Below are 230,686 nucleotides of genomic sequence, written 5' to 3'. Positions count from 1 at the left end.
CGGTGACCACGGTGGCCTGTTCGGCGAACGGGTAGACCATGCGGAACTTGCCTTGGGTGGTGCCGAAATAGGCACTGCTGACCGGGTCGGTCGGGGCGCCGAAGGTCATCTTGCCGAAGGCCTTGACCTCGCCTTCGAGGATCTCGGAGCCGAGGTCGGCAACCGTGCCCCAGGGGTCGAGCTCCGATAATTGAATGTCTTTCTTCAGGGGGGTAACGGGCATGGCGGTTCTCCTGTGAATGAAACAGCGGGGGCTCAACGGCGACCGTTGAAGTAGCCCGACAGTTGGTGAAGGCTTTTGCCGGCGGTGAGCAGCAGCGGGCGGATATGGTCTTTGCCGAGGATCTGTGCGTGTTTGACCGAGCTGATCAGGTCATAGCGCGAAGAGCCTTCGCTCATGCCCTCGGCCAATACCTTGCAGATAATGTGGCTGGGCGTGACCCCGAAGCCGGCGTAGCCCTGCACGTAAAACGCGTTGGGGCGACCGCTGAGCGTGCCGATCTGCGGGAACAGGTTGGCCCCGGTCGCCATCGGCCCGCCCCAGGCCAGGTCGATCCTCACGTCCTTGAGGTACGGGAAAATCTTCAACATCAGGTTGCGGTTCCAGGCCTTGAGGTCCAGCGGGATGTGCTCGACAAAAGGCGTGGCGGCGCCGAACAGCAGGCGGTTTTCGCGGGTGACGCGGTAGTAGTCGATCACCGGGCGAATGTCGCTGTAGGCCCCGCGTATAGGGCTGATACGGTTGATCATCTCGTCCGACAGCGGTTCGGTCATCAGTTGGAAGGCGTAGGTGTTGACGGTGGTCTGGTGCAACTCGGGTTCAAGCTTGTTGAGGAAACTGTCGCAGGCCCACAGCAACTTGGCGGCCCTGACCGAACCACGGCCGGTGCGCACGGTGATGCGCTCGCCATAGCTGATTTCCAGGGCCGGGCTGTGCTCGAAGATGCGCACGCCATGCCCGGCCAACGCCTTGGCTTCGCCCAGCAACAGGTTGAGCGAGTGCACATGCCCGCCGCCCATGTGCAGCAACGCGCTGCTGTAGGCGTCGGAACCAATGATCTGCTTGACCTCGGACCCCGCCATGAAGCGGATTTCGTCCTTGGTGTTGATGGATTTGAAGTCCTTCTCCCAGGCGCGCAGGGTTTTTTCCTGGCGGGCATTGAAGCCCATGTAGCCGTAGCCGTGGCAGAAGTCGGCGTCGATGGAATATTTGGCGATGCGGTCCTTGATGATGCCGGCGCCCAGCTCGCTGATTTCAAAGATCTGGCGCAGGCCTTCGTCACCGACTTGCTGCTTGATCTTTTCCAGGTCATGGCCGATCCCCGCCATGATTTGCCCGCCATTGCGGCCCGTGCCACCGAAGCCCAGGTAGCGCGCCTCAAGCACCACGATGTTGGTGATGCCTTTTTCGGCGAGTTCCAGCGCGGTGTTGATGCCGGAGAAACCACCACCAATCACCACCACGTCGGCGTCTACGTCCTGTTCGAGGGTCGGGAAGCTGAGGTTGTATTTTTTGGTGGCCGAATAGTAGGTGGGCGTTTCGATATTAATCATTGCGCAGCCTGGAAAAGTGAAGGGGAACTCACTGCAGAGCCGGGTTTGAGCTCTATGCTTGTTGGCTGCTATTAGGTGCCTTCCGCGCGTTAGGTGTCTTGATTCTGTGTGCCGCCGCGCTTGACCGTGGCTGCCACTGAAGCCTGCGTAAGGGTAAAGCTGCACACGGGGGGCCGGTGCCGATGCTAGAATCTTGTTAATCTGTTAACTAAATACGACGTCGACCTTTATATGCCTCAATTGCGCCAATCCCTGACCCTCAGTTTGCTCCATGCGCGGGAAGCCGCCATGGGGTTTTTTCGTCCTTCATTGAACCAGCACGGGTTGACCGAGCAGCAATGGCGGGTCATCCGGATCTTGAGCCAGCATCCAGAGCTGGAGATCAATCGCCTGGCCGAGTTGGCCTGCATCCTCAAGCCAAGCATGACGGGGGTGCTGGTACGCATGGAGGCGGCGGGCATGGTCGAGCGGCGCAAGGCGCACCAGGATCAACGGCGCGTGCTGGTGCGGCTGGCCGAGAAGGGGCACGCTTGTTTTGCTTCGATGAGCCAGTGCATGGAGGCCAATTATCAGCGCTTGCAAGCGGGGTTTGGCGAGGAGAAGTTGCAGACGCTTCTGGGTTTGCTCAATGAGCTCAAAACCCTGAAGCGCTGAGCCGAGACTGCAACTGTTAGGACAGTCTGATACACCGCTATCGGGAGCAAGCCCCCTCCCACAGGGGATCTCCATTTATCTTGAGATCTTGCCGGGGCTTTAGGCCGAACACCTCAACCCCTCGCTATCGCACGCTCTAGTAAATAGCTCCCGCCGCGTTGGCGGGCGCCGCTGAACCCTTGAACGCTGCCGCCAGGCTTTGCAGCCCACGCATCAGCACCGTGGTGTCCACGCCCACCGCGACGAACGCCGCGCCCAGTTCGATGTAGCGCCTGGCCAATGCCGGGTCGGCACTGAGAATGCCGGCTGCCTTGCCGGCCTGGCGGATGCGGGCGATGGCGTCTTCAATCGCCGCCTGCACCTCGGGGTGCCCGGGGTTGCCGCGATGGCCCATTGAGGCGCTCAGGTCGGCCGGCCCGATGAACACGCCGTCGACGCCTTCCACGGCCGCGATGGCGTCCAGGTTGGCCAGGCCTTCGCGGCTTTCGATCTGCACCAGCAGGCACATTTGCGCATCGGCCTGGTCGAGGTAACCGGCGATGCTGTTCCAGCGCGATGCCCGTGCCAGCGCACTGCCGACGCCGCGCACCCCGTTGGGCGGGTAATGGATGGCGTTCACCAGTGCTTGCGCCTGCGCTGCACTTTCGACCATCGGCACCAGCAAGGTCTGCGCACCGATGTCCAGTACTTGCTTGATCAAGGCGGTATCGCCGATCACCGGCCGGATCACCGGGTGGCTGGGGTAAGGCGCTACGGCCTGGAGCTGGCCGAGCATGCCGCGCAGGTCGTTGGGCGCGTGTTCGCCGTCGATCAGCAGCCAATCGAAGCCGGCGTTGGCGGCCAGTTCCGCGCAGTAGGCATCGGCCAGTCCCAGCCACAGGCCGATCTGCGTTTCGCCGCTGCGCAGGCGTTGTTTGAAGGTGTTCACAGGCATATCCATCGAGCAATCCTCCACTTACACAAAACGGCAGGCAATCGAGCCGAGCATGTCGTAGTCGACATGGAAGGTATCGCCGGGGTTGGCCGCCACCGGGCGGGTGAAGGAGCCGCCCAGGATGATTTGCCCAGGTTGCAGGGTGACGTCGTAGGCGGCCAGTTTGTTGGCGAGCCAGGCTACGCCCTTGGCCGGGTGGTTGAGTACGGCGGCCGATACGCCGGACTCTTCGATCACGCCGTTGCGGTACAACACGGCGGGCACCTTGCGCAGGTCGATCTCGGTGGGGCGCACGGCGCGTCCGCCCATCACCACGCCGGCGTTGGCCGCGTTATCGGAAATGGTGTCGAACACCTTGCGGGTCGCCTGGGTGTGCGGGTCGACCTGCTGGATGCGCGCGTCGATGATCTCCAGCGCCGGGATCACCCATTCGGTGGCGTCCAGCACGTCGAATACGGTCACATTCGGGCCTTTGAGCGGCTTGCCCAGGATGAACGCCAATTCGACCTCGACGCGCGGCACGATAAAGCGCTCGAAGGGAATATCGCTGCCTTCGTCGAAGAACATGTCGTCGAGCAGCGCACCGTAATCCGGCTCGCTGATGTTGGAAGACACCTGCATGGCGCGTGAGGTCAGGCCGATCTTGTGGCCGACCAGTTTGCGCCCGTCGCGGATTTTTTGCGCGACCCACGCACGCTGAATGGCGTAGGCGTCGTCAAGGGTGATTGCCGGGTGCTCCAGGGAAAACTGGCGCACCTGCTCGCGGGAGCGTTCCGCCTGGTCGAGGCGGGCGGCGGCTTGCTGGATAAGCGGTTGATCGAGCATGACAAGGGTCTCTTAGTGAGGGTTGACGATGGCCGCCTGGGTGCGCAGCACCAGCACGCCACCGAGTGCAATCAGCAATGCCAGGACGTACAGGGCCAGGCTGGCGCTGTGGGTGGTGTCGCGCATCCAGCCGATCAGGTAGGGCGCGAAGAACGAAGCGATGCTGCCCAAGGAGCTGATCAAGGCAATGCCGGCGGCCTGGGTGTGGTTGGACAGGAACGCTGGCGGTAGCTGCCAGAACATCGGCAACGCCGCGCTGGCGCCCATGCCGGCGATGATCAGGCCGCCCAGCACCAGGGCCGGGTTGGCCGGGGCGAGCCCGGCGATGGCGATGCCGCCCGCCGCCATCAGCAACGGCACGCACAGGTGCCAGCGGCGTTCACGGTGCCGGTCGGACGAGCGCCCGCAGCCGATCATGAAAAAACAACCGGCCAGGTACGGCACCGCACTGAGCAACCCGACCTTGCCGTCGCTGCCGACCCCGGCGCCGTGAATCAGCGTCGGCATCCAGAACGCCAAGGTGTTGACCGCCAGCATCACCGCGAAATACACCGCCACCAGCAACCACACCTGGCGGTTGTGCAGGATGGCGGAGAACGAGGTGATGGATTTGCGTTGTTCTTCGCCGTGCAGTTGCTCGCGCAGTTGTTGTTTTTGCGCAGGCGTCAGCCAGGTAACGGTCTCGAAACTGTCCGGCAGGCATTTGAGCACCACCAGCCCGAGCAGGATGACCGGCGCGCCCTCGATCACGAACATCCACTGCCAGCCGCGCAGGCCGCCCAGGTCATGAAAATGTTCGAGGATGCCGCCCGAGAGCGGCCCGCCGATCACCCCGGCCATCGGCACCGCAATCGCGAACAAGGCGGTGATTTGCGCACGCCGGCCTGCCGGGTACCAACGGTTCAGGAACACCAGGATGCCCGGAAAGAAACCCGCCTCGGCCACCCCGAGTAAAAAGCGCAGCACATAAAAGCCCATCGCGCTGTCGACCAGGAACATGCAGGTCGACAGCGCGCCCCACACCACCATCAGCGTGGCAATCCAGCGGCGCGGGCCGACACGGTCCAGGGCCATGTTGCTCGGCACGCCGAACAGCGCATAGGCGATGAAGAACAGACCGGCACCGAAGCCATAGACGGTGTCGCTGAAGTTCAGGTCGGTACTCATCTGCATCTTGGCGAAGCCGATGTTGATGCGGTCGAGGTGTGCGAACAGATAACAGATCAACAACAGCGGCATCAGCCGCCAGGTGATGAGGCCGTGTGTGCGGTCGCGGGCGATGGTGGCCGGTGTGTCGGCGGTATTGGCTGTGCTCATGGTTTTATACTTTTTGTCTGAGAGGCCGATGGAACGAACGGGCAGGGCGGGTTAGCCCACCTGTGCCTTGAGGAAAGCGTGCACATTGTTCTGCTTGAAATTGAGCTGTTCGTGCAGTTCGACCATTTCAAACGACAAGGCCAGCAGGCGTTGGGCTTGCAGCGCGGCGAAGTGCGCGGTGATCACCTCGAAGAGTTTTTCGGCGACCTTCTGCCGGGTTGCCAGGTCGCGGCCATGGCCGACTTTCAGGGTCATGTGCACGAAAGCGTAGTCGTGCTTGCCGTCAGCCATGCGCCAGGTGTCCAGGCGCACGCCACGGCTGCGGATGCCGCCCAGCGGGAACACGCCGCTGTCACCCAGGGTGGCGTGGACTTTTTCGAACAGGCCGGGCAGGTCCGCCTGCTGTTCGAGGTTGTCGGTGTACTCAGCGATGAAGTGGGGCATGGTGGCTCCTTCTGGCCGCGCGGGGATGCCGGGCGGCCATGCGGTCAAACAGGGAAAATGGCGTTGATCTGCCCGGTGCCCGAGCTGCCGAAGGGTTCGGTGATGATCTCGGCGGGCTGGGTGTAATCCGGCCCGCCAAGCAACCCCAGAAGCATCGCGGTGTCGTGCATCTTGCCTTCGCCAAAACAGTGCTCGGCGTAGTCGGGGAGCATGGCGCAGAATTCTTTCCAGCGACCCTGGCGCCACAGCTCCACCACATGCAGGTCGACCTGCTTGTCGAACTCGCGCGTCCAGTTGTGGATATTGGCTTCGGCGTTGCGGTCGTCGCTGAAGCGGTGCGACAGCGACCCCGAGGCCAGCACCACGACTTTGCGATCGCTCTTTTCGATGGCCCGGCGTACGGCGGCGCCGAAGGTGAAGCTGTCTTGCAGGCGGTGCCAGGCGCACCAGGCGGCAATCGAGACCACGTTGAGTTTCTGATCGTCCGGCACGCCCATGTGCATGTAGCGCATCGGCACCAGCGTGCCGTATTCCAGCTCCAGGCTCGGAATGTTGTGGGCCAGGGTACGCACGTCGGCGGCGTTGGCCTCCAGCGCGATCAGCTCGCCCAGCTCCGGGCAGCCCGGGTACTCGTACTCCATGTTCTTGATGAAGTGCGGCAGTTCGTTGCTGGTGTAGATACCCTTGAAGTGCTCGCCGCTGTTGACGTGATAGGCGCTGTTGACCAGCCAGTGCACATCGAACACCACGGCGGTATCGGCGCCCAGTTCGCGGGCACGCCGGCCGATTTCCTTGTGGCCGGCAATCGCCGCCTCACGGCAGCCATGGTGTTTGCCGGGCAGCTCCGACAAATACATCGAGGGGACGTGGCAGATTTTCGCGGCCAGGACGACTTCGCCCATGATGATTCTCCTGAAATTGTTGTTGTTGTCTTAGGGGATTTTGGTGTTGCTCAGACGCCCCAGCGTGGAATGTGATGACTGCCCATCGAGATGCACACGTTCTTGATTTCGGCGAACACCTCGAAGCTGTACTGGCCGCCTTCACGGCCGGTGCCGGAACCTTTCACCCCGCCGAACGGCTGGCGCAGGTCGCGCACGTTCTGGCTGTTGATGAATACCATGCCGGCTTCGATGCCATGGGCCAGACGATGCGCCTTGCCGATGTCCTGGGTCCAGATGTAAGACGCCAGGCCGTATTCGGTATCGTTGGCCAGTTGCAGGGCGCTGGCTTCGTCCTTGAACGGAATCAGGCAGACCACCGGGCCGAAGATTTCTTCCTGGGCAATGCGCATGTTGTTGTTCACATCGGCAAACACCGTCGGCTGGATGAACTGGCCTTTGCTCAAGTGCGCCGCCAGGTTGGCCGGGCGCTCCAGGCCGCCGGCGAGCAGGGTGGCGCCTTCTTCGAGGCCGATCTTGATGTAGCCGGTGACCTTGTCGTAGTGGGCCTGGGTGATCATCGAGCCGACCTGGGTCTTCGGGTCTTGCGGGTCGCCGACAATCAGGCGTTTGGCGCGCGCGGCAAACTCGGCGACGAACTGCGGGTAAACGCTTTCCTGGATAAAGATCCGGCTGCCGGCGGTGCAGCGTTCGCCGTTGAGCGAAAAAATCGTAAACAGCGCCGCGTCGAGGGCACGCTCAAGGTCGGCGTCTTCGAAGATCAGCACCGGCGATTTGCCGCCCAGTTCCATGGAGTATTTTTTCAGCCCGGCGGTCTGCATGATCTTCTTGCCGGTGGCGGTGCCGCCGGTGAACGAAATCGCGCGCACGTCCGGGTGGCGCACCAATGCATCGCCGGCGGTGGCGCCGTAACCCTGGATCACGTTCAGCACGCCATTGGGGATGCCGGCTTCGACGGCCAGGCGCCCCAGTTCGTTGGCGGTCAGCGGTGACAGCTCGGACATCTTCAGCACGGCGGTATTGCCCAGCGCCAGGCATGGCGCGGTCTTCCAGGTGGCGGTCATGAACGGCACGTTCCATGGCGAGACCAATGCGCAAACCCCTACCGGTTGGTACAGGGTGTAGTTGAGCATTTGGTCATCGACCGGGTAGCTGTGACCGTCCATGCGCGTGCAGACTTCGGCGAAGAAATCGAAGTTGTGTGATGCACGTGGAATCAACACGTTTTTGGTCTGGTGAATCGGCAGGCCCGTGTCCAGGGTTTCGAGTTCAGCCAGGCGCGGTACGTTCTGTTCGATCAGCTCGCCGAGCCTGCGCATCAGGCGCGCGCGTTCTTTGGCGGGGGTGCCGGCCCATTTCGGAAAGGCTTCCTTGGCCGCCGCCACCGCCTGCGCCACTTCCTCGGCGCCGCCGCTGGCGACTTCACCGATGGCGTCACCGGTGGCCGGGTTGTAGTTGACGAACACGTCTTTGCTTTCGACCTCACGGCCGTTGATCCAATGGTTGATCATGCTGTTCAAGCCTCTTTACGGGCGTTGAAGAACGCCGCTTCGCTGACAATTCGATTGACCAGGCGGCCTACGCCTTCGACTTCCACCACCACTTCATCGCCGGGCACGACGTCGGCCAGGCCTTCTGGCGTACCCGTGGCGATCATGTCGCCGGGCTGCAAGGTCATGAAGCTGGACAGGTATTCGATCAGGTAGGGGATGTCGAAAATCATGTCCTTTGTGCTGCCTTCCTGGCGCAGCTCACCGTTGATCCAGGTGCGCAGCCTCAGGTTGCTCGGGTCGGGCACATCGGCCACGTCGATGAGCCACGGGCCGACAGGCGTGGTGGCGTCGCGGTTTTTCACGCGCAGGTTGGGGCGGTAGTAGTTTTCCAGGTAGTCACGAATGGCGTAGTCGTTGCACACCGTGTAGCCGGCCACGTAGTCCAGGGCGTGTTCGCGCTTGACGTTGCGCGCAGGTTTACCGATGACGGCCACCAGTTCGCACTCGTAGTGCATGTAGGCGACGTTATCCGGGCGCCAGGTCACCTGGTTGTGGCCGGTGTAGGTGCCGGGGGACTTGATGAAGGCCAGCGGCTCGGTGGGCGGCTTGAACGCCAGTTCGGCGGCGTGGTCGGCGTAGTTCAGGCCCAGGGCGAACATGCTGCCGGTGGCCGGTGGCAGCCACTGGACCTGGTCCTCGGCCAGCAGCCGACCATCGGCCAGGCGCACGGCGTTGTTGTCTTCGACATGGGCGAGGTGGACTTCGCCTTCAAATTGGATACGGGCGTGTTTCATGCAAGCTCCTGTTACTCGGCCACGACGTGGTTGGCGAGGCGGCCCAAACCGCTGATTTCAACTTCGATGGTGTCGCCCGGCTGCACATCGACACGACCTTGCGGGGTGCCGGTGATCAACACGTCGCCGGCGTGCAGGGTCATGAACTCGCTGATTTCGGCGATCAGCAAAGGAATGTTGCGCACGAAGTTGGCGGTGGTGTCTTGCTGGCGAACCTCACCGTTGACGTACAGCGTGATCGCCAGGCTATGGGGGTCGGTGACTTGCGCGGTGGGGATCAACTCGGGCCCCACGGCACAAAAACCATCACGGCATTTGGCTTTGACGGCAGGGCGGTAGTAGCTGTCTTCGGGCAAGCTGAACTCATTGACGATGGTGTAGCCGGCGACGTAGTCGAGGGCTTCGGCGGCGCTTACACGGCTGGCGCTTTTGCCCATCACCACGCCCAGCGCCGGGCCAGGTTGCAAGCGTTGGCCCTGGCCTGGATGTACCACCGCGGCGCCGTGCCGATTGCGCGTGTTGGGCGTCTTGATAAACAGCACCGGTTTGATCGGCGGCGTTTGATACGGCGGCTGTTCGAATTCGCCAAAGCGCTGTTTGAGCAGCCCCTGGTAGTTCAGCGCGACACCGAACAGGGTGCCGGTCGCGACGTCATGCAAGGCACGGCTCATGCTTTCTCCTGGCAGAGCCATGGGTGGCTCCGTTTGTTAATGTGTTAACAGTTATAATTAAGATGTTAACTATCGTCAAGCGTGGCAAACGTTCTTCACGGTGGTTGCGCTGCGCGATTCGGTGCAGGATGGGCGCCACGGCAATCACAATAAAAACGAGTAGCGTGCGATGACTGACCGCCAACCCATCCCCAACATCAACATTGGCCAGGTGTACGACCAGCGCTACCGCGACGCGCAGGTGCATTACGACCGGCTGGCCAACCTGGCGGGTTTCTTCGGACGCAACATGCCGGTGCACCGGCATGACCGGTTCTTCCAGGTGCACTACGTCAAGAGCGGCACCGTGCGCGTGTACCTGGACGACCAGCAGTACGTCGAGTCCGGGCCGATGTTTTTCCTCACGCCGCCTACCGTGCCGCACTCCTTCGTCACCGAGGCCGACAGCGATGGGCACGTGCTGACGGTGCGCCAGCAGTTGGTCTGGCAACTGATCGAGACCGACCCCAGCCTGGCGCCGGCCGGTGCGCAATTGCCGGCGGCGTGCGTCGCGCTGGCACACCTGGGCCCGCACTACGCGAGTGAAATACGCCGGCTGGATTTTTTGTTCGATGAGTTGAGCGAAGAGGTGGACGCCCGTCGCCCAGGGCATGGCGCGGCCCTGGACAGCTTGACGCGCTTGATCATGGTCAGCCTGTTGCGGCTGTGCTCCCATTCGTTGAAAGCCACGCCCGCGCGGCACGAAGACTTGAAGATCTTCCACCGTTTCAACGAACTGATCGAAGCGCACTACCTGCAACACTGGCCGTTGTCGCGGTATGCGCAAGGCATCGGCGTGACAGAGGCGCGCCTCAACGATGTGTGCCGACGCATCGCCGACCTGCCGTCCAAGCGCCTGATCCTGGAGCGCCTGATGCAGGAGGCCAAGCGCCTGCTGTTGTTCACCGGCAGCTCCGCCAACGAAATCTGCTACCAGCTCGGGTTCAAGGACCCGGCCTATTTCAGTCGTTTTTTCCAGCGCTACGCACAGCTCACGCCGGGGGAGTATCGCCAGCGGCAATTGGGTTTGCGTTGAGCCAGGCATGGGCCGTTGCGCCTTGGTCTTGTTGATTTCGTCGGGTCAGCATGACCAGCGCGGCGCTCGCACAGAATGGCTTTTACACGGAACCGATTGCACTTTTCACAGGCTTGCGTGCGCCGGGCGGCGACACTAAGCTGCCGACTCGATCATCCACGTGGTGCCGATATGGCCAACCCCAGACCTTCGCTGACCCTGACCCTGCTGCAAGCCCGTGAAGCCGCCATGGCGTTTTTCCGGCCGGCGCTGAACAAGCATGAACTGACCGAACAGCAGTGGCGGGTGATTCGCATCCTGCGCCAGCAGGGCGAATTGGAAAGCCATCAACTTGCCCAGCAGGCCTGTATCCTGAAACCCAGCATGACCGGCGTATTGACCCGCCTGGAGCGCGATGGCCTGGTGCGTCGGCAAAAGTCCAGCCAGGACCAGCGGCGCGTATTCGTCGGCCTCACCGAACGCGGCCAGCAGTGTTTTGTGTCGATGAGCGAAGGCATGGAAAGCAACTACCGCAAGATCGAAGAACAGTTTGGCGCGGAAAAAATGGAGCAGTTGCTGGGCCTGCTCAACGAGCTGAAAAATATAAAGCCGTGATGCGCAAAAAATCGTTAACAGATGAACGTATTGGCCCGCGGGCGACCTGTGTTGGTCCCGCGCACTATCCCTTTTCGGCACAAATGCGCGACCTGTCCTGAGTTCGGAATGGAACTTGCCTTGTAGGTGACCCGTAAGCCTTGCAACTGAAAAAGGTCGGGTCCATGAACAACAATAATGAGCGGATGCCCGCGGTTTCGAAGACGGTGCGGTCTATGCCGCCCCTCCAGCGCTTCCTGACGAGTGACATCGATGAGCACGCCCGCAATATGCAGGGCTGGCAAGTTCGCTACGATCAGTTATCGCCGGGTGCCTTTGAAGGCGAGCTGATTGAGTTCCGCTCGGGCTGGATGCAACTGGCCCGCGACCGCTCTAATCAAGCCATGATCAAGAGCGGAGAAGCCTGGGACGGTGCGATCACCTTCAGCTTGCCGCTGAGTGCGCATGGGCCGGTGTACTGTGCCGGGCACCCGATTCACGACCCCAGCCTGCTGGTTGCCCACGGGCGCAACCTGCCCGAGCTGCATACGCCCCAGCACCTTGACCTGCTCAGCGTGGCGATTGACGAGCACGTGCTGCAACACATTCTGGAACGACAGGGCAGCCCCTTTCGAATTACCGATCTTCCCAAGTGTTACCGTTTGGGCGACTCACCGGTGCAACAGGCACTCTCGTCCTTGTTCGACGCACTGGCAGGGTGCGAGCAAAAGCGTGACGCGCTGTTCGGGCATGACGCGATCCGTCGCGGCATCCGCGATACGGTGATGCTGCACGTACTGGAGCTGATTGCGCCGGACCAGGCGCCACCCCTGAACCCCACGGCGCGTAAACGAATGGTCGACCGCGCCCGCGAGTACGCGCTCAGTCATCTCGATGAGCCGCTGTCGATCCTCGACCTGTGCAACCACATCGGCGCCAGCCGGCGCAAACTCCAGTACTGCTTCCAGGAAACCCTGGGGATCAACCCGGTGGCCTATTTGCGTGCATTGCGCCTCAACGCGGTGCGTCGCGAACTGCGTATGAGCATGCCGCCGCAAGGGGTCCAGGCCGTGGCGGCGCGCTGGGGTTTCTGGCACCTGAGCCGGTTCTCGGGCGATTACCGCACCATGTTTGGCGAAAGCCCTTCGCAGACCCTGCGACGCGCTCAACTCTGCTGAAAACGGATAACCCGCCCCCAGCGCTGCTCAATACGATGGCCCACACCACTTGATGGGAGGGCATTCGATGAGCAACAACAATAACGCAAGCGCCGCACGCATGACGCTGTTCACCCTGGGGTTGCTCGGCTGCTGCGCCGCGGCCCAGGCTACCGAGAACGGTGCGCCGACCACGGCGGTCGGGGTGTATGACTTCGGCGCGGGGATGATGCCGCCGGCCACGCCGTTCGGCACGCTGGGGCTGCGAACGGCGTTCTATTCGGCCAACGTGCAGAAGGATCGCCACGGGCGCTCCGTCGACAACCACTTCTCACTGGATGTGTTGTCCATCGGCGTCGCCTACATGCGCATGACGGATCACACCGTGCTGGGCGCCAACTACGGCTACGGGGTGGTGGTGCCGTTCTTCAAGATGGACGCTTCCGTCAAGGTGCCGACGCCGGTCGGGCCCTTGCATCTGGAAGCCGATCCGTTCCGAATGGCCGACATGCAATTTCTGCCGCTGATCCTGCAGTGGAACCTGTCGCCGAACCTGTTCATCAACACCCAGTTGCAGATCCAGGCACCCACCGGCGACTACGACAAGAATCGCTTGATTTCCCCGGGGCTCAACCACTGGACGTTCTCGCCGATCGTCAACGCCACCTACATCACCGACAGTGGCTTTGAGGTGTCTTCAAGCTTTGAAGTCGACGTCAACACGCGCAACCCCGCGACCGACTACAAAAACGGTGTCGAGTACCGCCACGAATTTGCCGTGGGCCAGCATGTGGGTCCCTGGACCCTGGGCCTGGGCGGTTACTACTACCGCCAGTTCAGCGATGACGACGCGCCGGGGCTGCAATCGGGCAATCGCGCACGAGTGTTGGCGGTGGGGCCGGCGGTGAGCTACTTCAAGCCCGGCCTGCCACCCATCTGGCTGCATGCCTACAAGGAAACCGACGCCCGCAACCGGGCCGAAGGCTACACCGTGGCGCTGCGTATTTCTCAAAGCTTTTAAGGGGCTGGCCATGAACCCATTACGTTCTGATAGCGCATCACCCCGTCAAGCCACCGGGCGCCGCGAAGGGCTGGTGCTGATGCTGGGCAGTAGCCTGACCATCATGGGCGCGGTCATGGTGGCGCCGGTGCTGCCCAAGCTCGGCGCCGAGTTCGGCCCGCTGCAATCGCATGCCGACATGCTGGTGCCGCTGGTGGTTACCGGGCCGGCATTGGCGATTGCAGTGTGCGCGCCCCTGGCCGGCTGGTTGGCCGACCGGGTCGGGCGCAAAAACTTGCTGATCCTCGCTACCTTGCTCTACGCCGTGCTCGGCGCGTTGCCGGCGGTACTGGACAATTTGCCGACCATTGTGGGGATACGCCTGTTGTTCGGTGCCGCCGAAGCGGCGGTCATGACCTGTTGCGCCACGCTGATCGCCGACTATTGGCACGGCGAGGAACGCATGCGCTACATCAACCGGCAAGTGGTGACCATCGGCCTGGTGGGCGCGCTGTTCTTCGTAGTGGGCGGGGCGATGGGCGAGCATTCCTGGCGCCAACCGTTCCTGCTGTACCTGCTGCCATTGTTGCTGGTGCCGGTGATGATGAAAGTGCTGTGGGAGCCCGCGGCCAGCCGACAGCCCGTCGATAGGCCTGAAGAGGGGCGGGTGGCGATCCTGCCCGTGGTGATCGGTTACCTGCTGATTCTGTGCGGCATGATCCTGAGTTTTGTGGTGCCGATCCAGGCGCCGATTCTGCTGGTCGGCCTGGGCGTAACGTCGAGCACGATGATCGGGCTGTCAGCGGGGTTGAGCCTGCTGGCGACCCTCGGCGGTTCGCTGGCCTGGCCGTTGCTGCGCCGCCGCATCGGTATCGCCGGCTGCAACGCGTTGCTGCTGACGTTGCTGGGGTTGGGGCTGTGGCTGCTGATGCGCGGGCAAAGCTACAACGCAGTACTGCTGGCGGTGCTGATTCACGGCCTGGGCGCCGGGCTGCTGGTGCCCAACGCGATGGCGCCGGTGATGAATGCCCTCAGCGCCAGAACCCGTGGGCGCGGCCTGGGCGGGTTCACCTCTTGCCTGTATTTCGGCCAGTTCGTCAGCCCGTTGGTGGTGGCACTGCTCAGTGCCCGCTCTGGCGACCTGCGCCTTTCCATTCAGTGGCTGGCGTTCGCCAGTGTGGTCTCCGCCCTGGTCTGGGCGCTGGCCGGCCTGCAAGCGCGACGCAAGGCGGCGACCCGAACGTTCGGCTCAAGTCATTCGTAATCAAGAGGACATGCACATGGACATCCACAACCTGCTGGACACCGAAGACGCCACCGGCTTGGCCGAGTGGCTGCGGCGCGGCGAGCTGCAACCCGGCGAGCTGCTGGAGGCGGTCATCGACCGCATCGAGCTGGTCGAGCCGCAGCTCAATGCCGTGGCCGAGCGCCTGTACGATTCGGCCCGTGAAGCCGCTCGCACCCTGCAGCCCGGTGCCGGGGTGTTTGCCGGCGTGCCGACGTTGATCAAGGACCTGTTCTCGCCGGTCAACGGCGCGGCCATGACCAATGGTTCCCAGGCGCTGGGAGGGTTTCGCGCCGACTTCGACGCTGAGCTCGTGACCCGTCTGCGCCGAGCCGGTTGCGTGATTGCCGGTACCAGCACCTCGCCCGAATTCGGCACCTCGTACTCCACCGAGTCCAACCGCTTTGGTGCCACGCGCAACCCTTGGAACATCAGCCACAGCGCGGGCGGTTCCAGCGGCGGCGCGGCGGCCCTGGTGGCGGCGCGCGTGGTGCCGTTTGCCCATGGCAACGATGGCGGTGGTTCGCTGCGCGTGCCGGCCTCCTGCTGCGGGGTGTTTGGCCTCAAGCCGAGTCGCGGGTTGTTACCTTCGGGGCCGATGATTGGCGAAGGGTGGGCGGGGATGGGCACGCCCCACGCCATCACCTTGTCGGTACGCGACAGTGCCGCGTTGCTGGATGCGACGGCGGGTATCGACCTTGGGGCGCCATACGCCGCGCCCTTGCAGGCGCAGCCCTATGTCTCGGCGCTGCAACGTGATCCACGGCCGCTGCGGATTGCACTGGTGGAGCAACTCGGGCCGTGGGCGACATCCAGCGAAGCGGTCGAATCCGTGCGCGCGGCGGCCAGGCTGTGCGAATCCCTGGGCCACCGTGTCGAGTCGGTGAGTCTGCCGGTGGCGCTGCCGGAGTTTCTCGATCAGGTGTTTACCATCATTGGCGCCAGCACCCGTCATTACCTCGACGTATTGGGCCAGATGCGCGGCTTTGCGGTGCAGCCCGAGGAGCTGGAGGCGCGTACGCGGATCATCTTGCGCAGCAAGGGCGAGGTCAGTGGTGCGCAGTACGCCGGCGCGGTGGAGTGGATCCATGCGTTGGGCCGGCAACTGGCGGTGTTCATGCAGAACTACGACTTGATCCTCACGCCGACCCTGGCCCGTGCGCCGGTACCGATCGGTGAGCTGGACCTGCAGGACGACCGCTTGAGCCTGGAAGAGTTGATCGAACGCTTCCACAGCTACTCGCCGTTCACCGCGCTGTTCAACGCCACCGGGCAGCCGGCGATGTCGGTACCGTTGCACTGGAGCGCGGCCGGCCTGCCGATGGGGGCGCATTTTGCTGCGCGTTTTGGCGAAGAAAGTACCTTGTTCGCGCTTGCTGCACAGTTGGAGCGGGCGCAGCCGTGGCGGGGGCGGGTACCGCCGATCAATGCCTGTGCCGCGCGCTAACCGGCCGGTTGGGTTGGCAGCCCTTGCCCGGCTGACGCCAGGTGGCATCTGACTTGCTCAGTGCCACTGGAGCGGCTGGCCGGCAGTAACGCTTGAGGTCGTTCACAGCCAACCGTCGCCTGCGGGCAGCGATCACGGAAAAAGCAGCCTTTGGGCAAGTTGCGATTGCCGGGCAACTCGGTCGGTGCCGAGACATGCGCATCGTCCACGCGGGCCCCCAGGCGGGGAACGGCTTCGAGCAACAAGCGCGTATAGGGATGGCGCGGATGCTCCAGCACCTGCGCCGCAGAACCCAGCTCCACCACCTGTCCCAGGTACATGACGGCCACCCGGTCCGCCATATGGCGCACCACCGATACGTTGTGGGAAATGAGGATATAGGTCAGTTGCCGAGCGCGCTGCAGCTCACTCAACAGATTGAGGATTTGCGCCTGTACCGAAATGTCCAGCGCGGAGGTGGGCTCGTCCAGGACGATAATGTCCGGGTCCGACGACAGCGCCCGCGCGATCGCGATGCGTTGGCGCTGCCCGCCGGAAAACTGGTGAGGGTAGCGGTCGAGATACTCAGCCCGGATGCCGACCTGCGCGGCGACTTTGGCGGCAATGTCGCGCATATTCTGGCGGGGAGCGCTACGTTGTACGTAGAGCGGTTCAGTGATGATTTTCCAGATCGGCAGGCGTGGGTCCAGCGAGGACTGCGGGTCCTGGAAGACGATCTGCACATGGCTGCTGCGCTCGCTGTCGGTGTTGTACACCCAATCGAGCCGGCCTGACGTGGGTTTGATCAAGCCCATCAACAGTTGCGCCAGGGTGCTCTTGCCGCAGCCTGATTCGCCGACGATGCCCAGGGTTTCACCGGCCTGCACCTGCAGGTCAATGCCATTGAGCGCGTGTGCCACGGCTTTGGGTCTTCCCAACCAGTCAGTGCCCATCGGGTAGTGCACCCTGACGTCCTGCAAGCCCAGGATGGGCGGGCGGGTGGCGAGCGTGGCGATGTCATTCATGAGTGCAACTCCAGGGATGAGGGGGAGGGCGCCTCGACCAACCAACACGCGCTTTGGTGGCCGGTTGCGGCATCGACGGTCTGCATCGGCGGGCGCTCGGCACAGCGCGCCATGGCATGGGGGCAGCGGTCGCGAAACGTGCAGCCTTCGGGCAAGGCGGCCAGGTTGGGCACCTGGCCTGGGATGGTCATCAGGTCCTGACCTGGCTCGACCTGTTCCGGCAAGCCACAGAGCAAACCCTTGGTGTAAGGATGACGCGGCTCAGCCATTACCTGGGCGGTCATGCCTTGTTCGACCACCGCGCCGGTGTACATCACGTACACCCGGTCGCAAAACTGCGAAACCAGGGCCATGTCGTGGGTAATCAGCAGGATCGCAGTGCCCCGTTGGCGAGCCTTTTCGCGCAGCAGCAACAAGACCTGGCGCTGCACGGTGACGTCGAGCGCGGTGGTCGGCTCGTCGGCGATCAACAATTGCGGATCGCAGGAGAACGCCAAGGCGATCATGACCCGCTGGCGCATGCCGCCGGACAGTTCGAACGGGTAACTGTGCATGACCTGCTCGGGGTCGGCGATGTGCATGTCGCGCAGCAAGGCGATGGCTTTGGCGCGGGCTGCGCACGTGCTCAGCTTTTGGTGATGAATGATCACATCGAGCATCTGCCGGCCGATACGCCGGGTCGGGTTGAGTGCGGTCATCGGCTCTTGGAAAATCATCGCGACGTCTTTGCCACGCACCTTGAGCAACTCTTTTTCCGCCGCGCCCAGCATGTCTCGTCCCAGAATGCGCAGCGCCCCGCTTTTGACCGCGTAGGCGCGTTCCGGCAGCAAGCGCATGCTCAGCATGGCGGTCACCGATTTTCCCGAGCCCGACTCACCGATCACGCCGACAATTTCGCCGGCCTTGACCTCCAGGGAGACACCGTTGAGCGCTTTTACGGTGCTGCGGTATGCCGGGAATTCAATCCGCAGGTTGTCGATGGACAGCACGGGTTCGCGTGAATGGGCAGTGACCTGTGGCTGGATAGGCATGCTCATTTCCCCTGCTGGCGTGGGTCGAGCAGGTCGCGTACGCCGTCGCCCAATAAGTTGAACCCGGTCGCGGTGATCAAGATTGCGACCCCTGGAAAGGTGGAGTACCACCACTGGTCAAGAATATAGTTGCGTCCGGTGGCGACCATGGCGCCCCATTCGGCGGTCGGTTGCTGCGCACCCAGGCCGATGAAGCCCAAGGCGGAGGCCATCAGGATCGCGCTGCCGATATCCAGGCTCAGTTGCACCAGCAGGGGCGGCATGGCGTTGCGGGCGACATGCCAGCTCACCATGTGCCAGCGCCCCGCGCCGAAGGTTTCGGCGGCTTTCACGTAGCCCATCTGCCGAATGCTCAGGGCCTGGCCGCGCGCCAGGCGCACATAGAACGGCACTCGTACCAGGGTAATCGCCAGCATCGCATTGAACAGGCTGGGGCCCAACGCGGCGGCCAGCGCCATGATCAGCACCAGCGACGGCACCGACAGCATGATGTCCATCACACGCATCACCAGGCGGTCGAAGCGCCCGCCAATGATCCCGGACATGCAACCGAGCAAGCCACCGGCCAGGCACGACGTGAAGGCCACGAACAGGCCGACGCCCACCGATTGCCGGCTGCCGTACAGCACCCGGCTGAACAGGTCACGCCCGACTTCATCGGTGCCGAACCAATGCTGCGCCGAAGGCGCCGCCAGCCGCTGCGCCAGGTTCAATGCGTTGGGGTCATGGGGCGCGAGCCACGGTGCGAACAGCATCACCAGCAGCACCGCGAGGGTGATCAGCAGCCCGGCCATGGTCAGCGGGCTGCGCCTTAGCTGGTGGGCCAAGTACGCGAGCTTGTCCTGCCAGCGGTTCATTTTCGGCAGCGGTTTGACGGCAGGTGCAACCAGGGAATCAGACATTGTCAGTTAACCTCGCCAATGCGCGGGTCGATCACGCGATACAACAGATCGATGGTCATGTTGAGCAGTACGTAGATGAACGACACCAGGATGGCGAAGCCCATGACGGCCGGGAAATCCAGCGATTGGATTGACTTGACGACGTAGGCGCCCATGCCCGGCCAGGCGAACACCGTTTCGGTCAGCACCGCGCCATACAGCAGGTCGCCGAGGGTCAAGCCCAGCACCGTGATGGAAGGAATCAGTGCATTGGGCAGCGCATGGCGAAGGATCACGGTCCACTTCGACAACCCGTAGGCGCGTGCCGTGCGTATGTAGTCTTCGCCGAGCTGATCCAGCATCGCCGAGCGGATCTGCCGCGCGATAACCCCCAGGTTGACGAACCCCAGGGTGACGGCGGGCAGGATCAGGTGTTTGAGTGCGTTGCAAAACAGCGCCATGTCGCCGGCAATCAGTGAATCGATCAGGTAGAAGCCGGTAAACGTCGGCGGTGGGGTCAAGCCTTCATCGAGTCGCCCGCTGCCGGGCAGCCAGTTCAGATGACCGTAGAAGACGACGATCAGCCCCAGGCCCAGCCAGAAGGCGGGGGTGGAGATGCCGGTTACCGCCAGCGTCCTGGCGATCTGGTCGATAAGGCGATTGTGGTAGACCGCCGACAACACACCGAGCGGCACGCCCACCAGGATCGACAATGTCAGCGCGGCGAAGGCCAGCTCCAGGGTGGCCGGGAAAAACGCCTGCAAGTCTTCAAGCACCGGGCGGCTGGTTCGGATCGAGGTGCCCAGGTCGCCATGAAACAGGTCAAGCATGTAACGCCCGTATTGCTGGTACAGCGGCAGGTCCAGGCCCAATTGATGCCGAATATTCTCGACAATCGCATCCGTGGCGCGGTCGCCCGCGATCAGGCGCGCCGGATCGCCGGGGATAAGATGGGAAATCGAAAAGGTGATCAGCGAAACCCCGAACACCACCAGAAGGAGGCCGCCGAGACGTTTTCGCACTGTATTCAGGAAGGCCATAGGGCACCTCGGTCACTCTATAAAGGGGGGCAGGGCCAGGCTGCTCGCGGGCATGGCGTGGCAGCGGGCTCGCGTGAGCCGCGAGGCCGCTGCCGCCCGCCGTGGCTTACTTGGTGATCGTGCCGATGTTGAAGACTTGCTCAAGCATCGGGTTGAACACATACCCCTTGACCTTGTCGCTCATCGGCAAGGTGTAGGCCTTTTGGTAGAGATAGGCGTAGACGCTGTCATTGAGCACGATCTTCTGCGCCTGCTGATACAGCTCGACACGCTTGGCCATGTCGTTGGTGGTGGCCGATTCACGAATCAGTTTGTCGACCGCCGGGTTGTCGTACAGGGAACGGTTGCCCGCCAGCCCCTTGAGCTTGGAGTCGAAAAAGAAATTCATGAACATGTAGGGGTCGGCAAAATCCGGGCTCCATGAGCCGATGGCGACGTCGAAATCCCCCGTGCCCAAGCGTTCACGCATGCTGGCGTTGGCCAGTTTTTCCATCTTCAGGTTGACGCCGATCGATTGCAGGCCGGCTTGCAAGGTCAAGCCGATGGGTTCCCAGTTCGGGTCTTTGTCGGAATACATGAAGGTCAGGTTACTGACTTTTGGCGAGACCCTGGCCAGGTCCGCCTTGGCTTTGCTCAGGTCCTGCTTGAGCGCCGGCAGCTGTTCGTCATACGCCCACATGCCCTGTGGAATCGGGCCGTTCAATGGTTTTGCCTTGCCGCCCAGGATGCCTTGGATAATCCCGTTGTAGTCGACCGACTCAATGATTGCGCGGCGGGCATCCGGGTTGTTCAGCGGCGCTTTCTGCGTGTTCAGGTAGAGCATTGTCACCCGCAGCGAGGGGTAATCACCGATCACAATCCCGGGTTTTTTCGCCAGGGCCTGGAGCTGGTCCTCCGGCATGTCTTCGATGATGTCCAGGTCGCCATGTTCCAGTTGCAGGCGGCGTACCGAGGCCTCGCCGATGATCTTGACGACGACCTTGTTCAGGGTCGGCTTGGGGCCGGCGTAGTAGCTGTTCTGTTCCATGGTCAGGGCCTGGCCTTTCTGCCAGTTGATCAGTTTGAACGCCCCGGAGCCGGCGGTATGCGTCGACAGATAGGTCTCGGCACCTTCAGGCTTCTTGGCCACGGCGGGGTTCACGATAGCGGCGCCGTTGTGCGCCAGCGTCGACAGAAACGGTGCATAGGGCGCTTTGAGGGTAAAGCGCACCGTCATTGGGTCGACCGTGCTGACGTCCATATCTTCAGGGAACGCTCCCGAAGGCCCTTGTTTGAGTTTCATCACGCGATCAAAGGAAAACTTGACCGCCTCGGCATTCACCTCGGAGCCGTCATCGAACTTGTTGCCGGGCTTGAGCTTGAATTCCCAGGTGAGGTTGTCCGGTGAGGTCGACCAACTGGCGGCAAGTTCGCCTTGCACTTCGGTGCTGCCTTTGCCGTTTTCGACCTTGTACGTCACCAGGCGCTGATAAGCCGGGTAGGTAATGGCCCAGTCGTTGTTATCGATGGTCACCGCCGGGTCGAGCGTTTGAGGATCGGACGGTTTACCGATCATCAAGGTGTCCTGGGGTACGGCCGCACTGGCCGCCTGAAATGAGCCGAGGCCCATTGCGCTGAAGAAAACAGCCATCGCCAGATGACGAGGTTCAACGATTGATTTCATGCCGGTTCCTTTATCGTTCGATGTATGGAATTTTTCAGGTTTTTTATTGGTGCTTTACCGGGCAGTAAACGGGCTGCGTCAGGGCAACCCAGTGTTGCTGTTGTTCTACGCCGGGATTTATAGAGGCCCCGGTCGGGTGTCACGGTCATTGGATCAAGGGGCGGGCGCGACTGACGGGTCGTCAATCAGTGGGTACTGCTGTGCATCAGGTAATTCGTAATGCCACCACTCGCTGTCTATGTAGGTGAATCCGGACGCGAGCATGATCCCTAGCAGGATCAAGCGGTTCTGTTGCACCTGGGGAGGAAGATCAACATAGAACTGGTGCGACTTTTCGCGCATGTCGTCAAACCCGGTGCCCATATCCAATGCCTTGCCATTGGCATCGATCAGCGTGAGATCGACGGCCACGCCGCGACTGTGATGCGAGCCCAGGGCGGGGTCGCGAACGTATTCGGCATTGGGCAGCGCGGCCCACAACAGGTATTGAGCGTACGGCGGCCGGTAGGCGTCGAGAATGCGCAGGCTCAAACCCGCCTGGTGGGCCAGTTGGCAGGCCTTGCGCAGGCAGGCGTGAGCGTCGGGGTGTAACAGGCAGCGCGGGTCCTGATAGATCTGTTTGCCGGCCAGGTTATCGGCCCTGGCGTACACCAGGTCGACCTCGATTTTCAACGCCTGGGCATCCACTTCGATGAGGGGGTTGTTATTCACTTCAAGGCTCCAGCACAGACGTTGAATGGGGCATCGCCACGTGATCAATCAAATTGACCGAACAGTTGTTGCAACTCGCGGTTCCTTGCCAGGCGTTCATCCAGGCTGTCGCCCAGTTGCTCGGCCACTGCGGAAACGATCAGGTTGAGCAGGCAGGAAAGCGGCGCCAGCGAGTCCCAGAATTGCCCCACGTCCGAATCCAGTTGAAGCAGGTCATGCGGATAATCCCGTGCCCAGGGGCACTGAAAATCGGTAATGAAGGCCAGCGGCAGGTGCTGTTGGTGGGCGACATCGCAGAAGGTCCGCGCCACGGCTGAATACATACGAAAATCCGCAATCACTGCGTAGGGGTTTTCGAATTGAGAATTCAACGACTCCGCATAGGTGCCCGACAGGCCATCCACGTAATAGACCTTGGGCCTGATGTACTCCAGGTGGCTGAAGAAGGCATTCAGAATGCCACGCGTCGACTGGATGCCGACGATAAACACCGCATCGGCGGTGCACAGCCGGTCGACGATCCGCGCGAACGTGGGCCCACGCGCCAGCGCATACACGCGCTGGATGGCTTCGACTTCACGCTTCATTGACCGCTCAAGCGTATCGCCATGGACCTTTTCCTCACGAAACGCCCCCAGCCTGTCAGTGATGACCCAGGCGCTGTCGTCATCGTCACGCAGGCTTTTTTTCACATCGTCAATGTTGCGATAACCCAGCGAGCGCAAGAATCGGCCGACCGATATGCCGGTGGTATCCGTCTGCTGCGCAATGCTGTCCGCGGTCTCGAACGGCAGTTTCTGCGGGTTGGCCAGCAGGTAGCCGGCAATCCGTTTACCGGTCGGCGTGAGGTCGGCGAACCGGCTGTCCAGCATGTCCAGGAAACCTGTTTTGTCCATGAGAAGCCCGCAGCGGTATCAAAAAGTCTGGCCAAAATGTTATCGAAGGATCATTTGTGGCGTTTGTGTTATCAACATAACACGGCGAAATTTCGCTGTCCCCAGGTTTTTTCAACGATTTTATCGGGCGGTTTCAACGTGCCTCATGGCAGTGCGTGGGCATGGCGGATGGGCCTGCGAGGTGCAAAAGAAACTGGATATCGAACGAAGCACGGGGGCGCGATGGCGTTTCGTTGTCGTGAGGTTGCTCACGTGACGGCCGGACAGCGGGTAGACATCTACTTGATGCGCCGCGACCTAAATGTGGGGTGTCAGTTAGGTCGTCGTTTGTCCCCGAGCCGTCACGGGGGGAGCAAGCTCCCTCATTCCAGGTTCAGGCCCACCCCAACGTCGTGTAGACACCCAGGCCCGAATGGACCCGCTTGCCGGCGTGGCGTTGCGCGCAATACCCGGCTCAAGGCAGCGACTTGATGGCCTGCACGAGCGCGTTGACGAGGGTCCTGGTAATGACGCGGCGCTGAGTGCGCTCCATCAACGGGTTCAACCAGGCGGGCAGGCTGTTGAGCATGGGCAGGATGACCGTGAGCGCACCCTCGCGCAAAGGGCCGCCAGGTCCTTGGCCGAGCTGTTCGACCAAACTCAGTATTTCTGCCTCATAGGCCTCTCTCGCTCGCCGGACACTGTCTTGCATCGACGCGCTCAGGCAGCCGGCGTCCATGACGGCCAGCTTGAAGTGCGCGTGCATGTGTTCGTGCAATTGAAGATGGCACTCGATCAGTTTTGTCAGGCGTTGCGCGGGCGTCAGTCGGCGTTTCCTGATCTGCTCAACGTGCGACAGCAACGCCTGGTACAGCTCCATCAACCACTGGAACAGCAGCGCTTCCTTGCTCTCGACATGGTGATAAATCGCGCCCGGGCTGATGCCCACGTGAGCCGCCAGTTCGCGCATGCTGACCTGGCTGAAGCTGCGGGCCTGGAACAACTCCAGCGCTCGGTGCTGGAATTCCTCCTGTGTCATGCGTCGAGCGCCTGTTGTTTGGCGATTTCCTGGTTGCGCAGAATGAACCGCTGCAGCTTGCCACTAGGCGTCTTGGGCAACTGTTCGACGAACTCGATTTCCCGTGGGTAAGCATGGGCGGCCAGGCGCTCCCGCACGTGCAGGCGCAGGGTTTCCGCCAACTCGGCGCCTGGCGGGTACTGGGTATTGAGTACGACAAACGCTTTGATCAGCTCGGTGCGTTGCGGGTCGGGCTTGCCGATCACGGCGGCTTCGACCACCGCCGGGTGTTCGATCAGCGCGCTTTCGACATCGAAAGGCCCGACGCGGTAGCCGGACGTGGTGATCACGTCGTCGTTACGGCCGACGAAGCTGATACTGCCGTCGTCATTGAACTCCACGATGTCGCCACTCAAGTAATAACGGTCGACGAAGGCCTTGGTGGGCATCTCGAAGTAGCCGTTGAACCAGCACAATGGCGAGTGCTCGCGATCCACCGCCAGCACGCCTGGCCGGCCCTTCGGCAATTCACGGGCGGCCTCGTCCAGCACGACAATCCGGTACCCGGGTACCACATAACCGGCCGAGCCCTCACGTATCGGGTGGCGCAGGCCGTGATGATTGCACAGCACCATGCCGATTTCAGTCTGGCCATAATGGTCGTGGATAACCACGCCGAGCTGTTCGGCGAACCAACGGATGACTTGCGGGTTGAGCGGCTCGCCGGCGCTGCTGACCGCGCGCAAGTGGCCACGCACGGCGCTGGCGAACTCGGCCCCTGCCGCGATCAACAAGCGGTAGGCGGTGGGCGAACCCGCCAGGTTGCTGATCGCGTACTTGGCGATGATCTGGCAGGTGCTGTCCACCGTGAACGGGCCGTCATAGAACAGCGTGGCATGGCCGCACGCCAAAGGGCCGGTCACCGCGTAATACAGGCCATAGGCCCAACCGGGGTCGGCCAGGTTCCAGAAGCGATCGTCCTCACGCAGGTCAATCGCATCACGCATATAACCCTTGAAGGCCAGAATGGCCCTCAGCGGTACTTCCAGCGGCTTGGCCGGCCCCGTGGTGCCCGACGTGCACATCAGCAAAAAGGGCGCGTCGGCGTCCAGCATCTCGGGTGCGCACTCAGCCGGCTGGCGCTCCAGCATGCTCCAGAAATCGTAATCGCTTGAGAGCCTTGCATGGCCGCCGGTGACGAGGATGCGGGGGCAGTCGGGAATGTCGTCCAGCTTGGGACGGTTGTGCGCATCGGTCACGATCCAGCGTGCCCCGGAGCAGCCCAGGCGCTGCTCGATCGCCTTGGGCCCGAAGGCGGTAAACAGGGGCTGGTACACCGCGCCGATGCGCCAGGTGCCCAAAATGGCGATCAACAGTTCAACCGTGCGGGGCATCAGGCCCGCCACACGGTCGCCCGGCTTGACCCCTTGCTCGCGCAAGAAATTGCCGAAGCGCGCCGCGTGCGCCTGCAACTCGCTGAAGGTGTAGCGCGTGGCGCGGCCATCGCGCGTTTCGCAGTACAACGCCACGGCATTGCCGTGGGCGTGCCGGTCGCAGCATTCGATGCAGGCGTTCAAGGCATTCAGTTTGCCGTGCAAGTCCTGGGCAGCCAGTTGCAGATAGTCGAAGGAGGTCACTGCTGAGTCGTAATCGCGCATAACGTACCTGATTGTTATTGTTGGAATGTGTTGTGTGCCCGCGTCGAGCGAAGGCGTGTCGATCCGGCTAGTTGTCCATCATCTCGGCCGCTTGCCGGGTCGCCTGGCTGGTTCGGGTGGCAAGCTTGCGAACCTCATCGGCGACCACCGCAAACCCGCGCCCGGCGTCGCCTGCCCGCGCCGCCTCGATGGCGGCGTTCAACGCCAACAGGTTGGTCTGGCTGGCAATGCCCTGGATGGTGGCGACGATTTGCGTCAACTTGCTGAGGGTTTCCTGCATCACCCGATGTTGCTGTGCCTGCGCCTCGCGCATCGCGCTTTCTTCATGGTGGGCATGGATATCGGTAATGGCGCCTACCACCCTCTGCGGCGAACCGTCCGCGGCGCGGCGCGTTTGCCCACGGCCGCGGAACCAGCGGTAACTGCCATTTTTGTGTTTAAGGCGATAGTCCACGTCGAACGGCGTCTTGCCGCTGCGGTCGTCGACGTGCGCGACAAACGCTGCAATCGCCCGTGCGCTATCGTCGGGATGCAGGCGCGAGGTCCAGCTTTCCAGGGTGTTGGGGAACTCCTCGACCGTGTTGCAGCCCAGCAGCCGGCGCATTTGCGAAGACCACCAAATCGTATTTTTCGGGTTCGCCGGGTCGCCGGCCACGACTTCAATGTCCCAGAGCCCGTCGTGGAGCATTTCCCGGGCGATGTCGAAACGAGTGGCCGCCAGTTCGAGCGTCTCGTTGTGCAGGTGTTGCTCGTGGACATCACGCAGGGTCCCACCGATGGCCACAGGCAAGCCTTGCGCATCGCGCCGCGAAACACCGCTGATGCTGCACCAGCGATAGTCACCGCCGCTTGCGGACCTCATCCGCGCCCTCAACGCAAAGGGCGTGCGCCCACTGCGGTCGGCCAGGTGCCGGCCGAGCGTCTCCAGGTGCGCTTGCCGGTCAGCCGGGTGCAGCTGTTCGCTCCAGCACGCCAACTGATCGATACCCTGGGTCTGGATCGACGTAGACCCTGTCCACTCCAGCGCACACTCCGGCGCAGGTGCAGCGCTGTCATCCAGGTCCAGCTCCCAGAACAGTTCATCCGCCCCGCGGGTGATCAATGCCCAGCGCGCTTGCAACTGCCGCAACTGGCTGTCGCTGCGGGTCAGGCGTTCGTCCAGTTGCGTCACCTCCAGCGTCAACGCGCGGGTCTGCTCGTTGAGGCTGCGCCGCTCTTGCAGCAACCGCTCGACGCCGGCCAGGATGCGGCGCAACAGCGGGTGGTTCGACGACAGCGGCGTGTTCGCCTGATCAGGCTGGTCCAGCCTGTCGGCGAGCGGTGCCAGTACCCAGCGGGTGGTTCGGCTGAAAAAAAGCATGGAGCACCTCTACCTCGGTCAAGTGGGATCTGCCGGCAAGGACGGCGTCGGCGCCGACAAGGCCCGGCTGTCAAAGGCCGCCGCCCCCGGCAGGGCTTGCCAGGCCGACGGGCCGGCGGCGATTTCCTCGGCGCTCAGCAGGCAGGCGTCGAGTTCGCGTTGCAATGCGTGGGTATCCAGGTCCTGGCCGATGAAGACCAACTCTTGCCGACAGTCGCCGACAACGCTGTCCCATTTGTCCATCAGACTCTGCAACCGATACGCATCACGCGGCCATTGCGACGGCTCGATGAAATTCCACCAGCGCCCGACATAGTCCCATTGGAACTGCCTGCCGCTTTGCGCCAGCAGGCCGGTTTCCAGGTGCCGGCTGGCGAGCCAGAAATAACCTTTGCTGCGCAACAGCCGTCCGTTGTTCCAGGGGCGATTGAGAAAGTCGAGCAAGCGCTGAGGGTGAAAAGGCGCGCGTTCGCGGTAGACCCAGGAGGTCACGCCATAGGTGTGCGTCTCGGAGGCTGCTGCGTCGCTCGCTTCCATCTGCCTCATCCAGCCCGGTGCCGCCGCAAGGCTGGGTAAATCAAACAGGTGGGTACCGAGGATGCCGGATAACTCGGTATTGCCGTGCGCCATGGGCACGATCCGCGCGCTGGGGTTAAGGCCGGCGAGGATCGCATGCACGGCCTGGTAACCTGCTTCGTCGAGCAGGTCGAGCTTGTTGACCAGAATGACGTTGGCGTATTCCACCTGTTCGATCAGCAGATCCGCCAGAGGGCGCATCGGCGTATGCGCCTGTGCGTCGTCGCGGGCAACCGTGTGTGGTGATTCGAGCAACGCCTGAAAGCGGCTGCCATCGACCACCGTCACCAAGGTATCGAGCCGCGCCAGTTCGCTGAGGCTGAAGCCTTCTGCGTCGAGGAAGGCGAACGTTTCCGCGACCGGCATCGGTTCAGAGATACCGGTGGACTCAATGAGCAGGTAATCGAAACGCTGCTGGCGTGCCAGGGCACTGATCTGCTCCAGCAGATCGGCGCGCAGTGTGCAGCAGATACAACCGTTGCTCATCTCGATCAACTCATCGCGACCACGGTGCAGCGACACGTCGCGCTGCACCTCGGCGGCGTCGATGTTGACGTCGCTCATGTCATTGACGATGACCGCCACGCGCAGGCCTTCACGGTTGCGCAGGATATGGTTGAGCAGGGTGGTCTTGCCGGCGCCGAGGAAGCCGGAAAGCACCGTCACCGGCAGTCGGCCTGTCACGGCGCCGTCCATCATGCGCTCACCGGGCGGTCGGCGTGGTCCAGATAGCTTTCGAACAGGTCGACCACCACGAACCCCTCATCGGCCGCATCGCCCCACAGGTCTTTCACGCGAAACTCGACATGGTAGGTCGGCTGATGCGCCGCGCTCGTATCGCCATGGCCAATCGCGTCCGGGAACGGCCACGTCTGTGAGGTGCGGTGCAGCACCACACCGTGCTTGCCGCGCACGTAGGCCGGCATGCGCACATGCCCGGCCACGTACTCGTCTCGCACCACCACCCGGTCGCCCACCTCGAAGGGCGCGCGGCCGGTGATCGCCGGGCGCCCGTTGGCGTGTGCGGGGTTTGCCAGCTTGAAGTGCGAGCCCAAGGCCTGATCAAGCTCGGCCTGGGTGATCACGCCGGTTTCAACCAGCAAGGTGGCGGTGGCGATGACATAGCGTTCGTAGTACTGGGTGCCGACATGCTGGCGAACGTCCAGGCGTTCGACGGCATGACGCACTTCGTCCACGCTGAACTTCTTCAAGTGATCGGCACCGATGAACATCAAGCTGTAGGCCAGGTGTTCCCAGTCCTGCTTGAATACCGGTTGGTAGCTCAGGCTGTTGATGGTGTGGGGGACTTTGCCAAAGCCTTGGAAACCGCCGAGATCGTGAAAGCCATCCATAATGAAAACTCCGGGAATTGAACGGTGATGCGTGGTTTGTTCAGCCAACGCGGGGCAGGGCGACACCAATCAGCACGTCTTTGGTCACCAGGTTCTGCAGCTGCTCTTGCGTCATGTGCTCGGAGCCTTCAGGCCTGACCGGCAGCACCAGGTAACGGGTTTCGGCGCTGGTGTCCCAGACCTTGACCACCACGTCACCCGGCAGCTGCGTCCCCAGTTCGCGCAGCACGGTGCGGCCTTCCCGGACCAGGCGCGCACGGAACTCAAAGCCCTTGTACCACTCAGGCGGCAGGCCCAGGACAGGCCAGTTGGTGCACGAGCACAGGCTGCAGACAATCACGTTCTTGACCCCGGGCGTGTCCTCCAGCGCGACGATGTACTCGCCCTGCGGGCCGGTGTAGCCGAACTGGGCGCACGCGGCGGTGCCGTCCTTGAGCAACAGTGCACGAAACTGCGGGTCGACCCAGGCCTTGGCGACCACGCGGGCGCCATTTTGCGGGCTCCATTCGTGCGCCATCAGTTGCGTCATGTGTTCGATGTAGCCCTCGGGGATCAGGTCCTTTTGCTTGAGTACCTGCAATAGCGCCTGTGCGCGTTCGCCGGGCGTAGAGGGGGTGTGTTGGCTGGTCATCAGTGGATTCCTCATCGTTGAACTTCGAAGCAGCGCCTGGCGGCTTTATTTTTTTTGCGCTGCATGGGACGAACCGGTCAGGCGTTTTTCCAGTCGACAGCCGCTTCGAACGCGGCGGCAGCCTGGTAAATCGTGCCTTCGGCATAGTGCTTGCCCACAAGCATGAGCCCGACCGGTAACCCCTCCACCAGGCCACAGGGAATCGACATGGCCGGATGGCCGGTGATGTCCTGGGCAGAGGCGTTGCCGATCATTTCCAGAGCGCGCGCCACGTAATCGGTGATCGAGCAACCCGGCTCCGGGTGGGGCTGGGCAATGATCGGCACGGTCGGCATCACCAGCAGGTCATAGCGTGCCAAGGCCGCGTCATAACCGGCCCGTGCCAGCCGCCTGAGGTTTTGCGCCTTGGCGTAGTAACGCCCGTTGTAGCGCTCGACCCCGTATTGGCCGACGAACATGCACAGCTTCAGGGACGCGGACAGGTCATCCGCCTGTTCGCGCCATCCGGCTTGTTTGTCCAGTAACGCAAGGTCGTACAGCCCTTTCCAGTTAAAACCGGCGCCATTGCCGTGCATCATCTGCATGGTCAGACCTTCACAGCCGATCGGGTGCCACAGGGCGCCGGCAATCGCATGTTCGGCAACCGACACGTCCTCCACCTGCGCGCCCAACCGCTCAAACTGGGCAATGGCATTGCGCACCGAGGCGGCGACGCGCGGGTCCTGGTTGGCCAGTTCAAAGCCTTCGCGCAAAACGCCGATCCTGAGCCCTTTCACACCACGGTCCAGGTAAGCGCTGTACGTGTCGACCTGCGGCGCGGCCTGGCGCGGGTCGAGGCCGTCGGCGCCGGCCATGACCTCCAGCATCAACGCGTTGTCGCGCACGGTGGCAGTGATGGGGCCGGCATGGTCGATGGTTGCTTCAATGGCCATGATGCCGGTGTAAGGCACCAGGCCGTGGGTCGGTTTCATCCCGTAGGTGCCGCAGAATGCGGAAGGAATCCGGATAGAGCCGCCTTGATCTCCGCCCACCGCCAGGTCGACCTCGCCCGCGGCAACCAGCGCCGCGCTGCCGGAGGACGAGCCACCCGAGGCAAAACCGTGACGGTAGGGGTTATGCACCGGCGCCGGGTCGGAGGTGTGACTGCCGCCGGACAGGCAGTAATGCTCGCAGGTGGCTTTGCCGAGGATGGTTGCGCCCGCATCCAGCAGGCGGGTGACAACGGTGGCATCGAACGCGGGCACAAAGCCCTCCAGCGGCTTGGCGCCGTTCATCATCGGAACGCCGGCCAGCGAGATATTGTCCTTGAGCGCAACCGTCTTGCCCGCCAGCTTGCCTTCGCGGGCACCGTTGACTTCGGTGCGGTAATACCAGGCGTTGAGCGGGTTGTGCGCCGCCGAGGGGCGATAGCCCGCAGTGCGTTCATACCGCGTCGGCGGGACGAAGTCGGGCAGTGCGTCAATCAGGTCATAGGCGTCGAAACTCGCCTGCATAAGGGTCAGGTATTCACTGGCTTGCTCGGGGCTGAGCCGCATATGCAGGCGGCTCGTCATGTCCAGTAGCTGCTCAAGGGTGGGGCGAACGATTGCCATGGAGGGCAGTCCTTATCGTAAGTGGCCTGGCGCTCAAGATAATCCGCGCCTGCGGGCAGAGGCTTGGTTGAAACGGACAGCGACTTGGCTGGGCCGGACACCCCCCGGCGCTGAGCGCGAGGGGCGGTCGGCCGCTGTCTTCGGGAGCGCCTTAAAACACGCGCGCGTAGCGCAGGTTCATCCGGAAGTCCTCCCTGGCCCCGTTGTCCACCGACAGGTCCTTGCCCAATTGCAGCTGGATCTGGTCCTGGGGCGTGACGAACTTGGTGGCCGTCAGGCGCACGTTGGTGGTTCCCAGTTCGTTATCTTGGTTGACGTGCTCGATGTTGGTCTCACCGCCCCAGGTCCGTCCGAAGCCGATCCCGAACGCGGTGGTGGCATCGGGCATATAGCGCCCCATCACCTGTGCTGCGTAGGACACGTCCTGCTTTAGCCGGTCGGCATTGGCGCCGTAGTCGGTGTTATCGCCATACCAGGTCGCGCCGCCCACCATGTCCATCGCCCAGTGTTCCGTGAAGTGCTTGACGTAGGCGCTCTGCAGTTCGAATTTCCAGCGGTTCTCACCGATGTTGAGCGCGTCATCTTTGTCGTAGGTGCCCGTGGGCACATATACATAGGGGGCGATACTGAGGGTGTCGCGAGCAGCGTTGAACCGCCACTTCAGCGGCGCCGTCAGGATCAAGTCGCCAATCCCGCGCGTACTGCCCAGGGCCGAGGCGTCACCGTCGCTGGAGACGTGCCCAAAGGGCAGCAGGAACTGTGGGTCGATAGTGACGGTGTCGCTCAACGCATACACATGCAGCAGACGCAGGATGCCGACGTCAGAATTCAGCCTGAAATCCGAGCTTGCCTTATGGCCGTTGGCGTAGGCCGAGTCGGTGGTGGCGTGCTGGTAATAGATCGCACCGATGGTCGCGCCCACGGGGTATTGCTCATAGTCGCCAGGGGCGACCTCAACGGCCTGAGCCTGGAGCATCGGCAATACCGTGGTAAGTGTCAGCAAGCGGATCTTGTTCATGGTGTGTTCCTCGCAAAGGGATGCCGTGCCACCCGGTAAGGTGGCAAGCCAGCGAAAATGGGCGTTCAGCGTGCGAATGCTCAGGCGGTTGCCGCTTGTGCGTCCCGCAGCATCCCGGTGTGCGGATGGCAGTTGATGTATTCGAAAAGCTGACTCTTGGCGTCCGACACCGACACTTCGTGGTACAGCCGTAGCTTTTTCAAACCGGCGGCCACACGGAAGAACGTCACGAAAATGCGCAAGTGGGTAGGGTGCGACTCGGCCCAGCGTTCGAGTTTCTCCACCGAACGCCAGTGGCCGATGTTGTAGCTGACATCGAGAAAGTTGCCGTCCAGGTCGATATTGCGCACGAACCGGTTGCTGTAGCAGCCCAGGGGTTGGCCGTTGTCACGCAGGAAGTCCATGCCGTCCTGCAGGGTCGGCAGGATTTCGTCGAGGTACAGCGAGCGTTCGTCCGCCTCGGCATCCGCCCAGTCCTGGCCTGAACGAATCAGCGTTAGGTTGTCATGCCCCATGACCACGACACGCCCACCCTTGGCCGGGTCACCCGCGATCACTTGCAGTTCGGTCGTAGGCTTCATCCAGTCTGTCTGGGAGATGGGGAAGCGGTCGCGCATCGAGCCCCAGTAACCGTGTTCCTCGATTTCGCCACTGGTCGTGTCCATGACCGCGCCGACACCGGGCAGGTTGTCCTGGAAGGCGTACAGCGTCTCGAATTGCTCGGCACGCGGCGCGCTGATTTCACGGAAATAACCCAGGCCGTCGCTGAGGCGGTCCTGCGAAGCCCACCAGTCGTTCACCGGCGCCGAGCGCAGCCAGCGACAGTGGGCGCCGGGGTCTTTCCAGTAGCCCACGACAATCAGATTGTCGAAGCCGCTGCTGTCGGTGTGGTGGGTCAGATCATGGGTCTGCGGGCCATCGGCCAGGCTGAAACTGCCGACGATGTGACGCATGGCTTGCAGTGCGGCCTCGCGCTGGGCCTCGCCGCGATATTGCACGCCGAGGTAAGCCATCACCACCTGTTCCAGCTGTTCGTCAGCGCGGGCGACCCACATCGGGAAGGGCGGTTGATACTCGTCGGGCACCCGGCGGGACAGGGTGCGCGGGCATTTGAGATGGGTGTCGATTGCAGATTCCATGGTGAGCTCCTCGTTATTTTCGTTCAGGCCTACGGGTGGGCGTCAGCGCTGCGGCGGTAGCCGCTCGATGCAGCAACTTCATGGCCCCCCATTCGATCAACCAACAAGCCGACTCTTCAGGTACCAGGTCGCGCACCTGTAGAAGCCAGGAGGCATCAGACAGGCGTTGTGCGTAGGGTCGATGCATGGCGTGCCTCATCAGCGGGGGTATGAGCTGCTGTGAGGAGGAAATTAGGCGGGACGGCGAGGGGCCGCTTGGTTCGTCAAGACAACCGTTTGGTTGGAAAAGACACGCTGGAACTGCCGGCCCGCCGATGATCGGCGTTGGTGCACGGCGACCTTTAAGTGAGCAGGGCGAAGGCAACCTTTGCCGCCCCGGCGCGCGGATAACCAGGTTGGGCGCCTGGGGCCGATGAAAATGTGCTTGGCCTATTAATTGCTAACAGTGACAGGTCAGTTACACCTTCTCGCGCTGTTACGACATCGCTGTACCGAGGTCCGTGCCATGAACCCAAGCACCCAGTATTCGACCCTTGCCGTTCCTGCACCACGTCGCTTTGATTACTGGAAAGAAGTGGTCTGTCGCCATTGCCTGGCGGCCGATAGCAAACCCTTGTCCCAGAGCAGTTTCGATGGCGCGCTGGCGGTCAATACCGTCGGCGATCTGGACCTGTGTTCACTGTCCTCGCCACTGCATTATTGGGAGCGCTCCGAGCGGCACCTGCGCAGCTGTCCGGCGGAGGATCTGTGGTTGGGTTTCGCTCGAAATGGCCATGGTCAAATTGAACAAGGCTCAAGAAAAGCCAACCTGGCCGCGGGCAATTTGTTTCTTTATGACGCAACCCAGGCGTTTCGATTCAGCTTCGGTGGTACTGAAAACCACTTGGTGCGGATTCCGCGAGCCTTGCTCACCGAGCGTCTGCCGCGCATTGCGGAGTACACCGCAATGGTCCTCGATGACCGCCGCCCTGGCGTCATTCCCTTGCGTGAAATGCTGCGTCAGGCTGCGAATACGCCGGCGTCGCTGCAGGATGAGCACATCGCCAAGCGTTATTCGACGGCCTTGCTTGACCTGCTGGTGCTCAGCCTGGAACTCCAGGACCTGAACACCACCCACCAGGAACTGGACCTGTATGGGCGCATCATGAAGTACATCCAACGGCATCTGACCGAGCCGGACCTGTCGATCGAAATCATCGCCCAGGCGCACAATGTGTCCACCCGTACCGTCACGCGCGCCTTTGCCCGGTACCAGAAAACCCCTGTGGCGGAAATCTGGAAAGAGCGCCTGAACGCCAGCCGCGAAGCGATTGAACGCGGTCAGGTGCGCAGTGTGTCCCAGGCGGCGCTGGACTTCGGGTTTTCTGACTTCTCTCATTTCAGCCATGCGTTTCGCAAAGCCTTTGGGGTGGCGCCGAATACGCTTTTGCGCCGCGATTGAGGTGCTGATCGGCTTTCGCCTTTGACTGCGCAAGCGGCTTGATCAGCGGAAAAACGCATTGGGCGGTTGGCTGGACCGGCCCAATGCACAACTACCTGATTTGCATCGCTCAACCCAGCGTGTTCAAACACACCACCTTGGGTTGCGTCATTTCCTCATAGGCGAAGCGCACCCCCTCACGGCCCAGGCTGCCGTATTTGGAACCGCCAAACGGCATCGCATCGAAGCGATAGTCGGAGGAATCATTGATCATCACGCCGCCGGCTTCGATCCGGCGCGCAGCGGTCATCGCCGTGGCCAGATCGCGGGTGAAGATCCCGGCGTGCAGGCTGTAGTCGGGTTCGTTGGCCAGTGCGATGGCTTCCTCGAACGATTCAAACGGCTGCAACACCACCACCGGCGCGAAGACCTCGTTGCGCCAGAGGCGGCTGGCGTGATCGACGTTTTCCAGCACCGTGGCGGCGTAGCAGGCGCCCTGGCGCCGATGCCCGCAAAGCAACGTGGCGCCCTGGGCCAGTGCGTCGGCCACCACGCGCTCGGCATTCTGTGCCGCTTGTTGGGTGATCATCGGGCCGATATCGGTGGTGGCAAGCAGGGGGTTCCCGACCGTCAATGCCTCGGTCTGGCTGACGAATCGTGCCCGGAACGCCGCATAGATCGACGCATGCACCAATAGCCGCTGGGTGCCGATGCAGTTTTGCCCCGCCGCCCAGAACGCGCCCGATACGCAACTCGCCACGGTGGCCTCAAGGTCGCAGTCCGCCATGACGATCACCGGGGCGTTGCCGCCCAGGTCCATCGCCAGTTTCTTCAAGCCCGCGGTGCGGGAAATCTGCTCGCCGGTGGCAAAGCCGCCGGTAAACGAAATCATGCGAACTTCCCGCGCCGCCACCAGGGCCTTGCCCAGCTCGGCACCGCCGGTGGCAACCGTGACCACCGATTCGGGCAGCCCGGCCTCGACCAGGTACGCCACCAGTTTTATCGCCGACAACGGCGCCAGTTCGGACGGTTTGAGAATCACCGCGTTGCCACCAGCGATGGCCGGCCCGAGTTTATGGGCCACCAGGTTTAATGGGTCGTTGTAGGGCGTGATCGCGACAATCAACCCCAGGGGTTCACGGGTGAACCAGCCCTGACGCGACTCCGAGCCTTCGTACGCATCGAATGGAATCACTTCTCCGGCATTGCGCTTGGCTTCTTCGGCAGACAACTTGAGGGTGTTGATACACCGCTTGACCTCCTTTTCGGCCTGCTTGAGGGTCTTGCCGGCTTCGTCGACGATCAGCCGGGCGAACGCCCGGGCGTCGCGTTCAACGTGCAAGGCGGTCTGTTCGAGGATCTGCGCCCTGCGGTAACGCGGCAACGCAGCGCAAGCGCGAACGCCGTGGCGAGCCTGTTCCAACAGGTGCGCAACCTGCGACGCACACACGTCCGCGACGGCACCGACCGGCGTACCGTCAAAAGGGTTGAAGACCTGGATCTGCGGTGCCACGACAGTGCGGGCCAGATTCGAGACGTTCATGGGCATGTTTTCCGGTGCTGTGTGGCGCATTGATGGAGGCTGATGATGTCCGACAGCAGTGCGAACGCGGTTTCCGTGCGCCCGGCGCCAGGCCCCGAAACCGTCACCGTGCCGATCAGGTCGGTGGTGAACGACACCGCATTGGTGGCGCCGCCGATGCTGGCCAACGGATGATCGTTGCTCAACAGGCGCGGCTCGACGCTGGCGCTGACCGAGCCGTCGGCATTGCGTGTGGCGGCGCCGATCAGTTTCCAGCGGGCATTGTTCTGGCGAGCCTGCTCGATGTCGCCGAGGGTGAGGGCGCTGATACCGTTGCAGCGCACATCGTTGACATTGATTTTTGCATCGAGCAGTTCGTTGGCCAGGATCACCACCTTGAGGCGTACGTCATGGCCTTCGACATCCGCCGTCGGGTCGGCTTCGGCATACCCCAACGTCTGCGCCTGTTTGACCGCCTCGCTGAAACCCAGGCCGCTCTCCATGCGGGTGAGCACGAAGTTGGAGGTGCCGTTGAGAATGCCCTCGAAACCGCTGATGGTGCTGCCGGCCAGCAACTGCCTGGCCAGGCGGATGACCGGCGTGCCACTCATCACCGACCCTTCGTATTCAAAGCCCACCTGGTTGCGCTGGGCCAGAGCCTTCAACGCGGCACCGTGCAGGGCAATCGGCCCTTTGTTGGTGGTGACCACATGTTTGCCGTTTTCCAGCGCCCAACGACAGAACGAAGTTGCCGGCTCACCATCCACCGGGTTGGTGAACGTGGCTTCGGCAATCATGTCGGCGCCGCAGTCTTTGATCACGGCTTCATTGCTTGCCGTCGCGTCGCCGCCCGGCAATTGCGCCAACGCGCCTTCGACCACGGGCAGCGCGGCCAATGCGGCGGCATCCAGCCCTTGTCGGTTGATCACCGAGCCTTGGAACAAGTCGGTAACGCCGACGATTGTCAGGCTGAAACCCAACTCGGTTTTCCAGCGCTCATTACGCTCGGCAATCAGTTGCGCCAAGGCCCGGTTGACACCGCCGAAGCCGACCAGCGCCAGTTTGTATTCAGTCATTTTTTTATTGCCCCTGATCTGGGTGAGGAGTGGTTGTGCTCTAGGTTAAGGGCGCTACCAGGGCAGTGAAATATGCCGATTTGCTCTATTTTATGGGCGTTTTGACCAAGGAGCGGCGCATACGCCGGGCATAAAAAAAGCCAACGCAGGTTGGCTTTTTTATCGCAGCGACGGCTCAGACCACAGACGATAAGACGAAGGACGTCACGGTGTTTTCCACGCCCGCCAGCGCCGAGATCTGGGTCCACACCTGGTGCACCCGCTGCGGGCTCGTTGCGCCGACGCGCAGCATCAGGTCGAACTCACCGCTCATCACGTCGCACTGGATGACTTCGGGTATTGCGCGCAGTGCCTGCAATACATCCTCGCCGCGCATACGGTCATAGCGATAGACGAAGATCACCGCATTGATCTGCGCGGCGGCTTGTCGCCCGTCGCCGGTGAGCACCGTATAGCCCAGGATGGCGCCGTCACGTTCCAAACGTTCGATACGCTGGCGCACAGCGTTGCGCGACAGGTTGACCTTGGCCGCCAGCTCCGCGTGGGCGGCCCGGGCGTTGAGCCTAAGCTCGGCGATGATGCGTTCATCGAGAGGGTCCAGAATGCGCTTCATTGAGCCTCCAGTGACAGCGCCCTCACAGCGCGTCGAGCTGTTGAAGGAGCAGGGCGATATTGTCGGGCCTGATCCGCTGATGCGCCGGGCCGTTGTGCTGCGCGCTGCGGCACGCCGGGCGCGGCACACTGATCCCCAGTTCGTCGAGCAGCGCCGCCGATTTGACCGGCGAGATTTCCCCCAGCGTGACCATGGGCGCCACCAGGCTGCGCCGGTACAGGCGGGCGGCAATCACGCCGGTGGCGGTGTGGGGGTCGACAATGTAGCCGGTGTCACGGTGCAGCGCGATTATTTCGTTCAGGGTTTCCTCATCGCTGACCGCATAGGAGTCAATGATCACTCGCGCCCGCAGCCAGCAGTCATTGGCGATGGTCATTTCGCCGCTGGACTCCAGCCCGTCCATCAACGCGCGCACCGCGTCGGCGTCGTGTTCGTATACCTCCCAGAGAAAACGCTCCAGGTTGGAGAAGGTCGAGAGGTCCATGGCCGGTGACAAGGTCTTGTTGGCGCGCAGCCTGGAATAATGGTTCTTCAAAAACAACTGATGCAGGGCGTCGTTGGTATTGGTGGCGACGATCAGTTGGGTGATGGGCAAGCCCATCTTCTGGGCGATATAGCCGGCATAGACTTCAGCGAAACTCGCCGCCGGCACGCTGAAGCCGATCGGCCGCTGGCCGCCGCCCAGTTGCAGGACCGCGTGGAAATACACCACCAGTTGTGCCAGCACGTTGACCCAGTTGCTGGAGTTGAAGCTGATCGCCGCGTACGGCGCGCACGGCCACTGTTTGAACAACCCGCTCACAATGCCCTGGCACTCATCGAAGCTACCGTCGACAGCGAACAGATGCACATTGGGCTGCGCCACCGCCAACAGCGCCTGCAACTGATGCGGGGGCACGCCGCGCTCGGGATAGAGCGCCACCACGTGGGCCTCGGCACTGTGTTTGAACGCTTCGATGGCGGCCAGGCCGGTGTCGCCATTGGTGGCGCCGAGCAGCACTGCGCGTCGACCCCGCTGCTGCAGAAAATGCTGCACCAACTGCGCCTGCAGTTGCGCGGCAAAATCCTTCGAGGAACAGGTAGGGCCGTGGAACAGCTCCAGCACCCATTCATTGCGGTCGACCTGATGCAACGGCGCTACGGCACGGTGCTGGAACCGACTGCTGGCTGCGTTGAGCAGGCGCTTGAGGTCTGTTTCAGCAATCGCCGCCCCCACAAACGGTCGGATGATCCGATACGCCAGTTCGGCGTAGGGCAGGGTTGACCAGTTAGCGATGTCCTGGGGCGCGAACAACGGCAGCGCCAAAGGGACGAATAACCCGCCGTCATCGGCGATGCCGGATAATACAACCTGTTCGAAGTCGGCCTGCACGGCCGTGTTTCGGGTACTCACGTAGCGCATGGTTTGGCTCCGGCCACTTATTTATAACGGTGTGCCTGCTCGACCAGCCAGGTGGAAAACATCACGGCGTCGGGATGCTCGTCGGCGCCGGAACCGCGTACCAGGTAAAACGATTCGCTGGCTTCGATGCGCTGGTCGAAGGGTTCAACCAGGCGCCCGTCGTGGAGCATTTCGTCGACCATTGAAGAGCGGGCCAATGCAATGCCTTGCCCTAATTCCGCCATACGCAATGTCGAGATCAGCGTATCGAACTGCAGGCCGCGCGATGAGTCGACCGCGTCGGCGCCGACCATCTTCAGCCAGTAGCCCCAACCCTCTTCGTACCCCAGCACATGCAATAGCGTGTGCTGGGCCACGTCGCTTGCCGCCTTGAGGGGCGAGCGCGTCATCAGGGCCGGCGAGCAGACCGGAAACAGGGTATCCCAGGTCAGGCGCTGGGACACCAGGCCGGGCCATTGGCCATGGCCCCAGCGAATCTCCATATCGTCTTCGCCATCGAGTTCCTTGACCCAGATATTACTGATGTAGCGGATATCGACGTGCGGGTGCAACTGACGGAAGTCCACCAGCTTGGGCGCCAACCAGTGCACGAAAAACGCCAGGCTGCCGCGCACCTTGATGGGGCGGCGTTTGTGCTGGCCAAAAATCTCGCTGGTACCCACCGCCAATCGCGTGATCGCATCCTGCACCACCGGCAGATAAGCCTGGCCTTCTTCGGTCAGGCCCAGCCCGCGAGGCAGGCGTTTGAACAGCGCCACCCCCAGATGGCTTTCCAGTTGGCGGATCTGTTGGCTGACCGCGCCCTGGGTCAAGCACAGTTCGTCGGCGGCGTGGGTGAAGTTCAAGCAGCGGGCGGACACCTCGAAGGCCCGCAGCCAGTTCAAGGGGGGGAGCGGCTTTTGCTTCATGGTCTGGACCTCATTGACGCTGCACTGAGCACGCTGACCCACGGCGTCGAACGAGCCTAGAACGCATCGGACGGTTGCACTGTGGAGGCGAGCGACAAGCGTCGCTCGCGGCTGTTGCGGGTAATGTAATACACGAAGTAGCACCAGGCGATGAAGGGCACGCCAAAGTACAGCGCGACCCGCTGTTCCGGGTCAAAAGCGATCCCCACACAGGCCAGGCTGCAGCAGGCCAGCGCGCCCAGCGGCACCCACGGGTAACCCCGGACGCGGAACTTCAGCGCGCGCACATCGCCGCCGTTGGCCACATAGTGCCGGCGAAAGGCAATTTGGCTGGCGGCGATGCTCATCCACACCACCACCACCGCCAGCCCGGAAATCGATACCAGTGCCAGGTAAACGGTGTCGGCGGCGAACACACTGCTGAGCAGGGACGCGCCGCCGCCGATCATGCTCAGGATAATGGCATTCAACGGCGTACCCATGCGGGTCAGCTGCGAGAACTGCTTGGGCAGGTGACCCTGGTCGCTCAAGGTCCAGAGCATCCGTGAGGCGGCGTAAAGCCCGGAGTTGGCCGCCGACAACAGCGCGGTAATGATCACAAAGTTCATGATGTCGGCCGAGTAGGGGATACCGATGTAGGTGAACACCGTTACGAAGGGGCTTTCCACCAAACCGGCCTGTTCGCGTGGCAGCAGGGTGGCCAGCACAAAGATGGTGCCGACAAAAAAGACCGCCAGGCGCAGCACGGTGGTGCGAATGGCTCGCGGCACATTGCGTTGAGGGTCTTTGGTTTCGCCGGCGGCGATGCCGATCAACTCGGTGCCCGAGAAGGCGAACGAGACCGCCAGCAAGGTCATCGCGATCGACATGAAACCGGTGGGGAACAAGCCTTCGCGAGTAAAGTTAGCCAAGCCGATGCTGTGCGCCTGGTCGATATTCAGCAGCCCGAGAATGGCCCCGCCGCCGATGGCCAGGAACACCACCACCGTCACCACTTTGATGAGCGACAACCAGAATTCGGTCTCGGCAAACAGACGGACCGAGACCACGTTGGTAAGGAACACCGTGCCGGCGAACAGCGCACTCCAGATCCATACGGGCGTGTCCGGAAACCAGCGTGTCATCAAGATACCGGCAGCGGTGAACTCCGAACCAATGGCCACGGTCCATGTCAGCCAGTACAGCCAGGCCACGGTGTAGCCGGTGCCGGGGCCGAGAAAGCGCGTGGCGTAAGTGCTGAACGAGCCGGTTTCAGGCATCTGCACCGCCAGCTCACCCAGGCACATCATGACCATGTAGACCATCAGTGCGCCGATGATGTAGGCGATGACCGCCCCTAAGGGGCCGGCCTGGTTGACGGTATAGCCGGACGTCAGGAACAGCCCGGTGCCGATCACGCCGCCCAGGGCCAGCATGACAATGTGGCGGGTCTGCATTTCCTGTTTGAAACCGGCGCGCGCGTTGAGTTTTTGTTCTTTTATGGACATGGTTGTTCTCATGAAAGTTGTTAGGGCAGGTCGGAACCTCGCCACTTGGTTTTATTATTATTCCTCTTCATGAAACGCCCCACAGACGGCCCTGTCGTGGGGTTTGAGACTTGCGTTCAGGCAGGCTGGTGGCTTGTTTCCTCGCGCAGGCAGCGCACAAACGCGAACGCCTGTTTCAGGTCGTCGAGCAAGTCGTCGGTGTCCTCGATCCCCACCGAAACACGCACCAGCCCTTCGGAAATACCCAGCGCCAGGCGTTCTTCAAGCGTGTTTTCCACGTGGCTGGTGGTGCGGGCCGGGCCGTAGATGGTTTCGACCGCACCGAGGTTGCCGGCGCAGTGAGCAAATCGCAGGCGCGGCAGCAGCACCTTGACCGTGTCCATGCCGCCAATCAGCACAAAACTGACGATGGCGCCAAAACCGCCCATTTGCGCGCAGGCCACTGCGTGGTTCGGGTGGCTGGGCAAGCCGGGGTAATTGACGGACGCGACCAAGGGTTCAGTGCACAGAAACTCCGCCAGGGCATGGGCGCTGCGTTGTTGTTGGCGCATGCGCAGCACCAGGGTTTTCATGCCGCGGATGATCATGTAGGCCGAGAACGGGTCGAGCGTCGCGCCATTGATTTCGCGGTAATGCCGAACCTTGCTCATCAGCGCTTGAGCGCCGCAGACCAGGCCGCCCAATACGTCGCCGTGGCCACTGAGGAATTTGGTCGCGCTGTGGATGACCACATCCACCCCCAGCGCCAGCGGGTTCTGATTCAGCGGTGTGGCGAACGTGTTGTCGGCCACCACCAGGGCGCCGACGCGCTTGGCCGCTGCCACCAGGCGCTGGATATCGAGGATTTTGAGGGTCGGGTTGGTCGGCGTTTCCAGGTACAGCACCTGACAGCCTCGGGCGATTTCGCGTTCGATGGCCTCGTGGTCGAACGTTTCGCACAAGGTGACCTCCACGCCCATGCGCGGCAGGAATTCTTCGAAAATCTTGTTGGTGCCGCCATAACTGTCCTTGGTGGACACCACGCGATCGCCGTGGGCCAGGAAGGTGTAAAGCACGCTGCTGATGGCCGCCATGCCGCTGCTGAACGCGACGGCGGACTCGGCCATTTCCAGCTCGCTGATTTTGGCTTCGAGGGTTTCGACCGTCGGGTTGCTCATTCGGCTATAGATGAAGCCTGGAGCCTTGCCCAGCGCCACGTCATACCAGACGTCGATATCGTCGTAACCGTAAGCCGCGCTGACTACGATGGGGGTTTGGGTGGCGTTGTAGGGGTGCCTGACTTGCTCTCCACCCCAGACCGCTCGGGTCCCGGCGCCCGCATTATCAAGCCCTGCGCTGTCAGGTTTTTTGTTCATTGAGACTACTCGCACTGAAGAGGCGTGAACGTTGGTTCGTTCACTGGATAGTGCGGCTCAATATAGGGACTGGCTGTGCGCCCGAGAAACGATGTTATCGGTGCCAAAGGGCAGCTTTTTTTAATGGGTAATACGGCTTGCCACCGGTTTTGCGTTGCCCGCCGCAACCACTTGTCAGGCCCTGAGCGGTTTTGTTGAACGTATGGGTCGGTCGGGCGGCCTGATAAATCAAGGGGCTGAGCCACTGCTTGGCTCGTTCATAAAACCCGTCAGCAGGTGACCCGTCATGAACAGATTCTGCCTGGTAATGTGCAGCATGTTGATGCTTCAGGGCTGTTTCGACAGCGCCGATAACACCACCAAGAACAACACCGATGGCAGCAAATCGTCGGTGCAAATGCAGGAGGGCAAGGCTCAAGAGAGCAAGTAACCGGGGTGTCCATCACGCGCGTCTACGTTGTCGTACAACCAATGCGCTATGATGCGCCTTCCTTCGTAAACCGAGACTTGTGTTCTTGATGGACAACCCGAACGTCCAGCCCACGGTTCGCCGCCGACACCGAAGCCTGGCCGAAGAGCTGGTCACCGAACTTTCCCGACGCATCTGCGCCGGTGAGCTGGCGCGTGGCACAAAGCTGCCGACCGAATCGCAAGTGATGGCCGAGCACGGCGTGAGCCGCACCGTGGTGCGTGAGGCCATCTCGCGTCTTCAAGCTGCGGGCCTGGTCGAAACCCGGCATGGCGTCGGCACGTTTGTGAAGGATGTGCCCAGCCCCAGTGGGTTCCGGATCGACCCAGAGACCATCGTGACCTTGCAGGATGTGCTGGCGGTGCTCGAGTTGCGCATCAGTCTGGAAGTGGAGGCGGCGGGGCTGGCCTGTGTGGGGCGTACCGATGAGCAGTTGCGGGTGATGCGCGACTCGTTGGATGCGCTTAACTCGCGAGCGGTGAGTGCCGATTATGCGGTATCGGCGGACTTCCAGTTTCACCAGCAGATCGCGCTGGCCACCGGCAATCGCTACTTCACCGATATCATGCTGCACCTGGGGGTCAACATCCTGCCGCGTACGCGCCTGCACTCCAAACGCTTGGCCAACGACAACAAGGAGCCCTACCTGGAGCGCTTGAGTCGTGAGCATGAGGATATCTACAAAGCCATCCTGCGGCGCGATGCCGACGCCGCTCGTGCCGCGATGCGCCTGCACCTGTCCAACAGCCGCGAGCGTATGCGCCGTGCCTACGAAGCGGCTGCCGCGCAGTTGTCGCACGGCCCGGCCGTAGTAACCGCGCGGCCCTGAGCCGGCAGCCCGGCCCAACGGAGGCAGGCTGCTCGTGGCGCTTTACTGCTGGTTGACTGCGTGCCACTTGCCTGGCGAGCGATGCGCACAAGCAAGGCAAGTGGCGCGGGGCATTACATGAAGTTGTACTGCACACCCAGGCGCCAGCGTGCCTGGCGGTCTTCAGAGGTGGCGTTGACCTTCACGTCGCCGATCTCCATGAACGGTGCCCATTCCTTGGTCAGTTTGTATTTGACGATCAGGTTCTGTTCGTAGTCGTTCTTCTTGTTGTCGTAGCGAATGTAGTCCGTCTTGAAATAGATGAACTGGTATTCGTACGCCCATTTGCTCGCCGGCGTATAGCCGAGCCAGCCCTCAAAGCGGTGGGTGGTCTGGTCATCCTTGATGTGGTCGGGCAGGTCTTCGTCGACCTGGTCGCGATCGAGTTTTTTGGTATCCAGCCGGTAGCGCGTCGCCGCGTAGAAAGCATCGTTGATCTTGTAGTTGTACTTGAGGCCGAGCTTGTAGGTGGTCGAGTCCTTCGAGCTGTCCATCTGGAATGCCGGGGTCAACGTCGACTGCGGGCTGAGCTTGTAGTTGTAGCTGACGGTGAACTCGTGACCGTTGTTGACCAGGTTGTCATAGGCGACGTCTTCGCGGTCCCCGGCGGTGCGGTATTTCATTTCCGCTTCAAAACCCAGGCCACTGTCCAGGCGGTAATTGAGCTTGATTCGATCAGCGTGGGCGCTGTCTTCCTCGGTGAACTGGTGGCGGTAGTTGATGCTGGCAGAGTCAGCGCTGACATAGAGCGGCAGGCTGAGGGCCAGGGCAGTGACGAGCGTGCGTAGGGTGGTGTTCATACGGTCTTCTTTTTTGTTTTTGTTAGGGTCGTTTGAGGATGCTGCGGCAGTACGTTGTTGCGTATGGATATCATCTATGCTGCCGATATACGTTATCGTACGACAAGACGACTCGTCTACGGGTTATCGGTGGTTTTGAAACATCTTGAAATATATGTGCCCAGTGAATAGGGCTTTACAGCCAATCCTGTTATTCCTTGGTTGTCTTTAAAAATCGGGCTTATGTGGGGTTTTGCCGAGAAAACCGCAGAAATGGAGGCGGATTATTGGGTCTTTTCAAGTGTTGTACGATGACCTATGATCGGTCGCAACAGACGACATTCCTGTCTCAAATCCAATAAGAAGGCTTAAGACGTCCATGAGAATCACAGCAGTCAACGTCCAGGTGTTTTCCTACCCGACCCGCCGCGCAGTGGACAGCGCCGGCCATGCTCACCCCGGTGATGTCTCCCAGGCGCAGATGGCGCTGCTGCGTATCCAGACCGAAGATGGCCAGGAGGGTTATGCCTTTGGCGCCCCCGAGTTGATCCGCCCCTATGTGCTGGACGGCTTTGTGCGCAAAGTGCTGGTGGGCCAAAACGCGTTTGACCGCGAGAAGATCTGGCACGACCTGGCGCATTGGCAGCGCGGCAGCGCCAGCCAGTTGACTGACCGCGCGCTGGCCCTGGTTGAGCAGGCGCTGTGGGATTGGGCGGGGCGCACACTGGGCGTGCCGGTGCACAAGTTGATCGGCGGGTTCCGCGATAAGGTGCCGGCTTATGGCTCGACCATGTGCGGCGATGAGTTGCCCGGCGGCCTGGCGACCCCCGACGACTACGGCCGGTTCGCCGAAACCCTGGTGCAGCGCGGTTACAAGGCCATCAAATTGCACACGTGGATGCCGCCGGTGTCTTTTGCGCCAAGCCCGCGCATCGATGTCGCAGCCTGTGCGGCCGTGCGCGAAGCTGTCGGGCCGGACATTGCATTGATGCTCGATGGTTACCACTGGTACAGCCGCACCGAGGCGCTGTACATCGGGCGCGAGTTGGAGAAGCTCGACTTTGCCTGGTTCGAAGAGCCGATGATGGAAGAGTCCGCCGAGTCCTATGCCTGGCTCGCGGGGCAGTTGGATATACCAGTGCTGGGCCCGGAAACCCTGTCCGGCAAGCACCTGAGCCGCGCCAGCTGGGTCAAGCACGATGTCTGCGATATCTTGCGTGCCGGCGTGGCGGGCGTCGGCGGTATTGCACCGTGCCTGAAGGTGGCGCATTTGGCTGAGTCGTTTGGCATGGACTGCGAGATCCATGGCAACGGCGCCGCCAACCTGGCGGTGGTCGGCGCCATCAAGAACTGCACCTGGTACGAACGCGGCCTGCTGCACCCGTACCTGGACTACGACGACGTTCCGGCCTACCTCAAGCGCCTGGTGGACCCGATGGACAATGACGGTTTTGTGCACCTGTCCGACTTGCCGGGCCTGGGTGAAGACATCGACTTCAACTACATCGAGACCAACACGCTTAAGAGCTTCTGACGTATACACGGCCCGTTCGGCATAAGCCGGGCTGGCCGAGAGCCCTATAAATATAAAAAAGGCACTCTTGTTATGACTATTTTCCCTTCGCTGTGGGCGCGGGTATTCGTCGCCGCCCTGGCCGTGACCGCGGTACCCCAGAGCTTTGCCAAAACCCCGGCTGATCAACTGATTGTCGGCATGAGCATGATCAACCTGTTGTCCCTGGACCCGGCGGCCGCCACCGGCCTGGACGTGTCGGAGATCAACGCCAACCTCTATGACATGCTGCTGGTGCAGGACGTCGCCCAGCCTGACCGCCTGGTGCCGGCGCTGGCCGAACGCTGGCAGGTCAGTGATGACCGCAAGACCCTGACCTTCAATTTACGCGACGGGGTGAGGTTCCAGTCCGGCAACACCCTGAGCGCCGAAGACGTGGCCTGGTCGCTGCACCGCGTGCTCAAACTCAACCTGGCCCTGGCGTCGACCTGGAAGGCCTACGGCTTCACCGCCGAAAACGTCGAACGCTATATGCGCGCCACCGATGCCGCGACCTTCGTGATAGAGCTGCCACGGCCGACCGATCCGCTGCTGGTGCTCAACACCCTGGCGACCTCGCCCAGTGCGTTTATCCTCGACCGCAAAAAAGTCCTCGAACACCAGAAAAACAACGACATGGGCGCCGCCTGGCTGGTGACGCATGCGGCCGGCAGTGGCGCGTTCGTGCTCAATGACTGGCGCGCCAACGATGTCATCCTGATGAGCCGTTTCGACGGTTACTGGGGTGGCCCGGCCAAGCTCAAGCGCATCGTCATGCGCAACATGACCGAGTCGCAGTCGTTGCGCCTGATGATCGAGCGCGGCGACCTGGACATCGCCAAAGGCATGTCCGCGCCGGACATCGAAGCCCTGCAAAAAAGCGACAAGGTGCGCACCCAGACCCTGCAACGCGGCACGCTGTATTACGTGGCGCTGAGCGTAAAGCAGCCGATGTTCGCCGATGCGCGCGTGCGCAAGGCCGTGCGTTCGCTGATCGATTACCAGGGCATCAACCAGACGGTCATGCCGCATTACGGCGTGATCAACCAACGGCCGATGCCGCTCGGGTTGGCCGCGCGCCTGCCCGACCCCGGCTATACGCTCAATGTCGAGCAGGCCAAGGCCTGGCTGGCCGAAGCCGGCTACCCGAACGGCTTCAAGACCACCATCCGCGTGCTGGCCGAGCCGCCATTCATCAACATTGCCTCCAACCTGCAGTCGACCCTGGCCCAGGCCGGTATCCAGGCCAGCATCATTACCGGCACCGGCAACCAGATCTATGGCGCGATGCGTGAGCGCAGCTTCGACATCATTGTCGGACGCGGCGGTGGCGGCGCAGAGCGGCATCCGCATTCCAGCCTGCGCACCCTGGTGTACAACCCGGATAACCGCGATGAAGCCAAGCTCACCAACTTTCAGGGCTGGCGTACTTCTTTTTACAGCGCTGAACTCAATCAACTGATCGAGCGCGCGGAAGTCGAGCCCGACGCCGGCAAGCAACTGGCCCAGTACCGGGATATCCAGGCGCAAGTCGATCAGCAGGTGGGGGCTATTTTGCCCGTCTCGCAAATGACCGACACCGTGGTGGTATACACCGACGTAGCCGACTTCCAGGGCCACACCGCTGCGACCACGCGCTACAAAGACGTCTACAAAAAGCGCTGATCGATTAATCAGGAGCTCACTATGTTTGTTATGACTGCCTCTGTCATGGGCGCTCGCGCTTCCAACACCCTGCGGCGCGCCAGCACCGTGCTGGTGACCTTGCTCGGCCTGCTGGCGCTGACTTTCATCATCGGCCGCGTCATGCCGCTGGACCCGGTGCTGGCCGTGGTCGGGCCCGACGCGGACGCGTCCACCTACGACCAGGTGTACCGCTCAATGGGCCTGGACAAACCGATCTGGACCCAGTTCGGGCTTTACCTCAACGACCTGCTCCACGGTGACTTCGGCAATGCGCTGTTGACCGGCCACCCGGTGCTTGACGACATCCTGCGCGTGTTCCCGGCGACCATCGAGTTGGCCACCCTGGCGATCCTGTTCGGCGTACTTATCGGCTTGCCACTGGGCGTGTGCGCGGCCAGTAACCAAGGCCGCCTCGGCGATCACGTCGCACGGGTGATCACGTTGTTCGGCTACTCCACACCGATTTTCTGGCTGGGCATGATGGGCCTGCTGGTGTTCTACGCCTGGCTGGGGTGGGCCGGTGGAGCGGGGCGCATCGACCTGGCCTACGACGGCATGGTGCCCGAGGTCACCGGCCTGCTGCTGATCGACACCAGCCTGGCGCGCGACTGGGACGCCTTCGCGAGCGCCTTGCGTCATATCGTGTTGCCGGCGCTGATCCTGGGCTTGAACTCGGTGGCGTACATCAGCCGCATGACCCGCAGCTTCATGCTGGAGCAACTGTCCCAGGAGTACATCATCACCGCGCGGGTCAAGGGTTTGTCCCGTCGCCAAGTGGTGTGGGGGCATGCGTTTCGCAACATCCTCGTGCAGTTGCTGACGGTGGTGGCGCTGGCCTACGGCTCGTTGCTGGAGGGCGCGGTGTTGATCGAAACGGTGTTTGCCTGGCCGGGGTTCGGCCAGTACCTGACCAGCAGCCTGATGCTGGGTGACATGAATGCGGTGATGGGCTGCGTGCTGGTGATCGGCCTGATTTTCGTCGCACTCAACCTGATCAGCGATGCCTTGTACAAGGTATTCGACCCGCGCACCCGTTAACCCAAAACGCGGCACGGATAAAACCAATAAAAACAAGGAATTTTCCATGACATTTTCGACACTGCACCTTGGCCTGTTCGCGGCCGTTCTCGCCCTCGGGCCGATGACAATGGCCCACGCCAAAACCCCGGCCGATCAACTGATCGTCGGCATGAGCATGGTCAACCTGTTTTCCATCGACCCCGCCAACGCGCCTGGCCTGGATGCGTCCGGCGTCAACGCCAACCTCTACGACACGCTGATCAAGCGTGACCAGGGCAACCCGGAAAAACACCTGCCACAACTGGCCGAGCGCTGGGACATCAGCGAGGACGGCAAGCAGGTGACCTTCCACCTGCGCCAGGACGTTAAGTTCCATTCGGGCAACCCGCTGACCGCCGAGGACGTGGCGTGGTCGCTGTACCGCGTGATGAAACTCAACTTCGGCCTGGCCACCACCTGGAAGGCCTATGGCTACAACCTCGACAACATTCAATCGCTGATTCGCGCCACCGATGCCCATACCCTGGTGGTCGACCTGCCGCAGACCATGGACCCGCTGCTGCTGGTGGATTCCCTGGCGATCTCGCCCAGCGCCGTGGTGGTGGACCGCAAGACCGCCCTGGCCCATGAAAAGAACGGCGATCTGGGCGCCGGTTGGCTGGTGACCAACGAAGCGGGCAGCGGCCCGTTCGTGCTCAGCAAATGGAGCGCCAACGACTCGCTGTTGCTGACCCGTTTCGACGGTTACTGGGGCGGCGCGGCCAAGCTCAAGCGCGTGGTGGTGCGGCACATGACCGAATCGCAGTCGCTGCGCCTGATGCTTGAACGTGGCGATCTCGACCTGGCCTATGGCATGGCCGCGCCGGACATTCGCGCCATCGACGGCTCGGACAAGATCCAGGTGCAGTCATTGCCACGGGGCACCATGTATTACGTGGCGATGAGCATGAAGCAAGCCGAGTTTGCCAAGCCCCAGGTGCGTGAAGCGGTGCGCAACCTGATCGACTACAAGGGCCTGGATGAACAGGTGATGCCGTACTACGGCAAGCTCAATCAGCAACCGATGCAGTTGGGGCTGGAGGCGCGCTTGCCGGACCCGGGTTATCACATGGACGTGACCAAGGCGAAAAAGCTGCTTGCCGAGGCGGGCTATCCCAACGGTTTCACCACCACCATTCGCACCTTGTCGGAGCCGCCGTTCATTGATATCGCGGCGCGCCTGCAAGCGACCCTGGCTGAAGGCGGGATCAAGGCCAGCATCGTCACCGGCACCGGCAACCAGGTGTACGGCGCGATGCGTGCGCGCAATTTCGAAATCATCGTGGCGCGGGGCGCCGAGCGTTATCCGCACCCGTATTTCAGCCTGCGCACCTTCGCCTACAACCCCAACAACAGCGACGATGCCGGCTTGCCGAACTTCCAGGGCTGGCGCGCCTCGTTCTTCAACCCGCAGCTCAACAGCCTGATCGACCAGGCCGGGGTCACCCGCGACTCGGCGCAGCGCATCAGCCTGTACCACCAGGCGCAGCACCTCTACGACCAGCAGGTGGGGCCGATCCTGATGATCTCGCAGATGACCGACACCGTGGTCAGCGCGGCCGACGTCAAGGGTTTCAGCGGTGACGATGCCGAGGCCACCCGTTACCTGGGTGTCTACAAGCAGCGTTGAGTGCTTCCAGAATTCACACAGAGAAGATGCTTATGAATGCCAATCTGTCTTCCATGGAAACGGCGGCGAAGCGCCCGGTGGATCGCTCCCCGGGCTCGAGCTTCGACGCCTTGTGCAAAAGCGGCGTGCGGGTGTTGCGACACCTGTTGCGTAACCCCATGACCCTGGCGGGCCTGCTGGTGGCGCTGCTGTTGGTGGTGGTGGCGGCTTTCGCACCGTGGATCGCGACCCACGATCCGGTGGCGCAGAACCTCGCCAATGCCTTGCAGGCGCCAGGCTCGGCGCATTGGTTCGGCACCGATGAATATGGCCGGGACATCTTCAGCCGCCTGGTCTACGGCTCGCGCATTACCCTGTACATCATTGGCCTGGTCACGGTGATCGTGGGGCCGATCGGCCTGTTTATCGGCACGGTGTCGGGCTATTTCGGCGGGGCGGTCGACACCGTGTTCATGCGCTTGACCGATATCTTTATTTCCTTTCCCAGCCTGGTCCTGGCGCTGGCGTTTATCGCAGCCCTCGGCCCTGGCCTGGAGCATGCGGTGGTGGCGATTGCCTTGACGTCCTGGCCGCCGATTGCGCGGCTGGCGCGGGCCGAGACCCTGTCGCTGCGCAATGCCGATTTTGTGGTCGCGGTGGAGCTGCAAGGGGCGTCGCCGGCGCGGATCATCCTGCGCCATATCGTGCCGATGTGCCTGTCGTCGGTGATCATCCGCCTGACCATGAATATGGCCGGGATCATCCTCACGGCCGCCGCCCTGGGCTTTCTCGGCCTGGGTGCCCAGGCGCCGTTGCCCGAATGGGGCGCAATGATCTCCACCGGCCGGCGCTACATGCTCGAATGCTGGTGGCTGGTGGCGGTTCCCGGCGCGGCAATCATGCTGGTCAGCCTGGCCTTCAACCTGTTGGGCGATGGCCTGCGGGACATCCTTGATCCGCGTAGCGAATAACCGGAGGACCACCTGATGTCCGCGATTAAATTGAATGTCCAAGGGCTTGACGTGCGCTTTGTCAGTGGCCAGAAAGAAACCCACGCCGTGCGCGATGTGTCCTTCACCTTGGGGCGCGAGAAACTGGCGATTGTCGGTGAGTCCGGCTCGGGCAAATCCACCGTCGGGCGCAGCCTGCTCAAGCTGCATCCGCCCAGTGCGAAGATCACCGCCAAGGCCATGACGTTTGGCGAAGTGGACTTGCTGTCGGCCAGTGAAAAGGCCATGCAGAAGATCCGGGGCCAGCGCATCTCGATGATCATGCAAGACCCCAAGTACTCGCTGAACCCGGTGGTCAAGGTGGGCGAGCAGATCGCCGAAGCCTACCTGGCCCACCACAAGGCTAGCCGCAGCGATGCCCGCGAGCGTGTGCTGCGGATGCTCGAACAGGTGCACATTCGCGACCCCCAGCGCGTGTACAACCTGTACCCGCACGAGGTGTCCGGCGGCATGGGGCAGCGCATCATGATCGCGATGATGGTGATTACCCGCCCCGAAGTGATCATCGCCGACGAGCCCACCTCGGCGCTGGATGTCTCGGTGCGCCAGCAAGTGCTCAACGTGCTGGAAGAGTTGGTGGACCAACAGCAGATGGGGCTGATCTTTGTCAGCCACGACCTCAACCTGGTACGTAACTACTGCGACCGCGTGCTGGTGATGTACGCCGGGCGCGTCGTCGAGTCCCTCGCGGCCTGCGACCTGCACTACGCCGAACACCCCTACACCCGGGGCCTGCTGGCCGCGCTGCCAAGCATGGACAACCGCCGCGCGCACCTGCCGGTGCTCAAGCGCGACCCCCTCTGGCTGACCCAATAAGGACCCTGAGCATGCCCATGATCCAAGCACACGCCTTGAACCTTAGCTTCGGCACCGGTGCCGCCATCAACCAGGTGCTGCACGACGTGAACCTGAGTGTGGCCGACGGCGAATCGTTCGGCCTGGTGGGGGAGTCCGGCTCGGGCAAGACCACCGTGCTGCGCTGCCTGGCCGGGCAGTACCGGCACTGGAGCGGCGCGCTGAGCATTGCCGGCGCACCGTTGCAGCACAAAATCCCCAAGGAACATTTTCGCAAGGTGCAGATGGTCTTCCAGGACCCCTACGGCTCCCTGCACCCCCGGCACACCATCGACACCGCCCTGCGTGAGCCGCTGATTATCCATGGGGTAGGGGACAAGGATGACCGCATCAACGAGATCCTGCTCAAGGTCGGCCTGAACGACAGTTTTCGCTTTCGCTACCCGCACCAATTGTCCGGTGGGCAGCGCCAGCGCGTGGCCATTGCCCGCGCGCTGATCCTGGAACCGCGCGTGCTGTTGCTGGATGAGCCGACCTCGGCCCTGGACGTGTCGGTGCAGGCCGAAATCCTCAACCTGCTGGCAGACCTGCGCCAGCGCGAGAAACTCACTTACCTGCTGGTCACCCATGACCTGGGCGTCGTCACGCACCTGTGCGACCGGGTGGCGGTGATGCAACACGGCAAGCTCGTTGAACTGCTCGACTGCCAGGCGCTCAGCCAGGACCAGGCGGTGCACGATTACACGCGCATGCTGGTGCAGGCCAGTCGTGACTTCAGCCAGGCGTCGGAACGCCGCCAGGTCGGCTGAAGCACGCCAGCCACACAACACGGATAACCGGCAACAACAAGGAGAACAACATGCCGTACCAACCCCCTCGAGACACCTTCGCACGCGCTGCCCTGGCCCTCGTCGCCCTCGGTTGCAGCCCGCTGTCCTGGGCGCTGCAGGCGCCGTCCGGGCTGCAAGTGCCGACGCTGGCTTACGATGACCGGCAGATTATTCTGGTGTGGGAAAAACCCACCGATCATGCCGATATCCAGGACTACCGGGTCTACGCCAACGGCACGCTGTTGGGCAGCGCCCATGCCAATAATGATCAGGTGTCGCCGGCCAAGCCCTATATCGACCAGTTCTACCGCCAAGACACCGCGCACTTTCACCACCGCATCGGCATCCACAGCTACACCGCACAGGGCCTCAAGCCCGATACCGCGTACCGCTTCACCGTACGTTCGGTGGATGGCAACGGCGCGGAGTCTGCCGACAGCCCCGCCGTCGTGCAGCGCACCACCCCTGTGGCGGCGCTGTTCGACGTGAAAAAATACGGCGCCAAGGGCGATGGCAGCCACCTCGACACGCTGGCGATCCAGCGCGCGATCGATGCGTGCACGCCGGGCTGCAAGGTCTTGCTACCCAAAGGTATCTACAAAAGTGGCGCGCTCTACCTCAAGAGCCACATGACCCTGGAGATCGCCGAAGGCGCAACCTTGCTCGGCTCTGAGCGCGCCGAGGATTACCCGTTGGCGGGCTACATCCAATATCCCTATTCCACCACCGTGCGCCCGGCGTCGTTGATCAATGCCCTGCCGCGCGATCCGCGCGCGCATCAGGCGTTCGAAAATATCCGCATCGTCGGCAAAGGCACCCTCGACGGCAATGGCTGGAAACGTAACCCGGATGTGATCGATGAGCGAGGCCGGGCCTTGCCGTTTTACCTGCCCAGCGACAACACCCGATATGCCCAGGACGGCATCCTCGCCAAAGCCCAGGTGGAGCAAGCCGTGGCGCGGGGCATGAATGTCAAGGATGCCTACGGGCAAATGCGCTCGTCGCTGATCACCCTGCGCAACGTCAAGAACGTGTTCTACGGCGGTTTCACCGTGGTGAACCCGGCGTTCCACGGCATCATGAACCTGGAGAGCGAAAACGTGGTGCTGGCCAATACCACCCATACGACCTACGACGCCAACAACGGCGATGGCATCGAGTTCGCCAACAGCAAAGGCGCAATGGTGTTTAACAACGTCTTCGATACCGGCGACGACTGCGTCAATTTCGCCGCCGGCACCGGTGCGAATGCGGTGCATCAACCGCCCCAGCAGGACGCCTGGATTTTCAATAACTACTTCCGCAAAGGTCACGGCATGGTGGTGGCCGGCAGTCATACCGGTGCGTGGATCCAGGACATCCTGGCCGAAGACAACGTCTCCGACGGCACCGACGCCGGGCTGCGCATGAAGAGCACCAACTTCATGGGCGGCGGGGCGCGCAATGTCATCTTCCGTGATTCGGCGCTGCGCAATACGGTCAAGCAGGCGTTCATCTTTACCCTGGATTACAACGACCCCAACGCCAAACTCGATTACCAGCGCTCCACAGTGGCCGGGCAGTTCAAGGACATCCACGTGAGCGATGTGAGCGTCGAGGACGCCCAGGGCCGGGCCATCGAGGTCAAGGGCGACAGCCAGCACAATGCCTACCACGAGGGGTTGGTGTTCCAGCGCGTGCGTTTTCGTGGCGCCGCCGGGGCACGGATCGACGGGTTGAAAAATTCGCGCTTCGAAAACGTGGTGTTCAGCCACTACGGCGCCGCCAACCCCTGGCAGGTGACGGGCAGTTCAGGATTGAGTTTCGAAGCAGTGCAGCCGGCACCCCAGTAGGGCACTGCGGTGTGAGGGGGCGGTCATTTCAGGCTGATGACCACCTTGCCTTTTGACCGCCCCTGTTCCACATAGCCCAGGGCATCGGCGGTCGCGTCGAACGGGAACACGCGGTCAACCACCGGTTTGATCGCGCCGGCCTCCACCAGCTGTTTGATCTGCTTCAGTTGGGCGCCGCTCTGGCGCATAAAAACGAAGTCATAGTTGAGGGTTTTCCTGCGTGCTTTGCGGCGGATACCGCTGCTCAACACACGCATGGCCAACCCCAGCACCCAGGGCAGCGTGTGCGCCTGGGCGAACTGCGGTGTCGGCGGCCCGGAGATGGAAATGAGGCGGCCACCCGGCTTGAGAATGCCGAGGGATTTCTCCAGTTCGTCCGCGCCCAGGCTATGCAACACCACGTCGTAATCGTGCAGGGCGCTGTAGACGTCCTGCTGTTTGTAGTCGATGACAACATCCGCGCCCAACGCCTTGACCCATTGCACATTGGCGCTGCTGGTAGTCGTCGCGACGAAGGCACCCAGATGCTTGGCGAGTTGGATAGCGATGCTGCCGACGCCACCGGAACCGGCCTGGATAAACACCTTTTGGCCTTTTTTCAACTGGGCGGTTTCCACCAGTACCTGCCATGCCGTCAGCGCCACCAGGGGCAGGGCGGCGGCATGTTCCATGTCGATGTTGTCGGGTTTCAACGCCAGCGCGTCTTCATGCACCGCGATCAACTCGGCGAAGCTGCCGATGCGCGCGTCGGGCGCACGTGCATAAACCTCATCGCCGGGTTTGAAACCGCTCACGGCGGCACCCACCTGGATCACCACGCCGGCCAGGTCATTGCCCAATATCAGCGGGAATGCATACGGCAGGATCAGCTTGAACTCGCCCGTTCTGATCTTCGAATCCAGCACGTTGACGCTGGCGGCGCGCACTTGGACCAATACGTCATGGTCGCCCACCTCAGGCGTGGGAACCTCGCCGATGCGTCCGTTGTGTTTGCCGTAACGGTCGATCAAAAATGCCTTCATGGTGATTCAACTCTCAGTGCGCCGAAGTGAGTGTAGTGCGGTTTATGCCTTGGCCGTGTAGCGCTCGGCCACCTGGGATTGCTTGATCTGCGCGAGCAAGCCCTGGCGGGCGCCCTGCAAGTCATCCCAACGCGCAGCGTCCTGCAAGGGCGGAATGGTCACTGGCTCGCGACGGTCGAAACCGACCAGCGCGGCATCGACCAGGTCGCCCACTTCCATGATCTCGCTGAGGGTGTTGATGTCGATGCCGGCACGATCCCAGATTTCGGTGCGCGTGGCGGCCGGCAGTACGGCTTGTACGTAGACGCCTTTGGGCGTCAGTTCCAGGCTCATGCCCTGGGACAGGAACAACACGAAGGCTTTAGTCGCGCCGTATACCGTCATGCCGAATTCCGGCGCCAGGCCCACCACCGAGCCGATGTTGATAATCGCGCCGTCGCCGGCCTGGGCCAGGCGTGGGGCGATGGCGCTGGCCAGCCGCACCAAGGCGGTGGTGTTGAGCGTGACCAACTGCGCCACGCTGTCGGTGGACTGTTCGATAAAGCTACCGGACTGCGCGGCGCCGGCGTTATTGACCAGGATGCCGATCGCCGCGTCATCGCGCAGACGGGTTTCTACGCGGTTCAGGTCGCTGGTTTGGGTCAGGTCGGCCTGGATCACGTCAACATTAACGTTGTGCGCCTCGCGCAACTTGGCTGCCAAGGCGTCCAGTCGCCCCTTGTCGCGAGCGACCAATACCAGGTCGTGCCCACGTTGGGCAAAGCGCGCGGCGTAGGTGGCGCCGATGCCGGTGGAAGCGCCAGTGATAAGAACGGTCTTGGAGCTGCTCATGAATGGATCCTCGAATACAGGGGAGGGCGACGTGCGCCATGCCGGCAACAATTTGCGTTGGCGGTTTTATGATGTCGACCATAATCAAAGCTGTCAACAGTTTTGATTATGGTCGTAATCATAGTATGCTCAGGCCATTGTTTTAGGCCGTAGAGGGACAGGTCCATGAAAATCACCAAGACGCAATCGGCTGCCAACCGCGCGCATATCGTGCAGACGGCTTCAGAGCTGTTTCGCGAGCGTGGCTACGATGGGGTGGGGGTGGCAGAGCTGATGGCCACCGCCGGTTTCACCCAGGGCGGCTTCTATAAGCACTTCGGTTCCAAGGCGGACCTGATGGCCGAGGCGGCGCAAAACAGTCTTGCGCAATCGCTGGCCAGCACCGAAGGCCTCGATGTAGAGCAATTTATCCAGTTGTACGTGTCGCGCGAGCACCGCGACGGACGGGGCGACGGTTGCACCTTGGCTGCGTTGTGTGCGGACGCCGCGCGTCAATCCGGTGCGCTGAAGACGACCTTTGCCGACGGCGTTGAAAACACAGTGCGGGCGCTGCAGCAAAGCGTCTCGGCGGATACCCAGGCAACGGGGCAGGACAGCCGTGCAAAAATGCTCGACACGTTGGCCCATGCAGTCGGTGCCGTCATCCTCTCGCGCGCCTGCCCGGATGATTCGCCCCTCGCCGACGAAATTCTCCAGGTGTGCCGCGCAGAGATTCTCGCTTCCCTGCGCGGCTAGGCATCAGCGCATATGCAAAATGATCGGGCTGCTGCTGGCCGGGTCGGTGTGCCCGCGCAGCGTGCCCACTGCCTCGGGGGCCACCGCACCCGCCTGATTACCCCAGGTGCCGCGCACAAAGGTCAGCACCTCGGCGATTTGCTGGTCGGACAACTGCTCACGGAACGCCGGCATGCGATACGCGTCCGGCACCCCGGCAGCCACGACGCGTTGCGAGCCGTTGAGGGTGATATTGATCGCCGACGCGGTTTCCTTGGCCAATGCCGAAGTGGCACCGGCCAGCGGTGGCATCCAGTCGGGCTGGCCCTTGCCGTCGGCACCATGGCAAGAAGCGCAGCGGGTGGCGTAGGTGTGGGCGCCGGGGGTATCCGGGCGCACCTCGGTGGCCACGTACTGCCAGGGCGTGCCGTCACGCTGCGGGTCGCCGGGCAGTGACTTGAGGTAGCGGGCAATGGCGGCCAGGTCATCGTCGGCCATGAACTGCGTGGAGTTGTTGAACGCCTCGGTCATCGACCCGTAGACCACGGCGTGGCGGTTACGCCCGGTCTTGAGGAACTGCACGATCTGCGGCTCGCCCCAACGGCCCAGCCCGGTGTTGGGGTCCTGGCGCAGGCTCGGTGCATACCAGCCATCAAGCAAGGCACCGGCGAGGAACGGCTTGCCGGATTCATCCAGCGCTTTCTCGTTAAAGGCCAGCCCACGCGGCGTGTGGCAACTGCCGCAGTGGCCGGGGCCCTGGACGACATAGGCGCCGCGATTCCACAACGCGTCCTGATCAGCCTTGGCGGCATAGGGGGCGGTTGGCGCGAACAGGCCGTTCCACAGCGCGATGGGCCAACGCAGGTTCAGCGGCCAGGGGATATCGCTGGGGATGTTCGCTTGGCTGGCCGGTTGCACACCTTTCATGAAAAACGCATACATCGCCCGAATGTCGTCGTCGCTGAGCTTGGCGTAAGACGGGTACGGCATGGCCGGGTAGAGCCGGCGGCCGCCCGGCGCGACGCCGTGGCGCACCGCCCGGTCGAAGTCGGCGAGGCTGTAGGTGCCGATGCCGTTATCGCGGTCCGGCGTGATATTGGTGGCATGAATCGCCCCCAGCGGCGTGGCCATTTCCAGGCCCCCGGCAAACGGCGCCTTGCCCGGCAGGCTGTGGCAGGCCACGCAGTCACTGAGGCGCGCGACGTACTCGCCACGGCTGACCTGGGCCGGGTCGAAACTGACGGCTTGTTGCTGTTCAAACGGTGTCGCGGGTTGACGGGTGACGTACCAGGCCAGCAGGCCGGCGGCGACCACGCAGGGCAGCGCGAGCCAGCCTGCGGTTCTTGCGAATCGACGGGTGTTCATGGGCGGTCTCGCTCGGTTAGCTGAAGGTGTATCGGCTCAGGGGCAGGCTGCGAATACGCTTGCCGGTCAACTGCGCCACGGCATTGGCCACGGCCGGTGCCACGGCGGGCAGCGGTGGTTCGCCGATGCCACCCATCTTTTCGCCACTCTCCACGATCTTCACGTGTACCTGCGCCATGCGTGAGGGCGGCAGGATCGGGTAAAGGTCGTAGTTGCGCGCCCGTGGCTTGCCGTTCACATACACCGCTTCTTCCAGCAAGGTTTGCGATAACCCCAGCGCGACCGCGCCGTTGACCTGCGCCTCGACAATCGCCGGATTGACGATGCTGCCTGGGTCGATGGCTTCCCAGATGTGGTGGACCTTGACCTGGCCGCTTTCAATCGACACCTCGGCGATCACCGCCGCGTGTGAACCGAACGGTGAGGCCATGGCCACGCCACGGGCACGGCGTGTGCCGTCTTCGGCGGTGTAGGGGCCGCGCTTCCAGCCGCCGGACAACTCGGCCACCGCCTTGAGCAGGGTGGTCAGCCGCGGATTGTCGCGCAGCAAATGCAGGCGTAGCTCGTACGGGTCGCGTTTGCCGGTGTCGGCCAGTTCGTCAAGGAAGGCTTCGTAGAAAAAGTCGTTGAGCGAGTTGCCCACCGAGCGCCAGTAGCCGAGCATCGCCGGGCCTTTGACGTAGATCTGCGCGATGCGTTTGTTGGGGATGGCGTAGCTCTTGCCCGACAACCCCTCAAGGGCCGTGGGGTCGATTTTATCGCCCTGTTTGCCGGCAATGGCTTCGGTGGGGCCTTCGGTGGCGCTGACCGCTTCGATGGCTACCGGCAAGCCGTCGGCATCCAGCGCGGCGCGGAACTTGACCACCGCGACCGGGCGCAGTACATCGCGCAGGAACTCTTCTTCCCGGCTCCAGATCAGCTTGACCGGGCGGCCCACGGCCTTGGCCAACGCGATGGCCTGTGGGTAAGGGCTGGCCGAGTCATACAGAAAGTGGCGGCCGAAAAAGCCGCCGAGCAGCGGCGAATGCAGGTTGATCTGCTCAAGGGCCAGGCCGGTGCGCTTGGCGATGTCGGCGCGGAACATGTCCGGTGCCTGGTTGGGCAACCAGATGTCCAACGAGCCGTCGGGGTTGAAACGCGCCAGGGCGGAAGGCGGCTCCAACTGGGCGTGGTTGACGTATTGGTTGTGGTAAGTGGCTTCGACCTGGGTCTTGGCGTTTTTCAGCGCGGCGGCCACGTCGCCTTCGTTTTCATCGTCGCGGGCCGGGCCTTGCTGGGTCGCAAGGAAGTCGCGGTAGCCATCGCTGGAAAACTCAGCGGGCATGGTGCGCACTGTGGAGTCGGCAGTCGGTTCTTGCCAGTCAACCTGGATTGCCTCCACCGCGCGCTTGGCATGCCACCAGCGTTCGGCCACCACGGCCACCGCGCCAGGCAACGTGTGCACGGAATGCACGCCCTTCATACCTTCGACCTGTGCCTGGTTACGCAGGCCGCCCACGGTCATGCCCAGGCGCGGCGCGTGCTGCACGGCGGCGTGGAGCATGCCGTCGACCTTCAAATCGATGCTGTACAGCGCCTTGCCGGTGGATTTGTCGTAGGCGTCCACGCGTTTGACCGGTTTGCCGATCCAGCGGAACTGGCTCGGATCGCGCAAGGTAATAGTGGCCGGGTCAGGCACCGGCATATCCAGCGCGCGTGCGGCCAACTCGCCGTAGCCCACGGAGCGGCCGGACGCGGCGTGTACCACGCGGCCGGGTTGGGTGCTCAGTTCGCTCAGCGGCACGCGCAGTTGCTCGGCGCCGGCCTGCAGCAGCATGGCGCGGGCGAGGGCGCCGAGGCGGCGCATGGTCGGGTAGCTCATGCGCACCGACATGCTGCCGCCGGTGATGCGCATGCCGTTGTCCATCACCACGTAGGCATCGCCGGGCGGCGCGGCTTCGACGATGAACGTGGCCGGGTCGGCATCCAGTTCTTCACCGACGATTTGCGCCATGGCGGTGTGGGTGCCTTGGCCGCCTTCCATGAACGGGCTGAGCAGGCGCACCGTACCGTCCGGGCGAATCTCCAGAAATGCCGGCACTTGGGTGCCGCGCTCCACGCCGGTGGCGGCCTGCACCCGGCCAGACCCGAGTGGCAGGCCAAAGCCGATGACCAGCGCACCCACGGCGGTACTGGCCAGGAAGCGTCGACGCGACAGGTTGATCGGCTCGCCCAGGGGCACACCGGGAATCAGTTCAGGCGTGTTCATCAGGCGGTCTCCTTCCCGGCGGCCAGGTCATCCATGGCGGCATGGATGGCATTGTAGGTGCCGCAGCGGCACAGGTTGACCATCGCCGCGTCGATCTGGCCCTTGGTGGGGGCAGGGGTGTGCTTGAGCAGGGCTGTGGCCGCCATTACCTGGCCGGACTGGCAATAACCGCATTGCGCGACCTGATGCTCGACCCAGGCACTGACCACGCGTTTGCCCACCTCATCGGCTTCGATGGCTTCGATGGTGGTGATCTCGCGACCGACCACCCCGGCCACTGGCGTCACGCACGAGCGCACCACATTGCCGTCCACCAGCACCGAGCAGGCGCCGCACTGGGCCAGGCCGCAGCCGTATTTGGTACCGGTCAGGCCCAGATCGTCGCGGATCACCCACAGCAGTGGCGTGTCGGCGTCGGCATCGACCTGATAGGCCTTTTGGTTGATACGTAATTCCATGGCGGGCTCACCTGCTGATCATCGGTTGGTGGTGCGGGTTTCTTATAGGAGGGTGCGACCGCAGGTCGCCCATCGTCGAACTCTAGACTACGGCGCAAGGGCTATCTATCTGATGGGGCTCAAGTTCAGAGGATCAGGCAAGTATTCAACAGGATTGGGTGACTGCGTCGGGCTTTGGTGGTTGGCTGCCTGTGTGGGAGGGGGCTTGCCCCAATGCCAGTCAGTCAAGCGCAGATCCCCTGTGGGAGGGGGCTTGCTCCCGATAGCGACCTGACAGCCGGCCAGGATGTTGGATCAGATCGAGTACATATCCGTTGCTGCGGTAACGGCCACTTAGGGTTACGCCCTTACGGCGTGTCACTTTTGTAAAGGCACAAAAGTAACCAAAAAGCCTTCGCCCCAACACTCGGCACCTCGCTCAGGCTCGGTGTGCCCGTAATCCGACATTGATTTGGGGGCCGCCGCCACGCGCCATCCATGGCGCGGGGCGGCTAAACCGGCATCCCTGCCGGTTTGCCCCCCCAATCAATATCGAATTTCGGCCAGCGTGTTTGACGGGGCGATCCAAGATCAAGATCAAAAGCGCGGCGGCCTTAGAGCCGACCGGTATGCAACGCCGAACGTGCTGCAAATGTGGGTGGGGCGGTGCGATGATTCGACTTGCTCCCGATAGCGGTGAATCAGTCACGTGACTTTCTTCTGACCCACCGCTATCGGGAGCAAGCCCCCTCCCACAATGGCCTGTCGGTCATCGACACTCACGCCCAGCCCTCGCGCACCGCGCTGCGAATCCCTTCCAGCAACATGGCAAACGCCGGGTTGTCATTGTCTTCGCGCCAGATCAGGTGCAGTTCGCTCTGTGCGCCTTCGCCCAGGTCGATGTCGCGGAACATGACGTTCTTGAACACCACGCTGCTGGCGCAACGCGGCACCAGGGCCAGGCCCATGCCGGCGTTGACCAGCGCGAGGATGGTCAGTGACGAGCCCAGCCACTGTACGTATTGCGGCGCGACGCGGGCCGAGCGCAGCAGGCCGGTGAGCAGTTCGTTGAACGGCGGGTAGGCGGCGTGGGCGTACATCAAAAAGGGCTGCGCATCCAGGTCCTGCACGCTCACCGTATCGGCGTGTGCCAGCCGATGGCTGCTCGGCACCGCCAGTACAAACGGTTCGCGCACCAGGCATTCGGTGGCGTAGCCCGGTTCCAGCAGCGGTGCGCGGACGATGCCGAGGTCGATACGCCGGGCGCGCAGGGCTTCGTATTGCTGGTAGGTGTTCATCTCGGACAGGTCGATCTTTACCTGCGGCTGCTTGAGCCGCGCTTCGGCGATCACCTTGGGCAGGAACTCATACACCGCGCTGCCGACGAAGCTGATATTGACCGTGCCGATATCGCCTTCGGCAAAGCGCCGCGCGGTGATGGCCGCTTGCTGGGCGCGTTCGAGCAGGTTCTGCGCCTCGATGAAAAAGGCCCGGCCGGCGGCGGTGAGCGCGACGCTGCGGGTGGTGCGGGTAAACAGTTCCACCCCCAGGTGATGCTCCAGCAACTGGATCTGCCGGCTCAGTGGCGGCTGGGTCATGTTCAGCCGTTCGGCGGCGCGGCGAAAATTCAGCTCGGTGGCCACGGTGGTGAAGCAGCGCAATTGCGTCAGCTCAAACATTGATCTAATTCCGGTATCAATCGCATGTCAGGTTAGATTAGACGGGAACAATCCTCGGCGTCCATCATCGACTCGTCCCTTAAAAAAACAATCAATGGGAGTTGCCCGTGGATATCCTCCAGAGTCCGCCAGACCCGACCGTGCTTGCCCGCGCGGCGGCCAAGGTCAAGCGCCATGTGCTGCCGCTGTTCGTGGTGATGTTCATCGTCAATTACATCGATCGGGTCAATATCGGTTTCGTACGCAGCCATATGGAAACCGACCTGGGCATCGGCGCGGCGGCCTACGGCTTGGGGGCCGGGTTGTTTTTTATCGGCTACGCGATCTTCGAAGTGCCCTCCAACCTGCTGCTGCAGCGCTACGGCGCGCGGGCTTGGCTGACGCGCATCATGTTCACCTGGGGCGCGGCGGCGATGGCGATGGCGTTTGTGCGCGGGGAAACCAGCTTCTATATCTTGCGGTTCATCCTGGGCGCCGCCGAGGCCGGTTTCTTCCCCGGCATCATCTATTACTTCACACAATGGTTGCCGGCCAGCGAGCGCGGCAAGGCCATGGCGATTTTTCTCAGTGGTTCGGCCATCGCCTCGGTGATCTCCGGGCCGGTGTCGGGGGCGTTGCTTAATGTCAGCGGTCTTAACCTGCACGGCTGGCAGTGGATGTTCCTGATCGAAGGTTTTGCTTCCATCGCGCTCTGTGGGTGTGTGTGGTTCTGGTTGCAGTCCCACCCGCAGCAGGCCAAGTGGCTCAGCGACGACGAAAAACACGCGCTGGTCAGCGCCATTGCGCTTGAGCAGCAGGCACGCGAGGCGAGCCAGAGCGTGCGGCCATCGATGTTCAAGCTGCTGGCCGACAAACAGATCGCGCTGTTCTGCTTTATTTACTTTTCCATCGCCCTGACCATCTACGGCGCCACGTTCTGGTTGCCGAGCATGATCAAGAAAATGGGCAATCTGGGCGACTTCCAGGTGGGCTTGTTCAACTCGATTCCGTGGTTGATTTCGATCGTCGCCATGTACGGGTTCGCATCCCTGGCCAGCAAGTGGAAACACCAGCAGGCGTGGGTGTCGCTGATGCTGGTGATCGCCGCGTTCGGCATGTTCATGTCCACCACCGGCGGGCCGGTGTTTGCCTTCGTCGCCATCTGTTTTGCCGCGATCGGCTTCAAGGCGGCTTCGGCGCTGTTCTGGCCGATCCCTCAGGGCTACCTGGATGCGCGCATTGCGGCGGCGGTAATTGCCTTGATCAATTCGGTGGGCAACCTGGGCGGTTTCGTGGCGCCCACCACTTTCGGGTTGCTGGAGCAGACCACCGGGTCCATCGAGGGTGGTTTGTATGGCCTCGCCGCGACCTCGCTGGTGGCTGCGGTGATGGTGTTCTTTGCCCGCGCCACGCCTCGAGGGCCAACTCCTTCTTCTCATCATCACGCCATGCGTCCAGGTCCACAGGGAGCCGCCTCTTGAAAATTGTCCGCGTTACCGTCACCCCGATTGCTTTCCGTGACCCGCCATTGCTCAACGCCAGCGGTATTCACGAACCCTTCGCGCTGCGTTCGATCATCGAGATCGAGAGCGACACCGGCTACATCGGCCTCGGCGAGAGCTATGGCGATGCCCCGGCGCTGGCGATCCAGCAACAGGTGCAGTCGCAGCTGATCGGGCTCGATCCGTTCAACCTCAACCAACTGCGCGCCATTGTGCAAGCCACGGTGGCGGCGCATAAACCGGCAAGCCTGGCCGGTGCCGAGCTGGCGCCGGGCTCCCACGCGAGCAAGGCGGTGAGCAATGCCTATTCGGCGTTCGAGGTGGCGTTTCTCGACTTGCAGGCGCATTCGCTGAATGTACCGCTGGTGGACCTGCTCGGTGGCGCGGTTCGCGATCGGATCCCGTTCAGTGCCTACCTGTTCTTTAAATACGCCCAGCACATCGACTCGCCCTACAAGCCCGACAGTTGGGGCGAAGCGCTCAACGAAGAACAGATCGTCGCCCAGGCCCGGCGCATGCTCGAAACCTACGGCTTCAAAAGCATCAAGCTCAAGGCCGGGGCCCTGGAGCCCGAACATGAAGTGGCGTGCATCAAGGCCTTGAAGAAAGCTTTCCCCGGCGTGCCATTGCGCATCGACCCGAACGCCAACTGGTCGCTGGAAACCTCGATTCGCATGGCTGAACTTCTTGGTGACGACCTGCAATATTACGAAGACCCGACCCCCGGCCTGGACGGCATGGCCGAGCTGCACAAACGCACCGGCTTGCCCCTGGCGACCAATATGGTCGTGACCGACTTTGACGAATTTCGGCGCAGCGTGGCCTTGGACAGCGTGCAGATCGTACTCGCCGACCACCACTATTGGGGCGGCCTGCGTGACACACAGGTGCTGGCGAAGATGTGCCAGACCTTTGGCCTGGGCGTGTCGATGCATTCCAATTCACACCTGGGCATTAGCCTGATGGCCATGGCCCACGTAGCCGCGTCGGTGCCCAACCTCGACTACGCCTGCGACACCCATTACCCGTGGCAGGAACCGGACGAGGAAGTGATCAAGGGCGGCAAATTGCCGATCATCGATGGCTGCGTGCAGGTCACCCGCGCACCGGGGCTGGGCCTGGAACTGGACCATGACCAGTTGGGCATGCTGCACGATCAATACCTGAGCTGCGGCATTCGCCAGCGCGACGATGTGAAACAGATGCGGCGTTATCAACCGGACTGGAAAACCGTCAAACCACGTTTTTGAAGCAGGTCGCTTGGTGTTGCCCGTGAGTGCATGTGGGTGCGCTTGCGGGCTTTTTTTGTGTGGCCTTGACTGTCGGTCTCGATCAGAAATCAACCGTAGCCGACAACGACAACGTGCGTGGCGAGCCTTGGGAAAACGCGCCGTATGAGGCAACGCCTGACCAATACTGGCGATCGAACAGGTTCTGTACCGTGGCGCGAAATGTGGTTGGCTGTTCGGCGATGCGGGTGCTGAAGCGCGCGCCGATATCGAAGCGTGTCCAGGCATCGAGCTGTTGCGTGTTGGCCTGGTTGGCGTACTGGCGGGCGGTATAGAGCGCGCCGCTGGTGAGCGTCAGGCCCTCGACCCATGGCGTGTCCCATTCGGCCCACAGGTTGGCTTGCACCTTGGGCACACCCACCGGTGCGTTGCCTTGGTTGGCGGCATTCGCGGTCTTGGTCAGTCGCGCGTCCAGCAGGGTCACGCCGCCGAGCAGGCGCGTGCCTTGGGTGACTTCGCCAGACACGCTCAGTTCGAGGCCGCGGTTGCGCTGTTGGCCCTGTACCGAAAAGCGCCCGGCGGCCAATTCGCCGCTGGGCTTGTGGATCTGGAACAGTGCGAGGGTCGACATGAACGTGCCGTAGTCGATCTTGACCCCGACTTCGTGTTGTTTGGACACGTAAGGCGCAAAGACCTCCCCGCGTTCGCGGCATTGGAGGGCGCCACGTCACCTTTGCTCAGGCCTTCGAGAGCGTTGTAGTAGAACGCCACATGCTCCCAGGGCTTGAGCACCACGCCAAACAGCGGTGTGATCTGGCTGTCGTCATAGGCGCTGGTGACGGCGCCTGCGTTGTTGTAGTTGCTCGATTGGATACGCTGCTGGCGCAGGCCGAGGGTGATCTGCGCCCGCTGGTCGAGTATCGACAAGGTGTCGGCGATGGCGACGCCGGAGAGTTCGGAGGCCGAGACTTTGGGCATATCCGGCTTGGCAATCGACGGTTCTGGCCGGTTCACCGGGTGATAGATATTCGACAGTACCGGCGCACCAGAAATGATCCCCCGCGACAGTTCATCGCGATAACGGCTGGCCTGTAGCGTGCTGCGGTGGCTGATCGGCCCCGTGTCAAAGCGCAGCCATGCTCCGACGTCGACCGTGTAGCGCTGCACGTTGAAGCGGTAGTAGCCGGGGATCGACGAGGTGTCGCCGGCGGCGTTGACGATGCTCGGGGTCTGGTCGGACAGGCGCGCCACGGCCGATTTGCCGCCGCCGGCGTGGGCGAACACGGTGAGGGCCTCGGTGAGGTCGTATTCGCCGCTGAGCAAAGCCGATTTGTCCCGGGTGCGCGACCAGCCCCAGTCCTGACTGACGTTGGTGCGGCCGTTGGCGGCGGTTGGGATGGCCACGCCGCTATCGATCAGGAACGGGCGGGAGGCCGCATCGAAGGTCTCTTGCTGGGAGATCAGGTCGAGGCTGGTACGCAGGCGTTCACCCTGGTAGTCCAGAGACAGGGCGCCGATGTCGATATTGCGCGACTGTTGGTCGATCACCGTGTCGCCATTCTGCACGCTGGCATTGATGCGTACGCCCAAGCGCCGCGCCTCGCCAAGCCGTCGGCTGATATCGAGGTGGTTGCCCCAGTGCGCATCCTGGGCGTAGCTGGCGGTATAACGGGTCAGGTCTTCATCGAGAGAGCGCTTGGGCACGATGTTGATCACCCCGCCTACCGCGCTGTTGGGCGCCATACCGTACAGCAGCGCGCCGGGGCCCTTGACCACTTCGATGCGCTCGGCGTAATCGGTAAACACGCGGTAATTGGATGCCACGCCGTACACACCGTCGAATGCCAACTCGCCGAGGTTGCCTTCACCTACCGGAAAACCACGGATGAAAAACGAGTCGACAATGCCGCCCGTCTGCCCGGTGGAGCGTACCGAGGAATCGCGTTCCAGCACATCGCCCACGGTGGTCGCCTGCTGGTCCTTGATCAGCGCCGCGCTGTAGGTGCTGACGCTGAAAGGCGCGTCCATGATGTCGGTATTGCCGAGCATGCCCAGGCGTCCACCGGTGGCCACTTGGTTGCCGGAGTACAGCGGTGGCAGGCTGTTGGTGCGTGGCTCGACGCCGCTGACCGTGGTGTCCGACAGCGTGACTTGGCGCAATACGAGGGTGTAGCTGCCGTCGTTGCGCAGTACCGCCTCCAGGCCGCTGCCGGCCAGCAACCGGCTCATGGCTTGCCGGGGCGAGTAGTTACCGGACAAACCCGGGCTGGTCAGGCCTTCGGTGAGGGCAGGGAGGAACGACAGGGCAATCCCGGCCTCCATGGCAAAACTCGACAGCGTGGCTCCGAGCGGGCCGGGGGCAATCTGATAAGCACGCACCCGCGCCGTCTCCAATGGCGCCGGCACGTCCGCCAGGGCGGTACCGGCCAGGGCCAGGCTGAGCAGCGCGCTGCGAATGACAAGCATGGAAGGCAGCCCTATGGATAAGAGGGAAGGGGGCTTGTGTTTGCCAGTCGAGATCAAAAAAAGTATCACCCGGCGCGGATTTATTGTTGCGGCTGTCAGGCCGGGGACAGGGTGACCCAATAGCCGTTCAGATGGCCGCTGGCGAGAACCGGGTAGGTTTGCACCAGCATGTTCAAGGTGCGCTGGGTGTCGGCGATGGGGAACGCGCCGGAAATGCGCAGGTCGGCAATCGCCGGGTCATAGCGCACGAAGCCACGGCGATAGCGCGTCAGTTCGGCGACAAAGTCGGCCAGGCGCATGTTGTCCGCCATCAGCATGCCTTGGGTCCAGGCACCGACATTGCGATCAGTGGGGCTGAGCGCGCCCCAATGTTGAGTGGAAAAGTCTATGCGTTGCCCGGCGTTGACGATCAACGGCGGCCGCTGGTCGTTTTCGGCCAGCACTACTTTAACGGCACCTTCGAGCACAGCCAGGTGGGTACGTTCGTTCAGTTCGCGCACGGTAAAACGCGTGCCCAGGGCCTGCAGGCGGCCCTCGCGCGTGCTGACCAGAAACGGGCGTGCGGTGTCTGCGGCAGTCTGCACCAGGATTTCGCCTTCGCGCAGGTGCAGCAGGCGTTGCTGGCTGTCGAACAGCACGTCGATGGCGGTGTCGGTGTTGAGGGTCACGCGCGAGCCGTCCGCCAGGGTCAGTTCGCGGCGTTCGCCGACGCGGGTGCGGTGGTCGGCTGTCCATTGCTGGGACTGTGTCAGCTTCCAACTGCCCCAGCCTACCGGCATCACCGCCAACAGCAGCGCCAGTTTGCCCAGGGCGGCGCGGCGTTGCGGGTTGCTTGGGCGGTCCAGGGTCGACATCGCCAGGGACGGCGGCAGGCCACCGAGCGTGCTTTGCAGCAATTGGGCCCGAGTCCAGGCGCGAGCGCGTTCGGGGCTGCTGACCTTCCAGCGTTCCCATTCGGCGCGCTCGCTGGCGCTCAGGTCGGTTTCGCTCAGGCGCATCAGCCACTCGGCGGCTTCTTCCAGAACATCGGCGGGCAGCGGCGGTTCCTTGCCCAGGCTGAGCACTTATTCGACCCGCATCAGGCATTGCATGAACGCCTGTTTCATGTAGCGCTTGATGGTGATCAGCGACACGCCCAGTTGCTCGGCGATGGCCTGGTATTTGAGACCGTGGAGCTGCGACAGCAGGAACGCACGCTTGACCAGCGGCGGCAGCGCGTCGAGCATCGCGTCGATTTCGTGCAGGGTCTCCAGCACGATGAAGTGCGCTTGCGGTGACGGCACCTCGTGGGCCGGGACACTGGCGAGCGCTTCCAGGTACGCACGCTCCAACGCCTTGCGCTGGTACCAGTTGACCAGGATGCCCTTGGCCACGCAGGTCAGATAAGCGCGGGGCTGGTCGATCACCGTGACCTGGGAGGCGAGGATGCGGGTGAAGGTGTCCTGGGCCAGGTCCGCCGCATCCATGGCGTTGCCGAGTTTGCGTTTGAGCGTGGCGTACAGCCAGCCGTGATGGCCGCTGTACAGCGCCTCGATTGCACGCAGGTGAGAGGTGTTGGGGGCGGGGAGGCTGTCGCTCATGGTGCGGATTCGTGCAACTGAGAAGTATTCCCAATACTAAATGACAACCGCCGCGCATTGCAATCGCGCACGCGGCGACCGCCTGGTTCGAAAGAAAACGCAGGGCAGGTGATACTTTTTCGCGCGTCGGCTGGCATCAGCAGTAATTCCCCTCTGCTCTCGATGAAAGGACCCTGACGCCATGCCTGTTGCCAGCCGGTTAACACTCGCCATTCGTACCGCCCTGTTGCTGGCGGCTGCCAGCAGCAACGCCTGGGCCGCTATCGCCGAGCCGACCGACGACAGCCCGCCGCCCCTGACCCTTGACGCGACGAACGTCAACGCTCGCTACACCGGCCCCACCGACCTGCCCGATGTGCTCGCCGGTGGCCAGGTGGCCCGTGGCGCGCGCCTGGGCATGCTGGGCAACAAGGATGTGATGGACACGCCGTTCAGCGTTACCAGCTACACCGCCAAGACCCTCGCCGACCTGCAAACCGTGACCGTGGCCGATGCCCTGGAGCGCGACCCCTCGGTGCGTTCCACCGGGCAGACCGGGGGTATCGTCGACTCGTTTTTCGTGCGTGGCTTTGCGATCGGCGAGGGCAACCTGGGCGAGTTGGCGTATGACGGCGTGTACGGCGTGGCGCCCAACTACCGTGCATTTACCGAGTACGCCGAACGCGTCGAAGTACTCAAGGGGCCGGGAGCGTTGATGTACGGCATTTCACCCAACAGCGGCGTCGGCGGGGTGATCAATATCGTGCCCAAGCGCCCGCTGGATCAGGACTTGACCCGCTTCACCGGCAGTTACGCCTCCGATACCCAAGTGGGTGGCCACCTGGACATCAGCCGGCGCTTTGGCGACGAAAACCAGTTTGGCGTGCGCTTCAACGGTAGCCTCCAGGGCGGCGACACTGCCGTGGACAGCCAGAACCGCGATGTCGGTATCGGCGCCATCGCCCTGGATTATCGCGGCGAGCGGCTGCGCCTGAACCTCGATTACCTCAGTCAGAAAGAGAGCTTTGAAGGCGCTTCGCGGCCTTTCACCATTGCGCCGGGCGCGGACGTGCCGTCTGCCGCGAACGGCCGCACCAGCCTGCCGCAGAAGTGGGGCTGGTCGGACACCAAGGAGCAGTCGGCGTTGCTCGGCGGCGAATATGACCTGAGCGACTCGCTCACCGTGTTCGCCCACGCCGGTGGCGGCAGGTCGGATGTGAAGCGCATGTCCGACCAGGTGCCACAAATTCTCAACGCCGCCGGTGATACCAGCAACACGCCCGGTTACTACAAGTTCAACGTTGACCGCTCCACCGCCGATGTGGGCCTGCGCGGGTTGTTCGCGACGGGCCCGGTGACCCATACCGCTACGCTGATGGCAACCCGTTACCAGGACGAACTGTCCCGTGGCATCAACAGTGGCACGCTGGTTCGCTCCAATCTGTATCACCCGGTGGACGCGCCCAAGCAATCAATCAACGCGCCCCGGGTGTTGCGCGTTTCCGAATCGGATTTGTCCGGCGTGGCGCTGACGGACACCCTGGGCTTTCTGGATGAGCGCATCCAACTGACCCTGGGCGTGCGTCGCCAGGCGATTGAGTCACGTAACTACAACGCCGCGGGCGCGGTCAGCTCACGCTACAAAGACAACGCGACCACGCCGCTGGTGGGCGTGGTGGTCAAGCCGTGGGATGACGTGTCGCTCTACTACAACTATGTCGAGGGCCTGAGCAAAGGCGACACCGCCCCAGGCACGGCGAGCAACGCCGGCGACACCTTTGCGCCGTACAAGTCCAAGCAGCATGAGCTGGGCGTGAAGTATGAGCACGGTACTTTCATGACCAGCGTGGCGTTGTTCCAGATCGAAAAGCCCAGCGGCGAACTGGGCGCCAATGGTGTGTATTCGGTACAGGCCGAGCAGCGCAACCGTGGCGTCGAACTGAGCGCGTACGGCGAAGTGGCACCCCGCACGCGGTTGATGGGCGGCGTGACCTTTCTTGAGGGTGAGCTGACAAAGTCCGCCACCGCAGCCAACCGTGGCAACAAACCCGTGGGCGTGCCGGACATCCAGGCCAACCTGTGGGCCGAGTACGACACCCTGTGGCTGGAAGGCTTTACCCTCACCGGCGGCGCGATCTACACCGATAGCCAATACGTCAATCAGGCCAATACCCAGGCGCTGGATTCCTGGACGCGCATCGACGCGGGCGCGCGGTATGTGACGAAGATAGAAGGGCGGCCCACCACTTTGCGCGCGACCGTACAGAACGTGTTTGATCGCGAGTATTGGTCGGGTGTGGCGTCGTATGGGGCGTTTTCGCCGGGTTATCCACGTACGTTGCAGCTGTCGGCCACGGTCGATTTCTGACTGCGTTGCGGCCGGATCACGCTGACGCAGGGCCGATGTAATCAATCGGATACACGAATGCGCATTCATGACGAATGATATTGTTTATCAATTACATTCACTTCCTGTTGGGTATCCCTTAAACTCCGCCCTGCTGGCGTTTGGCTGCTTTTTGGCACGCCGCAAAAACAATAATGATCGGTCACAGGGGCGCGGGCGTGAATTTCAAAAAGAATACAATTGCACTGGCGGTAGGGTCGGTGGTGTGCGTGACAGGTGGCGCCTGGGCGGCTGAAACGGCCCCCCTGGAAATTGCCCCGATCACGGTGAGCGGGGAAAAAATCAACCGCAGCCTTGAGCAAACCCAATCCAGCGTAGTGGTGGTGACTGAACAGCAACTGCGCGACAAGGCCGACCACAGCCTGGTCGATGTCTTCGCTCGTACGCCGGGCGTGTACAGCCAGGCCGGTAACGAAAACTGGGGTATTCGCGGTGTGCCGGTGTCCGGTTTCGACGACCAGGGCCCGGCCACCCTCAACGGCGCTGTGTCGGTGTATGTGGACGGCGCCGTGCAACCCAACCGTACCCTGACCCTGAGCCCCACGACATTGTGGGATGTCGAGCAAGTCGAGGTCTTCCTCGGCCCGCAATCCACCACCCAGGGGCGCAACTCCCTGGCCGGTGCGGTGGTGGTGCAGACCCGCAACCCGACGTTCCAACCCAGCTTTTCGGCGCAAACCAATGTGGGCAACTACGGTGAAAAAGGCGCGGCGGTTGCCGGCGGCGGGAGCATTGTCGATGACAAGATCGCCGGGCGCATCGCCCTGGATTACCAGGATGGCGATGGCTATATCGATAACATCGCGCTCGGCAAGGACGCCAACCCCCATCGCACCAGCAATGCACGCGGCAAGCTGCTGATCACGCCCAGCGACGACCTCGACGTCTTGCTCACCTATGCCCACAACGAACACCGCCAGGGTGACAACTCGGTCATCCGCAACCCGGACAAGGTGCGTTACTACAAGGTGTCTTCCAACACCCAGGCGTTCGACAACCTTCTCCAGGACACCGTCAGCGCCAAGCTCGACTACCGCCTCGACGACCAGTGGTCGCTGACCAGCCTCACCACCAACACGAATTCGGACTACAGCAACCGCCTGGATTTCGACCAGAACGCCGTGGACAACGACGTCATTCTGCGCAAGCAGGATGGCAAACTGTTCGGCCAGGAACTGCGCCTCAACTACAGCTCGGACACGGTGAAGAGTTTCATCGGGGCCTACTACGGCCACAACACCAACAATTTCCACGACCGGTTGTTGTCTGCTGGTGAGTTGGCAGCGACGGTCAAAGGCGACACGACTATCGAAAACAAAGCGCTGTTCGGTGAAGTCAACTGGACCTTTGCCCCGCGCTGGACGCTGGTCACCGGCCTGCGCTACGACCACGAGACCAACGACACTGACATCAAGCAGGACGATCTGTCCGACGCCGCCAAGGTCAACAAGTCGTTCGCCGCCGTGCTGCCCAAACTCGGTATCAACTACGAACTCGCCGCCGGCCAGTACCTGGGCTTTATGGTGCAAAAGGGCTATCGCGGCGGCGGCGTGAATGTGCGCTCCGGCAGCGGCCACCAGTCGTACGACCCTGAGTACACCACCAACTACGAGTTGTCATACCGCGGTTCATTCTTCGAAGACACCCTGCGCGCCCGCGCCAACCTGTATTACACCGACTGGAAAGACCAACAGGTCAGCGTGCGCCAGGCCAACACCAATATCATTGACGTCTACAACGCCGGTCGCAGTGATATCAAGGGCCTGGAAGTGTTCGTCGAAAAAGACCTCAGCGAGCAGTTGACCTTGACCGTCGGGGGGGCGATCACCGACGGCAAATACAAGGACTTCATCGCGGGCAATGGCCAGGACCGCAGTGGCCAGGCGTTCCTGTACGCGCCCAAGTACAAGATGTCGGTGGGCGGCATCTATCGCATCAACGACCGCCTGACCTTCAACACCGACGTTACGTATCAGAGCACGACCCCGTCCGCGTACGAGTTCGATGCGGCGGGCAAGGTCAATGGCGAGCGCAGGAGTGACAACTACGTGCTGGCCAATTTCAGCAGCGAATTCAAAGTCACCCAGCACGTGGCGGTGTCGGGCTTCGTGAAAAACGCCTTCGACAAGCGCTACGTCACCAACAACCGCGATGACGAAATCATCGATGCGGGAGCGCCACGCACCTTTGGCATGGCGTTGCGTTACGACCTGTAAGCGGCACCCCTTCACCACTCGCGCGGGGCCGGTTTCGCACGGTCACACCGCAGCTTGGCGGCACTGCCCTGAATGGGGGCAGTTGTCCGTCGAGGTTCAAGTGCGGCTTTTGCGTAGGCGCTTTTTCCCTGAAATGTAGGCAACTTCCCAAATGTAATTCAGACCCCCTGGGCTTGTGTCCGGGGTCTATTCCCTTGCTTATATTCCGACGCCATCTTCATTGCCTCCTGGGATGTAGGACATGGCGCAGGGCTATATCAACGACCGCACGGCGGACTACCAGAGCTTGAAATCCCGCTTGATGGCCAGCGGTTTGAGTCGGGAACGCTCGGACCATTTCGATGTGTTGAACCATCATCTGCGCCGTGGGCTGGTGATGCCCGGGCAGTTGGTCATTATTCCCGATGCCTACAGCGCCAGCTGTTCCATGGAGGAGGCCTGGCTGGTGCGTCAGGCGCAGGCGATTCGCCGGGAGCTGGACAATGCGGGCGGAACCCAGGTGGTCAATGACTATGACTTGTTGCAAAGCCTGTTGGGGTACAGCTCGTTGGGCATCGGCAGCGCAACATCGGCATGGTCACGGCATCTGGATGAGGTGGCGCATACGCTGGAGGAGATCGAGCGATTGCATCAGCGCCTGAGGGAGGGCGGTTTGGATCGAGAAGCGTTTTTTCACCAGCGCAAGGTCCTGTTCGGGCTGCTGGAAACCCAGCTGCAAGGCGCGGCGCGATTTGGCACGGGGTTGCGGGGCAATCAGGCGTTGAAGAAGGTGCTGGGGATTTCCACCAAAAGCTATCTGCACAAGGGCGAGATTGCCGGGTATGCGCAGCGGATGCGGGCGATTGCGCAGACGTCGAAATGGTTGGGGAAGGGGACGTACGTGGGATTGGCGATGGATGTGGGAGTGGCAGGGTTGGAGATCAAGCAAGCGTGTGTCGAAGGGCGAGAGGCGCAGTGTCGGCGGGCCAAGTATGTGGAGACTGGGAGGTTGGTGGCTGGCGTGGCGGGAGCTTATGGAGGAGGGAAGTTCGGTGCAAAATTCGCCTCTCAAGTCTGTACGATTCTTTTGGGCGTTGCGGCTAAAGGAAACGGTGCGTTGGCCTGTGCAGTTATTGGCGGCGCTGCGGGAGGGTATGCGGGAGGCAATATATTTGGCGACGGGGGCGCATTTCTGGGCGGCAACATCCTGGAGATCGATGGTGACTTTATCTATCAACCAGAAGGCGCCTAACCATGGATTTTTTTCTCATCTTTACAGTTCTTGTATTTGCAGCGTGCCTGGTTTTCTCGGGGCTCACTTTCTACGCCGAATACACAAAGCTCGAAGAGTTGGAAAGCTACTTCAGCGAGAACAAGGTGGTCTGCGATAACAAACGTTTTTGGGGCAGAAATACCCATATCGACAGGTTTCACCGCATGTGCCTGATCAATCAGTTGTTGGCGATGCCCAAAACGCATATCAAGCGAGGGGATGTGACCGAAGCCGAGCTGGCCGCCATCCCCCTATCCCTTAAGCGTTGGGCGTTGTGGCCCTATAATTTTGGAGCTATATGGTTCGGTGCCTCAATTATCTGGAGCATCTGGTACCACTGGTAGCCTGCCGCAACACCAGGTTTTGCCCTCAAGAAAAATCCTCCTCGAAATGCTCGTGCTCGCCCCGCGTCTGCCCCTGGCGCCGCACCACCTCCATCTGCCGCAGTTCCACCCGGCGGATCTTCCCGGAAATGGTCTTGGGCAGTTCACTCACAAACTCGATACGGCGCACCCGCTTATAGGGCGCCAGATGCTCGCGGGCAAACGCGAGGATGTGCGCGGCCAGCTCCGCACTGCCCGGCGCATCGTGGGCCAGGATCAGGAACGCTTTGGGCACCGCCAGGCGCAGCGGGTCGGGGCTGGGCACCACGGCCACTTCCATGACCGCCGGGTGTTCGATCAGCGCGCTTTCCAGTTCGAACGGGCTGATGCGGTAGTCGGAGGCCTTGAACACGTCATCGGCGCGGCCCACAAAGGTGATGTAGCCGTCGCTGTCGATCTGCGCGGTATCGCCGGTGCGGTAGTAACCGTCGCGCATCACTTCGGCGGTTTTTTCCGGGCTGTCCTCGTAGCACAGCATTAAGCCGAGCGGGCGCACATCCAGGGGCAGCGCCACTTCGCCTTCGCCGGCGGGCACGCCATCGGGGTCGAGCAGCGCCACGCGGTAGCCCGGTAATGAGCGGCCCATGGAGCCCGGCTTGAGCACTTGGCCGGGGGTGTTGCCGACCAGGGCGGTGGTTTCCGATTGGCCGAAACCGTCGCGCAGCGGCAAGCCCCAGGCGTGCTGGATCTGCTCAATGATTTCCGGGTTCAGCGGCTCACCGGCACCCACCAGTTCACGCAGGCTCAGGCGCGGCTTGTAACTGGCCAGGTCTTCCTGGATCAACATGCGCCACACCGTGGGCGGGGCGCACAGGCTGGTCACGCCATAGTGTTGCAGCGCGCCGAGCAAAGCCTGTGCGCTGAACCGCGCCACGTTATGGATAAAGATGCACGCACCGGCATTCCAGGGGGCGAACAGGCAACTCCAGGCGTGCTTGGCCCAGCCCGGAGACGAAATGTTCAGGTGCAGGTCGCCCGGTTGCAGGCCGATCCAGTACATCGTCGACAGATGCCCCACCGGGTAGCTCTGGTGGCTGTGCAGCACCATCTTCGGTTTGGACGTGGTGCCGGAGGTGAAATACAGCAGCATCGGGTCGGTGGCCAGGGTGCGGCCCTCGGCCTGGAACTGCTCGGGGTAATTGAAGGCGGCGCTGTGCGCGACCCAACCCGCGGGCGCCGCGCCCACGCAAACGCGGCTGCAGCCGTCGCCCAGGCCGACGAACTTATCGACATGCGCCGCACCCACCACCAGGTGGCGCACCTGGCCGCGCTCGATACGGTCACGCAAATCATCCGGGTTGAGCAGGGCGGTGGCGGGGATCACCACGGCACCGAGCTTGAAGGCGGCGAGCATGGTTTCCCACAGCGCCACGTCGTTGCCGAGCATCAACAACACCCGTTCACCACGACGCACCCCGAGGGCACGCAGATGGTTGGCCACCTGGTTCGAGCGCGCAGCCAATTGCGCGAAGCTGTAGCGCTGCTCGCTGCCGTCCTCTTCGACGATCCACAGTGCGTTGGCCGAATTGCCCTCGGCCATCACATCGAAGTAGTCCAGGGCCCAGTTGAACGCATCCAACTGCGGCCAGCGGAAGTCACGGACGGCAGTGGCATAGTCGGTGCGGTGCGCGAGCAGGAAATCCCGGGCGGCCAGGAAGGGATGCGTCATGGTCGGTGTCCTTGATTATTGTTGTAGGGACCTTTTTATTGTGCGGCTGCCTGCGGCTCAACAGCAGGCCGGACCGAGTATAGGCATGCATAAATCTGAAGATGAACGCCTAAAAATACCGATGCGTTGTGCAAAAACGTCATGGCTGGTCACGTCTTCAAACGGTGCACGGTCAGCTTTACCCACCGTAGCGAAAACCAAGCGACAACTTTTCCTTCAAATAACCCACCAGTGCGCTCACCGACTTCGGTACGTGGGGCGAGTACGGCCGGATCAAGTAGATCTCATCGGCAAAGGCGCCCTTGAGCGTCCAGTCTTTGAGCACTTGTACCAGCGTGCCGTTGGCCAGCGCGGCGTGGGCGCTGAAGTCCGGGAGCAGGGCGATGCCCAGGTGGTTGAGGGCCGAATCGCGCAGGGCTTCACTGTTGTTGGTGGCGAAACTGCCGGCGATGGGCACGGTGAGACGCTCGACGTTCTGGCTGCCGCGCTCGAAAGTCCACGCCGGTTGGTCGGTGCCCCGAGGGTAAAACAGGCAGTTGTGGGCGGATAAGTCCCCGGGGGCGCGCGGTTCGCCGTGACGCTGCAGGTAATCACGGCTGGCGACCAGCACCGAGCCGGTGTCGCAGAGCTTCCACGCCACGTGGGTTTCCGGCACCTGGAAGCCGTGGCGCACGGCCAGGTCGTAACCTTCGGCGGCCAGCGAACTCAAGGCATCGGACACATCCAGTTGGATACGCACCTGCGGGTACTGCTGTAAAAATTCCGACAGATGCGGCACCAATTGCTGCCTGGCGAACGCCACCGGCGCGGTCAGCCGCACCAGCCCGCGAATCTCCCCGACCGAGTCGCGCACGGACGAAAAACCGCGGGCGATTTGCGCGTAGGCGCTGCGCACTTCACGGGTCAACGACAGCCCCGCATCGGTCAAGCGCACACTGCGCGTGGTGCGCGTGACCAGCCGTGTGCCGGTGGCTTTTTCCAGATCGGAAATGCGCTGGCTCACCGCCGATTTACTCACCCCCAGGCGCGCGGCGGCGGCGGTATAGGTGCCTTGCTCTTCCAGCACCGACAGCCAGTGGATATGGGTCCAAAGCCCCTCGATCTCAGTTTTTTCCATGGGTGTATTGTTCGCGTTTATGGACAATAAGTTCAGGATTCTGCTCTGGTTTGGAACAAAGCGAAAGCCTAAGGTGTGTTCCACCGCTACCCACCTGGATCGACTGCCATGACCACCACCATCGAGCACTACATCAACGACCAGCGCGTGAGCCGCGATGATCGCTATCAGGACGTCTTCAACCCGGCCACCGGCGAAAAAACCGCACGCGTCGCGCTGGCCAGCCGCCAGACCGTGGCCGAAGCCGTCGCCGCCGCCCAGGCCGCCTTCGACGGCTGGGCCGACACCCCGCCGATCCGCCGCGCCCGTGTGCTGTTCCAATACCTGCACCTGCTGCGTGAGCGCAAGGACGACCTGGCGCGCATCATCGTCGCCGAGCACGGCAAGGTCTTCACCGACGCCCAGGGTGAAGTCGACCGTGGCATCGACATCCTCGAATTCGCCTGCGGCATTCCCAACCTGCTCAAGGGTGAATATTCCGACCAGGTGTCCCGTGGCATGGACAACTGGACGATGCGCCAACCCCTGGGTGTGGTGGCGGGTGTCACCCCGTTCAATTTCCCGGTGATGGTGCCGATGTGGATGTACCCGATCGCCATCGCGGCGGGCAACACCTTCATCCTCAAGCCAAGCCCTACCGATCCGAGTGCATCGCTGTTCATGGCCGAACTGCTGCGCGAAGCCGGCCTGCCCAAAGGCGTGTTCAACGTGGTGCAAGGCGACAAGGAATCGGTGGACGCGCTGATCGAACACCCGGACGTCAAGGCCGTGAGCTTTGTCGGCTCCACGCCGATTGCCCAATACATCTACGAGACCGGTGCGCGTCACGGCAAGCGTGTGCAAGGCCTGGGCGGTGCGAAAAACCACATGGTGGTGATGCCTGACGCCGATATCGAAAAAACCGTCGACGCACTGATGGGCGCCGCCTACGGCAGTGCCGGCGAACGCTGCATGGCCATCTCCGTGGCCGTGCTGGTCGGCGATGTGGGCGACAAGGTCATCGCCGCCCTGAGCGAGCGTGCCAAGCAACTGCGCATCACCGACGGCCGCGACCTGAAAGCCGAAATGGGCCCGATCGTGTCTCGCGCTGCCCTGGAACGCATCAGCGGCTACATCGAACAAGGCGTGCAGGCCGGCGCGCAATTGCTGCTCGATGGGCGTGACTATGTGCCCACCGAAGCCGGCCTGGAAAACGGCTTCTGGCTCGGCGCGACGCTGTTCGACCACGTCACCCAAGAGATGAGCATCTACCGCGAAGAAATCTTCGGCCCAGTGCTGGCCTGCGTGCGCGTGAACGACTTCGCCGAAGCCGTGCAACTGGTCAACGACCACGAATTCGGCAACGGCGTCAGTTGCTTCACCCGCGACGGCAACATCGCCCGCGAATTCGCCCGGCGCATTCAGGTGGGCATGGTCGGCATCAACGTGCCGATCCCGGTGCCGATGGCGTGGCACGGGTTTGGCGGCTGGAAGAAGAGCCTGTTTGGCGACATGCATGCCTATGGCACTGAAGGCGTGCGCTTCTATACCAAGCAGAAGTCGATCATGCAGCGCTGGTCGGAGAGCATCGAACAGGGCGCGGAGTTTGCGATGCCGGTTTCCAAATAGGATTCAACAGGCACTCCAGCACCCCTGTGGGAGGGGGCTTGCTCCGATAGCGGTGGTTCAGTCGACCTCTCCATGACTGACGGACCGCAATCGGGAGCAAGCCCCCTTCCACATTTTTTTTGCGTAAGGGTTGACGGCGTGGCGAACGCTGAATACTGTATATAAACACAGTGTTTAAGTGCTGATCACCCAGGAAGGGTCATGTCAGCCACCCAAGGCACTGTGTGCAGTCATGGACTAACTCACCGGTATTAAAAGGACTTAATGATGAAACACACAACGATCATCCCCACTCGCTGGACGCGCGCCGATGCGCTCAAAGTCAACGAAAACGACCCGACCACTACCCAGCCGTTGGTGCCTGGCGACTTTCCAGTGATGAGCGACAAAGTCTTTATCTGGGACACCATGCCATTGCGCACGCTGGATGGCACGGTGGTGTCGGTCGACGGCTGGTCCGTTATTTTCACCCTGACGGCCGACCGTCGTCCCCACGATCCACAGTTCATCAATGCCGACGGCCGCTACGACATCAAACGCGATTGGGAAGATCGCCATGGCCATGCGCGCATCTGCTACTGGTACTCGCGCACCGGCAAGGACTGGATCTTCGGCGGCCGGGTCATGGCCGAAGGGGTATCGCCGACCACGCGTGAATGGGCCGGCACGCCGATCCTGCTCAACAACGGCGGCGACATCGACCTGTATTACACCTGTGTGACTCCAGGTGCGACCATCGCCAAGGTCAGGGGCCAAGTCGTCACGTCCGATAACGGTGTGGAGCTACGCGGTTTCACCCAGGTCAAGGCGCTATTCGAAGCGGACGGCACCTATTACCAGACCGAAGCGCAGAACTCGACCTGGAACTTTCGCGACCCCAGCCCGTTTATCGACCCGGTGGATGGCAAGTTGTACATGGTGTTTGAAGGCAACGTCGCCGGCGAACGCGGCACCCACGACGTGGGCCCGGATGAGCTGGGCCTGGTGCCGCCCGGGCATGAGGGCGTGGGTGGCGCGCGCTATCAGGTCGGCTGCATCGGCCTCGCGGTCGCCAAGGACCTTGCCGGTGACGAATGGGAAATCCTGCCGCCGCTGGTCACTGCCGTGGGGGTGAACGATCAAACCGAGCGGCCGCATTATGTGTTCCAGGACGGCAAATACTACCTGTTCACCATCAGCCATAAATTCACCTACGCGGATGGGGTGACCGGCCCTGATGGCGTCTACGGCTTTGTTGGCGATCATCTGTTTGGTCCTTACACGCCGATGAACGCGTCCGGGCTGGTACTCGGCAACCCACCTTCGCAGCCGTTCCAGACCTATTCTCATTGCGTGATGCCCAACGGCCTGGTGACGTCCTTTATCGACAGCGTGCCCACCACCGGTGACGACTTCCGCATCGGCGGCACCGAAGCGCCCACGGTGAGGATTGTCTTGAAGGGCGATCGCTCGTTTGTGCAGGAGGCTTACGACTACGGTTACATCCCGGCGATGCGCGATGTGGTGTTGAGCCAGTAACCGCGGTGTAAAAATCAGCCTGACCCATCAGGTGTAAACCGATCCAAATGTGGGAGGGGGCAAGCCCCTCTCACTTTTTTTTGACCGCGTTTCAACCTGCCTTCAGCACTCAAGTCCCCGCCCGCCAGGCCGATATAGCCACTAGGTGCATACCTGGTCGTCGTTCAGGTCAACCAATAAAAATCAAAAAGGGGTAGCCATGACCATATTGCAGCGCGTGATCGGCGGATTTGCGGTGTTGGTGCTGTTGCTGCTGATCATGGCCGGGATCAGCTATCAGAACACGCAGTCCATCGGCAGCCGCTTGACCATTATCACCGGCCAGTCGGCGCCTTTGAGCCGGGCCGCGAGTGAGTTGTACGTGCATATCCTGCGCGCCAACCAGGCGTTGCTGGCCATTCAGATCAGTGCCGACCCCAAGCAGATCGAGGACGGCAAGCGCCCGTTTACCGAGAGCGTCGCCCAGTTCAACCAGTTGCTCGACAGCACCCTTGCCTATACCGGCGAGCATGAGGCTCTGCGGGCGAACCTGGCGCAGCAGCGTCAACAGGTCGCGGCCTACGCCGAGCAGGCGCAAGCGTTGATGACCTCCCACTTGCAGCATGTGCAGCAGCTGGTACTGACGCGCAAACTGCAAGGCTACAGCAGTGCGCAGGCGATACAGTTGACCAGTTACTTGCGCGACTACATCGCGCAGGCACGCAGTGCCGGCGAGCCGCAACAGGTGGCCGCCGCGGAAAAACTGCTGTTGGAAGTCAACAAATCCTACGATGGCTTCGCCGCTCATACCGTCACGCCCGCCATTGATAAATTACAGCGCGTGCTCAATCTGCAGGACGAAGTGATCAGTTCTCGCGCCCAGGCCCTCACCTCGATTGACCCGCGAGCCGGGCGTATCGCCGGCGTGATGGTCAATCGCCTGCTGACGGACCTGACCGCCCCTGACGGGCTGTTCCAGGCCTATCAAGTGGAGGCGAAACTCGCCACGCAGGTGCAGCAACAACGCGATGCGGTGGATGCGGCGCTCAAAGCCACCCTGGAGCGGATTGGCGAGTTCGGCAGCCAGTCCCTGGAGGTCGCCAACCAGGCCAGTCACTCGGCCAATGCCACCATCGGCACCAGCCGCAGCTTGCTGTTGATTGCGTGTGTGCTGGCGGTGCTGGCGGCGGTGGCGATTGGTACGTGGGTCGCCTTCAGCTTGCGGCGGCCGTTGGCGGCGTTCCGTGAAGTGCTCAAGAAACTCACCGCCGGCGACATGCGAGTCAGTTTCGATGTCAGCCGCAAAGATGAGTTCGGTGAGTTGGGCGGCTACCTGAACGAACTGACCAAGGCCCTGCAGAAAACCTTCCGTGAATTGATCAGCTCTGCCGATGCACTGGCCGTGACCGCTGGAAGCAACGCCTTGAACAGCGAGCAGACCACCCGCGTGGTGGATGAACAGAAAGACCGTTTGCAGTCGGCGGCCTCGGCCATGACGCAGATGGAAAGCACGGTCGAAGAAGTGGCGCGGCGCGCCCAGGACACCCGCCAGGCGGTGGACGATACCAGTGACCTCACGCACAAAGTGCAGGAGCGCGTGGCCGAGACCATCGTCAATATCCGCCAGCAGGCCGACCAGGTGAACAAAGCCACGCAGGTGACCGATGAGCTGCAGAAGTATGGGCAGAACATCGAGGGCATTGTGGTGGCCATTCGCACCATTGCCGAACAGACCAACCTGCTGGCCCTGAACGCGGCGATCGAAGCGGCCCGGGCCGGCGAGCAGGGACGCGGCTTTGCGGTGGTGGCCGATGAAGTGCGCTCCCTGGCCAGCCGTACGCAGGCCTCGACCAGCGAAATCCAGGACATGATCGGGCTCATGCAGGAAAAAATTCACTCGGTGGTGCACGTGATGAACGAAAGCCAGGCGCAGTCCAGCCAATGCGTGTCCCTGGCCTCGGGCGCCGGTGATTTGTTGCTGTCCATGAGCGGCGCGGTCGACAGTATCCGCGACATGAATATTCAGATCGCCGCCGCCACCGAGCAGCAAAGCGCCACGGTGCAGGAAACCAGTCGGATGGTCATCCAGATCAACGATTCGGCCCAACTGACCGCAAACGGCGCCGAACAGTCCGCCGTCAGCAGCCAGGAACTGTCGGACATGGCCAAAGTGCAGCGCGAGCTGCTCCATCATTTCAGCGTTTGAGCCGCAGGAGTCAGAACATGAAAGCATGGTTAATGCTCGCGCTGGGGGCGACGCTGTTCGTTCCGGGCCCCACCCAGGCCGCCACGCCCTTGCTGGGTGTGGGGATGGCAAAATACGACGATAACTTCCAGACCCTGCTGCGCAATGGGGTGCAGCAGCAGGCCGGCGTCATGAACGCCGACATCTTTATGGAAAACGGCAAGGACAGCGTCGATTTGCAGATGCGCCAATTCCGCAATCTGGTCAATTCCAAGGTGGATGCGATCATCATCGCGATGGTGGACGGCAAGAGCGCGGCGCAAATGATGCAATTGGCCTCGCAGGCCAAGATCCCGCTGGTGTTCGTCAACCGTAACCCGAACCCGGAAAAGTGGCCGGCGCAGACCGCGTTTGTCGGCTCCAACGAGTTGGAGTCGGGCACTTTGCAGATGGAAGAACTGGCGCGCCGTGCCGGTTACAAAGGCAACGTGGTGATTCTGGTGGGCGACCCGGCCAACGCATCTTCGTTGATGCGCACGGAGGATGTGGAAAAAGTCGTCGCCAAATACCCGGACATGAAAGTGATACAGAAAAAAGTCGGCAACTGGGAGCGCAGTCAGGCCGCCACGATTGTCATTGACTGGGTCAAGCAGGGCGTCGATTTTTCGATCGTCGCCGCCAATAACGATGAAATGGCAATCGGCGCGATCATGGGTCTGGAAAAGGCTGGCAAGCAGGCCAAGGACTATTGGGTCGGCGGTATCGACGGCACACCGGACGGCTTGAAACTGATGGCCGAGGGCAAGATGGCGGTCAGCGTGTTCCAGGACGCCGCCGGCCAGGCCAGCGGTGCCGTGGACACCGCGCTCCGCCTGGTCCGCGGCGAAGTGTTGGAGTCGACGGTGGTATGGGTGCCGTTCAAGTTGATCACGCCGGAGAATCGCCAGGCGTTTGAATAAGACTGGCCACCTCGATCCAACCTTGAAATGCAGTCAACTGTGGGAGGGGGCTTGCTGCCGATGGCAGTGGGTCAGCTACCGATAAGCTGGCTGATGCACCGCCATCGGTAGCAAGCCCCCTCCCACAAGGGTTATGTGGTGTCGGTGAGAATGGGTTCAGCGCCGGCCCGCGCGCGTGCTCACGTCCACCCATACCGCCAGCACCAGAATGCTGCCCTTCACGATCATCTGCCAGTAGCTGTCCACGTCCAGCATCGACATGCCGTTGTCCAGGCTGGTGATGACCAATGCCCCCAGCAGCGCGCCGTACACCGTGCCCGAGCCGCCGCGCATTGAGGTGCCGCCGATAAAGCACGCGGCGATGGCGTCCAGTTCGCCCATGTTGCCCGCCGACGGTGAGCCGGCCGCGAGGCGGGCGGTGTTGACCAGGCCGGCGAGGGCGCACATCACGCCCATGATGCCGAAGATCCACAGTTTTACCGCCTGTACGTTGATGCCCGACAGGCGCGTGGCCTCCATGTTGCTGCCCACCGCATACACGCGGCGGCCGAACACGGTCTGGCTGGTGACGTAGCTGAACACGCCGAGCAGCACCAGCAGCAACAGCACCGGCACCGGGATGCCGTCGTAGCTGTTGAGCGTAGTGACGAACCCGGCCAGCACCGCGCCGATCACCCCTACGCGCACTACGTCACGCACCCGTGAATGCGCCGCCAAACCATGCAAGGCGCGGTTGCGCCGTTGTTTCCAGGTAAGGAACAAGGTCAGCGCAAACAGCAGCACGCCCAGGCCCACACCCACGGTATGCGGCAAATAGCCCTGGCCCACATACACCAGCGATGGCGACACCGGCGCGATGGTGGTGCCGCCGGTGATCCCCAGCAAAATCCCGCGAAACGCCAGCATCCCACCCAAGCCGACGATGAACGACGGGATGCGCAGATACGCGGTCATGTAGCCGTTGGCCAGGCCGATCATCAGTCCGCACAGCGCCACCAGGCTCAGGTTGGCCAGCAGCGGGATGTGATAGACCACGTCCAGGATGGCCGCCAACCCACCCAGCAGCCCCAGCAACGAGCCCACCGACAAATCGATCTCGCCACTGATAATCACCAGCACCATGCCGCACGCCAGAATCCCGGTGATCGACATCTGCCGCAGCAGGTTCGACAGGTTACGCGGCGTCAGGAAGCCACCCTCGGTCTGCCAACTGAAAAACAGCCAGATCACGGCCACCGCGATCACCAGGGCGAGCATTTTGTAGCGGGTAAACAGCTGTTTGAGCTGATTCATCTACGCGGTCTTCCGATTGTTATTGTGTTGGCTGAGCGCGGCGGCGAGCACCTGTTCCTGGGTGAGCCCCTCGTTGATGAAATCGCCGCGCAGTTGGCCGTCACCGATCACCAGCACACGGTTGGACACGCCGAGCACTTCGGCCAGTTCCGAGGAGACCATGATGATCGCCACCCCTTCGGCCGCCAGCGCGCCCATCAGTTTGTAGATCTCATATTTGGCGCCCACATCCACCCCGCGCGTGGGCTCGTCAAGGATCAGCACCTTGGGCTTGGCCATCAGCATTTTCGCCAGCACGGCTTTCTGCTGGTTGCCGCCGGACAGGCTGGTGATCGGCAAAAACGGGCTGGAGGTCTTGAGATGCATGCGCGCGATCTGCTGGTCGATGCTGCCCAGTTCCGCTTCGGCGTCGATGCGGGTCAGGTGCGCGTAGGTGTCGAGCACCGCCAGGGTGATGTTCTGGCCCACGCCCAGGTCGGGAATGATGCCCTGGCGCTTGCGGTCCTCGGGCACCATGCACAGCCCGGCCTGGATTGATTTGAGCGGCGTGCGCGTGTCGATCACCGCGCCGTCCAGCCACACCTCGGCGCTGTAGCGGCCAGGGTAGGCGCCGAACAGCGCCGACACCAGCTCGGTACGCCCGGCGCCCACAAGACCTGCGATGCCGAGGATTTCACCGCGCTTGAGCACGAACGAAATATCATCGACACGCTTGCGCTTGGGGTTGTCCACGTCGTAGCAGGTGACATGGCGCGCCTCGAAAATCACCTCGCCCACCGCATGGGGCTCGGTGGGGTAGAGGTTGCTCATCTCGCGGCCGACCATCTGCGTAATGATGCGCGGGATGTCCATGTCGGCCATGGCCGTGGTCGCAATGTGCTTGCCATCGCGGATCACCGCGATGGTGTCGCACACGGCGGCCACTTCATCGAGTTTGTGGGAGATGTATACGCAGGCCACGCCCTTGGCCTTGAGGTCACGGATGATGTCCAGCAGCACTTCGATTTCCGAGCGGGTCAGCGCCGAGGAGGGTTCGTCGAGGATCAACAGGCGCGCCTGTTTGTTGAGGGCCTTGGCGATTTCCACCAACTGCTGGTAACCGCCGCCGTACTGCGACACTGGCAGCGCCACATTCATGTCCGGCACCTTGAGTTCACGCATCAACGCTTCGGCGCGGTGGAACATCGCCGGGTAGTTCATGCGCCCGCCGGGCAGGGTCAGCTCGTGGCCCATGAAGATGTTCTCGGCCACCGACAGGTCGGGCACCAGGGTCAGTTCCTGGTGGATGATGACGATGCCGGCCGCCTCGGTTTCGCTGATGGACTGCGCCCTGAGCGGCTGCCCGTCCCAGAGGATTTCGCCGTCCCAGCTGCCGTACGGATACACCGCCGACAGCACCTTCATCAGGGTGGATTTACCGGCACCGTTCTCGCCGCACAGGCCCACGCATTCCCCCGGCCGCACCTTGATATCGATGCCGTTCAGCGCGTTGACACCGCCAAAGCTTTTGACGATGCCGTTCATTTGCAACAGGTAGTCGGCGGCCATGGCGTTCACTGCCCGCCGATCTGCTCTTTGGTGTAGAACCCGTCCTTCTCCAACAGATCGATATTGGCCTTGGTCAGCGGGGTCGGAGTGAGCAGGATGGTGTCGACTTTTTTGCTGCCGTTGTCGTATTGCGAGCTGTAGGTGGGCTTCTCGTTACGCGCCAACTGCACCGACAGCTTGGCGGCTTCGGTCGCGATCAGTTTGAGCGGCTTGTACACGGTCATGGTCTGGGTGCCGTCGATCACGCGCTTGACGGCGGCGAGGTCGGCATCCTGGCCGGAGATCGGCACCTTGCCCGCCAGTTTCTGCGCGGCCAGGGCCTGGATCGCACCGCCGGCGGTGGCGTCATTGGAGGCGACGATGGCGTCGATCTTGTTGTCGTTTCGAGTCAGGGCGTTTTCGACGATGCTCAGCGCTTCGGTGGGGTTCCATTCCTTGACCCATTGCTGGCCGACAATCTTGATATCGCCCTTGTCGATGGCCGGCTGCAGCACTTTCATCTGGCCTTCGCGCAGCACCTTGGCGTTGTTGTCGGTGGGCGCGCCGCCGAGCAGGAAGTAATTGCCCTTGGGCGCCGCTTGCAGCACGCCGCCGGCCTGCATTTCGCCGACTTTTTCGTTATCGAAGGAGATGTAGGCATCGATGTCTGCGTTGAGGATCAGGCGGTCATAGGACACCACTTTGATCCCGGCCTTCTTGGCTTCGGCCACCGCGTTGGTCAACACCGTGGCGTTGAACGGCACGATCACGATCACATCGACGCCACGGGAAATCAGGTTTTCGATCTGGGAGATCTGCTTTTGTTCGTTGGCATCGGCGGACTGCACGAAGACCTTGGCATCGAGTTTCTCCGCGGCCGCCACGAAGTAATCGCGGTCACGGGACCAGCGCTCCAGGCGCAGGTCATCGATAGAGAAGCCGATTTTCGGATGGGCCGGGTCGGCCATGACCGGCAGGGTCAGCAGGGCCAGGGTGGTGGCGAGCAGGGTACGTTTGAATGACTTCATGGTGGTGCGTCCTTTTATTGTTGTTGGAAAGACACTGGGTGAAGACTTTAGGCGAACACTGTGGGTGTGGCTAGCGGGCCGCCCCTGTGGCAAGCCCGCTCACGACAACCCCTTAACTGTAGATAAAACGGTTGACCATTCCTTCAAGCATTTCCTGGCGCCCACTCACGGCCTGCGGGTTGAGCTCATGGGCAAACGCATGCTCGGCCAGCGACTCCAGGCTGAACTCGCCCGCCAGCACGGCCTTGCCCAGCGGCTGCTGCCAGCCGGCATAACGCTGGTCCTTGAATTGCTGCAACTGGTCGTTTTGCACCATGGCCGCCGCGCGTTCCAGGGCCAGGGCCAGGGTGTCCATGGCGGCGACGTGGCCGTAAAACAGGTCGACCTCGTCCAGGCTCTGGCGGCGCACCTTGGAGTCAAAGTTGTAGCCGCCGTTCTTGAAGCCGCCGGCCTTGAGGATTTCATAGGTGGCCAGGGTCATTTCTTCGACGCTGTTGGGGAACTGGTCGGTGTCCCAGCCGTTTTGCGGGTCGCCGCGGTTGGCGTCGATGCTGCCGAAGATCCCCAGGGACACGGCGGTGGCGATCTCATGATGAAAACTGTGCCCGGCCAGGGTGGCGTGGTTGGCTTCGATATTCACCTTGATCTCGTGTTCCAGGCCGTACTCATGCAAGAAGCCGAACACCGTCGCGCTGTCGTAATCGTATTGGTGTTTGGTCGGCTCCTGGGGCTTGGGTTCGATCAGCAGGTCGCCCTTAAAGCCGATCTTGTGCTTGTGCTCCACGACCATGCGCATAAAACGTCCGAGCTGTTCGCGCTCGCGCTTGAGGTCGGTATTGAGCAGGGTTTCATAGCCTTCGCGGCCGCCCCACAACACGTAGTTGGAGCCCTTGAGCCGCAAGGTGGCGTTCATGGCGCTGAATACCTGGGCGGCGGCATAGGCGAATACCTGCGGGTCCGGGTTGCTCGCGGCGCCGGCGGCAAAGCGTGGGTTGCTGAAGCAATTGGCGGTGCCCCACAACAGTTTGATGCCGGTTTGTTCCTGATGGCGCTCCAGGTGGTCGACCATCTGCGCAAAGTGGTTGCGGTATTCCTTGAGCGAGCTGCCTTCGGGGGCCACATCGGTGTCGTGAAAGCTGTAGTAGTCGATGCCCAGCTTGGAGAAAAACTCAAAGGCCGCGTCTGCCTTGCCGATGGCCAGTTCCATGGGGTCGCCGCTGCGCTGCCACGGCCGCTTGAACGTCCCCACGCCAAACATATCCGCACCCGGCCACACGAACGTGTGCCAATAACAGGCCGCCATGCGCAGGTGCTCACGCATGGGTTTGCCGAGGATCAGCTTGTTGGCATCGTAATGGCGAAAGGCGAGGGGGGCGTCGCTGGTGGGGCCTTCGAAGCGAACCTTCTCGACACCTGGGAAGTACGGCATGGCGTTTTCCTTATTGTTCTTGGCGGTGTCTGGATACTAGCAATGGCCTGGGGGCTGCTGATTATGAAAATCACCAAAGGGGCGTGCGATTTTGAGTGGCGGGGGCTAGTCTCTGGCGACCGGCCACAGGACAACAACAATGAAAACCCTACCGCCCGTTCACCGCATCGCCTTGCTGTTCAACGGCAGCAAAATCTATGACCGTGGCATCATCGCCGGCATCGGCAATTACCTGAGCAGCACCCGTGCGTCGTGGGACCTGTTTCTGGAAGAGGACTTTCTATGCCGCCTCAAAGGCATAGAGCGTTGGCAGGGCGACGGCATCATTGCCGACTTCGACGACCCGTTGATCGGCGAAGCATTGGCGGGGATCAAGTTGCCGGTGGTGGCGGTGGGCGGTTCTTATGAGGATGCGCGTGCCTACCCCAAGGGCATTCCCTACGTGGCGACCGATAATGACGCGTTGATGAAGCTGGCCTATGAGCATCTGATCGAGGCCGGGCTGACGCGGTTTGCCTGTTTCAGCTTGCCCGAAGCCCAGGCCAACCGTTGGGCCCAGGAGCGCGAAAAAGCCTTCCGCCGGCTGATGCAGCGCGACGGTTTGCACGTGGAGATCTATCGCGGCCTGGGCACCAGCGCGCCACTCTGGGACAGCGCCGTGGAACTGCAGATCGCCTGGCTGCATAGCCTGCCCAAACCCATCGGCATCATCGCCGTCACCGACGCCCGCGCTCGGCAATTGCTGCAGGCCTGCCTTACCGCCGGTATCGCGGTACCGGAGCAGGTGGCGCTGATCGGCATCGACAACGACCCGCTGACCCGCACCCTTACGCGCGTGCCCTTGAGCTCGGTGATCCAGGGCACTGAAACCATGGGCCGCACCGCCGCCGCGCTATTGCATCAGATGCTGCACGGCAAGCCTTGCGCCGGTACGCAAATCCTGGTGCCGCCGGAGGCCATCAATGTGCAGGCCTCCAGCTTGCATCAACCCTTGGGCAACCCTTACGTGATGCAGGCGCTGCTGTTTATCCGGCAATACGCCTGCCAGGGCATCAAGACCGCCCAGGTCGCGGCCTATGTCGGCGTGTCGCGCTCATCCCTGGAGTCGCACTTTCGCAAGGTGCGCGGTTGCAGCGTGCATGACGAGATTCTGCGTTTCAAACTGGCGGCGGCGGCCAAGGGGCTGGAACACGGCGATTTGGCGATTACCGACATTGCCCAACAGTGCGGCTTCAAGTCGGCGCAGTACCTGCACACCGTGTTCCGGCGTGAGTACGGGTGTACGCCACGGGAGTATCAGCACGGCGTGGCGTGTGATTGAGGGCTGTATTGCCACTCGTGCAGAAGAAACATTTTTTAATACTTATCCAACCCCTATGGTTGTACGACGTCATATCAACTGTGTTCGACTAGCCGCGCTCTCACAAAAAAAACAAAGGAGACTCTCCGATGACCGGTTTCCCTTCCATCGAAGGCAAGGCTGCGGCACCTGCGTCCGGCCGTGTTGTACGACTTCTAAAGCTGCTTGGCCCTGGCGTGATTGCCGTGCTGTCCTGGTTGGGAGCCGGTGATCTGATCACCTCCTCGGTGGCGGGCGCCAACTATGGCTACGCCATGATGTGGGTGCTGGCGGTGTCTCTGCTGCTCAGGTACCTGATCGTCAACATCATTGCGCGCTTCCAGTTATGCAATAACCAAGGCATGACGATCCTGCAGGGCTACGCCCAGTTGAACCCGTTTTTTGCCTGGTTCCTGCTGGTGTACGCATTGCTCATGGGGCACCTGATGAATGCCTACATGATCAAGGGTGCGGGTGAGGCCCTGGCCATGCTCTTCAAGACCGACTACGCACTGCTGTGTTCGGTGGCGGTGGTGCTGGCGGTGTGGATGCTGGTCGGGCGCAACATCTACTCGATGATCGAAGGCGTAATGAAAGGCCTGTTGGCAATCATGACCCTGGCATTCATTGCCTTGGCGGTCATGTCCGGGCCGGACATGGCAGGGATCGTCAAAGGCACGATCGGTTTCAGCATCCCGCCGGACGAGGGCGTGCATGGCGCGCTGCTGGTCGCGGTATCGGTGATCGGCGCGGTGGCGGGTTCGATCGCCAACTTCGTGCACCCGTATGTCATGCGCCAGAAGGGGTGGACGGGCCCGCAACACAAGCGCATCCAGCGTAACGACCTGCTGTTTGCGGTGTTCGTCGGCATTGTGATCAACCTGGCGATCTGGATCGTGGGTGCCGAAATCCTTCGGCCCAACGGTATCGAAGTGAAGACACTGGGCGATCTGGGCAAGGCGCTGGAAATCTTCTTTGGCCCGATTGGCTGGTACATCTTCTTCATCGGCGTGTTCGCCACGCTGTTTGCCAGCATCTCCGGCAAGACCACTGCGTTTCCGATGCTGATCACCGACGCGTTCCAGCACGTACGGCCAGGGCGGCGCGAGCGTTACGGCAAGCAATTCCACCATGACCCGATGCATAAGTGGTTCATGCTGTTCATCCTGGTGACCCCGTTGGTCTGGTCGCTGCCTGGCATGCCGGACTTCGTCACGCTGACCATCGGCGTCAGCGCGTTGAACATCATCGGGTTGCCGGTGATTTCCCTGGGCCTGCTGATCATGTCCAACCAGAAGTCGCTGCTCGGCAAGGAATACCGCAATAACCTGTTCGAGAACATCGCGCTGCTCTTCGCCACGGGGCTGGCACTGTGGGTAGCGTTCCAGCTCGGGGTAGACCTGTTCAGCTGATCTGCGTGGCTGTACGCGTCGCGCCTGTGCCGCGCGACGCGTACGGTACGTTCAACGAAACGCCGTCACTACCTCCTCGATACACCACGCCTGCGCCTTCCTTGTCCTGTGCATCATCGGCCCGCCTACACGCGGGCGTTGCTGCTTGTGTTCCATCACGTCCTTTCACACAAAGCCTGGCCGCCGGACGACGCGGGCATGCCGCCGGCCCTGCGCGAGGCGACAACGGCCAGGGCTACCGATGTTAAAAAATGTTAGATTGAAAAAATACTTCACATAATCCGTTCATTGGTGGATGATCGATCGCCATTCCAACGCGGCTCGCCGGTGTGGTGTCAGCCGCCGTTTTCCCCTGGAGTACCCCATGAATAATAAGAATGTCGGTGTGATCGGTTTGGGCGCGATGGGGCTGGGCATTGCCCGCTCGCTGTTGCGCGCAGGTTTCAATGTGCATGCGTGTGACGTACGTGAAACGGTCACCCAGCAGTTCGCCGTCGAAGGCGGGGTGGCGTGTGCGTCGCCCGCGCAGATGGCGCAGGCCTGCGATGTGATCATCACGGTGGTGGTCAACGCCGAACAGACCGAGACCGTGCTGTTCGGTGAGGGCGGGGCGGTGGCGTCGCTACGTGCGGCCAGCCTGGTGATCGGCTGCGCCACCGTGGCGCCGACGTACGCCGTGGAGTTGGGGCAGCGCCTGGGCGAACACGGCCTGCTGTATCTGGATGCGCCGATTTCCGGTGGCGCGGCCAAGGCCGCCGCCGGTGAAATGACCATGATGACATCCGGCCCGCAGGCCGCCTACGCCAAGGCCGAAGCGGTGCTGGCGGGCATGGCGGGCAAGGTTTATCGCCTGGGCGACGTGCATGGCCTGGGCTCGAAGGTCAAGATCATCAATCAATTGCTGGCCGGGGTGCACATTGCCGCATCCGCCGAGGCCATGGCCCTGGGCCTGCGCGAAGGGGTCGATGCCGACGCCTTGTACGAAGTCATCACCCACAGTGCCGGTAACTCCTGGATGTTCGAGAACCGCGTGCCGCACATTCTCAAGGCCGACTACACGCCGCTGTCGGCGGTGGATATTTTCGTCAAGGACCTGGGCCTGGTGCTCGATACCGCCCGCGCCAGCAAGTTTCCGCTGCCGCTGTCGGCCACGGCGCACCAAATGTTCATGCAGGCGTCCAGCGCCGGTTTCGGCCGCGAGGACGACTCGGCGGTGATCAAGATTTTCCCGGGTATCGACCTGCCCACCGCCAAGCCCGAGCCTGTTTGAGGAACGCCGCATGACTGACTCCAACGCACGTCCCTTGCTGGGCTGCATCGCCGACGATTTCACCGGCGCCACCGACCTTGCCAACATGCTGGTGCGCGGCGGTATGCGCACGGTGCAGAGTATTGGTATCCCCAGCCGCGAAGTCGCCCAGGGGCTGGAGGCCGACGCCATCGTCATCGCGCTCAAGTCGCGCACCACGCCCGCAGCCGAGGCGGTCGAGCAATCGCTGGCCGCGCTGGACTGGCTGCGCGGGCAGGGCTGCGAGCAGATCTTCTTCAAGTACTGCTCAACCTTTGACTCCACCGCCGCCGGTAATATCGGCCAGGTCAGCGAGGCGTTGCTCAAGGCGCTGGGCAGCGATTTCACGCTGGCGTGCCCGGCGTTTCCAGAAAACGGCCGCACGATTTTCCGCGGTCACTTGTTTGTGCAAGACCAGTTGCTCAGCGAGTCCGGCATGCAGCACCACCCGCTGACGCCCATGGGCGATGCGAACCTGGTGCGCGTGCTGCAACAGCAGACGCAATTGCCGGTCGGTTTGTTGCGCTACGACACGCTCGCTGCGGGGGTTGATGCCGCCCGCGCCAAGATCGTCGAACTGCGCGGGCAAGGCGTGGGCATCGCCATCGCCGACGCGCTGTCGGACCAGGACCTTTACACCCTGGGCAGTGCGTGCGCCGACTTGCCGTTGCTCACCGGCGGCTCGGGCCTGGCTTTGGGCCTGCCGGGCAATTTCCGCCGCGCCGGTAAACTGGGCGACTTCGATGTCACGGCATGCCCCACGGTCAGCGGTGGCGAGGTGGTGCTCGCCGGCAGCGCCTCGGTGGCGACCCTCGGCCAGGTGGCGGCCTGGTGCGAAGCGGGGCGCCCGGCGTTGCGTCTTGACCCCATCGCCCTGGCTAACGGCGAACCGGTGGTGGCGCAAGCGCTGGCCTTTGCCCGCGACAGTGCCGACACCGTATTGATCTATGCCACCAGCACCCCGGACGAGGTCAAGGCGGTGCAGCAACAACTGGGTGTCGAACGCGCCGGAGCCCTGGTGGAAGATGCACTGGGCGAGATCGCTGCCGGTTTGCGTCAAGAGGGCGTTCGACGCTTTGTGGTGGCGGGCGGCGAAACGTCCGGCGCGGTGGTCAAGGCGCTTGGCGTCACCCTGTTGCAGATCGGCGCGCAGATTGATCCCGGCGTGCCGGCCACGGTGAGCAGTTGCGCCGAACCGCTGGCGCTGGCGCTGAAATCGGGCAACTTCGGGGGGCGCGACTTCTTTGCCAAAGCCCTGGCGCAACTGGCGGGAGGCGCCCAATGAGCGCCATCAACGAGCAGGCCCTGCGCGAAGAAATCTGCGACGTGGGCCGCAGCCTTTACCAACGCGGTTACACCGTCGGCAGCGCCGGCAATATCAGTGCGCGCCTGGACGATGGTTGGCTGATCACCCCCACCGATGTCTGCCTGGGTCGCCTGGTGCCCGGGTGCATTGCCAAGGTCAATCTTGACGGCGAATGGGTGTCGGGTGACAAGCCGTCAAAAACCCTGGCCCTGCACCGCCAGGTGTATGACCGCAACCCGGCGGTGGGCGGCGTGGTGCATACCCATTCGACGCATCTGGTGGCGCTGACCCTGGCCGGAGTGTGGCGGGCGGACGATATCCTGCCGCCGCTCACGCCTTATCAGGTGATGAAAGTCGGGCACATTCCGCTGATTGCGTACCAGCGCCCCGGCTCGCCCAACGTCGCCGAGCAAGTGGCGCAACTGGCCAACAGCGTGCGTGGCGTGATGCTCGAACGCCTCGGGCCGGTGGTGTGGGAAAGCTCGGTGGCCAAGGCCAGCTATGCCCTGGAAGAGTTGGAAGAAACCGCACGCCTGTGGTTGATGAGCAACCCCCGGCCCGAGCCGCTTGGCCAGGCCGCATTGGATGAACTGCGCGAGACGTTCGGCGCGCACTGGTAACCCGTAGACCGACATTGCAAGCACCACTCGAGAACCGCCCGCGGCGCTCGATGGGGCCCGCTTGCGCCCAAAAACAATAACAACAGGACATTTACCAATGAGCCCATTGATTTTGATGTTGACCGCCGGCGCGGGCATCGCGCTGCTACTGTTTCTGGTCCTCAAGTACAAATTCCAGCCGTTTGTCGCGCTGATGCTGGTGAGTATCGTGGTAGCGCTGGTCGCCGGGGTGAAACCGGCTGATCTGGTGGCGACCATCGAAGGCGGCATGGGCAAGACCCTCGGCCATATCGCGATCATCATCGCCCTGGGCGCCATGATCGGACGCATCATTGAGCTGTCCGGCGGGGCCGAGGCCTTGGCCAAGTCGTTGATCGAGCGGTTTGGCAACAGCCGTACGCCGCTGGCGCTGACCATTGCCGGGTTCATCATCGGCGTGCCGGTGTTCTTTGAAGTGGGGGTAATTATCCTGATGCCGCTGGCCTATGGTGTCGCACGCCGGGCACGCAAGCCGTTGCTGGTGTTTGCGTTGCCGATGTGCGCGGCGCTGCTGACGGTGCATGCGTTTTTGCCGCCCCATCCGGGCGCGGTGGCGGCGGCCAGCCAATTGGGTGCGGACCTGGGCCGGGTGTTGATGTTCGGTCTGCCGATCACCGCCTTGCTGTGCTACGTCGGTTACCGCGTGGCGGGGCGCATGACGCGGCGCTTCTACCCGATGACCGACGACATCCGCGCCGAAGTCTACGGCCCTCATGTCACCAATGAAGACCTGCGCGCCTGGACCCACGGTAACGACAACGCGGTGCAACAGGCCGGCGTTGCCGAAGCCCCGATGGGCCTGGAAGAATCCACCAGCGCCATCGTCGCCAAGCTGCCGCCGGCCCCGGCGCCGGGCTTTGGCCTGATCGTCAACCTGATTCTGCTGCCTATCGTATTGATCCTGTTGGGCACCCTGGCCACCTCGTTGCTGCCGGTTGAATCGGCACTGCGCGGGGTGATGACGGTGCTCGGTGCGCCCCTGGTGGCGCTGTTGATCGACACCTTGTTGTGCGCCTGGCTGCTGGGCTCGCGCCGGGGCTGGAGCCGCAGCCAGGTGTCGGACGTGATCGGCTCGGCTTTGCCGGGCGTGGCCATGGTGATCCTCATCGCCGGCGCCGGTGGGGTGTTCGGTAAAGTGCTGGTGGACACCGGGATCGGCGCGGTGGTCTCCGACCTGTTGCGTACTACCGGGCTGCCGGTGCTGGCCCTGGGTTTCCTGCTGACCATGCTGTTGCGCGCGGTACAGGGCTCCACCACCGTCGCCCTGGTGACCACGGCCGGTATCATCAGCCCGCTGATCGCCACCCTCAACCTGACGCCCAATCACCTGGCGCTGCTGTGCCTGGCCATGGGCGGTGGCGGGCTGGCCATGTCGCACATCAACGACGCCGGCTACTGGATCTTCACCAAACTCGCCGGACTCAATGTGGCCGATGGGCTGCGAACGTGGACCGTCATCACCACCTTGCTGGGTACCCTGGGTTTCGTGATTACACTGCTGATCTGGCCTTTTGTCTGATTTTCGGGAGTTTCTATGCCTCGTTTCGCTGCCAACCTGAGCATGCTGTACCCGCAACATGAGTTTCTCGACCGCTTCGATGCCGCCAGGGCCGATGGTTTTGACGCGGTGGAGTACCTGTTTCCCTATGACTACCCCGCCGAGGTGCTTGGCCAGCGCCTGAGGGACAACGGCCTGGTGCAGGCCCTGTTCAACGCGCCGCCCGGTGACTGGGCGGCGGGGGAGCGGGGTATCGCGACCCTGCCGGGGCGCGAGGCCGAGTTCCGCCGTGGCTTTGATCGCGCCCTGGAATACGCCGCCGTGCTGGGCAACAACCGCGTGCATGTCATGGCCGGCTTGCTGCCCTCGGAAGACCTGCGCCAGCGCCATCACGCGGTGTACCTGCAAAACCTGGCCTACGCCAGCGCGGCGGCGGCCAAGGTCGGCGTCACGGTATTGCTGGAGCCGATCAATACGCGCGACATGCCGGGGTTTTTCCTCAATCGCCAGGACCAGGCCCAGGCCATCTGCAGGGAAGTCGGCGCAAGCAACCTCAAGGTTCAGTTCGACTGCTACCACTGTCAGATCGTCGAAGGCGACGTAGCCACCAAACTGCGCCGCGATTTCGACGGTATTGGCCATATCCAGATTGCCGGCGTACCGGACCGCCACGAGCCCGACCAGGGCGAGTTGAACTACCCGTTCCTGTTCGAACTGCTCGACCGGTTGGGCTACGACGGCTGGGTGGGCTGCGAGTACCGGCCAAAGGGCGATACCTCGGCGGGCCTGACATGGTTGCGGGACTGGAAAGCCGCCCACTAGTCGCGTGGGAGGGGGCAGTGTGCCAACCACCCCATCAGCCAGCCCTGCCACCGCCATCCAAGCCTCGCCATTGCACGGGGCTCATGCCGGCGACGGATCGCCCGGCAGCATCAATTCAATGCCACGCTTGCGGATGCCATCGGCCGCTGCGGGGGCGAGGGCGTCGTCGCTGATGATTACGTCGAACGGCTCCAGCCCGGCGATGCGGTACATGCTGAAGGTGCCGTACTTGGAGCTGCTGGCCACCAGCACCACTTGAGCCGCCGATTGCATGGCCACTTGCTTGACCTCGACTTTCAGCGCCGAAGGGGTGGTGATGCCCCGGTGCAGATCCCAGGAACTGGTCGATACAAACGCAATGTCCGTGACCACCTGGCGCAGCGTCGCCACGGCCAGCCCGCCGACCGAGGAGTGATTGTCGTGGTCCAGCTGGCCGCCGGTGTGGATCACCATGACCTGCGGCGCATCCATCAAGGCCTGTACGATCCCGAAGTCATTGGTCACCACCGTCATGCCGGACAGCGCCTTGATATACGGGACGATCTCCAATGTGCTGGTGCCGGCGTCCAAGTATACCGTCATGTCCGCGTGCAATAGCCGCGCGGCCAGCCGTGCCATGGCCTGCTTTTGCGGCAGTTCCACGACGGCTTTGGATTGATGGCTGGGTTCGCTGTGTAACTGGCTGGCGATACGCACTCCGCCGGTGACGGAGTACGCGCGGCCTTCCTGCTCCAGCAAGGCGATGTCGCGGCGCACGGTCATGTGCGAGCAATCGAACATCTCCATCAACTGGTGCACGCTCATCACCTGATGCTTGCGCAACTGCCGCAGGATTTGCTCACGGCGCTGCTCGGGAATCATCGGGGTGCTGCTGTCGGCGGCCGTGTCCTTGGGGTTGGGCATTAAGGCTCCGGGGTGGTTGGGCAAAGGGCGGGAAACGCGTGGCTATAGTAGCCAATACACGCCCCCGCAGGCGACCCCGGTGTGACAGCGGCTAGAACTTGAAGCGACCCACCAGGCCCTTGAGCTGACCGGAAATATCGGTCAAGCGGCCTGAGCCGGTTTGCGCCGAATGCGCAAAGCCTTCCACCAACTGCGCATCGGCATGGATCTGTGCGATGTGGCGGTTGATCTCTTCGGCAACCTGGTGCTGTTCCTCGGCCGCGGTGGCGATCTGGGTGTTCTGGTCGCGGATCGAGTCCACCGAGCCGCGGATCTTGTCGAAGCTGTCGCGGGCCTGCTGGATGCGCTCCACGCTGGTGTGAGACACCAGCAGGCTGCCTTGCATCTGCTGCGTGACTTCCTGGGTGCGGCGAGCGAGGTTGCCCAGCAGGCTGTCGATTTCGCCGGTGGAATCGGCGGTGCGGCGTGCCAGCGCGCGGACTTCATCGGCGACCACGGCAAAACCCCGGCCCTGGTCACCGGCGCGCGCGGCTTCGATGGCGGCGTTGAGCGCCAGCAGGTTGGTCTGCTCGGCAATCGAACGGATGGTGTCGAGGATGGTGTTGATGTTCTGGCTGTCCTGCTCCAGCAACTGCATGGTCTGGGTCGATTTCTGCAGGTCTTCGCTGAGCTTGAGCACGCTGCCGGTGGCTTCGCCGATGTGCTGTTGGCCGTCGTGCACGTCGCGGTAGCCTTCATCGGCGCTGGTTGCCGCGGCGCTGCACGAACGCGCCACTTCATTGGCGGTAGCGACCATTTCGTTGAACGCGGTGCTCACCAGTTCCACCGCTTCGCGCTGGCGGCCGGCAGCCTGGTTCATGTTGTTGGCCACTTCGCTGGTGTCGGCGGCGGCACTTTGCAGGTCCGACGATGCGTTGCCGATGCGCTGCACCAGTTGCGCGATCATGCTCAGGAACTGGTTGAACCAGCCCGCCAGGCTGGCGGTCTCGTCCTTGCCCTGCACCTTGAGCTGGCGCGTGAGGTCGCCTTCGCCTTCGGCGATCTCTTGCAGGCCGTCGGCCACGCCGCGAATCGGCCGCACGATCACTCGGGCGAAGCTGGCGCCGACAATGGCGAAGACCACGGCGAGTACCGCCGCGATGGCACCGATCAGCCAGGTCAGGCGGGTCGCTTCGGCCATCACTTCATCGCGCTTGATCAGGCCGATAAAGCGCCAGCCCAGGTCTTTGGAGCTGACCACGTTGGCCATGTAGGCCACGCCGTCGATGTCGATCTGGGTCACGCCGTCGCTGCGCTTGGCCAGTTCGGCGTAGTTGGGGCCAAGCTCGGCCAGGGGTTTGAAGTTGTGCTTGGCATCGCTGGGGTCCACCAGCACGTTGCCGTTGCCTTCCACCAGCATGAGGTAGCCGCTGTCGCCCAGCTTGATGTTGCGCACCAGTTCGGTGAGCTGCTTGAGCGACACATCCAGGCCGACCACACCGAGGATGTTGCCGCTGGCATCGGCGACGGTGTGTACGGTGCCAATCAACACCACGTCGTCCGGCGCCCAGTAATAGGCGCCGGTACGCACGGTGGCGCCGGGGGCGGCGATGGCCGCTTTGTACCAGGGGCGCACACGTGGGTCGTAGTTGTTCAGTTTGGTGTCGTCCGGCCAACTGGCGTAGCCGCCGTCGCTCAGGCCCAGGGACAGGTAGGCGGTGGTGGGATGGCTTTTGGCGAACTGGTCGAAAATCGCCAGCAGCTCTTTGTTGGTCTGGGTCAGCGGGATTTGCGCCGCCTCGGCGCCGGCGTAGCTCTTGAGGTCCTTGGCCGCGACAACGCGCGGGTCCTTGGCCACGAAATCGACGTTCTGGCTGATGCCGTCGAAGAACTGCTTCATGCCGTTGTCGATCTGGCGTATTTCGCGACCGCTGCTGTCGAGGAAATTGGCCAGGGCCCCCTCGCGCAGATTCAGCACTACCAACACGGCCACGAGTATGACCGGAAGGCACGCGATTGCCGCGAACGCCCAGGTCAACTTCTGCTTGATATTCATGACTTCACCTGCGGGTATTTGTAGTTTTGGCAAGGAGAAACGCTAGTGCTGAACGCCGCATGTGTTGTTATGAGGGGATATGGCCATGCGTACCCTTGGTTTATCGACCGGTAGGGCACGCACTTTAGGGCGCGAGGTGTGATCAGCCGATTTGGTCGTCGGCCAGGGCGTCGCGGCGCATCGATTGCAGGTTCTTTTCGATGGTTTCGCAGATGGCTTCCATCTGGATCTGGTGTTCGCTGGAGCGAAACGGGCTTTGCAGATCGGTGCCGATGCGTTCGATGGCCAACAGCATGAAGCCCACCACCGTCGACGCCAACGGCGTGAACCAGCCCAGGGACTCCACCAGGCCCACCGGTACGATCAGGCAGAACAACGAAATAAACAGCCGTGGAAAATACACGTAAGGGTAGGGCAGGGGCGTGTTGGCGATACGCTCCATGCCGCCTTGGGCGTTGGACAGGTCCACCAGCGTCGACTCCAACCGCGCCAGGCGAATGCTGTCCAGGTGCCCGGCCTTGTATTCGCGAGCCAACAACGCCGCCGAACCGGTGAGGATATCGTTGGCAAAATTATTGGTAGCGCCGTTGCGCGCGAATTCGTCGGTGGGGATGAACGCGCGTACTTCATCCGGGCACGGCTCGCCCTTGAGGTGTGCGGCCAGGCAGTTCACATAGGCCACATGGCGGCGCAGCAGGGTGGATTTGGTCGGGTTCACGTCGCTGCCGGGGTCGTCCAGCAGGGTCAGTACCTGGCGCGCAAAGCTACGTGAGTTGTTGACCATCGCGCCCCACAAGGTCCGCGCCTCCCACCAGCGGTTGTAGGCACTGCTGTTGCGAAAACTGATCAACACAATGAGCGCCGAACCCAGCAAGGTGAGCGGCATCAGCGGCAAGTTGACCTTGGCGTTGAGAAACAGCATGAAATCCACCGTGACGGCGATATCCCACAGCAGCAGCCAGAACAGCGACCAGCCTACGTAACCCATGGTCTTGATGATCAAACGGTATTTTTTGATGATGGCGGCTTTCAAACGACAACCTCGCGGTGAACGGTAAGCAAACAGTGCCTTAGCTCGGACGCCGGGCTGGGGGGAAGGTTCGAAGGCTCACTGAAACGGTTAAGCCACTCGGGCATTTTCGGAACAATTTTGGTAGCGACGCTGTCCGTTGGCGTAATTACGATAGATTGCGCTCAAGGCAAAAAGCCATTACCGGTACTGCAATTGAGATCAGTGAATCCAAGTTGTTTGATCAGGGCTCTTTCTCATGTGTGGCAGTTCGTTGAAGTTGGCAATGGAGCATTCGGCGCAAGCGTTTGAGCGTCATGAAAAGTTTGAAGCGTGCGTGCGCAATCATTACATAATGTTGCTGGAACCCTATTCAAAGAGACCGTTTTTTTACAAGACCGCGTTAAAGTTCAGCCGTTTGATGGTGTCCTTTACGCTGTTGAGCACTTATTTCTCCAAGCCCGTGCCGTTACTCTCCGAGGTCAAAGAGTTTTGCATGACGCGCGGGTTCTGTTCGGGAAACAGTTTGGAGTCGATCTTCCTGTTGTTCCGGGCGCTGGGGTTCATGAAGGTCACGGGCCATTCCGATGACAGCCGCTTGCGGGTATTCAGGCCTTCGTCCCAGGCCTGCCGGGAGATCAGGCTGATGCTCGCGTCCGTGGTGGAGCCACTGGGCGTGATGTGCCCCGAAAAGTCCGTTGTCGCGCAAATGGCGGGGTTGGATGACCGCACTTACCTGGCACGTTATTTCAAAGGTTTTTCGGTTCTGCTGACGCACAACGCGACCATCGATCTGTTACTGCCTGACTGTTATTGGCTGGTAAAGCGCGATGCCGGGCACATGTTGATGTTGGCGATTTATAACGATGCCTGTGCGCCGGATAACCAGGGTGCAAGTTTCAGGTCGTCTTCCTATCTTGCAATCGCAGAGCAGTTATCGGTGTCCAAAACCCATGTTATTCGTTTGGTACAAGAGGGCGCGGACCGGGGATATTTCAAGATTCATTCAAAGACCCAACTTGAAGTGCTGCCGCCGTTTATTTATTTGGTCAGACGCTTTATGGCGTATTCGTTTGCGACGTGCTTACACAGCCTTCAGTTGAGCCAGGCCGATAGTACATAGGCAACTAATACAGGGAAGGAAATCATGCCGGCTATTTTGAAGCTCAGGCCGCGAATGCAGCGCTTGTTATCGCCTGCAGTCACCCAGGCCGAATTGCTCGGAATCATCGCTTGGTTGGGGGTGTTGCTGGCGAGCCCGGTGATATGGGGGCTGGACCTGATGGCGATCACGCTGGGCTTGCTGATCGTGTTTGGCTGCCATCGCGTGGCGGTCAATTATCGGGTGTGGCGCCTATTGGGCGTGGTCTACGCGGTGCTGCTCTGCGCCGGCTTCGCCTACGTGATCAGCGCCAACGTTGAACTGCAGGTGTTTGCCTTACCGCTCGCGGTGACAGTGGTCATCAGCAGCGCCATCCTCTTTATCGCCGTCGCGGATTTTCTGCTTTGCGCGGCATTGGTGTGGGCCGTGCTGTGGCCCACCATCACGGCGGGTTTTTATCCGGGTGCGCAGACCTATCTGTTCATTTTCTGCTTATCGTCGGTGTCGATTGGTTTCATCCTGAGCTTCTCCTACTTGAAAAACCTGCGCTCAGTGTTGTTGGTGGAAAGTGAGTTTCGTGAATTGGCCCAGACTGATTACTTGACCTCCATCCTCAACCGGCGCGCTTTCATGGAGAGCTTCGCCAAGTTGATCGCCGCCAATGAAGGCGGCTGGTTCATGATGTTGGATATCGACAGTTTCAAATTGAAAAACGATCAGTTCGGCCACGATGTTGGCGACAGGATTCTCTGCGCCATGGCCGCCAGCCTCAAAAACACCCCAGGCAGCCACAGTTTCGGCAGGATCGGCGGCGAAGAGTTCGGTGTGTTGGTGCTGGGGGATGACCCTTGGGCTGCCGGCGATTTCGCACTGCGCCTGTTGCAGGCGATTCGCAGCAGCGTCGCGCCGCCCCATCATTACACTTGCAGTGCAGGCATGACGCGTTTCTCGGCGGGTGCCGACATGTCGGCGGTCCTCAAGTGTGCCGACCGCAACCTGTACACCGCCAAGGGTAATGGCAAGGATTGTGTGTACCTGGATGGCGCGCGGGTGCGGGAGAACGTCACAAAGCGGATACCCAAAAAATAACGAATGAGAATAGATATCAAACAAGAATGCGTTGATATACCATGCGCCGCGAATTCTTGGCAGGTTTGCCGCCCCATCTGGCTCATTCACTAGGTGCAACATCCATGCGTCGTACCCTGATTTCCATCTGCGTGCTTCAGGCGTTTTCGCCTTTTACCTGGGCAGAGGTTTCGCCCACCGAAAAAGCCAGCCTCGAACTGCAAGCGACCAACGTGACCGGCGCCGCGGACTACGAGACGGCGCAGGGGCCGGTCAAGGGCTACCACGCCACGCGTTCAGCGAGTGCGACGCGCACCGATACCTCGATTCATGAAACCCCGCAGTCGATCAGCGTGGTGTCCAAGGACGTGGTCGAGGACATCGGTGCGACCCGTCTGCAAGACGCCCTGGATTACGCTGGCGGTGTGGGCCGGGCCAACAACTTTGGCGGGCAGGGGCTTACCAGTTTCACCGTGCGTGGCTTTACCACAGCCGAGTTTTATCGCAATGGGTTCCCCGTAAACCGCGGCTATCCGGCCACGCCCGACGCCAATACCATCGAACGCCTTGAAGTGCTGCGCGGCCCGGCGACCATGCTGTACGGCCGTGGCGATCCCGGCGGCACCTTCAATGTGGTGTCCAAGCAGCCGCTGGCCGAACGCACTGTGACCCTTGGCAGCCAATTGAATGACCAGGGCATGAAGCGCGGCACCCTGGATGCCTCCGGCCCGCTGGACGAAGAAGGCCGCCTGGCCTATCGCCTCAACGTGGTGGGCGAGGGCGGCGACACCTTCCGTGATCACGTCGAGACCGAACGCTACGGCGTAGCCCCGGTGATCACTTGGCAGGCCACCGATGCGACCAAGGTGATCTTCGAGGGTGATTTCATACGCAACAATCACCCGCTGGACCGTGGTTTGACGCGTTTCCCCAACCAGCGTGGTACGCCGTCGCGCGACACGTTCTGGGGCGACAAGGACGCAGGCAAGTTGCACAACGACAACAACATGGCGCAGTTGCGCTTCGAGCATATGCTCAATGACAACTGGACCTTGGGTGGTGGTTTTCAGTGGTTGGATGGGACATTACAGGGCAATGCTATCGAAGCTAACACCTTAGCCGCCGACGGTCGGACCCTCCGCCGTAACTTCAACTACCGCAAGCTAGAGTGGACGGACAAGGATTATCAGCTCAATTTGACCGGTCATTTCTCCACCGGCAGTTTTGATCACACGTTACTGACGGGTATCGAGTATGAAGATTACGATTACAAGTCGATCATTCAGCGCTCCAACCCGGCGCTTAACCCTTACACAACCGATATTTTCAATCCTGTCTACGGCAAGCCTCGTCCGGCATTGACGCTTACCCCTACCCACGATAAAGAAAACCTCAAGACTTACTCAGCGTTCATTCAGGATCAGGTGGCGCTGACCGAGCGTTTGAAAGTATTGGCGGGCGCTCGTTTTGAGCGTTTTGAACACGAATATGAAACCTATGTGGCGGATGCTAAAAGTTGGGAGGCTAGTGACAACGCAGTCACCCCACGCGTGGGTGTGATCTACGACCTTACCGATACGCTTGCGGTCTATGCTGATGCAGCGCGCTCCTTCAAGCCTAATACCGGCGCCAGCCGTGAGGGCAGTGGGTTCGAACCGGAGAAAGGCAAGTCCTATGAGATGGGTATCAAATGGGAAGGGCTGGACCGTCAGTTGAGTGTCGACGCAGCGATCTACCAGATCGATAAGAAAAATGTACTCACCACGGACCCTCTGGATCAAAACTCCAAGGTCGCAGCAGGTCAGGTCCGCAGCCGTGGCTTTGACCTTAACGTCGCCGGCAACATCACGCCTGAATGGCGTGTAATAGGCGGTTACGCTTATGTAGATGCTGAGGTCACCAAGGACAACTCAATCCGTGTTGGCTCTCGTCTCGCAAACATTCCGCGCAACAGCTTCAGCTTGCTCAACGTTTACGAGTTCCAGGATGGCGCTCTTAAAGGTCTTGGCCTGGGCGCCGGCGGCAAGTATGTCGCTGAACGAGTCGGGCAAACTTCCAATACTCCGTTTTCCATGGACGCCTACACCGTCGTCGACCTCCTCAGCTACTACAAAGTCAACGAGCAAGTACGCCTGAACCTGGACGTGAAGAACCTGTTCAATCGTGAATACGAAGAAGGCGCCTTCGGCAATATCTACGCCTATCCCGGCGCGCCGCGCACGGTGCAGGTGGGTATCTCCTACTCCCTGTAATTCTGCCTGGTGGCGTGCATCATCCGCGGGTGTTTGCACGCCACCTCACAGTCTCGGCAGAAAACCCCGCGTTCCCTCAAATAAGCGTTTACCGCTTGCCCGATAGATGAGAAAACCGTGCCCATTTTCCCGGAGATGGACATCCCATGCCTCGTTCAATCCTTATCCCCCGCCTGGTCGTCGCGCTGCTGGTCGGCGCTGCGCTGTGGTACATGTGGATTATCACCGGCCCCAAGCTGGAAATCGGCGGCGCCAGCCCGGATCAGCAGGCGGTGGGGGGCTTGCAGGGCCTGACGCCACGTGATTTTGGCGAGTCGGGAACCGGCGTGGTGGTGACGGCTCAAGGCACATGGTTGGTGGGGCTGGTAGACGACGAATATCACACCTTCGAACCGTCCGCCGGGCCGGTAAACCTGACCGAGCAGCTCTACGGCAAGGCGCCGAAGGCGCCGCAAGAGCAAAACACCTATTTCGGCTATTTCTCGCGCAGCAAGCCCCAGACCACCATCGTGTCGCGGCTGGAGGCTGACGGCCAGTTCAAGCAAGTGGCCCAGCTCAGCGGCGCCGCATCCCTGGTGGCCAGTGCCGATGGCGCGCGCGTGTTGCTGCTCACCGACCTCAAGCGGCCCAACGGGGCCGATGGCCAGGTGGTGTTCACCAGTGATGACCAAGGCAAGACCTGGACCTTGTTGGCCGGCGAACTATTCCCCGCGATAGGGGGCGCGCTGATGCTGCTCGATCCGTACTTTTACAGCAAGGACGAGGTCTGGGCCTGGAGCTTCCCCGATGAGATGGAGGATGAATCCAACCGTGTATCGACCGGGGTGTATTACTCCGCCGATGGCGGCCTGCACAGTACGTTGATCGCGACGCCACATCCGCTGGTGGTAGGGCGTGAATACGTGAGCCGCAAACGCCCGGATATCAAGCAGTGGCACGACTCGAACGATCAGGTGACCCACGTGCTGCAACTGGATGCCCGACGCGCCTACATCTGGGTGTCCCAGCGCTTCTGGGGCGTCGCCCCCGATGACAAGGGTGGCAATGTGAGCGTCAGCGTCACCACGCGCGTGGAACTGACGCGCGTGGACGGGCAATGGCAGACGGGCACTGCCCAGCGTGAAGACGACCTGTACATCACCGACCTTGCCAACAATGGCGCGGGGCGTGTGCTTGGCCTGATCGACCATGGCCCGGATGGGCAGGCCGTGGTCGCTGAAATGAACACCACCACCCTGGCCTGGCAACCTTTGGGCGAGGTGCCCAACGTGTTCTCGCCATTGGCCGCCAGCACCGTGGCCCAAAAACTGTGGGTGGGGCGCAACAGCCTGATGATCAGCACCTACAGCCAACATCAACCCCCGCGCTGGCTGTACTGGTGGGGCAAGGCGAGCATCTCGTCGGGGGCGGTGTTCTATTCCACGAACTGGGGCCAGTCGTGGAGACGTCTGGCGCTGGACGGTGCTGAACACGGCATCCGCGGCTTCGACGGCGCCAGCGACCGCGTGTTCTGGGCCAGGCAAAGTCACCTTTACGACGTCGGCATTCACGCCTACGGCTTGCGTTAAAGCGCTTGCGGGACGTGTGGGCAGGCCCACGCTCTCAAGATAGGTGAAACTCCAAATGTGGGAGGGAGCAAGCCTCCTCCCACATTTGGCTCTCCAGTGGCTTTAAAGCGGCGTCAACACATTCATCACCGTATCCAGCGCCACTCGCGTGTCATCCAACTGCACCAGCGAGGCATGCCGCGCGCCCAGTGCGTCGCGGTTTTGGATCGCGGTGAGGATCGCCTTGTGCCGGGGCAGGCTCAAGCCCTGAATGTCCGGGCGCCGGTTGGTGATGTTGATCGATTCGCGCAGCGGCAACGACAGCATGTTGCACATGTACGCGAGCAGATCGTTGCGCGTGGCGTCGGCGATAGCGCGGTGGAAGTCCAGGTCGGCCTGTAGCAGGTCTTCGTGGGTCTTCGCGGTTTCCATGCCGCAGTAGGCCTTCTCGATAATGGCGATGTCTTCATCGGTGGCCGTGGTCGCGGCCATGGCGGCGATCTCCGGTTCGAGGATGCGCCGCACACCCGCCAGGGTATTGAAGAACTCGCTATGGGGCGTGGACTGCATCAGCCAGGACAGCACGTCCGGGTCGAGCAGGTGCCACTTCAAGCGCGGCCGCACCACCGCGCCCACCCTGGGCTTGGAATACACCAGGCCCTTGGCGCTGAGCACTCGCGTGGCCTCGCGCAGCACCGAGCGGCTGACCTTGTACTCCTCGCAGAGCGTGGCCTCCATGGGCAGCCTTTCTTCGGGCTTGAAGCGACCGGAAACGATGTGCATGCCCAAGTCCTGAACGATCTGGGCATGCATGCTCTTGCGCGGCTTGGGCGGCTGGTGATCCATAACGTGCGGGATGCTCTGGCTTAAATTCGCGGCATCATAGCATCCCAATTAGTGGGAATGACGGGGGACTTCCGCCCCACGGCACCCTACCAGGAAGTCAAAGTCGCAACCCTGGTCAGCCTGCAACACATGGTCGATGTACAGCTGGCGGTAGCCGCCGACGATCAGGTTCTGCGGTGGCGACAGGTCAGCCATGCGCGCCGCCAGTTCTGCGTCGGGGATGTCCAGGTGCAAACGGCCATTGGCGCAGTCCAGCTCGATCCAGTCACCTTCCTTCACCGTGGCCAACGGCCCGCCCGCGGCGGCTTCCGGTGCCACGTGCAGCACCACCGTGCCGTATGCCGTGCCGCTCATGCGCGCATCGGAAATCCGCACCATATCAGTCACGCCCTGGGCCAGCAGCTTGGCCGGCAGGCCCATGTTGCCGACTTCAGCCATGCCCGGGTAACCCTTGGGCCCGCAGTTTTTCATGACCAGGATCGAGTTGGCGTCCACGTCCAGCTCCGGGTCGTTGATGCGTGCCTTGTACATGTCGAAGTTCTCGAACACCACCGCGCGGCCACGATGCTGCATCAGCTCAGGGCTGGCCGCCGACGGCTTGAGCACTGCACCCAGTGGGGCCAGGTTGCCGCGCAGCACACAAATGCCGCCGTCGGCGCGAATCGGGTTGTCGAGGGTGCGGATCACTTCGTCCTGGCCGTAGATCGGCGAGTCCTTGGTGTTCTCGCCCAGGGTCTTGCCGTTGACGGTCAAGGCGTTCGGGTGCGGGATCAGGTTGGCTTCGCCGAGGCGGCGCAGCACGGCGGGCAGGCCGCCGGCGTAGTAGAACTCTTCCATCAGGAAACGCCCCGACGGCTGCAGGTCGACGATGGTGGGCATGCCGCGGCCGATGCGGGTCCAATCGTCCAGGTCCAATTCCACGCCGATGCGCCCGGCGATGGCTTTCAAATGGATCACCGCGTTGGTCGAACCGCCGATGGCGGCGTTCACGCGAATCGCGTTTTCAAACGCTTCTTTAGTCAGGATCTTCGACAGCTTCAAGTCTTCGCGCACCATCTCCACCGCGCGCATGCCGGACATGTGCGCCAACACATAACGCCGCGCATCCACCGCCGGGATCGCCGCGTTGTGCGGCAACGAGGTGCCGAGCGCCTCGGCCATGCAGGCCATGGTCGACGCGGTGCCCATGGTGTTGCAGGTGCCCGCCGAGCGCGACATGCCGCCCTCTGCCGCAAGGAAATCATCCAGGGTAATGGTGCCGGCCTTCACTTGTTCGCTGAGCTGCCACACCACGGTGCCCGAGCCGATGTCCTGGCCCTTGTGCTTGCCATTGAGCATCGGCCCGCCGGTGACCACAATCGCCGGCACGTCGCAACTGGCGGCGCCCATCAGCAGGGCCGGGGTGGTTTTGTCGCAGCCGGTCAGCAGTACCACGCCATCGATCGGGTTGCCGCGAATGGCCTCTTCCACATCCATGCTCGCCAGGTTACGCGTCAGCATGGCGGTGGGGCGCAGGTTGGATTCGCCGTTGGAGAACACCGGGAATTCCACCGGAAAACCGCCGGCCTCGATCACGCCGCGTTTGACGTGCTCGGCAATCTGGCGGAAATGCGCGTTGCACGGGGTCAGCTCCGACCACGTGTTGCAGATGCCGATGATCGGCTTGCCATGGAACTGGTGATCGGCAATGCCCTGGTTCTTCATCCAGCTGCGGTACATGAAGCCGTTCTTGTCGGCGGTACCAAACCACTGGGCGGAGCGGAGGCCGGGCTTTTTATCAGACATGATCGATTCTCTTATTGTATGACTATATGTTCTCTCTGCGGCTAAACATAAGCGCAAATTCTTCCATTTGGAAGAGTTGTTTCGCAAATAGTACTACTATATAGTCGATCTCAACTGAGGCACGACCCTGGCGGATTTCCGCGAGAGGCGTTCCCGATTCCTATAAGAACAACAATCGGAGATCGACCCCCATGAGCGAGGAATTGCGGCTTATCCGGCGCATCACGCTGAAACTGATTCCCTTCCTGATCCTGCTGTACTTGATTGCCTACGTGGACCGTTCCGCCGTGGGCTTCGCCAAGTTGCACATGGGTGCCGACGTCGGCATCGGGGACGCGGCCTACGGCCTGGGCGCGGGGTTGTTCTTCATTGGTTATTTCCTGTTCGAGATCCCCAGCAACCTGATGCTCGACCGCTTCGGCGCGCGGCGCTGGTTCGCGCGCATCATGATCACCTGGGGCGCCATTACCATCGGCATGGCCTTTGTGCAGGGGCCGCACAGCTTCTATGTGATGCGCTTTTTGCTCGGCGCGGCTGAAGCCGGGTTCTTTCCGGGCGTGCTGTACTACATCACCCAATGGTTCCCGGTGCGCCATCGCGGCAAAATCCTGGGGCTGTTTATTCTCTCCCAGCCAATCGCGATGATGATCACCGGCCCCGTCTCGGGCGGCCTGCTGGGCATGGACGGCATCTTCGGCCTGCACGGCTGGCAGTGGCTGTTCATCGTGATCGGTACGCCGGCGATCCTGCTGACCTGGCCGGTGCTGCGTTACCTGCCGGACGGCCCGAAACAAGTCAAGTGGATGAACGACGCCGAAAAGGCCTGGTTGACTGGTGAGCTGAACAAAGACCTGCAAGCCTACGGCCAGACCCGCCACGGCAACCCGTTGCATGCGCTCAAAGACAAGCGCGTGCTGTTGCTGGCGCTGTTTTACCTGCCGGTGACCCTGAGCATCTACGGCCTGGGCCTGTGGTTGCCGACCCTGATCAAGCAGTTCGGCGGCAGCGACCTCACCACCGGTTTCATCTCCGCCGTGCCGTACATCTTCGGCATCATTGGCCTGCTGATCATCCCGCGCAGTTCCGACCGTTTGAACGACCGCTACGGCCACCTCGCCGTGCTCTATGTGCTGGGCGCCATCGGGCTGTTCTGCAGCGCCTGGCTGAGCGCGCCGGTGCTGCAAATGGCGGCGCTGTGCCTGGCGGCGTTCGCGCTGTTTTCCTGCACGGCGGTGTTCTGGACCTTGCCGGGGCGTTTCTTCGCCGGCGCCAGTGCGGCGGCGGGCATTGCGTTGATCAACTCGGTGGGCAACCTCGGCGGTTATATCGGTCCGTTCGTGATCGGCGCGCTCAAGGAATACACCGGCAATCTGGCCTCGGGCCTGTACTTTCTGTCGACGGTGATGGTGTTCGGGCTGGTGCTGACCGGCGTGGTCTATCGCGTGCTTGAGCGCAAGCATGTACTGCCGGCCGACCAATTCGCCGCCAGCGCCCGTGGCGTCACACGTACTTAATTTTTGGAGAACCTTCATGCGTTTAGTGCAGTTCGAACTCAATAATGGCCAGCGTCGTGTCGGCGTCGTAGACGGCAGCCAATTGCGCGAAGTGCTGGGTGCGCAAAGCGTGCGTGAACTGGCGCTGGCCGCCATCGAAGCGGGCATCAAGCTGCAACAGCAGGTCGAAAGCCTCGGGTTGGGCGCCAGCCATGACTACGCAGCCTTGCTGGCCGAGCAGAAAATTCTGCCGCCGCTGGACCATCCGGACCCCGCTCATATGCTGATCAGCGGCACCGGCCTCACCCATCTGGGCAGTGCCTCGGCGCGGGACAAGATGCACCAGCAGGCCGGCGACGACAGCGCCATGACCGACACCATGCGCATCTTCAAATGGGGCGTGGAGGGCGGCAAACCCGCCGCCGGCCAGGCCGGTGTGCAACCGGAGTGGTTCTACAAGGGCGACGGCAGCATCGTCGTGCGTCCCGGCCAGGCGTTCCCGGTGCCGCCATTTGCCGAAGACGCCGGTGAAGAGCCGGAGATCGGCGGCCTCTATGTGATCGGTCACGACGCCAAGCCCTATCGCCTGGGCTTTGCGGTGGGCAACGAGTTTTCCGACCACGTGATGGAGCGCAAGAACTACTTGTACCTGGCTCATTCCAAACTGCGCAGTTGCAGCTATGGTCCGGAACTGCGCGTGGGCGAACTGCCGTCGCACCTGGCCGGCACCAGCCGTATCCTGCGCAACGGCGAGGAAATCTGGCGGAACGAATTCCTCAGCGGCGAGGCCAATATGTGCCACAGCCTGGAAAATCTCGAATACCACCACTTCAAATACAGCCAGTTCCTCAAGCCGGGCGATGTGCACATCCACTTTTTCGGCACCGCCACGCTGTCATTTGCCGACGGTATACGTACCCAGCCGGGCGACGTGTTCGAGATCAGCCAGGCCGAGTTCGGCGCGCCGCTGGTCAACAGTGTCGGCAGCGTTGATGCGGCATTCGAACCCGGCAACGTCATCACCCTTTAAAGGAGACCACCATGACCCAGTTCCTCGGCCACAATTTCATCGGCGGCCAGCGCAGCGCCAACGGTAGCGTCAAGCTGCAAAGCGTCGATGCCACCACGGGCCAAGCCTTGCCCCAGGATTTCTACCAGGCCACCGCGCAGGAAGTCGACGCCGCCGCCCAGGCCGCCGCGCAGGCTTACCCGGCCTATCGCGCCCTGAGTGCCGCGCGCCGCGCGCAGTTCCTGGACGCCATCGCCGATGAGCTGGATGCGCTGAGCGACAATTTTGTCGAGCTGGTGTGCCGCGAGACCGCACTGCCGGCTGCGCGTATCAAAGGCGAGCGCGGGCGCACCAGCGGCCAGATGCGTTTGTTTGCCACGGTGCTGCGTCGCGGTGATTTCTACGGTGCGCGTATCGACAGGGCGCTGCCGGATCGTCAGCCACTGCCACGCCCGGACCTGCGCCAATACCGCATCGGCCTCGGCCCGGTCGCCGTGTTCGGGGCCAGCAACTTTCCTCTGGCGTTTTCCACCGCCGGTGGCGACACCGCCGCTGCGCTGGCGGCCGGTTGCCCGGTGGTCTTCAAGGCCCACAGCGGTCACATGGCCACGGCTGAGCAGGTCGCCAACGCGATCATTCGCGCAGCAGAAGCCACTGAGATGCCGGCCGGTGTGTTCAATATGATCTTCGGCGGCGGCGTCGGTGAGGCGCTGGTCAAACACCCAGCCATCCAGGCGGTGGGCTTTACCGGCTCGCTCAAAGGCGGTCGTGCCCTGTGCGATATGGCGGCGGCGCGCCCGCAGCCGATCCCGGTGTTTGCCGAGATGTCGAGCATCAACCCGGTAATCGTATTGCCCCAGGCCCTGCAAGCCCGTGCCGAAACCGTTGCGCGCGACCTGACCGCTTCGGTGGTGCAAGGCTGCGGCCAATTCTGCACCAACCCAGGCCTGGTGATCGGCATCGCCTCACCGGCATTCACCGCGTTCACCCAGCAGGTGGCACAGCTGATTGGCGCGCAACCGGCGCAGACCATGCTCAACGCCGGCACCTTGAGCAGCTACGGCAAGGGCCTGGCAAAACTGCTGGCGCACCCTGGCATCCAGCACCTGGCGGGCAATGCCCAGTCCGGCAACCAGGCGCAGCCACAACTGTTCAAAGCCGATGCCAGTTTGCTGATCAACGGCGATGAGGCGCTGCAGGAAGAAGTGTTCGGCCCCACCACGGTGTTTGTCGAAGTGGCCGACCAGGCTCAACTGAGCGCCGCCTTGCACGGCCTGCACGGTCAGCTCACCGCGACGGTCATCGGCGAGCCGGCGGATTTTCAGCAGTTCGCCGAACTCACGCCGCTGCTGGAGCAGAAAGTCGGGCGCATCCTGCTCAACGGCTACCCGACCGGCGTCGAAGTGTGCGATTCGATGGTGCATGGCGGCCCGTACCCGGCGACGTCCGATGCCCGTGGCACCTCGGTCGGCACCTTGGCCATCGACCGGTTCCTGCGTCCGGTGTGCTTCCAGAATTACCCTGATAGCCTGCTGCCCGACGCGTTGAAAAACGCCAATCCGCTGCGTATCCAGCGCCTGGTGGACGGCACGCCATCGCGCGAGTCGCTGTAAGGAACCCGGAGGTTTCATGTTGTGGAATGCGGTCACTGCACACCGTGCACAGTTGGGCGAAGGGCCGTTCTGGGACGTGCCGACCCAGGCGCTGTATTGGGTCAATATCGCCGGTAAACAAGCGCTGCGCCTGATGGGCGGGCAATTGCGCATCTGGCAGTTGCCCGAGCATGTCTCGGCGTTTATCCCGTGTGAAAGCGGCGATGCACTGGTGACCCTGAGCAGCGGCGTCTATCGGCTGGACCTGGCGACCGAAGCCTTGACCCTGCTCTGCGTGGCCGACCCGCAACCGGGCAACCGTGGCAATGAAGCACGCTGCGATGCTCAGGGGCGCCTGTGGCTGGGCACCATGCAGAACAACATTGGCGAGGAGGGTGAAGACCTGCCGATTACCCGGCGCTCCGGCGGCCTGTTCCGTATCGATGCCGATGCGCGGGTCACGCCGTTGCTGCAAGGCCTGGGCATTCCCAACACCTTGCTGTGGAACGAGGAGGGCAGCCAGGTGCACTTTGGTGACAGCCTGGACGGCACGCTCTATCAGTATTCGATCCACGCCGATGGCCAGCTCGCACCGCCACGGGTGTGGTTTGGGCCGCACGCGCGCGGCGGCCCGGATGGCTCGGCCATGGACGCCGAGGGCTTTATCTGGAACGCGCGCTGGGACGGCAGTTGCCTGCTGCGCCTGACGCCTGCGGGCGAGGTGGATCGCATCATCGAACTGCCGGTCAGCCGCCCCACCAGTTGCGTGTTCGGTGGGCCCGACCTCACCACCCTGTTTATCACCAGCGCGGCCAGTCCTTTGAATCACCCTTTGGACGGTGCCGTGCTGGCTATCGAAGTCGATGTACCTGGCAAGCCTTGCCATCGTTTTGCCGGTTAACCCCAACATTCAAAAAACAACAACAAGAGGTGTCGTTCATGAAAAAGGCTCTACGCGTCCTTGCTGCCGCCGTTGCTTTAAGCAGCCTCAGCAGCCTCGCATCCGCTGAAGAAGTGAAGATCGGTTTTCTGGTCAAGCAGGCCGAGGAGCCGTGGTTCCAGACCGAATGGGCCTTTGCCGAAAAAGCCGCCCAGGACAAGGGTTTCAAACTCATCAAGATCGCCGTGCCCGATGGCGAAAAAACCCTTTCGGCCATCGACAGCCTGGCGGCCAACGGCGCCAAGGGCTTTGTGATCTGCCCGCCGGACGTGTCCCTGGGCCCGGCCATCGTGGCCAAGGCCAAGCTCAACGACATGAAAGTGATCGCCGTGGATGACCGCTTCGTCGATGCCAAGGGCAATTTCATGGAAGACGTGCCGTACCTGGGCATGGCCGCTTTCGAAGTGGGCCAGAAACAGGGCGCCGCCATGGCCGCCGAAGCGAAAAAACGCGGTTGGGACTGGAAGGAGACCTATGCCGTGGTCAACACCTTCAATGAACTCGACACTGGCAAGAAGCGCACCGACGGTTCGATCAAATCCCTGGAAGAGGCCGGCATTCCCAAGGACCACATCCTCACCGCCCCGCTGAAAACCCTCGACGTTCCCGGCAGCATGGACGCCACCAACTCGGCCCTGGTCAAACTGCCCCGTGGCGCGAAAAACCTGATCATCGGCGGCATGAACGACAACACCGTGCTCGGTGGCGTGCGCGCCACTGAAAGCGCCGGTTTTGCCGCCGCCAACGTGATCGGCATCGGTATCAACGGCACCGACGCCATCGGCGAACTGAAGAAAGCCAACAGCGGCTTCTTCGGCTCGATGCTGCCAAGCCCGCACATCGAAGGCTATAAAACGGCCGAGATGATGTACGACTGGGTGACCAAAGGCACCGAACCGCCGAAGTACACCGCCATGGACGAAGTGACGTTGATCACCCGTGAGAACTTCAAGCAGGAACTGGAAAAGATCGGCCTGTGGAAGTAACGCAGTTCGCTTTCCTCGGCGGTGCCGGTAACGGCGCCGCCTGATCGGTGTGATGAGGTGGTTATGCACGGGCAACTCAACGAACAACAACACAGGGTCGGCGCCAGTCTGCGGTTTGATGGCATCGGCAAAACCTTTCCCGGCGTCAAGGCGCTGGACGGCATCTGTTTCACCGCCCACCCAGGGCAGGTGCACGCCTTGATGGGCGAGAACGGCGCCGGCAAATCGACGCTGCTGAAGATACTCGGCGGTGCCTACATTCCCAGCAGCGGCACGGTGCAGATCGGCGATCAGACCATGGCCTTCAAGTGCGCCGCCGACAGCATCGCCAGCGGCGTGGCGGTGATCCACCAGGAGTTGCACCTGGTGCCGGAAATGAGCGTGGCCGAGAACCTGTTCCTGGGGCATTTGCCGACGCGTTTGGGCGTGGTCAACCGCGGCCAGCTGCGCAAGCAGGCGCTGGCCTGCCTCAAGGGCCTGGCCGATGAAATCGACCCGGACGAGAAGCTCGGGCGTTTGTCCCTCGGCCAGCGCCAGTTGGTGGAAATCGCCAAGGCGCTGTCCCGTGGCGCCCATGTGATTGCCTTCGATGAACCCACCAGCAGCCTCTCGGCGCGCGAGATCGACCGTTTGATGGCGATCATCACGCGCCTGCGCGACGAGGGCAAAGTGGTGCTGTATGTGTCGCACCGCATGGAAGAAGTCTTCCGCATCTGCAACGCGGTGACGGTGTTCAAGGACGGCCGTTACGTGCGCACCTTCGATGACATGAGCACGCTGACCCACGACCAGTTGGTGACCTGCATGGTCGGTCGCGACATTCAGGACATCTACGATTACCGCCCGCGCGAGCATGGCGAGGTAGCGCTCAAGGTCGACGGCTTGCTCGGTCCTGGCCTGCGTGAGCCGGTGAGTTTCGCGGTGCGCAAAGGCGAGATCCTTGGCCTGTTCGGGCTGGTGGGGGCAGGGCGCACCGAGCTGTTCCGCCTGCTCAGCGGCCTGGAACGCGCGAGTGCCGGCAGCCTGCAACTCTGTGGCGAGCCGTTGCAGTTGCGCTCGCCCCGCGACGCCATTGCCGCCGGTGTCTTGCTGTGCCCGGAAGACCGTAAAAAGGAAGGCATCATTCCGCTGTCGAGCGTGGCCGAGAACATCAACATCAGCGCGCGGGGCGCCCATTCCACCTTCGGCTGGCTGCTGCGCGACGGTTGGGAGAAGGGCAACGCCGAGCATCAAATCAAGGCCATGAAGGTCAAGACCCCGAACGCCGCGCAGAAAATCATGTACCTCTCCGGCGGCAACCAGCAGAAGGCCATTCTCGGCCGCTGGCTGTCGATGCCGATGAAAGTGCTGCTGCTCGACGAACCGACGCGGGGCATCGATATCGGCGCTAAGGCCGAGATCTACCAGATCATTCACAACCTCGCAGCCCAAGGCATCGCGGTGATCGTGGTGTCCAGCGACCTGATGGAAGTCATGGGCATTTCCGACCGCATCCTGGTGCTGTGCGAAGGCGCCATGCGCGGCGAACAACTGCGCGCGCACGCCACTGAATCCAACCTGCTGCAGCTGGCCTTGCCGCGCCGCGTGACGAACTGAGAGAAGACCATGACCACTCAAAACAACGCGTTGCCAACCGCACGCAAACCCCTGGATATGCGCGCGCTGCTCGACAACTGGGCGATGCTGCTGGCGGCGGTGGGCATTTTTGTGCTGTGCGCCTTGCTGATCGATAACTTCCTTTCGCCGCTGAACATGCGCGGGCTGGGCCTGGCGGTGTCCACCGTGGGCATCGCGGCGTGCACCATGCTGTTTTGCCTGGCATCGGGGCATTTCGACTTGTCGGTGGGCTCGGTGATCGCCTGCGCCGGCGTGGTCGCGGCCATTGTCATGCGCGATACCGACAGCGTCATGCTCGGCATCGGCGCGGCGCTGGGGATGGGCCTGATCGTCGGGTTGATCAACGGCATCGTCATTGCCAAGCTGCGGGTCAATGCGCTGATCACCACCCTGGCGACCATGCAGATCGTGCGCGGCCTGGCTTACATTTTTGCCGACGGCAAGGCAGTGGGCGTGTCCCAGGACCAGTTCTTCATCTTCGGCAACGGCCAGTTGTTCGGCGTGCCGGTGCCGATCCTGATCACCATCCTGTGCTTCCTGTTCTTCGGTTGGCTGCTCAACTACACGACCTACGGGCGCAACACCATGGCCATCGGCGGCAACCCGGAAGCAGCATTGCTGGCGGGGGTCAACGTTGATCGCACCAAGATCCTGATCTTTGCTGTGCACGGTCTGATCGGCGCGCTGGCCGGGGTGATCCTCGCGTCGCGCATGACCTCGGGCCAGCCGATGATCGGCCAGGGCTTCGAGCTGACGGTGATCTCGGCGTGCGTGCTGGGCGGTGTGTCGTTGAGCGGCGGGGTCGGCATGATCCGCCATGTGATTGCCGGGGTACTGATCCTGGCGATCATCGAGAACGCGATGAACCTGAAGAACATCGACACGTTCTATCAGTACGTGATCCGTGGTTCGATCCTGTTGCTGGCGGTGGTCATCGACCGTATGAAACAACGCTGATCAAAAGCCCTGTGAGGGGCAAAGGTGGGAGGGAGCAAGCCCCCTCCCACAGTTTTACTCGGCGCTGAACTTGAAGACGGTGTTCTGGGTGTAGGTCTGCCCTGGGTTCAAGCGAGTTGATGCAAAGCTGGGCTGGTTAGGCGCATCCGGATAGTGCTGGGTCTCCAGCGTAAACCCACTCCAGTGCAGGTAAGTCTTGCCTGCTTTGCCCTTCACCGAACCATCGAGGAAGTTGCTGGTATAAAACTGCACCCCCGGTTCGCTGGTGTAGAGCTGCAAGCGCCGGCCGGACTCCGGGTCATGCACTTCGGCGGCCAGCTTTTTCACGTCGCCCTTGGTGTCCAGCGCCCAGTTGAAGTCAAACCCGCCTTGCTTCGGTTCGGCGAATTTGAGCTGCGGATGATCGTCCTTGATGTGCTGGCCGATCGGCGTGGGCTTGAGGAAATCCATCGGCGTGCCCTTGACGGGGGCGAGTTCGCCGGTAGGAATCAGCGTCGCATTGACCGGCGTGTAGTGGCTGGCATGCAAGGTGGCAACCTGTTTGAGGATGTCGCCATTGCCCGCGCCGGCCAGGTTGAAGTAGCTGTGGTTGGTCAGGTTGAGCACCGTGGGTTTGTCGGTGGTGGCCTTGTAGTCGATGTGCAGTTCGTTCTTGTCGTTGAGGCTGTAGGTGACCTCGGTTTTCAGGTTGCCGGGGAAGCCCATCTCACCGTCCTTGGACAAGTAGGTGAGGGTGACCCCAACCGAGTCCTTGCCCTTGATCGGCTCGGCTTTCCATACATGCTTGTCGAAGCCCTGCGCGCCGCCATGCAATGCGTTGGGGCCGTCGTTGAGCGGCACCTGGAAGCGTTTGCCGTCGAGCTCAAAGGCGCCGCCAGCCAGGCGATTGCCGAAGCGCCCGATGGTCGCGCCGAAAAACGCCGTACCGGCCTGGTAGCCCTGTACGTCGTCGAAGCCGAGTACCACATCGTCGACCTTGCCGTGTTTGTCCGGCACCTTCAGCGACTGCAGTACGCCGCCGTAGGTGATGACGGTGGCTTGCATGCCATGGCTGTTGCGCAAGATGTACTGTTCGACGGGCGTGCCGTCGTTGGTTTTACCGAAAGGCTTGTGCTCGCTGCTGAGCCCTGCCGCCTGGGCGCCGCCGCTGGCGATCAGCATGGACATGGCAAGGCCCGAGAGCAGGTATCGAGGGTGCTTCATGGTCGAACTTCCTTTTGTTGTTTTGAGTGGAATAGTTCTACTAATAGCGATATTTTGTCGGTGTGACAGCGAATTTATAGCCTTAAACGCCGATTTCGTAAAATAAAATAAGACTAATTGATCGAGGCACCGTTATATGAGTACTGCACAGGCTGTTTATCCCGACCTTGAAGGCAAGACCGTACTGATCTCCGGGGGCGCCTCGGGTATCGGTGAATTCATGGTGCGCGCCTTTGCCGCGCAAGGCGCCAAGGTGGCCTTTGTGGACCGCGCACAAAGCCAGGGCGAACGCCTGGCGGCGCTGTTGAGTTCACAGGGGCGTACGGTGGAATTCGTATGCTGCGACATCACCGACGAAATTGGCTTTCGGGCGGCAATCACGCGGTTTGAGCAGTCGCTGGGGCCGATCACGGTGTTGGTCAACAACGCGGCGAACGACGTGCGCCATACCTTGGAAGACGTTGACTCGCAGATGTTCGACCAGCTGATTGCGGTCAACCTCAAGCACGCATTTTTTGCCGCCAAGGCGGTGGTGCCCATGATGAAAGGCGCCGGCGGCGGCTCGATCATCAACCTGGGTTCGGTCGGCTGGATGATGGCCTCCGCCGGTTACCCGGTGTACGCCGCCAGCAAGGCCGCCGCGCACGGTATGACCCGCGGCCTGGCACGGGAGCTGGGGCCTCACCATATCCGCGTCAATACGCTGGTGCCCGGCTGGGTGATGACCGAAAAACAACTGGCCATGTGGGTAGATGATGCGGCCAAGGAGCTGATCGCCCGCAGCCAGTGCATGCCCGGCAGTGTCATGCCGGAACATATCGCCAATATGGCGTTGTTTCTGGCCTCGGATGCCTCGGCGATGTGTTCGGCGCAGAATTTTATCGTCGACGGCGGCTGGGTGTAGCGCGCGACTTTCCAGACCCTGCAAGCGAGTGTGGGAGCGGTGCTGATTCAGCGGGCTCCCGCACAGCGAGTCTTTGGTTTAGTCTGGAGCGCTTCGTTGATCGCCTCAGGAGCAGTGAGCATGACCGAGTACGTACCTCCCGCCGTCTGGACGTGGGACACCGAAAGCGGCGGCACCTTCGCCAGCATCAACCGGCCCATCGCCGGCGCCACCCACGACAAGGCGCTGCCGGTGGGCAAGCACCCGTTGCAACTTTATTCCCTGGCCACGCCCAATGGGCAGAAGGTCACCATCCTCCTCGAAGAACTGCTCGCCCTGGGCCACGCGGGCGCTGAATACGACGCCTGGCTGATCAAGATCGGCGACGGCGACCAGTTCGGCAGTGGCTTCGTGGCGGTCAACCCCAACTCGAAGATCCCCGCCTTGATGGATCACAGCGGCGCCACGCCGATTCGCGTGTTTGAGTCCGGCGCGATCCTGCAATACCTGGCCGAGAAATTCGGCGCGTTCTTTCCCAAGGAACCGGCCGCACGTGCGGAGTGTTTGTCGTGGCTGTTCTGGCAGATGGGTAGCGCGCCGTACCTGGGCGGTGGTTTCGGGCATTTCTACGCCTATGCGCCGAGCAAGATGGAGTACCCGATCAACCGTTTTGCCATGGAGACCAAGCGCCAGTTGGATGTGCTGGACAAGCGTCTGGCAGTCAGCGAATACATCGCCGGTGACGAATACACCATCGCCGACATCGCCATCTGGCCTTGGTACGGTGGCTTGGTCAAAGGCCGCTTGTATGGCGCGGCGGAATTTTTATCGGTGCATGAGTACACACATGTGCAGCGCTGGGCGGATGCGATTGACGCGCGACCGGCGGTGCAGCGGGGGCGCCGGGTTAACCGGGTGTCGGGCGAGCTTTCAGAGCAGTTGGCCGAGCGGCATGACGCGAGTGATCTGGACTGACTGAGATTCAAGTGTGGGAGGGGGCTTGCCCCCCTCCCACATTTGGAGCGGTGTATACCCGTTTATTTGTAGCGTTGCTCGAACACCGCCACCTGTTCGGGCTTGATCAGCTCGAACGGTACCCAAACTTCGGCTTCGATCGGTTCACCCTTGATCATCCTAATCGCCGACGCCACCGCTTGGGTGGCCTGGGCCTTGGGATCCTGGAATACCGACGCCGCCAGCATCCCGCGTTTGACCGCCGCCAGACCATCGGGCAGGCCATCGATACCGACAATCGCCACTTCGCCCTTGGCCCTGCCGGATTGCTGCAAGGCCATGGCCGCGCCAATGGCCATTTCGTCGTTGTTGGCAATGATTGCATCGAACTGCGCCCCCGCCAGCAGCCAGTTGCTGGTCAGGTCCATGCCTTTGCTGCGTTGCCATTCGGCGCTTTGCTGCTCCACTACTTTGATCCCCGGAAAGTCCTTGAGCACCTGTTTGGCGCCTTCGGTGCGGTCGTGGGTGGCGTTCTGCGCAAGGTCGCCCATGATGATCGCCACATTGCCCTTGCCGCCAAGCTTTTCGGCGAGGTAGCGCATCTGCAACTGCCCGGCCTCGATGTCATTGGAGGCCACGGTGACCACGCCCTTGGGCAGCGTGCGTTCATCCGGATGGCGGTTGACGTACACCAGCGGCGTCTTGGCGGCGACTGCGGCGCGAGTCATGTTGGCGGTGGCGGAGGTGTCCACCGGCAGCACGATCACCGCGTCGACCTTCTGGTTGAGAAAACCCTCGACCTGGTTGAGTTGGCGCACCACGTCGCCCTGGGCATCTTCGAACTGGATCTGTACATCCTGCTGCTTGGCGGCGGCTTCCAGGCCGGTGCGCACGTAAGTCATGAAGTTATCGTCGACCTTGGCGATGCTGACGCCGATGTGATAACCGGCGAAGGTCCATTGGCTGAACAGCAGTAACAGAGTGGCAACGAGCAATGAATAGCGAGGCATGGGGGTGTTCCTTTTGTTGTTATAGGGTGAACGCTTGGCGGAAACGCGCCAGGGCCAGTTCGCTGTCGCCACTGGCCCAGCCTTCCAGGCCGACCACGCCGTTGTAGCCGATGCGATGCAAGGCCCTGGCAATGGTCGGGTAATGGATTTCGCCGGTACCGGGTTCTTTGCGCCCCGGTACATCGGCCACCTGGATTTCACCAATGGCAGGGCCCGCGCGCTGGATCAGTTCGATGAGGTTTCCCTCGCCGATCTGCGCGTGGTACAGGTCCAGGTTCATTTTCAGGTGCGGGCTGCCCACGGCTTCGATCAACGCCAGGGTGTCGTCGGCGCGGGCGAACGGGGTGCCGGGGTGGTCGACCGCGGTGTTGAGGTTTTCCAGCAGGAATACGCGGCCGGCGTCTTCCCCCAGTCGCGCGATTTTCTCCAGGGTCTTGCAGGCGCTCAACCACATGCGTCCGGTGGTCTGGCTGACGGGCTGCACCGGCAGGCCGTCGTCACCCAGGCCGGTGCCGTGCAGGTTGAGGCTGGGGCAGTTGAGCCGCTCGGCAACGCTTAAGGATTCGCGGGCGCTGTCGAGCAAGCGGCGGATGCCGTCGGGGTCGGTGAGGGTGCCGCTGATATAGCCGGTCATCGAGGTGAAATCGGCGCCAGTGGCGGCGAGGGCGTTGATGTCCTTGTCGGTCCAGCTCCAGATTTCGGCGCAAAAACCCAGTGCATGAATGCGTTTGACGCGTTCGACGAAGGGCAGGTCGAGAAATACCATCTCGGCACTGATCGCCAGCTTGAACGGGATCACAGGGTCACCGCCTGACCTTGCTCATAGGACTCGATGCAGGCGCGCGCAATCGCCAGCGCCGCTCGCGCATCTTCGCCGCTGGCCAAGGGCTTGGCGCCGCTGCGCAGGCAATCGACAAAGTGGTTGAGCTCGGCGACGTAGGCGTCGCGCAGCAGGTCGGTGTCCAGGCGCTGAGTGTCGGCCTGGATGCCCGGTGCCAGGTAGCGCACCAGGTCGGACTCCTGCACGCCGCCCATGGTGAGCATGCCGGCGCTGCCGAACACTTCACCACGCACATCGTAGCCATACACGGCCTGGAAATTCGCCTCGGCGGTGGCAATCGCACCGTTGTCGAAGCGGATCGTGACCACGGCGGTGTCGAGCAAGCCTTTGCTTTTGTAGTCCGGGGCGATCAGCGCGTCGGCCATCACGTGGACCTGCACCGCCTCGGCGCCGGGGTTGAGGTAGCGCAGGGTGTCAAAGTCGTGGATCAGGGTTTCCAGGAAGATCACCCATTGTGGCGACGCGGCCGGGTTGTTCAGCGCCGGGTCGCGGGTGAGCGAACGCAGCAATTGCGGTGTACCGATACGCCCGGCCAGCACATCTTGGTGGGCCGTGCGGAAGCTCTTGGCGAAGCGCCGGTTGAAGCCGACCTGCAACGGAACGCGGGCATCGGCGGCGGCGGCGATGGCGCGGTCGGCTTCATCGAGGGTGATGGCCATGGGTTTTTCGCAGAAGATCCCCTTGCCGGCGCGGGCGGCGCTGATCACCAGCTCGGCATGGCTGCGGGCAGGGGCGGCGATGATGACGCCGTCGATGTCCGGGTCGTCGATCAACTGTTGTGGGTCGGTGTAGACCTTGTCCACGCCCAGCTCAGCGGCCAAGCGCGCGGCCTGACCGGGGGTGGGGTCGGCGATCGCTGTCAGGCGGGCACCGACAATATGCCGCGCCGCAGTCAGGCCGTGGAAGCTGCCCATGCGACCGGCACCGATCAGGCCCAGGCGGATGTTCTGTGTACTCATGTGGTAACCCCTTCTTATTGTTGACCTCAGGACGATCCTGATGGGCAAAGAGGAGGGAGCAAAGGCTGTGCCAATTGATAACGCATTGATTTTATTGTGTTTTTAAAATCGATTAAACAAAATATGTTCATTTTGATGACATGCCTATACTGACATGTCAAAAACATGAACATGGACGCATCGGATGAGCCTGGCCTTCAGCGTACAAGACCTCGATTACCTCACGACCCTGGGGCCGGCCGCGTTGAACGACGGCCCGGTTGCCGCGCTGGAGCAGGCGTGGCGTGATTGCCAGCAGGGCCGCAGCGAACGCCCGGCCGACGTGCGCCAAGTGATCTGGGAATCCTGGCGACGCAGTGTCGAGGCCGCTATCGACCCCGCCGACAGCCAGTACCGCTTTGTTGCGCCGCAAACCTTGGCTGCCACCCTGGCCCGCCACCGCGTACTGATCGCCGCCGCCGCACAGGTCATGCATGGCTTGCTGGCCTACAACCCGCGCGGGCACATCAACCTCACCGATGCAGACGGCACCACCTTGTATTTCTGTGGGCTGGATATCACGCCGGTGGGCAGCCGCTTGCTGGAGTCGGTACAAGGCACCAACTGCACCGGGCTGGCCCTGGCCGAAGACCGTCTGGTGTATGTGCTGGCCGAAGAAAACTTCGCCGTCGGCCTGCGCCAGCGCCGCATGCACTGCGCCGCCGCGCCGATCAAAAATGCCCAGGGCCAGACCCTGGCCATGCTTACCCTCACCGCCGAACCCGGCTGGTTCCACTTCCACACCCTGGGCACCGTGCAGGCGGCGGCCGATGCTGTCTCTCGGCAGATGGCCCTGCAAGCCTTGCTCGAAGAACAGCAAGCCATGCTCGAAGTGCTCAATGAAGGCCTCGTGGTGCTGGATGAGCGCGGCTGCATCAAGGCGCTCAACCGCTATGCCCGTCAGTTGTTCGGGGTGGGGCTGGAGCTGATTGGCAGTCCCTTCCAGCGACTGGGGCGCAGTGAGTTGAGCGATCCGCTGAGTGAGCCCGTGCGCGACCTGGATTGCACCTTCCAACTGCATGACCGCAGCCAACTCGCGTGCCTGGTCTCGGTGTGCCCGCTGGAGCAGGGCGGGGTGATTGTGTCGCTGCGCGAAAACCGGCGCATCCGTGAAATCACCCGGCGTATCGTCGGCACCCAGGCGCGCTATACGTTCGACACCATCCAGGGCACCTCGCGAGCGATCCAGGATGCGTTGCACCTGGCGCGCATCGCCAGCCGCAGTGATTCCACTACGCTGATCCTGGGAGAAAGCGGCACCGGCAAGGAACTCTTCGCCCAGGCCATTCATAACGCCAGCGAGCGTTGCAACGGCCCGTTCGTGGCGGTCAACTGCGGCGCGATTCCACGAGACCTGGTGCAGAGTGAATTGTTCGGCCACGTCGAGGGCGCCTTCACCGGCTCGGCCCGTGGCGGCTCAGCGGGCAAATTCGAGCTGGCCGATGGCGGTACGATTTTTCTCGATGAAATTGGCGACATGTCCTTCGACGCCCAAGTGAGCCTGCTGCGCGTATTGCAAGAGGGCGAGATTGCGCGGGTCGGGGCCAAAAGCGCACGCCCAGTGGATGTGCGCATCATCGCTGCCACCCACCGCAACCTCAGCCAAGCAGTGGCGCAGGGCGCATTCCGCGAAGACCTCTATTACCGTCTCAACGTACTGAACCTGACCGTGCCACCCCTGCGCATGCGCCGCGATGACATCCCACTGCTGGCGCGGCACTTTCTCACGCGCTGTGCACGCTCGCTGCGTAAATCGGTGCAGGGTTTTTCGCCGCAGGCATTGGCCTTGCTCTCGGCGCATGCCTGGCCGGGCAACGTGCGCGAGCTGGAAAACGCCATCGAACGGGCAACCAACCTGGCCATGAGCGAGTTGATCCAGCCCGGCGATCTGCCGTTGGACATCAAGCCTCGCCCACTGGTCCGTGCCTATGAGTCGCAACCCACGCAGGACCTGAGCAGCCACGAAATGCACGCCATCGTCGCCGCGCTGAAAAACACCGGCGGCAATATCCGCCTGGCCGCTCAACAGCTGAACGTGTCGCGGGGTGGGCTGTATAACAAGATGAGTCGGTTTGGGTTGAGTGCCGGGGATTTTCGGGGCGGATGAGAGGGTATGGCGCAACTCTGCGCTGGCGGGTGCCGGTCGGCGCACTATAGGATGGGATGGTTGGTTGATCTGGTTCGATGTCGGCAAGCGCCGTGCGACGTTGCGCCCGGTTCTGCCGGCTGGGTAGCAAGAAACCTATTGAGTAGTCAGATCTAAGGAGAGATCCCGATGCCCCGCGAAGTTGAACCCATTATGTGCGTACCCGTCCCCTCGAGGTCCGGCATTACCCACCTTTACACGTCAACGAACCTGACAGACGCTTTTGCGATCCGGCTCCCGGTGGGCACATCGAGCAACCCGGATTTGCTGGCTCGATTCATCCTTTTCCACCAGCCGTCCTGGATCGGATGGCTCCTGAAAGTGCGAGACACTCTCGTTGTGTGTCTGGGGCTCAAGACAGCCAGGCATCTGGCATCACTGGCTGATCGGGTTGGCCCCTTCAAGGTCTACAGCACGAACCAGACTGAAATCGTGTTGGGAGAGGACGACATGCACCTCGACTTCCGGATATCGATCCTGTGTTCTGAAGAGGCAGAGGCGGAAGGCAGTCGCCAACTGGTTTTTTCAACCGTGGTCCAGTGCCACAACCGTCTGGGCCGGGCCTACCTCTTCGTGATCGCCCCCTTTCACCGCTTGGTCGTCAAGGCCAGCCTGCGCCGTGCCGCGCGCATCGGTTGGCCTCTGGCGACCTGAGTCGGTGTGGCTTGGCTGCCGCGGACAATGTGGGAGGGGGCTTGCTCCCGATAGCGGTGGGTCAGTTGAAATTTACTGAGCTGACACACCGCAATCGGGAGCAAGTCGAATCGTCGCACCGCCCCTCCCACATTTGAACTGAGTTTAGGCCGAGGGCTTCATGCACTCGATAGAGCGATCCACTGTGGTCCTGGCAATCTCCAGCAAATGCCACACCGCCAGAATCTTCGCGCGCTGAGGATTGTCGAGTGCCTCGCCGCAATCCAGCGCAGTTGCCGAAGCACTGTCGAGCAAACTGGCGGTGTAGAGCAGAGCATCTTCGAAGCTCAGGTCTTCGTTGATGGCGTGAAAGCCTTGGGTGGGCAAATAGTGGTCGATGGCGCGGTTAAAGGCGGCACGGTCTTTGGCGGGGTCGCGGGGTGGGTCGGGTAGGACTTTATTCATTGTGTAACTCCTATTGAGCAAGGGAGCTACCGCCAACGCTGCTAAACGAGGGTGGCAGCTGTACGCGGGTTAGCAGACCGGTCAATAGGAAAACCAGCGCACCCGAGGGTGCCCCGCGCACAGCCACCATAAAACGCAGAGGTGAACCGTGTGCCTATTGACGTCAGGCTGCTAAACCCGATCACTGAAATCCAGCGACGCAGCGAAGACTAGCCACCGATTGCAACAGGCACAAGGCGGCGGAGATTGTCTAGGAAACGTCCTGCAATTAAAAGGGAGGCGCCTTGCTGGCCCTTTACAAGCCATGACCAAATGCAATTAGCCCCACATGGAAAATACGGTGCGTGAGCGAGCGCCTGCGCCGCGATTACCACCTGCGCTACGGCTTCAACTGCTTCCAATCAATCGAAAACCGCGCGAGGTATTTGCGCAGCCGGTCCGCATCGTTCGGTTGCGCCTTGGCCTGGCGTGAGACGCCAAACAAGCGTCGGCCTGCATCGGACAGGCTGTCGGCTTGCAGGCATACGTCGATGACGGCTTTGAGTTGTAGCTGGTCAAACAGATCCAGGTCGGCCGGCAGGCACGCGTGGGGTGCGCTGATGCCCCAGGCATAACGCAGGCGCTGTATTTCTTCCTCGACCTGGGCTTGATCGATACGCCCGCTGTCGGCCAGGGTCGCCATGCGTGTGATGGAGGCGGACAGTTCGCGAAAATTGCCCAGCCACGCCGCTTCGCTGGAGCAGGCAAACGCCAGGTAGCGGCGCCGCGCTTCCAGATTGAAACGCACGCGACGGCCTTGTTCGCGGGCGTGGCGCTCCAGCTCGAAGTCGAGGTTCGGCTCGATGTCTTCGCGGCGGCCCGCCAGGCCGGGCAGGTCGAAGGTCCACAGGTTGATGCGCGCGTAGAGGTCTTCGCGAAACAACCCTTCGACGACGCGCCCGCGCAGGTCGCGGTGGGTGCCGGCGATGATCAGGAAGTCGCTGGCCACTTCGGTGTCGGCGCCCATCGGGTAGAAGCGTTTTTCTTCAATGGCCTTGAGCAGCATGGCCTGTTCGTCGAGGCCCAGTTCGCCGATTTCATCGAGGAACAGCATGCCGCCATGGGCGGCGCGCAGCAGGCCATCGCGGGCGTTTTGCGCGCCGGTGAAGGCGCCCTTGATATGCCCGAACAGCGCGGACATGGCGCCATCGCCGCGCAGGGTGGCGCAGTTCACTTCAACGAAGCGGCCCTGCAGTTGATGGCGGCTGCGCTTGAGTTCGTAGATGCGCCGGGCGAGGAAGGATTTACCGGCCCCGGTTGGGCCGATCAACAGCATCGGCGCGGTGGAGCGCACGGCCACGCGTTCGATCTGTTCGATGGAAGCGTTGAACGCAGGGTTGCGTGTGGCGATCCCGGATTTGAGAAACGCCAGGCCTTCCAGGCGCTGGTGGGCGAAACGCGAAGCGATGCGGTCGTAGCGCGACAGGTCGAGGTCGATCAGGGTGTGGGTGCCGGTGGCGGGTGCGTCGGCATCCAGGCGTCGGCTGGGGGAGGTTTGTATCAGGCGGGCCGGCAAGGTGCGCGCTTCGGTGAGCAGGAACCAGCAAATCTGCGCCACGTGGGTGCCGGTGGTGATATGCACCAGGTAATCCTCGCGCTCGGTGTCGAAGCGGTAGGCACTGGTGAAGTCGTGCAACGCGCCGTACACCTCTTCGAAATCCCAGGGATTGGCCAGCGGCATCGGGTGCAGGCGCACCTCGGTGTGGAGCGAGATCTGCTGGATGTCGGCGCGCACTCGCTCGGCAAGGCTGACATCGCGGGCGTCGACGTCGTGGATCAGTTCCAGGCGGTCGATCTGCAGATCATCCTGCTGGCACAGCCCGACGCTGGGGCGCCAGTGGTTCCAGCGATTGGCGCCCTTGCCGACGCGATCCAGCTTGGAACCGATAAATCCGATGGCGACCGTGCGCTTGTGTTTCATGACTGGACCAAAATATAAGTAACGATATGTAAGGATAGAAATAGGGGGATGGGTTTGTCATCGTTTTTCAGCGATAAAAAGATTGCGGATAAAAATAGTTATATAAAACAATATATTACGTGTTTTTTAACACCGAGCGTAAAACCTGGCACGTCTGCTGCTATCACCAGCACGACGCCGTAACGACGGCTTTTCAGAAAAGAACCGAGATCATGCAAAACAACACCTACCAACTGCTGGAAGTCGCCAACGGCAAACCGATCAAGCTCTGGACCGAAGGCGTTCCGGTGGAGCCCGAAGCTCGTCAGCAACTGATGAACACGGCCAGGATGCCGTTTATTTTCAAGCACCTCGCGGTGATGCCGGATGTGCACCTGGGCAAGGGCTCGACCATCGGCAGCGTGATTCCCACCGTGGGCGCGATCATCCCGGCGGCGGTCGGGGTGGATATCGGCTGCGGCATGATCGCCGCGCGCACCACGCTGATGGCCGGCGACCTGCCGGATAACCTGTATGGCCTGCGTTGTGCCATCGAGGCCGCCGTGCCCCATGGCCGTACCCGCAGCCGTAAAGGCCGTGACAAAGGCGCGTGGGAAGACGTGCCGGCCCAGGCCGATCAGGTATGGGCCACGTTGCATCCGCGCTTCAAGGCGATCACCGACAAGTACCCGCAACTGGAGCGCAGCAACCACCGCCAACACCTGGGGACGTTGGGCACCGGCAACCACTTTGTCGAGGTGTGCCTGGATGAGGCCAACCGTGTCTGGTTCATGTTGCACAGCGGCTCGCGGGGCGTGGGCAATGCCATCGGCAACCTGTTTATCCAGTTGGCCCAGGCAGACATGCGTCAGCACCTGGCCAACCTGCCGGACCGCGACCTGGCGTATTTCGATGAGGGCAGCCAGCACTTCGATGACTACGTGCAAGCCGTGGGATGGGCTCAGGATTTTGCCCGGCAGAACCGCGAGTTAATGATGCGCGCGGTGGTCCAGGCCACGCGGCAAGTGATCAGCAAACCGTTTGAAGTGGCGCTGGAAGCGGTGAACTGCCATCACAACTATGTGCAAAAAGAGCGGCATTTTGGCGAAGACATCCTGGTGACCCGCAAGGGCGCGGTCTCCGCGAAAAAAGGCGAGTTGGGGATTATTCCGGGCTCCATGGGCGCAAAAAGCTTCATCGTGCGCGGGCTGGGCAACGAACAATCGTTCTGCTCGTGCAGCCATGGTGCGGGCCGCACCATGAGCCGCACCAAGGCGAAGAACACCTTTACCGTCGCCGACCAGATCCGCGCGACCGCCCATGTGGAGTGCCGCAAGGACGCCGATGTGATCGACGAAATACCGATGGCCTACAAGGACATCGACCGCGTCATGCACGCCCAGCGCGAGTTGGTGCAGGTGCTGCACACCTTGCATCAGGTGGTGTGCGTCAAGGGATAAACGGAGGAATCGAAATGCAAAGGGAAGAACGGCACCCGTTGAGCGACGCCATGCGCGCCCGGGTTGCGCAGGAACTGGACCGAATAGAGCGCGAGCGCAATGTGAAAGTGCTGTATGCCTGCGAATCCGGCAGTCGCGCCTGGGGTTTTGCTTCTACCGACAGCGACTACGATGTGCGCTTTGTCTATGTGGAAAAACCTGATTGGTTCATGCAGGTGGATGCGCCGCGCGACGTGATCGAACGTCCGCTGGATGACGAGTTGGACGTGAGTGGCTGGGAACTGCGCAAGACTTTGGGTCTGCTGCGCAAATCCAATCCCACGTTACTGGAGTGGCTGGATTCGCCGTTGGTGTATCGCCAGCAAACCGAGGCCACCGCGCAGTTGCGGGCGTTGGCCGAAGCCTTCTACAGCCCGCCGGCTGCGCGTAATCACTACCTGTCGATGGCCAGGAAGAACTTTCGCGGTTACCTGCAAGGCGAAACGGTACGCTTCAAGAAGTACTTCTACGTGCTGCGGCCGTTGCTGGCGGTGCGCTGGATCGATCTGGGCCTGGGGCGCCCGCCGATGACCTTCGCCGACTTGCTGAGCACGGTGAGCGACGCGCCTCTGTTGGACGAAGTGGCGACATTGCTGGCGCTCAAACGCAATGCCGGTGAGGCGGCTTATGGTCCGCGGCGGCCGGCGTTGCATGCCTTCATCGTGGCTGAGCTGGAACGCGAGGTACCGGTATTGCCACGCACTCGGGAAGACTCGCAACGACTGGACCGCTACCTGCGGGACACGGTCAAACGGTTTGCATAAGGACGACTATGAAACAGGACGTGATTGAACTGGATGGTGCCATCGGCGGTGGCCAGGTATTGCGCAGTGGCGTGAGCCTGTCGATGGTAACCGGGCGGACGTTGCTCATCAGGAACATCCGCGCCAGGCGCAGCCGCCCGGGGTTGATGCGCCAACACTTGACGGCCGTGCTGGCCGCAGCCCAGGTGTGTGGCGCGCGGGTGGAAGGCGCTGAGCTGGGATCGCAAACCCTGCGCTTTGCGCCGGGGCCGATTCAGGGCGGCGACTACCGCTTTGCGATTGGCACGGCGGGCAGTTGCACCCTGGTGTTGCAAACGCTGTTGCCGGCGTTGTTGCGGGCACCGGGCGCCAGCCGCGTGACCCTGTGCGGCGGCACTCATAACCCGCTGGCGCCGCCAGTGGACTTTTTGCAACGTGCCTGGTTGCCGTTGTTGCGGCGCATGGGCGCGCGTGTCGAGTTGACGCTGCTCCGGCATGGTTTCGTCCCGGCCGGTGGCGGCGAGTTGCAGGCGTTTATCCAGCCCGGCGAACTGGCGCCGTTGCACCTGATGCAGCGTGGCACATTGCTGCAAGCGCGGGCGACCACGCTGAGCGCCGGCCTGCCCCCCCAGGTGAGCGAGCGTGAGTTCAAGCGCGTACGCCAGCGACTGGACTTCAGCCTGGAGCAGTTGTCTGCGGTCGAGATAGACCCCGATCAAGGCCCGGGCAATGTGCTGATGCTGGAGTACACACACGAGCACGTCACCGAAGTGTTCAGCGCCTTTGGCATGGCCAGGGTTCGCGCCGAAACCGTGGCCGATGAGGCGATCAACCAGGCCCTGCAATGGCTGGCCAGCGACACGGCGGTCGGCGAACACCTGGCCGATCAACTGCTGTTACCGATGGCATTGGCGGGCGGTGGCAGTTTTACCACGCCGCAGATGAGCGACCATCTGCACAGCAATATGGCGGTGATCTGCCGCTTCCTGCCGGTAGTGATTGAAACCCACGAGCAGGAGGAGGGCGGGTTGAAGGTCGAGTGCCGGGCGCGCTAAAGATTCTCGGAGGTAACAATCTGCGGCGCTATATGCACCCGATGCCGCAGCGCATCGAACCCCTCGGCACTCTGCAACTCCACCAGCAACTGCACCAGTACCAGCGCCGTCTGGCGCGGTTGCGAGTCCATCACCACATCGATCAGGCCCTGGCTCAACGCCTGGCGTGACAATTCGGTGGACTCCTGCAAAATGCAGCACAGCGCGGGCCGCTTGGGCAGTTGCGCCAGGGCGCTGATAATGCCGTCGCCACCGCCGCCCACCACGCACAGGCCGCGCAGGTCGGTGTGGCGGCTGATCAGGTCGAGGGTGGCTTCTTCGGTAATGTCGCAGTTGTCCAGGTTGATCAGCGGTTCCAGCGGCTTGAGCCCCGGCGCGTGTTCGGCCAGGTAGCTGTGCAGGCCTTCGACCCGTGCCTGGTGGCCGAGGAAGCGATGGCCGCCGAGCAGGATCCCCACGCTGCCTTTGCGCGCGCCGCACGTGCGTGCGAGCAACCAGCCCATGGTGCGCCCGACCACGTGGTTGTCCTGGCCCACGTAGGGTTCCAGGGCCTGCTCATGAATATCCGAAAGCAGCGCCACCACCGGCACGCCGGCCGCGCGGATCTGGGCCAGGCACGCATTGATCAGCGGGTGGGCAAAGCTGACCACCGCGAGGGCGTCGCACTGCACGGCCAATTGTTCGATCTGCGCGACGATGGCGCTTGGGGTGCGGTCGTTGATGTATTCGAATTGGCAACTGAGGTTGGCCGTGGCGTGATGCTCTGCGGCGTCGCTGATCGACTGCGCCAGGTTCGCATAGAACGCCTGCGCCGTGCCCAGCAGCAGGATGCCGAAGCGGTAGGTGGGGCGGCGTTCGCGAATGCGTTGGCCGATCAGCCGCGCGGCAAAGTAGCCCACGGCTTCGGCGGCCTGGAACACCTGTTCGGCGGTGTCCGGGTTCACCGGCGCTCGCGCGTTCAATACGCGGTCGACGGTGGCCACACTGAGGCCCGCCTGGGCGGCCACGGTGGCGATGGTTGGGCGTTTGGTGGTGTGCATAGCTGGCCCCTTGTGCGTCTTGATAGAAAACTATCAAGCCCCGCTGGGCCTGGATGATAGCTTGATAGGGAATGGATTCAAGGCCTTGAGGGGGATTTGGCCGCACTCTATGGTGGGTCTCGCAACGCATCTGAAACTTTTCGCTTGCGGAGAACAATAACAATGCCTGAACACACCGCCCAAACCGCCCGGCGCGACTACAGCCTGACCGGCCCCGAAGCTGCCCGCGCGGCCGAAAAAGGCCTGGTCTCGGCCAGTTGGTACCAGTCGCCGATTTCCCGTAAACGCATGAAAGAACTCATGCAACGCCGAGACGGCCCGGCGCTGCTCGACACCGCCATCTGGGTGATCGCGCTGTTTGCCACCGGCTTTGGCGGCTATTGGTTCTGGGGCTCGTGGGCCTGCGTGCCGTTCTTCCTCGCCTATGGCGTGTTATACGGCACCGCCTCCAACCCGCGCTGGCACGAGACCGGCCACGGCACCGCGTTCAAGACCCGCTGGATGAATGACGTGCTGTACCAGGTCGCCTGCTTCATGTGCATTTTCGAACCGCATGTATGGCGCTGGAGCCATGCCCGTCACCACACCGACACCATCGTGGTCGGCCGCGACCCGGAGATCGTCGAGCCGCGCCCGCCGAGTCTGTGGATGATGTTTCTCAGCCTGTTCAATCTGCCCCTCGCCTGGAAAACCTTCAGCGGTGTGGCGCGCCATGCCGTCGGCCAAATGAGCGCCCAGGAGCAGGACTTTATCCCTGAATCGGAGTGGCCCAAGGTGTACCGCGCCGCGCGGATCTGGGTGGGTATATATGCGCTGCTCATCGGCACGGCGTTGTACCTGCACAGCTGGCTGCCGCTGATGCTGGTGGGCCTGCCGAGTATTTATGGCGCCTGGCTCGGCTACGTGTTCGGCCTGACCCAGCACGTGGGCCTGGCCGAAGACGTGCTCGACCACCGCAGCAACTGCCGCACCATCTACATGAACCGCGTGCTGCGTTTTATCTACATGAACATGAATTACCACCTTGAGCACCACATGTACCCAATGGTGCCGTACCACGCCCTGGCGCAGTTGCACGAAGAGATCCGCAACGACTGCCCGCCGCCCTACGCCAATCTGTTCGAGGCTTACAAAGAGATCATCCCGACGATCCTGAAGCAGCGCCGCGACCCGACGTATTTCGTGCAGCGGCCGATTCGCCCCCAGGCAGAACCGGCTGCCAGTGCCCCGACACATGCAGAAGCTGCTGTTAGCTAATCCTCCTTAAAACAAGAGATAACGCCATGAACGATCAATGGATCGACGTCTGCGCCGTGGGCGAAATAGACGAAGAAGACGTGCTGCGCTTCGATCACGGTGCCCACACCTACGCGGTGTTCCGCTCCGCCGACAATGAATTTTTTGCCACAGCCGGCCTGTGCACCCACGAGAAAATCCACCTCGCCGATGGCCTGGTGATGGACCATGTGGTCGAGTGCCCCAAGCACAACGGGCGCTTCGACTACCGCTCGGGCAAGGCCCTCGGCGCGCCGGTGTGCGTCAACCTCAAGACCTACCTGGTGCGCGTTGAAGCGGGGCGGGTATTGCTCGCGGTCACGGCGTGATGATCAGCGCACCCATGATCATCGTCGGCGCCGGCCATGCCGGCGGCCGTGCGGCGCTGACCCTGCGCGAAGAAGGGTATACCGGGCGCCTGATCCTGATCGGCGACGAACCGCACTTGCCCTATGAACGACCGCCGCTGTCCAAGGGGTTGCTGCAGGGCACCGCGGACCTGGCCGGTTGCAGCCTGTGCGACAGCGCACGGATGGCTGAGTTGAATATCGAACATATCGCCGGGAACCCGGTGACCCAGTTGCAGCCACGGCAACAGCGGCTGCAACTCGCCGACGGCCAATGGCTGGCCTATGCCGGGTTGCTGCTGGCCACCGGCGGCAGGGCGCGGCGTTTGCCTCAAGCGCAGGCCAACGTGCTTTACCTGCGCACCCATGATGAAGCCCTGACCCTGCGCAGTGCCTTGCGTCCGGGCACGCGGCTGGTGATTGTCGGCGGCGGGTTTATCGGCCTAGAGGTCGCCGCGAGCGCTAGAAGCCTGGGCTGTGAGGTCAGCGTGCTCGAAGCCGGGCCGCGCCTGGCGGGCCGGGTGTTGCCGCCGGTGATCAGCCAGGCATTGTTGGACCTGCATCGCGGCCAAGGGGTCGATGTTCGTTTGAATGTGGCACTGGAAACCATCCATGACGATGCCGTGCAATTGGTCGACGGGCAGATGTTGCCCTGTGACCTGGTGGTGGTGGGCATCGGTATGCAACCCAATCTCGAACTGGCTGCCAACGCAGGGTTGGAGGTCGGGCAGGGCATTCGCGTGGATGCCTACCTGCGGACCAGCGCGCCGAACATCTATGCGGCCGGCGATGTCTGTGAGTTTCGCCAGGGGGGCGAGTATCAACGCCAGGAAACCTGGCGTAACGCCGAGGCGCAGGGGCGGCATGCGGCGCTGAATCTGTTGGGCCGTGAAGTGGCTTTTGACGCGATCCCCGGTTTCTGGTCCGACCAATACGACTGGGGCCTGCAGACGGTGGGCGTGATGACCGCGACGACGGCCGGTCGCGTACTGCCGGCCGGCGGTCTGCTGCTGTTTTACCTCGATACCGAGGGCCATTTGCAAGGTGCCTGCGGCTGGGGCATCGGCAACAGCGTGGCCAAGGACATCAAGCTGTGCGAACGCCTGATCAGTGCTCGGATCCCGCTCACCGCGGCCCATCTGGCTGACCCTGAGTGGCCCCTTAAACAGTTACTGCGAGGCTGACGATGCGCCAATTGCTGGTATTTCAATCGCTGTGGGCCATGCAAACCGAACCCGGTCCGCTCGAAGCGCAGCTGGACCGAATCGCCGCCGCCGGCTTCGACGGCATCACCGATCACTATTGGCGGCCCGCCGAGGTGGCGCGCTTGCACGCCGCCGCCACATCGCGGGGCTTACAGGTCGAAGGCCAGTTGTTCCCGCAAACGGTGGACGACCTGGCCGCCGCGCTGGATGTGATCAGCGGTTATGGCTGCCACCACCTCACGCTGCAAGCCGACGTGCGCCCGCGCACCCAGGCCGAAGCCGCCCGGCTGGTCGAAGGCTGGCAACGCCTGGCCGAGCAGGTGGACTTTCCGGTGCTGCTGGAAACTCACCGCTATCGGCTGACCAACGACCTGCTGTTCACCCTCGACCTGCTGGCGCAAATGCCCGACCTGAAGCTGCTCGCCGACCTGTCGCACTATGTTGTCGGGCGTGAGTTGCCGGAGCCGGGCACCGTTGAGGACGATGAACAGATCCGCACCATCCTGCGTCACAGCTGGGGCTTCCATGGGCGCGTGGCCAGCAGCGAGCAGGTGCAGGTATCGCTTGAGTTTCCCCAGCACCACGCCTGGGTCGAGCGCTTTACCGGTTGGTGGCGCTACGGCATCGACGACTGGCTGGCCCGGGCTGATACCCCGCGGAGTTTGTCGTTCACCTGCGAACTGGGCCCGCCGCCTTATGCGATTACCGGCGCGGATGGGCGTGAGATCAGCGATCGCTGGGCCGAGGCGTTGAGGCTCAAAGCACTGATACGTCAGGTGTGGAGCGAGTGCCAAACGAGGGACTGAAGAGCACATGACTCAAAAGAGCCACTACCCTGGCAGCAGTCCGGTGCTGACCGCGACAATCAGGAACACCCCCAGCAGCGCGCGGTAGATCACGAACGGCCAGGTCGAGAAGCGCTCCAGAAATTTCATCAGCCCCCAGATCGCAAAGAACGCCGAGACGCTCGCCACCACCAGCCCGAACAGCAGGTGCGGCCAGGCGTGGGCCGGCAGGTCGGCGTGCAACAACACCCAGAGTTCTTTCAAACCGGCGAGGGCGATGGCCGGCAGGCCCAGCAGGAACGAAAAGCGCGCGGCTTCTTCACGCTTGAAGTTCAGGAACAGCGCGGCGGTCAGTGTGGAGCCGGAACGCGACACCCCGGGAATCAACGCACCAATCTGCGCGATACCCACGATCAATGCATCCCGCAGGCGCATCTGGCCCACCTCGCGGGTGTGCCGTGCCCGCAGCTCGGCCGCTGCCAGCAACACCGCCATCACCAGGCAGGAAATGCCGATCACCATCAACCCGCGCAAGGGCGAGTTGCAGGCATTCAAGGTCGAAGACAGTGCCAGCCCGGCGATGCAGATGGGGATAGTCGCCAAAACGATCGCCACCGCCAGCTTGAACCAGCGGTCGTTATAGTCACCTCGGCGCACCGCGCCGATGCTGCCGGTGGTCACCTGGCGTACGTCGCGCCAGAAGTAACTCACCACCGCCGCCAGCGCCGCCAACTGCATGGCCGCCGAAAACGCCGAGCCGGGGTCTTGCCAGCCAAGCAGGGCGGGCACCACGCGCATATGGGCGGTAGAGGACACCGGCAACAATTCGGTGATGCCCTGGATCACCCCCAGGATAAAGATCTGCAAATAATCCAGGGACGCAAAGCCCACATCCAGGCCGGCGGAACAGACGTTCGTCAAAATACATGTCCTTGAGAAAGGGGGATTTCGGCGAAGTCTATTCGAAATGTTTCAGCGCTTCGGCAGCAGGGCACGGCTATTTGCAATCGGTTCAGCAAGTAGAAAGGTTCGCCGCTGTATTGGACTGTTCCGCCGATTTGTGAACAATGTCGCCGTGCATTTTTCACCGAGAGCCCCATGCCTGAAACCACTGTCGAACTGATCCAGACCGGCCCTGAAGAGGCCCAACTGATCCGCAATCTTTACCAGTACTACGCTTATGAATCCTCGGACTGGGAGCAGGAGGATGTCGAGGCCGACGGCCGTTTCTACATCCACGACGAACACCTGGCCCGCTACTGGCAGGACCCGCGTTGGAGCGCCAACCTGCTGCTGGTCGATGGTTTCATCGCCGGTTTCCTGTTGATCGAAGACAGTGAAGTCCCTGGCGTCGACGCCCTGGAGCTGGCCGACCTGTTCATCCTCAAGCGCTACCGCCGCAAAGGCATCGGCCGCGCCATCGCCAGCCAGGTGCTGTGCAGCGGCGAGGCCGATTGGCTGGTGCGTTTTTATGACCAGGACGAAGTGTCCCAAGCGTTCTGGCGCACGGTGCTGGATAACCTGCCGCGCCCGGTGCACGCCATCGAGCTTGAGGATGAGCCGCAGTTGGTGAGTTACCTGATCACCCGTGCGGCGTTGCATTAAACGCCTGCTGCATCGCCTGCGGCGGTTGGCCGAACGCGCGTAGAAACGCCTGGCGCATGCGTTCGCGGTCGCCAAAGCCGGTTTCACGCGCCACCACTTCAACCGGATGACGGCTGGTTTCCATCATCGCCCGCGCGGCCTCCACGCGCAGGGCTTCGATGGCCTTGGCCGGGGTTTGCCCGGTTTCTTCGCGAAACACCCGGCTGAACTGGCGCGGGCTCAGTCGCGCGACATCGGCCAGGGCTTCCACCGACAGGTCATGCGTGAGGTTTTCGCGGGCATAGGCCAGGGCCAGTTGGACGCGGTCGGACTTGGGGTCCAGTTCCAGCAGCGCCGACAATTGCGACTGCTCGCTGCCGCGGCGCTGGGCGATCACCAGTTTGCGCGCAATGCGCCGGGCCAAATCACTGCCCAGGTCGTTCTCCACCATGGCCAGCGCCAGGTCCACACCGGCGCTCATGCCGGCGCCGGTCCACACCTGGCCATCCACGACGAACAGTTTGTCTTCTTCCAGGCGAATGGCCGGGTAGCGCTTGCGAAATGCCGGCGCGTGAATCCAATGGGTGGTGGTGCGCTTGCCTTCCAGCAAGCCGGCGTCGGCCAGGACAAAGATGCCCATGCACAGTGAGGCGACCCGGCGCGACTGGGCCGAAGCGGCCTTGACCAGCTCCAGCAGGTTGGCCTCTGGCAGGCGAAATTCCAGGTAGCCGCTGACGATCAGCGTGTCATAGCCCTCGGGCCGAACCGCTGAGGTATTCACCGAAAACCCCAGGGACGACATCACCGCGCCGCCGCATTCCGACACCAGGTGGAACTCATAAGCCGGCTCGCCACGCAGCAGGTTGGCGCACTCGAACACCGAGCCCAGGCTGAGGCTCAGCGACTGGAAGTTCGGGTAAACCATCAGCGCAACGCTGTGCATCATCATTCTCCAAGCGGTCGGGAGAGGCGATTGTCGGCGCGTGCCTGGCAAACGGCAACCGACTTCGCGGCATGTCCGTAATCCTTGCGCATCTGACATTGTGAGCGTCCGGCGCGGCTTCTAACATGGCCCCAACGAACTAGACGACTGGTCTAATCGGACGGGATCAAGCATGAACAGCGAAACCAAAAGTGCACGGCAGACCATTCTCGACACGGCGCAAGTGCTTGTCGGCCGCAAAGGGTTTACTGCGGTGGGCCTGAACGAAATCCTCCAGGCCGCCGCAGTGCCCAAAGGCTCGTTTTATCACTACTTCAGCTCCAAGGATGCGTTCGGCGTGGTGTTGCTCGATAGCTACTTCGACAACTACGTGCGCGGCATGCGGCAACTGTTCGATCAGCCCGGTTTGACCCACTGCGCCAAGTTGATGCGCTACTGGCAAGCCTGGACCGACAACCAGACCGGCTGCACCGACGCGGGTAAATGCCTTGCCGTCAAACTGGGTGCCGAGGTGTCCGATCTTTCAGAGCCGATGCGTTTGGCGTTGCAGCGCGGTACGTCACGCACCATCGAACTGCTGGCGATAGCCCTGCAACGTGGCGTCGACGAAGGCTCGCTGAACCTTGGGCACAGCGCACAACAACTGGCCCCTCAGCTTTACGCGTTATGGCTGGGCGCCAGCGTGATGAGCAAGATCACCCGTACACCCGCGCCTTTCGACGAGGCGCTGCTGCTGACCCGACAGCTCTTGGGTCACCCTGAACACACTGACATTCACTGATCGAGGCACTGGAACATGAAAGTATTAATGGTACTGACCTCTCACGACCAGCTTGGCGATACCGGGCGCAAGACCGGTTTCTGGCTCGAAGAGTTTGCCGCTCCCTATTACGTGTTCAAGGGCGCCGGTGCCGAGGTGGTGCTGGCATCCCCTGCCGGTGGCCAGCCTCCGTTGGACCCTAAGAGCGATGAGCCGGATGCGCAAACCGAGCAGACTGAGCGCTTTGGCAAGGACCCGGCCGCGCAGCAGGCCCTGGCCACCACGGTGAAGCTGGACACAGTCAACGCCGACGACTTCGACACCGTGTTCTACCCAGGCGGCCACGGCCCGCTGTGGGACCTGGCGGAGTCGCCGGTGTCCATCGCGCTGATCGAAGCGTTTGAGCGTGCCGGCAAGCCGGTTGGTTTTGTCTGCCACGCGCCGGGCGCCTTGCGTCACGTCAAGGCGGTCAACGGCGAGCCGTTGATCAAGGGCCGTCGCGTTACCGGCTTCTCCAACTCGGAAGAGGAAGCGGTCGGCCTGACTAAGGTGGTGCCGTTCCTGATTGAAGATGAATTCAAGCAGTTGGGCGGCCAATACGAGAAGGGTGCCGATTGGCAGTCCTTCGTGATCGTCGATGGCCTGCTGGTCACCGGGCAGAACCCCGGCAGTTCCAGCGAGGTGGCCAAGGCCCTGCTGAAACTCACCGCTTGACCTGACTGACCGCTCCATTCATTGGCGACCCAAACGGGCCGCCAATGCGTTTACTCGTCCTGAATTTGGTAGATCCGCTATGAATGACCGTATTTTGAACACCCCGGTAAAGCTGGGGCACCGCACCTTGAACAACCGCGTGGTGCTGCCACCGTTGACCCGTCAGCGCAGCGCGCAACCCGGTGATATCGCCACCGACCTGATGGCCGAGTATTACCGCCAGCGCGCCGGCGCCGGTTTCATGATCAGCGAGGGCACGCAGATCGAACCGCGTGGCCAGGGTTATGCGTGGACACCGGGCATCTACACCCCGGCGCAGATCAATGGCTGGCGCAAGGTCACCGACGCGGTGCATGCCGAAGGCGGGGTGATCTTCGCTCAGTTGTGGCATGTGGGGCGGGTGTCCCATAACGCCTTGCAGCCGGGCGGCGCCGCACCGGTGGCGCCTTCCGCGCTGCCGGCGTTGCAGGCCAAGGCCTTTATTGAAACCGGTGCTGGGGTTGGAGAATTGATGTCGCCACCCGTGCCGCGTGCCTTGGCCGTGCTGGAGATCGAGGAACTGGTCGGGTACTACGCACAAGCGGCACGCAATGCGCTGGACGCAGGGTTCGACGGGGTGGAAATCCACGCGGCCAATGGTTACCTGGTCAACCAGTTCATCTCGGCCCATTCCAACACCCGTGATGATGAATACGGCGGCTCCCTGGAAAACCGCCTGCGCTTTCTGCGCGAGATCGTCGAAGCCGTGTGCAAGGTGGTCGGGCCGGAACGCCTGGGCGTGCGTTTTTCACCGTTGTTCAGCGGCACCGACGAGGACCGCGTCTACATCGGCCTGGTGGAAGAAGACCCGCACCACACCTATATCGAAGCGATCAAGGTGCTGCAAGCTTCGGGCATTGCCTATGTCTCCATCGCCGAGGCCGATTGGGACAACGCGCCCGTGCTGCCCGACAGCTTCCGTGAAGCCGTACGCAGCACCTTCAGCGGGCGCATTATCTACGCCGGGCGCTACACCGCTGAACGCGCTGCCAAACTGGTGGACGCGGGGCTGGCGGATTTGATCGCGTTCGGGCGACCGTTCATTGCCAACCCAGACCTGCCGCAACGCTTGTTCAACGGCTGGCCGCTGAACCCACTGCGGGAAGAGGGCATGTATGGCGGCGGGGCAGTGGGCTATACCGACTACCCCACGTACCCCGGATAAACACGCGGCCCCCACAGGGAAACTCCATTTGGTTTGAGATTTTCACAAGGCCGGGCTTGAGGCCAAGCACCTCAACCCCTTGAGCCGTCGGGGGCTGTCAGGTCAGCTGACTTGCAACACAATCTTGCCAATATGATCCCCACCCTCCATCCGCGCATGGGCCTGGGCCGCGTCGGTGTAGGCATAGACCTTGTCGATGATCGGCAGGCAGCGCCCGGCCTCCAGTACCGGCCAGATGTACTCGCGCAGTTGTTCGGCGATCGCGGCTTTTTCTTCACGGGTGCGCGCGCGCAGCAGCGAGCCGGTGATCACCGCGCGCTTGCCGAGGATGGTCAGCAGGTCAACGTCATTGGCCCTGGCGCCGCCGAGGAAACCCAGCATCACCAGATGCCCGTCCATGGCCAGGGCCTTGAGGTTGTTGTTGAGGTACGAGCCGCCCATGATGTCGAGGATCACGTCCACGCCCTTGCCGTCGGTCTGTTGGCTGATGACCTCGGCGAAGTCCTGCTCGCGGTAATTGATCGGCTCCCCACCCAACTTGGCAATGGCCGCGCATTTGTCGGCGCTGCCGGCGGTGGCGAAGGCCTGTATACCGAACTCGCGGCACAGCATCAGCGCGGTGGTGCCGATGCCACTGGTGCCGCCATGGATCAGCACGCGCTGGCCGGTGTGCGCATCACCGAGGCCGAACAGGTTGGCCCACACGGTGAAGAAAGTTTCCGGCACCGCAGCGGCCTGAATCCAGTCCATGCCCTTGGGGACCGGCAGCGCCTGGCCGGCAGGCACCGCGCAATACTGCGCGTAGCCGCCGCCGTTGGTCAGCGCGCACACCTTGTCACCCAGTTTGAACGCCGACACACCGTCGCCCAATGCCGCCACTTCACCGGCCACTTCCAGGCCGGGGTACGGGCTCATGCCGGGTTTCATCGGGTACTTGCCGGCACGTTGTAGGGCGTCGGGGCGGTTGACCCCGGCGGCGTGCACGCGAATCAGGATCTCGCCGGGGCCGGCCACCGGCACGTCGACCTGGCGCGGTTGCAGCACATCCGGGTCGCCAGGGGTGGTGATTTCAATCAGGGTCATGTCGTTGGGAAGCGTCATTTGAGAGTACCTGCAGCGATGAGCGTATGGGTTGGGACCGTATCGAGCGGTCGGCGGTTCAGCAGGATCATGCCCAGTTCCAGCGCCAGCGCAACCACGATTGCCACGGCGGCGATTACGAACAACAGAGCATGCTGGCCGCCGCTGAGATTGAACAGCGCCGAATAGGCAAAGCCTGCAATCGCCTGGAACGTGGCAAAGGAGACGGTCGCGCGGCTCCAGGCCACTTGTTGCTGGTGATGGTTGGGGATCAGCTCGTGCACCCGCGCCAGCGCCAGCGGCACGATGCCTGGCGGGAACGAACCGAGGATCACCGCCAGGGTGGCGAGGGCCATGAAGTCACTCGCCATTGCCAATGCACCCACCGCGATGGCCTGCACCACCAGCACCAGGCGGATACTCAAGCGCGCGCCCAGCGTATCCGCCAGAAAACCGTAGGTCACCGGCCCCGCAATCGAACCCAGGCCGTACATCACCCAGATCATCGCCCCCACATGCGCCCCGGCACCCAAGCCCCGGGCCACGTAGTCGACCAGGAACACCATCGCCGGCACCAGGCCCGCAGCCATAAAGGCGTATTGCGCAAACAGCAGATAGACGCCCGGCGGTGTGGGTGCAGAGACGCCCGATGGCGTCGGCGCTTGCTGCGGCGTGCCACTGGGCCAGGCACACCAGCTGGCGGCCGTCAGCGCCACGGCCAGCAGGCCGAGGCCGAACCAGGTTTGCGCAAGGCCAAGGCTCAACAGCGGCGGCACCAGCGTGCCGGAACCGGCAATGCCCAGGCCGATCCCGAGAAAAATCGCACCACTGGCCAGGCCCCGGCGCGCGACGGGAACATGCGGCAGCACGGTCGCGGCCACCAGTACCATGATCGCGCCGCCGGCGATGCCCGACAGCAGGCGCCAGCCGAAGAACCAGGTCAGCGACAGCGGAAAACCACAGGCAAAAAACGCCAGGGTCACCGCCACCATCATCAGGCGCAGGGCGGTTTTGTTGGAGGTGCGCTGAGCGATGGGCCGACCGATCAACGCGCCGATCAAGTAGCCGACCAGGTTGGCGGCGCCGAGGTACACCACATCGCTGGCGCTGAACCAATGGGCCTGGATCAACGAAGGAATCAACGGGGTGTAGGCAAAGCGCGCCAGGCCGATGCTGACCAGGCTGGCGCACAAACCGGCGAAGATCGGCAGCCAGACAGCGCTGCGGGGTGGGGTGTCGTGCATGATGGCGATCCTGAGGATTTTTTTCCGGTGCCCAGCATATCCAGGATTGAAGGTGCAATAATGCAGCGATTACACGGCACGATGATGCATATATGCAGCGGGAGCGGAGATGAATTGGGATGATGCGAGGGTTTTCCTGGCGGTATGCCGCGAGTCCACATTGCGCGGTGCCGCACGGGTGTTGGGGGTGGATCAGGCCACGGTCGGGCGGCGGATCAATGCCCTGGAAAAATCCTTGAGCGCGACCTTGTTCCTGCGCACCTCCGAAGGCTATGCGCTGACCGCCGTGGGCGAGGCCGCGCTGCACTCGGTGGAAAAAATGGAGCGCTCGGCCCTGGACCTGGAGCGCCAGATCCAAGGCCTGGACGACCGCCTGACCGGTATCGTGCGGGTCAGCACCACTGACTCCCTGGCCATCGATTTCCTGATCCCGGCCATCGCCAGCCTGCACGGCAAGCACCCGGATGTGCGCGTGCAATTGGACGCCTCCACCCAGATCCTCAGCCTGGCCAAGCGCGAAGCCGATATCGCCGTGCGCAATACCCGTCCCGACAATCCCGATCTGATCGCCCGGCGCATCGCCCGTTGGCCGGTGGGGCTGTTTGCGTCGCAGGCCTATATCGAGCGCCACGGCAGCCCTGAGCCGGGCGGCCTGTTCGACGGCCACGACCTGGTGGTCTACCAACCCTACCTGCAAACCCACAAGGACCTGACGCTGGTCAGCGAACCTTTGGGCCGGGGGCGCATCGTCGCGGCGTTGAGTTCCAGCCTGTTGGTGCGCCGCGCCATCGCGGCCGGGCTGGGCATCGGTGAGATCCCGGTGTGCACCGGCGAACGCGACGGCCTGGTGCGCCTGTGGCCGCAGCGTGTACGGCCGTTGCCGTATGACGTGTGGCTGGTGACCCACGCCGACCTGCGTCACACCGCACGGGTGCGCGCGGTGATCGAGGAAATCGTCACGGCGTTCGCCGGCACGGGGGAGTAAAGGTCAGCACAGGCTTGCAAGCGTGCATGCGCCTCGGTGGACACAATCGACGTCGATAACCACCTACAGGGAGCGCATATGAACGAATCAAAACACCAGGATCTGGGGCTGTTGTTTCTGCGGGCGAGCGGGGCGCTGTTCCTGCTGTGGGTGCATGGCTTGCCCAAGGTGCTCGACTACAGCGAACAGTTGAAGCAGATCGAAGACCCGTTTCATTTGGGCGCGCACATGACCTTGCTACTGGCGATTTTTGCCGAGGTGCTGTGCCCCGTGTTGATCGTCGCCGGGGTGCTGGTGCGCCTGGCCTGCTTGCCGATCCTGGCGGTGCTGTTGATCGCCATGCTGGTGGTGCATCCGCAGTGGACGTTGTTGGAAGGGCAGTTCGGCTGGTTGCTGCTGATCATCTTTACCAGCGTACTGCTCGCCGGGCCGGGTCGCTTCACATTGGGCGGGCGGTTTGCCTGAATAAAAAGGGCCGGGCAAGCCCGGCCAAATAAGGAGAGCGGTGTTTCAGCTGTTTCAGCGGTTCAGGAACGCCAGCAAGTCTTCGTTCAACGCCTGGGCGTGGGTCACGGCGAACCCGTGGGGCGCGTCCTTGTAGACCTTCAACTCGGCGCCCTTGATCATCTCGGCCGCCACCTTGCCAGTGGTTTCGAACGGTACGATCTGGTCGCCGTCGCCGTGGATCACCAGGGTCGGCACGTCGATTTTGGCCATGTCCGGGCGGAAGTCGGTTTCGGAGAACGCGGTGACGCAGTCCACGGTCGACTTGAGCGAGGCCAGCATGGCGATCTGCAGGGTCTGGCTCAGGGTGCCTTCAGACACCACCTGGCCTTTGTTGAGGCCAAAGAACGGGGTGTTGAAGTCTGAGATGAACTGCGCACGGTCCTTGAGCAAACCGTCCTTGATACCCGCGAACACTTCCAGCGGCACGCCTTGGGCGTAATCCGGTTGCTGCCCGAAGATCGGCGTCACCGCGCCCAACAGCACCAGGCCGGCAACACGGGCGCTGCCGTGGCGGGCGATGTAGCGCGCGACGTCGCCACCGCCCATGGAGAAGCCCACCAGGGTCACGTCCTTGAGGTCCAGGTGTTCGATCAACTGCGCGATATCGTCGGCGAAGGTGTTGTAGTCGTTGCCGGTCCACGGCTGGTCCGAACGGCCAAAACCACGGCGGTCGAACGCGATGGTGCGGTAGCCGCGGCTGCTCAGGTATTCCATCTGGTATTCCCACATGTCGGCATCCAGCGGCCAGCCGTGGCTGAACAGCACGGGCTTGCCGCTGCCCCAGTCCTTGAAGTAGATCTGGGTACCGTCTTTGGCAACGAATGTGCTCATGCAAAACTCCTTGATAGGGGTGGGTAAAACGCGGGATTACTATGGCCGTTAAACCGGCTTCACGGCTTGTACCGGTGTGCTTGTTTGGGGCTACCAACTGAACTTGAGTTCGACCCCCAGGTAATTACTGTCCGCGCCGCCGGCATCGCGCAGGGTCTGGCCCACCGCGTAGTGCACCGCTTCGACCGCGCCGGTGAGGTTGGGGGTGAAGCCATAGTCGGTACGCAGTTGCGCGTAGGCCCCGGTCCAGCGATCACCCTGGCCGGCGGTTCCCGCCACCGGCAGGTTGGGCTGGGTGTACACCGCATCATCGGTGGTTTGCCGCCACAACAGGCCGACGGCGGTTTGCACGCTGAGCTTGTCGAGGGGCTTGACGGTGATCGATGGCTTGACGTGGATCAGGTTGCTGTAGCCGGTGTAGCCCGCCAGGGAAAAGTAATAGCCGTTGGGAAACAGCGGGTTGAAGGTGCCGAGGGTGCCGTCACCCGCCTTGCGATCGCCCGAGGCGATGTCCAGTTGCAGGCCGATGCGCGGTTTCCAGGCCAGGCTGTCAAAGGTGTAGCCGGTGCGGCTGCCGCCGGCCCAGGCATGAATGTCCTTGCTGCCCACCGAGCCACTTTGCAGCATCGCTTCGATGTCCCAGTCGAACCCCATGGCCGCGCCGCCCAGGCGCGCATCGAACAGGTGGCGGGTCTCGTCACCGTCGGCATCCAGGTAATGCGCGGCGCTGCGTTCATACACGCCGTAGTAGGCCGACAGCTCGTTCTTGCCACCCACCAGCCGCTCGACGCGCACCATGTGAAAGCGCGCGTCGCTGTTGGACTTGTCGTCGAAATGTCGACCGTCCTGGTACTGCACCGGCTGGCTGGCGATGCCGATAAAGCGCCAGTGGGTGGTCTCCCAGTCTGCCCACAGCGCATCGAACGACTGTCGCACATTCGGGCCGTCCCGCGAGGAGATAAAGCGCTGCAAGTCGAAGGCAAAGTCCTGGCGCCCGGCTCGCGCCTTGAACGTGCCGCTGTCGAAGGTGTTGACGTACTCGGCAAAGGCCAGGCGCAAATCGACGCGGTTCTGGTCGGCGCCACCGACGGTGGTCTTGTCGTACGCCCGCACATCTTCCAGCTGGGTAAATACCCGCCAGTGTTCGTTCAGATGCAGGTCGGCGTGTACCTGCAAGCGCTGGATCAGGTAGCGATCACGCTGCACATTCTTCACGCCGAAGCCACTGGCGTCGTTCATCTCGAAGCGCTCGCGCAAGGTCGCCCCCAGCGACAGGTAGCTGTACGGGTTGGCGCCTGACAACGGGATGTACTTGAGGTTGTCCAGCGCTTGCGTGCGCAGCGCCGGGTTCTGCAGTACGGACCAGTCTTCCTGCCAGCGATTGGCCTTGATGGCCGGCCGCGTCGGTTGCTCGTCGGCGTGGACGCTGCCGGCGAGCAGCGGCCACAGCACGGCCAGGCTCCAGCCTGTACGGCGCATCATTTTGCGGCGTTGAGTTGGTGAATTTCCGCGACGTAGCCGCCGGGGAATTCGACCAGCGCGCTGCGACGACCTTTGCTGTCGAACGCCGGCACCACCACTTTGGCACCGGAGCCGGTGGCTTTGCCCAGCGTGGCGCTCAGGTCGGCCACCTGGTAGCCGGTGGTTTCGTGGCCGAAGGGGTAGGGCAGTTGGCCGTTGGTTACCAGCACCGCCATGCGCCCGAACGGCGACTCGATATCGACACGCCGGTAGGTGCCGCTGGCTTGGCCTACATCGATGCCCGGCGCGTGCTGGTCATCGGCCAGTATTTTGCCGTGGGAGAAGCCCACGAACCCTTTGATAAAGGCGTCGGCCCGCTCGGCGCTGAGGTACACGCGGTTTTCCGGTACGGTCTGGAAGGCGGCATAGTCCGGGGTCTTGGTGTGCCAGTAGAGCTGCATGTTGACGCCGCCCGGCCATTGCACCACCGCGTCGCGCCCGATGGGGTCCGGGAAATCGCTGACGATCACCGCCGCGCCGTTGTCGCGGGCGGCCTTGAGCGCGACGTCCATGTCCTTGACCAGATAGCCGTTGCGCTCCTGGCCAAACGGGTGCGGGATCGGTGTGGTAAAGCCGAACAGCGATACCGTGCCCGCCGGCGTCTGCAGCAGTTGCGAGGTGGTGCTGCTCGGCACCGGCAGCACATTCACCACCACCTGGGCGGTGCTCTTGCCGCCGAAGGTGGCCAGGAAGCTTTGGGCGAAACGGTCCACATCCGCCGGGGCGACATACACATGGCTGGTGTCATATTGCGGCGCCACGGCCACGCTCGGGGTTGCCGCGAAGGCATTGCCCATCATTGCGCTCGCCAGCAGCGTCAATGCCACGGTTACTTTGATTGCTTTGTTACGCATGCCCATTCTCCAGCGCTTCTACGGGATAGAAAGCCGTGAGGTTAGGGGCAGGGGCGCGGGGGGAATTGTATGGACGTGCTTGGTTGAACGTTTCAGCGTCTACGTGCGTCGATTGGCCTTACGGCCGTTGTGGTTTGACGGATGTTCCAAACGTATTACCCATGCGCACTCCCGTCGCCGCCGGGGTCGACAAGCCCAGCGCATTCGGCGTTCGTTTCTGGACCGAAAGCTGCTGCGCCTCGCGGTTCTTTTGCGCGGCCTTGGCCGCGTTCGTGTCATTGCCCATCTGCTGGCCCAGGCAGCCATAGTCGGGCGCCTTGTACCCATCCACCGTGACCTCGGTGCAACCGCCCGCAGCGTTGTCGGCCTGGGCAAGCACGGGCACGGCGGTATACAGCAACACACTGGCAAGCAACGGGAGCAGCTTCATCATGGCCTCCTGGCGGGCCGCGGGAGTGGGCCGGTAAGGCTGCAAAGTGTAGTGCAGCGGGCTGCTCGTCACCGTGATGTTTTTTTTGCTATCACCGTAACATCAGGTTCATAAACGGGCCTCAGGATGACGGTTTTCTAGGGTGCGTCGGCCGTGCAGCGATGCGGAGCAGGGGGTGAACAGGGAGCCTGTCGGCGCGCCGTATGCGCCCTGGGCTTGCTGTTGCTGCTGATCGGCGGTCGCCTGGCGCAGGCAGAAGCACCGCTGTTGCTGCTGAACCTGCCGGCGCAAGACCTGGAGCCTGCACTGCAAGCGTATAGCCGCGCCACCGGCATGGCCGTGCTGGTAGACCGCGAGCTGACGCGGGGCCGGCGCGCCATCGGGGTGCGCGGGCGCTTTACGGCGCAGGAGGCTCTGGCGATGTTGCTGACAGGAAGCGGCCTGATGGCACGTTATGCACGCGGCGATGCGTTTACCTTGCAGTTGCCCGAGGTCAGCCAGCCGCCGCCGGCCCATGGCGTGGCGGCGCGCAATGCCGCGCGGATCAATAACAGCTATGCCACGGCCTTGCAGCAGGCCATCGAAACCAGCCTGTGCCGGTCGCCCCTCACGCGCCCCGGCAGTTTTCGCGCGCTGGTGCAGGTGTGGGTCAACCGTGAGGGGCTGATCGAACACAGCCGGCTGGTCAGCTCCACCGGCGACGAACAACGCGATGAAGCACTGGTACGCAGCCTGGGCACTGCACGGGTGGAGCGCCCGGCGCCCAGTTCATTGCGCCAACCGGTGACTTTACTTTTGATGCCCGACACAACAGGAACGCGCATGGAATGCACAGCAGCAAAAGGAGCCTGGGGCGGATGAAAAATACCGGGCACAGTACGATGGTCAGCTTGTTCCTGGCCTCCTACGAAGACTTCAAGGTCCGTTTGCGCAAGCGCCTGGGCTCGGAGGACCTGGCCAACGACGTGCTGCACGAAACGTACCTGCGCGTCGACCGCATGGACATGCCGCCGAACCTCGCGCAACCCAACGCTTACCTGTACCGCATGGCCCTGAACATCGCCGCCGACCGCCGCCAGGCCGACGCGCGTTTGCTTACCGGCAGCGAGGTGGAAGAGCTGCTGCAAAGTGCCGATGAAGCCCAGGACCCGTCGCGGGTGGTGGGCGGCCAGAAAGAAATCCAGTCCCTGGTCAAGGCCCTTTACGAACTGCCGGCGCGCCGACGCAAGATCCTCATCGCCGCGCGCCTGGAGGAGGCGCCGCACCTGGAAATCTCCCAGCGTTTCGGCATTTCCACGCGCATGGTCGAAAAGGAAATCAAGGCCGCCCTGGGCCACTGCGCCAAGCGCCTGGAAAGAAAAGTCATCCAGCGGTTCGGTCCCGGGGCCGGAAAACCGTCTTAGTGTTGAGTCCCTGATAAAACCGTGAGTACGTGCGCGCTTGAACATTTTTAGCTTCTCCATCGCCCGGCAAAACGCCGCCAGCCCCTTGCACGACGAAGCCCGCGACTGGCTGGTTCTGCTGACCTCGGGCCGCGCCACCGTGGCCGATGCCAAGGCGCTCAAAGCCTGGTGCGCCCAGAGCCCGGAGCATGCCCAGGCGTTCGAGCGCGCCAAAATGTTGTGGCGGCACGTGGGCGCGGCGGCCGAAACGGCGCAGCGCCCGCGTCAGTTTGGCCGGCGCGCGTTCCTGGGCGGCGCCATTGCGGCGTCGGCGGCGGTAGTGATGGTGCGGGTCGGCGTGCCGGGTGGTTTTGCCGGGCTCACGGCGGACTATCGCACCGAGGTCGGTGAGCAGCGGCATGTGCTGTTGAGCGAGGGTGTGAGCCTGGAGCTCAATACGCAGACGCGCATCAGCCGGGTGGGCCAGGGTATCGAATTGCTTGAGGGTGAAGTCGAAGTGCTCGCCCAGGCTGTACAGCCGCTCAAGGTCCAGGCCGCCGAAGGCTGGGTGAGCGCGGCGCAGGCGCGGTTCAACGTGCGGCACACCGATCGCACGGTCTGCGTCACCTGTATCGACGGGGCGCTGTCGGTGGACATTGGCGGCCATCGTGTGAACCTGGGCAGTGGCCGGCAATTGAGCTACGGCGCGGCCGGCATCAGCGAAGTGACGAGCGTGGACACCCAGGCGGTGGTGGCCTGGCGTGAGCAGGTGCTGGTATTCAACAACGCCACGCTGGCGACGGTGGTGGATGAAATCAACCGCTACCGGCCGGGAATGCTGGTGCTGCTCAACCAGGAACTGGGCCGGCGCCGGGTGCAGGCGCGGTTCAGTTTGCAGCAATTGGCGGGGGTGGCGCTGTTGATTCGGGATGCGTATGGGGCCAAATGTACCGAGTTGCCCGGTGGCGTCGTGCTGTTGAGCTAGCTCGGCGGCAGCTCAGGCATCAGGCCTTATCGCAACGGCCCGATTACCTGCCGATACCGCTCCACCCCTTGCGGCGTCTGGCGCACCAGGTTGATCTCCAGTCCCAGCGGGTCTTCGCGCCGGTTGCCGCTCAACTGCCGCCACCCCTTGTCCGTTTCCCATACCCGTACCTGCACGTCACTGACCCCGCTCAACACCACCACGCCGTCTTTGGCCGGCGGCAGCGGGAAGCGATCCCGTGCAGGCGCCGCCGCGCGGTACAGGCTGTCGCCCTTGAGCCACCAGCGCACGCGTTGCAGGCCATCGCCGGCCACCGGGGCGCTGCGAATCACGTCCAGGCGAAAGCCTTGGCTGTCGGAACTGCGCACCGTTATGGCCGCGAGCCCGGCGGCCTCGTCCTTGGGCCCGGTCAGCTCCACGCCGGCGCGCAGGCTGATGTCCCGTTGCATCTGGTTCAACACCCGCAGCAGCGCTTCGGTCTGCTCGGTGCTTGCCTGCACGTGATGGTCGGCACGGGTCACGCTGTCGAGACCGCGCCAGGCGATCAGGCTGACCACGGCCATCAGCATGATCGCCACCATCACTTCGATCAGGGTGAAGCCTTGCTGGGGTTTGTTCATGGCTGGCTGACCACGCGCATCAAGCCTGCCGCGTCCCGTTGCAGGCTGAGGCTGTGTTGGCCGTCGGACAGCACTAGGCGCAGCGGCGGGTTGATCCATTCTGCGTCGAGCACCAGGGTTTGCCGGGGTTCGAGGTTGATTTGCATCGGCGTGCTCTCCCATGCGCGCGGGCGCAGTTGAGCGTCGCCCTGGAACCCTTCCATCGCTGTCCCGTCATCGCTGCGGCGGTTGAAGCGAAAGCCCTTGGCGTCGGCGCGCCAGGTGATCGGGCGGCCGTCGGCGCGGGCTTCGGCCTGGGCCACTTGCAGCAGTTGGCTGAGGCGCTCGGCGTCCTTGCGCAGCAGGTGCAGTGGGTCGGGCTTGATGCTCAGGCTGATGGCGGCACTGGCGATGCCGATGATCACCAGCACTACCATCAGCTCGATCAAGGTAAAGCCAGTTTGTTTCATCGCGGGGCACCTGCTGAACTGGTGAGGTTGTGAAATAAAAACGTGCGAATTGAGCTGTAGGCTGATGCCACGGACAAACAGGAGGTCCTGCTCATGGCGTTTTCCCTGCGATTTTCAGCGGCACAGGGCGTGCAGGTCGGCGCGCTCCTCGCGGCCTTGGCCGGCGTGGCGGTATGGGCGCCGCTGCTACTCACCAATGCCCAATCCCATACGCCCCAGGCCACCCCGCAGGCATTGGCGGCACGCAGCGATAACCCGGCGCTGCAATGGTTTGCCAATGCGCCGACGGCGTTGCAGGTCAAGGTCACCGGCGTGCTGGCCGGGGCGCGCGGCGCGGTGGCGATCCTCAGCCTCAACGACGGCCCGCCGCGCAGTTTTCTGTTGGGTGAGCGCCTCAGCCCCGGCGTGCGCTTGACCGCCATCGAAGGTGACGCGGTCGAGATTGAGCGTGGCGGCGAGAAGCTGCGCGTCAACCTCGATAAGCTGCCGGACGCGCCCGCCTTGCCACGGCTCACTCGGCCATGACCTGAGTGGCCAGGCGCGCCAGGGGCGGTGCTTCGCGGCTGGCATCCAGCACCAGCACCGAAACCTGAAACAGCGGGCCATCGGCGCTGACAGTTTGCTCGCACCGCAGTTTCAAGCGCCCTTGGTCGCATTCGAAGGTGTGCTTGCCGCTGCGTAGATGGCCCTCCAGACGCACCTGCGCCAGGCGACTCTGCGCCGCCAGCAACGCTATCGATTTGTCGCGCAACACGCCGTTGCTCTGGGTCATCAACCCGGCCACGCGCACGGCGGCGGCCATGGCCACGGCGATGATCGCCAGCGCCACCAGCACCTCGATCAGGGTAAATCCTCGCTCGTTGCGGTGGCCGTGCATGGCGCTCTCAAAGCCTGGAAACAGGCCCGCAGACTAGCGCCCTGAGTTGACCGATTGGCGACCGAAACTCCCGAGGATTTTCAATACGACTGACATGTGTTCTTGCAACACTGCGCCACGAAATGCACTCAACCCAAGGAATGTCGAGATGGATATCGCGCGCCTAACCCGCCCATTGCCAGGCCCTCGCGGCCAGCGTGGCTTCACCCTGATCGAGATCATGGTGGTGGTGGTCATCCTTGGGATCCTGGCGGCGATGGTGGTGCCCAAGGTACTCGACCGCCCGGACCAGGCGCGGGCTACGGCGGCCAGGCAGGATATCGGCGGCTTGATGCAGGCGCTGAAACTCTACCGCCTCGACCACGGCACTTACCCGAGCATGAACCAAGGCCTGAAAGTGCTGGTGGAACGCCCGGCGGATGCCAAGAACAACACCTGGCGGGCCTACCTCGACCGCTTGCCCAACGACCCCTGGGGCCACCCGTATCATTACCTCAACCCGGGCGCCAACGGTGAAGTCGATGTGTTCTCTTTGGGCGCCGACGGCCAGCCGGACGGCGATGGCGTGAATGCCGATATCGGCTCCTGGCAGCTATAAGGCGCGCCATGAAACGGTATTCGCCCGCAGCGGCGAAGCAGCGCGGCATGGCGATTATCAGCGCGTTGCTGATCGCGGCGGTGGTGGCGGTGCTTGCCGGCGCCATGTTGACGCGCCAGAGCGTGTTCACCCGCAGCCTGGAAGCCGAGCAATCGCGCATCCAGGGTCAATGGTTGTTGCAAGGCAGCCTCGAGCGCACTCGACACATGCTGTGGGAAGCACGCCAGAAGGACGTGCTGACCCGTCTCGACCAGCCCTGGGCCCGCGCCCAGGGCGGTGCGTTCACCGGCCGGGTGGAAGACGAACAGGGCAAGTTCAACCTGCGTAACCTGGTCAACCGGCGACAGGTGGATGCCGAGCAGTTGCAAAGCTTCGAGCGCCTGTGTCGGCTGATCGGGGTCGACCCGGCGGTAAGCCGGCGCGTCAGCCAGCGGGTGATCGCATCGTATGACCAGCTCGATCAGCCCGCCGGCTACCCGATGCTGCGCAGCCTGCATGACCTGAGCGGTATCGACGGCCTCGACCCGGCGCTGTTGCAGCGCATGCAGGCGTATATCAGCGTGCTGCCCGATATCACCTGGGTCAACGGCAACACCGCCCGCGCCGAAGTGCTCAGCGCCGTGGTGCCGTCGTTGAATCTGTCCCAGGCCCAGGCGTTGGTGGCCGAGCGGGATGCCGGGCATTGGTTTATCAACCGGGGGGACTTCGTCAACCGCCTGCACTTGCCCCAAGTGGCGGTGGATGCGGTACAGGTGGGCATCACCAGCGAGTGGTTTCGCCTGCAAGGCCAGGCGCGCCAGGACCAACGCCGGGTGACCCTCGACGCGTTGCTGCATCGCCCGGAAAACCAGCGGCCCCAGGTGATCTGGGCGCGGGTGGGCGTATGAAACGCTTGCGCATTGGCTTGCCGCCGTTGGCTGATTTGACCGTGGACAGCCGCGTGACATTTGCCTGGCTGGAGCGCGACAGGGTGGTGTGCGAAGGTCATGAAAGCCTGGCGCGGCTGGGCAAAAACCACCCGGCAGTGGACTGCTTTCTGCATCCCCGCGACAGCCTGCTGACAAGCCTGGAGCTGCCACCATTGGCCGCCGCCAAAACCGCCGCCGCCGTGGCCTGCGCGGCGCAGGCGTTGATCCTGGGGCCGCTTGAGGCGATGCACGTGGCCCATGGCCCGCGCGAAAGCGATGGGCGCGTGCAGGTGGGTTGGGTGCCCAAGGCCGGGCTGGCGCAACTGAGCCAGGTATTGGCGCAGGCGCAGCTCAGGTTGCGTGGCCTGTACCCGGCGCCCTATGCCTTGCCGGCAGGAGCTGCGACGCTGGACGAAGGGTATTTGTTGACGCGCGACAGCCTGCAACAAGCGGCGGTGCATCCATTGGGTGTGCAGGTGCTGGATGTGCCGCTGGTGGACGCGTCGCAGCGTTGGGCCGGTGCCGTTCCCGCGTGGGGCTTGCACGCTCGTCTTCGCCAACCGTCCAGCGGCGGCTGGGGCAGGGCGCTGGGGTGCGTCGCGCTGGCCACGGCCATCTGGAGCCTGGGCCTCAACCTCTATGCGGCCCGCCAAGTCGAAGAGGGCCAGCGGCTCAAGGCCTTGATGAGCCGCCAAGTGCGCCAGGCGTTTCCCGAATTGCCGGTGGTGCTCAACCCGTTGCAACAGGCGCGTCAACAATTGGCCGCCCGCCAGGCCGGCGCCGCCGCCGACCCCGGCCAGCGCTTTCCCGGCCTGCTGCAACTGGCGGGCAGCCACCTGCCGTTTATGGTGGGCAGCGTCGATACGTTGACCTTTGAACAGGGGCGCCTGCACCTGCAAATGCTCGCCGACAGCCGCAGCCCCGCCGCCGAGGGCGAGTGGCAAGCCGCGTTGGGCCAGGCAGGGTTTGCCGCCACGCGCGATGACCACGGCTGGAGCATCGCGCCGACGCCCGCCGCTGAACAAGCGGAGGTTGGCGATGAATAAATGGCAGCGCATGCGCGGCCAGGCCAACGTGTTCTGGAACGGCCTGGCCGTGCGTGAAAAACGCATGCTGGCCGGTGCCGGCCTGGTGCTGGCGAGCCTGTTGAGCTGGTTAGTACTGGTGCAGCCCGCGCTGAAAAAAATCGACTACTGGCAAGCCGAAACGCCCAAGTTACGCGCCCAGGCCGCCGCCTTGCAGGTGCTGTTGCAGGACGTCGCCGCGCCTCGGCTCGCCGATGAAACCGCGCTGCGCCAGACCCTGGACAGTGCCGGCCTGCAAGGCCATTACCAGGTGCAGGCGCTGGGCTCCGGTTGGCGGCTGACCTTCGATAACGCCCCGGCAGACGCCGTGGTGGGCTGGTTGCTGGGCAATCCCCGTTCGTTTTCTCTGGAGGTGTCCGAGGCGCGCTTGCAACGTGCCGTGGATGCCGTCGACACCTCGGCCGGCACTGTGTCCGGGACCGTTCGCATGGATCAGGCGCTTGGCGCTAAGGAAGCTTCATGAAGTGGTCAGTCCCGCCGTTTCGCACCGTTGCGCCATTGCTATTGCTGGCCCTCAGTGCGTGCAGTACCCAGGAGGCCGCCAAGCCATTGCTGGTGGACAGCGAACTCGGTCAGCCGCTGGCCGACACCCGTCGCCATGGCGATACCGTGCTCGATCGCCAGCGCGACGCCGTGCCCAAAGCCGCCGCACCCCACCGGCTGACCAACAGCGCCCGAGGCCAGGCGCCGACGACCGTCAAGGCGCGCAACCCGCTGGGCGACCAGCCGGTGCAGCTCAACTTTGTCGAGGCCGATATCCAGGCGGTGGTGCGCGCACTGTCCCGCGCCACCGGCCAGCAGTTCCTGGTGGACCCGCGCGTAAAAGGCAACCTCACCCTGGTCAGCGAAGGCCAGGTTCCCGCACACCAGGCTTACGACATGCTGCTGGCCGCGCTGCGCATGCAGGGCTTCAGCGTGGTGGACGTGGGCGGCGTGGCCCAAGTGGTGCCAGAGGCCGATGCCAAGCTGCTTGGCGGGCCGATGTACAGTGCCGGCAGCAGCGGCATGCAGACCCGCACCTTTCGCCTGCAATACGAAAACGCGGTGAACCTGATCCCGGTGCTGCGCCCCATCGTGTCGCCCAACAACCCGATCAATGCCTACCCCGGCAACAACAGCATCGTCATCACGGACTACGCGGAGAACCTCGCGCGGGTCGCGCAGATCATCAGTGGCATCGACACCCCGAGCGCCATCGATACCGATGTGGTGCAGATCCAGAACGGCATCGCCGTGGACATCGCCGCCATGGTTGCCGAGCTTCTGGAAACCCAGGGCGCCGACCAGACCCAGAAAATCAACGTGATCGGCGACCCGCGTTCCAACTCGATCATCATCCGCTCTGGCAGCCCCGAGCGTACCGAGCTGGCGCGCAACCTGATCTACAAACTCGACAACGCCCAAAGCAACCCGAGCAATATGCACGTGGTGTACCTGCGCAATGCTCAGGCGGGCAAGTTGGCGCAGTCGCTGCGCGGGTTGCTCACCGGGGAAAGCGAGTCCGGCGTCAGCGACGACGCCCGCGGCAAGCTCAGCAGCATGGGCGGCAGCGGCCAGAACAGCGCGCAAGGCGGCGCGGCCCAGAACAGCAGTGGCACGCCCACCGGCAGCGGTGTGTCGCCGGGGTATGGGCAAACCAACTCGACCACCGGCAGCAACAGCACCTCCAAGGATCAGGACACCGCCTTCAGCGCCGGCGGCGTGACCATCCAGGCGGACGCCACCACCAACACCTTGCTGATTTCCGCGCCGGACCCGCTGTACCGCAACCTGCGCGAAGTGATCGACATGCTCGACCAACGCCGCGCCCAAGTGGTGATCGAGAGCCTGATCGTCGAAGTGGGCGAGGACGACGCCACCGAGTTCGGTGTGCAATGGCAGGCCGGCAACCTGGCGGGCAAGGGCGGCTTTGGTGGCGTCAACCTCGGCGGCAGCGGCCTTGCGACCACCGCCAAGACCAGCCTCGACGTGCTGCCCAAGGGCCTGAACGTCGGCGTGGTCAACGGCACCGTGGATATTCCGGGGATCGGCAAGGTGCTCGACCTCAAAGTGCTGGCCCGTGCGTTGAAGAGCAAAGGCGGCACCAACGTGCTGTCCACACCCAACCTGCTGACCCTGGACAATGAAGCGGCGAGTATTTTCGTGGGGCAGACCATCCCGTTCGTCACCGGCAGTTACGTCACCGGTGGCGGCGGCACCAGCAACAACCCGTTCCAGACCGTGCAGCGTGAAGAGGTGGGGCTCAAGTTGAACGTGCGCCCGCAGATTTCCGAGGGCGGCACGGTCAAGCTGGATATCTACCAAGAGGTCAGCAGCGTGGACACGCGCACCTCGGTGGACGCGGGCACGGTGACCAACAAACGCGCGATCGACACCAGCATTTTGCTGGATGACGGGCAGATCATGGTGCTTGGCGGGTTGCTGCAGGACGGTTACAGCCAGAGCAACGACGCGGTGCCGTGGCTCGCTGATATTCCGGGGTTGGGCGCGTTGTTTCGCAGTGAAAAGCGCAGTGTCAGCAAGACCAACCTGATGGTGTTCCTGCGGCCCTACATCATTCGCGACAGTGGGGCGGGGCGCAGTATCACGTTGAACCGCTACGAGTTCATGCGCCGGGCCCAGGGTGGGTTGCAGCCTGAGCACAGCTGGGCGATGCCGGACGTGCAGGCGCCGCAGCTGCCGTCGGTGGAGAAGGCGATTCCCGGCCAGCAGGGGCCCAGGGCGGTAATCCGGGCGGTGCCGGTAGGTACGCAACCATGAGCCTGCTCCCCTACGCCTGGGCCAAGTCCCAACGCATCCTCCTGCGCCCAGGCGAAGAGGGCATGCTGCTGACCGTCTGCCCTTCAACCCCTGGCTGGTCGATCAGCGAAGTTCAGCGCCAATTCGGCCAGGCGCGCGTCGAGCAGGTGCGCGACGACGAACTCGACGGCCTGCTCACCGGTGCTTATGCCGACACCGGCAGCGCCGCGGCTGTCGTGGGCGCCGCGGAAAACGAGGTGGACCTGGACCGTCTGATGCAAGACATGCCCGAGATCACCGACCTGCTCGACACCCAGGACGGCGCGCCGGTGATCCGCATGATCAACGCCTTGCTCACCCAGGCGGCACGGGATGAAGCCAGTGACATCCACATCGAACCCTATGAAACCCATTCCGTGGTGCGCTACCGCGTCGACGGCACGCTGCGCGATGTGGTGTCGCCGCGCAAGGCGCTGCACGGCGCGTTGGTGTCGCGGATCAAGATCATGGCCCAGCTCGATATTGCCGAAAAACGCCTGCCCCAGGACGGGCGCATCGCGCTGCGCGTGGCCGGGCGGCCGATTGATATTCGCGTGTCGACGGTGCCCACCGGGCATGGCGAGCGCGTGGTCATGCGTTTGCTGGACAAGCAGGCCGGGCGTTTGCAACTGGAAACCCTGGGCATGGCCCCGGCATTGCTGGCGCGTCTGGACACGTTGATTCGCCAGCCCCACGGCATCGTGCTGGTCACCGGCCCTACCGGCAGCGGCAAAACCACCAGCCTGTACGCCGCCCTGGCGCGGCTGGATGCGAGCACCAGCAATATCCTGACCGTGGAAGACCCGGTGGAATACGACCTGCCCGGCATCAGCCAGATCCAGGTCAACGCCAAGATCGACATGACCTTCGGCCTGGCGCTGCGAGCGATTCTGCGCCAGGACCCGGACATCATCATGATCGGCGAAATACGCGACCTGGAGACCGCGCAGATCGCCGTGCAAGCCTCGCTCACCGGCCACTTGGTGCTCGCCACCCTGCACACCAACGACGCCGTGTCGGCGGTCAATCGCTTGGTCGACATGGGCGTCGAACCGTTCCTGCTGGCCTCGTCGTTGTTGGGCGTATTGGCGCAACGGCTGGTACGGCGGCTGTGCCCGCACTGCAAGCAGCAAGACCCGGCCGCGCCCGGCATGTGGCGCCCGGTGGGGTGTGCCCATTGCAATCAGATCGGCTACAGCGGGCGTACCGGTATCCATGAATTGTTTTGCGTCGACGATGACGTGCGCAGCCTGATCCACCAGGGCGCCAATGAGCAGGACCTGCGCCTGGCCGCGCGCCGCGCCGGAATGTTGAGCCTGCGTGAAGACGGCGAGCGCTGGGTGCGCAGCGGCGCCACCGCGCCCGAAGAAATCCTGCGCGTGACACGGGACGCCTGATGAATCGCTATCGCTATGAAGCCGCCGATGCCAACGGCAAGGTCGAGGCCGGGCATCTGGAAGCCGACAGCCAGAGCGGGGCGTTTGCGCTGCTGCGCAGCCGTGGCCTGACGGCGTTGCGGGTGCAGGTCGAAGGTACTCGGCAAGCGGCTGCCGGCGGCGGTCTGTTTACGGCGAAACTGTCGGACAACGACCTGGCCTGGGCCACGCGGCAACTGGCGAGCCTGCTCGGCGCCAGTTTGCCGTTGGAAGCGGCGCTGAGTGCCACGGTGGAGCAGGCAGAGAAAAAGCACATTGCCCAGACCCTGGCCGCCGTGCGCGCCGATGTGCGCGGCGGCATGCGCCTGGCCGATGCGTTGGCGGCGCGGCCACGGGATTTCCCGTCGATTTACCGCGCCTTGATCGCGGCGGGGGAGGAGTCCGGCGACCTGGCCCAGGTCATGGAGCGCCTGGCGGACTACATCGAGGAGCGCAACAACCTGCGCGGCAAGATTCTCACCGCGTTCATCTACCCCGGCGTGGTGGGGTTGGTGTCCATCGGTATCGTGATTTTTTTGCTCAGCTACGTGGTGCCCCAGGTCGTCAGCGCGTTTTCCCAGGCGCGCCAGGATCTGCCGGGGCTGACCCTGGCGATGCTCAACGCCAGTGACTTTATTCGCGCCTGGGGCTGGCTGTGTTTTGCCGGCATTGTCGGCGGTTTTTGGGGCTGGCGCCTGTACCTGCGCAACCCGGTGGCGCGGCTGAACTGGCATAGCCGCGTGCTGCGCCTGCCCCTGATCGGGCGCTTTGTGCTGGGCCTTAACACCGCCAGGTTTGCCTCGACCCTGGCGATCCTCGGCGGTGCCGGGGTGCCGCTGCTGCGCGCCCTGGAAGCGGCGCGGCAAACCTTGTCCAACGAGCGCTTGAGCCAGTGCGTCAACGACGCCACCGCCAAGGTGCGCGAAGGGGTCAACCTGGCCCCGGCGCTGGCGGTGGAAAAGGTCTTCCCGCCGGTGCTGATCCACCTGATCGCCAGCGGCGAAAAGACCGGCTCGCTGCCACCGATGCTTGAGCGCGCGGCGCAAACCCTGTCGCGGGATATCGAACGCCGGGCCATGGGCATGACCGCGTTGCTGGAGCCGCTGATGATCGTGGTGATGGGCGCGGTGGTGCTGGTGATCGTGATGGCGGTGCTGTTGCCGATCATCGAGATCAATCAGTTGGTCACCTAGGTCAGCGGAGCGAACTCGGGTTCCTCATCCTGTCATGTTTCAACCGCTCGACACGCTCCGTGCGGTCTCCAGCCCAGGGTTGCGAAGCCGTACTGAAACGCCGCTGTCACGTGGGCCAAAACCGCTCGAAAGCATGACCAAAACACCCGAGAATCTTTTTAAAATCAAGCGCTTCCTCCCGAGGTTTTTTCCTATATCTGTCATCGGAAACTGCGAGTTTCGTTCCCATGGTTTTCACCCAGGCCACCCCCCGCGTACCGGCCTGGGACCGAAGCCATGGCGTCATGCAAGAGCCATCTACCCCAAACGTACAAACACGACGAAAGGAGATTCTTCATGTTTAAGCGCAACGTTCTCGCGGTATCCATGACCCTCGCCGCACTGTGCTCGGCCCAGGCTGCACTGGCTGACATCAACGGCGGCGGTGCTACCTTGCCACAGGCGCTGTACCAGACTTCCGGCGTGCTGACCGCCGGTTTCGCCCCCTACATCGGCGTGGGCAGCGGCAACGGCAAATCCGCCTTCCTGAACAACGACTACACCAAGTTCGTGGCTGGCGTGACGAACAAGAACGTGCACTGGGCCGGCAGCGACTCCAAGCTGAGCGCCACCGAACTGTCGACCTATGCGTCCGCCAAGCAACCGGCCTGGGGTAAGTTGATCCAGGTGCCGTCGGTGGGTACTGCGGTCGCTATCCCCTTCAACAAAAGCGGTACCGCAGCGGTTGACCTGAGTGTCAGCGAGCTGTGCGGTGTGTTCTCGGGCCGTATTGCTGACTGGAGCGGTATCTCCGGTTCCGGTCGTACCGGTGCGATCAAAATTGTATATCGCAGCGAAAGCAGCGGTACCACCGAGCTGTTCACCCGTTTCCTCAACGCCAAGTGCACGACAGAAGCGGGCACTTTTGCCGTTACGCCTATCTTCGCCAACAGCTACAGCCTCGGCCTGACCCCGCTGGTCGGTGCTGTTGCAGCCACCGGTAGCCAAGGGGTGATGACTTCCCTGGGCGCAACCGACGGCGGCATTACCTACATGAGCCCGGACTTCGCCGCCCCTACATTGGCCGGCCTGGACGACGCCACCAAAGTGGCTCGCGTGGGCAAAAACGTCGCCACCAACACCCTGGGCGTTTCGCCGGCTGCCGCCAACGTATCTGCCGCCATCGGCGCAGTACCGGTACCGGCTGCCGCTGTTCGTTCCAACCCGGACGCCTGGGTTCCGGTCTTCGGTCCGGACAACACCGCCGGTGTACAGCCTTACCCAACCACCGGCTACCCGATCCTGGGCTTCACCAACCTGATCTTCAGCCAGTGCTACGCCGATGCCACCCAGACCACCCAAGTGCGTGATTTCTTCACCAAGCACTACGGCGCCTCCAGCAACAACGATGCAGCCATCACCGCCAACGCTTTCGTTCCGCTGCCAACCGCTTGGAAAGCCACCGTTCGCGCCAGCTTCCTGACCGCGAGCAGTGCCCTGAGCATCGGCAACACCAACGTTTGCAACGGTATCGGTCGTCCGCTGTAACCCCCGCTTCCAACGACCTGCAACACCTGATCAGCAACGGCCTGCGCCGTTGCTGATTTTTGCGTTTCGCCGCGCCGTTACCAGCCCCATATGAACTTTGCATGACAGAAGTTCGGTCCCGCCCTTCGCCAACCGCCTAACCCTCATACGTGAGCCTGTCGTGCTCCCTGCGTGATAACAAAGAAGGAAGATCCCCGATGGTCCGCTGCCAATCACCGGTTAACCTGAAAGCCCCAGAACCCGTGCTGCGCCTCAAGCCCCTGGCCCAGGCGATTGCCTTGTTGATGGTGGCCGGCAATGCCCACGCGGCCACGGCGTTCAGTTCCAGTTGGTTTGCCGAGAAAGGCGCGACTCAGGCGGCGACGGCGGCGCGGATCAGTGCCGGGCAGGTGCCGGGGGTTCCTTCGCTGAACCAGCAGGCACGGGCCAACCAGCAGTTGGCGCGTTCCATCAGCACCTTGAACACCAGCGTCGCGGCGATTGCCGCGCAGCAGGCGGCGCAAGCGGCGGGGCGTCAGGCGGCGTTCGGCCAGGTCTCGACGATTCCCGATGGCCTCGGCAAAGGTGGCCTGCAGGTGGATAACAGCCTCACGCAGGGCTGGACCAACGCCAAGGGCCCGACCCAAAGCCAGGCCGGCGGCAAGACCACGGTGACCATCGAGCAGACCGCCGACAAGGCGATCCTCAACTGGGAAACCTTTAACGTCGGGCGCAACACCACGGTGGATTTCCAGCAGCAGGCCAGTTGGGCCGTGCTCAACCGCGTCAACGACCCCGATGCTCGGCCGAGCGAGATCCAGGGCCAGATCAACGGCGCCGGCACGGTGATGATCATGAACCGTAACGGCGTGGTGTTCGGCGGCACCAGCCAGGTCAACGTGCGCAACCTCGTTGCCGCCGCTGCGAATATCACCGATGAGCAATTCACCCAACGCGGTGTTTACGTGGATGCGACCGGCACGCAGCCGACCTTCACCGATGCGGCGGGCAAGGTCCAGGTGCAGCGCGGTGCGCTGATCCAGACCCACAGCCCGGCCACTTCGACGGATGCGGGCGGTTATGCCTTGCTGCTGGGGTCGGAAGTGGACAACGCCGGTACCATCATCACCGCCAAGGGCCAGACCACCCTGGCCGCCGGTGACAGTTTTTACATCCGCAAGGGCGTCGGCACCACCGGCAACGACCGCTCCACCACGCGCGGCAATGAAGTGGCGACCAGCCTCAAGGCCGGCAGCAGTGCCGGCCAGGTCAGCAACAACGGGCTGATCATGGCCTCCACCGGTGACATCACCCTGACCGGGCACCAGGTGCAGCAAAACGGCGTGGCCCTGGCCAGCACCTCGGTGGACACTCGCGGCACAATCCACTTGCTCAATTCCTCCACCGACACCACGGGCAGTGTGACCCTGGGCGAGGGCAGCACCACCGCGATCCTGCTGGACAGCAGCGCCAGCACCGCGCTGAACAGCCAGAAGAGCAACGGCCTGGTCAACTTCGACGGCATGCCCGCCAACCTGGCCACCGGGCGGTTCAACAACCTCAGCGCCGTGGCCGACCGCACCGATCAGTCGCGCATCGAGATCGTCAGCGGCGGCACCGTGGATTTTCACAAAGGCTCGATCACCCTGGCCACCGGCGGGCAGGTCGCCGTCAGTGCCGCAGGGCGCAGCCTCGTGCGCGATGGGGCGCTGATCGACGTGTCCGGCGCGGTGGGCGTCAAGGTGTCGATGGAAGCCAACAACATCAAGATCAACGTGCAGGGCAACGAGCAGCGCGATGCGCCGGTCAACCGCGACGACGGCAAACTGATCAACAACGACGTGTGGGTCGACCTGCGCGACCTGGTATTTGTACCGGCCGGGACCAACGGCTACGCCACGGACCGTTGGTACACCGCCGGCGGCTTGCTGGAAGTCGGCGGCTACCTCGGCACCCAAGGCCACTCGGTGGGCGAATGGATGGCCCAGGGCGGTACCCTGACCTTCACCGGCAAGGAAGTGGTGACGCAAAAGGGCGCGCAGCTCAACCTGTCGGGCGGCACCGTAGACGTGCAGGCCGGTTACATCCAACAGACCTGGCTCAAGGGCCCGGACGGGCGCCTGTATGAGCTGTCCAACGCGCCGGGCGACCTTCTGTATTCCGGGCTTTACAAGGGCTATGAAGACACCAGTACCCGCTGGGGCCAGACCGATTACTACTACAACCCATTGATCGCCAAGCAACGCCGTTACGAGAGCGGCTACACGGTGGGCCGCGATGCCGGCAAGCTGGTAGTCGGCACGACGGGCGCGGTGCTCGAAGGCCAGGTGGTCAGCGATGTGTTCCAGGGCGATCGCCAGACCCAGGCACCGAACATCAACCTCGACGGTTACCAACAGTCGCAAAAGGCTATGGCCCAGCGCGCGCAGTTGATCATTGGCGGGTACACGCCGGTCTACAACAAGGCCACCGGCACCCTGCGTTATGCGCTGACCGGCACTGCCGACGAGGTGCTGATCGCCGACAACACGCAGAAAATCGCCGACGGCCTGGACCTCACCACCGTGCTGCCAGCGGATCGCCAGGGCAAGATGGTGCTCGACAGTGACCAACTCAACGGCTACCGGTTGGGCGCGATCAAGGTGGGGGCCAAACAGCAGATCAGTGTCAACGGCGCGCTCAACGTGGCGGACGGCGGCGATATCACGCTGTTCGGGCCCCAGGTCAACCTCAACGCCAACCTCACGGCCCATGGCGGCAGCATCAATGCGGGCAATATTCTCAACCAGGTCAACCTCAATTCGGGCAATACCGTCGGCGATGTGATCCTGGCGGGCGGCGGGCATGTCGATGTGGCCGCAGGTGTGAAGCTGGACGCGACCGGGCGTTGGAATAATGTGCTGCTGGAGCCCAACCGCCGCGACGGCGTGGCGTATGTGAACGGTGGCAAGGTCTCGCTGCGCAGCACCGGCAACGTGGACCTGGCGGCGGGCAGTGCGGTGGATGTGTCTTCCGGGGCCACCCTGGGCGTGGACGGCCAGCTCAGCGGCGGCAAAGGCGGCGATGTGACCCTGGGGGCGTGGGGCGCGTTGGCCGTGGACGGCGAGATTCGCGGTTATGGCGTCAACGGTGGCGGTACCCTGGCGTTGCAGGCGCGCAAGGTGCAGATCGGCAACAGCGCCGATGCACCCGCTACCGACACGCTGCAATTGACCGGCGACTTCTTCAACAAGGGCTTCTCGGCCTACGACATCACCGGCAACGAGGGGTTGCTCGTCACCGACGGCACCCAGGTGGACGTGAATGCGCCGGTCTACCGTCTGGGCCGGCAGACAGCGCTGACGCCAAGTGGCAGCGAGCCTGCCACGGCACTGGAGCGCTGGACACCGACGCTCTACCAGGAAAACCCGACCCAAGGCGTGCTGACCCAGCGTCGCGGTGCCAGCCTGACGCTGACGGCCGGCTCCAGGGATTCCACCGCCGCACAACTGGCGAGCACCGCCCTGGCCGTGGGCCGGGGCGCGGTGATCAATGTCGACCCCGGCCAGGGCATCAACCTGCGCAGCGTCGGCCAGTTGACCGTCAACGGCAGCCTGAATGCCTGGGGCGGCAGCGTCAGCCTGGGCGGCCTGAATGTGACGCCGCCGGCCTGGGAACAGCCGATTGCCGCCGGCCATGAACGCTCGATCTGGGTGGGTGAACAGGCGCTGATCGACGTCGCCGCGCGAGCGGTCACGGCGGTGAGTCATCGGGGCAACGTGTACGGCCAGGTCCTCAATGGCGGCAAGATCAGCATCGGCGGCGATATCAACCTCGCCACCGGCATTGCCAGTGCCGGCGATGTGTTTGTGGTGGTCCGCGAGGGCGCGCGCCTGGACGCGTCCGGGGCCCAGGCGATGCTGGATGTTCCCGGCCAGGGCCGTGTGCCGGTGGCCAGCAATGGCGGCAGCATCAGCTTTGCGTCCAACAATGGCCTGTACCTGGACGGCAGTTTTGTGGCCCGCGCCGGTGGCGCCGGTGCGGCGGGCGGCAGCTTGTCGCTGGCGCTGGAAAGCCCCTACTACGCGAAAAACGGCGCGAACGACCGGGTGCTCAAGGTGCGCGAGCTGGTGCTCAGCCAGACCCATCAGACCAGCGCCTTACCGACCGCCGCCAGCCTGGAATACGGCCATGGCCGTCTCGGTGTCGACCAGATTACCGCCGGCGGTTTCGACAACCTGGCGCTGCTCAGCAACGGCTTGCTGAGTTTCGACGGCGACGTGTCGTTGAACATGGGCCAGAGCCTGCGGTTGTACAGCGCCAGCTACAACCTCAGTGAAGGGGCTGCGGCCAACTCGCGGGTCACGCTGTCGGCACCGTACCTGCAACTGGCCGGCATCCTCGCGCCTGCGCAAAGTGGTAAAGAGGCCTACGTGCGTGCGGTGCCGCTGCTGCCCAACCCGTCGCCGCTGGCAACGACGGCACAGTTCAGCGCCAGCGCCAACGTGATTGATGTGCGCGGCAATGTGGTGTTCGGCAACAAGAGCAACGTGCCGCAGACGAATGACGCGCTGGTCGCGGTCGAGCGTCGCGGGTTCGACGACGTACGACTGACCAGCCAAGGCGACCTGCGCTTTCTGGCCGGTGCCGATGCGAACGTGATCTCTCAGGGCATCAGCACGCAACTGGCGACCAGCAGCGACATGACCCTGCGCGCCGCGCAGCTGTACCCTGCGACCGAGGTCGGGGCGCGGGTCCTGGCGGGGTATTTGAACGGCAACTCGGGCTTTGACCCGACGCGCACCTTGAGCATCGAACGCATCGGTGACGCCACAGCGGCTGTGCCGTACTCGGCCTTCGGCCGCCTGCAACTGGGCAGCGCGAATATTCGCCAAGGCGGCGTGGTGCGTGCGCCGCTGGGGCTGATCGAAATCGGCGTGTTGAATTCGGGCAAGGTTGAACTGTTGCCGGGCAGCCTGACCTCCGTGAGCGGCAAGGGCCTGGTGTTGCCTTACGGCGGCACGGTAGATGGCCAGGTCTATCTGTATAACGGCAAGAAAGTCACATTCGTTGGCCAGGGCGCAACGGATAACGGCGGTGGCTTGTATATAGGGATGGTATTGGGTGGGCAATCGGTGGCGGTCCAGCCGGGCGCTACGGTGGATTTATCCGGCGGTGGTGAATTGCTCGGGGCCGGGTTCATTTCCGGGCGTGGCGGTTCCACCGATGCGCGCCTGACCCCCTTGGTGCAGTTCGGCGCAACCGGCGGTTTTGTGCTGCCGGGCCTTGGCACCAACCCGATCTACGCGATTGTGCCGGGTGTGCAACCGGGCTATGCACCGGTGGCGCCGGAAGGCGGCGCGGTCGACCCGCTGATGGGCCAGCAAATCACCATCGGTGCCGGCGTGCCCGGGCTGGCGGCGGGCACCTATACGCTGATGCCGTCCACCTACGCCTTGATGCCGGGCGCGTTTCGGGTAGAAATCAATGGCCTGGCCGGGCCTGGTGGCGAAGGTGCAACCCAACAGATGCGCAATGGCTCATGGGCCACCGCCGGGCGCCTGTCCATCGCCAATACGGGCATCGTCAACAGCCTGGCGAGCCAGGTGATCCTGACCTCCGCCGATACCTTGCGCCGTTACTCCCAGTACAACGAAACCGGTTACGCCCAGTTCGCCGTGGCCGATGCGGCCAGGCTTGGCGTGCCCCGTGCCTTGCTGCCGGTGGATGCCAAGACGTTGAAACTGACGTTGCGTGCGGGAGCCGGTGCGCAGGCGTTTTCGTTCCAGGGCACCGGTCGCTTCGAGGCCGCTGACGGCGGTTACGGCGGCACCGTGGCGCTGACCAACGCAAGCGCAGGGGTGGGCCGGGACATCGAAATCGTGGCGGCGGGCCAAGACGCCAGCAGTGGTTTTGACGGGATCAGCGTGCAGGCCCAAAGTTTGAATGCCTTGGGCGCTTCACGCCTGGTGATCGGTGGGATGACGTTGGTCAATTACGGCCAGGCCGGCAACTACATCAACATCGCCAACGGCAGTAACAGCTCCATTGTGCTGCGCGATGGGGCCAACCTGGCTGCGCCGGAAGTGCTGTTGCTGAGCGGCACCGGGCGCATCGTCGTTGAGCAGGGTGCCTCGATCAACACCATTGGTCGCGGCAAGGCCAGTTATGACGCGCGTGACGGTTTTGTCTACAACGTGGCGAACATGCTGGCGGTGTCCAACGGTTTGCTCAACGTCGTCGCCGCGCGGTCACCCGGCGGAGTCATCAGTGGGGGCATTCAGTTAGGCGTGTGCAACCGCGCGCCCTGCAGCGGCCAGACGGCCCTGTATTCCGAAGGCAGCATCGTTACCTTGACCGACAGCACCCTGCAGATGGGGGATGAGGTGCGCTATGGCACCCGCCACCTGAACCTGGGGGTGTCCAGCATCAACGTCGGCAGCCCCGAAGCCCTGGCCGCCGCGGCCGCCGGTAACCGGCTGCCGGTGGGCATGACCCTCAACCAGCAGGTGTTGGAACGCTTGCTGCGCGGCGACACCCAATTCGGCGCCCCGGCCCTGGAAACCCTGCAACTGTCGGCGCGCGACAGTTTCAACTTCTACGGCACCACCACCCTGGACACCTACGACGCGGTGACCGGCAAGTCGCTGCTGAGCAACCTGATGCTCTCCACGCCGGCGATCTACGGTTCTGGCGGTGCCAACGACGTGGCCGCCATCCACACCGCCAACCTGATCTGGCAGGGTGCCGAGGCACCGCCTGCGGCGGCGGTGACCGGTGGTGCCGGCAGCGGCAGCGGGCGCCTGGACATCAATGCCGAACGCATCGAGTTCGGCTATGGGGGATTTGCCCAGGCGAGCACCACTAAAACCTTCGATCGCCTCGCCCTGGGTTTTGCCAACGTCAACCTCAATGCCGGCGAGCGCATCACCGCCAACCACAAAGGCAGCCTCTCGGTGTACCAGAGCCAGGGCGCGTTTGACCCGATCAAGGGCTTTGCCTACAGCGGCGGCAATCTGAATATCCTCACGCCGCTGATGACCGGGGAGGCCGGTTCGGTCAACCGTATTACCGCCGGTGGCGCAATAAATGTCAGCGCCTCGGCCGGCGCGGTGGGCAAGGTAAACGGTATCGGCGGTGAGTTGGCGTTGCAGGGTGACAGCCTGCGCCTGGCCAGTGCCGTGGTGATGCCCAGCGGCAAAGTGACCCTGGGTGCCCGTGGCGATGTGGTGCTCACCGATACCGCCTCGATTGATGTGGCCGGTCGGGCCATTCCCTTCAACGACCTGACCAAATACAGCGCAGGCGGCGAGGTGTTGCTGGAAAGCCGCACAGGCAATGTAAGCCAGGCCGCGGGCTCGACCATCGACCTGTCGGCGCAGCACAACCAGGCGGGCAGGTTGCGCGCGGTGGCGGTGGACGGCGCAGCGGGGATCGTCGACCTGGCGGGCAAGATCATCGCCGGCAGCAGCGGTGGCTACGATGCCGGTGGCACCCTGGTGCCGTACCTCGCCGGCGCGGTGGAAATCCAGGCCCAGCGCCTGGGCGGCAATGGCATCCTCAGCGACCAGTTCGCCGCGCTCAACCAGCGCCTCAACCAGGGCCAGGTCTATGGTGCGCGCAGCTTCCAGCTCAAGCAGGGCGACCTGACCATCGGCAGTGACGTCAAGGCCAACAGCGTCAACGTCTCGATCGACAACGGCAGCCTGCGCGTGACCGGCCTGGTGGATGCCAGTGGCGAGCGCGTCGGCAGCATCAACCTGGCCGCGAAAAATGGCCTGAGCCTCGACGGCGGCGCCGTGCTGGACGCCCATGGCACACAACTGCGCGTGGACAGCTACGGCAAGATCATCGATTCGCCCAACCGCGCCATCGTGGTCCTCAGCTCTGGCCAGGGCCAACTGACCCTGGCCAATGGCGCGCGCATCGACCTGCGCCATGGCACCGCTGCCACGACCGGCAACGACGGGCGCAGCCGTGGCACGCTGGAACTCAACGCGCCGCGCGTGGGCAACAATGACGTCGCCATCGACGCCGGTGGGGTGTTGACTATCCAAGGGGCGCGTTCGATTGCGCTCAACGGCATGAGAACCTACGACGATGCCCCGACCAGAACCGATGAAACGCCAGAGGGGCGCCCGTACCAGGTGATCGACCAGGACTACCTCAGGGACGTCGTCGATCCATCGAATACGCAATTTATCGACGCCGCGCGCGTTAACGGTAACTTGCTGCGCAAGCTCGCCGGCTTGAACAACGCGACCTACGGCGACGTGTTCCACCTGCGCCCCGGCGTCGAGATCGTCAGCAAAACCGCGGACGGCGACCTGGTGGTGCAGGGCGATCTGGACCTCTCCAGCTATCGCTACGCCAGCCTCAAATCAACGGCCAAGACCGAGTCCGGCAGCCTGACCCTGCGCGCCGGCGGTGACCTGAATATCTACGGCAGCATCAACGATGGCTTTGCCGCGCCACCGGCCACCGACGATGACAATGGCTGGGTGCTGCGCGCCGGTATCGACCACACCGGTGGCACCGTGGTGGTGCCGGGCAGCGGCGTGACCCTGGAGGTGGGCACCGTGTTCCCCGCGGGCGCTGCGCTTAATTTCGATGTACTGACCAACCCGCTGTTTCTGCCGGCGGGTACCCGTTTGCCCGTGGCGGCCACGCTCAACCAATCGTTGGTACTCCCGGCGGGCACGGTGTTGGCGGCGGCTGTTCGGGATGCCTCGGGCACTGTGCTGTTCGCGGCGGGCACCTTGCTGGCTCAGGACCAGACCCTCGCCAGTGGCAGTGTCCTGGAGGCTGGCAGCCTGTTGAGCACTTCAGCCAGTGTTGACAGCCTGATCTGGCCCAAGGGCGTGCCCTTGGTCACCAGCATGACCCTGGCCGCCAGCAAAGTGTTGCCCCGTGGCGCGCTGTTGCCGTCGGGCACTGACGTGAAATTACCCGGTGGCGTGGAGTCGGTGCAGTTGCGTGTGGCCGACGCCGGTCGCCAGGGCAAGAACTGGGCGATTGCACCGATGTTGGAGGAAGGCTCGCAGTCATGGTCGATACGCCTGGTCGCGGGGGCCGATACCGAGGCGGCGGACAGTCGCCTGCTGCAGCCGCATCCGGTAAGCGGCAATCTGCGATTGGCGGACAGTCACTACGGGGCGTTCGGCAAGGGAGCCCAGGTCTGGACCGAGGAGGGCTCCTTGGGGTGGTTCGGCGATGACAGCATGGTAGGCCAACCCATTGATTTCGACGCAATACAATACCCAGGGCTATGTGACGACCTCCCGGAATACTGCGTTATCAGTGGTGATGCCTACACGCTGCTGGTGGGCGGCAGCACTCGCTTCAGCGTAGTCCGCACCGGCGCGGCAGACCTTGACCTGCTGGCCGCCGGCAACCTGAGCATGGAGTCGCTGTTTGGCGTATACACGGCGGGCAGCTCGTCCACCGGCACCTCGGCCAACGATCCGTATAACCTCAAGCGAGCCCTGGGCAGCAATGGCAAGGTATTGGCTAACGCCGGGGGCAACGAAAAGCTGGTCAACGCAGACACCGCCAGCCTGTACCGTGCCTGGTACCCGGATACGGGCGGCAACTTGCTGCTTAAAGTGGGCGGCAACCTGACCGGCAATATCACCAGCCCGGCGCTGAACGGCGTCGGTCGTCCGGTACCCAGCGACCTGGGCCAGGATTCAGCCAACGTCGGCAACTGGCTGTGGCGTCAGGGCAACGGCCTCAGTGGCAACCAGGCGCAGGCCACCGCGTGGTGGGTCAACTTTGGTACCTACGTGCCCGGCATGGCCTACCCGAGCGCGGACCAGATGGTTGGGTTCACGGGCTTCGGCACCCTGGGAGGAGGCAACCTTAACGTTGATGTGGGCGGCGATGCGGGGATTCTCAACGCGTCGTCGCAGCCGCAGAACGTCAGCCCCCGCAGCCAAGGCCTGGTCCTGGCCGTCGGCGGCACCGGCCGCGTTGCCACCGATGGCAGCGTCCAACTGACCGGCGGCGGCGATCTGAACCTGCGGGTCGGCGGGGCGCTCAACCCGGTCAGCCAGATCAACCGAGACCACCTCAATGGCGCCCTGGTGAACACGCGAGGGCATGTACAACTCACTGGCGGCGCCCTCGGTAGTCTGACGCTGCTGTATGGTGACCAGCCCGGCTACCAGAGCCCGAGCGAGGTGCGCGCCTACGACCCGCTGCGCTCCACGTCCGCCAGGGCAGCGGGTGGTTTGAGCCTGTTGCCGGGTGACGCTACCTTCAGCCTGGCCACCCGCGGTGACCTGGTGCTGCAGGATGTCGCCGACCCGGGCCGCGCGCCGCAAGTCAACGCGTTGGCCTACGCGAACGCTGGCGTCAACGGGATTGGACACAGCTGGTTCAGCCTGTGGACCGACCGTACGGCGGTGGACCTGTTTTCCGCCGGGGGCAACCTCACGCCCCTGACCCAGACGCTGGACACCGACATGGCAGCCGTCTATCCCGCCACGTTGCGCGCCGTCGCCGCCAGCGGCAGCCTGTACTACGGTCGCGCATCGTACGGTGACCCAAGCACCGTGCCGCCGCTCGGGGCCATGGTGCTGGCGCCGTCGGCCAACGGGCAACTGGAACTGCTCGCCGGCGACTCGATCTACGGCGGCGACCTGCCCATCAGCCGCTCCAGCGCAGCCGCGCAAAGCCTGGCGACGATTTTGCGCCCGGCGTTTCTAGGCTTCCTCACCAATCAGATCGCGGTAAACGGCAGCGGTAATCTGGCAAGCGACGCCAGCATTGCCACCTTCAGGGTGTCGCCGCTGTTTGCCTTTGGCCCCAACACCGCCAGCATGGCCTGGGGCGACACCCTGGAGCCTGCACGTTTCTATGCGCTGAGCGGGGACCTGCTGGGTGTCAATAGCGGGCGTGTAATCACCCTGACTAGACCCGCCTTCCAGGACCCGCGTTTTGGGCAGACTTACTACGAGGGTGCCGGTCCGGTCTGGATGCTGGCCGGTCGCGACATCGTCAGCAGCGGTACGCCACTCAGCGGTGCCAATGGCGGTAATAACACCACGGGTGAATACACCTACGCCGGCAACCTCTTCGTGCACAACAGCCCCACCGATATCTCCATCGCCAGCGCTGGCCGCGACATCCTCTACAGCAGTTTCAACGTTGCCGGCCCCGGTACCCTGGAACTGACGGCGGGGCGCAACATCCAGATGGAAGACAAAGTTGCGGTGAACAGCCTGGGGGCTGTGGCGGCCGGCGACAGCCGCCCTGGCGCAAGCATCGTCATGCAAGCCGGCATGGGCCCCAACGGCCCGGATTACCGCCGCTTCGTCGAGGCCTACCTGAACCCCGCCAACCTGGCGCAACCGGGTGAGTCGTTGCAGGGCGGCAAAGTCGCCAAGACCTATGAGAGTGAGCTGGTGGCCTGGCTCACCGAACGCTTCGGCTTCGGCGGCGACAGCGAACAGGCCCGTGCCTACTACGCCGCACTGCCTGGCGAGCAACAACGGATCTTCGCCCGCGACGTGTACTTCGCCGAACTCAAGGCCGCCGGCCGTGAGTACAACCAGGACGGCAGTGTGCGCCAGGGCAGCTACGTGCGCGGCCGTACCGCGATTGCCAGGTTGTTCCCCGAGACGGATGTGGCCGGCAACCCGATCACCTACAAGGGCGATATCACGATGTTCGGCGGCGCAGGCGTGCACACCAACTTCGGTGGTTCGATCCAGATGCTCACCCCCGGCGGCCGCCAGACCTTCGGCATCGAAGGCGCGGCACCACCGTCGACGGCGGGTGTGATCACGCAGGGCGCGGGGGATATCCAGCTGTACTCCCTGGGCAGCATCCTGCTTGGCCAAAGCCGCATCATGACCACCTTCGGCGGCTCGATCATGGGCTGGACCAGCGCCGGCGATATCAACGCCGGGCGCGGCTCCAAGACCACCGTGGTGTACACACCGCCCAAGCGCGTCTATGACAACTGGGGCAACGTGAGCCTATCGCCGTCGGTGCCGAGCACCGGTGCCGGGATCGCCACGCTCAACCCGATCCCGGAAGTACCGGCGGGGGATATCGACCTGATCGCGCCATTGGGCACGATCGATGCGGGCGAGGCGGGGATTCGAGTGAGCGGGAACGTCAACATCGCGGCCTTGCGCGTGGTGAACGCGGCGAATATCCAGACCCAGGGCAAGTCGTCGGGCGTGCCGGCGACAGCGACGGTGAACGCCGGCGCCATGAGTTCGGCCAGCGCGGCGGGGGCGGCGGCGTCCCAGGCGGCCGAAGACGCGGCGCGCAGCCAGCAGGCGGCGGCCAAGCAGGGCCGGGCTTCGATCGTGACCGTGGAGGTGCTGGGGTTTGGCACCGAACCGGTGCCCCGTGAGCCGCAGGAACAGCAGAAAACCTCGGCGTACAACCCCAACAGCCCGGTGCAGGTGCTGGGCGCGGGGCCATTGAGCGAACAGGCGCGGGCGCGTTTGACGGATGAGGAGCGCAAGCAGATTACCTTGTAGGGCGGTGCCCAGACCTCTCGTTGTACCTTGGGGGCGATCACTGATCGCCCCGTTTTTTTGCACGGCGTTGTACCCAATCCAGCCCAAAAAATGCCCCCCTCCCAATTCCGAATGAACCTTTCATGACAAAAGTTCGGTAGCCCATGGCCACTCCCGTCTCTCCTGTGTAACGCGCTCAAGAACACCAGCACGGTGTTGTTCAAGGCGCCGGCTGTACGCCAGGAGTGGGGCAATGGGAACTATGGAACGTTATTCGAAAGTGGGCATGCAGGAGCTCGACCAGCGCCTGTCGAAGATCGTCGAAGCGGCGCGCAAGAAGCCGGTGTCGGTCTATCGCTATGGCGCGCCCTGGGTGTGGATCGTGTCCCAGGACGATTGGCAAGGTGCCTTGAAGGAAGTCTCCAGCTACATCCCCGCCGGCCATTCCCTGGTGTTGCTGCGCCCGCGGATCGACGAGGTGCTCGAACAGCACCGTGAGTGGCTGGTGGCCGAGCCCTCGATGTTGATCGCGCCGCAGACCGTGTTGCAGATATTGCTGCTGCAACTGCTGTACTCGGTGCCCAGCGAGCAGCAACTGCATGAGCAGCTCAATTACAACCTGTTGTTCCGCTGGTTCGTCGGCCTGGACCTGAACCACAAGGTCTGGAGCATTCACGTGCTGACCCGCGACATCGCCACGCTGCTGAGCAACCCGCGTGCGGTGCAACTCATCCAGAAAATCATCGGTGACGTGTTCTGTGGCGCCTTGCTGCACATGCCGGAGTTCTCGTTGAACTTCGCCTTGCTGCACACCTGGCTGGCACGTCACGGCAACACCTCGATCGCCAGCAATTGAGCCGGCCGAACGCCGTAGCAATGACGGCGCAAAAAATCAGCAAGTCAGGGGGCGGTGTGGAGCATCTGTTCAAATCAGCGCTGGCGCTGTGCTGCTTGACGCTTGGGGCCATGGCCCTGCCGGCGCAGGCGCAGGAGCCGGCACGCAGGGTCGACGTCAACGAGTACTTCGTGCGCGGCAATACCGTGCTCGATGCGGCAACCATCGAAGAGGCGGTGTACCCGTTCCTGGGGCCGCAAAAGACCCTCGACGATATCGAAGGCGCCCGCGATGCGCTGCAGAAGATCTACCAGGCGCGCGGCTACCAGTCGGTGTTTGTCGAGCTGCCGGAGCAGAAGGTCGATGACGGAATCGTCTACCTGCAGGTCAGTGAAACCAAGGTCGGCCGGGTGCGCGTGGTGGGCGCCAAACATTACTCGCCGGTGGAGATCCGCGAGCAAGTGCCGGGCCTGGAGGAGGGCGCCGTGCCGGACTTCGCCAGCGTGCAAACCCAGTTGGCCGGGCTCAACCGCAGTGCCGGGCGCCAGGTCACGCCGCTGGTGCGCGAAGGCCAGCGCCCCGGCACCATGGACGTGGATTTGCAGGTCGAAGACCAGAACCCCTGGCACGCCAGCCTTGGCCTGAACAACGACTACAGCGCCGACACCAAGGAACTGCGCTCGGTCGCAACCCTGGGCTACGACAACCTGTGGCAACTGGGCCACAGCATTTCCCTGACCTATTTCACCGCGCCCGAGGACACCTCGAACGCCAAGGTCTGGTCCGGCTCCTACAGCGCGCCGCTGGACGAGCGCTGGACCTTGCAGTTCTCCGGTTACCAGTCCGACAGCAACATCGCCACCATCGGCGGCAGCAACGTGTTGGGCAAGGGCCATTCCTATGGGGTGTCGGCGATCTACAGCCTGCCGGCCGCCGGTAACTGGGCCAATTCCTTCTCGTTCGGTATCGACTTCAAAGACTTCGACGAGCAGATGAAATTCGGGTCCAGCAGCGATCAGGTGCCGCTCAAATACGCGCCGTTCACCCTGGGCTACAACGGCTATCGCTACACCGAACAATCCCAATTGGGCCTGGGCCTGAACCTGATCGTCGGCACCCGCGCCTTCTTTGGCTATGGCAGCGACGCCGAAGAGTTCGACTACAAGCGCTACAAGGCCAGCGCCAGTTTCGCCGTGCTCAAGGGCGACCTCACCTACAGCTACACCTTCGCCAACGATTGGCAGTCGGCGTCCAAGGCCGGCTTCCAACTGGCCTCGGGGCCGCTGGTATCCAACGAACAGTACTCGGCCGGTGGCGCCACCTCGGTGCGCGGCTACCTGGCGGCGGAACGCACCGGCGATGAGGGCGTGCTGCTGTCCCAGGAGCTGCGCACGCCGTCCCTGGCCAAGCTTCTCGGCAGCTATGTGCAGGAGTGGCGTTTCTATGCGTTCGCCGAAGGCGCGCGCCTGCGCCTGCACGACCCGCTGCCCGAGCAAGAAGATGAATACAGCCTGGCCAGTGTCGGCCTGGGCACCCGCGCCAGTTTGAGCAAATGGTTATCCGGCAGCCTGGATTGGGGCTACCCGCTGCTCGATGGACCGAACACCCAGAAACAGGACTCGCGGCTGCACTTCAGTGTGCAGGCGACTTTCTGACTTTTTCTTCCGGAGACTTCACCCATGCAACGCCTATTTCTGAGCCTGTTGATCTGCCTGGGCTTCGCGCTCCCGGCCACCGCCCATGCCTGGTGGCAGGATGACTGGCACTACCGCAAGCAGATTTCGGTAGACACCACCGCCCAAGGCGCCGCGATCAGCCAGGCCCTGGGCCGCACTGCGCTGCTGGTGCGCCTGCACACCGGCAATTTCAGCTTTGACGGGGTCAAGGACGACGGCGCCGACCTGCGTTTTGTCAGCGCCGATGACAAGACCGTGTTCAATCACCAGATCGAGAGCTTCGACCCGCTGATGGGCATGGCGCTGATCTGGGTGGATGTGCCCAAGGTCGAAGGCGGACAGCGCCAGGACCTGTGGATGTATTACGGCAACCAGAAGGCACCGGCCACCGCCAACGGCCAGCTGACCTTCGACCCCAATTACACCGCGCTGTACCACTTTGACGGTGCCAATGCGACGCCGCCACGCGATACCACGGCTTACGCCAACACCGCGCTGAACGCCACCGGCACAAGCATCGACGGCGTAATCGGCCGCGCCTTGCAGTTCGCCGGTGAGCCGCTGCTGTTGCCGGCCAGCCCGTCGCTGCAACACGCCGCCGGCGGCGCGTTCACCTTCAGTGCCTGGCTGCGCCTGGACCAGGCCAGTGGCGAGCAGATCGTTCTGGCGCGTCGCGATGGCGCCCATAGCCTGTTGCTGGGGCTGAACCAGGGCATGCCGTTTATCGAGATCGACGGCCAGCGCGCCGTATCGACCCAACCGCTGAACCCCGGCCAATGGCAGCACCTGGCGTTTACCGCTGAAGGTGAAAAAGTCGCGTTGTATGTCAACGGCCGCGAAACCGCCAACCTTGGCGTGGCAATGCCGGCGTTCACTTCGCAACTGGCCGTGGGCGCCGACCTGCCCCAAGCGAGCAGCACACACCAGCCATTCGCCGGGGCCATGGATGAGTTGCGCTTGTCCAAAGTGGCCCGCCCGGCCGCGTTGTTGCTGGCCGACGCAAATGCTCAGGGCGCCGAGTCGAAACTGGTGGCTTATGGGGTGGATGAGGAACAGTCGGGCATGGGCTTCGGCAGCCTGGGCTTTCTGCTCAACGCCGTGCCGGTGGATGCTTGGGTGATCATCCTGGTGCTGGTGGCAATGATGGTGCAGTCGTGGTTCATCATGCTGCGCAAGAACCGCCAGGTCAGCCGCGTGAGCGCTGCCAACGAGGTGTTCCGCGAGCATTTCGCCCAGATCGGCACGCGCCTGGAGATGTACGCCGATGACGCCCAGTTGGGTGAGCGCCTGACGCATTCCTCGCTGTGGCGCCTGTACCTGGTGGCCGTCAAGGAGATTCGCACCCGCCGCGCCCAGGGCGCCGATACCTCGTCGGTGTCGGCGGCCACCATCGAAGCCATCCGTTGCTCCATGGACGGCGTGCGCACCCGCGAAAACCAGGCGCTCAGCGCCAAACTCTCGACCCTGTCCAACGCCATCGCCGGTGGCCCGTACATCGGCCTGCTCGGCACTGTGCTGGGGATCATGGTGGTGTTCCTCGGCACGGCCATGGCCGGTGACGTGAACATCAACGCCATCGCCCCCGGTATGGCCGCCGCGTTGCTGGCCACGGCCATGGGCCTGTTCGTCGCGATCCCCGCGCTGTTTGGCTACAACCGCCTGATTACGCGCAACAAGGAAGTGAGCGCCGACATGCGCGTGTTTGTCGATGAGTTCATCACTCGCCTGGCGGAGATGCACGGCGAGAGCCAGCACAGTGAAGCGGCGCACCGCCGCGAGCATCACGCGTCGGTTCCGGCCTGAGGAGAATTGCCATGGCTAGCGTAAATGCCTCCCACGACGATGACGATGATGCCGCCGTCGACAGCATCAACATCACGCCCCTGGTGGACGTGCTGATGGTGGTGCTGGTGATGTTTATCCTCACCGCCACCGCCCAGGTCTCGGGTATCCAGATCCACTTGCCCAAGGCCAGCGCCTCGGTGTCGTTGTCAGAGGCCAAGACCAAGGCCATCTCCGTCAATGACGGCGGCCAGGTGTTCCTCGACGCTTACCCGGTGACCCTCGGCGAGCTGGAAGAGCGCCTGCGTATCGAGAAAGCGCTGAACCCGGACTTCCCGGTGATCGTGCGCGGCGATGCCATGGTGCAGTACCAGAAGGTCATTGAAGTGCTCGACTTGTTGCGCCGGCTGGAGCTGTCCCAGGTCGGGCTGGTTACCGGCAAACCGAGCCAGGGCTGAGTCATGACCGCACAGATCCCGATCAGGCCGTTACCGGTCAAGAACACGCCGCCGTTGCGCCCGCTGAAGTGGGGCGCCGGCCTGTTGCTGGGGGCCGTGGCGGCCTGGCTGTTGTGGCAGTGGGCCAATGACATGAGTGGCGTACGCCGCGAAGCGCCGAAGGTGCCGACGATTATCCCGTTGCCGCCACCGCCACCGCCGCCGCCGGAAAAACCCAAGGAGCCCGAGCCCCAGGTGGAAGAAAAAATCCCGGAGCCGGTGCCTACCCCAGCGCCGGAAGAGGTCAAGCCGGCCGAGGAAGCGCCGCCGTCACCGGCCGATGACCTGGCCAACCCGATGCAGATCGATGGCGATGCGCAGTCGGGCAACGATGGTTTCAACATTGGCGCGGGCAAGGGCGGCGGCATGGCCGGTTCCGGCGGCGGTGGCCTTGGCGCCGGCACGTACAAGCAATACCTGGCCGGGGTGTTTCAACGCCTGCTGCGTGAAGACCCGGAATTGCGCAAGAAGGCTTACACGGTGCAGGCGGACTTGTGGCTCAACGCTGAAGGCCAGGTGATCCGCGCCGAGTTGGCCAAGTCCAGCGGCGATGCCCAAACCGATGCCCAGGTGTTGGCGGCCTTGCGCGCGCCCCATGCCACGCAACGGGTGCCGGCTTCGGTAACGCTGCCGGTACGCCTGTCCCTCAAGGGCCGGCGCCCGGATTGATCGAGCACTCTTCAACTGCATTTCTCAACGGTTTTTTACAGGAGTTGCGTACACATGATTTCCCCCGTGAATCGACTGACCCTGGCGGTTGGCATGGTCATCGCGACCCTGGTCGGACAGGCGGCGGCAGCCCCGGTCGCCCCCTCGGAAAACGTCACCATCAACCTGATCCGCCTGCTGGTGCAGCAGGGTGTATTGACCCAGGACACCGCCAACGGGCTGATCGCCCAGGCCGAAAATGAGGCCCGGCAGGCACGCCAGGCCAATGCGGCGCCGACGGTTGCCAGCGGCCCCGCCGCAGCCCCTGGCGACGTGCGCGTGCAGTACGTGCCGCAAGCGGTACGCGATCAGATCCGTGACCAGGTGAAGGCTGAAGTCATGGCGACCGCCAAGCAGGAAAACTGGGCCCAGCCCAATACGTTTCCGGACTGGATCTCGCGCATCAGTTTTGATGGCGATATCCGTTTGCGCGACGAGTCGCGCTATTTCTCGGGCCGCAACGACAACACCATCACCGACTACGCCAAGCTCAACGACACCGGCCCGTACGACGTCAACAAAAACTCCAACACCCGGTTCCCGCCCTTGCTCAACACCCGCGAGGACCGCGAAAACCTGTTCCGCCTGCGCGCACGCCTGGGCATGAAAGCGGTGATTTCGCCGGAATGGACCGCCGGCATCCGCATCGCCACCGGCTCGGACAATAACCCGGTGTCCACCACCCAGACCCTGGGCGGCGGCTTCGGCAAAAAAGACATCTGGCTCGACCAGGGTTACTTGAGCTGGAAAACCACCGATGCCATGACCCTGACCGCCGGGCGCATCGGCAACCCGTTTTATTCCACCGACATGATGTATTCCAATGACCTCAACTTCGATGGCGTGGCGGCGATCTTCAACCACAGCCTCAACAGCGAATGGGGCCTGTTCGGGACCCTGGGCGCGTTCCCGGTCGAATACACCTCCGACACCGCCAGCAGCAATGGGATCGACAAGGAAGACAGCCAGACCAAATGGCTGTTTGGCGGGCAGATCGGCGCAGACTGGAAGATCAACCGCAGCAACCGCCTCAAGCTCGCCGCCGCTTATTACCAGTTCCAGGACATCGAAGGCGAGCGCTCCAGCCCGTGCTCCACATGGAAGGGGGCGGCGGGCTGCGACACCGACGGCACGCGTGTGGCTTTTATGCAAAAAGGCAACACGGTATTCAACCTGCGCAACAACACCACCAACCCGACGGACCCGGCCAAAACGCCGGACCCGCAGTTCGTCGGCCTGGCGTCGAAGTTCGATGTGCTGGACCTCAACCTGGTCTGGGACAGCGAACTGCCGAGCGACTTCAAGCTGCGCACCCAGGGCAACTTCATCCACAACCTGGCCTACGACAAGGGCGAAATGCTCAAGCGCAGCGAAGGCGAGATCGTCAACAACATCAACGGCAACGGCCAGTTTGAAAGTGGCGGCAATGCCTTGATGGTCTCGTTCACCCTTGGCAGTGCGTTGGAAATGCGCAAGCGCGGCGACTGGAACGTGCTGGCCGGCTACAAGTACATCCAGCCCGACGCCTTGCCCGATGGCTTCAACGATTCCTCGTTTCACTTGGGCGGCACCAACGCCAAGGGTTACTTCATCGGCGCCAACTACGGCATCGACAAGAACATCTACGCCAGCGCGCGTTGGTTGAGCGCGTCCGAAGTGTATGGCCAGCCGTTCGAAGTCGATGTGATGCAACTGGAACTCAACACGCGCTTCTGACGCGCAGGGAGATGCCACATGAACATTCGAATAGGCGGGCTGTTGTTGCTGCTGGTCGCCACTGGCGCCTCGGCCGAAGGCATGGAAGAGCGCCTGCGCACCCAACTGCGCAGCACCACCCAGCAGTTGCAGGCGCTGCAAAGTGAACAGGCCCAGGCCAGTGCCGCGCGCCTGGCCGCCGAAACCCAGGCCAGGCAGGCCCAGGCGCAGATCAAGCAATTGACGGCCGAGCTGGAAAAGACCCGTGGCGTGGCCGAGCAACTGGCCGGCCAGCAGCAGAGCCTGCACAGTCAGGCGCAAGCGCAGGTGAATGCGAGCAACGAGCAGATCGGCAAGTTCAAGAAGGCCTACGACGAATTGCTGGTGCTGGCCAAGGGCAAGGAGGCTGAGCGTGCCAGCCTCCAGGCCAGGCTGGCTGAACGTGACACACAAGTGCAGCAATGTTCAGTCAAGAATCAACAGATGTACGGCGTGGCCCAGCAGTTGCTCGCGGCCTACGAAAAAATCGATGTGGCGCAGGTGATGAGTATCCGCCAGCCCTTCGCCAGCAGCACGCGGGTCAAGTTCGAAGAACTGGCCCAGGGCTTTGGCGACGATCTGTACAAGAGCCGTTTTGATGCGCCCCAGGCGGGCGTTACCCATTGATCGACAAGGAAGCACAGAGCATGAGCGAATTGATCACCAGCGTCAGCGTCCAGAGCCTTACCGAGCTGTTGCAGGAAGCCGGTTATCGGGTCAACCAGAGCGAACAGAACGGCATCGTGCAGTTGCTCAGCGCCAGCCAGGGCATCGGTTTTGCGGTGCGCTTCGGTAACCCGGCGACGGAGCAGGGCGCGTACGTAGACTTCACCTACAGCTGCGCGCTGCGGGTACAGGGCGAGTTGCCCGAGGGCCTGGCCCCGGTGTGGAATGCCTCGCGCCGCTTTGCACGGTTGTCGGTGCAGGGCGAATTCTTGCTGATGGAAATGGACGTGGTGGTGGCCGGTGTCGGCGCCACGCACTTGCGCAGCCAACTGGAACTGTGGGATCGCCTGCTGCAGGAATTTATCGTTTACCTGCGTGAGTACAGCCAGCACGCGGCGCAGTTGCAGGCCCAGCCTGCGGCGGTCGCTGAAGAGGCCTCGGCACTGTGAAGAAGCCAACCCTGATGGTCGGCGCGGGTGCGCTGGCCCTGTTGGTGGTGGCGGTGGGCTTGAGCCTGCGCCCGGGCAGCGACCCGGTGGCGGCGCAACAACCGGCGCCCTCGACCAGCCCCGTACCTGGCGTGCCGGCGGTGGCACGCCTGGGCAACCAGCAGATCGACCTGCCGGAACTCAACAGCGTACTGGCCAGCCTGCCGGCCGAAACCCGCGAGCAACTGCGCGGCAACCGTGGCGCCCTGGAAACCTGGATTCGCTCGCGGCTCGCGCAAAAAGCCGTACTCGAACAGGCCGATGCCCAGGGCTGGCGCCAGCGCCCGGAGGTGGAGCAACAGACCCGCGCGGCGACTGAGCAGATCGTGTTTCGCGATTACATGCTGTCGGTCAGCCAGGTCCCGGCCGATTACCCCAGCGCCGCCGAGTTGCAACAGGCGTATGACAGCGGCAAAGCCCAGTGGGTGACGCCGCCGTTGTACCGGGTGAGCCAGATTTTCCTCGCGGTGAGTGACCCGCAAGCCCTCGACGCGGTACGCCGTCAGGCCCAGGAACTGAGCCGCAAGGCCCAGGCCGCACCGGGGGATTTTGCCGCGCTGGCCACGCAATTCTCCCAGGACCCGGACAGCGCCGCGCGCGGTGGCGATTCCGGTTTGCAGCCGTTGCAGCAACTGGTGCCGCCAGTGCGCGAGGCGGTGGCGCGACTCAAGGTCGGCGCAGTCTCGGAGGCGGTGCAGAGCCCGGCCGGGTTTCACGTGCTCAAGTTGATCGCCCAGCAACCGGCACGCACCGCGACCCTCGACGAACTGCGCGAGCGCCTCACCGAGGCGCTGCGTGCCCAGCGCCAGGAACAGATCGCCAAGGCTTACCTCGAAGGCATGCTCAACACCGCGACCTTGAGTATCGACGGCGCCCAATTGAGTAAGGTGCTGGAGTAGACGCCGCACCCCGCATTGGATGCACACGCCCATCAGACAAGGAGTCTCCCATGGCATTACTGGAACCGTCCGGCCCTCAGGGGCCCGCAGCCTATCGCGCAGCGGTCGAGCCACGCGGCCATTGGCTGGCGCTGGCGCATCAGATCGACCCGGAGGTGGCGCGCTACTTTCTGGTGAGCGCGCGTTGCGGCTGCTTTATGCAGGCGGCGCGCAGCCTGAACATCAAGGCGACCTTGCTGCGCAAACGCCTGGCGCAACTGGAGGAACACCTGCGCCACTCGCTGTTCACCTACCAGGGTAACGGCTTGGTGCTCAGTCGCGACGGCTTGCAATTGCAGGCGCAACTGGTCGCCCTGGCCCATCAACGACGCCTGCCGGTGGTAGAGCAACCGTTGATTCGCCTGGCGGTGGCCGAACCGATCCTGCACGACATCCTCGGTCGCGACCTGATCGCCTTGCTGCGCCGCAATGCCAGCGTGCGCCTGGAGATCATCGCCATCGACAGCCAACAGTCCCTGCAAGCGGTGGAGGTGGACGTGGTGCTGTGGTTGTCGGACACCGACGGCCCGATGCCTGGCCCAAGCTTCGCCATCGAACCGCCGCGATCGCTTGCGCGGTTGCAGTATTTGCCGCACATCGCCAAGCGCTATTCGCGCCTGACCACGCGGCCGGACAGCGTCGAGGACCTTGATGACTACATGCTGGTGCAATGGCAGCCCGACGCACAGGTCGACGCCTTGCAGCCGTGGAACCAAGTGGTGCAACGGCGCCTGGCCGCGGTGGTGCAGGTGCATGCCTATTCGCTGATGTTGGAGATGATCCGCTGCGGCGCCTGCATCGGTTTGCTGCCGCACTATATGAGCAGCTTCGACCGGGGGCTGGTGGCGTTGCCGGGGTTGTTGGCCGATAGCATGCAGCGCCAGGTGTGGCTGGCGGTGAACGTGCAGGTGCGCGATGCCGAGGCGGTGCGGGTGATTGTGGAACTGATCGTCGGCACATTCGAGGGGCGGCGGGAGTGGTTTGATTAGCGTTGCGCAACAGCGTTATCTGCGCCAGTCTTGGTGGTCTCGTCCGTTGTGTTGGAGCGAACTGCGATGCAGGGCACCCGTTTGACCCTTATCTGCCATGCCGTCACCCCTTTTCAAAAACAGGGGCGTTTTGCCGCTGACGAGTCGGTGGTGATGGATTGGCGCAATGCGAGCTTATCCCTGGCGGGTCGTTATAAGAAAAACCCGCGCTTGCTGTGTGGGCCGGAAGAGCGCACCCGGCAGACCGCAGGTCTGTTCGGTCGCGACCCGAAGGTCGAAAAAGCCCTGCGTGATGGCGACTGGGGGCGTTGGGCGGGGCAGGACGTCAACGCAGTAGATCGCCACGAATTGATGGAGTGGCTGACCGACAACGCCAGCGCGCCCCACGGCGGCGAGTCGGTCGACAAGGTCTGCGCGCGGGTAGGGCGATGGATGAAGTCGCTCGAACACCACCCCGGCCATGTGGTGGCCGTGACCCATCCCTTGGTGATCCGTGCCGCAATGCTGTACGTCATGCAGTTTCCGATCTCGATGTTCTACCTGATCGACGTCGAACCGCTGTCCGCCACCGAGCTGCGCTTCAACGACGTGTGGCGCCTGCGCCTGGAAGCTCACGCCTGAGTGGGCAAACATGGCAACATTCACGTCCCGCAATGAGAGCAACCCATGAAACGCATCCTGATCATCGGCATTGGCGCCGGCAACCCTGACTACATCACGATGCAGGCCGTGAAGGCGCTGAACCGCACCGACGTGTTTTTCCTGATGGACAAGGGCCAGAGCAAAGACAAGTTGCTCGACCTGCGCCGCGAGATCTGCGACACCTATATCACCGAGCCCGGCTACCGTTTTGTCGAGGCCGATTGCCCCGAGCGCGTGCGCGGCGAGATCGACTACACCACCGCCGTGCAGGACCTCAACCGCGATAAGCAAGCCACCTTCGAGCGCATGATCAACGAGCACATGGCGGACGGTGAGGTGGGCGCCTTCCTGGCCTGGGGCGACCCGGCGCTGTACGACAGCACGATCCGCATCCTGCAGGCGATCCTGGCCAGTGGTCGTTGTGCCTTTGAATTCGAGGTGATCCCCGGCATCACCAGCGTGCAGGCCCTGGCCGCCCGGCATAAGGTGGCCTTGAACCGCATCGGCAAGTCCGTCGAGATCACCACCGGTCGACGCCTGGCGGCGGGGCAGGCCAGTGATGCCGATACCTTGGTGGTGATGCTCGACGCCGAAGACTCCTACCGCACCGTGGCCGACCAGGACATGGATATTTACTGGGGCGCCTACCTGGGCACGCCGGATGAAATCCTGGTCAGCGGCAAGGTCGGCGAGGTAGCTGACGAAATTCATCGGGTGCGCAAGGCGGCGCGCCTGGCCAATGGCTGGATCATGGACACTTATTTATTGCGCAAACCCTGAGGTAGCGTCCCATGTTCAAACCCATTGCCCTCGCCCTGGCCCTGATGGCCGGCGTTGCCCACGCTGATGCCAGGTTGCACACCGATTTGCCGCTCGCGTACCTGGAACAGACCCAAAGCGACGCGCGCAACGAGCCGCTGGTGATTTTTTTGCACGGGTTCGGCAGCGATGAGCAAGACCTGTTCGGCATCAAGGACGCATTGCCTTCCACCTGGACTTACTTGTCGGTGCGTGCGCCGACGCCGGTGCAACCGAACGGCTTTCGCTGGTTCACCAAGACGCCGGGCGACGGCGAATACGATGGGGTAACGGCTGATCTGCAGAGCAGCGCCAAGCTGATCAAGGATTTTGTCGGCAAGGCCACCGCCAAGTACCACACCCAGCCCGACCGGGTGTTCCTGGTGGGGTTCAGCCAGGGCGCGATCATGTCTTACGAGGTGGCCTTGCGTGACCCACCGTTGGTGCGCGGTATTGCGGCGCTCAGCGGCAGCGTGCTGCCGGTGCTCAGGGCCGAGCTCAAGCCGGACGAGCGCTTGGGCAAACTGGCGATCTTTATTGGCCACGGCACCCTGGACCAGGCGCTGCCGTATGACTCGGCGACGCGGGCGAATGAGGTGTTGGTGGGGTTGGGGCTCAACCCCGAGTTTCATGGCTACCCGGGGATGAACCACACCATCAGTGAGGCGGAAGTGCAGGACCTGAAGGCCTGGCTGGAAAAAAGCCTGAAATAAAGGGGGGCAAACCTGTGGCCCCCACATTGGCTATTCACTGTTGGGGCGATCGGGTTACTTATTGCCGGTGATTTGTTTCACCAGCGCCGCATGCCCCTTGGCATCATCGGCCCGCGAGATTGCCTGGATCACCACCAGTTGGTTGCCCGAACCACCGAGAAACGTGGAGTTCAGGGTTTTGCCGCCACCCTGGGTGGCGGTGCTGTCCACCTGGCGCAGGCCGAGGCCCTTGACGGTGAGTTTTTTCTCGGCCTGTTTTTTGAAGTCGGGCAGGGCGGCGCTCTGGTCCTTGACGAAACCGGCCACCGCGCCATCGAGGAACTGCGGGTCGTTGTCGCCGATCTTGACCCCGTCTTTACGCACGGTTTCGGCGACGATCACTACACTTTTTGTGGTCTGGCTGGCGTACATCGTGCCCTGGGTGTCGGCGGTGCCATCCTCGGCCTTGCCGGCCGGCAGGGTGTCGGCGGTGTAGGCCTTGGGCAGAGTGAACGTGAACTTGCCGCCCAGGGTGGAGACGGTCTGGGTGGTCGGTTTGGCGGCGGCGAACACGCTGCCGGCGGTTAGCGCAAGGGCCAGCAGGGCAGCGGTCTTGGTGAAGGTGGCCATGAAGCGCTCCAAGGGATGAACGAGATTGCGGAGCATTCTGTCAGAAAATTCGCAATATCGTTCATCCGCAGCGTCACACCTTGTCGGACTCTTCCTCAAGTCTGTCCATTTCAAATAGCCGCGCCAGTTCCGCACGGGCTTCCTGGGCGGTTTGCATGACTTTGGCCGCGTCGTCGTACACCGCGTGCTGGGCGGCGAGTACTTGCAGGTCGTGGTTCTTGAAGCGGTTGATGCGTGCATCGGCCTGGGCCTGGCTCAACCCCAGGCCCACCAGGGTGCGGCGGCTCATTTCCAGGCTGGAGTAGAAGGTTTCGCGAACCGGCGAGGCGTCCAGGTCCACCAGGCGGTGTACGTGCTGGCGGTTACGGGCGCGGGCGATGATCTTCATGTGCGGGTAGAGGTTGCGCACCAGTTCCGCGGTCTTGATGTTGATCTCCGGGTCGTCCATGGCGATCACAAAGAACTCGGCCTGGTCGACCTTGGCCGCGTGCAGGATCTCGGGGCGTTGCGGGTCACCGTAAAACACCGGCATGCCGCCGAAGCTGCGGGTCAACTCGATGGTTTCCACCGAGGTATCGAGGGCGATGAACGAGATGTTCTGGGCGCGCAGGATCCGCGCGACGATCTGGCCCATGCGGCCCATGCCGGCGATCACCACGCGCGGCGCGTCGCTTTCGATGGCGCGATATTCCTCGGGCACTTCCACTGCTTTGACCTTGGGCTTGAACAACTTCGGGCACACCAGCAACAGCAGCGGCGTGACCGCCATGGACAGGGTAATGGTCAGCACGAGGATGTCGTAGAGGTGGGGTTCGAACAGGCCCTGGTCACGGCCGATCTTGAACACGACAAAGGCGAACTCACCGCCGGCGGCCAGCACTACGCCAAGGCGCAGGGCGCTTTCGCGGTTGAGGTCGCCCACCAGCCGGCCCACGGCATAGAGCAGCGGCAGCTTGAGGCCGATCAGCAGCAGGGTCAGGCCGATCACCACCAGCGGTGAACTGATCAGCAGGCTGAGGTTGGCGCCCATGCCCACACTGATAAAGAACAGCCCCAACAGCAGGCCCTTGAACGGTTCGATCTGGGATTCCAGTTCATGGCGGTACTCCGAATCCGCCAGCAGCAGGCCGGCAAGGAAGGCGCCGAGGGCCATGGACACTCCCACCAGCTCCATCAGCCAGGCCGTCCCGATCACCACCAGCAAGGCGGTGGCCGTGGACACTTCCCGCAGCCCGGTCTTGGCGACGATGCGAAACACCGGGCGCAGCAGGTAACGCCCGCCGATGATCACCACGGCGATGCTGCCGAGGATCTGTAGCACGTGCTGCACGCCTTCGGCTTCGGTGGTGGGGTGATCACTGCCGGCCAGCAGCGGCACCATGGCGATCAGCGGGATCGCGGCGATGTCCTGAAACAGCAGAATCGCAAAGGCCAGCCGGCCGTGGGGCTGGTTCAGCTCCTTGCGCTCGGCCAGGCTTTGCAGGCCAAACGCCGTGGACGACAGCGCCAGGCCCAGGCCCAGCACGATGGCGCTGTTCCAGGCCTGGCCAAATACCCAAAGCGCCACCGCACCCATCACCACCCCGGTCAACAGCACCTGGGCCAGGCCGACACCGAACACCGCCTTGCGCATCACCCATAAACGCTTGGGCGACAGCTCCAGGCCGATGATGAACAGCAGCAACACCACCCCCAGCTCAGAGAACTGCGCGACACTTTGCGGGTTGCCGATCAGGCCCAGTACCGAGGGGCCGATGATCACACCGGCGAACAGATAACCGAGCACCGCGCCCAGTTGCAGGCGCTTGGCCAGCGGCACGGTGAGCACAGCGGCGAGCAGGAACACCACCGCTGCTTGTAACAGGTTGCCTTCATGGGGCATTGCGAACTCCAGGATCTTTAAAGCCAATCAACAGGTGCGTATTAGAGCGCTTTTTACATTTCGAAAATTGTGTTTTTGCGGCATGTCGGGGGATGCCTCGCCATTTCTATGGGCTGATGGCGCTTATTGAGCCTCTTCAGGCGCCAGGACCCGCGCCGGTCAGGATTCACCGTCCTGTCGCTCACCCTTTGTTACTATCGCTGCCCCCGTCACCAGGAGTCACCGCCCCATGCAACGCCAGTGGGATGAAATGCACCGCACCCGCAAACCCACGTTCGTACTGTGTGGCGAGCCCCGGGGCGATGTGCTCAATCTCTATGTCCATGGTTATTCGGCGTTCTTCAATCGCCAGCAACTGGGCAATTTCAAGGCGCAACTGGCGAGTATCGAAGGCTCCACCAACCTGATGCTGTTCTGGCCGGCGGGGCACTTTCTGGAAAACCTGTTTGCGCCCTTCAAGGAGGTGATCGCCGCGATGCTCGGCGGCGGCGTGGGGGCAGCCACCGTGGGGGTGGGCAAGGCGATCGCGTATTTTCTTGATCACTACAAAAGTGTCGAGGCTCGGGTGGACGAGGTGGCCGGCAGCTTACTGCCGGAACTGGCCGCCTACCTGCACGGTGAGTCGCTGCAGGTGCGGCGCATCAACCTGATCGGCCATTCCCTGGGCGCGCGGATTCTGGTCAAGAGCCTGCTGGCCAGCCCCGAAACCGCACGGGAGCTGCCGTTGGATAACCTGCTGCTGATGGGCGGGGCGATTTGTACGTCGAGCCCTTGGGATGAAGTGGCGGCACCGCTCAAGGGGCGGGTGATCAACTGCCATTCCAGCAAGGATTGGGCCCTGGCCCTGAAACCCGATACCGAGCGCTGTATAGGCCGTTATGCCATCCCGCTGACGCCGGCGCTGAAGACCAAGGTCAGCAATGTGCATTTGGCCAGCTTCGACCACGCCGCCTACTGGCCGCAGTTGCAAACGGTGGTGCAGTACACCGACCTGTTGCAGGAGCGGCGCGGCCTGATCCGCTCCGACCAGCGCAGCGCCGAGGTGCGTTTTGCCGAGGAGGACGCAGACTTGTTCCCGGCCCTGGTGCGGGCGCGGCCGGAGGAACTGAAGTTCCTGGCCGAGTTGATGGCGCAAAAACGCAGCGCGTCGATTGATGCCGGCGTGCGCGAGCCGCTCAAGTTGGCCATCGAGTTACAGCGCATGGGCGGTGACAGCTTTATGAACCTGGCCCGTGGCCATGGCGTGGGTTATCGCCAGATCGCCGAAGCCGTGGCGCGACGCCTGGGCATCAGGTTTGAGCAGCCGCTTGACAGTGTGGTGCTGGCAGACATTGAAGCTCAGGTGGCCGAAACACTCATCGAGCAGTACAAGGACAAGCTCAGCAACGCCGATCGGCAGGTATTCGACGCCGAGCTCCGGGCCGCCGCGCAAAAAGAGCAGGGCGTGTTCCATCGCATCGACGTGAGCCGTACGGCCACTACCGCGTTGAGCGGTACGGCATTGGCCGGGTTGACCGGGTTTATCCTGCGCCGGGGCGCGGCCACGGCTATTCCAGTGGTGGGCCAGGCGTTGGCGGCGGCCATGCTGTTGGTGAGCGGTGTACGGGCGTTTTCCGGCCCGGCCTATTCGATCACTACCCTGGCGGTGCTGGTGATCGGGGTGATTCGCCAGCGCATGGAGCGTGAAGCGCTGAACCAGGAGATGGACTTGGTGGTGCAGGTGGTGGAGGCGTTTGACTTGCCCCGTGACACGGTGATGCGCACGGTTGCATCCGACTGATAAGCTGCGCGCCTGTTTAGTGTGTTTGCCTGGGATACCGCGTGAAATTCAGCCTGCCGAAAATCGCTACCGCCCCGTTCTGCCCGCCGGAAGTGGCCGGTTCTGTCGCCGTCGACCCCAAGGCTTCGTTCTTCAAGCGCATCCTCATGTTTGCGGGCCCCGGCCTGCTGGTGTCCATCGGCTATATGGACCCCGGCAACTGGGCCACCGCTATCGAAGCCGGCTCGCGCTACGGCTACAGCCTGTTGTTTGTGGTACTGCTCGCCAGCTTGGCGGGGATGGCGGTGCAGTGCCTGTGCTCGCGGCTGGGCATCGCCACCGGCAAGGACTTGGCGCAACTGTGCCGCGAGCGCTACAGCAAGCGCTCGGCCCGCACCCAATGGGCGCTGGCGGAGATCTCCATCATTGCCACCGACCTGGCCGAAGTGCTCGGTTGCGCCCTGGCGTTTCACCTGCTGCTGGGGGTTTCGCTGACCACCGGCATTGTGATCACGGCGTTCGATACGTTGTTGGTGCTGGCCCTGCAAAACCGCGGTTTTCGTCGCCTGGAAGCGATCATGCTGGCGTTGGTGGCAACCATCGGCGTGTGTTTTTTTATTGAACTGGCGTTGATCAAGCCTTACTGGCCCGACGTGTTCAGCGGCTTCGCGCCGTCGCTGTCAGCCATCAGCGATGCCGCACCGCTGTACCTGGCCATCGGTATCCTGGGTGCCACGGTGATGCCCCATAACCTCTATTTGCACAGCTCGGTGGTGCAGACCCGCCTGATCGGCAAAGACCTGGCCAGCAAACAGGACGCGGTCAAACTGGCGCGTATCGACACCATCGGCTCCCTGGCCTTGGCCTTGTTGGTCAACGCCGCGATCCTGGTACTGGCCGCCGCTGCTTTCCACAAGACCGGGCATACCGACGTGGTGGAAATCCAGGACGCCTACCACCTGCTCGACCCCTTGGTAGGAGGGGCATTTGCCAGCATCCTGTTCGGTATCGCCTTGCTGGCGTCCGGGCAAAGCTCGACGTTTACCGGCACCATCGCCGGGCAAGTGATCATGGAAGGCTACCTGAACCTGCGCATTCCCTGCTGGCAACGCCGCCTGATCACCCGTGGGCTGGCGCTGATCCCGGCATTTCTGGGCGTGTGGCTGATGGGCGATGACGCGATCGGCAAGTTGCTGATCCTGAGCCAGGTGGTGCTCAGCCTGCAGTTGCCGTTTGCCCTGTACCCGCTGATCCGCATGACCGGCGACAAACAGCTGATGGGCGCGTTCGTCAATCGGCTTCCTACCAAGGCGTTGGTGTGGTTGCTGTTTGCGGTGATCAGTGGGGCGAATGGGTGGTTGATAGGGCAGTGGCTGTTCTGATCGAACAGTGGGGCCTCACGGATTTGGTAGTTTGACCGAGTGTTTTTGCTTCACCCCAGGGCACGGTCATCAGGTGGCTTGCGCCCTGTTTTGGCCAGGCGACGATGAGATTCGCTTACCGATCCCAATACGGGACCGTCCCAAAACACGCCACAAAGTAGTCAATCACGGTCCTGACCTTCAGCGACAAGCGCCGGCTCCCCGGCCACAACGCCGCGATCTGCTGCGGCTCCAGCGTGGTTGCCACCTGATAGTCGGTCAGTACCGCTTGCAAGGTGCCGGCACGCAGGCTGTCACCGATCAGCCAGGATGGAAACACCACCAGGCCCAGACCCTGTTCGGCGGCGTGGGTGAGGGTGTCGGCATGGTTACCGGTGATCGGGCCTGTGACGCTGTAAGGCGTCCAGTTGCCCTGGTCGCGGCGCAAGAACCAGCGCTCCTGGCCGTTGACGCCTTTGTAGGCCAGGCATTGATGGTTGGCCAGTTCGTCTGGGTGCGTGGGCGTGCCATGTTTTGCCAGGTAGGCGGGGCTGGCGGCGATGCGGAAACGCTGGGGCGCAAAAATACGCGCCTGCATGCTGGAATCATTGAGCACGCCGATGCGAAATAGCAGGTCGGTGCCGTCTTGCAACGGGTCGACGAAGGTGTCGGTTTGCTGGATATCCAGTTGCAGCTTCGGGTAGCGCCGACACAACTCGCCCAGCCAGGGCGAAAGATGGCGCTGGCCGAACACCATCGGCGCGTTGATGCGCACCAGCCCACTGGGTTCGCTGTCCTGTTCCTGCAACGCCTGGCTGGCGGCTTCCAGCTGTTCGAGCATCAAGCGTGCATGCCGCCCCAGTAAGCGCCCGGCTTCGGTGGGGCTGACGGCGCGGGTATGGCGATAGAGCAATTGCTGGCCGACGGCGTGTTCCATGAGTTGGATTTGCCGCGAAATCGAGGAGGGCGCCAGGCCCTCGCGGCGCGCCACTTCGGAAAAACTGCCGTGGTCCAACACCGCGACGAATAGGCGCAGCGCCTTGAAACTCAATTCATTCAAACCCTGCATCGTGGCTCCAGGCTGTGCGTTTTACGCAAAGGTGTTGTCGGCATGCTCCCATTTATCGCACAGGACCACCACCGGATAATGCGCGCCATCCAATTCTTTGTTGAAGCGCAGGTGATGTATGCGAGCCAGTTCTGTCGAGGGTGTGGCGCAAGCCGCGCCAAAAAATAACCTTCTGCGGTTGTTGTTACTGCCGCTGGTGATCCTGGCGGGCATGGGCTTGTCGGTCGAGGCCGGTTTGCTCGGGCCGCTGGGTGAGCAAGTGGGGCATTTGTGGGCAACCTTGAGCATCTTTGGCGTGGGCTCGGCGATTCTGGTCTTGCTGCTGCTGTTCAGCGGCCCGCAAAAAGGCCCGGCGCTCACTGAGCTGCCACGCTGGCAACTGATCGGCGGCTTGCTGGGGCCGATTTACGTGGTGGTGCTGACCCTGGCTACGCCGCACATCGGTATCGCCATGACCATGATCGCGATTCTGTCGGGGCAGGTGGGCAAGAGTGTGTTGATCGACCACTTCGGCTGGTTCGGCGCGGCGCGCAAGCGCGTCAACGGCGAGCGGTGGATTGCGCTGGCGTTGATTGTGGCGGCACTGGTTTTGATTGCACGAGGGTAAGCGGATGAATCTGATGATGTTATTGGTCGTGGTGGTGGCCGCCGGCGCGGTATTGAGCGTGCAAGCGGCCATCAACGGTCGCTTGGGCCAGACGGTCGGCGTGCTGCGCAGCAGCCTGGTGACCTTTGCGGTCGGCGCGCTGGTCACGGCGCTGTTGATTTTCTTCTTTGAACCGGCACAGGCAGTGAGTTTGCTCGACGTACCGAAATGGCAGCTGACGGGCGCGCTGTTTGGCGTGGTGTACATGATGGTGATGGTCGGTGCGGTGCCGGTGGTCGGTGCGGCGGTGGCGACCGTGGCAGTGATCACGGGGCAGTTGGCCATGGGCATGTTGATCGATAACTTCGGCTGGCTGGGCAATCCTGCCATCGAACTGTCCGGCAGCCGGTTGTTGGCGATGGCGTGCCTGGCGCTGGCGCTGGTGTTCATGTACCGCAGCAACACGCGCACCGACTGATGGTTTGAACGATCGGCATGAGCCCGCAGTCATTGCTTAAGGTGCCGGCGCTCGCCGCACCGGGACGACCATGAAAGAGGAGTCTGAACATGCCAGATCAAACCTGTGCCTGCCCACACTGCAAATGCGTGCTGGGCGCCGACGCGGTCATGAAAGACGGTAAGGGTTATTGCTGCCAGGGCTGTGCGCAACACCATGCCCATGGCGAGCCTTGTGCTTCGGCCACGGGCTGCGAGTGCGCCAAGTCGGCTCATGGCTGAAAGCCAAAACCGTGTGGGGGCGTATGTGCTCCCACACGTTAGTGTGCCGCGGCTATTGGGTTTCCAGCTCAAGCCTCAGGCTGTGGTCCGACAGGCGTTGACGATCCTTGACGACCCCGCTGGTGCGACGGCCTTCGAGCGCAAACACCACGGTCTGCGCATCGTGCAAGTCTTCCGGCAACGGCTGGAACACCTTGACCACCAGCCAGCCGGGTCGTCGTTGCACGCTCACCTGGCATTCGACGTGCTTGGCCAATGGCCCAAACAGCGTGTCCTGGGTGTAGTCAATGCGCGCCTTGCCATTGAACAGTGCGGGTAAATTCATGCTGTTTTCTCCTTGATCACGCCTGGGCGCGCGCGTCCGAGCGGCGCCATTGCACGTTGGTGATGCCGAACTTTTCGGCCTGCTCCCGGCTGGTCTTCTTGACCTGCTCGCGAGCGAAGCGGCCGATACGCCCCACGCCGGCGTCGCAGCTCGCCCAATGCCAGGCTTCCAAGGCATCGAGCTTTTCCAGCCGGATAATGAATGACTTGGCTTCGCCATGAAGGGTGTAGTCGATTACAAACAGTTTTGCGTTATTCATTGGTCCATCAATCCTGTGGTGTAAACAAGTGATCCCCGGGGCCTGTAAAAATTCACTCGGATTGTCGAGCGGTCATCATTACCATGGTGGCCTGTCCCTCCAATGATGTGCGCCCTATGGCCCTGGCTGCGCCCCCCGATTTGAGTGATCACGCCGTCCCCGTGCAACCTTTGGCGCGAACCTATCCGCGTGGTTTGTATGTGGAGCGCCACAGCCACGACTGGGGCCAATTGCTGTATGCCATGAGCGGGGTGATGTGGGTCGAGACACCTCGCGAAGCCCTGGTGGTGCCACCCCAGCGCGCGGTATGGCTGCCGCCGGGGGTGGAGCATGGGATTCGCGTGGTCTCGGACCTGCAGATGCGCAATATCTACCTGCGCCCGGCCCTGGCGACGACGCTGGACAGCCAGGTGCAAGTGATCGAGGTGGGTGGGTTGCTGCGCGAGCTGATCGTCACGCTGGTGGAGGAGGGGGACGGCGACGATGCGACGTACTACGACGCGGTGGTCGGCCTGGCCCTGTTGGCGTTGCAACGGGCGCGGCGTTCGCAGATCCGCATCGCCATGCCGCCGGACACCGACCGTCGTCTGGTCAGTGCATGCCAGGCGGTCATGGCCGCGCCGTCCCTGGATATCCCGTTCGAACAGCACGCCGAAACGGCCGGTGCCAGCGTGCGCACCTTGGCGCGGCTGTTTCAGAGCCACCTGGGCATGGGGTTCGCCGAATGGCGCCGCCAGGTGCAACTGGCCACGGCGGCGGCCGAGTTGATCCAGGGTCGGCCGGTCAACGGTATTGCCCGCTCCCTGGGCTATTCACCGAGCAGTTTCAGCGACATGTTCCGCCGTGAACTGGGTGTTGCGCCTTCGCAGTACACCGGCTGAGGTTTGGCCGAAAGGCTGAAGCAGTTGGCCGATGGCGATACGCGGGGCTGCTTAGACTAAGCCCATCCACCCACACGGCGTTGCCCCCATGAATTACCTGATTTCCCTCGCCATCGGCCTGTTGGTCGGCGTGATCTACGGTGCCCTGGATTTCCGCTCACCCGCACCGCCCGCCATCGCCCTGGTGGGCCTGACGGGCATGCTGCTAGGCGAAAAACTGTGGCCCATGGGGCGGCAGCTGGTCAGCGGTTGGTTGTCTTGACTCCTTTTTCCTGCGATGGATGTTGCCCATGAAAGCCCTGCAATTTTCTGCCACCGGCGACCTCGCCGCGCTGAGCCTTGTTGACGTTGAAACCCCGGTGCCGGCTGCCGGCGAGGTGCTGGTCCGGATCAAGGCGGCGGGCCTGAACCCCAGTGATGTCAAGAACGTGCTCGGTCGCTTCCCCTACACCACGCTGCCACGTATTCCCGGCCGGGATTTCGCCGGTGTGGTTGTTGAAGGCCCGCAGGCGCTGCTGGGTCGGGACGTTTGGGGTACCGGCCGCGATCTGGGTTTTTTCGCCGACGGCTCCCACGCCCAATACCTCAGGGTGTCGGCCAAGGGGGTGGCGCATAAGCCCACGCATCTGAGCTTTGCCCAGGCCGCCAGCCTCGGCGTGCCGTACACCACCGCGTGGGACGCGCTGGAGCGCAGCGGTGTGGGCAAGGGCACGCGGTTGCTGGTGATCGGCGCGAACGGTGCCGTGGGCAGTGCGGCGCTGGCCTTGGCGAAGATCCGCGGTGCCCAGGTGCTGGCGGCGGTGCGCAAAGCCGATCAGGCCGAGGCATTGCAGGCGCAAGGTATGCAGGCGATTGTGCTGGGCGAGCCGCAAGGTTTGGGCGCGCAGGTCAATGCCGTATACCAGGGCGGCGCCGACGTGATCTTCGACACCACGGGTTTCTGGCTGCCCGCCGCCGTCGCAGGCCTGGCACCGTTCGGTCGCATCGCGATCATCGCGGCCCCGGTGGACGGCCACGTGCAGTTGCCGGCCCTGGCGCTGTACCGCAAGGGCGGGTCGGTGGTGGGCATCAATTCATTGCTTTATAACTGCGAGCAATGCGCAGTGATGCTGGAGCAGTTCGGGCGCTTTTTCGATGAAGGTTCGCTGCCGTTGCCGACGGGATTGCGTGAAGTGGCGCTGGTGGACGGCGTGCGCAGTTACCAGGAAGTCAACGGCGGCAGTGTGGATAAGATCGTCTTCCTGCCGTGATACGAGCCAAGTGTGGGAGGGGCAAAACCCCCTTCCACAGCTTGATTTTGACTAGGCGTCGGGCACGCCTTTTTCCCAGGCCGACCAGTTCTTGAGGATCGCCTGTACCAGTGGGTTACCCGTGCGGTAGAGGTTTTCCAGCGCCGGTACAAACCCGCCCTGGTCCGCGTACTTCAACAGGTTATCCACTTCGCTGTAGCCTGGGTAAGGACGGTCGAAATCGGAACCCGCGCGCACCACGGCCAGGCGCTGGATATCCACCAAGCCTTCACGGCTGGCGCGCAGCAGCGCCTCGTAGGTGGAGTTGTCTTCCTGCTGGGTGGTGCAGTATTCGCCTTTGTTGTCCGTGAGTAATCGGGTCCAGACTTCGGCGCGTTCGCTCAGGCGCGTGCCGGAGAACCAGGTATTGCCCGCCAGCGTGTCGCAGCGGGTGACCTGCGGCGGTTGGTTGGCGGGGGCGGCGGGGTAGTGTTTGCGCCAGGCGGTCGATTCCTTGCTCTCTGTGAGTTCAACCTTGTGCGACAGGGCAAAGGCCTTGGCCTGCAGTTTGGGGTTGAGTTCGAACACTTCGGTCTTGTAGTCCAGCGGCGGCTTTTCGTTGGGGCCTTTGGTGTTGATGCCGATGTAACCGGTCGGCCATTCCTTGGGCGCATCGCGCGAGTCCAGCTCCCACTGAGTGCCGAACTCCACCAGGTAGTGCGCCCAGGCGGCGGTGCCGATCGTGCCGTGCTTGGGGTTGATGCCGGCGATTCCGGCGACCAGAAAGTAGCTCTGGCGCAGGTCGAAACTGGGCGACAAGGCCAGCGCCAGGGTAGATGCGGCGGCGTTGGTCTGGCCCATGCCGGTCACCAGCAGGCACACCTCTTGGGTGTTACAGCGGATCACCGGGTATTCGGCGGACAGGCCCGGCACGCGCACTTCCTGTTTGAGTTCCAGGCGATCGATCCAGGTTTGCGCCTCGGGGGCGAACATGGTGATCAGCATCACCTTGGGTTTGATCGGCGCGTTTTGGGCGAGCGCCACATGGGGTAGCAGGGCAAGGCCTGCGGCTATCGAGAGGTGGGTAAAGGTATTCATCTAAAGCTCCTTGATCAGAATTGATAGCCCACGCCGGCGTAATAACCCCAGCCGTCTGAGCGCGCGCGGAAGTTGCCTTCGCCGAAATTCAACTCGCTGCCATCCTCCCAATTGCCGCCGTTGTGGAAGTAACGGCCGACCAGCGTGAAGCGCAGGTGGGTGAAGGAATACAGCAGCACGTTGGTCGCCACGGTGGAGTTGGCGGTGCGTGCCGGGTTGTCCTTGTGCAGGTTTGAGCCGAAATCGTGGTTGGTGAAGCCGATGTACGTCAACGAGGCGCCGTTGTCGAACGAGGCGATGGGCACGATGTACTTCATCTGCGCGCGGTAGCCGTCCCAGGAATATTCGTTGCTGGCGCCGTAGTTCTCCCACTGGTAACGCCCGTAGAAGTTGGCCGACAAGTTGACCCGCGAGTGGGTGTCGATATCGGTACCCAGGCCGCTGTACAGGGTGTTGGCGCGGTTTTGCTTATTGCTGCCGTGGTCGTAGATCCAGTCGAATGCCACGTACCATTCTTTGAACGGGCCGATGGCCAGGCTGCGACCGGCCAGGTAATCGATGGAAATACGCGGTTCATGCTCCATGAACACCGGCGAGCCATGGTCCCATGCACCTTTGTCATTGCTGTTACCGATGCCGAGGATCTTAGGCACGTCAATGTAGCCGTACAGCTCGAAGGGGCCCTTGCGGCCGAAGTACTCGTATTCCAGGTAGACATCGTCCTGCGGCTTGGGGCCGAAGCTGATGTCTTTGCTGCCGATCAGCGTCAGGTCCTGGTTGAACCACTCCGACAGATAGACGTTTTTTTTCGCCGGGGTGGCTTCAGGGGCCAGGGTTTCGCCCTGTGCTGAGTCATTGGAGGGGGATTCCTGCGCCAAAATGGGTGCGCTGAGTACTCCCGTAACGGCGGCCAGTAGCAAGGAAACACCAAAGCAAGCACGAGGCCTTGAGGTGAAGTGCATTGAAAATCCCTATTCGTACGCGATGTGAACCCGCTTCTGCGAGTGGTGGCGAACTTGGCGAGCAAGCTCTTATCGCAAACGTTTGCACACGCTGTACCAACTTTACTCAACAGCTTGAATGAGCTGACAAAAAGCCGGATTAGTCGACCTTTCGATCAGAAATGACTGGGTGTCATTTGTTCGCTGCGATTGAACAGGTGCATGGCGGTTTCACGGCGATATTCGCTCGGTGTCTGGTTCATCTCGATACGAAAGTGCCGGTTGAAGTTGGACAGGTTCGCGTAGCCCACTTCAAAACAGATATCGGCCACTGACATATCGCTTTGCAGCAACAGCCGGCAGGCGCGCTGCACGCGGAATTTGCGCATCAGGTCAATAAAGCCGTGGCCGGTATTGCGCTTGAAAAACCGCGAGAAGCCTGGTTCGCTCATCTGCAGTTGCTGGGCGATCACCGACAGGCGCAGGTCGCCGGTGAGTTCGCGCATGAGGTAGTCGAAGGCCTTGTTGATGCGTTCGGCGCTGCGTGCGTCGAGCGTGGGCGCATAGCAGGGGCTGGCCAGGGGCTTGGTGTGTGCAGGGGGCGCGTTTTTCAGTGTGTCGAGCAGTTGCAGGAACAGGATCAGCCGCTGCAGGCCATGGGCGCGGCCGATGTCTTCCATCAAGCGGGCGGCTTCTAGCGCGGTGGCGCCGCTGAACTCCAGGCCGCGCCGCGCCTGCTCGAACAGCGCTTGCAGATCGCCCAGTTCCGGCAGGGTCTTGCGCAGGGCGAGGAGGGCGGCGCCGTCGAACTGCAGCACCACATCGCGTCCGCTCAGATGTTCGCCGGGCGCCAGTTCGCCGATCCAATCGTGTGGCAGGTCCGGGCCGATCAACGCGACATGGCCGGCACCGAACGCGCCGATATAGTCGCCCGCCACCAACTTGCCGCTGCCCTGGCGGATCAGGTGGATCTCAAATTCGGGGTGGTGGTTCCAGCGCGCCAGGTCGTAGGGGTAATCATGCTCGAACCAGCGGAAGCAGTGATCCGGCTCCGGCAGGATCACTTCGAGTTCGGCGGGGCGGTGTTCAAACAGTTGGGCGCGGCTAACGGGCATGGTGCTGTCGGTTTTTTATTGGAATGCCCTAAAAATACGCGCCCCAGGCCTTCAGGCGCTACCCTCGATGTTGTCCGGCACTGGTACTTTTTTGATCCTGGGGGCGTGGTTAAAAAAGTATCACCTGGGCATCCGCCATTCGTTTGTGAGGGGTTGGCCAAGCTGCTGTAATCGGCGCTCACAACAAAAACAACAGGTGGAAACCGCCATGCTCCCGAAGTGTAAAGCCACGTTCCCCACAGCACTGTGCCTGCTCTGCGGCCTGGCCTTGGCCCTGCCCAGTCATGCCGCCGAGACCGTGACCATCGCCACGGTCAACAACAGCGACATGATCCGCATGCAGCGCCTGTCCAAGGTGTTCGAGCAGCAGCACCCGCAGATCAAGCTCAACTGGGTGGTGCTCGAAGAAAACGTGCTGCGCCAACGCCTGACCACCGACATTGCCACCCAGGGCGGCCAATTCGACGTGCTGACCATCGGCACTTACGAAACCCCGCTGTGGGGTACCAAGCAATGGCTGGAACCGCTGAGCCAGCTGCCGGCCGATTACGACGTCGAGGATATTTTCCCCTCGGTACGCCAGGGGCTGTCGGTCAATAACACGCTCTACGCCCTGCCGTTCTACGGTGAAAGCACCGTCACCTATTACCGCACCGATCTGTTCAAAAATGCCGGCCTGAGCATGCCCGCGCACCCCACCTGGACCCAACTCGGCGAGTTCGCCGCCCAGCTCACGGCTAAGGATAAGGGCGAATACGGCATGTGCCTGCGCGGCAAGGCCGGCTGGGGCGAAAACATCGCGCTGTTGAGCACCATGGCCAACGCCTTTGGTGCGCGTTGGTTCGATGAACAGTGGAAGCCCGAGCTGACCAGCCCCGAGTGGACCGCCGCCGCCAACTTCTACGTCAATACCCTCAAGCAATATGGCCCGCCGGGCGTGTCCAGCAATGGTTTCAATGAGACCCTGGCACTGTTCAACAGCGGCAAATGCGCCATTTGGGTGGATGCCAGCGTCGCCGGCTCCTTTACCACGGATGCCAGCCAGAGCAAGGTGGCCGACCGTGTCGGTTTCGCCGCCGCGCCCACAGAAGTTACGGACAAAGGGTCCTCCTGGCTCTACGCGTGGTCCCTGGCGATCCCGGCCACCTCCAAGCACAAGGACGCCGCCAAGGCCTTTATCACCTGGGCCACGTCCAAGGCCTACATTCAACTGGTCGCCGACACAGACGGCCTCACTAACGTACCGCCCGGCACGCGCCAGTCCACTTACAGCGACGCCTACTTGAACGCCGCGCCGTTCGCCCAGGTGACCCTGCAAATGATGAAGCACGCCGACCCCGCGCACCCGTCGGTCAAGCCGGTACCGTACGTGGGCATCCAGTACGTGACCATCCCCGAGTTCCAGGCCATCGGCACCTCGGTCGGCAAGTTGTTCTCGGCGGCGCTGACCGGTGGCATGACGGTTGATCAGGCGTTGATGCAGGCGCAATCGACCACAGAGCGCGAAATGAAACGCGCCGGATACCCGAAGTGATTGTTACAGGACATCCTCATGAAACGACTTGAAGGTAAAAGTGCGCTGATCACCGGATCGGCGCGCGGGATCGGCCGCGCGTTTGCCCAGGCATATATCGCCGAAGGCGCCACCGTCGCCATCGCCGATATCAACCTGCAACGCGCCCGGCAAACGGCTGCCGAACTGGGGCCACAGGCCTACGCGGTGGAGATGGACGTCACCGACCAACTCTCCATCGATGCCGCGATGAGTGCCGTGGTGGCCCATGCCGGCAAGCTGGATATCCTGGTCAACAACGCGGCGCTGTTCGACCTGGCGCCCATCGTCGACATCACCCGCGACAGCTTCGAGCGGCTGTTCTCGATCAACGTCGCCGGCACATTGTTCACATTGCAGGCTGCGGCCCGGCAGATGCTCCACCAGGGCCACGGCGGCAAGATCATCAACATGGCCAGCCAGGCCGGGCGGCGTGGCGAGTCGTTGGTGGCGGTGTATTGCGCAACCAAGGCGGCGGTGATCAGCCTGACGCAATCGGCGGGGTTGAACCTGATCAAGCACGGGATCAACGTCAACGCCATCGCCCCCGGCGTGGTTGACGGTGAACATTGGGATGGGGTGGATGCGTTGTTCGCCCGGCATGAAGGGCTGGCGCCGGGGGAGAAGAAGAAACGGGTAGGCGCTGAGGTGCCGTTTGGGCGGATGGGGACGGCTGAAGACCTCACCGGCATGGCGATCTTCCTTGCTTCGAAAGAGGCTGATTATGTAGTGGCCCAGACGTACAACGTCGATGGCGGCAATTGGATGAACTAGCCCCCTCCCACAGCTGATCTGCATGAGCCTGACTATTCAGCAAAGCTGCGATCGAAGAAATAGACCTCACCGGGCTTCAGGCTTTCCAGCGTCGCCTGGGGCCTGCCGCCTTCACCCGGCTTTTTGCGCCCCGTCTCACGCAAATACCCCGCCTCGGTCAGCTTCAGCAACCGCTGGCGAATACTGGTCTTCAACACGGGCCGTGTAAGCACCAGGGAAAAAATCGCAGTCGCTTGCGGCGCACTGAATTCCTTGCCCAGAAACATCAGCGGCAAGCTGCTGTACAGCGACTTGGACAGCAGGCGTTCCTGCACGGCCGCCACGATCTGGTTGTGATCGAACGGCAGCTTGATACTGCCGTCCGCCACCGCATTCAGCGAAAACCAGGCCTGATGTTCAGCCAGGGTTACCTCATCCGCCACAATCGCCAGGTAATAAGTGGACGACGACCAGCATCGCGGGTCGCGAAACGCGTCGCCTACCGTGCCAACCTGCTCGCTCCAGGCCAGCTCCAGGCCGACTTTGTCACTGGCGCGCAACCGTTCCACGGCATCCTTGAGGCTCAGATCTTGCACGCCGCCATTGACCACCACACCCGGCAGCGCCCAATGCCCGGCGAAGGGCTCGGCGTCGCGTTTGTTCAGCAGCAGTTTGAGTTCGCCCGAGGTGCGGCAGTAAAACAGTACGCACAGGTCGACGGTGTGGAGATAGGCGCTAAGTGGCATGTGAAGTCCTTCCGAACGGCGGTGGGGCACAGTCTAGCGGATCGAACAGCGATGTCATGTACTTGCTCCAGCACAGGTAAATAAATGTTTCTTGCAATGAAAGTACATGACGTGTACTTTTGTTTCCAGGCCATAGGAGAATCATCATGACCCTTGCGAAAACCGCCCTTGCTTCATTCGATGTTGATGCCCAAAAGAGCTTCACGCCGCTGTGCCCCAACGAGTTGCCTGTGGCCGGTGGCGACCAGATCGGCGCCGAACTCAATTACATGGCCGGCCTCGCCGGGCATCGCGTTGGTAGCAAAGACGCGCACACCCCGTATGCGCCCTGGGTGGTCACCCACCCGAGCGAGATGATGAAACCCACCGGCCTTGTGCATGCCGACCTCACCTGGGTCAGCCACTGCGTACCGGGTACCGACGGCTTTACCCTGCTCGATGAACTGCCCACGCCGTATGACTACGATTACTTCGTCTGGAAAGGCGTCGAACCCGACCTTCACCCGTACGGCGCGTGCTACCACGACCTGCACGACAAACTGTCCACCGGCGTGATCGAGTACCTCAAGGCCCAAGGCGTGGTCCGCGTGCTTGTCGGTGGCCTGGCCCTGGACTATTGCGTCAAGACCACCGCCTTGCAGTTGCTCAAGGCCGGCCTGGAGGTCGTCCTGCACCTGCCGGCCTGCCGAGGTATCAGCGAGGAGGGCGGCGTACAGGCTGTCAATGAGTTGCTCAAGGCCGGTGCTGTGATCAGCAGCACCCGCGAAGAACTGGCCGCGATGGCCACGCGTTAAGGAGAACCACCATGGAAAGTGCCTACGACTACGAAACCCCGGTGATCCAGGGCTTGCTCGACACCGATTACTACACCTTCACCATGATGCAGGCCGTGCTGCACCAGCACCCCAATGTGGATGTGGAATACAACTTCATCGTGCGCTCCAAGGAAAACCTCGGTCACTTGATCCCGCCGTTACGCGACGAGCTGGAAAAGCTCGCCGGCCTGCAGATGCGTGAAGGCGAACTGCGCTTTTTGTTCAACCCGCGCTTTCGCGAATACCTCACCCCGGACTACGAGCGCTTCCTTGGCCTGTTCCGTTTCAATCTGCGCTACATCCACGTCAGCGAGGTCGACGGCCAACTGAACATCCGTGTCATCGGGCCGATGCTGCACTGCATCATGTTCGAGCAGCCGGTGCTGGCACTGGTGAGCGAATTGCGCAACCGTGATAAATACCCCGACGTGACCCTGGAAGCTGTCACCCGCAAGCTCTATCAGAAATTCGACTGGCTGGAAAAAAACCTCAGTCGCGAGGAGCTCGCCGACCTGCGTGTCTCGGACTTCTCCACGCGCCGTCGCCTGTCGTTCAAGGCCCAGCGCGAGGTCGTGGACATCATGCGTCGCGACTTCCCCGGCCAGTTCGTCGGTACCAGCAACGCGCACCTGGCTTACGCGTTCGACTTGCCGCTGATCGGCACCATGGCGCACCAGTGGATGATGGTGCACCAGCAATTGGGCCGCCTGCGCGAAAGCCAGAACGCCGGCCTGGAAAACTGGGTGCGTGAATACCGTGGCCGCCTGGGCGTTGCGTTGACCGACACCATCAGCACCGATTTTTTCCTCAAGGACTTCGACCTGTACTTCGCCAAGCTCTATGACGGCCTGCGCCAGGACTCCGGCGACCCCATCGCCTGGGCCGACAAGGTGTTGGCCAAATACAAGGAACTCGGTATCGACCCCATGACCAAAGACCTTATGTTCTCCGATGGCCTGAACTTCGAAAAATGCCTGCCGATCCTGCGCCATGTGCGTGGCAAGGCCAAATTCGGCTTCGGCATGGGCACCAGCCTTGCCTGCGATGTGGAGGGTGTGGAACCCCTGAGCATCGTGATGAAGCTGGTGCGGGTCCACGGCGAACCGGTGGTGAAATTCTCGGATGACCCGATCAAGAACGTCTGCGAAGACGCCTCGTTTTTGCAGTATGCAGCCAAGGTATTCAATGTCGGCAACGTGGAGGTGTGACATGCAAGACCGTATCGCGCGGGAACTGAAGATCGACCGCACCCTGGTGAAGGGCGGTGAAGCCAAGGAAATCCAACGGCGTATCGACTTCATCAAGACCACGTTGCGTGAGTCGGGCTGCAAGGCCTTGGTACTTGGCATCAGCGGCGGGGTGGACTCGCTCACCGCCGGGCGCCTGTGCCAATTGGCGGTGGAGCAACTGCGCGACGAAGGCTACACCGCACGCTTTATCGCCATGCGCCTGCCCTACAAAACCCAGGCCGATGAAAGTGACGCCCAGGCCTCCCTCGATTACATCGTCCCGGACCATATCGACACCCTCAACATAGCCGCCGGCGTCGACGGCCTCATGGCCAGCTTGTCTGCTGGCGATGCCAACGCTGCCCAGCTCGACTTCATCAAGGGTAACGTCAAGGCGCGCACCCGCATGATCGCGCAGTACGCGGTGGCCAACCTGCATAACGGGCTGGTGGTCGGCACCGACCATGGCGCCGAGGCGCTGATGGGCTTTTTCACCAAATTCGGCGACGGCGCCTGCGACCTGGCCCCTTTGTCCGGCCTGACCAAAACCCAGGTGCGCCTGCTGGCCAGCGCCCTCGACGCCCCGGCGAACCTGGTGCACAAACACCCCACCGCCGACCTCGAAGAACTGGCTCCGGGTAAGTTGGATGAAGCCGCATACGGCTGCTCGTACGCCGAGATTGATGCGTACTTGATGGGCGAGCCGGTGAGCGAGCAGGTGCGAGCGATTGTCGAGGGGGCGTACCGCAAGACCGCGCACAAGCGGGCGCTGCCTGTCGCACCCTAGCATTTGATGGTTGCGCGAATTCCAGCCGAACCGATTGGCCCTGGTTCCCACGCCTTCAGATCGCGGCCAGGGCCAATGCGGGGGCCGCTGTGCGGGCTCGGCGCCAATACGCTCGGCTGTCAAAGCACAAGAACATTGGATCCACTTACGGTATAACCCTCGGACGCTTTTGTTCTTCGAGGCCCCGTTTTTCATGCAAAGCCCTTTGCAACGCCCGCTGTGGCAGGTCTACCTGCTCTTTCTGGCACCGATGGTGCTGTCCAACTTCCTGCAGAGCTTTTCCGGCACCCTCAACGGTATCTATGTGGGGCAAATGCTGGGTACCCAGGCGTTGGCGGCGGTTTCGGGGATGTTTCCCATCGTATTTTTCTTTATCGCCCTGGTGATCGGCCTGGGGGCGGGCGCTTCGGTGCTGATCGGCCAAGCGTGGGGCGCCCAGCAAACGGCGATGGTCAAGTCGATTACCGGCGCCACGCTGGCCCTGGGCGCCCTGGTGGGGTTGATCGCGGCGGTGTTGGGCAGCCTGTTTGCGCGGCCGGCGTTGCAGGCATTGGGCACACCGATTGATGTGCTTGACGACGCGGTGGGTTACGCCCAGATGATGATGCTGATCATGCCGCTGCTGCTGGTCTTTATCCTTTATACCCAGTTGCTGCGCGGCGTGAGCGACACCGTTTCACCCTTGCTGGCGTTGATGGTCTCAACGCTGGCAGGCCTGTTGCTGACGCCTGCGCTGATTCGCGGCTGGATCGGCCTGCCGCCCATGGGGATCCAGAGCGCGGTGTATGCCGGGCTGGTGGGTAACGCCTTGGCGATGCTGTTTTTGGTGTTGCGCCTGCGCCATAAGCGCCATGTGATGGCGCCGGATCGCGAACTGCTTGCGGCCTTGCGCCTGGACCGCGCGATCCTCGGCAAAGTCCTGCGTATCGGCCTGCCCACCGGCTTGCAGATGGTGGTGTTGTCGTTGTCCGAGCTGGTCATCCTGGCGCTGGTCAATGGCCACGGTTCCCAGGCCACGGCGGCTTACGGCGCCGTGACGCAGATCGTCAACTACGTGCAGTTCCCGGCGCTGTCGATTGCCATCACCGCCTCGATCCTGGGCGCCCAGGCGATTGGTGCCGGGCGCCTGGAGCGCATCGGGCCGATCCTGTGCACTGGGTTGTTGATCAACACCTGTCTCACCGGTGGCCTGATTGTGCTGGGGTATGGGCTGTCTCATTGGTTGCTGGGGCTGTTCATCACCGACGACGCGGCGCGAGTCAATGCCGAACACCTGTTGCACATCATGCTGTGGAGCATCCTGGTGTTCGGCTTTCAGGCGGTCATCGGCGGGATCATGCGCGCCAGCGGCGTGGTGTTGATGCCGGTGGCCATCTCGATATTCTGCGTGCTGTGCGTGGAATTGCCGGTGGCGTATCTGTTCAATGCGCACTTTGGCCTTGAAGGGGTTTGGATGGCATTTCCGGTGACTTACCTGGCGATGCTGGCCTTGCAGGTCGCGTACTACCGGTTGGTGTGGCGACATAAGCAGATCAAGCGGCTGGTGTGATAACAGGCTGCGCAATTTAAGGACAGAAGGCTTCTAAATCATGGCAAACCCCTACGCCGAGTTGTTCCAGGTGCCTGGCGCCCGGGCTTTCGTATTGGCCGGCATGCTGGCGCGCATGCCGGTGTCGATGACCGGTATCGGCCTGATTACCATGCTCTCTCAGGTGCATGGCGGCTATGGCCTGGCGGGCTCGGTGGCCGCCGTGTTTGCCTTGGCCACGGCGTTTTGCGCGCCGCAGGTATCACGGTGGGTGGACCGTTACAGCCAGGGGCGGGTGCTGCCGGTTGCCGCGTTGATCGGCGGCGGGGCGTTGTTGATGCTGTTGCTGTGCACCCGTTTGCAGGCGCCGAACTGGACGTTGTTCCTGTTTGCCGCCCTGGCCGGTTGTATGCCGAATATGTCGGCCATGGTGCGCGCGCGCTGGACCGAGTTGTACCGGGGGCAGCCGCAGCTGCAAACCGCGTTTGCCCTGGAGTCCGTGCTCGACGAGGTGTGCTTTATCATCGGCCCGCCGATTTCGGTGGGCCTCAGTGTGGTGCTGTTTCCCGAAGCCGGGCCGCTGGTGGCCGCGCTGTTGCTGGCGGCAGGAGTGACCACGTTCGTGTTGCAACGGGCCACTGAACCCCCCGTGCATGAACACCAGGCGCACCACGCGGGCTGGCTGATCGCTTCGCCTTCGGTACTGATTTTGATGATCCTGCTGCTGGCCATGGGCGTCATCGTCGGCGTGGTGGATGTGGTCAGCGTTGCGTTTGCCCAACATCAGGGCCAGCCGGCGGCGGCCAGTATCGTGCTGTCGGTGTACGCCATCGGTTCGTGCCTGGCGGGGCTGGCGTTTGGCACGCTCAAGCTCAAGGCGCCGTTGCCCCGGCAGTTCCTGTTCTGTGGGGTGGCCACGGCGTTGACCACGTTGCCGTTGTTGCTGGTAACCAACATTCCGGGCCTGGCGGTGGCGATCTTCGTTTCCGGGCTGTTCTTCGCGCCCACTCTGATCGTGTCCATGGCCTTGGTGCAGCAGGTGGTTCCAGCCAGTCGCCTGACCGAAGGCATGACCTGGTTGATCACCGGCCTGAGCATCGGCGTGGCCATCGGTGCCGCCGGCTCCGGCTGGATGATCGACCATTTCGGCGCCACCAGCGGCTTCTGGGTGGCGTTGGCGGCAGGGGCGGTGGTATCGGGCTCGGCAGTGTTGGGTTATCGGCGCTTGGGCTGATCAGCCAATCGCCGGGCCTGCATCCGCGCTGTGATGGTGCAGGAATTCGTTCAGCGCCTGACGGGTCAGGTCGTTGAGCGTGACTTTTTTCGTGCCGCGGCCAGGGCCGCAGCCAGATGCAGTTCATGGCCGACGCGCACGTTGAACGAGCCTTTGCAAGGTTTCTCCGGGGTTTGCCCCAGCGACTGGCACGTCGCGAGGTAGTCATCCACCGCCTCGTGAAACGCCGCGTCCAGTTCGGCGACGGTTTTGCCTTCATAGCTGACCAAAGCCTTGATGAACAGAATCTTGCCGAACAGGCAGTTGTCTTCGAGGCTGGCTTCGATGGAGCCTATGTAGCCTTTGTATTTGAGTTGGTTGTTCACGGAATCAGTTCTCCTGATCGCAAGTGTTCGATGATCTGGCGCCGAATGTAGTGTTTCAGTTCGTTGCCGGGGTGAGGCCTGTGCAAGGTGATCATTGCACTGGGGTTGCCGATGTCGAACTTGACGCGGCTTCCAGCCCCTTCAATCTGTGTGTAGCCCAGCCGTCGCAATAGCGTGACCCATTCGGGCCAGGTAAATAACGTTTGTTCATTGAGCAATTTGGCGAGCAGCTTTTCATTTTTGGACACGGCGTTCCCTGCGTGTAACTAAATGTAGTTGCAAAAAGTGATGGGCGTCAATGCTAGCTCCGGTCTGCGTGGCTTTCCTGAAATTGATGTAACCCTTGATGACGCCTCCTTCCCAGCCTTCCAGCCGCCGCTAATTTTTCCCTTTGCGATTCGTTTTATAGGGACGACGTGCCTTTGTGCTTCCTGCCTATTGCTCCGGATCCCAACAAATGAATGCTGAAGACTCCTTGAAACTTGCTCGCCGGTTTATCGGGTTACCCCTGGAAAAGCGCCAGCTGTTCCAGCAGGCACTGCAGAAAGAAGGGGTCGATTTCTCGCGGTTTCCGATTCCGGCAGGGGTAGAGGCCGAGGACCGCCAGGCGCTGTCCTATGCGCAGCAGCGCATGTGGTTTCTGTGGCAATTGGACCCGGCCAGCGGCGCCTATAACTTGCCAGGCGCCGTGCGTTTAAAGGGCGAGCTGAGCTTGAGTGCGATGCGGCAGGCGTTCGCCGGCCTGGTGGCCAGGCATGAGACCTTGCGCACGGTATTCCAGCGCCAGCCCGATGAGCGCCTGCGGCAGGTCGCCCTGGAGCCGTTGCTGGAGATTGAACAGCAAGATTTGACCGGCTTGGCGCCGGCGGCACGTGAGCAAGCGGTCAATGATGCGGCGACCCACCAGTCGCTGTTGCCGTTCGACCTGGAGCACGGTCCGCTGCTACGGGTGCAGTTGCTCAAGCTGGATGCTCGGGAACACGTGCTGCTGCTGACCCTGCACCACATCGTCTCCGATGGCTGGTCAATGAACGTGCTGATCGACGAGTTCATCCGCTTTTACGACGCTCATGAGCGCAACGAGGCGCCGCAATTGCCGGCGCTGCCCATCCAGTACAGCGACTACGCCCTGTGGCAGCGCCGCTGGCTGGAAGCCGGGGAGCAGGCGCGTCAACTGGAATATTGGCAGGCGCGCCTGGGCGATGAGCATCCGGTGCTGGAACTGCCCACCGACCGCCCACGCCCGGCGATGCCCAGCTACCAGGGCACGCGTCATAATTTCGCGATTGCGCCGGCACTGGCCGCGCAGCTGCGCAGTTGCGCGCAACAGCACAACGTCACGCTGTTCATGCTGTTACTGGGCGCCTTCAACGTGCTGCTGCACCGTTACACCGGCCAGGGCGATATCCGTGTCGGGGTGCCGATTGCCAACCGTAACCGCAGTGAAGTCGAAGGGCTGATCGGTTTCTTCGTCAACACCCAGGTGTTGCGCACCGAGCTGACCGGGCAAACCCGCGTTGCCGAGTTGCTGCAAGGCATCAAGGAGCACGCGCTCGGCGCCCAGGCCCATCAGGAATTGCCGTTCGAGCGCTTGGTGGAAGCCCTGAAAGTCGAGCGCAGCCTCAGCCACACGCCGCTGTTCCAGGTGATGTATAACCACCAGCCGGCGGTCGCCGATATCGCGTCCGTCAGTACCGCCTCCGGCCTGGAACTGGCACTGGTGGAGTGGCAGGGCCGCACCACCCAGTTCGACCTGACTCTGGATACCTATGAAAAATCCGGCACCCTGCACGCCGCGCTGACCTATGCCAACGACCTGTTCGACGCGTCGTCCATCGAGCGCATGGCCCGGCACTGGATCAGCCTGTTGCAGGCCATGGTTGCCGACGGCGAGCAGCGCATCGGCGAACTGCCGATGCTAACCGCCGCAGAGCAGCAGGTGCTGGTTCGGGACTGGAACCAGACCACCCAAACCTACCCGACCGAGCGCGGCATTCATCAGTTGATCGAAGACCAGGCCCGGGCCACGCCGCAGGCCCCGGCACTGGTGTTCGGCGACACCACGTTGAGCTACGCCCAGCTCGACGCCCGCGCCAACCGGTTGGCCCATGCCTTGCGCGAACAGGGCGTGGGCCCCGATGCATTGGTGGGCATTTGCGTTGAGCGCTCGGTGGAGATGGTGGTGGGCTTGCTGGCCGTTCTCAAGGCTGGTGGCGCCTACGTGCCGCTTGACCCCGAATACCCCCGGGACCGCCTGACCTACATGATCGAGGACAGCGGCATCCAATTGCTGCTCAGCCAGCACAGCCTGCTGCCGTTGCTGCCCACCGACGCAATCCGTGTGATGGTCCTGGACCAGGCAACCGGTTGGCTTGACGGTTACAGCAGCGCATCACCGGCCGTGACGATCCAGGCGCTGAACCTCGCCTATGTGATCTACACCTCCGGCTCCACCGGCAAGCCCAAGGGCGTGGGCAACAGCCATCGCGCGCTGGTCAACCGTCTGTGCTGGATGCAACAGGCCTATAGCCTCGACGCCAGCGACGCGGTGCTGCAAAAAACCCCCTTCAGCTTTGACGTCTCGGTCTGGGAGTTCTTCTGGCCGCTGATGACCGGCGCGCGGCTGGTCATTGCCGCCCCCGGCGAACACCGCGAGCCGGCCCGCCTGATCGACACCATCGGCCGCCATGGCATTACCACCTTGCACTTCGTGCCCTCGATGCTCCAGGCGTTTATCCATGAGCCGGGCGTGCAGGCTTGCAGCAGCCTCAAGCGCATCGTGTGCAGCGGCGAAGCCTTGCCGCTGGATGCGCAGGTGCAAGTGTTCGCCAAACTGCCCCAGGCCGGGCTGTTCAACCTGTACGGCCCCACCGAAGCAGCCATCGACGTCACCCACTGGACCTGCACCGACGAAGGCCGCGACGCCGTGCCTATCGGTCGCCCGATCGCCAACCTCGGCACCTATGTACTCGACGCCCAACTCAACCCGGTGCCTGCCGGCGTGTCGGGCGAGCTGTATCTGGGCGGCACCGGCCTGGCCCGCAGCTATCACCGGCGCCCGGCGCTGACCGCCGAACGTTTTGTGCCCAGCCCGTTTGCCGTCGGCGCGCGCCTGTACCGCACCGGCGACCGCGTGCGCCAACGTGCCGACGGTGTCATCGAATACCTCGGGCGCCTCGACCATCAAGTCAAGCTGCGTGGCTTGCGTATCGAGCTGGGCGAAATCGAGACACGCCTGATGCAACACCCCGGTGTGCGTGAGGCGGTGGTGCTGGTGCAGGGCGGCAAGCAACTGGTGGCTTACCTGGTGCCGGACGGCGAAGCGCCGACGGACCTCAAGGCCTGGTTGCTCGGCAGTCTGCCGGAATACATGGTGCCGACCCACATGGTGTACCTGGCCAAGCTGCCGGTGACCGCCAATGGCAAACTCGACCGCAAGGCGCTGCCGTTGCCGGACGCCACGCCGCAGCAGGGGTTTGTCGCGCCGCAGAACGCTCTGCAAAAAGCCCTTGCGGCGATCTGGAGCGACGTGCTCGGTGTCGAGCACGTTGGCCTGGAAGACAATTTCTTCGAGCTGGGTGGCGACTCGATCATCTCCATCCAAGTGGTCAGCCGTGCGCGCCAGGCCGGGATTCGCCTCAGCCCGCGCGACCTGTTCCAGTACCAGAGCGTGCGCAGCCTGGCGCTGGTGGCGACGTTGGAGCAGGCCAGCGTTATCGACCAGGGGCCGGTCAGCGGCGAGGTGATCCTCACGCCGGTGCAGCAGAGCTTTTTTGCCCAGGCCATCCCGGCGCGCCAGCACTGGAACCAGTCGTTGCTATTGACCCCGCGTGAAGCCCTGGAGCCGACGCGCCTGGAAGCCGCCCTGACCCAAGTGCTCAACCATCACGACGCCCTGCGCCTACGTTTTGCGCAACGGGCCGACGGCTGGCTGCAAACTCATGGCGCGCCGGTCACCGGGCCTGCCCTGTGGCAATCCCATGCCGTCGATGACACTGAGCTGGCCGCGCTCTGCGACGAAGCCCAGCGCAGCCTTGACCTTGAGCAGGGGCCGCTGCTGCGCGCCGCGCTGGTGAACATGGCTGACGGCACCCAACGCCTGTTGCTGGTGGTCCATCACCTGGTGATTGACGGCGTGTCCTGGCGCATCCTGCTTGAAGACGTGCAGCAGGCGTATGCCGAGGCATCGCTACCGGCCAAGACCAGTGCCTACCAGCAGTGGGCGCAGCAGTTGCAGGCCCATGCCCTGAACCTCGATGAACAGCTCGCGTACTGGCAGGCCCAGTCCGCCGACATGGACTTGCCCTGCGACAACCCCCACGGCGGCCTGCAAAACCGCCTGGGCAGCAAACTCGACGTACGCCTCGACGCCGAGTACACCCGCCGGTTGCTGCAAGAAGCGCCGGCGGCCTATCGCACGCAGGTCAACGATTTGCTGCTGACCGCCCTGGCACGTGTCGTCAGCCGGTGGAGCGGTCAGCCCGGTGCCTTGATCCAGTTGGAAGGCCACGGCCGCGAAGACCTGTTCGATGGCCTTGACCTGACCCGTACCGTTGGCTGGTTCACCAGCCTGTTCCCGGTGCGCCTGCAGGCTGAGGGGCCATTGTCCAGTGCGATCCAGTCGGTCAAGGAGCAACTGCGCGCCGTGCCCGACAAAGGCATCGGCTATGGCCTGTTGCGTTACCTGGGAGCGCCGGCCGCCCGTGAAGCCCTGGCGGGCGTGGCGGCGCCGCGTATCACCTTCAACTACCTGGGCCAGTTCGACCGCCAGTTCAGCGAGTCGGCACTGTTTGTGCCAGCGGCCCAGGGCAGCGGCCAAGCCCAGGACCCCGAGGCGCCGCTGGCCAACTGGTTGACCGTGGAAGGGCAGGTGTATGGCGGCGAACTGACGCTGCAATGGGGCTTCAGCCGCGAGATGTTCGACACGGCGACCATCCAACGCCTGGCCGATGAGTACGCGACGGAACTCAAGGCCTTGATCGAACATTGCTGCGCCACGCCGGCGGGGCAGGCCACGCCTTCGGACTTCCCGCTGGCGCGCCTGAGCCAGCAGCAATTGAACGCATTGCCCGTGGCGGGGCCGGCCATCGCCGATCTGTACCCGTTGTCGCCGATGCAGCAGGGCATGTTGTTCCACACCCTGTATGAGCCCGACGCCCAGGCCTATATCAACCAGTTGCGCCTGGATATCCAGGGCCTCGACCTGTTGGCGTTCGGCCGCGCCTGGCAGGCTGCGCTGGACCGACATGACATCCTGCGCAGCAGCTTCCACTGGCTGGGCCTGGACAGCGCCCACCAACTGATCCAGCGCCAGGTTGACGTGCAGTTGCACGTGATTGAAGACCTCAATGCCGACCTCGATGCCCTCGCTGGCGCCGAACGCGAGCAAGGTTTTGCGCTGGATACCGCGCCGTTGTTTCGCCTGATGCTGGTGCGCGGTGCCGGCGAGGCCTGGCATCTGATCTTCACCAGCCATCACATCCTGATGGATGGCTGGAGTAACGCCCAGTTGCTCGGTGAAGTCATTGCCCACTACGCCGGCCAGGCCGTACCGGCACCGTTGGGGCAGTTCCGCGACTACCTGGGATGGCTGCAACAGCAAGGGTCGGGCGAGGCGTTCTGGAAAGCCGCCCTGGTACCGCTGCAGGCGCCGACCTTGCTGGCAGAAGCCTTGCGGCCACCGGTTGACGGCGGCGGCACGGCTGAGCATCAGCTCGTGCTGGAGGACGCCATAACGCGTGAGCTGAGCGAATTTGCCCGTCAACAGAAAGTCACCCTCAATACCCTGCTGCAGGGCGCCTGGAGCCTCTTGCTGCAACGCTATACCGGTCAGGACTGCGTGGCCTTCGGCGCCACTGTCGCCGGGCGCTCGGCGCCGTTGCCGGGGATCGAGCAGCAGTTGGGCCTGTTCATCAACACCTTGCCCATCATCAGCACGTTTTCGGCTGCGCAATCCACCGGCGACCGGCTGCGTGAACTGCAAGCCTTGAACGTAAGCCTGCGCGACCATGAACACGTGCCGCTCTACGACATCCAGGGCTGGGCCGGGCAACAGGGCGCCTTGTTCGACACCCTGCTGGTATTTGAAAACTTCCCGGTCGCCGAGGCCCTGAAGCAAGGCGCACCGGCAGGCCTGACCTTCGGGCGGATGCACAACCATGAACGCACCCACTACCCGCTGACCCTGGGGATAGAACTGGGCGCCAGCCTGCGCCTGGAGTTCAGCTACGACTGTGCGCGTTTCAGCGCGCGCCAGGTTGAACAACTGGCCGCCAACCTGCGGCACCTGCTGGTGCAATGGGTGGCGGATGCCAATGCACCGTTGGGCCGTTTGCAACTGCTCGACACCGCCGGGCAGCGCGACCTGCTTGCCCTGAGCCAATCGCTGGGTTCGGTGACCCGTCATGACCGTGTGCACGAGCGCATTGCGGCCCAGGCCGAGGCCTCGCCGCACGCACTGGCGGTGCAGGCCGGGGATGAGCGCCTGACCTATGCCCAGCTCAATGAGCGGGCCAACCGCCTGGCGCATTGCCTGCTGGCGCACGGTGTCGGGCCGGGGCAGCGGGTCGGCCTGGCCTCACGGCGCGGGCCGCAACTGATCGTCAGCCTGCTCGCGGTGCTCAAGAGTGGCGCCGCGTACGTGCCGCTGGACCCGAACTATCCGAACGAACGCCTGGCCTACATGCTGGCCGACAGCCGCCTCGACCTGTTGCTCAGCGAAACCGGGTTGCTGCAGGATCTGCCGTTACCCGCCGCCCTGGTGCGCGTCGACTTCACCGTGTCGGGTGCGGAACTGGCCGTCTACCCGGCCACCAACCCGCCCAATCAGGCCATGGCGGCAGACCTGGCCTACGTGATCTACACCTCCGGCTCTACGGGGCGGCCCAAGGGCGTGGCCATCGACCATGCCGCCCTCGGCCAATTCTGTGAAACGGCGGCGCATTACAGCGCACTGACACCCGCAGACCGCGTGCTGCAATTTGCGACCTTCAGCTTCGACGGGTTTGTCGAACAGTGCTACCCGCCGTTGTGCGTCGGCGCGGCGTTGATCATGCGCGGCGACGAACTGTGGGATGCCGGGCAGTTGGCTCGGGAAATCGTCGACCAGGGCGTGACGCTCGCCGACCTGCCCGCGGCCTATTGGTACTTGCTGGCCAAGGAGTGCGCCGTTGACGGCCGCGCTCTGGGTAGCCTGCGCCAGGTGCATGTGGGCGGCGAAGCCATGGCGGTGGAGGGCGTACGCGCCTGGCACGCGGCGGGGTTGGGCAACGTGCGCCTGGTGAACACCTATGGCCCGACCGAGGCCACCGTGGTGTCCAGCGTGCACGACTGTCAGCTGGCGGATGCCAATGACACCTTTGGCATGCCGATCGGGCACGCTATCGACGGGCGTACGCTGTACGTGCTGGACAGTGCGTTTCAGTTGCTGCCGACGTGCGGCGTTGGTGAGTTGTGCATCGGCGCCGCGGCCGGCCTGGCCCAGGGCTATTTCGACCGCCCGGCGCTCACCGCCGAACGCTTTGTGCCGGACCCGTTTTCCGGTGTGCCCGGCGCGCGGCTCTACCGCAGCGGTGACCTGGCGCGCTACAACGAACACGCGGCATTGGAATACGTAGGGCGCATCGACCATCAAGTGAAAATCCGTGGTTTCCGGATCGAGATGGGCGAAATCGAGGCGTGCCTGCAAGCGCTGCCGCAGGTGCGCGAGGCGGCAGTGATTGCCGTGGCCGGGCCAGCCGGCGCGCAACTGGTGGCGTATGTCGTCGCCCGTGAGGCCGGCATCGACGGCCAAGGGTTGGCAGCGGTGTTGCGCCAGTCCTTGCCCGACTACATGGTGCCGACGCACTGGGTGCTGCTGGACGCCTTGCCGTTGAACAACAATGGCAAGCTCGACCGCCGCGCCTTGCCCGCGCCCGACCTGAATCAGCCGCGGGCCGCCTACCTGGCGCCGCAGAGCCTTCTGCAACAGCAACTCGCGGCCATCTGGCAGGCGGTGTTGCAGGTTGAGCAGGTCGGCCTGGGTGACCACTTCTTCGAGCGTGGCGGGCATTCGCTGTTGGCGACCCAGGTGGTCTCCCGTGTGCGCCATGAACTGAAGCGGGAAGTGCCGCTGCGCAGCGTGTTCGAGCATCCCACGTTGCTGGGTTTTGCCCAGGCTTGCGAGAGCCTGCAGGCGCAGGACAGTGTTCCCATGGTGGCGATGGAGCGTGGGGCGCCGATGCCGCTGTCGTCGGCCCAGGAGCGTCAGTGGTTCCTTTGGCAACTGGATCCGCACAGTGCGGCGTATCACGTACCGACGGCGTTGCATTTGCGCGGCCAATTGAATGTGCCTGCGCTTGAACAAGCGTTCCAGGCACTGGTGCAGCGGCATGAGGCGTTGCGTACCACCTTCGTGGAGGAGGGCGAACGTACCTTGCAGGTGATCCATGCCCACGTTGAACTGCCGGTGCTGCGAGAAAACGTGGAAGCTGCGCAGATCCAACGATGTGTCGAAGCGGAGATTCAGCGCCCGTTCGATCTGCTCAACGGGCCACTGATGCGCGTCAAATTGCTTGCGATCACCGCAGACCACCATGTGCTGGTGATCACCCAGCATCACATCGTCTCTGATGGCTGGTCGATGCAGATCGTGGTCGACGAACTGGTCAGTCTTTACGCCGCATTCTGTGCGGGCAGCGAGCCCGTGCTGGCGAGCTTGCCCTTGCAATACGCCGACTATGCCGCCTGGCAGCGCCAATGGGTCGCCGGTGGCGACAATGCGCGGCAATTGGCCTACTGGCTCGACAAACTGGGCGGCGAGCAGCCGGTGCTGGAGTTGCCGGTCGATTTCTCCCGGCCGGCCGAGCAGAGCTTTCGAGGCGCCCGCCTGGACTTCGCCTTGCCTGACGAGTTGGCGAGCGCCTTGCAGCAGGTGGCGCGGCGCGAACAGGTCACATTGTTCACGGTGTTGCTGGCCTCGTTCCAGATGCTGCTGCACCGGTACAGCGGCCAGAACGATATCCGTGTCGGCGTGCCGGTGGCCAACCGCAATCGCCTGGAAACCGAGGGGCTGGTCGGGTTTTTCGTCAACACTCAGGTGCTGCGCGCCGAGTTCGGCGACGCGCTGTCGTTCACAGCCCTGTTGCGGCAGGTTCACCAGTCGGTGCTCGAGGCCCAAACGTTCCAGGACTTACCGTTCGAGCAACTGGTCGAGGCCTTGCAGCCCCAGCGCAGCCTGAGTCATAGCCCGCTGTTCCAAGTGCTGTTCAACCATCAGAACCGCGAGCAACGCCAGGTCCGGTTGTCGGGCCTGTCCATTGAAGGCATCGCCTGGGACAGTGGCACGGCGCAATTCGACCTGACCCTGGATACGGTGGAAGTGGCGGGCGGGTTGGCGGCGTCGTTGACCTACGCCACGGACTTGTTCCAACGCGGCACCGTCGAGCAGTTGGCGCGCCACTGGCAGAACCTGTTGCGCGCTATCGTCAGCCAGCCTGCACAGGCGATCAGCGAATTGCCGCTGCTGGGCGCCGACGAGCGCCAGGTTATCCTGCGCGATTGGAACAGCCTTGAACTACCGGCCACCTTCGACGGCGGCCTGCACCAGCTGTTCGAAGCTCAGGCCGATGCAGGTCCCGAGCAACTGGCGATGCTGTTTGGCGAGCAGGCGTTGGACTATCGCCAGCTCAATGCGCGCGCCAACCGCCTGGCTCGACGCCTGCGGGCTCGTGGCGTAGGCCCTGAGGTTCGCGTGGGCGTGTTGCTGCCACGTTCGGTGGAAATGGTCGTGGCGCTCCTGGCGGTGCTCAAAGCGGGAGGCACCTACGTGCCGCTGGACCCGAATTACCCGGCCGATCGCATTGCCTACATGCTTGAAAACAGCCAGGCGCGCCTGGTGCTGAGCAATGACCCGGCCCAGGTTGGTGGTGCGCACGTGCTGGTGGTCGTACCCGAAGACGTTGATGCAAGCGCCCCGGACTGTGCCGACCTGCCTGCACTCGCGCATGCCGACAACCTGGCCTATGTCATCTACACCTCGGGTTCCACGGGCAAGCCAAAAGGCGTCGCCATCAGCCATCGCAACGCGGTGTCGCTGGTCCAGTGGGCCCAGGGGGTCTATCGTCGCGAAGACTTGCAGGGCGTATTGGCGTCTACCTCGATCTGCTTTGACCTGTCGGTTTGGGAACTGTTTGTGACCCTGGGCAGCGGTGGCTTCTTTGTGCTCGCCGAAAACGCCCTGGCCCTCGCCGATTTGCCGGCGCGCGATCGCGTCACGCTGATCAACACCGTGCCGTCGGCGATTGCCGCCCTGCATGCGGCCGGGCAAATCCCCGCCAGCGTGCGCATCATCAACCTGGCCGGTGAGCCGTTGAAGCAGCCACTGGTCGACGCGCTTTACAGTCACCCGACGCTGCAGCATGTGTACGACCTGTATGGCCCTTCCGAAGACACTACCTATTCGACGTATGTGCGACGAGTAGCGGGCGGGCAGCCGAGCATCGGGCGGCCGTTGGCGGGTACCGACAGCTATGTCCTTGACGAGCATTTGCAGCCGGTGCCGATCGGCGTGGCGGGCGAGTTGTACCTGGCCGGCGCCGGTATCGCCCGTGGGTACTTGCAGCGTCCGGACCTGACCGCGGAACGCTTTGTGCCGAACCCCTTCGGGGCGGGGGCGCAGCGCCTGTATCGCACCGGTGACCTGGTGCGCTACCTGGCCGATGGTCACATCCAGTACCTGGGACGTATCGACCACCAGACCAAGATGCGTGGTTTCCGGATCGAGCTGGGGGAAATCGAACAGCGGCTGCTGCAACACCCCTCGATCGACGAAACCGTGGTGGTCGCCCATGACGGTGAGCACGGTACCCGTTTGATCGCCTACCTGGTGTCTGAACAGCCGGCGCCGCAGGCGTTGCATGAAGACGCGCGTGACTGGCTCAAGCAGACCTTGCCCGAGTACATGCTGCCGGCGCAGTGGGTCACGCTGGCGCGTTTGCCCCTGACGCCTAACGGCAAGCTTGACCGCAAAGCGTTGCCGGTACCTGAATTACAGCCTGCCCTGGCGGGCTATCAGGCGCCTCGCAATGAAATGGAGCGAGGCTTGGCTGGGCTCTGGCAGGAGGTGTTGAAACTCGATCAGGTGGGGGTGAGCGACAACTTCTTCGAGCTGGGTGGTGACTCGATTGTCTCTATCCAGTTGGTCAGCCGCGCACGTGCGTCCGGTATTCACTTCACCGCCAAAGAGCTGTTTACCCATCAAACCGTACAGGGCCTGGCACGCGTGGCGCGGCATGCGCCGCCGCAGGCCGTGGTCGAACAGGGCCCGGTGACGGGCGCCACACCGCTGTTGGCGATTCAACAGGACTTTTTTGCACAGGCTATTGCCGAGCGCCATCACTGGAACCAGTCGGTGTTGCTGCGTCCTGCCCGGGCCTTGCAGGCCGAGGCACTGGAGCAGGCGCTGCAGGCGCTGATCGGGCATCACGATGCCTTGCGCCTGAGTTTCAGCCAGGGCGCACAGGGCTGGGAAGCCAGCCACCGCTCACCCGCTGACCGGCCGGTGGTGCTGTGGCAAGCCGAGGTCGACGACAGCCAGGCGCTTGCGCAGTGGGCCGATCGCGCCCAGCGTTCGCTGGACTTGCAGGGAGGCCTGCTGCGCGCATTGCTGGCGCACATGGCCGACGGCAGCCAGCGCCTGTTATTGGTTGTGCATCATCTGGTGGTCGATGGCGTGTCCTGGCGCATAGTGCTGGAGGATCTGCAACTGGCCTACCGTCAGGCTCATGGCGCGCAAACCATCCGCTTGCCCGCCAAGACTTGCGCCTTCAAAACATGGGCCGAGCGTTTGCAGATATACGCCCAAAGTACCCAGTTGCAGGCTGAACTCGCGTACTGGCAGGCCCAGGGAGCCACTGGCGAACTGCCGTGTGACAACATCGAGGGCAGCCTGGAAAACCGCTATGCGGCAACCGTGCAGTCACGTCTGGACCCGGCGCTGACCCGCCAGTTGCTGCAAGAGGCCCCCGCGGCTTATCGCACCCAGGTCAATGACCTGCTGCTGACGGCGCTGGCGCGCGTGGTGTCGCGCTGGAGCGCACAAAGCAGTGCGCTGATCCAGTTGGAAGGCCATGGGCGTGAAGAACTCTTCGACAACCTGGATGTCACCCGCACCGTGGGCTGGTTCACCAGTTTGTTCCCGGTACGCCTTACACCCGAAGTCTCGCTGGACGGTTCGATCAAGGCGATCAAGGAGCAATTGCGCGGTGTCCCGCACAAGGGCATCGGCTTTGGCGTGTTGCGTTATCTGGGCGATGAGGCGTCCCGTGCGGCACTTAGCCAGTTGGCTGTACCGCGGATCACCTTCAATTACCTGGGGCAGTTCGACGGCCAGTTCGATGAAACCTCGTTGTTCGTCCCTGCTACAGAATTCGCGGGTGCCGAGCAGAGCGAGCGGGCGCCACTAAGCAACTGGCTGTCGCTCAATGGTCGGGTCTACGCCGGCGAGCTGAGCATGGACTGGAGTTTCAGTACGCAGATGTTTGCTGAAACCACCGTGCAGCGGCTGGCGGACGAGTACATGCTCGAACTCAAGGCGCTGATCGCACATTGCTGTGACGGGAGGGCGGCAGGCGTCACGCCTACGGACTTCCTCCAGGCTGGCCTGGGTCAGGTGCAATTGGACCGCCTGGCAGTTCCTGCGCGTGATATCGCCGATATCTATCCTTTGTCACCGATGCAGCAAGGCATGTTGTTCCACAGTCGCCTTGCGCAAAACGGTGGCGATTACATCAACCAGATGCGCGTTGCCGTCCAGGGGCTCGACGTCGAGCGTTTTCGAGCGGCCTGGCAAGACAGCGTCAATAACAATGATGTCTTGCGCACCGGGTTTATCTGGGAAAGCGAACATCAGCAGCCCCTGCAGATTGTTCAGCGTCACGCCGAGTTGCCCTTCGAAACCCATGACTGGCTTGAACGCGCGGATCTGGAACCCGCCCTGCAGACGCTGGCGCAACAGCAATTGCATCAGGGCTTCGACCTGGCACGGCCGCCGCTGCTGCGTCTGGCGGTGGTTCGCACGGCTCCCGAACGTTACGAAATGATCTATACCAGCCATCACATCTTGATGGACGGCTGGAGTAACTCGCAGTTGCTCGGCGAGGTGTTGCAACGCTATAGCGGGCAAGCCCCGGCCCCGCGCACGGGCAGTTATGGCGACTACATTGCCTGGCTCAAGCGTCAGGACGACGCTGCCAGCGAAGCGTTCTGGAAGCAGCAGTTGGCCAGCCTGGAGGAGCCGACCTTGCTGGCGCGCAGTCTTGACGCGCCGCAGAGTGAGTCGCAGCCTGGCCACGGTAGCCATCAGCAGCTGCTTGATCGCGAGCACACCCAGCGCCTTGGCGACTTTGCCCGACTTCGCAAAGTCACCCTCAACACCCTGGTGCAAGGTGCCTGGCTGCTGCTGTTGCAGGGGTATACCGGGCAGCCGACCGTGACTTTCGGTGCCACGGTGTCGGGGCGTCCCGCCGATTTGGCGGGTGTCGAGCAGCAGGTCGGCTTGTTTATCAATACATTGCCGGTGATCGCCAGCCCTCGCAGTGAACAGTTGGTAAGTGCCTGGCTGCAAGACGTGCAGTCGCTCAACCTGGCCTTGCGTGAGTACGAGCACACGCCTTTGTTTGATATCCAGCGCTGGGCGGGGCATGGCGGCACCGCTCTGTTTGACAGCCTGTTGGTGTTCGAGAACTACCCCGTGTCGCAAGCGCTGGAGCAGGGCGCGCCGGCGGGCATCGCGTTTGGCGAGGTCAGCAGCCATGAGCAGACCAGTGTGCCGTTGACGGTGCTGGTCGACGCCGGCCAGACGCTGTCGCTGCAGTTTGCCTATGACCGCCAACACTTCGATGCTGGCGTGGTCAAGCAATTGGCCGGGCACCTTCAGCACCTGTTGCTGCAAATGGCGGACAGCGGCGAGCAGGCCAGGCTTGGCGATTTGCGCTTGCTGGACGGTGCGCAACGTCAACAGATCGTAGACAGCTGGAACGCCACTGAAACCACCTACCCATTGACCTGCAGCATCCAGCACCTGATCGAGCAGCAAGTGCTGCGCACGCCCGACGCCACGGCGCTGGTGTTTGCCGACGAGCGTCTGAGCTATGCGCAACTCAATGCGCGGGCGAACCGCCTGGCGCATAAGCTGATCGAAGCCGGCGTGGGCCCTGAGCGGTTGGTGGGGATTGCGCTGGAGCGCTCGATTGAAATGGTGGTCGGCTTGCTGGCCATCCTCAAAGCGGGGGGCGCCTACGTACCGTTGGACCCGGAATACCCGCAGGATCGCCTGCGCTACATGATCGAGGACAGCGGCGTCTCGTTGTTGCTGAGTCAAGCGGGGGTGGTTGATGGCCTGCCGCTCGCCGCCGGTGTGCGCACCCTGCTGCTGGACCAGCCGGCCACCTGGCTTGAAGGTTACAGTGCCGCCAACCCGCGGGTCAGCGTGCACCCCGAAGGCTTGGCCTATGTGATTTACACCTCTGGTTCCACGGGCAAGCCCAAGGGCGCGGGCAACCGGCATTCGGCGCTGGTCAATCGGTTGTGCTGGATGCAGCAGGCCTACGGGCTCAGTGCCGCGGACACGGTCTTGCAGAAAACCCCGTTCAGCTTCGATGTGTCGGTCTGGGAGTTTTTCTGGCCATTGATGACAGGGGCTCGCTTGGCGATGGCTGCTCCCGGCGACCACCGTGATCCGTCACGGCTGGTTGAGCTGATCAACCGTGAGCAGGTGACGACCCTGCATTTTGTGCCCTCGATGTTGCAGGCGTTCATGCAGGCGCACGCTGTGGACAGTTGCCTGAGCCTGGCCCGTATTGTATGCAGCGGCGAGGCGCTGCCGGTGGACGCCCAGCAGCAGGTGTTCGCGCGGCTGCCGAAGGCGCGGCTGTATAACTTGTACGGCCCGACCGAAGCGGCCATCGATGTGACCCATTGGACGTGCCTTGACGAGGGCCGTGACAGCGTGCCGATCGGGCGGCCGATCGCCAACCTCGCGTGCTTCATTCTGGATGCCAATCTGGAACCGCTGCCGGCGGGCGTGCTGGGTGAGCTGTACCTGGCGGGTGAAGGGCTGGCGCGGGGTTATCACCAGCGCCCGGCATTGACCGCCGAGCGCTTTGTCGTCAGCCCGCAAGGGCGGGGCCAGCGTATGTACCGCACCGGTGACCTGGCGCGCTATCGCGCCGATGGGGTCATCGAATACGCCGGGCGTATCGATCACCAGGTCAAGTTGCGCGGCCTGCGTATCGAGCTGGGGGAAATCGAAGCACGGCTGCTTGAGCATGAGCATGTACGCGAGGCGGTGGTGGTAGCCGTCGACGATACGTCACTGGTGGCCTACGTGGTGCTTGGCGAGCAAGGTCGGCGCGAACACCCAGCCCCGGCCACTGAACTCAAGCTACATGTGGGCCAGGCGCTGCCTGCTTATATGGTGCCCAACCATGTGCAGGTTCTGGAGCGTATGCCGCTCAGCCCCAACGGCAAGCTCGACCGCAAGGCGCTGCCCAAGCCGGACGCCGGGCAGGCGGCCCAGGCCTACGTGGCCCCGGACAGCGAGCTGGCCCAACAGGTGGCGCAGATCTGGCAAAGCGTGCTGGAAATCGCGCAAGTGGGGCTCAACGACAACTTCTTTGCGCTGGGCGGGCACTCGTTGTTGGCGACGCAAGTGGTCATGCGCATTCGCCAGCAACTGGAGCTGGATGTTCCGCTCAACCTGCTGTTCGGCACACAAAACCTGGGCGAATTCTGCAGTGAACTACAGGGCCTGCAAGGCGATTTACAGCCTTTGCAGGATGAACTGACTAAATCTCTGGAGGCCCTCAAACGTCTATCAGCCAATGATCTTGAGAAACTGATTTCTTAATTGAGGGCTATGGCGTGCAAAAGTTAATCGAGTCGGTGGGAGCGCTTTCTGCGAAGGAAAGGAAGGCGCTGGCCGTCTTGCTCAAGCAAAAAGGAATTAACCTGTTCGGTGTTGCGCCTATCTTCAAGCGTGACGCCGACGAGCCTCTATTGCTTTCATACGCCCAGCAGCGCCAATGGTTCCTGTGGCAACTGGAACCTGACAGCGCGGCCTACAACCTGTCCAAGGCGCTGCGCCTGACGGGTAGCTTGAATCTTGACGCCTTGAATAACAGCCTGGCGGGACTGATGGCTTGCCATGAAAGCCTGCGCACCACGTTTGTCCAGGGCGCAGACCGTGTGCTGCAGTGCATTGCCGCGACAGGCGGCGCATCGCTGGTGGCCGAGGCCCATGAAGCCCGATGGGCGGCCGAAGGTGAGGCCGGCTTGCAGGCCGTGGTAGAAGCCGAGATCGCCCAGCCGTTCGATCTGGCAACGGGGCCGCTGATTCGGGCTCGTCTGCTTCGGCTTGCCGAGGACCAGCATGTGCT

The 230,686-nt window shown here is 62.8% G+C and carries 187 protein-coding genes and 5 pseudogenes (2 of these 192 only partly in view); 108 read left to right on the top strand and 84 right to left on the bottom strand.

Annotated features, from left to right (window positions below):
- Nucleotides 1–223 carry the 5' portion of a cupin domain-containing protein gene (locus AB4N98_RS02310; protein WP_017528293.1) on the bottom strand. Its footprint begins 143 nt before the window's first position, so the window shows 223 of its 366 coding nt (coding positions 1–223); the start codon lies at nucleotides 221–223; the stop codon falls past the left edge of the window.
- Between the two features lie 32 nt (nucleotides 224–255).
- On the bottom strand, nucleotides 256–1,554 hold the full coding sequence (locus AB4N98_RS02305) for an NAD(P)/FAD-dependent oxidoreductase (RefSeq protein ID WP_065877800.1): 1,299 nt from the start codon (nucleotides 1,552–1,554) through the stop codon (nucleotides 256–258).
- Between the two features lie 231 nt (nucleotides 1,555–1,785).
- Between AB4N98_RS02305 and hpaR (AB4N98_RS02300) the strand changes: the two genes are divergently transcribed.
- The gene (gene hpaR, locus AB4N98_RS02300) at nucleotides 1,786–2,208 is read left to right on the top strand and encodes a homoprotocatechuate degradation operon regulator HpaR (protein WP_017528295.1); all 423 of its coding nucleotides are present in this window, start codon (nucleotides 1,786–1,788) and stop codon (nucleotides 2,206–2,208) included.
- 136 nt (nucleotides 2,209–2,344) lie between these two features.
- On the opposite strand, the gene hpaI is transcribed toward hpaR (AB4N98_RS02300), so the two are convergent.
- From hpaI to AB4N98_RS02260, 8 genes are read right to left on the bottom strand one after another with little or no spacing between them, the layout of a single operon-like run.
- Nucleotides 2,345–3,148, bottom strand: coding sequence for a 4-hydroxy-2-oxoheptanedioate aldolase (hpaI, locus tag AB4N98_RS02295; protein ID WP_017528296.1), 804 nt, complete (start codon nucleotides 3,146–3,148; stop codon nucleotides 2,345–2,347).
- 15 nt (nucleotides 3,149–3,163) lie between these two features.
- The gene (gene hpaH, locus AB4N98_RS02290; protein ID WP_065877802.1) at nucleotides 3,164–3,967 is read right to left on the bottom strand and encodes a 2-oxo-hept-4-ene-1,7-dioate hydratase; all 804 of its coding nucleotides are present in this window, start codon (nucleotides 3,965–3,967) and stop codon (nucleotides 3,164–3,166) included.
- Between the two features lie 12 nt (nucleotides 3,968–3,979).
- Nucleotides 3,980–5,284, bottom strand: a complete 1,305-nt coding sequence (locus AB4N98_RS02285; RefSeq protein ID WP_065877804.1) for an MFS transporter — start codon at nucleotides 5,282–5,284, stop codon at nucleotides 3,980–3,982.
- 51 nt (nucleotides 5,285–5,335) lie between these two features.
- Entirely contained in the window at nucleotides 5,336–5,728 is a 393-nt protein-coding gene (locus AB4N98_RS02280) for a tautomerase family protein (RefSeq protein WP_017528299.1), read from the bottom strand.
- Nucleotides 5,729–5,772: 44 nt separating this feature from the next.
- Nucleotides 5,773–6,630 (bottom strand): 3,4-dihydroxyphenylacetate 2,3-dioxygenase, encoded by an 858-nt coding sequence (gene hpaD, locus AB4N98_RS02275; protein ID WP_017528300.1) that lies wholly within the window; start codon nucleotides 6,628–6,630, stop codon nucleotides 5,773–5,775.
- 50 nt (nucleotides 6,631–6,680) lie between these two features.
- Nucleotides 6,681–8,141: a 5-carboxymethyl-2-hydroxymuconate semialdehyde dehydrogenase gene (hpaE, locus tag AB4N98_RS02270; RefSeq protein WP_065877806.1), complete on the bottom strand. Its 1,461-nt coding sequence runs from the start codon at nucleotides 8,139–8,141 to the stop codon at nucleotides 6,681–6,683.
- 5 nt (nucleotides 8,142–8,146) lie between these two features.
- The gene (locus AB4N98_RS02265) at nucleotides 8,147–8,917 is read right to left on the bottom strand and encodes a fumarylacetoacetate hydrolase family protein (RefSeq protein WP_017528302.1); all 771 of its coding nucleotides are present in this window, start codon (nucleotides 8,915–8,917) and stop codon (nucleotides 8,147–8,149) included.
- Nucleotides 8,918–8,928: 11 nt separating this feature from the next.
- Nucleotides 8,929–9,588 (bottom strand): fumarylacetoacetate hydrolase family protein, encoded by a 660-nt coding sequence (locus AB4N98_RS02260; protein ID WP_460149200.1) that lies wholly within the window; start codon nucleotides 9,586–9,588, stop codon nucleotides 8,929–8,931.
- Nucleotides 9,589–9,757: 169 nt separating this feature from the next.
- On the opposite strand from AB4N98_RS02260, the gene hpaA reads away from it, so the two are divergent.
- From hpaA to AB4N98_RS02230, 6 genes are all read left to right on the top strand, one after another.
- The gene (gene hpaA / locus AB4N98_RS02255; protein ID WP_017528304.1) at nucleotides 9,758–10,663 is read left to right on the top strand and encodes a 4-hydroxyphenylacetate catabolism regulatory protein HpaA; all 906 of its coding nucleotides are present in this window, start codon (nucleotides 9,758–9,760) and stop codon (nucleotides 10,661–10,663) included.
- A 171-nt stretch (nucleotides 10,664–10,834) separates the two neighbouring features.
- Nucleotides 10,835–11,257: a homoprotocatechuate degradation operon regulator HpaR gene (hpaR, locus tag AB4N98_RS02250; RefSeq protein WP_017528305.1), complete on the top strand. Its 423-nt coding sequence runs from the start codon at nucleotides 10,835–10,837 to the stop codon at nucleotides 11,255–11,257.
- A 164-nt stretch (nucleotides 11,258–11,421) separates the two neighbouring features.
- A complete protein-coding gene (locus AB4N98_RS02245; RefSeq protein ID WP_026067289.1) occupies nucleotides 11,422–12,414 on the top strand; it encodes a helix-turn-helix domain-containing protein in 993 nt (330 codons plus the stop codon).
- Between the two features lie 67 nt (nucleotides 12,415–12,481).
- Nucleotides 12,482–13,414 carry a SphA family protein gene (locus AB4N98_RS02240; protein WP_017528307.1) on the top strand — a complete coding sequence of 311 codons (933 nt, stop codon included), beginning with the start codon at nucleotides 12,482–12,484 and terminating at the stop codon, nucleotides 13,412–13,414.
- A 10-nt stretch (nucleotides 13,415–13,424) separates the two neighbouring features.
- Nucleotides 13,425–14,657: an MFS transporter gene (locus AB4N98_RS02235; protein ID WP_065877812.1), complete on the top strand. Its 1,233-nt coding sequence runs from the start codon at nucleotides 13,425–13,427 to the stop codon at nucleotides 14,655–14,657.
- Nucleotides 14,658–14,673: 16 nt separating this feature from the next.
- Nucleotides 14,674–16,125 carry an amidase gene (locus AB4N98_RS02230; protein ID WP_460149199.1) on the top strand — a complete coding sequence of 484 codons (1,452 nt, stop codon included), beginning with the start codon at nucleotides 14,674–14,676 and terminating at the stop codon, nucleotides 16,123–16,125.
- Here AB4N98_RS02230 and AB4N98_RS02225 read toward each other — a convergent pair.
- From AB4N98_RS02225 to oxdA, 16 genes are all read right to left on the bottom strand, one after another.
- Nucleotides 16,122–17,129 (bottom strand): oligopeptide/dipeptide ABC transporter ATP-binding protein, encoded by a 1,008-nt coding sequence (locus AB4N98_RS02225; RefSeq protein ID WP_460060481.1) that lies wholly within the window; start codon nucleotides 17,127–17,129, stop codon nucleotides 16,122–16,124. The genes AB4N98_RS02230 and AB4N98_RS02225 overlap by 4 nt on opposite strands.
- Nucleotides 17,126–18,160, bottom strand: coding sequence for an ABC transporter ATP-binding protein (locus tag AB4N98_RS02220; RefSeq protein ID WP_460149198.1), 1,035 nt, complete (start codon nucleotides 18,158–18,160; stop codon nucleotides 17,126–17,128). The genes AB4N98_RS02225 and AB4N98_RS02220 overlap by 4 nt, the downstream gene beginning before the upstream one ends.
- Before the next feature lie 2 nt (nucleotides 18,161–18,162).
- Complete coding sequence (gene ddpC / locus AB4N98_RS02215) at nucleotides 18,163–19,017, bottom strand: D,D-dipeptide ABC transporter permease (protein WP_460064024.1); 855 nt, start codon at nucleotides 19,015–19,017, stop codon at nucleotides 18,163–18,165.
- A gap of 47 nt (nucleotides 19,018–19,064) precedes the next feature.
- Nucleotides 19,065–20,081, bottom strand: coding sequence for an ABC transporter permease (locus tag AB4N98_RS02210; RefSeq protein WP_017528313.1), 1,017 nt, complete (start codon nucleotides 20,079–20,081; stop codon nucleotides 19,065–19,067).
- Nucleotides 20,082–20,187: 106 nt separating this feature from the next.
- A complete protein-coding gene (locus AB4N98_RS02205; protein WP_068932196.1) occupies nucleotides 20,188–21,744 on the bottom strand; it encodes an ABC transporter substrate-binding protein in 1,557 nt (518 codons plus the stop codon).
- Between the two features lie 153 nt (nucleotides 21,745–21,897).
- Nucleotides 21,898–22,455, bottom strand: a complete 558-nt coding sequence (gene ddpX / locus AB4N98_RS02200) for a D-alanyl-D-alanine dipeptidase (RefSeq protein ID WP_017528315.1) — start codon at nucleotides 22,453–22,455, stop codon at nucleotides 21,898–21,900.
- A 44-nt stretch (nucleotides 22,456–22,499) separates the two neighbouring features.
- On the bottom strand, nucleotides 22,500–23,351 hold the full coding sequence (locus AB4N98_RS02195) for a MurR/RpiR family transcriptional regulator (protein WP_017528316.1): 852 nt from the start codon (nucleotides 23,349–23,351) through the stop codon (nucleotides 22,500–22,502).
- Nucleotides 23,352–23,805: 454 nt separating this feature from the next.
- Complete coding sequence (locus tag AB4N98_RS02190) at nucleotides 23,806–24,369, bottom strand: TetR/AcrR family transcriptional regulator (protein ID WP_017528317.1); 564 nt, start codon at nucleotides 24,367–24,369, stop codon at nucleotides 23,806–23,808.
- Complete coding sequence (locus AB4N98_RS02185) at nucleotides 24,366–26,006, bottom strand: AMP-binding protein (protein ID WP_460149197.1); 1,641 nt, start codon at nucleotides 26,004–26,006, stop codon at nucleotides 24,366–24,368. Before AB4N98_RS02185 ends, AB4N98_RS02190 begins: the two co-directional genes overlap by 4 nt.
- A gap of 67 nt (nucleotides 26,007–26,073) precedes the next feature.
- Complete coding sequence (locus AB4N98_RS02180) at nucleotides 26,074–27,366, bottom strand: methyl-accepting chemotaxis protein (protein WP_217856347.1); 1,293 nt, start codon at nucleotides 27,364–27,366, stop codon at nucleotides 26,074–26,076.
- 18 nt (nucleotides 27,367–27,384) lie between these two features.
- Complete coding sequence (locus AB4N98_RS02175; RefSeq protein ID WP_026067291.1) at nucleotides 27,385–28,641, bottom strand: GTP-binding protein; 1,257 nt, start codon at nucleotides 28,639–28,641, stop codon at nucleotides 27,385–27,387.
- Nucleotides 28,638–29,294 (bottom strand): nitrile hydratase subunit beta, encoded by a 657-nt coding sequence (nthB, locus tag AB4N98_RS02170; protein WP_003173242.1) that lies wholly within the window; start codon nucleotides 29,292–29,294, stop codon nucleotides 28,638–28,640. The genes AB4N98_RS02175 and nthB overlap by 4 nt, the downstream gene beginning before the upstream one ends.
- Before the next feature lie 40 nt (nucleotides 29,295–29,334).
- The gene (nthA, locus tag AB4N98_RS02165) at nucleotides 29,335–29,925 is read right to left on the bottom strand and encodes a nitrile hydratase subunit alpha (RefSeq protein ID WP_065877828.1); all 591 of its coding nucleotides are present in this window, start codon (nucleotides 29,923–29,925) and stop codon (nucleotides 29,335–29,337) included.
- 77 nt (nucleotides 29,926–30,002) lie between these two features.
- Nucleotides 30,003–31,517, bottom strand: coding sequence for an amidase (locus AB4N98_RS02160; RefSeq protein WP_017528322.1), 1,515 nt, complete (start codon nucleotides 31,515–31,517; stop codon nucleotides 30,003–30,005).
- A 151-nt stretch (nucleotides 31,518–31,668) separates the two neighbouring features.
- The gene (locus tag AB4N98_RS02155) at nucleotides 31,669–32,535 is read right to left on the bottom strand and encodes a transporter (RefSeq protein WP_068932193.1); all 867 of its coding nucleotides are present in this window, start codon (nucleotides 32,533–32,535) and stop codon (nucleotides 31,669–31,671) included.
- Between the two features lie 80 nt (nucleotides 32,536–32,615).
- Nucleotides 32,616–33,674, bottom strand: a complete 1,059-nt coding sequence (gene oxdA, locus AB4N98_RS02150; protein ID WP_017528324.1) for an aliphatic aldoxime dehydratase — start codon at nucleotides 33,672–33,674, stop codon at nucleotides 32,616–32,618.
- Nucleotides 33,675–34,179: 505 nt separating this feature from the next.
- On the opposite strand from oxdA, the gene AB4N98_RS02145 reads away from it, so the two are divergent.
- Nucleotides 34,180–35,115: an AraC-like ligand-binding domain-containing protein gene (locus AB4N98_RS02145; protein WP_460149196.1), complete on the top strand. Its 936-nt coding sequence runs from the start codon at nucleotides 34,180–34,182 to the stop codon at nucleotides 35,113–35,115.
- Between the two features lie 109 nt (nucleotides 35,116–35,224).
- Here AB4N98_RS02145 and AB4N98_RS02140 read toward each other — a convergent pair whose 3' ends face one another.
- The 7 genes from AB4N98_RS02140 to AB4N98_RS02110 all read right to left on the bottom strand — a co-directional run bounded on the left by AB4N98_RS02140 (nucleotide 35,225) and on the right by AB4N98_RS02110 (nucleotide 43,457).
- Entirely contained in the window at nucleotides 35,225–36,637 is a 1,413-nt protein-coding gene (locus AB4N98_RS02140; RefSeq protein WP_017528326.1) for an aldehyde dehydrogenase family protein, read from the bottom strand.
- Nucleotides 36,634–37,692 (bottom strand): homoserine dehydrogenase, encoded by a 1,059-nt coding sequence (locus AB4N98_RS02135; protein ID WP_017528327.1) that lies wholly within the window; start codon nucleotides 37,690–37,692, stop codon nucleotides 36,634–36,636. Before AB4N98_RS02135 ends, AB4N98_RS02140 begins: the two co-directional genes overlap by 4 nt.
- Nucleotides 37,693–37,867: 175 nt before the next feature.
- Entirely contained in the window at nucleotides 37,868–38,305 is a 438-nt protein-coding gene (locus AB4N98_RS02130; protein ID WP_017528328.1) for an Lrp/AsnC family transcriptional regulator, read from the bottom strand.
- 22 nt (nucleotides 38,306–38,327) lie between these two features.
- A complete protein-coding gene (gene thrC / locus AB4N98_RS02125) occupies nucleotides 38,328–39,707 on the bottom strand; it encodes a threonine synthase (RefSeq protein WP_065877834.1) in 1,380 nt (459 codons plus the stop codon).
- 17 nt (nucleotides 39,708–39,724) lie between these two features.
- Nucleotides 39,725–40,615, bottom strand: a complete 891-nt coding sequence (locus tag AB4N98_RS02120) for a LysR substrate-binding domain-containing protein (RefSeq protein WP_017528330.1) — start codon at nucleotides 40,613–40,615, stop codon at nucleotides 39,725–39,727.
- A gap of 56 nt (nucleotides 40,616–40,671) precedes the next feature.
- Complete coding sequence (locus AB4N98_RS02115) at nucleotides 40,672–42,102, bottom strand: amino acid permease (protein ID WP_017528331.1); 1,431 nt, start codon at nucleotides 42,100–42,102, stop codon at nucleotides 40,672–40,674.
- A 116-nt stretch (nucleotides 42,103–42,218) separates the two neighbouring features.
- On the bottom strand, nucleotides 42,219–43,457 hold the full coding sequence (locus AB4N98_RS02110; RefSeq protein WP_017528332.1) for a cystathionine gamma-synthase family protein: 1,239 nt from the start codon (nucleotides 43,455–43,457) through the stop codon (nucleotides 42,219–42,221).
- Between the two features lie 286 nt (nucleotides 43,458–43,743).
- On the opposite strand from AB4N98_RS02110, the gene AB4N98_RS02105 reads away from it, so the two are divergent.
- Both AB4N98_RS02105 and AB4N98_RS02100 read left to right on the top strand, forming a co-directional pair.
- Nucleotides 43,744–43,887: a hypothetical protein gene (locus tag AB4N98_RS02105; protein WP_017528333.1), complete on the top strand. Its 144-nt coding sequence runs from the start codon at nucleotides 43,744–43,746 to the stop codon at nucleotides 43,885–43,887.
- An 88-nt stretch (nucleotides 43,888–43,975) separates the two neighbouring features.
- Nucleotides 43,976–44,755 (top strand): FadR/GntR family transcriptional regulator, encoded by a 780-nt coding sequence (locus tag AB4N98_RS02100; RefSeq protein ID WP_017528334.1) that lies wholly within the window; start codon nucleotides 43,976–43,978, stop codon nucleotides 44,753–44,755.
- Between the two features lie 113 nt (nucleotides 44,756–44,868).
- Here AB4N98_RS02100 and AB4N98_RS02095 read toward each other — a convergent pair whose 3' ends face one another.
- On the bottom strand, nucleotides 44,869–45,594 hold the full coding sequence (locus AB4N98_RS02095; RefSeq protein ID WP_017528335.1) for an oligogalacturonate-specific porin KdgM family protein: 726 nt from the start codon (nucleotides 45,592–45,594) through the stop codon (nucleotides 44,869–44,871).
- Nucleotides 45,595–45,952: 358 nt separating this feature from the next.
- Here AB4N98_RS02095 and AB4N98_RS02090 point away from each other — a divergent pair, with 358 nt between their 5' ends.
- The 8 genes from AB4N98_RS02090 to AB4N98_RS02055 all read left to right on the top strand — a co-directional run bounded on the left by AB4N98_RS02090 (nucleotide 45,953) and on the right by AB4N98_RS02055 (nucleotide 55,946).
- Nucleotides 45,953–47,107: a mandelate racemase family protein gene (locus AB4N98_RS02090; protein ID WP_026067292.1), complete on the top strand. Its 1,155-nt coding sequence runs from the start codon at nucleotides 45,953–45,955 to the stop codon at nucleotides 47,105–47,107.
- A gap of 72 nt (nucleotides 47,108–47,179) precedes the next feature.
- The gene (locus tag AB4N98_RS02085; protein WP_065877835.1) at nucleotides 47,180–48,790 is read left to right on the top strand and encodes an ABC transporter substrate-binding protein; all 1,611 of its coding nucleotides are present in this window, start codon (nucleotides 47,180–47,182) and stop codon (nucleotides 48,788–48,790) included.
- A gap of 45 nt (nucleotides 48,791–48,835) precedes the next feature.
- Nucleotides 48,836–49,849 carry an ABC transporter permease gene (locus AB4N98_RS02080; RefSeq protein WP_370737731.1) on the top strand — a complete coding sequence of 338 codons (1,014 nt, stop codon included), beginning with the start codon at nucleotides 48,836–48,838 and terminating at the stop codon, nucleotides 49,847–49,849.
- Nucleotides 49,850–49,895: 46 nt separating this feature from the next.
- On the top strand, nucleotides 49,896–51,500 hold the full coding sequence (locus tag AB4N98_RS02075; protein ID WP_065877838.1) for an ABC transporter substrate-binding protein: 1,605 nt from the start codon (nucleotides 49,896–49,898) through the stop codon (nucleotides 51,498–51,500).
- Between the two features lie 32 nt (nucleotides 51,501–51,532).
- The gene (locus tag AB4N98_RS02070) at nucleotides 51,533–52,450 is read left to right on the top strand and encodes an ABC transporter permease (RefSeq protein WP_065877840.1); all 918 of its coding nucleotides are present in this window, start codon (nucleotides 51,533–51,535) and stop codon (nucleotides 52,448–52,450) included.
- Nucleotides 52,451–52,465: 15 nt separating this feature from the next.
- Complete coding sequence (locus tag AB4N98_RS02065; RefSeq protein ID WP_068932190.1) at nucleotides 52,466–53,305, top strand: ABC transporter ATP-binding protein; 840 nt, start codon at nucleotides 52,466–52,468, stop codon at nucleotides 53,303–53,305.
- An 11-nt stretch (nucleotides 53,306–53,316) separates the two neighbouring features.
- A complete protein-coding gene (locus tag AB4N98_RS02060) occupies nucleotides 53,317–54,093 on the top strand; it encodes an ABC transporter ATP-binding protein (protein WP_065877842.1) in 777 nt (258 codons plus the stop codon).
- 50 nt (nucleotides 54,094–54,143) lie between these two features.
- The gene (locus AB4N98_RS02055; protein ID WP_017528341.1) at nucleotides 54,144–55,946 is read left to right on the top strand and encodes a glycosyl hydrolase family 28 protein; all 1,803 of its coding nucleotides are present in this window, start codon (nucleotides 54,144–54,146) and stop codon (nucleotides 55,944–55,946) included.
- A gap of 23 nt (nucleotides 55,947–55,969) precedes the next feature.
- Here AB4N98_RS02055 and AB4N98_RS02050 read toward each other — a convergent pair whose 3' ends face one another.
- Nucleotides 55,970–56,968, bottom strand: a complete 999-nt coding sequence (locus AB4N98_RS02050; RefSeq protein ID WP_017528342.1) for an NADP-dependent oxidoreductase — start codon at nucleotides 56,966–56,968, stop codon at nucleotides 55,970–55,972.
- A gap of 42 nt (nucleotides 56,969–57,010) precedes the next feature.
- Nucleotides 57,011–57,799 carry an SDR family NAD(P)-dependent oxidoreductase gene (locus AB4N98_RS02045; RefSeq protein ID WP_017528343.1) on the bottom strand — a complete coding sequence of 263 codons (789 nt, stop codon included), beginning with the start codon at nucleotides 57,797–57,799 and terminating at the stop codon, nucleotides 57,011–57,013.
- Between the two features lie 165 nt (nucleotides 57,800–57,964).
- Here AB4N98_RS02045 and AB4N98_RS02040 point away from each other — a divergent pair, with 165 nt between their 5' ends.
- A complete protein-coding gene (locus AB4N98_RS02040) occupies nucleotides 57,965–58,534 on the top strand; it encodes a TetR/AcrR family transcriptional regulator (protein WP_017528344.1) in 570 nt (189 codons plus the stop codon).
- 3 nt (nucleotides 58,535–58,537) lie between these two features.
- Here AB4N98_RS02040 and AB4N98_RS02035 read toward each other — a convergent pair whose 3' ends face one another.
- From AB4N98_RS02035 to AB4N98_RS02020, 4 genes are all read right to left on the bottom strand, one after another.
- A complete protein-coding gene (locus tag AB4N98_RS02035) occupies nucleotides 58,538–59,878 on the bottom strand; it encodes a c-type cytochrome (protein WP_017528345.1) in 1,341 nt (446 codons plus the stop codon).
- Between the two features lie 16 nt (nucleotides 59,879–59,894).
- The gene (locus AB4N98_RS02030; RefSeq protein ID WP_460149195.1) at nucleotides 59,895–62,126 is read right to left on the bottom strand and encodes a xanthine dehydrogenase family protein molybdopterin-binding subunit; all 2,232 of its coding nucleotides are present in this window, start codon (nucleotides 62,124–62,126) and stop codon (nucleotides 59,895–59,897) included.
- Nucleotides 62,126–62,584, bottom strand: a complete 459-nt coding sequence (locus AB4N98_RS02025; RefSeq protein WP_017528347.1) for a (2Fe-2S)-binding protein — start codon at nucleotides 62,582–62,584, stop codon at nucleotides 62,126–62,128. Before AB4N98_RS02025 ends, AB4N98_RS02030 begins: the two co-directional genes overlap by 1 nt.
- Before the next feature lie 758 nt (nucleotides 62,585–63,342).
- Complete coding sequence (locus tag AB4N98_RS02020) at nucleotides 63,343–64,242, bottom strand: LysR family transcriptional regulator (RefSeq protein ID WP_017528348.1); 900 nt, start codon at nucleotides 64,240–64,242, stop codon at nucleotides 63,343–63,345.
- Between the two features lie 107 nt (nucleotides 64,243–64,349).
- On the opposite strand from AB4N98_RS02020, the gene AB4N98_RS02015 reads away from it, so the two are divergent.
- Nucleotides 64,350–65,702, top strand: coding sequence for an MFS transporter (locus AB4N98_RS02015; RefSeq protein ID WP_065877848.1), 1,353 nt, complete (start codon nucleotides 64,350–64,352; stop codon nucleotides 65,700–65,702).
- Entirely contained in the window at nucleotides 65,699–66,973 is a 1,275-nt protein-coding gene (locus AB4N98_RS02010; RefSeq protein WP_017528350.1) for a glucarate dehydratase family protein, read from the top strand. Before AB4N98_RS02015 ends, AB4N98_RS02010 begins: the two co-directional genes overlap by 4 nt.
- Before the next feature lie 82 nt (nucleotides 66,974–67,055).
- Here AB4N98_RS02010 and AB4N98_RS02005 read toward each other — a convergent pair.
- From AB4N98_RS02005 to AB4N98_RS01995, 3 genes and pseudogenes are all read right to left on the bottom strand, one after another.
- A pseudogene (locus AB4N98_RS02005) lies at nucleotides 67,056–69,418 on the bottom strand (TonB-dependent siderophore receptor).
- Between the two features lie 95 nt (nucleotides 69,419–69,513).
- Nucleotides 69,514–70,482, bottom strand: coding sequence for a FecR domain-containing protein (locus tag AB4N98_RS02000; RefSeq protein ID WP_460149194.1), 969 nt, complete (start codon nucleotides 70,480–70,482; stop codon nucleotides 69,514–69,516).
- The gene (locus tag AB4N98_RS01995; RefSeq protein ID WP_017528353.1) at nucleotides 70,483–70,998 is read right to left on the bottom strand and encodes a sigma-70 family RNA polymerase sigma factor; all 516 of its coding nucleotides are present in this window, start codon (nucleotides 70,996–70,998) and stop codon (nucleotides 70,483–70,485) included. It abuts the gene before it with no gap.
- Nucleotides 70,999–71,179: 181 nt separating this feature from the next.
- Here AB4N98_RS01995 and AB4N98_RS01990 point away from each other — a divergent pair, with 181 nt between their 5' ends.
- From AB4N98_RS01990 to AB4N98_RS01975, 4 genes are all read left to right on the top strand, one after another.
- The gene (locus AB4N98_RS01990; protein ID WP_068932187.1) at nucleotides 71,180–73,345 is read left to right on the top strand and encodes a TonB-dependent receptor; all 2,166 of its coding nucleotides are present in this window, start codon (nucleotides 71,180–71,182) and stop codon (nucleotides 73,343–73,345) included.
- 197 nt (nucleotides 73,346–73,542) lie between these two features.
- Entirely contained in the window at nucleotides 73,543–75,600 is a 2,058-nt protein-coding gene (locus AB4N98_RS01985; protein ID WP_065877900.1) for a TonB-dependent receptor, read from the top strand.
- Nucleotides 75,601–75,841: 241 nt separating this feature from the next.
- Entirely contained in the window at nucleotides 75,842–76,831 is a 990-nt protein-coding gene (locus AB4N98_RS01980; RefSeq protein ID WP_065877862.1) for a hypothetical protein, read from the top strand.
- Nucleotides 76,832–76,833: 2 nt separating this feature from the next.
- Entirely contained in the window at nucleotides 76,834–77,196 is a 363-nt protein-coding gene (locus tag AB4N98_RS01975; protein WP_065877864.1) for a hypothetical protein, read from the top strand.
- 25 nt (nucleotides 77,197–77,221) lie between these two features.
- On the opposite strand, the gene AB4N98_RS01970 is transcribed toward AB4N98_RS01975, so the two are convergent.
- Nucleotides 77,222–78,904, bottom strand: coding sequence for an AMP-binding protein (locus AB4N98_RS01970; RefSeq protein WP_137220188.1), 1,683 nt, complete (start codon nucleotides 78,902–78,904; stop codon nucleotides 77,222–77,224).
- Nucleotides 78,905–79,082: 178 nt separating this feature from the next.
- The gene (locus AB4N98_RS01965) at nucleotides 79,083–80,021 is read right to left on the bottom strand and encodes a LysR family transcriptional regulator (protein WP_017528359.1); all 939 of its coding nucleotides are present in this window, start codon (nucleotides 80,019–80,021) and stop codon (nucleotides 79,083–79,085) included.
- Nucleotides 80,022–80,129: 108 nt separating this feature from the next.
- Between AB4N98_RS01965 and AB4N98_RS01960 the strand changes: the two genes are divergently transcribed.
- The 5 genes and pseudogenes from AB4N98_RS01960 to AB4N98_RS01940 all read left to right on the top strand — a co-directional run bounded on the left by AB4N98_RS01960 (nucleotide 80,130) and on the right by AB4N98_RS01940 (nucleotide 86,270).
- A complete protein-coding gene (locus AB4N98_RS01960; protein WP_460149192.1) occupies nucleotides 80,130–81,629 on the top strand; it encodes a CoA-acylating methylmalonate-semialdehyde dehydrogenase in 1,500 nt (499 codons plus the stop codon).
- A 267-nt stretch (nucleotides 81,630–81,896) separates the two neighbouring features.
- A complete protein-coding gene (locus tag AB4N98_RS01955; protein ID WP_065877868.1) occupies nucleotides 81,897–83,147 on the top strand; it encodes a glycoside hydrolase family 68 protein in 1,251 nt (416 codons plus the stop codon).
- Nucleotides 83,148–83,346: 199 nt separating this feature from the next.
- Nucleotides 83,347–84,426, top strand: a pseudogene (locus AB4N98_RS01950) (methyl-accepting chemotaxis protein); the annotation flags it as partial.
- Nucleotides 84,403–85,332: a methyl-accepting chemotaxis protein gene (locus AB4N98_RS01945; RefSeq protein ID WP_460064018.1), complete on the top strand. Its 930-nt coding sequence runs from the start codon at nucleotides 84,403–84,405 to the stop codon at nucleotides 85,330–85,332. The pseudogene AB4N98_RS01950 and the gene AB4N98_RS01945, both read left to right, overlap by 24 nt.
- Before the next feature lie 17 nt (nucleotides 85,333–85,349).
- Nucleotides 85,350–86,270, top strand: coding sequence for a substrate-binding domain-containing protein (locus AB4N98_RS01940; RefSeq protein WP_017528363.1), 921 nt, complete (start codon nucleotides 85,350–85,352; stop codon nucleotides 86,268–86,270).
- Between the two features lie 156 nt (nucleotides 86,271–86,426).
- Here AB4N98_RS01940 and AB4N98_RS01935 read toward each other — a convergent pair whose 3' ends face one another.
- The 4 genes from AB4N98_RS01935 to xylA form a co-directional block, all read right to left on the bottom strand.
- Nucleotides 86,427–87,563, bottom strand: coding sequence for a sugar ABC transporter permease (locus tag AB4N98_RS01935; protein ID WP_017528364.1), 1,137 nt, complete (start codon nucleotides 87,561–87,563; stop codon nucleotides 86,427–86,429).
- Complete coding sequence (xylG, locus tag AB4N98_RS01930; protein ID WP_032883461.1) at nucleotides 87,564–89,111, bottom strand: D-xylose ABC transporter ATP-binding protein; 1,548 nt, start codon at nucleotides 89,109–89,111, stop codon at nucleotides 87,564–87,566.
- Nucleotides 89,112–89,116: 5 nt separating this feature from the next.
- Complete coding sequence (gene xylF / locus AB4N98_RS01925; protein ID WP_017528366.1) at nucleotides 89,117–90,118, bottom strand: D-xylose ABC transporter substrate-binding protein; 1,002 nt, start codon at nucleotides 90,116–90,118, stop codon at nucleotides 89,117–89,119.
- Nucleotides 90,119–90,230: 112 nt separating this feature from the next.
- Nucleotides 90,231–91,547, bottom strand: coding sequence for a xylose isomerase (gene xylA, locus AB4N98_RS01920; protein ID WP_017528367.1), 1,317 nt, complete (start codon nucleotides 91,545–91,547; stop codon nucleotides 90,231–90,233).
- A 139-nt stretch (nucleotides 91,548–91,686) separates the two neighbouring features.
- Here xylA and AB4N98_RS01915 point away from each other — a divergent pair, with 139 nt between their 5' ends.
- The 7 genes from AB4N98_RS01915 (at nucleotide 91,687) to otnI (ending at nucleotide 99,871) form a co-directional block, all read left to right on the top strand.
- Nucleotides 91,687–92,868 carry a XylR family transcriptional regulator gene (locus tag AB4N98_RS01915; RefSeq protein ID WP_017528368.1) on the top strand — a complete coding sequence of 394 codons (1,182 nt, stop codon included), beginning with the start codon at nucleotides 91,687–91,689 and terminating at the stop codon, nucleotides 92,866–92,868.
- Between the two features lie 128 nt (nucleotides 92,869–92,996).
- A complete protein-coding gene (locus AB4N98_RS01910; protein WP_065877874.1) occupies nucleotides 92,997–94,298 on the top strand; it encodes an Nramp family divalent metal transporter in 1,302 nt (433 codons plus the stop codon).
- A 364-nt stretch (nucleotides 94,299–94,662) separates the two neighbouring features.
- Nucleotides 94,663–95,568 carry an L-threonate dehydrogenase gene (ltnD, locus tag AB4N98_RS01905; RefSeq protein ID WP_017528370.1) on the top strand — a complete coding sequence of 302 codons (906 nt, stop codon included), beginning with the start codon at nucleotides 94,663–94,665 and terminating at the stop codon, nucleotides 95,566–95,568.
- A gap of 10 nt (nucleotides 95,569–95,578) precedes the next feature.
- Nucleotides 95,579–96,871, top strand: a complete 1,293-nt coding sequence (gene otnK, locus AB4N98_RS01900) for a 3-oxo-tetronate kinase (RefSeq protein WP_065877876.1) — start codon at nucleotides 95,579–95,581, stop codon at nucleotides 96,869–96,871.
- Complete coding sequence (otnC, locus tag AB4N98_RS01895; protein WP_017528372.1) at nucleotides 96,868–97,512, top strand: 3-oxo-tetronate 4-phosphate decarboxylase; 645 nt, start codon at nucleotides 96,868–96,870, stop codon at nucleotides 97,510–97,512. The genes otnK and otnC overlap by 4 nt, the downstream gene beginning before the upstream one ends.
- A 97-nt stretch (nucleotides 97,513–97,609) precedes the next feature.
- Nucleotides 97,610–99,070: a GntT/GntP/DsdX family permease gene (locus AB4N98_RS01890; protein WP_065877879.1), complete on the top strand. Its 1,461-nt coding sequence runs from the start codon at nucleotides 97,610–97,612 to the stop codon at nucleotides 99,068–99,070.
- A 15-nt stretch (nucleotides 99,071–99,085) separates the two neighbouring features.
- Nucleotides 99,086–99,871: a 2-oxo-tetronate isomerase gene (gene otnI / locus AB4N98_RS01885; protein ID WP_017528374.1), complete on the top strand. Its 786-nt coding sequence runs from the start codon at nucleotides 99,086–99,088 to the stop codon at nucleotides 99,869–99,871.
- Between the two features lie 81 nt (nucleotides 99,872–99,952).
- Here the strand turns inward: otnI and AB4N98_RS01880 are convergent, their stop codons facing one another.
- The 4 genes and pseudogenes from AB4N98_RS01880 to AB4N98_RS01865 form a co-directional block, all read right to left on the bottom strand.
- The gene (locus AB4N98_RS01880) at nucleotides 99,953–100,774 is read right to left on the bottom strand and encodes a DeoR/GlpR family DNA-binding transcription regulator (protein WP_017528375.1); all 822 of its coding nucleotides are present in this window, start codon (nucleotides 100,772–100,774) and stop codon (nucleotides 99,953–99,955) included.
- Between the two features lie 91 nt (nucleotides 100,775–100,865).
- A pseudogene (locus tag AB4N98_RS01875) lies at nucleotides 100,866–101,381 on the bottom strand (methyl-accepting chemotaxis protein); the annotation flags it as partial.
- 396 nt (nucleotides 101,382–101,777) lie between these two features.
- Nucleotides 101,778–102,653, bottom strand: a pseudogene (locus tag AB4N98_RS01870) (cache domain-containing protein); the annotation flags it as partial.
- A gap of 298 nt (nucleotides 102,654–102,951) precedes the next feature.
- The gene (locus AB4N98_RS01865; RefSeq protein WP_017528377.1) at nucleotides 102,952–103,842 is read right to left on the bottom strand and encodes a bestrophin family protein; all 891 of its coding nucleotides are present in this window, start codon (nucleotides 103,840–103,842) and stop codon (nucleotides 102,952–102,954) included.
- A 262-nt stretch (nucleotides 103,843–104,104) separates the two neighbouring features.
- Here AB4N98_RS01865 and AB4N98_RS01860 point away from each other — a divergent pair, with 262 nt between their 5' ends.
- The 4 genes from AB4N98_RS01860 (at nucleotide 104,105) to AB4N98_RS01845 (ending at nucleotide 109,808) form a co-directional block, all read left to right on the top strand.
- Nucleotides 104,105–104,941 carry a hypothetical protein gene (locus AB4N98_RS01860; RefSeq protein ID WP_065877883.1) on the top strand — a complete coding sequence of 279 codons (837 nt, stop codon included), beginning with the start codon at nucleotides 104,105–104,107 and terminating at the stop codon, nucleotides 104,939–104,941.
- 24 nt (nucleotides 104,942–104,965) lie between these two features.
- On the top strand, nucleotides 104,966–106,009 hold the full coding sequence (locus tag AB4N98_RS01855; protein WP_026067297.1) for a GGDEF domain-containing protein: 1,044 nt from the start codon (nucleotides 104,966–104,968) through the stop codon (nucleotides 106,007–106,009).
- A gap of 104 nt (nucleotides 106,010–106,113) precedes the next feature.
- Nucleotides 106,114–108,240, top strand: coding sequence for a TonB-dependent siderophore receptor (locus AB4N98_RS01850; protein ID WP_068932183.1), 2,127 nt, complete (start codon nucleotides 106,114–106,116; stop codon nucleotides 108,238–108,240).
- Nucleotides 108,241–108,386: 146 nt separating this feature from the next.
- On the top strand, nucleotides 108,387–109,808 hold the full coding sequence (locus AB4N98_RS01845) for a hypothetical protein (protein WP_065877887.1): 1,422 nt from the start codon (nucleotides 108,387–108,389) through the stop codon (nucleotides 109,806–109,808).
- A gap of 102 nt (nucleotides 109,809–109,910) precedes the next feature.
- Here the strand turns inward: AB4N98_RS01845 and AB4N98_RS01840 are convergent, their stop codons facing one another.
- Both AB4N98_RS01840 and AB4N98_RS01835 read right to left on the bottom strand, forming a co-directional pair.
- Nucleotides 109,911–110,633, bottom strand: a complete 723-nt coding sequence (locus AB4N98_RS01840; RefSeq protein ID WP_017528382.1) for a FadR/GntR family transcriptional regulator — start codon at nucleotides 110,631–110,633, stop codon at nucleotides 109,911–109,913.
- Between the two features lie 48 nt (nucleotides 110,634–110,681).
- Entirely contained in the window at nucleotides 110,682–112,418 is a 1,737-nt protein-coding gene (locus tag AB4N98_RS01835; RefSeq protein ID WP_455885578.1) for an IlvD/Edd family dehydratase, read from the bottom strand.
- 191 nt (nucleotides 112,419–112,609) lie between these two features.
- Here AB4N98_RS01835 and AB4N98_RS01830 point away from each other — a divergent pair, with 191 nt between their 5' ends.
- The 7 genes from AB4N98_RS01830 (at nucleotide 112,610) to araH (ending at nucleotide 121,012) form a co-directional block, all read left to right on the top strand.
- Entirely contained in the window at nucleotides 112,610–113,932 is a 1,323-nt protein-coding gene (locus AB4N98_RS01830) for an MFS transporter (protein WP_460149191.1), read from the top strand.
- A 16-nt stretch (nucleotides 113,933–113,948) separates the two neighbouring features.
- Nucleotides 113,949–114,941, top strand: coding sequence for an AraD1 family protein (gene araD1, locus AB4N98_RS01825; protein ID WP_116079630.1), 993 nt, complete (start codon nucleotides 113,949–113,951; stop codon nucleotides 114,939–114,941).
- Nucleotides 114,942–114,952: 11 nt separating this feature from the next.
- On the top strand, nucleotides 114,953–116,533 hold the full coding sequence (locus tag AB4N98_RS01820; protein ID WP_017528386.1) for an aldehyde dehydrogenase (NADP(+)): 1,581 nt from the start codon (nucleotides 114,953–114,955) through the stop codon (nucleotides 116,531–116,533).
- 16 nt (nucleotides 116,534–116,549) lie between these two features.
- Nucleotides 116,550–117,413, top strand: coding sequence for an SMP-30/gluconolactonase/LRE family protein (locus AB4N98_RS01815; RefSeq protein ID WP_460149190.1), 864 nt, complete (start codon nucleotides 116,550–116,552; stop codon nucleotides 117,411–117,413).
- A 38-nt stretch (nucleotides 117,414–117,451) separates the two neighbouring features.
- Nucleotides 117,452–118,438: a substrate-binding domain-containing protein gene (locus AB4N98_RS01810; protein ID WP_460149189.1), complete on the top strand. Its 987-nt coding sequence runs from the start codon at nucleotides 117,452–117,454 to the stop codon at nucleotides 118,436–118,438.
- A gap of 63 nt (nucleotides 118,439–118,501) precedes the next feature.
- Nucleotides 118,502–120,034, top strand: a complete 1,533-nt coding sequence (gene araG / locus AB4N98_RS01805) for an L-arabinose ABC transporter ATP-binding protein AraG (RefSeq protein WP_460149188.1) — start codon at nucleotides 118,502–118,504, stop codon at nucleotides 120,032–120,034.
- Nucleotides 120,035–120,043: 9 nt separating this feature from the next.
- Entirely contained in the window at nucleotides 120,044–121,012 is a 969-nt protein-coding gene (gene araH / locus AB4N98_RS01800) for an L-arabinose ABC transporter permease AraH (RefSeq protein ID WP_017530734.1), read from the top strand.
- A 54-nt stretch (nucleotides 121,013–121,066) separates the two neighbouring features.
- On the opposite strand, the gene AB4N98_RS01795 is transcribed toward araH, so the two are convergent.
- Complete coding sequence (locus AB4N98_RS01795; RefSeq protein ID WP_017530195.1) at nucleotides 121,067–122,215, bottom strand: aldose epimerase family protein; 1,149 nt, start codon at nucleotides 122,213–122,215, stop codon at nucleotides 121,067–121,069.
- A 136-nt stretch (nucleotides 122,216–122,351) separates the two neighbouring features.
- On the opposite strand from AB4N98_RS01795, the gene AB4N98_RS01790 reads away from it, so the two are divergent.
- Nucleotides 122,352–123,119 (top strand): SDR family NAD(P)-dependent oxidoreductase, encoded by a 768-nt coding sequence (locus AB4N98_RS01790; RefSeq protein ID WP_068932207.1) that lies wholly within the window; start codon nucleotides 122,352–122,354, stop codon nucleotides 123,117–123,119.
- Between the two features lie 120 nt (nucleotides 123,120–123,239).
- Complete coding sequence (yghU, locus tag AB4N98_RS01785; protein WP_065878518.1) at nucleotides 123,240–124,073, top strand: glutathione-dependent disulfide-bond oxidoreductase; 834 nt, start codon at nucleotides 123,240–123,242, stop codon at nucleotides 124,071–124,073.
- 62 nt (nucleotides 124,074–124,135) lie between these two features.
- Here the strand turns inward: yghU and AB4N98_RS01780 are convergent, their stop codons facing one another.
- From AB4N98_RS01780 to AB4N98_RS01770, 3 genes are read right to left on the bottom strand one after another with little or no spacing between them, the layout of a single operon-like run.
- A complete protein-coding gene (locus tag AB4N98_RS01780; RefSeq protein WP_017530198.1) occupies nucleotides 124,136–125,062 on the bottom strand; it encodes a sugar ABC transporter substrate-binding protein in 927 nt (308 codons plus the stop codon).
- Between the two features lie 19 nt (nucleotides 125,063–125,081).
- Complete coding sequence (locus tag AB4N98_RS01775; protein ID WP_017530199.1) at nucleotides 125,082–125,861, bottom strand: TIM barrel protein; 780 nt, start codon at nucleotides 125,859–125,861, stop codon at nucleotides 125,082–125,084.
- On the bottom strand, nucleotides 125,858–126,862 hold the full coding sequence (locus tag AB4N98_RS01770; RefSeq protein ID WP_460149187.1) for a Gfo/Idh/MocA family oxidoreductase: 1,005 nt from the start codon (nucleotides 126,860–126,862) through the stop codon (nucleotides 125,858–125,860). Before AB4N98_RS01770 ends, AB4N98_RS01775 begins: the two co-directional genes overlap by 4 nt.
- A 184-nt stretch (nucleotides 126,863–127,046) precedes the next feature.
- On the opposite strand from AB4N98_RS01770, the gene AB4N98_RS01765 reads away from it, so the two are divergent.
- Both AB4N98_RS01765 and AB4N98_RS01760 read left to right on the top strand, forming a co-directional pair.
- Nucleotides 127,047–129,008, top strand: coding sequence for a sigma-54 interaction domain-containing protein (locus tag AB4N98_RS01765; RefSeq protein WP_460149186.1), 1,962 nt, complete (start codon nucleotides 127,047–127,049; stop codon nucleotides 129,006–129,008).
- A gap of 168 nt (nucleotides 129,009–129,176) precedes the next feature.
- Nucleotides 129,177–129,701, top strand: a complete 525-nt coding sequence (locus tag AB4N98_RS01760) for a DUF2867 domain-containing protein (RefSeq protein WP_003173368.1) — start codon at nucleotides 129,177–129,179, stop codon at nucleotides 129,699–129,701.
- A 144-nt stretch (nucleotides 129,702–129,845) separates the two neighbouring features.
- On the opposite strand, the gene AB4N98_RS01755 is transcribed toward AB4N98_RS01760, so the two are convergent.
- Nucleotides 129,846–130,145 (bottom strand): DUF6124 family protein, encoded by a 300-nt coding sequence (locus tag AB4N98_RS01755; protein WP_003173369.1) that lies wholly within the window; start codon nucleotides 130,143–130,145, stop codon nucleotides 129,846–129,848.
- Between the two features lie 379 nt (nucleotides 130,146–130,524).
- A complete protein-coding gene (gene rtcR / locus AB4N98_RS01750) occupies nucleotides 130,525–132,105 on the bottom strand; it encodes an RNA repair transcriptional activator RtcR (RefSeq protein ID WP_460149185.1) in 1,581 nt (526 codons plus the stop codon).
- 212 nt (nucleotides 132,106–132,317) lie between these two features.
- Here rtcR and AB4N98_RS01745 point away from each other — a divergent pair, with 212 nt between their 5' ends.
- From AB4N98_RS01745 to rtcA, 3 genes are read left to right on the top strand one after another with little or no spacing between them, the layout of a single operon-like run.
- Nucleotides 132,318–133,544 (top strand): RtcB family protein, encoded by a 1,227-nt coding sequence (locus AB4N98_RS01745; RefSeq protein ID WP_368949657.1) that lies wholly within the window; start codon nucleotides 132,318–132,320, stop codon nucleotides 133,542–133,544.
- Nucleotides 133,545–133,558: 14 nt separating this feature from the next.
- Nucleotides 133,559–134,347 carry a nucleotidyltransferase domain-containing protein gene (locus AB4N98_RS01740; protein ID WP_017530207.1) on the top strand — a complete coding sequence of 263 codons (789 nt, stop codon included), beginning with the start codon at nucleotides 133,559–133,561 and terminating at the stop codon, nucleotides 134,345–134,347.
- Nucleotides 134,348–134,355: 8 nt separating this feature from the next.
- On the top strand, nucleotides 134,356–135,381 hold the full coding sequence (rtcA, locus tag AB4N98_RS01735) for an RNA 3'-terminal phosphate cyclase (RefSeq protein ID WP_065878524.1): 1,026 nt from the start codon (nucleotides 134,356–134,358) through the stop codon (nucleotides 135,379–135,381).
- Here the strand turns inward: rtcA and AB4N98_RS01730 are convergent.
- On the bottom strand, nucleotides 135,378–136,421 hold the full coding sequence (locus tag AB4N98_RS01730; protein ID WP_017530209.1) for a LacI family DNA-binding transcriptional regulator: 1,044 nt from the start codon (nucleotides 136,419–136,421) through the stop codon (nucleotides 135,378–135,380). The two genes, rtcA and AB4N98_RS01730, sit on opposite strands and share 4 nt — an antisense overlap.
- Nucleotides 136,422–136,583: 162 nt before the next feature.
- Here AB4N98_RS01730 and AB4N98_RS01725 point away from each other — a divergent pair, with 162 nt between their 5' ends.
- Genes AB4N98_RS01725 through AB4N98_RS01710 form a run of 4 tightly spaced genes read left to right on the top strand, consistent with a single transcriptional unit; the run spans nucleotide 136,584 to nucleotide 140,054 of the window.
- Entirely contained in the window at nucleotides 136,584–137,678 is a 1,095-nt protein-coding gene (locus AB4N98_RS01725) for a fatty acid desaturase family protein (protein ID WP_017530211.1), read from the top strand.
- Nucleotides 137,679–137,704: 26 nt separating this feature from the next.
- The gene (locus tag AB4N98_RS01720) at nucleotides 137,705–138,025 is read left to right on the top strand and encodes a MocE family 2Fe-2S type ferredoxin (RefSeq protein WP_460060425.1); all 321 of its coding nucleotides are present in this window, start codon (nucleotides 137,705–137,707) and stop codon (nucleotides 138,023–138,025) included.
- Complete coding sequence (locus tag AB4N98_RS01715) at nucleotides 138,025–139,227, top strand: NAD(P)/FAD-dependent oxidoreductase (protein WP_068932213.1); 1,203 nt, start codon at nucleotides 138,025–138,027, stop codon at nucleotides 139,225–139,227. Before AB4N98_RS01720 ends, AB4N98_RS01715 begins: the two co-directional genes overlap by 1 nt.
- A 2-nt stretch (nucleotides 139,228–139,229) precedes the next feature.
- Nucleotides 139,230–140,054 carry a sugar phosphate isomerase/epimerase family protein gene (locus AB4N98_RS01710; protein WP_065878528.1) on the top strand — a complete coding sequence of 275 codons (825 nt, stop codon included), beginning with the start codon at nucleotides 139,230–139,232 and terminating at the stop codon, nucleotides 140,052–140,054.
- A gap of 24 nt (nucleotides 140,055–140,078) precedes the next feature.
- Here AB4N98_RS01710 and AB4N98_RS01705 read toward each other — a convergent pair whose 3' ends face one another.
- Nucleotides 140,079–140,954, bottom strand: a complete 876-nt coding sequence (locus AB4N98_RS01705; protein WP_137220406.1) for an undecaprenyl-diphosphate phosphatase — start codon at nucleotides 140,952–140,954, stop codon at nucleotides 140,079–140,081.
- 177 nt (nucleotides 140,955–141,131) lie between these two features.
- Here AB4N98_RS01705 and AB4N98_RS01700 point away from each other — a divergent pair, with 177 nt between their 5' ends.
- Complete coding sequence (locus AB4N98_RS01700; protein WP_017530215.1) at nucleotides 141,132–141,638, top strand: GNAT family N-acetyltransferase; 507 nt, start codon at nucleotides 141,132–141,134, stop codon at nucleotides 141,636–141,638.
- On the opposite strand, the gene AB4N98_RS01695 is transcribed toward AB4N98_RS01700, so the two are convergent.
- Nucleotides 141,616–142,560 carry a GlxA family transcriptional regulator gene (locus AB4N98_RS01695; protein WP_017530216.1) on the bottom strand — a complete coding sequence of 315 codons (945 nt, stop codon included), beginning with the start codon at nucleotides 142,558–142,560 and terminating at the stop codon, nucleotides 141,616–141,618. The two genes, AB4N98_RS01700 and AB4N98_RS01695, sit on opposite strands and share 23 nt — an antisense overlap.
- 172 nt (nucleotides 142,561–142,732) lie before the next feature.
- Between AB4N98_RS01695 and AB4N98_RS01690 the strand changes: the two genes are divergently transcribed.
- The 3 genes from AB4N98_RS01690 (at nucleotide 142,733) to AB4N98_RS01680 (ending at nucleotide 145,238) form a co-directional block, all read left to right on the top strand.
- On the top strand, nucleotides 142,733–143,341 hold the full coding sequence (locus tag AB4N98_RS01690; protein WP_017530217.1) for a TetR/AcrR family transcriptional regulator: 609 nt from the start codon (nucleotides 142,733–142,735) through the stop codon (nucleotides 143,339–143,341).
- A 15-nt stretch (nucleotides 143,342–143,356) separates the two neighbouring features.
- On the top strand, nucleotides 143,357–144,034 hold the full coding sequence (locus AB4N98_RS01685) for a type 1 glutamine amidotransferase domain-containing protein (RefSeq protein ID WP_068932214.1): 678 nt from the start codon (nucleotides 143,357–143,359) through the stop codon (nucleotides 144,032–144,034).
- Nucleotides 144,035–144,113: 79 nt separating this feature from the next.
- Nucleotides 144,114–145,238: an alkene reductase gene (locus AB4N98_RS01680; protein ID WP_017530219.1), complete on the top strand. Its 1,125-nt coding sequence runs from the start codon at nucleotides 144,114–144,116 to the stop codon at nucleotides 145,236–145,238.
- Nucleotides 145,239–145,340: 102 nt separating this feature from the next.
- Here the strand turns inward: AB4N98_RS01680 and AB4N98_RS01675 are convergent, their stop codons facing one another.
- Both AB4N98_RS01675 and AB4N98_RS01670 read right to left on the bottom strand, forming a co-directional pair.
- The gene (locus AB4N98_RS01675) at nucleotides 145,341–146,339 is read right to left on the bottom strand and encodes an NAD(P)H-quinone oxidoreductase (protein WP_017530220.1); all 999 of its coding nucleotides are present in this window, start codon (nucleotides 146,337–146,339) and stop codon (nucleotides 145,341–145,343) included.
- Nucleotides 146,336–147,562 carry a YbfB/YjiJ family MFS transporter gene (locus AB4N98_RS01670; RefSeq protein ID WP_135196941.1) on the bottom strand — a complete coding sequence of 409 codons (1,227 nt, stop codon included), beginning with the start codon at nucleotides 147,560–147,562 and terminating at the stop codon, nucleotides 146,336–146,338. Before AB4N98_RS01670 ends, AB4N98_RS01675 begins: the two co-directional genes overlap by 4 nt.
- 109 nt (nucleotides 147,563–147,671) lie before the next feature.
- On the opposite strand from AB4N98_RS01670, the gene AB4N98_RS01665 reads away from it, so the two are divergent.
- Together AB4N98_RS01665 and AB4N98_RS01660 are read left to right on the top strand one after the other, a co-directional pair.
- Complete coding sequence (locus AB4N98_RS01665) at nucleotides 147,672–148,547, top strand: LysR family transcriptional regulator (RefSeq protein ID WP_137220409.1); 876 nt, start codon at nucleotides 147,672–147,674, stop codon at nucleotides 148,545–148,547.
- 78 nt (nucleotides 148,548–148,625) lie between these two features.
- Complete coding sequence (locus AB4N98_RS01660; protein ID WP_017530223.1) at nucleotides 148,626–149,012, top strand: DoxX family protein; 387 nt, start codon at nucleotides 148,626–148,628, stop codon at nucleotides 149,010–149,012.
- Between the two features lie 54 nt (nucleotides 149,013–149,066).
- Here AB4N98_RS01660 and AB4N98_RS01655 read toward each other — a convergent pair whose 3' ends face one another.
- The 4 genes from AB4N98_RS01655 to AB4N98_RS01640 form a co-directional block, all read right to left on the bottom strand.
- Nucleotides 149,067–149,885 carry an alpha/beta fold hydrolase gene (locus AB4N98_RS01655; protein WP_017530224.1) on the bottom strand — a complete coding sequence of 273 codons (819 nt, stop codon included), beginning with the start codon at nucleotides 149,883–149,885 and terminating at the stop codon, nucleotides 149,067–149,069.
- A gap of 90 nt (nucleotides 149,886–149,975) precedes the next feature.
- Nucleotides 149,976–151,367, bottom strand: a complete 1,392-nt coding sequence (locus tag AB4N98_RS01650; protein WP_116079717.1) for an alginate export family protein — start codon at nucleotides 151,365–151,367, stop codon at nucleotides 149,976–149,978.
- Nucleotides 151,364–152,260, bottom strand: coding sequence for a VOC family protein (locus tag AB4N98_RS01645; RefSeq protein ID WP_017530226.1), 897 nt, complete (start codon nucleotides 152,258–152,260; stop codon nucleotides 151,364–151,366). The genes AB4N98_RS01650 and AB4N98_RS01645 overlap by 4 nt, the downstream gene beginning before the upstream one ends.
- 118 nt (nucleotides 152,261–152,378) lie before the next feature.
- Nucleotides 152,379–152,690, bottom strand: coding sequence for a hypothetical protein (locus AB4N98_RS01640; RefSeq protein WP_017530227.1), 312 nt, complete (start codon nucleotides 152,688–152,690; stop codon nucleotides 152,379–152,381).
- Nucleotides 152,691–152,906: 216 nt separating this feature from the next.
- Here AB4N98_RS01640 and AB4N98_RS01635 point away from each other — a divergent pair, with 216 nt between their 5' ends.
- The 3 genes from AB4N98_RS01635 to AB4N98_RS01625 are packed head-to-tail and all read left to right on the top strand — an operon-like array spanning nucleotide 152,907 to nucleotide 155,057.
- Nucleotides 152,907–153,551, top strand: a complete 645-nt coding sequence (locus AB4N98_RS01635; RefSeq protein ID WP_017530228.1) for a secretin and TonB N-terminal domain-containing protein — start codon at nucleotides 152,907–152,909, stop codon at nucleotides 153,549–153,551.
- A complete protein-coding gene (locus tag AB4N98_RS01630; protein WP_017530229.1) occupies nucleotides 153,548–154,093 on the top strand; it encodes an RNA polymerase sigma factor in 546 nt (181 codons plus the stop codon). The genes AB4N98_RS01635 and AB4N98_RS01630 overlap by 4 nt, the downstream gene beginning before the upstream one ends.
- A gap of 37 nt (nucleotides 154,094–154,130) precedes the next feature.
- On the top strand, nucleotides 154,131–155,057 hold the full coding sequence (locus AB4N98_RS01625; protein WP_017530230.1) for a FecR family protein: 927 nt from the start codon (nucleotides 154,131–154,133) through the stop codon (nucleotides 155,055–155,057).
- A gap of 26 nt (nucleotides 155,058–155,083) precedes the next feature.
- Here AB4N98_RS01625 and AB4N98_RS01620 read toward each other — a convergent pair whose 3' ends face one another.
- Both AB4N98_RS01620 and gspH read right to left on the bottom strand, forming a co-directional pair.
- Nucleotides 155,084–155,677, bottom strand: a complete 594-nt coding sequence (locus AB4N98_RS01620; RefSeq protein ID WP_065878540.1) for a PulJ/GspJ family protein — start codon at nucleotides 155,675–155,677, stop codon at nucleotides 155,084–155,086.
- A complete protein-coding gene (gene gspH, locus AB4N98_RS01615; protein ID WP_017530232.1) occupies nucleotides 155,674–156,126 on the bottom strand; it encodes a type II secretion system minor pseudopilin GspH in 453 nt (150 codons plus the stop codon). Before gspH ends, AB4N98_RS01620 begins: the two co-directional genes overlap by 4 nt.
- Nucleotides 156,127–156,219: 93 nt before the next feature.
- On the opposite strand from gspH, the gene AB4N98_RS01610 reads away from it, so the two are divergent.
- Nucleotides 156,220–156,651 (top strand): type II secretion system protein N, encoded by a 432-nt coding sequence (locus AB4N98_RS01610; protein WP_017530233.1) that lies wholly within the window; start codon nucleotides 156,220–156,222, stop codon nucleotides 156,649–156,651.
- Here the strand turns inward: AB4N98_RS01610 and gspI are convergent.
- A complete protein-coding gene (gspI, locus tag AB4N98_RS01605; RefSeq protein ID WP_017530234.1) occupies nucleotides 156,638–157,003 on the bottom strand; it encodes a type II secretion system minor pseudopilin GspI in 366 nt (121 codons plus the stop codon). The genes AB4N98_RS01610 and gspI overlap by 14 nt on opposite strands.
- Before the next feature lie 148 nt (nucleotides 157,004–157,151).
- Between gspI and gspG the strand changes: the two genes are divergently transcribed.
- The 22 genes from gspG (at nucleotide 157,152) to AB4N98_RS01495 (ending at nucleotide 191,410) form a co-directional block, all read left to right on the top strand.
- The gene (gspG, locus tag AB4N98_RS01600; RefSeq protein WP_017530235.1) at nucleotides 157,152–157,601 is read left to right on the top strand and encodes a type II secretion system major pseudopilin GspG; all 450 of its coding nucleotides are present in this window, start codon (nucleotides 157,152–157,154) and stop codon (nucleotides 157,599–157,601) included.
- Nucleotides 157,602–157,609: 8 nt separating this feature from the next.
- A complete protein-coding gene (gene gspK / locus AB4N98_RS01595) occupies nucleotides 157,610–158,488 on the top strand; it encodes a type II secretion system minor pseudopilin GspK (protein ID WP_158555756.1) in 879 nt (292 codons plus the stop codon).
- Complete coding sequence (gene gspL, locus AB4N98_RS01590) at nucleotides 158,485–159,555, top strand: type II secretion system protein GspL (protein ID WP_065878542.1); 1,071 nt, start codon at nucleotides 158,485–158,487, stop codon at nucleotides 159,553–159,555. The genes gspK and gspL overlap by 4 nt, the downstream gene beginning before the upstream one ends.
- Complete coding sequence (gene gspM, locus AB4N98_RS01585; RefSeq protein ID WP_017530238.1) at nucleotides 159,548–160,057, top strand: type II secretion system protein GspM; 510 nt, start codon at nucleotides 159,548–159,550, stop codon at nucleotides 160,055–160,057. The genes gspL and gspM overlap by 8 nt, the downstream gene beginning before the upstream one ends.
- Entirely contained in the window at nucleotides 160,054–162,354 is a 2,301-nt protein-coding gene (gene gspD / locus AB4N98_RS01580) for a type II secretion system secretin GspD (protein ID WP_460149184.1), read from the top strand. The genes gspM and gspD overlap by 4 nt, the downstream gene beginning before the upstream one ends.
- On the top strand, nucleotides 162,351–163,769 hold the full coding sequence (gspE, locus tag AB4N98_RS01575) for a type II secretion system ATPase GspE (protein WP_017530240.1): 1,419 nt from the start codon (nucleotides 162,351–162,353) through the stop codon (nucleotides 163,767–163,769). The genes gspD and gspE overlap by 4 nt, the downstream gene beginning before the upstream one ends.
- The gene (gene gspF / locus AB4N98_RS01570; protein ID WP_017530241.1) at nucleotides 163,769–164,980 is read left to right on the top strand and encodes a type II secretion system inner membrane protein GspF; all 1,212 of its coding nucleotides are present in this window, start codon (nucleotides 163,769–163,771) and stop codon (nucleotides 164,978–164,980) included. Before gspE ends, gspF begins: the two co-directional genes overlap by 1 nt.
- A 336-nt stretch (nucleotides 164,981–165,316) precedes the next feature.
- Entirely contained in the window at nucleotides 165,317–166,507 is a 1,191-nt protein-coding gene (locus AB4N98_RS01565) for a substrate-binding domain-containing protein (protein WP_065878546.1), read from the top strand.
- 197 nt (nucleotides 166,508–166,704) lie between these two features.
- Nucleotides 166,705–178,965: a filamentous haemagglutinin family protein gene (locus AB4N98_RS01560; protein ID WP_460149183.1), complete on the top strand. Its 12,261-nt coding sequence runs from the start codon at nucleotides 166,705–166,707 to the stop codon at nucleotides 178,963–178,965.
- A 241-nt stretch (nucleotides 178,966–179,206) separates the two neighbouring features.
- A complete protein-coding gene (locus AB4N98_RS01555; protein ID WP_017530244.1) occupies nucleotides 179,207–179,800 on the top strand; it encodes a transposase in 594 nt (197 codons plus the stop codon).
- Nucleotides 179,801–179,856: 56 nt separating this feature from the next.
- Nucleotides 179,857–181,434, top strand: coding sequence for a ShlB/FhaC/HecB family hemolysin secretion/activation protein (locus tag AB4N98_RS01550; protein WP_065877940.1), 1,578 nt, complete (start codon nucleotides 179,857–179,859; stop codon nucleotides 181,432–181,434).
- 24 nt (nucleotides 181,435–181,458) lie between these two features.
- Nucleotides 181,459–183,258: a DUF2341 domain-containing protein gene (locus AB4N98_RS01545; protein WP_065877903.1), complete on the top strand. Its 1,800-nt coding sequence runs from the start codon at nucleotides 181,459–181,461 to the stop codon at nucleotides 183,256–183,258.
- Nucleotides 183,259–183,269: 11 nt separating this feature from the next.
- Nucleotides 183,270–183,695: an ExbD/TolR family protein gene (locus AB4N98_RS01540; RefSeq protein ID WP_010211136.1), complete on the top strand. Its 426-nt coding sequence runs from the start codon at nucleotides 183,270–183,272 to the stop codon at nucleotides 183,693–183,695.
- Between the two features lie 3 nt (nucleotides 183,696–183,698).
- Nucleotides 183,699–184,403 (top strand): energy transducer TonB family protein, encoded by a 705-nt coding sequence (locus AB4N98_RS01535; RefSeq protein WP_017530247.1) that lies wholly within the window; start codon nucleotides 183,699–183,701, stop codon nucleotides 184,401–184,403.
- A 54-nt stretch (nucleotides 184,404–184,457) separates the two neighbouring features.
- Nucleotides 184,458–186,158 carry a putative porin gene (locus AB4N98_RS01530; protein ID WP_017530248.1) on the top strand — a complete coding sequence of 567 codons (1,701 nt, stop codon included), beginning with the start codon at nucleotides 184,458–184,460 and terminating at the stop codon, nucleotides 186,156–186,158.
- Between the two features lie 18 nt (nucleotides 186,159–186,176).
- Nucleotides 186,177–186,803: a hypothetical protein gene (locus tag AB4N98_RS01525; RefSeq protein ID WP_017530249.1), complete on the top strand. Its 627-nt coding sequence runs from the start codon at nucleotides 186,177–186,179 to the stop codon at nucleotides 186,801–186,803.
- Nucleotides 186,804–186,823: 20 nt separating this feature from the next.
- Nucleotides 186,824–187,291: a YbjN domain-containing protein gene (locus AB4N98_RS01520; RefSeq protein ID WP_017530250.1), complete on the top strand. Its 468-nt coding sequence runs from the start codon at nucleotides 186,824–186,826 to the stop codon at nucleotides 187,289–187,291.
- A complete protein-coding gene (locus AB4N98_RS01515; RefSeq protein ID WP_223496990.1) occupies nucleotides 187,288–188,229 on the top strand; it encodes a peptidylprolyl isomerase in 942 nt (313 codons plus the stop codon). The genes AB4N98_RS01520 and AB4N98_RS01515 overlap by 4 nt, the downstream gene beginning before the upstream one ends.
- Nucleotides 188,230–188,279: 50 nt before the next feature.
- A complete protein-coding gene (locus tag AB4N98_RS01510) occupies nucleotides 188,280–189,257 on the top strand; it encodes a LysR family transcriptional regulator (protein ID WP_065877909.1) in 978 nt (325 codons plus the stop codon).
- Between the two features lie 66 nt (nucleotides 189,258–189,323).
- The gene (locus tag AB4N98_RS01505) at nucleotides 189,324–189,878 is read left to right on the top strand and encodes a histidine phosphatase family protein (RefSeq protein WP_065877911.1); all 555 of its coding nucleotides are present in this window, start codon (nucleotides 189,324–189,326) and stop codon (nucleotides 189,876–189,878) included.
- A 45-nt stretch (nucleotides 189,879–189,923) separates the two neighbouring features.
- Nucleotides 189,924–190,679 (top strand): precorrin-6A synthase (deacetylating), encoded by a 756-nt coding sequence (cobF, locus tag AB4N98_RS01500; protein ID WP_065877913.1) that lies wholly within the window; start codon nucleotides 189,924–189,926, stop codon nucleotides 190,677–190,679.
- 11 nt (nucleotides 190,680–190,690) lie between these two features.
- The gene (locus AB4N98_RS01495) at nucleotides 190,691–191,410 is read left to right on the top strand and encodes an alpha/beta hydrolase (protein ID WP_065877915.1); all 720 of its coding nucleotides are present in this window, start codon (nucleotides 190,691–190,693) and stop codon (nucleotides 191,408–191,410) included.
- Between the two features lie 54 nt (nucleotides 191,411–191,464).
- On the opposite strand, the gene AB4N98_RS01490 is transcribed toward AB4N98_RS01495, so the two are convergent.
- Both AB4N98_RS01490 and AB4N98_RS01485 read right to left on the bottom strand, forming a co-directional pair.
- On the bottom strand, nucleotides 191,465–192,019 hold the full coding sequence (locus AB4N98_RS01490; protein WP_065877917.1) for a DcrB/PsbP domain-containing protein: 555 nt from the start codon (nucleotides 192,017–192,019) through the stop codon (nucleotides 191,465–191,467).
- A 73-nt stretch (nucleotides 192,020–192,092) separates the two neighbouring features.
- Nucleotides 192,093–193,901: a monovalent cation:proton antiporter-2 (CPA2) family protein gene (locus AB4N98_RS01485; protein ID WP_017530257.1), complete on the bottom strand. Its 1,809-nt coding sequence runs from the start codon at nucleotides 193,899–193,901 to the stop codon at nucleotides 192,093–192,095.
- 229 nt (nucleotides 193,902–194,130) lie between these two features.
- Between AB4N98_RS01485 and AB4N98_RS01480 the strand changes: the two genes are divergently transcribed.
- Both AB4N98_RS01480 and AB4N98_RS01475 read left to right on the top strand, forming a co-directional pair.
- A complete protein-coding gene (locus AB4N98_RS01480; protein ID WP_068933689.1) occupies nucleotides 194,131–195,681 on the top strand; it encodes a DUF726 domain-containing protein in 1,551 nt (516 codons plus the stop codon).
- A gap of 41 nt (nucleotides 195,682–195,722) precedes the next feature.
- Nucleotides 195,723–197,042, top strand: coding sequence for an Nramp family divalent metal transporter (locus AB4N98_RS01475; protein WP_017530259.1), 1,320 nt, complete (start codon nucleotides 195,723–195,725; stop codon nucleotides 197,040–197,042).
- A gap of 115 nt (nucleotides 197,043–197,157) precedes the next feature.
- Here AB4N98_RS01475 and AB4N98_RS01470 read toward each other — a convergent pair whose 3' ends face one another.
- Nucleotides 197,158–198,090 carry a LysR family transcriptional regulator gene (locus tag AB4N98_RS01470; protein ID WP_017530260.1) on the bottom strand — a complete coding sequence of 311 codons (933 nt, stop codon included), beginning with the start codon at nucleotides 198,088–198,090 and terminating at the stop codon, nucleotides 197,158–197,160.
- Between the two features lie 118 nt (nucleotides 198,091–198,208).
- Here AB4N98_RS01470 and AB4N98_RS01465 point away from each other — a divergent pair, with 118 nt between their 5' ends.
- The 3 genes from AB4N98_RS01465 (at nucleotide 198,209) to AB4N98_RS01455 (ending at nucleotide 199,414) form a co-directional block, all read left to right on the top strand.
- Entirely contained in the window at nucleotides 198,209–198,697 is a 489-nt protein-coding gene (locus AB4N98_RS01465; protein ID WP_116079726.1) for a DMT family transporter, read from the top strand.
- A 4-nt stretch (nucleotides 198,698–198,701) separates the two neighbouring features.
- Nucleotides 198,702–199,154: a DMT family transporter gene (locus tag AB4N98_RS01460; protein ID WP_017530262.1), complete on the top strand. Its 453-nt coding sequence runs from the start codon at nucleotides 198,702–198,704 to the stop codon at nucleotides 199,152–199,154.
- 89 nt (nucleotides 199,155–199,243) lie between these two features.
- Nucleotides 199,244–199,414 (top strand): metallothionein, encoded by a 171-nt coding sequence (locus AB4N98_RS01455; protein WP_017530263.1) that lies wholly within the window; start codon nucleotides 199,244–199,246, stop codon nucleotides 199,412–199,414.
- Between the two features lie 52 nt (nucleotides 199,415–199,466).
- On the opposite strand, the gene AB4N98_RS01450 is transcribed toward AB4N98_RS01455, so the two are convergent.
- Together AB4N98_RS01450 and AB4N98_RS01445 are read right to left on the bottom strand one after the other, a co-directional pair.
- Nucleotides 199,467–199,739 carry a hypothetical protein gene (locus tag AB4N98_RS01450; protein ID WP_017530264.1) on the bottom strand — a complete coding sequence of 91 codons (273 nt, stop codon included), beginning with the start codon at nucleotides 199,737–199,739 and terminating at the stop codon, nucleotides 199,467–199,469.
- Nucleotides 199,740–199,755: 16 nt separating this feature from the next.
- Nucleotides 199,756–199,998: a DUF6555 family protein gene (locus tag AB4N98_RS01445; protein ID WP_017530265.1), complete on the bottom strand. Its 243-nt coding sequence runs from the start codon at nucleotides 199,996–199,998 to the stop codon at nucleotides 199,756–199,758.
- Nucleotides 199,999–200,114: 116 nt separating this feature from the next.
- Here AB4N98_RS01445 and AB4N98_RS01440 point away from each other — a divergent pair, with 116 nt between their 5' ends.
- The 3 genes from AB4N98_RS01440 to AB4N98_RS01430 all read left to right on the top strand — a co-directional run bounded on the left by AB4N98_RS01440 (nucleotide 200,115) and on the right by AB4N98_RS01430 (nucleotide 202,129).
- On the top strand, nucleotides 200,115–200,879 hold the full coding sequence (locus AB4N98_RS01440) for an AraC family transcriptional regulator (protein WP_026067451.1): 765 nt from the start codon (nucleotides 200,115–200,117) through the stop codon (nucleotides 200,877–200,879).
- Between the two features lie 88 nt (nucleotides 200,880–200,967).
- On the top strand, nucleotides 200,968–201,141 hold the full coding sequence (locus AB4N98_RS01435) for a DUF1427 family protein (RefSeq protein WP_017530267.1): 174 nt from the start codon (nucleotides 200,968–200,970) through the stop codon (nucleotides 201,139–201,141).
- A 28-nt stretch (nucleotides 201,142–201,169) separates the two neighbouring features.
- Nucleotides 201,170–202,129, top strand: a complete 960-nt coding sequence (locus tag AB4N98_RS01430; RefSeq protein WP_116079728.1) for a quinone oxidoreductase family protein — start codon at nucleotides 201,170–201,172, stop codon at nucleotides 202,127–202,129.
- Nucleotides 202,130–202,180: 51 nt separating this feature from the next.
- On the opposite strand, the gene AB4N98_RS01425 is transcribed toward AB4N98_RS01430, so the two are convergent.
- The 3 genes from AB4N98_RS01425 to AB4N98_RS01415 form a co-directional block, all read right to left on the bottom strand.
- Entirely contained in the window at nucleotides 202,181–203,206 is a 1,026-nt protein-coding gene (locus tag AB4N98_RS01425) for a purine-nucleoside phosphorylase (protein WP_065877925.1), read from the bottom strand.
- A 14-nt stretch (nucleotides 203,207–203,220) separates the two neighbouring features.
- Complete coding sequence (locus AB4N98_RS01420) at nucleotides 203,221–204,168, bottom strand: nucleoside-specific channel-forming protein Tsx (protein ID WP_017530270.1); 948 nt, start codon at nucleotides 204,166–204,168, stop codon at nucleotides 203,221–203,223.
- 155 nt (nucleotides 204,169–204,323) lie between these two features.
- Nucleotides 204,324–205,262 carry an AraC family transcriptional regulator gene (locus AB4N98_RS01415; protein ID WP_116079730.1) on the bottom strand — a complete coding sequence of 313 codons (939 nt, stop codon included), beginning with the start codon at nucleotides 205,260–205,262 and terminating at the stop codon, nucleotides 204,324–204,326.
- A 208-nt stretch (nucleotides 205,263–205,470) separates the two neighbouring features.
- Here AB4N98_RS01415 and AB4N98_RS01410 point away from each other — a divergent pair, with 208 nt between their 5' ends.
- The gene (locus tag AB4N98_RS01410; protein ID WP_065877929.1) at nucleotides 205,471–206,796 is read left to right on the top strand and encodes an ABC transporter substrate-binding protein; all 1,326 of its coding nucleotides are present in this window, start codon (nucleotides 205,471–205,473) and stop codon (nucleotides 206,794–206,796) included.
- Between the two features lie 18 nt (nucleotides 206,797–206,814).
- On the top strand, nucleotides 206,815–207,588 hold the full coding sequence (locus AB4N98_RS01405; RefSeq protein ID WP_065877931.1) for an L-iditol 2-dehydrogenase: 774 nt from the start codon (nucleotides 206,815–206,817) through the stop codon (nucleotides 207,586–207,588).
- 32 nt (nucleotides 207,589–207,620) lie between these two features.
- Here the strand turns inward: AB4N98_RS01405 and AB4N98_RS01400 are convergent, their stop codons facing one another.
- Nucleotides 207,621–208,313 carry an NUDIX hydrolase gene (locus AB4N98_RS01400; RefSeq protein ID WP_017530274.1) on the bottom strand — a complete coding sequence of 231 codons (693 nt, stop codon included), beginning with the start codon at nucleotides 208,311–208,313 and terminating at the stop codon, nucleotides 207,621–207,623.
- Nucleotides 208,314–208,459: 146 nt separating this feature from the next.
- Here AB4N98_RS01400 and AB4N98_RS01395 point away from each other — a divergent pair, with 146 nt between their 5' ends.
- The 5 genes from AB4N98_RS01395 (at nucleotide 208,460) to AB4N98_RS01375 (ending at nucleotide 213,906) form a co-directional block, all read left to right on the top strand.
- Nucleotides 208,460–209,107 (top strand): nicotinamidase, encoded by a 648-nt coding sequence (locus AB4N98_RS01395; RefSeq protein WP_017530275.1) that lies wholly within the window; start codon nucleotides 208,460–208,462, stop codon nucleotides 209,105–209,107.
- Between the two features lie 11 nt (nucleotides 209,108–209,118).
- Nucleotides 209,119–210,336, top strand: coding sequence for a nicotinate phosphoribosyltransferase (pncB, locus tag AB4N98_RS01390; RefSeq protein ID WP_017530276.1), 1,218 nt, complete (start codon nucleotides 209,119–209,121; stop codon nucleotides 210,334–210,336).
- Nucleotide 210,337: 1 nt separating this feature from the next.
- Nucleotides 210,338–211,144 carry an ammonia-dependent NAD(+) synthetase gene (nadE, locus tag AB4N98_RS01385; RefSeq protein WP_017530277.1) on the top strand — a complete coding sequence of 269 codons (807 nt, stop codon included), beginning with the start codon at nucleotides 210,338–210,340 and terminating at the stop codon, nucleotides 211,142–211,144.
- 193 nt (nucleotides 211,145–211,337) lie between these two features.
- Nucleotides 211,338–212,693, top strand: a complete 1,356-nt coding sequence (locus AB4N98_RS01380) for an MATE family efflux transporter (protein ID WP_065877943.1) — start codon at nucleotides 211,338–211,340, stop codon at nucleotides 212,691–212,693.
- A gap of 40 nt (nucleotides 212,694–212,733) precedes the next feature.
- Nucleotides 212,734–213,906 (top strand): MFS transporter, encoded by a 1,173-nt coding sequence (locus tag AB4N98_RS01375; protein WP_065877933.1) that lies wholly within the window; start codon nucleotides 212,734–212,736, stop codon nucleotides 213,904–213,906.
- On the opposite strand, the pseudogene AB4N98_RS01370 reads toward AB4N98_RS01375, so the two are convergent.
- Both AB4N98_RS01370 and AB4N98_RS01365 read right to left on the bottom strand, forming a co-directional pair.
- Nucleotides 213,907–214,271: pseudogene (locus AB4N98_RS01370) on the bottom strand (type II toxin-antitoxin system HicB family antitoxin).
- Nucleotides 214,268–214,519 carry a type II toxin-antitoxin system HicA family toxin gene (locus tag AB4N98_RS01365; protein ID WP_065877936.1) on the bottom strand — a complete coding sequence of 84 codons (252 nt, stop codon included), beginning with the start codon at nucleotides 214,517–214,519 and terminating at the stop codon, nucleotides 214,268–214,270. Before AB4N98_RS01365 ends, AB4N98_RS01370 begins: the two are co-directional and overlap by 4 nt.
- A 209-nt stretch (nucleotides 214,520–214,728) precedes the next feature.
- Between AB4N98_RS01365 and AB4N98_RS01360 the strand changes: the two genes are divergently transcribed.
- Nucleotides 214,729–230,157 carry a non-ribosomal peptide synthetase gene (locus AB4N98_RS01360; RefSeq protein WP_460149181.1) on the top strand — a complete coding sequence of 5,143 codons (15,429 nt, stop codon included), beginning with the start codon at nucleotides 214,729–214,731 and terminating at the stop codon, nucleotides 230,155–230,157.
- A gap of 77 nt (nucleotides 230,158–230,234) precedes the next feature.
- Nucleotides 230,235–230,686: the start of a non-ribosomal peptide synthase/polyketide synthase gene (locus AB4N98_RS01355; RefSeq protein WP_460149180.1), read on the top strand. 20,233 nt of this gene lie beyond the right edge of the window; only the first 452 of its 20,685 coding nucleotides appear in the window; its start codon is at nucleotides 230,235–230,237; its stop codon lies off the right edge, out of view.

This window comes from Pseudomonas sp. S3_E10, from assembly GCF_054667615.1.
Note: the sequence above shows the minus strand (reverse complement) of the source record. Positions and strands in the feature narration are given on the sequence as shown.

Bases quoted from the DNA above. Each gene is read 5' to 3' on its own strand.
- AB4N98_RS02305 (WP_065877800.1), bottom strand. From the start codon at position 1,554: ATGATTAATATCGAAACGCCCACCTACTATTCGGCCACCAAAAAATAC.
- hpaR (WP_017528295.1), top strand. From the start codon at position 1,786: ATGCCTCAATTGCGCCAATCCCTGACCCTCAGTTTGCTCCATGCGCGG.
- hpaI (WP_017528296.1), bottom strand. From the start codon at position 3,148: ATGGATATGCCTGTGAACACCTTCAAACAACGCCTGCGCAGCGGCGAA.
- hpaH (WP_065877802.1), bottom strand. From the start codon at position 3,967: ATGCTCGATCAACCGCTTATCCAGCAAGCCGCCGCCCGCCTCGACCAG.
- AB4N98_RS02285 (WP_065877804.1), bottom strand. From the start codon at position 5,284: ATGAGCACAGCCAATACCGCCGACACACCGGCCACCATCGCCCGCGAC.
- AB4N98_RS02280 (WP_017528299.1), bottom strand. From the start codon at position 5,728: ATGCCCCACTTCATCGCTGAGTACACCGACAACCTCGAACAGCAGGCG.
- hpaD (WP_017528300.1), bottom strand. From the start codon at position 6,630: ATGGGCGAAGTCGTCCTGGCCGCGAAAATCTGCCACGTCCCCTCGATG.
- hpaE (WP_065877806.1), bottom strand. From the start codon at position 8,141: ATGATCAACCATTGGATCAACGGCCGTGAGGTCGAAAGCAAAGACGTG.
- AB4N98_RS02265 (WP_017528302.1), bottom strand. From the start codon at position 8,917: ATGAAACACGCCCGTATCCAATTTGAAGGCGAAGTCCACCTCGCCCAT.
- AB4N98_RS02260 (WP_460149200.1), bottom strand. From the start codon at position 9,588: ATGAGCCGTGCCTTGCATGACGTCGCGACCGGCACCCTGTTCGGTGTC.
- hpaA (WP_017528304.1), top strand. From the start codon at position 9,758: ATGACTGACCGCCAACCCATCCCCAACATCAACATTGGCCAGGTGTAC.
- hpaR (WP_017528305.1), top strand. From the start codon at position 10,835: ATGGCCAACCCCAGACCTTCGCTGACCCTGACCCTGCTGCAAGCCCGT.
- AB4N98_RS02245 (WP_026067289.1), top strand. From the start codon at position 11,422: ATGAACAACAATAATGAGCGGATGCCCGCGGTTTCGAAGACGGTGCGG.
- AB4N98_RS02240 (WP_017528307.1), top strand. From the start codon at position 12,482: ATGAGCAACAACAATAACGCAAGCGCCGCACGCATGACGCTGTTCACC.
- AB4N98_RS02235 (WP_065877812.1), top strand. From the start codon at position 13,425: ATGAACCCATTACGTTCTGATAGCGCATCACCCCGTCAAGCCACCGGG.
- AB4N98_RS02230 (WP_460149199.1), top strand. From the start codon at position 14,674: ATGGACATCCACAACCTGCTGGACACCGAAGACGCCACCGGCTTGGCC.
- AB4N98_RS02225 (WP_460060481.1), bottom strand. From the start codon at position 17,129: ATGAATGACATCGCCACGCTCGCCACCCGCCCGCCCATCCTGGGCTTG.
- AB4N98_RS02220 (WP_460149198.1), bottom strand. From the start codon at position 18,160: ATGCCTATCCAGCCACAGGTCACTGCCCATTCACGCGAACCCGTGCTG.
- ddpC (WP_460064024.1), bottom strand. From the start codon at position 19,017: ATGAACCGCTGGCAGGACAAGCTCGCGTACTTGGCCCACCAGCTAAGG.
- AB4N98_RS02210 (WP_017528313.1), bottom strand. From the start codon at position 20,081: ATGGCCTTCCTGAATACAGTGCGAAAACGTCTCGGCGGCCTCCTTCTG.
- AB4N98_RS02205 (WP_068932196.1), bottom strand. From the start codon at position 21,744: ATGAAATCAATCGTTGAACCTCGTCATCTGGCGATGGCTGTTTTCTTC.
- AB4N98_RS02195 (WP_017528316.1), bottom strand. From the start codon at position 23,351: ATGGACAAAACAGGTTTCCTGGACATGCTGGACAGCCGGTTCGCCGAC.
- AB4N98_RS02190 (WP_017528317.1), bottom strand. From the start codon at position 24,369: ATGACACAGGAGGAATTCCAGCACCGAGCGCTGGAGTTGTTCCAGGCC.
- AB4N98_RS02185 (WP_460149197.1), bottom strand. From the start codon at position 26,006: ATGCGCGATTACGACTCAGCAGTGACCTCCTTCGACTATCTGCAACTG.
- AB4N98_RS02180 (WP_217856347.1), bottom strand. From the start codon at position 27,366: ATGCTTTTTTTCAGCCGAACCACCCGCTGGGTACTGGCACCGCTCGCC.
- AB4N98_RS02175 (WP_026067291.1), bottom strand. From the start codon at position 28,641: ATGATGGACGGCGCCGTGACAGGCCGACTGCCGGTGACGGTGCTTTCC.
- nthB (WP_003173242.1), bottom strand. From the start codon at position 29,294: ATGGATGGCTTTCACGATCTCGGCGGTTTCCAAGGCTTTGGCAAAGTC.
- nthA (WP_065877828.1), bottom strand. From the start codon at position 29,925: ATGACCAGCCAACACACCCCCTCTACGCCCGGCGAACGCGCACAGGCG.
- AB4N98_RS02160 (WP_017528322.1), bottom strand. From the start codon at position 31,517: ATGGCAATCGTTCGCCCCACCCTTGAGCAGCTACTGGACATGACGAGC.
- AB4N98_RS02155 (WP_068932193.1), bottom strand. From the start codon at position 32,535: ATGAACAAGATCCGCTTGCTGACACTTACCACGGTATTGCCGATGCTC.
- oxdA (WP_017528324.1), bottom strand. From the start codon at position 33,674: ATGGAATCTGCAATCGACACCCATCTCAAATGCCCGCGCACCCTGTCC.
- AB4N98_RS02145 (WP_460149196.1), top strand. From the start codon at position 34,180: ATGAACCCAAGCACCCAGTATTCGACCCTTGCCGTTCCTGCACCACGT.
- AB4N98_RS02140 (WP_017528326.1), bottom strand. From the start codon at position 36,637: ATGAACGTCTCGAATCTGGCCCGCACTGTCGTGGCACCGCAGATCCAG.
- AB4N98_RS02135 (WP_017528327.1), bottom strand. From the start codon at position 37,692: ATGACTGAATACAAACTGGCGCTGGTCGGCTTCGGCGGTGTCAACCGG.
- AB4N98_RS02130 (WP_017528328.1), bottom strand. From the start codon at position 38,305: ATGAAGCGCATTCTGGACCCTCTCGATGAACGCATCATCGCCGAGCTT.
- thrC (WP_065877834.1), bottom strand. From the start codon at position 39,707: ATGCGCTACGTGAGTACCCGAAACACGGCCGTGCAGGCCGACTTCGAA.
- AB4N98_RS02120 (WP_017528330.1), bottom strand. From the start codon at position 40,615: ATGAAGCAAAAGCCGCTCCCCCCCTTGAACTGGCTGCGGGCCTTCGAG.
- AB4N98_RS02115 (WP_017528331.1), bottom strand. From the start codon at position 42,102: ATGTCCATAAAAGAACAAAAACTCAACGCGCGCGCCGGTTTCAAACAG.
- AB4N98_RS02110 (WP_017528332.1), bottom strand. From the start codon at position 43,457: ATGAACAAAAAACCTGACAGCGCAGGGCTTGATAATGCGGGCGCCGGG.
- AB4N98_RS02105 (WP_017528333.1), top strand. From the start codon at position 43,744: ATGAACAGATTCTGCCTGGTAATGTGCAGCATGTTGATGCTTCAGGGC.
- AB4N98_RS02100 (WP_017528334.1), top strand. From the start codon at position 43,976: ATGGACAACCCGAACGTCCAGCCCACGGTTCGCCGCCGACACCGAAGC.
- AB4N98_RS02095 (WP_017528335.1), bottom strand. From the start codon at position 45,594: ATGAACACCACCCTACGCACGCTCGTCACTGCCCTGGCCCTCAGCCTG.
- AB4N98_RS02090 (WP_026067292.1), top strand. From the start codon at position 45,953: ATGAGAATCACAGCAGTCAACGTCCAGGTGTTTTCCTACCCGACCCGC.
- AB4N98_RS02085 (WP_065877835.1), top strand. From the start codon at position 47,180: ATGACTATTTTCCCTTCGCTGTGGGCGCGGGTATTCGTCGCCGCCCTG.
- AB4N98_RS02080 (WP_370737731.1), top strand. From the start codon at position 48,836: ATGGGCGCTCGCGCTTCCAACACCCTGCGGCGCGCCAGCACCGTGCTG.
- AB4N98_RS02075 (WP_065877838.1), top strand. From the start codon at position 49,896: ATGACATTTTCGACACTGCACCTTGGCCTGTTCGCGGCCGTTCTCGCC.
- AB4N98_RS02070 (WP_065877840.1), top strand. From the start codon at position 51,533: ATGAATGCCAATCTGTCTTCCATGGAAACGGCGGCGAAGCGCCCGGTG.
- AB4N98_RS02065 (WP_068932190.1), top strand. From the start codon at position 52,466: ATGTCCGCGATTAAATTGAATGTCCAAGGGCTTGACGTGCGCTTTGTC.
- AB4N98_RS02060 (WP_065877842.1), top strand. From the start codon at position 53,317: ATGCCCATGATCCAAGCACACGCCTTGAACCTTAGCTTCGGCACCGGT.
- AB4N98_RS02055 (WP_017528341.1), top strand. From the start codon at position 54,144: ATGCCGTACCAACCCCCTCGAGACACCTTCGCACGCGCTGCCCTGGCC.
- AB4N98_RS02050 (WP_017528342.1), bottom strand. From the start codon at position 56,968: ATGAAGGCATTTTTGATCGACCGTTACGGCAAACACAACGGACGCATC.
- AB4N98_RS02045 (WP_017528343.1), bottom strand. From the start codon at position 57,799: ATGAGCAGCTCCAAGACCGTTCTTATCACTGGCGCTTCCACCGGCATC.
- AB4N98_RS02040 (WP_017528344.1), top strand. From the start codon at position 57,965: ATGAAAATCACCAAGACGCAATCGGCTGCCAACCGCGCGCATATCGTG.
- AB4N98_RS02035 (WP_017528345.1), bottom strand. From the start codon at position 59,878: ATGAACACCCGTCGATTCGCAAGAACCGCAGGCTGGCTCGCGCTGCCC.
- AB4N98_RS02030 (WP_460149195.1), bottom strand. From the start codon at position 62,126: ATGAACACGCCTGAACTGATTCCCGGTGTGCCCCTGGGCGAGCCGATC.
- AB4N98_RS02025 (WP_017528347.1), bottom strand. From the start codon at position 62,584: ATGGAATTACGTATCAACCAAAAGGCCTATCAGGTCGATGCCGACGCC.
- AB4N98_RS02020 (WP_017528348.1), bottom strand. From the start codon at position 64,242: ATGTTTGAGCTGACGCAATTGCGCTGCTTCACCACCGTGGCCACCGAG.
- AB4N98_RS01995 (WP_017528353.1), bottom strand. From the start codon at position 70,998: ATGAGCGACAGCCTCCCCGCCCCCAACACCTCTCACCTGCGTGCAATC.
- AB4N98_RS01990 (WP_068932187.1), top strand. From the start codon at position 71,180: ATGCCTGTTGCCAGCCGGTTAACACTCGCCATTCGTACCGCCCTGTTG.
- AB4N98_RS01980 (WP_065877862.1), top strand. From the start codon at position 75,842: ATGGCGCAGGGCTATATCAACGACCGCACGGCGGACTACCAGAGCTTG.
- AB4N98_RS01975 (WP_065877864.1), top strand. From the start codon at position 76,834: ATGGATTTTTTTCTCATCTTTACAGTTCTTGTATTTGCAGCGTGCCTG.
- AB4N98_RS01970 (WP_137220188.1), bottom strand. From the start codon at position 78,904: ATGACGCATCCCTTCCTGGCCGCCCGGGATTTCCTGCTCGCGCACCGC.
- AB4N98_RS01965 (WP_017528359.1), bottom strand. From the start codon at position 80,021: ATGGAAAAAACTGAGATCGAGGGGCTTTGGACCCATATCCACTGGCTG.
- AB4N98_RS01960 (WP_460149192.1), top strand. From the start codon at position 80,130: ATGACCACCACCATCGAGCACTACATCAACGACCAGCGCGTGAGCCGC.
- AB4N98_RS01955 (WP_065877868.1), top strand. From the start codon at position 81,897: ATGAAACACACAACGATCATCCCCACTCGCTGGACGCGCGCCGATGCG.
- AB4N98_RS01945 (WP_460064018.1), top strand. From the start codon at position 84,403: ATGCGAGTCAGTTTCGATGTCAGCCGCAAAGATGAGTTCGGTGAGTTG.
- AB4N98_RS01940 (WP_017528363.1), top strand. From the start codon at position 85,350: ATGAAAGCATGGTTAATGCTCGCGCTGGGGGCGACGCTGTTCGTTCCG.
- AB4N98_RS01935 (WP_017528364.1), bottom strand. From the start codon at position 87,563: ATGAATCAGCTCAAACAGCTGTTTACCCGCTACAAAATGCTCGCCCTG.
- xylG (WP_032883461.1), bottom strand. From the start codon at position 89,111: ATGGCCGCCGACTACCTGTTGCAAATGAACGGCATCGTCAAAAGCTTT.
- xylF (WP_017528366.1), bottom strand. From the start codon at position 90,118: ATGAAGTCATTCAAACGTACCCTGCTCGCCACCACCCTGGCCCTGCTG.
- xylA (WP_017528367.1), bottom strand. From the start codon at position 91,547: ATGCCGTACTTCCCAGGTGTCGAGAAGGTTCGCTTCGAAGGCCCCACC.
- AB4N98_RS01915 (WP_017528368.1), top strand. From the start codon at position 91,687: ATGAAAACCCTACCGCCCGTTCACCGCATCGCCTTGCTGTTCAACGGC.
- AB4N98_RS01910 (WP_065877874.1), top strand. From the start codon at position 92,997: ATGACCGGTTTCCCTTCCATCGAAGGCAAGGCTGCGGCACCTGCGTCC.
- ltnD (WP_017528370.1), top strand. From the start codon at position 94,663: ATGAATAATAAGAATGTCGGTGTGATCGGTTTGGGCGCGATGGGGCTG.
- otnK (WP_065877876.1), top strand. From the start codon at position 95,579: ATGACTGACTCCAACGCACGTCCCTTGCTGGGCTGCATCGCCGACGAT.
- otnC (WP_017528372.1), top strand. From the start codon at position 96,868: ATGAGCGCCATCAACGAGCAGGCCCTGCGCGAAGAAATCTGCGACGTG.
- AB4N98_RS01890 (WP_065877879.1), top strand. From the start codon at position 97,610: ATGAGCCCATTGATTTTGATGTTGACCGCCGGCGCGGGCATCGCGCTG.
- otnI (WP_017528374.1), top strand. From the start codon at position 99,086: ATGCCTCGTTTCGCTGCCAACCTGAGCATGCTGTACCCGCAACATGAG.
- AB4N98_RS01880 (WP_017528375.1), bottom strand. From the start codon at position 100,774: ATGCCCAACCCCAAGGACACGGCCGCCGACAGCAGCACCCCGATGATT.
- AB4N98_RS01860 (WP_065877883.1), top strand. From the start codon at position 104,105: ATGGAGCATTCGGCGCAAGCGTTTGAGCGTCATGAAAAGTTTGAAGCG.
- AB4N98_RS01855 (WP_026067297.1), top strand. From the start codon at position 104,966: ATGCCGGCTATTTTGAAGCTCAGGCCGCGAATGCAGCGCTTGTTATCG.
- AB4N98_RS01850 (WP_068932183.1), top strand. From the start codon at position 106,114: ATGCGTCGTACCCTGATTTCCATCTGCGTGCTTCAGGCGTTTTCGCCT.
- AB4N98_RS01845 (WP_065877887.1), top strand. From the start codon at position 108,387: ATGCCTCGTTCAATCCTTATCCCCCGCCTGGTCGTCGCGCTGCTGGTC.
- AB4N98_RS01840 (WP_017528382.1), bottom strand. From the start codon at position 110,633: ATGGATCACCAGCCGCCCAAGCCGCGCAAGAGCATGCATGCCCAGATC.
- AB4N98_RS01835 (WP_455885578.1), bottom strand. From the start codon at position 112,418: ATGTCTGATAAAAAGCCCGGCCTCCGCTCCGCCCAGTGGTTTGGTACC.
- AB4N98_RS01830 (WP_460149191.1), top strand. From the start codon at position 112,610: ATGAGCGAGGAATTGCGGCTTATCCGGCGCATCACGCTGAAACTGATT.
- araD1 (WP_116079630.1), top strand. From the start codon at position 113,949: ATGCGTTTAGTGCAGTTCGAACTCAATAATGGCCAGCGTCGTGTCGGC.
- AB4N98_RS01820 (WP_017528386.1), top strand. From the start codon at position 114,953: ATGACCCAGTTCCTCGGCCACAATTTCATCGGCGGCCAGCGCAGCGCC.
- AB4N98_RS01815 (WP_460149190.1), top strand. From the start codon at position 116,550: ATGTTGTGGAATGCGGTCACTGCACACCGTGCACAGTTGGGCGAAGGG.
- AB4N98_RS01810 (WP_460149189.1), top strand. From the start codon at position 117,452: ATGAAAAAGGCTCTACGCGTCCTTGCTGCCGCCGTTGCTTTAAGCAGC.
- araG (WP_460149188.1), top strand. From the start codon at position 118,502: ATGCACGGGCAACTCAACGAACAACAACACAGGGTCGGCGCCAGTCTG.
- araH (WP_017530734.1), top strand. From the start codon at position 120,044: ATGACCACTCAAAACAACGCGTTGCCAACCGCACGCAAACCCCTGGAT.
- AB4N98_RS01795 (WP_017530195.1), bottom strand. From the start codon at position 122,215: ATGAAGCACCCTCGATACCTGCTCTCGGGCCTTGCCATGTCCATGCTG.
- AB4N98_RS01790 (WP_068932207.1), top strand. From the start codon at position 122,352: ATGAGTACTGCACAGGCTGTTTATCCCGACCTTGAAGGCAAGACCGTA.
- yghU (WP_065878518.1), top strand. From the start codon at position 123,240: ATGACCGAGTACGTACCTCCCGCCGTCTGGACGTGGGACACCGAAAGC.
- AB4N98_RS01780 (WP_017530198.1), bottom strand. From the start codon at position 125,062: ATGCCTCGCTATTCATTGCTCGTTGCCACTCTGTTACTGCTGTTCAGC.
- AB4N98_RS01770 (WP_460149187.1), bottom strand. From the start codon at position 126,862: ATGAGTACACAGAACATCCGCCTGGGCCTGATCGGTGCCGGTCGCATG.
- AB4N98_RS01765 (WP_460149186.1), top strand. From the start codon at position 127,047: ATGAGCCTGGCCTTCAGCGTACAAGACCTCGATTACCTCACGACCCTG.
- AB4N98_RS01760 (WP_003173368.1), top strand. From the start codon at position 129,177: ATGCCCCGCGAAGTTGAACCCATTATGTGCGTACCCGTCCCCTCGAGG.
- AB4N98_RS01755 (WP_003173369.1), bottom strand. From the start codon at position 130,145: ATGAATAAAGTCCTACCCGACCCACCCCGCGACCCCGCCAAAGACCGT.
- rtcR (WP_460149185.1), bottom strand. From the start codon at position 132,105: ATGAAACACAAGCGCACGGTCGCCATCGGATTTATCGGTTCCAAGCTG.
- AB4N98_RS01745 (WP_368949657.1), top strand. From the start codon at position 132,318: ATGCAAAACAACACCTACCAACTGCTGGAAGTCGCCAACGGCAAACCG.
- AB4N98_RS01740 (WP_017530207.1), top strand. From the start codon at position 133,559: ATGCAAAGGGAAGAACGGCACCCGTTGAGCGACGCCATGCGCGCCCGG.
- rtcA (WP_065878524.1), top strand. From the start codon at position 134,356: ATGAAACAGGACGTGATTGAACTGGATGGTGCCATCGGCGGTGGCCAG.
- AB4N98_RS01730 (WP_017530209.1), bottom strand. From the start codon at position 136,421: ATGCACACCACCAAACGCCCAACCATCGCCACCGTGGCCGCCCAGGCG.
- AB4N98_RS01725 (WP_017530211.1), top strand. From the start codon at position 136,584: ATGCCTGAACACACCGCCCAAACCGCCCGGCGCGACTACAGCCTGACC.
- AB4N98_RS01720 (WP_460060425.1), top strand. From the start codon at position 137,705: ATGAACGATCAATGGATCGACGTCTGCGCCGTGGGCGAAATAGACGAA.
- AB4N98_RS01715 (WP_068932213.1), top strand. From the start codon at position 138,025: ATGATCAGCGCACCCATGATCATCGTCGGCGCCGGCCATGCCGGCGGC.
- AB4N98_RS01710 (WP_065878528.1), top strand. From the start codon at position 139,230: ATGCGCCAATTGCTGGTATTTCAATCGCTGTGGGCCATGCAAACCGAA.
- AB4N98_RS01700 (WP_017530215.1), top strand. From the start codon at position 141,132: ATGCCTGAAACCACTGTCGAACTGATCCAGACCGGCCCTGAAGAGGCC.
- AB4N98_RS01695 (WP_017530216.1), bottom strand. From the start codon at position 142,560: ATGCACAGCGTTGCGCTGATGGTTTACCCGAACTTCCAGTCGCTGAGC.
- AB4N98_RS01690 (WP_017530217.1), top strand. From the start codon at position 142,733: ATGAACAGCGAAACCAAAAGTGCACGGCAGACCATTCTCGACACGGCG.
- AB4N98_RS01685 (WP_068932214.1), top strand. From the start codon at position 143,357: ATGAAAGTATTAATGGTACTGACCTCTCACGACCAGCTTGGCGATACC.
- AB4N98_RS01680 (WP_017530219.1), top strand. From the start codon at position 144,114: ATGAATGACCGTATTTTGAACACCCCGGTAAAGCTGGGGCACCGCACC.
- AB4N98_RS01675 (WP_017530220.1), bottom strand. From the start codon at position 146,339: ATGACGCTTCCCAACGACATGACCCTGATTGAAATCACCACCCCTGGC.
- AB4N98_RS01670 (WP_135196941.1), bottom strand. From the start codon at position 147,562: ATGCACGACACCCCACCCCGCAGCGCTGTCTGGCTGCCGATCTTCGCC.
- AB4N98_RS01665 (WP_137220409.1), top strand. From the start codon at position 147,672: ATGAATTGGGATGATGCGAGGGTTTTCCTGGCGGTATGCCGCGAGTCC.
- AB4N98_RS01660 (WP_017530223.1), top strand. From the start codon at position 148,626: ATGAACGAATCAAAACACCAGGATCTGGGGCTGTTGTTTCTGCGGGCG.
- AB4N98_RS01655 (WP_017530224.1), bottom strand. From the start codon at position 149,885: ATGAGCACATTCGTTGCCAAAGACGGTACCCAGATCTACTTCAAGGAC.
- AB4N98_RS01650 (WP_116079717.1), bottom strand. From the start codon at position 151,367: ATGATGCGCCGTACAGGCTGGAGCCTGGCCGTGCTGTGGCCGCTGCTC.
- AB4N98_RS01645 (WP_017530226.1), bottom strand. From the start codon at position 152,260: ATGCGTAACAAAGCAATCAAAGTAACCGTGGCATTGACGCTGCTGGCG.
- AB4N98_RS01640 (WP_017530227.1), bottom strand. From the start codon at position 152,690: ATGAAGCTGCTCCCGTTGCTTGCCAGTGTGTTGCTGTATACCGCCGTG.
- AB4N98_RS01630 (WP_017530229.1), top strand. From the start codon at position 153,548: ATGAAAAATACCGGGCACAGTACGATGGTCAGCTTGTTCCTGGCCTCC.
- AB4N98_RS01620 (WP_065878540.1), bottom strand. From the start codon at position 155,677: ATGAACAAACCCCAGCAAGGCTTCACCCTGATCGAAGTGATGGTGGCG.
- gspH (WP_017530232.1), bottom strand. From the start codon at position 156,126: ATGAAACAAACTGGCTTTACCTTGATCGAGCTGATGGTAGTGCTGGTG.
- AB4N98_RS01610 (WP_017530233.1), top strand. From the start codon at position 156,220: ATGGCGTTTTCCCTGCGATTTTCAGCGGCACAGGGCGTGCAGGTCGGC.
- gspI (WP_017530234.1), bottom strand. From the start codon at position 157,003: ATGCACGGCCACCGCAACGAGCGAGGATTTACCCTGATCGAGGTGCTG.
- gspG (WP_017530235.1), top strand. From the start codon at position 157,152: ATGGATATCGCGCGCCTAACCCGCCCATTGCCAGGCCCTCGCGGCCAG.
- gspK (WP_158555756.1), top strand. From the start codon at position 157,610: ATGAAACGGTATTCGCCCGCAGCGGCGAAGCAGCGCGGCATGGCGATT.
- gspL (WP_065878542.1), top strand. From the start codon at position 158,485: ATGAAACGCTTGCGCATTGGCTTGCCGCCGTTGGCTGATTTGACCGTG.
- gspM (WP_017530238.1), top strand. From the start codon at position 159,548: ATGAATAAATGGCAGCGCATGCGCGGCCAGGCCAACGTGTTCTGGAAC.
- gspD (WP_460149184.1), top strand. From the start codon at position 160,054: ATGAAGTGGTCAGTCCCGCCGTTTCGCACCGTTGCGCCATTGCTATTG.
- gspE (WP_017530240.1), top strand. From the start codon at position 162,351: ATGAGCCTGCTCCCCTACGCCTGGGCCAAGTCCCAACGCATCCTCCTG.
- gspF (WP_017530241.1), top strand. From the start codon at position 163,769: ATGAATCGCTATCGCTATGAAGCCGCCGATGCCAACGGCAAGGTCGAG.
- AB4N98_RS01565 (WP_065878546.1), top strand. From the start codon at position 165,317: ATGTTTAAGCGCAACGTTCTCGCGGTATCCATGACCCTCGCCGCACTG.
- AB4N98_RS01560 (WP_460149183.1), top strand. From the start codon at position 166,705: ATGGTCCGCTGCCAATCACCGGTTAACCTGAAAGCCCCAGAACCCGTG.
- AB4N98_RS01555 (WP_017530244.1), top strand. From the start codon at position 179,207: ATGGAACGTTATTCGAAAGTGGGCATGCAGGAGCTCGACCAGCGCCTG.
- AB4N98_RS01545 (WP_065877903.1), top strand. From the start codon at position 181,459: ATGCAACGCCTATTTCTGAGCCTGTTGATCTGCCTGGGCTTCGCGCTC.
- AB4N98_RS01540 (WP_010211136.1), top strand. From the start codon at position 183,270: ATGGCTAGCGTAAATGCCTCCCACGACGATGACGATGATGCCGCCGTC.
- AB4N98_RS01535 (WP_017530247.1), top strand. From the start codon at position 183,699: ATGACCGCACAGATCCCGATCAGGCCGTTACCGGTCAAGAACACGCCG.
- AB4N98_RS01530 (WP_017530248.1), top strand. From the start codon at position 184,458: ATGATTTCCCCCGTGAATCGACTGACCCTGGCGGTTGGCATGGTCATC.
- AB4N98_RS01525 (WP_017530249.1), top strand. From the start codon at position 186,177: ATGAACATTCGAATAGGCGGGCTGTTGTTGCTGCTGGTCGCCACTGGC.
- AB4N98_RS01520 (WP_017530250.1), top strand. From the start codon at position 186,824: ATGAGCGAATTGATCACCAGCGTCAGCGTCCAGAGCCTTACCGAGCTG.
- AB4N98_RS01510 (WP_065877909.1), top strand. From the start codon at position 188,280: ATGGCATTACTGGAACCGTCCGGCCCTCAGGGGCCCGCAGCCTATCGC.
- AB4N98_RS01505 (WP_065877911.1), top strand. From the start codon at position 189,324: ATGCAGGGCACCCGTTTGACCCTTATCTGCCATGCCGTCACCCCTTTT.
- cobF (WP_065877913.1), top strand. From the start codon at position 189,924: ATGAAACGCATCCTGATCATCGGCATTGGCGCCGGCAACCCTGACTAC.
- AB4N98_RS01495 (WP_065877915.1), top strand. From the start codon at position 190,691: ATGTTCAAACCCATTGCCCTCGCCCTGGCCCTGATGGCCGGCGTTGCC.
- AB4N98_RS01490 (WP_065877917.1), bottom strand. From the start codon at position 192,019: ATGGCCACCTTCACCAAGACCGCTGCCCTGCTGGCCCTTGCGCTAACC.
- AB4N98_RS01485 (WP_017530257.1), bottom strand. From the start codon at position 193,901: ATGCCCCATGAAGGCAACCTGTTACAAGCAGCGGTGGTGTTCCTGCTC.
- AB4N98_RS01480 (WP_068933689.1), top strand. From the start codon at position 194,131: ATGCAACGCCAGTGGGATGAAATGCACCGCACCCGCAAACCCACGTTC.
- AB4N98_RS01470 (WP_017530260.1), bottom strand. From the start codon at position 198,090: ATGCAGGGTTTGAATGAATTGAGTTTCAAGGCGCTGCGCCTATTCGTC.
- AB4N98_RS01465 (WP_116079726.1), top strand. From the start codon at position 198,209: ATGCGAGCCAGTTCTGTCGAGGGTGTGGCGCAAGCCGCGCCAAAAAAT.
- AB4N98_RS01460 (WP_017530262.1), top strand. From the start codon at position 198,702: ATGAATCTGATGATGTTATTGGTCGTGGTGGTGGCCGCCGGCGCGGTA.
- AB4N98_RS01455 (WP_017530263.1), top strand. From the start codon at position 199,244: ATGCCAGATCAAACCTGTGCCTGCCCACACTGCAAATGCGTGCTGGGC.
- AB4N98_RS01450 (WP_017530264.1), bottom strand. From the start codon at position 199,739: ATGAATTTACCCGCACTGTTCAATGGCAAGGCGCGCATTGACTACACC.
- AB4N98_RS01445 (WP_017530265.1), bottom strand. From the start codon at position 199,998: ATGAATAACGCAAAACTGTTTGTAATCGACTACACCCTTCATGGCGAA.
- AB4N98_RS01440 (WP_026067451.1), top strand. From the start codon at position 200,115: ATGGCCCTGGCTGCGCCCCCCGATTTGAGTGATCACGCCGTCCCCGTG.
- AB4N98_RS01435 (WP_017530267.1), top strand. From the start codon at position 200,968: ATGAATTACCTGATTTCCCTCGCCATCGGCCTGTTGGTCGGCGTGATC.
- AB4N98_RS01430 (WP_116079728.1), top strand. From the start codon at position 201,170: ATGAAAGCCCTGCAATTTTCTGCCACCGGCGACCTCGCCGCGCTGAGC.
- AB4N98_RS01425 (WP_065877925.1), bottom strand. From the start codon at position 203,206: ATGAATACCTTTACCCACCTCTCGATAGCCGCAGGCCTTGCCCTGCTA.
- AB4N98_RS01420 (WP_017530270.1), bottom strand. From the start codon at position 204,168: ATGCACTTCACCTCAAGGCCTCGTGCTTGCTTTGGTGTTTCCTTGCTA.
- AB4N98_RS01415 (WP_116079730.1), bottom strand. From the start codon at position 205,262: ATGCCCGTTAGCCGCGCCCAACTGTTTGAACACCGCCCCGCCGAACTC.
- AB4N98_RS01410 (WP_065877929.1), top strand. From the start codon at position 205,471: ATGCTCCCGAAGTGTAAAGCCACGTTCCCCACAGCACTGTGCCTGCTC.
- AB4N98_RS01405 (WP_065877931.1), top strand. From the start codon at position 206,815: ATGAAACGACTTGAAGGTAAAAGTGCGCTGATCACCGGATCGGCGCGC.
- AB4N98_RS01400 (WP_017530274.1), bottom strand. From the start codon at position 208,313: ATGCCACTTAGCGCCTATCTCCACACCGTCGACCTGTGCGTACTGTTT.
- AB4N98_RS01395 (WP_017530275.1), top strand. From the start codon at position 208,460: ATGACCCTTGCGAAAACCGCCCTTGCTTCATTCGATGTTGATGCCCAA.
- pncB (WP_017530276.1), top strand. From the start codon at position 209,119: ATGGAAAGTGCCTACGACTACGAAACCCCGGTGATCCAGGGCTTGCTC.
- nadE (WP_017530277.1), top strand. From the start codon at position 210,338: ATGCAAGACCGTATCGCGCGGGAACTGAAGATCGACCGCACCCTGGTG.
- AB4N98_RS01380 (WP_065877943.1), top strand. From the start codon at position 211,338: ATGCAAAGCCCTTTGCAACGCCCGCTGTGGCAGGTCTACCTGCTCTTT.
- AB4N98_RS01375 (WP_065877933.1), top strand. From the start codon at position 212,734: ATGGCAAACCCCTACGCCGAGTTGTTCCAGGTGCCTGGCGCCCGGGCT.
- AB4N98_RS01360 (WP_460149181.1), top strand. From the start codon at position 214,729: ATGAATGCTGAAGACTCCTTGAAACTTGCTCGCCGGTTTATCGGGTTA.